Source organism: Mucilaginibacter koreensis (assembly GCF_054783355.1).
On the sequence record NZ_BAAGQS010000001.1, the window covers coordinates 403,161 to 633,846 of the forward strand.

At 43.2% G+C, this 230,686-nt stretch carries 192 protein-coding genes and 2 tRNA genes (2 of these 194 only partly in view); 98 read left to right on the forward strand and 96 right to left on the reverse strand.

Going from position 1 to position 230,686, the window contains the following annotated elements:
* The 3 genes from ACYVNW_RS01810 to ACYVNW_RS01820 all read left to right on the forward strand — a co-directional run.
* Positions 1 to 54, forward strand: the 3' end of a protein-coding gene (locus tag ACYVNW_RS01810; protein ID WP_460678127.1) for a PA2169 family four-helix-bundle protein. 402 nt of this gene lie to the left of the window's left edge; only the last 54 of its 456 coding nucleotides appear in the window; its start codon lies off the left edge, out of view; it ends in the stop codon at positions 52 to 54.
* Positions 55 to 90: 36 nt separating this feature from the next.
* On the forward strand, positions 91 to 594 hold the full coding sequence (locus ACYVNW_RS01815) for a TspO/MBR family protein (protein WP_460678128.1): 504 nt from the start codon (positions 91 to 93) through the stop codon (positions 592 to 594).
* Positions 595 to 670: 76 nt separating this feature from the next.
* Complete coding sequence (locus ACYVNW_RS01820; protein WP_460678129.1) at positions 671 to 1,225, forward strand: hypothetical protein; 555 nt, start codon at positions 671 to 673, stop codon at positions 1,223 to 1,225.
* Positions 1,226 to 1,239: 14 nt separating this feature from the next.
* Here the strand turns inward: ACYVNW_RS01820 and ACYVNW_RS01825 are convergent, their stop codons facing one another.
* Both ACYVNW_RS01825 and ACYVNW_RS01830 read right to left on the reverse strand, forming a co-directional pair.
* Positions 1,240 to 1,953, reverse strand: coding sequence for a ZIP family metal transporter (locus ACYVNW_RS01825; RefSeq protein ID WP_460678130.1), 714 nt, complete (start codon positions 1,951 to 1,953; stop codon positions 1,240 to 1,242).
* Positions 1,950 to 2,516, reverse strand: a complete 567-nt coding sequence (locus ACYVNW_RS01830; protein WP_460678131.1) for a phosphatase PAP2 family protein — start codon at positions 2,514 to 2,516, stop codon at positions 1,950 to 1,952. The genes ACYVNW_RS01825 and ACYVNW_RS01830 overlap by 4 nt, the downstream gene beginning before the upstream one ends.
* 169 nt (positions 2,517 to 2,685) lie before the next feature.
* On the opposite strand from ACYVNW_RS01830, the gene glmM reads away from it, so the two are divergent.
* From glmM to ACYVNW_RS01845, 3 genes are all read left to right on the forward strand, one after another.
* On the forward strand, positions 2,686 to 4,077 hold the full coding sequence (glmM, locus tag ACYVNW_RS01835) for a phosphoglucosamine mutase (protein WP_460678132.1): 1,392 nt from the start codon (positions 2,686 to 2,688) through the stop codon (positions 4,075 to 4,077).
* Positions 4,078 to 4,150: 73 nt separating this feature from the next.
* The gene (locus ACYVNW_RS01840) at positions 4,151 to 5,290 is read left to right on the forward strand and encodes a cysteine desulfurase family protein (protein ID WP_460678133.1); all 1,140 of its coding nucleotides are present in this window, start codon (positions 4,151 to 4,153) and stop codon (positions 5,288 to 5,290) included.
* Between the two features lie 152 nt (positions 5,291 to 5,442).
* A complete protein-coding gene (locus ACYVNW_RS01845; protein ID WP_460678134.1) occupies positions 5,443 to 6,006 on the forward strand; it encodes a hypothetical protein in 564 nt (187 codons plus the stop codon).
* 69 nt (positions 6,007 to 6,075) lie between these two features.
* Here the strand turns inward: ACYVNW_RS01845 and accD are convergent, their stop codons facing one another.
* Positions 6,076 to 6,921, reverse strand: a complete 846-nt coding sequence (accD, locus tag ACYVNW_RS01850) for an acetyl-CoA carboxylase, carboxyltransferase subunit beta (protein ID WP_460678135.1) — start codon at positions 6,919 to 6,921, stop codon at positions 6,076 to 6,078.
* 226 nt (positions 6,922 to 7,147) lie between these two features.
* Here accD and fbaA point away from each other — a divergent pair, with 226 nt between their 5' ends.
* The 3 genes from fbaA (at position 7,148) to ACYVNW_RS01865 (ending at position 9,228) form a co-directional block, all read left to right on the forward strand.
* Positions 7,148 to 8,227, forward strand: coding sequence for a class II fructose-bisphosphate aldolase (gene fbaA / locus ACYVNW_RS01855; RefSeq protein ID WP_460678136.1), 1,080 nt, complete (start codon positions 7,148 to 7,150; stop codon positions 8,225 to 8,227).
* 106 nt (positions 8,228 to 8,333) lie between these two features.
* The gene (locus ACYVNW_RS01860; RefSeq protein ID WP_460678137.1) at positions 8,334 to 8,837 is read left to right on the forward strand and encodes a low affinity iron permease family protein; all 504 of its coding nucleotides are present in this window, start codon (positions 8,334 to 8,336) and stop codon (positions 8,835 to 8,837) included.
* Positions 8,803 to 9,228, forward strand: coding sequence for a GNAT family N-acetyltransferase (locus ACYVNW_RS01865; protein WP_460678138.1), 426 nt, complete (start codon positions 8,803 to 8,805; stop codon positions 9,226 to 9,228). The genes ACYVNW_RS01860 and ACYVNW_RS01865 overlap by 35 nt, the downstream gene beginning before the upstream one ends.
* A 64-nt stretch (positions 9,229 to 9,292) precedes the next feature.
* Here the strand turns inward: ACYVNW_RS01865 and ACYVNW_RS01870 are convergent, their stop codons facing one another.
* From ACYVNW_RS01870 to ACYVNW_RS01890, 5 genes are all read right to left on the reverse strand, one after another.
* On the reverse strand, positions 9,293 to 10,156 hold the full coding sequence (locus ACYVNW_RS01870; RefSeq protein ID WP_460678139.1) for a hydroxymethylglutaryl-CoA lyase: 864 nt from the start codon (positions 10,154 to 10,156) through the stop codon (positions 9,293 to 9,295).
* Between the two features lie 10 nt (positions 10,157 to 10,166).
* The gene (locus ACYVNW_RS01875; protein WP_460678140.1) at positions 10,167 to 11,483 is read right to left on the reverse strand and encodes an NAD(P)/FAD-dependent oxidoreductase; all 1,317 of its coding nucleotides are present in this window, start codon (positions 11,481 to 11,483) and stop codon (positions 10,167 to 10,169) included.
* A gap of 102 nt (positions 11,484 to 11,585) precedes the next feature.
* Entirely contained in the window at positions 11,586 to 14,558 is a 2,973-nt protein-coding gene (gene secDF, locus ACYVNW_RS01880) for a protein translocase subunit SecDF (protein ID WP_460678141.1), read from the reverse strand.
* Positions 14,559 to 14,678: 120 nt separating this feature from the next.
* Positions 14,679 to 15,164, reverse strand: coding sequence for a dihydrofolate reductase (locus ACYVNW_RS01885; RefSeq protein WP_460678142.1), 486 nt, complete (start codon positions 15,162 to 15,164; stop codon positions 14,679 to 14,681).
* Between the two features lie 126 nt (positions 15,165 to 15,290).
* On the reverse strand, positions 15,291 to 16,112 hold the full coding sequence (locus ACYVNW_RS01890; RefSeq protein WP_460678143.1) for a thymidylate synthase: 822 nt from the start codon (positions 16,110 to 16,112) through the stop codon (positions 15,291 to 15,293).
* A 106-nt stretch (positions 16,113 to 16,218) separates the two neighbouring features.
* Here ACYVNW_RS01890 and ispE point away from each other — a divergent pair, with 106 nt between their 5' ends.
* The gene (gene ispE, locus ACYVNW_RS01895) at positions 16,219 to 17,016 is read left to right on the forward strand and encodes a 4-(cytidine 5'-diphospho)-2-C-methyl-D-erythritol kinase (protein ID WP_460678144.1); all 798 of its coding nucleotides are present in this window, start codon (positions 16,219 to 16,221) and stop codon (positions 17,014 to 17,016) included.
* Positions 17,017 to 17,027: 11 nt separating this feature from the next.
* Here ispE and ACYVNW_RS01900 read toward each other — a convergent pair whose 3' ends face one another.
* The 4 genes from ACYVNW_RS01900 to tgt all read right to left on the reverse strand — a co-directional run bounded on the left by ACYVNW_RS01900 (position 17,028) and on the right by tgt (position 21,147).
* Entirely contained in the window at positions 17,028 to 17,258 is a 231-nt protein-coding gene (locus tag ACYVNW_RS01900) for a hypothetical protein (RefSeq protein ID WP_460678145.1), read from the reverse strand.
* Between the two features lie 758 nt (positions 17,259 to 18,016).
* Positions 18,017 to 18,919 carry a DMT family transporter gene (locus tag ACYVNW_RS01905; protein WP_460678146.1) on the reverse strand — a complete coding sequence of 301 codons (903 nt, stop codon included), beginning with the start codon at positions 18,917 to 18,919 and terminating at the stop codon, positions 18,017 to 18,019.
* On the reverse strand, positions 18,919 to 20,016 hold the full coding sequence (locus ACYVNW_RS01910) for an LptF/LptG family permease (RefSeq protein ID WP_460678147.1): 1,098 nt from the start codon (positions 20,014 to 20,016) through the stop codon (positions 18,919 to 18,921). Before ACYVNW_RS01910 ends, ACYVNW_RS01905 begins: the two co-directional genes overlap by 1 nt.
* Entirely contained in the window at positions 20,017 to 21,147 is a 1,131-nt protein-coding gene (gene tgt / locus ACYVNW_RS01915; protein ID WP_460678148.1) for a tRNA guanosine(34) transglycosylase Tgt, read from the reverse strand.
* A gap of 167 nt (positions 21,148 to 21,314) precedes the next feature.
* Between tgt and ACYVNW_RS01920 the strand changes: the two genes are divergently transcribed.
* Genes ACYVNW_RS01920 through rsmG form a run of 3 tightly spaced genes read left to right on the forward strand, consistent with a single transcriptional unit; the run spans position 21,315 to position 23,609 of the window.
* Positions 21,315 to 22,394, forward strand: a complete 1,080-nt coding sequence (locus ACYVNW_RS01920) for a glycosyltransferase (RefSeq protein ID WP_460678149.1) — start codon at positions 21,315 to 21,317, stop codon at positions 22,392 to 22,394.
* The gene (locus ACYVNW_RS01925; protein ID WP_460678150.1) at positions 22,385 to 22,990 is read left to right on the forward strand and encodes an RNA polymerase sigma factor; all 606 of its coding nucleotides are present in this window, start codon (positions 22,385 to 22,387) and stop codon (positions 22,988 to 22,990) included. Before ACYVNW_RS01920 ends, ACYVNW_RS01925 begins: the two co-directional genes overlap by 10 nt.
* Positions 22,980 to 23,609, forward strand: a complete 630-nt coding sequence (gene rsmG, locus ACYVNW_RS01930) for a 16S rRNA (guanine(527)-N(7))-methyltransferase RsmG (protein ID WP_460678151.1) — start codon at positions 22,980 to 22,982, stop codon at positions 23,607 to 23,609. The genes ACYVNW_RS01925 and rsmG overlap by 11 nt, the downstream gene beginning before the upstream one ends.
* Positions 23,610 to 23,625: 16 nt before the next feature.
* On the opposite strand, the gene ACYVNW_RS01935 is transcribed toward rsmG, so the two are convergent.
* Positions 23,626 to 23,991 carry a BlaI/MecI/CopY family transcriptional regulator gene (locus tag ACYVNW_RS01935; RefSeq protein ID WP_460678152.1) on the reverse strand — a complete coding sequence of 122 codons (366 nt, stop codon included), beginning with the start codon at positions 23,989 to 23,991 and terminating at the stop codon, positions 23,626 to 23,628.
* A 214-nt stretch (positions 23,992 to 24,205) separates the two neighbouring features.
* Between ACYVNW_RS01935 and dprA the strand changes: the two genes are divergently transcribed.
* Positions 24,206 to 25,303: a DNA-processing protein DprA gene (gene dprA, locus ACYVNW_RS01940; protein ID WP_460678153.1), complete on the forward strand. Its 1,098-nt coding sequence runs from the start codon at positions 24,206 to 24,208 to the stop codon at positions 25,301 to 25,303.
* On the opposite strand, the gene ACYVNW_RS01945 is transcribed toward dprA, so the two are convergent.
* The 6 genes from ACYVNW_RS01945 to sppA form a co-directional block, all read right to left on the reverse strand.
* Complete coding sequence (locus ACYVNW_RS01945; protein ID WP_460678154.1) at positions 25,300 to 25,773, reverse strand: SixA phosphatase family protein; 474 nt, start codon at positions 25,771 to 25,773, stop codon at positions 25,300 to 25,302. The genes dprA and ACYVNW_RS01945 overlap by 4 nt on opposite strands.
* Positions 25,774 to 25,830: 57 nt before the next feature.
* Positions 25,831 to 26,796: a glycosyltransferase family 9 protein gene (locus tag ACYVNW_RS01950; RefSeq protein ID WP_460678155.1), complete on the reverse strand. Its 966-nt coding sequence runs from the start codon at positions 26,794 to 26,796 to the stop codon at positions 25,831 to 25,833.
* A gap of 18 nt (positions 26,797 to 26,814) precedes the next feature.
* Complete coding sequence (gene rfaE2, locus ACYVNW_RS01955) at positions 26,815 to 27,309, reverse strand: D-glycero-beta-D-manno-heptose 1-phosphate adenylyltransferase (protein WP_460678156.1); 495 nt, start codon at positions 27,307 to 27,309, stop codon at positions 26,815 to 26,817.
* A 49-nt stretch (positions 27,310 to 27,358) separates the two neighbouring features.
* Positions 27,359 to 28,348, reverse strand: coding sequence for a D-glycero-beta-D-manno-heptose-7-phosphate kinase (gene rfaE1 / locus ACYVNW_RS01960; protein ID WP_460678157.1), 990 nt, complete (start codon positions 28,346 to 28,348; stop codon positions 27,359 to 27,361).
* A gap of 27 nt (positions 28,349 to 28,375) precedes the next feature.
* The gene (locus ACYVNW_RS01965) at positions 28,376 to 30,064 is read right to left on the reverse strand and encodes a helix-hairpin-helix domain-containing protein (RefSeq protein ID WP_460678158.1); all 1,689 of its coding nucleotides are present in this window, start codon (positions 30,062 to 30,064) and stop codon (positions 28,376 to 28,378) included.
* An 81-nt stretch (positions 30,065 to 30,145) separates the two neighbouring features.
* Positions 30,146 to 31,906, reverse strand: coding sequence for a signal peptide peptidase SppA (gene sppA, locus ACYVNW_RS01970; protein WP_460678159.1), 1,761 nt, complete (start codon positions 31,904 to 31,906; stop codon positions 30,146 to 30,148).
* An 83-nt stretch (positions 31,907 to 31,989) separates the two neighbouring features.
* On the opposite strand from sppA, the gene folK reads away from it, so the two are divergent.
* On the forward strand, positions 31,990 to 32,469 hold the full coding sequence (gene folK, locus ACYVNW_RS01975) for a 2-amino-4-hydroxy-6-hydroxymethyldihydropteridine diphosphokinase (RefSeq protein WP_460678160.1): 480 nt from the start codon (positions 31,990 to 31,992) through the stop codon (positions 32,467 to 32,469).
* A gap of 54 nt (positions 32,470 to 32,523) precedes the next feature.
* Positions 32,524 to 32,898: an Hpt domain-containing protein gene (locus ACYVNW_RS01980; protein ID WP_460678161.1), complete on the forward strand. Its 375-nt coding sequence runs from the start codon at positions 32,524 to 32,526 to the stop codon at positions 32,896 to 32,898.
* A gap of 9 nt (positions 32,899 to 32,907) precedes the next feature.
* On the opposite strand, the gene purS is transcribed toward ACYVNW_RS01980, so the two are convergent.
* The 3 genes from purS to rho form a co-directional block, all read right to left on the reverse strand.
* On the reverse strand, positions 32,908 to 33,162 hold the full coding sequence (gene purS, locus ACYVNW_RS01985; protein ID WP_460678162.1) for a phosphoribosylformylglycinamidine synthase subunit PurS: 255 nt from the start codon (positions 33,160 to 33,162) through the stop codon (positions 32,908 to 32,910).
* Positions 33,159 to 33,869, reverse strand: a complete 711-nt coding sequence (gene pssA / locus ACYVNW_RS01990; protein ID WP_460678163.1) for a CDP-diacylglycerol--serine O-phosphatidyltransferase — start codon at positions 33,867 to 33,869, stop codon at positions 33,159 to 33,161. Before pssA ends, purS begins: the two co-directional genes overlap by 4 nt.
* 222 nt (positions 33,870 to 34,091) lie before the next feature.
* On the reverse strand, positions 34,092 to 35,825 hold the full coding sequence (gene rho, locus ACYVNW_RS01995) for a transcription termination factor Rho (RefSeq protein WP_460678164.1): 1,734 nt from the start codon (positions 35,823 to 35,825) through the stop codon (positions 34,092 to 34,094).
* Between the two features lie 267 nt (positions 35,826 to 36,092).
* Here rho and pyrF point away from each other — a divergent pair, with 267 nt between their 5' ends.
* Positions 36,093 to 36,926 carry an orotidine-5'-phosphate decarboxylase gene (pyrF, locus tag ACYVNW_RS02000; RefSeq protein WP_460678165.1) on the forward strand — a complete coding sequence of 278 codons (834 nt, stop codon included), beginning with the start codon at positions 36,093 to 36,095 and terminating at the stop codon, positions 36,924 to 36,926.
* A 121-nt stretch (positions 36,927 to 37,047) separates the two neighbouring features.
* On the opposite strand, the gene ACYVNW_RS02005 is transcribed toward pyrF, so the two are convergent.
* Both ACYVNW_RS02005 and ACYVNW_RS02010 read right to left on the reverse strand, forming a co-directional pair.
* A complete protein-coding gene (locus ACYVNW_RS02005) occupies positions 37,048 to 37,593 on the reverse strand; it encodes a pyridoxamine 5'-phosphate oxidase family protein (RefSeq protein ID WP_460678166.1) in 546 nt (181 codons plus the stop codon).
* A gap of 90 nt (positions 37,594 to 37,683) precedes the next feature.
* On the reverse strand, positions 37,684 to 38,589 hold the full coding sequence (locus tag ACYVNW_RS02010) for a WD40 repeat domain-containing protein (RefSeq protein WP_460678167.1): 906 nt from the start codon (positions 38,587 to 38,589) through the stop codon (positions 37,684 to 37,686).
* A gap of 101 nt (positions 38,590 to 38,690) precedes the next feature.
* On the opposite strand from ACYVNW_RS02010, the gene ACYVNW_RS02015 reads away from it, so the two are divergent.
* Positions 38,691 to 39,242 carry an acyl-CoA thioesterase gene (locus ACYVNW_RS02015; RefSeq protein WP_460678168.1) on the forward strand — a complete coding sequence of 184 codons (552 nt, stop codon included), beginning with the start codon at positions 38,691 to 38,693 and terminating at the stop codon, positions 39,240 to 39,242.
* Positions 39,243 to 39,244: 2 nt separating this feature from the next.
* On the opposite strand, the gene ACYVNW_RS02020 is transcribed toward ACYVNW_RS02015, so the two are convergent.
* The 6 genes from ACYVNW_RS02020 to ACYVNW_RS02045 form a co-directional block, all read right to left on the reverse strand.
* On the reverse strand, positions 39,245 to 40,789 hold the full coding sequence (locus ACYVNW_RS02020) for a PQQ-dependent sugar dehydrogenase (RefSeq protein WP_460678169.1): 1,545 nt from the start codon (positions 40,787 to 40,789) through the stop codon (positions 39,245 to 39,247).
* Between the two features lie 239 nt (positions 40,790 to 41,028).
* A complete protein-coding gene (locus tag ACYVNW_RS02025) occupies positions 41,029 to 42,066 on the reverse strand; it encodes an aldo/keto reductase (RefSeq protein ID WP_460678170.1) in 1,038 nt (345 codons plus the stop codon).
* Positions 42,067 to 42,208: 142 nt separating this feature from the next.
* A complete protein-coding gene (locus tag ACYVNW_RS02030; protein WP_460678171.1) occupies positions 42,209 to 43,039 on the reverse strand; it encodes an MBL fold metallo-hydrolase in 831 nt (276 codons plus the stop codon).
* An 87-nt stretch (positions 43,040 to 43,126) separates the two neighbouring features.
* Positions 43,127 to 43,894: an alpha/beta fold hydrolase gene (locus tag ACYVNW_RS02035; protein WP_460678172.1), complete on the reverse strand. Its 768-nt coding sequence runs from the start codon at positions 43,892 to 43,894 to the stop codon at positions 43,127 to 43,129.
* A gap of 78 nt (positions 43,895 to 43,972) precedes the next feature.
* A complete protein-coding gene (locus ACYVNW_RS02040) occupies positions 43,973 to 44,785 on the reverse strand; it encodes an SDR family NAD(P)-dependent oxidoreductase (protein ID WP_460678173.1) in 813 nt (270 codons plus the stop codon).
* Between the two features lie 86 nt (positions 44,786 to 44,871).
* Positions 44,872 to 45,330 carry a ferritin-like domain-containing protein gene (locus ACYVNW_RS02045; RefSeq protein ID WP_460678174.1) on the reverse strand — a complete coding sequence of 153 codons (459 nt, stop codon included), beginning with the start codon at positions 45,328 to 45,330 and terminating at the stop codon, positions 44,872 to 44,874.
* A gap of 188 nt (positions 45,331 to 45,518) precedes the next feature.
* Here ACYVNW_RS02045 and ACYVNW_RS02050 point away from each other — a divergent pair, with 188 nt between their 5' ends.
* The 3 genes from ACYVNW_RS02050 (at position 45,519) to ACYVNW_RS02060 (ending at position 47,663) form a co-directional block, all read left to right on the forward strand.
* Complete coding sequence (locus ACYVNW_RS02050; protein ID WP_460678175.1) at positions 45,519 to 46,238, forward strand: NUDIX hydrolase; 720 nt, start codon at positions 45,519 to 45,521, stop codon at positions 46,236 to 46,238.
* 109 nt (positions 46,239 to 46,347) lie between these two features.
* On the forward strand, positions 46,348 to 46,653 hold the full coding sequence (locus ACYVNW_RS02055) for a hypothetical protein (protein ID WP_460678176.1): 306 nt from the start codon (positions 46,348 to 46,350) through the stop codon (positions 46,651 to 46,653).
* On the forward strand, positions 46,650 to 47,663 hold the full coding sequence (locus tag ACYVNW_RS02060; protein WP_460678177.1) for a PorP/SprF family type IX secretion system membrane protein: 1,014 nt from the start codon (positions 46,650 to 46,652) through the stop codon (positions 47,661 to 47,663). Before ACYVNW_RS02055 ends, ACYVNW_RS02060 begins: the two co-directional genes overlap by 4 nt.
* Positions 47,664 to 47,675: 12 nt before the next feature.
* Here the strand turns inward: ACYVNW_RS02060 and ACYVNW_RS02065 are convergent, their stop codons facing one another.
* Positions 47,676 to 48,065 (reverse strand): response regulator transcription factor, encoded by a 390-nt coding sequence (locus ACYVNW_RS02065; protein WP_460678178.1) that lies wholly within the window; start codon positions 48,063 to 48,065, stop codon positions 47,676 to 47,678.
* 260 nt (positions 48,066 to 48,325) lie between these two features.
* Between ACYVNW_RS02065 and ACYVNW_RS02070 the strand changes: the two genes are divergently transcribed.
* Complete coding sequence (locus tag ACYVNW_RS02070; RefSeq protein WP_460678179.1) at positions 48,326 to 49,171, forward strand: ThuA domain-containing protein; 846 nt, start codon at positions 48,326 to 48,328, stop codon at positions 49,169 to 49,171.
* Positions 49,172 to 49,224: 53 nt separating this feature from the next.
* Positions 49,225 to 49,929 carry a 3-keto-disaccharide hydrolase gene (locus ACYVNW_RS02075; RefSeq protein ID WP_460678180.1) on the forward strand — a complete coding sequence of 235 codons (705 nt, stop codon included), beginning with the start codon at positions 49,225 to 49,227 and terminating at the stop codon, positions 49,927 to 49,929.
* Between the two features lie 246 nt (positions 49,930 to 50,175).
* On the opposite strand, the gene ACYVNW_RS02080 is transcribed toward ACYVNW_RS02075, so the two are convergent.
* From ACYVNW_RS02080 to ACYVNW_RS02100, 5 genes are all read right to left on the reverse strand, one after another.
* Positions 50,176 to 50,421: a hypothetical protein gene (locus ACYVNW_RS02080; RefSeq protein WP_460678181.1), complete on the reverse strand. Its 246-nt coding sequence runs from the start codon at positions 50,419 to 50,421 to the stop codon at positions 50,176 to 50,178.
* Between the two features lie 389 nt (positions 50,422 to 50,810).
* Entirely contained in the window at positions 50,811 to 51,233 is a 423-nt protein-coding gene (locus ACYVNW_RS02085; protein ID WP_460678182.1) for a secondary thiamine-phosphate synthase enzyme YjbQ, read from the reverse strand.
* A gap of 9 nt (positions 51,234 to 51,242) precedes the next feature.
* Complete coding sequence (locus ACYVNW_RS02090) at positions 51,243 to 52,196, reverse strand: hypothetical protein (protein ID WP_460678183.1); 954 nt, start codon at positions 52,194 to 52,196, stop codon at positions 51,243 to 51,245.
* A 123-nt stretch (positions 52,197 to 52,319) separates the two neighbouring features.
* The gene (locus tag ACYVNW_RS02095; RefSeq protein WP_460678184.1) at positions 52,320 to 53,369 is read right to left on the reverse strand and encodes an oxygenase MpaB family protein; all 1,050 of its coding nucleotides are present in this window, start codon (positions 53,367 to 53,369) and stop codon (positions 52,320 to 52,322) included.
* A gap of 88 nt (positions 53,370 to 53,457) precedes the next feature.
* On the reverse strand, positions 53,458 to 54,258 hold the full coding sequence (locus tag ACYVNW_RS02100; protein WP_460678185.1) for an alpha/beta hydrolase: 801 nt from the start codon (positions 54,256 to 54,258) through the stop codon (positions 53,458 to 53,460).
* Positions 54,259 to 54,481: 223 nt separating this feature from the next.
* Between ACYVNW_RS02100 and ACYVNW_RS02105 the strand changes: the two genes are divergently transcribed.
* The 3 genes from ACYVNW_RS02105 (at position 54,482) to ACYVNW_RS02115 (ending at position 56,848) form a co-directional block, all read left to right on the forward strand.
* On the forward strand, positions 54,482 to 55,177 hold the full coding sequence (locus ACYVNW_RS02105; protein WP_460678186.1) for a PKD domain-containing protein: 696 nt from the start codon (positions 54,482 to 54,484) through the stop codon (positions 55,175 to 55,177).
* Between the two features lie 51 nt (positions 55,178 to 55,228).
* Positions 55,229 to 55,807 (forward strand): Crp/Fnr family transcriptional regulator, encoded by a 579-nt coding sequence (locus ACYVNW_RS02110; RefSeq protein WP_460678187.1) that lies wholly within the window; start codon positions 55,229 to 55,231, stop codon positions 55,805 to 55,807.
* A gap of 138 nt (positions 55,808 to 55,945) precedes the next feature.
* A complete protein-coding gene (locus tag ACYVNW_RS02115; RefSeq protein ID WP_460678188.1) occupies positions 55,946 to 56,848 on the forward strand; it encodes an SDR family oxidoreductase in 903 nt (300 codons plus the stop codon).
* Between the two features lie 115 nt (positions 56,849 to 56,963).
* Here ACYVNW_RS02115 and ACYVNW_RS02120 read toward each other — a convergent pair whose 3' ends face one another.
* The 7 genes from ACYVNW_RS02120 to ACYVNW_RS02150 form a co-directional block, all read right to left on the reverse strand.
* A complete protein-coding gene (locus ACYVNW_RS02120) occupies positions 56,964 to 57,647 on the reverse strand; it encodes a hypothetical protein (protein WP_460678189.1) in 684 nt (227 codons plus the stop codon).
* A 72-nt stretch (positions 57,648 to 57,719) separates the two neighbouring features.
* Complete coding sequence (locus ACYVNW_RS02125) at positions 57,720 to 58,802, reverse strand: helix-turn-helix domain-containing protein (protein WP_460678190.1); 1,083 nt, start codon at positions 58,800 to 58,802, stop codon at positions 57,720 to 57,722.
* A 175-nt stretch (positions 58,803 to 58,977) separates the two neighbouring features.
* Positions 58,978 to 60,222: a hypothetical protein gene (locus tag ACYVNW_RS02130; RefSeq protein WP_460678191.1), complete on the reverse strand. Its 1,245-nt coding sequence runs from the start codon at positions 60,220 to 60,222 to the stop codon at positions 58,978 to 58,980.
* A gap of 44 nt (positions 60,223 to 60,266) precedes the next feature.
* A complete protein-coding gene (locus tag ACYVNW_RS02135; protein WP_460678192.1) occupies positions 60,267 to 60,605 on the reverse strand; it encodes a hypothetical protein in 339 nt (112 codons plus the stop codon).
* Positions 60,606 to 60,849: 244 nt separating this feature from the next.
* Positions 60,850 to 60,934: transfer RNA gene (locus ACYVNW_RS02140), tRNA-Leu, on the reverse strand.
* A gap of 55 nt (positions 60,935 to 60,989) precedes the next feature.
* Positions 60,990 to 61,065 (reverse strand) — tRNA-Gly (locus tag ACYVNW_RS02145).
* A gap of 113 nt (positions 61,066 to 61,178) precedes the next feature.
* Complete coding sequence (locus ACYVNW_RS02150; RefSeq protein WP_460678193.1) at positions 61,179 to 61,664, reverse strand: regulatory protein RecX; 486 nt, start codon at positions 61,662 to 61,664, stop codon at positions 61,179 to 61,181.
* A 93-nt stretch (positions 61,665 to 61,757) separates the two neighbouring features.
* On the opposite strand from ACYVNW_RS02150, the gene ACYVNW_RS02155 reads away from it, so the two are divergent.
* Positions 61,758 to 64,217 (forward strand): bifunctional UDP-N-acetylmuramoyl-tripeptide:D-alanyl-D-alanine ligase/alanine racemase, encoded by a 2,460-nt coding sequence (locus ACYVNW_RS02155; RefSeq protein ID WP_460678194.1) that lies wholly within the window; start codon positions 61,758 to 61,760, stop codon positions 64,215 to 64,217.
* A gap of 10 nt (positions 64,218 to 64,227) precedes the next feature.
* On the forward strand, positions 64,228 to 64,824 hold the full coding sequence (locus ACYVNW_RS02160) for a DUF502 domain-containing protein (RefSeq protein ID WP_460678195.1): 597 nt from the start codon (positions 64,228 to 64,230) through the stop codon (positions 64,822 to 64,824).
* Between the two features lie 19 nt (positions 64,825 to 64,843).
* Here ACYVNW_RS02160 and ACYVNW_RS02165 read toward each other — a convergent pair whose 3' ends face one another.
* From ACYVNW_RS02165 to ACYVNW_RS02175, 3 genes are all read right to left on the reverse strand, one after another.
* A complete protein-coding gene (locus ACYVNW_RS02165; protein WP_460678196.1) occupies positions 64,844 to 66,091 on the reverse strand; it encodes a TCR/Tet family MFS transporter in 1,248 nt (415 codons plus the stop codon).
* A 66-nt stretch (positions 66,092 to 66,157) separates the two neighbouring features.
* Positions 66,158 to 66,631, reverse strand: a complete 474-nt coding sequence (locus tag ACYVNW_RS02170) for an MFS transporter (protein WP_460678197.1) — start codon at positions 66,629 to 66,631, stop codon at positions 66,158 to 66,160.
* A gap of 9 nt (positions 66,632 to 66,640) precedes the next feature.
* Positions 66,641 to 67,396 (reverse strand): MFS transporter, encoded by a 756-nt coding sequence (locus ACYVNW_RS02175; RefSeq protein ID WP_460678198.1) that lies wholly within the window; start codon positions 67,394 to 67,396, stop codon positions 66,641 to 66,643.
* A 117-nt stretch (positions 67,397 to 67,513) separates the two neighbouring features.
* Here ACYVNW_RS02175 and ACYVNW_RS02180 point away from each other — a divergent pair, with 117 nt between their 5' ends.
* Together ACYVNW_RS02180 and ACYVNW_RS02185 are read left to right on the forward strand one after the other, a co-directional pair.
* Positions 67,514 to 68,122 carry a TlpA family protein disulfide reductase gene (locus tag ACYVNW_RS02180; RefSeq protein ID WP_460678199.1) on the forward strand — a complete coding sequence of 203 codons (609 nt, stop codon included), beginning with the start codon at positions 67,514 to 67,516 and terminating at the stop codon, positions 68,120 to 68,122.
* Positions 68,123 to 68,461: 339 nt separating this feature from the next.
* A complete protein-coding gene (locus tag ACYVNW_RS02185; RefSeq protein ID WP_460678200.1) occupies positions 68,462 to 70,348 on the forward strand; it encodes a hypothetical protein in 1,887 nt (628 codons plus the stop codon).
* Positions 70,349 to 70,394: 46 nt separating this feature from the next.
* On the opposite strand, the gene ACYVNW_RS02190 is transcribed toward ACYVNW_RS02185, so the two are convergent.
* Both ACYVNW_RS02190 and ACYVNW_RS02195 read right to left on the reverse strand, forming a co-directional pair.
* Positions 70,395 to 71,102: an LOG family protein gene (locus ACYVNW_RS02190; protein WP_460678201.1), complete on the reverse strand. Its 708-nt coding sequence runs from the start codon at positions 71,100 to 71,102 to the stop codon at positions 70,395 to 70,397.
* 28 nt (positions 71,103 to 71,130) lie between these two features.
* On the reverse strand, positions 71,131 to 72,615 hold the full coding sequence (locus ACYVNW_RS02195) for a sodium:solute symporter (RefSeq protein WP_460678202.1): 1,485 nt from the start codon (positions 72,613 to 72,615) through the stop codon (positions 71,131 to 71,133).
* A gap of 136 nt (positions 72,616 to 72,751) precedes the next feature.
* On the opposite strand from ACYVNW_RS02195, the gene recR reads away from it, so the two are divergent.
* Genes recR through ACYVNW_RS02210 form a run of 3 tightly spaced genes read left to right on the forward strand, consistent with a single transcriptional unit; the run spans position 72,752 to position 75,013 of the window.
* Entirely contained in the window at positions 72,752 to 73,369 is a 618-nt protein-coding gene (gene recR, locus ACYVNW_RS02200) for a recombination mediator RecR (RefSeq protein WP_460678203.1), read from the forward strand.
* Positions 73,370 to 73,374: 5 nt separating this feature from the next.
* Positions 73,375 to 74,214 carry a glycosyltransferase family 2 protein gene (locus ACYVNW_RS02205; RefSeq protein WP_460678204.1) on the forward strand — a complete coding sequence of 280 codons (840 nt, stop codon included), beginning with the start codon at positions 73,375 to 73,377 and terminating at the stop codon, positions 74,212 to 74,214.
* Complete coding sequence (locus ACYVNW_RS02210) at positions 74,198 to 75,013, forward strand: SDR family oxidoreductase (RefSeq protein ID WP_460678205.1); 816 nt, start codon at positions 74,198 to 74,200, stop codon at positions 75,011 to 75,013. The genes ACYVNW_RS02205 and ACYVNW_RS02210 overlap by 17 nt, the downstream gene beginning before the upstream one ends.
* Positions 75,014 to 75,214: 201 nt before the next feature.
* On the opposite strand, the gene ACYVNW_RS02215 is transcribed toward ACYVNW_RS02210, so the two are convergent.
* The 3 genes from ACYVNW_RS02215 to ACYVNW_RS02225 form a co-directional block, all read right to left on the reverse strand.
* Positions 75,215 to 76,078, reverse strand: coding sequence for an SDR family oxidoreductase (locus ACYVNW_RS02215; RefSeq protein ID WP_460678206.1), 864 nt, complete (start codon positions 76,076 to 76,078; stop codon positions 75,215 to 75,217).
* Between the two features lie 180 nt (positions 76,079 to 76,258).
* Entirely contained in the window at positions 76,259 to 77,203 is a 945-nt protein-coding gene (locus tag ACYVNW_RS02220; RefSeq protein ID WP_460678207.1) for an ion channel, read from the reverse strand.
* A 24-nt stretch (positions 77,204 to 77,227) separates the two neighbouring features.
* Positions 77,228 to 77,632, reverse strand: coding sequence for a VOC family protein (locus ACYVNW_RS02225; RefSeq protein WP_460678208.1), 405 nt, complete (start codon positions 77,630 to 77,632; stop codon positions 77,228 to 77,230).
* Positions 77,633 to 77,987: 355 nt separating this feature from the next.
* Here ACYVNW_RS02225 and trpD point away from each other — a divergent pair, with 355 nt between their 5' ends.
* Genes trpD through trpA form a run of 5 tightly spaced genes read left to right on the forward strand, consistent with a single transcriptional unit; the run spans position 77,988 to position 82,062 of the window.
* Positions 77,988 to 78,977: an anthranilate phosphoribosyltransferase gene (gene trpD / locus ACYVNW_RS02230; RefSeq protein WP_460678209.1), complete on the forward strand. Its 990-nt coding sequence runs from the start codon at positions 77,988 to 77,990 to the stop codon at positions 78,975 to 78,977.
* A 9-nt stretch (positions 78,978 to 78,986) separates the two neighbouring features.
* Complete coding sequence (locus ACYVNW_RS02235) at positions 78,987 to 79,625, forward strand: phosphoribosylanthranilate isomerase (RefSeq protein WP_460678210.1); 639 nt, start codon at positions 78,987 to 78,989, stop codon at positions 79,623 to 79,625.
* Positions 79,609 to 80,790: a tryptophan synthase subunit beta gene (gene trpB / locus ACYVNW_RS02240; RefSeq protein WP_460678211.1), complete on the forward strand. Its 1,182-nt coding sequence runs from the start codon at positions 79,609 to 79,611 to the stop codon at positions 80,788 to 80,790. The genes ACYVNW_RS02235 and trpB overlap by 17 nt, the downstream gene beginning before the upstream one ends.
* Before the next feature lie 13 nt (positions 80,791 to 80,803).
* Positions 80,804 to 81,262 carry a hypothetical protein gene (locus ACYVNW_RS02245; RefSeq protein ID WP_460678212.1) on the forward strand — a complete coding sequence of 153 codons (459 nt, stop codon included), beginning with the start codon at positions 80,804 to 80,806 and terminating at the stop codon, positions 81,260 to 81,262.
* A gap of 14 nt (positions 81,263 to 81,276) precedes the next feature.
* A complete protein-coding gene (trpA, locus tag ACYVNW_RS02250) occupies positions 81,277 to 82,062 on the forward strand; it encodes a tryptophan synthase subunit alpha (protein WP_460678213.1) in 786 nt (261 codons plus the stop codon).
* Positions 82,063 to 82,236: 174 nt separating this feature from the next.
* Here trpA and ACYVNW_RS02255 read toward each other — a convergent pair whose 3' ends face one another.
* The 3 genes from ACYVNW_RS02255 to ACYVNW_RS02265 are packed head-to-tail and all read right to left on the reverse strand — an operon-like array spanning position 82,237 to position 84,121.
* Positions 82,237 to 82,710, reverse strand: a complete 474-nt coding sequence (locus ACYVNW_RS02255; RefSeq protein WP_460678214.1) for an SRPBCC family protein — start codon at positions 82,708 to 82,710, stop codon at positions 82,237 to 82,239.
* 34 nt (positions 82,711 to 82,744) lie between these two features.
* A complete protein-coding gene (locus tag ACYVNW_RS02260; RefSeq protein ID WP_460678215.1) occupies positions 82,745 to 83,593 on the reverse strand; it encodes a sulfurtransferase in 849 nt (282 codons plus the stop codon).
* Between the two features lie 54 nt (positions 83,594 to 83,647).
* Positions 83,648 to 84,121 (reverse strand): ribonuclease H-like YkuK family protein, encoded by a 474-nt coding sequence (locus ACYVNW_RS02265; protein WP_460678216.1) that lies wholly within the window; start codon positions 84,119 to 84,121, stop codon positions 83,648 to 83,650.
* Between the two features lie 237 nt (positions 84,122 to 84,358).
* On the opposite strand from ACYVNW_RS02265, the gene ACYVNW_RS02270 reads away from it, so the two are divergent.
* Positions 84,359 to 86,407, forward strand: coding sequence for a M13 family metallopeptidase (locus ACYVNW_RS02270; RefSeq protein WP_460678217.1), 2,049 nt, complete (start codon positions 84,359 to 84,361; stop codon positions 86,405 to 86,407).
* Positions 86,408 to 86,459: 52 nt separating this feature from the next.
* Here the strand turns inward: ACYVNW_RS02270 and ACYVNW_RS02275 are convergent, their stop codons facing one another.
* Positions 86,460 to 86,669, reverse strand: coding sequence for a hypothetical protein (locus tag ACYVNW_RS02275; RefSeq protein ID WP_460678218.1), 210 nt, complete (start codon positions 86,667 to 86,669; stop codon positions 86,460 to 86,462).
* A 134-nt stretch (positions 86,670 to 86,803) separates the two neighbouring features.
* On the opposite strand from ACYVNW_RS02275, the gene ACYVNW_RS02280 reads away from it, so the two are divergent.
* A complete protein-coding gene (locus ACYVNW_RS02280) occupies positions 86,804 to 87,232 on the forward strand; it encodes a VOC family protein (RefSeq protein ID WP_460678219.1) in 429 nt (142 codons plus the stop codon).
* A gap of 73 nt (positions 87,233 to 87,305) precedes the next feature.
* Here ACYVNW_RS02280 and ACYVNW_RS02285 read toward each other — a convergent pair whose 3' ends face one another.
* Positions 87,306 to 87,731 (reverse strand): hypothetical protein, encoded by a 426-nt coding sequence (locus ACYVNW_RS02285; protein ID WP_460678220.1) that lies wholly within the window; start codon positions 87,729 to 87,731, stop codon positions 87,306 to 87,308.
* Between the two features lie 115 nt (positions 87,732 to 87,846).
* The gene (locus ACYVNW_RS02290) at positions 87,847 to 88,428 is read right to left on the reverse strand and encodes a hypothetical protein (protein ID WP_460678221.1); all 582 of its coding nucleotides are present in this window, start codon (positions 88,426 to 88,428) and stop codon (positions 87,847 to 87,849) included.
* A gap of 263 nt (positions 88,429 to 88,691) precedes the next feature.
* Here ACYVNW_RS02290 and ACYVNW_RS02295 point away from each other — a divergent pair, with 263 nt between their 5' ends.
* On the forward strand, positions 88,692 to 89,252 hold the full coding sequence (locus tag ACYVNW_RS02295) for a DUF922 domain-containing protein (protein WP_460678222.1): 561 nt from the start codon (positions 88,692 to 88,694) through the stop codon (positions 89,250 to 89,252).
* A 62-nt stretch (positions 89,253 to 89,314) separates the two neighbouring features.
* Here ACYVNW_RS02295 and ACYVNW_RS02300 read toward each other — a convergent pair whose 3' ends face one another.
* From ACYVNW_RS02300 to ACYVNW_RS02315, 4 genes are all read right to left on the reverse strand, one after another.
* Positions 89,315 to 90,265: a bifunctional helix-turn-helix transcriptional regulator/GNAT family N-acetyltransferase gene (locus ACYVNW_RS02300; protein WP_460678223.1), complete on the reverse strand. Its 951-nt coding sequence runs from the start codon at positions 90,263 to 90,265 to the stop codon at positions 89,315 to 89,317.
* 81 nt (positions 90,266 to 90,346) lie between these two features.
* Positions 90,347 to 90,844 (reverse strand): MOSC domain-containing protein, encoded by a 498-nt coding sequence (locus tag ACYVNW_RS02305; RefSeq protein WP_460678224.1) that lies wholly within the window; start codon positions 90,842 to 90,844, stop codon positions 90,347 to 90,349.
* Between the two features lie 80 nt (positions 90,845 to 90,924).
* A complete protein-coding gene (locus ACYVNW_RS02310; protein ID WP_460678225.1) occupies positions 90,925 to 91,311 on the reverse strand; it encodes a DUF3037 domain-containing protein in 387 nt (128 codons plus the stop codon).
* Complete coding sequence (locus ACYVNW_RS02315; protein WP_460678226.1) at positions 91,289 to 92,086, reverse strand: HipA family kinase; 798 nt, start codon at positions 92,084 to 92,086, stop codon at positions 91,289 to 91,291. Before ACYVNW_RS02315 ends, ACYVNW_RS02310 begins: the two co-directional genes overlap by 23 nt.
* 174 nt (positions 92,087 to 92,260) lie before the next feature.
* Between ACYVNW_RS02315 and ACYVNW_RS02320 the strand changes: the two genes are divergently transcribed.
* Entirely contained in the window at positions 92,261 to 92,872 is a 612-nt protein-coding gene (locus tag ACYVNW_RS02320) for a class I SAM-dependent methyltransferase (protein WP_460678227.1), read from the forward strand.
* An 82-nt stretch (positions 92,873 to 92,954) separates the two neighbouring features.
* Here ACYVNW_RS02320 and ACYVNW_RS02325 read toward each other — a convergent pair whose 3' ends face one another.
* Together ACYVNW_RS02325 and ACYVNW_RS02330 are read right to left on the reverse strand one after the other, a co-directional pair.
* Complete coding sequence (locus tag ACYVNW_RS02325) at positions 92,955 to 94,193, reverse strand: DEAD/DEAH box helicase (protein ID WP_460678228.1); 1,239 nt, start codon at positions 94,191 to 94,193, stop codon at positions 92,955 to 92,957.
* Between the two features lie 196 nt (positions 94,194 to 94,389).
* Positions 94,390 to 95,646 carry a PQQ-dependent sugar dehydrogenase gene (locus tag ACYVNW_RS02330; protein ID WP_460678229.1) on the reverse strand — a complete coding sequence of 419 codons (1,257 nt, stop codon included), beginning with the start codon at positions 95,644 to 95,646 and terminating at the stop codon, positions 94,390 to 94,392.
* Positions 95,647 to 95,788: 142 nt separating this feature from the next.
* On the opposite strand from ACYVNW_RS02330, the gene ACYVNW_RS02335 reads away from it, so the two are divergent.
* From ACYVNW_RS02335 to ACYVNW_RS02345, 3 genes are read left to right on the forward strand one after another with little or no spacing between them, the layout of a single operon-like run.
* The gene (locus tag ACYVNW_RS02335) at positions 95,789 to 96,532 is read left to right on the forward strand and encodes a nucleotidyltransferase (protein WP_460678230.1); all 744 of its coding nucleotides are present in this window, start codon (positions 95,789 to 95,791) and stop codon (positions 96,530 to 96,532) included.
* A 1-nt stretch (position 96,533) separates the two neighbouring features.
* Positions 96,534 to 97,277: a metallophosphoesterase family protein gene (locus ACYVNW_RS02340; RefSeq protein WP_460678231.1), complete on the forward strand. Its 744-nt coding sequence runs from the start codon at positions 96,534 to 96,536 to the stop codon at positions 97,275 to 97,277.
* Positions 97,278 to 98,171: a cation diffusion facilitator family transporter gene (locus tag ACYVNW_RS02345; protein ID WP_460678232.1), complete on the forward strand. Its 894-nt coding sequence runs from the start codon at positions 97,278 to 97,280 to the stop codon at positions 98,169 to 98,171.
* Positions 98,172 to 98,199: 28 nt separating this feature from the next.
* Here the strand turns inward: ACYVNW_RS02345 and ACYVNW_RS02350 are convergent, their stop codons facing one another.
* The 3 genes from ACYVNW_RS02350 to ACYVNW_RS02360 all read right to left on the reverse strand — a co-directional run bounded on the left by ACYVNW_RS02350 (position 98,200) and on the right by ACYVNW_RS02360 (position 101,638).
* Positions 98,200 to 99,291: an acyltransferase family protein gene (locus ACYVNW_RS02350; RefSeq protein ID WP_460678233.1), complete on the reverse strand. Its 1,092-nt coding sequence runs from the start codon at positions 99,289 to 99,291 to the stop codon at positions 98,200 to 98,202.
* A gap of 58 nt (positions 99,292 to 99,349) precedes the next feature.
* A complete protein-coding gene (locus ACYVNW_RS02355; protein WP_460678234.1) occupies positions 99,350 to 100,957 on the reverse strand; it encodes a Na+/H+ antiporter in 1,608 nt (535 codons plus the stop codon).
* Between the two features lie 126 nt (positions 100,958 to 101,083).
* Entirely contained in the window at positions 101,084 to 101,638 is a 555-nt protein-coding gene (locus tag ACYVNW_RS02360) for a phosphatase PAP2 family protein (RefSeq protein ID WP_460678235.1), read from the reverse strand.
* 227 nt (positions 101,639 to 101,865) lie between these two features.
* Here ACYVNW_RS02360 and ACYVNW_RS02365 point away from each other — a divergent pair, with 227 nt between their 5' ends.
* The 6 genes from ACYVNW_RS02365 (at position 101,866) to ACYVNW_RS02390 (ending at position 112,172) form a co-directional block, all read left to right on the forward strand.
* Positions 101,866 to 103,107 carry a Pycsar system effector family protein gene (locus tag ACYVNW_RS02365; RefSeq protein WP_460678236.1) on the forward strand — a complete coding sequence of 414 codons (1,242 nt, stop codon included), beginning with the start codon at positions 101,866 to 101,868 and terminating at the stop codon, positions 103,105 to 103,107.
* 18 nt (positions 103,108 to 103,125) lie between these two features.
* Positions 103,126 to 105,183 carry a polyphosphate kinase 1 gene (gene ppk1 / locus ACYVNW_RS02370; RefSeq protein ID WP_460678237.1) on the forward strand — a complete coding sequence of 686 codons (2,058 nt, stop codon included), beginning with the start codon at positions 103,126 to 103,128 and terminating at the stop codon, positions 105,181 to 105,183.
* A gap of 14 nt (positions 105,184 to 105,197) precedes the next feature.
* On the forward strand, positions 105,198 to 106,064 hold the full coding sequence (locus ACYVNW_RS02375) for an SdiA-regulated domain-containing protein (RefSeq protein WP_460678238.1): 867 nt from the start codon (positions 105,198 to 105,200) through the stop codon (positions 106,062 to 106,064).
* A 69-nt stretch (positions 106,065 to 106,133) separates the two neighbouring features.
* The gene (locus ACYVNW_RS02380; RefSeq protein ID WP_460678239.1) at positions 106,134 to 108,494 is read left to right on the forward strand and encodes a hypothetical protein; all 2,361 of its coding nucleotides are present in this window, start codon (positions 106,134 to 106,136) and stop codon (positions 108,492 to 108,494) included.
* Positions 108,495 to 108,667: 173 nt separating this feature from the next.
* Complete coding sequence (locus ACYVNW_RS02385) at positions 108,668 to 109,483, forward strand: phosphatase PAP2 family protein (RefSeq protein ID WP_460678240.1); 816 nt, start codon at positions 108,668 to 108,670, stop codon at positions 109,481 to 109,483.
* Positions 109,484 to 109,595: 112 nt separating this feature from the next.
* Entirely contained in the window at positions 109,596 to 112,172 is a 2,577-nt protein-coding gene (locus ACYVNW_RS02390) for a BamA/TamA family outer membrane protein (protein WP_460678241.1), read from the forward strand.
* Between the two features lie 21 nt (positions 112,173 to 112,193).
* Here the strand turns inward: ACYVNW_RS02390 and ACYVNW_RS02395 are convergent, their stop codons facing one another.
* Positions 112,194 to 112,724 carry a 5' nucleotidase, NT5C type gene (locus ACYVNW_RS02395; protein WP_460678242.1) on the reverse strand — a complete coding sequence of 177 codons (531 nt, stop codon included), beginning with the start codon at positions 112,722 to 112,724 and terminating at the stop codon, positions 112,194 to 112,196.
* Between the two features lie 430 nt (positions 112,725 to 113,154).
* Between ACYVNW_RS02395 and ACYVNW_RS02400 the strand changes: the two genes are divergently transcribed.
* A complete protein-coding gene (locus ACYVNW_RS02400) occupies positions 113,155 to 114,663 on the forward strand; it encodes a GAF domain-containing protein (protein ID WP_460678243.1) in 1,509 nt (502 codons plus the stop codon).
* A gap of 14 nt (positions 114,664 to 114,677) precedes the next feature.
* Positions 114,678 to 119,540 carry a chemotaxis protein CheB gene (locus ACYVNW_RS02405; RefSeq protein WP_460678244.1) on the forward strand — a complete coding sequence of 1,621 codons (4,863 nt, stop codon included), beginning with the start codon at positions 114,678 to 114,680 and terminating at the stop codon, positions 119,538 to 119,540.
* Positions 119,541 to 119,600: 60 nt separating this feature from the next.
* On the opposite strand, the gene ACYVNW_RS02410 is transcribed toward ACYVNW_RS02405, so the two are convergent.
* The 3 genes from ACYVNW_RS02410 to ACYVNW_RS02420 all read right to left on the reverse strand — a co-directional run bounded on the left by ACYVNW_RS02410 (position 119,601) and on the right by ACYVNW_RS02420 (position 125,706).
* Positions 119,601 to 120,944: an efflux RND transporter periplasmic adaptor subunit gene (locus tag ACYVNW_RS02410; protein WP_460678245.1), complete on the reverse strand. Its 1,344-nt coding sequence runs from the start codon at positions 120,942 to 120,944 to the stop codon at positions 119,601 to 119,603.
* Between the two features lie 64 nt (positions 120,945 to 121,008).
* Positions 121,009 to 124,266, reverse strand: coding sequence for an efflux RND transporter permease subunit (locus ACYVNW_RS02415; RefSeq protein ID WP_460678246.1), 3,258 nt, complete (start codon positions 124,264 to 124,266; stop codon positions 121,009 to 121,011).
* Between the two features lie 24 nt (positions 124,267 to 124,290).
* Positions 124,291 to 125,706 carry a TolC family protein gene (locus tag ACYVNW_RS02420; protein WP_460678247.1) on the reverse strand — a complete coding sequence of 472 codons (1,416 nt, stop codon included), beginning with the start codon at positions 125,704 to 125,706 and terminating at the stop codon, positions 124,291 to 124,293.
* 340 nt (positions 125,707 to 126,046) lie between these two features.
* On the opposite strand from ACYVNW_RS02420, the gene trxB reads away from it, so the two are divergent.
* The 3 genes from trxB (at position 126,047) to ACYVNW_RS02435 (ending at position 130,414) form a co-directional block, all read left to right on the forward strand.
* Positions 126,047 to 127,006 (forward strand): thioredoxin-disulfide reductase, encoded by a 960-nt coding sequence (gene trxB, locus ACYVNW_RS02425; protein ID WP_460678248.1) that lies wholly within the window; start codon positions 126,047 to 126,049, stop codon positions 127,004 to 127,006.
* Between the two features lie 246 nt (positions 127,007 to 127,252).
* The gene (locus tag ACYVNW_RS02430; protein ID WP_460678249.1) at positions 127,253 to 129,562 is read left to right on the forward strand and encodes a family 20 glycosylhydrolase; all 2,310 of its coding nucleotides are present in this window, start codon (positions 127,253 to 127,255) and stop codon (positions 129,560 to 129,562) included.
* Positions 129,563 to 129,586: 24 nt separating this feature from the next.
* Positions 129,587 to 130,414 carry a hypothetical protein gene (locus tag ACYVNW_RS02435; protein WP_460678250.1) on the forward strand — a complete coding sequence of 276 codons (828 nt, stop codon included), beginning with the start codon at positions 129,587 to 129,589 and terminating at the stop codon, positions 130,412 to 130,414.
* Positions 130,415 to 130,533: 119 nt separating this feature from the next.
* Here the strand turns inward: ACYVNW_RS02435 and ACYVNW_RS02440 are convergent, their stop codons facing one another.
* Both ACYVNW_RS02440 and ACYVNW_RS02445 read right to left on the reverse strand, forming a co-directional pair.
* The gene (locus ACYVNW_RS02440) at positions 130,534 to 131,529 is read right to left on the reverse strand and encodes an aldo/keto reductase (protein ID WP_460678251.1); all 996 of its coding nucleotides are present in this window, start codon (positions 131,527 to 131,529) and stop codon (positions 130,534 to 130,536) included.
* Positions 131,530 to 131,584: 55 nt separating this feature from the next.
* Complete coding sequence (locus ACYVNW_RS02445; protein WP_460678252.1) at positions 131,585 to 132,232, reverse strand: CDP-alcohol phosphatidyltransferase family protein; 648 nt, start codon at positions 132,230 to 132,232, stop codon at positions 131,585 to 131,587.
* Between the two features lie 16 nt (positions 132,233 to 132,248).
* On the opposite strand from ACYVNW_RS02445, the gene ACYVNW_RS02450 reads away from it, so the two are divergent.
* From ACYVNW_RS02450 to ACYVNW_RS02470, 5 genes are read left to right on the forward strand one after another with little or no spacing between them, the layout of a single operon-like run.
* Positions 132,249 to 134,219 (forward strand): tetratricopeptide repeat-containing sensor histidine kinase, encoded by a 1,971-nt coding sequence (locus ACYVNW_RS02450; protein ID WP_460678253.1) that lies wholly within the window; start codon positions 132,249 to 132,251, stop codon positions 134,217 to 134,219.
* A gap of 36 nt (positions 134,220 to 134,255) precedes the next feature.
* Positions 134,256 to 136,307, forward strand: a complete 2,052-nt coding sequence (locus ACYVNW_RS02455; RefSeq protein ID WP_460678254.1) for a BatA domain-containing protein — start codon at positions 134,256 to 134,258, stop codon at positions 136,305 to 136,307.
* Positions 136,308 to 136,331: 24 nt separating this feature from the next.
* Complete coding sequence (locus tag ACYVNW_RS02460) at positions 136,332 to 137,594, forward strand: dihydroorotase (RefSeq protein WP_460678255.1); 1,263 nt, start codon at positions 136,332 to 136,334, stop codon at positions 137,592 to 137,594.
* A gap of 6 nt (positions 137,595 to 137,600) precedes the next feature.
* Entirely contained in the window at positions 137,601 to 138,272 is a 672-nt protein-coding gene (locus tag ACYVNW_RS02465; RefSeq protein ID WP_460678256.1) for a hypothetical protein, read from the forward strand.
* 3 nt (positions 138,273 to 138,275) lie between these two features.
* Positions 138,276 to 138,869: a DUF4199 domain-containing protein gene (locus ACYVNW_RS02470; RefSeq protein ID WP_460678257.1), complete on the forward strand. Its 594-nt coding sequence runs from the start codon at positions 138,276 to 138,278 to the stop codon at positions 138,867 to 138,869.
* 336 nt (positions 138,870 to 139,205) lie between these two features.
* On the opposite strand, the gene rseP is transcribed toward ACYVNW_RS02470, so the two are convergent.
* The 8 genes from rseP to ACYVNW_RS02510 form a co-directional block, all read right to left on the reverse strand.
* Positions 139,206 to 140,540 (reverse strand): RIP metalloprotease RseP, encoded by a 1,335-nt coding sequence (gene rseP / locus ACYVNW_RS02475; RefSeq protein ID WP_460678258.1) that lies wholly within the window; start codon positions 140,538 to 140,540, stop codon positions 139,206 to 139,208.
* 20 nt (positions 140,541 to 140,560) lie between these two features.
* Entirely contained in the window at positions 140,561 to 141,739 is a 1,179-nt protein-coding gene (locus tag ACYVNW_RS02480) for a 1-deoxy-D-xylulose-5-phosphate reductoisomerase (RefSeq protein WP_460678259.1), read from the reverse strand.
* Between the two features lie 18 nt (positions 141,740 to 141,757).
* On the reverse strand, positions 141,758 to 142,279 hold the full coding sequence (locus ACYVNW_RS02485; RefSeq protein ID WP_460678260.1) for a hypothetical protein: 522 nt from the start codon (positions 142,277 to 142,279) through the stop codon (positions 141,758 to 141,760).
* 17 nt (positions 142,280 to 142,296) lie between these two features.
* Positions 142,297 to 143,799: a GH3 auxin-responsive promoter family protein gene (locus ACYVNW_RS02490; RefSeq protein ID WP_460678261.1), complete on the reverse strand. Its 1,503-nt coding sequence runs from the start codon at positions 143,797 to 143,799 to the stop codon at positions 142,297 to 142,299.
* Positions 143,800 to 143,804: 5 nt separating this feature from the next.
* Complete coding sequence (locus ACYVNW_RS02495) at positions 143,805 to 144,581, reverse strand: glycerophosphoryl diester phosphodiesterase membrane domain-containing protein (RefSeq protein WP_460678262.1); 777 nt, start codon at positions 144,579 to 144,581, stop codon at positions 143,805 to 143,807.
* A gap of 1 nt (position 144,582) precedes the next feature.
* A complete protein-coding gene (locus tag ACYVNW_RS02500) occupies positions 144,583 to 145,560 on the reverse strand; it encodes a glycosyltransferase family 2 protein (protein ID WP_460678263.1) in 978 nt (325 codons plus the stop codon).
* Positions 145,561 to 145,708: 148 nt separating this feature from the next.
* The gene (locus tag ACYVNW_RS02505; protein WP_460678264.1) at positions 145,709 to 146,659 is read right to left on the reverse strand and encodes a glycosyltransferase family 2 protein; all 951 of its coding nucleotides are present in this window, start codon (positions 146,657 to 146,659) and stop codon (positions 145,709 to 145,711) included.
* A 159-nt stretch (positions 146,660 to 146,818) separates the two neighbouring features.
* On the reverse strand, positions 146,819 to 147,868 hold the full coding sequence (locus ACYVNW_RS02510) for an NAD-dependent epimerase (RefSeq protein ID WP_460678265.1): 1,050 nt from the start codon (positions 147,866 to 147,868) through the stop codon (positions 146,819 to 146,821).
* A gap of 435 nt (positions 147,869 to 148,303) precedes the next feature.
* On the opposite strand from ACYVNW_RS02510, the gene ACYVNW_RS02515 reads away from it, so the two are divergent.
* Positions 148,304 to 149,410, forward strand: coding sequence for a spore photoproduct lyase family protein (locus ACYVNW_RS02515; protein WP_460678266.1), 1,107 nt, complete (start codon positions 148,304 to 148,306; stop codon positions 149,408 to 149,410).
* A 181-nt stretch (positions 149,411 to 149,591) separates the two neighbouring features.
* Here the strand turns inward: ACYVNW_RS02515 and ACYVNW_RS02520 are convergent, their stop codons facing one another.
* The 4 genes from ACYVNW_RS02520 to ACYVNW_RS02535 form a co-directional block, all read right to left on the reverse strand.
* Complete coding sequence (locus ACYVNW_RS02520) at positions 149,592 to 151,220, reverse strand: acyl-CoA carboxylase subunit beta (protein ID WP_460678267.1); 1,629 nt, start codon at positions 151,218 to 151,220, stop codon at positions 149,592 to 149,594.
* A gap of 434 nt (positions 151,221 to 151,654) precedes the next feature.
* On the reverse strand, positions 151,655 to 153,148 hold the full coding sequence (locus tag ACYVNW_RS02525; protein WP_460678268.1) for a malate:quinone oxidoreductase: 1,494 nt from the start codon (positions 153,146 to 153,148) through the stop codon (positions 151,655 to 151,657).
* A gap of 265 nt (positions 153,149 to 153,413) precedes the next feature.
* Positions 153,414 to 155,195 (reverse strand): thiamine pyrophosphate-requiring protein, encoded by a 1,782-nt coding sequence (locus tag ACYVNW_RS02530; protein ID WP_460678269.1) that lies wholly within the window; start codon positions 155,193 to 155,195, stop codon positions 153,414 to 153,416.
* 130 nt (positions 155,196 to 155,325) lie between these two features.
* The gene (locus tag ACYVNW_RS02535; RefSeq protein WP_460678270.1) at positions 155,326 to 156,033 is read right to left on the reverse strand and encodes a phosphatase PAP2-related protein; all 708 of its coding nucleotides are present in this window, start codon (positions 156,031 to 156,033) and stop codon (positions 155,326 to 155,328) included.
* Between the two features lie 99 nt (positions 156,034 to 156,132).
* Here ACYVNW_RS02535 and ACYVNW_RS02540 point away from each other — a divergent pair, with 99 nt between their 5' ends.
* Positions 156,133 to 157,089, forward strand: a complete 957-nt coding sequence (locus tag ACYVNW_RS02540; protein ID WP_460678271.1) for a Smr/MutS family protein — start codon at positions 156,133 to 156,135, stop codon at positions 157,087 to 157,089.
* Between the two features lie 20 nt (positions 157,090 to 157,109).
* On the opposite strand, the gene ACYVNW_RS02545 is transcribed toward ACYVNW_RS02540, so the two are convergent.
* Positions 157,110 to 157,400: a hypothetical protein gene (locus ACYVNW_RS02545; protein WP_460678272.1), complete on the reverse strand. Its 291-nt coding sequence runs from the start codon at positions 157,398 to 157,400 to the stop codon at positions 157,110 to 157,112.
* 296 nt (positions 157,401 to 157,696) lie between these two features.
* A complete protein-coding gene (locus ACYVNW_RS02550; protein WP_460678273.1) occupies positions 157,697 to 160,039 on the reverse strand; it encodes a S9 family peptidase in 2,343 nt (780 codons plus the stop codon).
* Positions 160,040 to 160,211: 172 nt separating this feature from the next.
* Between ACYVNW_RS02550 and ACYVNW_RS02555 the strand changes: the two genes are divergently transcribed.
* The 5 genes from ACYVNW_RS02555 (at position 160,212) to ACYVNW_RS02575 (ending at position 166,815) form a co-directional block, all read left to right on the forward strand.
* Entirely contained in the window at positions 160,212 to 161,099 is an 888-nt protein-coding gene (locus ACYVNW_RS02555) for a dienelactone hydrolase family protein (RefSeq protein WP_460678274.1), read from the forward strand.
* A gap of 483 nt (positions 161,100 to 161,582) precedes the next feature.
* Entirely contained in the window at positions 161,583 to 162,101 is a 519-nt protein-coding gene (locus ACYVNW_RS02560) for a hypothetical protein (protein ID WP_460678275.1), read from the forward strand.
* A gap of 484 nt (positions 162,102 to 162,585) precedes the next feature.
* Complete coding sequence (locus ACYVNW_RS02565; RefSeq protein ID WP_460678276.1) at positions 162,586 to 164,103, forward strand: ankyrin repeat domain-containing protein; 1,518 nt, start codon at positions 162,586 to 162,588, stop codon at positions 164,101 to 164,103.
* Between the two features lie 7 nt (positions 164,104 to 164,110).
* Positions 164,111 to 164,602: a DUF2271 domain-containing protein gene (locus ACYVNW_RS02570; RefSeq protein WP_460678277.1), complete on the forward strand. Its 492-nt coding sequence runs from the start codon at positions 164,111 to 164,113 to the stop codon at positions 164,600 to 164,602.
* Between the two features lie 17 nt (positions 164,603 to 164,619).
* Positions 164,620 to 166,815 (forward strand): PepSY domain-containing protein, encoded by a 2,196-nt coding sequence (locus tag ACYVNW_RS02575; RefSeq protein ID WP_460678278.1) that lies wholly within the window; start codon positions 164,620 to 164,622, stop codon positions 166,813 to 166,815.
* A gap of 7 nt (positions 166,816 to 166,822) precedes the next feature.
* On the opposite strand, the gene ACYVNW_RS02580 is transcribed toward ACYVNW_RS02575, so the two are convergent.
* Both ACYVNW_RS02580 and ACYVNW_RS02585 read right to left on the reverse strand, forming a co-directional pair.
* A complete protein-coding gene (locus ACYVNW_RS02580; RefSeq protein ID WP_460678279.1) occupies positions 166,823 to 167,815 on the reverse strand; it encodes an FAD:protein FMN transferase in 993 nt (330 codons plus the stop codon).
* 50 nt (positions 167,816 to 167,865) lie between these two features.
* Positions 167,866 to 170,055 (reverse strand): glycoside hydrolase family 3 N-terminal domain-containing protein, encoded by a 2,190-nt coding sequence (locus ACYVNW_RS02585; protein ID WP_460678280.1) that lies wholly within the window; start codon positions 170,053 to 170,055, stop codon positions 167,866 to 167,868.
* 116 nt (positions 170,056 to 170,171) lie between these two features.
* Here ACYVNW_RS02585 and ACYVNW_RS02590 point away from each other — a divergent pair, with 116 nt between their 5' ends.
* The 29 genes from ACYVNW_RS02590 to ACYVNW_RS02730 all read left to right on the forward strand — a co-directional run bounded on the left by ACYVNW_RS02590 (position 170,172) and on the right by ACYVNW_RS02730 (position 225,011).
* Positions 170,172 to 171,377 carry an ROK family protein gene (locus tag ACYVNW_RS02590; RefSeq protein WP_460678281.1) on the forward strand — a complete coding sequence of 402 codons (1,206 nt, stop codon included), beginning with the start codon at positions 170,172 to 170,174 and terminating at the stop codon, positions 171,375 to 171,377.
* Between the two features lie 129 nt (positions 171,378 to 171,506).
* Complete coding sequence (locus ACYVNW_RS02595; RefSeq protein ID WP_460678282.1) at positions 171,507 to 174,158, forward strand: glycoside hydrolase family 2 protein; 2,652 nt, start codon at positions 171,507 to 171,509, stop codon at positions 174,156 to 174,158.
* A gap of 37 nt (positions 174,159 to 174,195) precedes the next feature.
* Positions 174,196 to 176,115 carry a glucosamine-6-phosphate deaminase gene (nagB, locus tag ACYVNW_RS02600; RefSeq protein WP_460678283.1) on the forward strand — a complete coding sequence of 640 codons (1,920 nt, stop codon included), beginning with the start codon at positions 174,196 to 174,198 and terminating at the stop codon, positions 176,113 to 176,115.
* 210 nt (positions 176,116 to 176,325) lie between these two features.
* The gene (locus tag ACYVNW_RS02605; protein ID WP_460678284.1) at positions 176,326 to 178,443 is read left to right on the forward strand and encodes an alpha-L-fucosidase; all 2,118 of its coding nucleotides are present in this window, start codon (positions 176,326 to 176,328) and stop codon (positions 178,441 to 178,443) included.
* Between the two features lie 5 nt (positions 178,444 to 178,448).
* A complete protein-coding gene (locus ACYVNW_RS02610) occupies positions 178,449 to 179,561 on the forward strand; it encodes a carbohydrate-binding family 9-like protein (protein WP_460678285.1) in 1,113 nt (370 codons plus the stop codon).
* Positions 179,558 to 180,649: a family 10 glycosylhydrolase gene (locus ACYVNW_RS02615; RefSeq protein ID WP_460678286.1), complete on the forward strand. Its 1,092-nt coding sequence runs from the start codon at positions 179,558 to 179,560 to the stop codon at positions 180,647 to 180,649. The genes ACYVNW_RS02610 and ACYVNW_RS02615 overlap by 4 nt, the downstream gene beginning before the upstream one ends.
* A gap of 181 nt (positions 180,650 to 180,830) precedes the next feature.
* Entirely contained in the window at positions 180,831 to 183,113 is a 2,283-nt protein-coding gene (locus tag ACYVNW_RS02620) for a GH92 family glycosyl hydrolase (RefSeq protein ID WP_460678287.1), read from the forward strand.
* A gap of 860 nt (positions 183,114 to 183,973) precedes the next feature.
* Entirely contained in the window at positions 183,974 to 187,099 is a 3,126-nt protein-coding gene (locus ACYVNW_RS02625; RefSeq protein WP_460678288.1) for a SusC/RagA family TonB-linked outer membrane protein, read from the forward strand.
* A 26-nt stretch (positions 187,100 to 187,125) separates the two neighbouring features.
* The gene (locus tag ACYVNW_RS02630; RefSeq protein WP_460678289.1) at positions 187,126 to 188,736 is read left to right on the forward strand and encodes a RagB/SusD family nutrient uptake outer membrane protein; all 1,611 of its coding nucleotides are present in this window, start codon (positions 187,126 to 187,128) and stop codon (positions 188,734 to 188,736) included.
* Between the two features lie 164 nt (positions 188,737 to 188,900).
* On the forward strand, positions 188,901 to 191,267 hold the full coding sequence (locus ACYVNW_RS02635) for an alpha-L-rhamnosidase-related protein (RefSeq protein ID WP_460678290.1): 2,367 nt from the start codon (positions 188,901 to 188,903) through the stop codon (positions 191,265 to 191,267).
* Between the two features lie 191 nt (positions 191,268 to 191,458).
* The gene (locus ACYVNW_RS02640) at positions 191,459 to 194,158 is read left to right on the forward strand and encodes a glycoside hydrolase family 2 protein (RefSeq protein WP_460678291.1); all 2,700 of its coding nucleotides are present in this window, start codon (positions 191,459 to 191,461) and stop codon (positions 194,156 to 194,158) included.
* Between the two features lie 151 nt (positions 194,159 to 194,309).
* On the forward strand, positions 194,310 to 195,080 hold the full coding sequence (locus ACYVNW_RS02645; RefSeq protein WP_460678292.1) for an SGNH/GDSL hydrolase family protein: 771 nt from the start codon (positions 194,310 to 194,312) through the stop codon (positions 195,078 to 195,080).
* A gap of 24 nt (positions 195,081 to 195,104) precedes the next feature.
* Positions 195,105 to 196,511: an SGNH/GDSL hydrolase family protein gene (locus tag ACYVNW_RS02650; RefSeq protein WP_460678293.1), complete on the forward strand. Its 1,407-nt coding sequence runs from the start codon at positions 195,105 to 195,107 to the stop codon at positions 196,509 to 196,511.
* A 61-nt stretch (positions 196,512 to 196,572) separates the two neighbouring features.
* Positions 196,573 to 199,104, forward strand: a complete 2,532-nt coding sequence (locus ACYVNW_RS02655; RefSeq protein WP_460678294.1) for a glycoside hydrolase family 38 C-terminal domain-containing protein — start codon at positions 196,573 to 196,575, stop codon at positions 199,102 to 199,104.
* 138 nt (positions 199,105 to 199,242) lie between these two features.
* Complete coding sequence (locus ACYVNW_RS02660) at positions 199,243 to 201,561, forward strand: GH92 family glycosyl hydrolase (protein WP_460678295.1); 2,319 nt, start codon at positions 199,243 to 199,245, stop codon at positions 201,559 to 201,561.
* Positions 201,562 to 201,586: 25 nt separating this feature from the next.
* Positions 201,587 to 202,978 (forward strand): SGNH/GDSL hydrolase family protein, encoded by a 1,392-nt coding sequence (locus ACYVNW_RS02665; RefSeq protein WP_460678296.1) that lies wholly within the window; start codon positions 201,587 to 201,589, stop codon positions 202,976 to 202,978.
* A gap of 24 nt (positions 202,979 to 203,002) precedes the next feature.
* A complete protein-coding gene (locus tag ACYVNW_RS02670) occupies positions 203,003 to 203,842 on the forward strand; it encodes an alpha/beta hydrolase (protein ID WP_460678297.1) in 840 nt (279 codons plus the stop codon).
* 295 nt (positions 203,843 to 204,137) lie between these two features.
* Entirely contained in the window at positions 204,138 to 205,802 is a 1,665-nt protein-coding gene (locus ACYVNW_RS02675) for a RagB/SusD family nutrient uptake outer membrane protein (protein ID WP_460678298.1), read from the forward strand.
* A 14-nt stretch (positions 205,803 to 205,816) separates the two neighbouring features.
* Positions 205,817 to 206,263, forward strand: a complete 447-nt coding sequence (locus ACYVNW_RS02680) for a DUF5004 domain-containing protein (RefSeq protein ID WP_460678299.1) — start codon at positions 205,817 to 205,819, stop codon at positions 206,261 to 206,263.
* Between the two features lie 27 nt (positions 206,264 to 206,290).
* Complete coding sequence (locus tag ACYVNW_RS02685) at positions 206,291 to 207,292, forward strand: DUF4961 domain-containing protein (protein WP_460678300.1); 1,002 nt, start codon at positions 206,291 to 206,293, stop codon at positions 207,290 to 207,292.
* Positions 207,293 to 207,439: 147 nt separating this feature from the next.
* A complete protein-coding gene (locus ACYVNW_RS02690; RefSeq protein WP_460678301.1) occupies positions 207,440 to 210,469 on the forward strand; it encodes a SusC/RagA family TonB-linked outer membrane protein in 3,030 nt (1,009 codons plus the stop codon).
* Positions 210,470 to 210,498: 29 nt separating this feature from the next.
* Complete coding sequence (locus ACYVNW_RS02695; protein WP_460678302.1) at positions 210,499 to 212,205, forward strand: RagB/SusD family nutrient uptake outer membrane protein; 1,707 nt, start codon at positions 210,499 to 210,501, stop codon at positions 212,203 to 212,205.
* Between the two features lie 38 nt (positions 212,206 to 212,243).
* Entirely contained in the window at positions 212,244 to 215,375 is a 3,132-nt protein-coding gene (locus tag ACYVNW_RS02700) for a SusC/RagA family TonB-linked outer membrane protein (protein ID WP_460678303.1), read from the forward strand.
* A gap of 94 nt (positions 215,376 to 215,469) precedes the next feature.
* A complete protein-coding gene (locus tag ACYVNW_RS02705) occupies positions 215,470 to 216,642 on the forward strand; it encodes a prolipoprotein diacylglyceryl transferase (RefSeq protein ID WP_460678304.1) in 1,173 nt (390 codons plus the stop codon).
* Between the two features lie 22 nt (positions 216,643 to 216,664).
* On the forward strand, positions 216,665 to 217,879 hold the full coding sequence (locus ACYVNW_RS02710) for a DUF4185 domain-containing protein (RefSeq protein WP_460678305.1): 1,215 nt from the start codon (positions 216,665 to 216,667) through the stop codon (positions 217,877 to 217,879).
* 217 nt (positions 217,880 to 218,096) lie between these two features.
* On the forward strand, positions 218,097 to 220,382 hold the full coding sequence (locus ACYVNW_RS02715) for a GH92 family glycosyl hydrolase (protein WP_460678306.1): 2,286 nt from the start codon (positions 218,097 to 218,099) through the stop codon (positions 220,380 to 220,382).
* Positions 220,383 to 220,387: 5 nt separating this feature from the next.
* Positions 220,388 to 222,559, forward strand: coding sequence for a GH92 family glycosyl hydrolase (locus tag ACYVNW_RS02720; protein WP_460678307.1), 2,172 nt, complete (start codon positions 220,388 to 220,390; stop codon positions 222,557 to 222,559).
* Between the two features lie 100 nt (positions 222,560 to 222,659).
* Positions 222,660 to 223,895 (forward strand): L-fucose:H+ symporter permease, encoded by a 1,236-nt coding sequence (gene fucP / locus ACYVNW_RS02725; protein WP_460678308.1) that lies wholly within the window; start codon positions 222,660 to 222,662, stop codon positions 223,893 to 223,895.
* Between the two features lie 66 nt (positions 223,896 to 223,961).
* Positions 223,962 to 225,011, forward strand: a complete 1,050-nt coding sequence (locus ACYVNW_RS02730; RefSeq protein ID WP_460678309.1) for a LacI family DNA-binding transcriptional regulator — start codon at positions 223,962 to 223,964, stop codon at positions 225,009 to 225,011.
* A 160-nt stretch (positions 225,012 to 225,171) separates the two neighbouring features.
* On the opposite strand, the gene ACYVNW_RS02735 is transcribed toward ACYVNW_RS02730, so the two are convergent.
* The 4 genes from ACYVNW_RS02735 to ACYVNW_RS02750 all read right to left on the reverse strand — a co-directional run bounded on the left by ACYVNW_RS02735 (position 225,172) and on the right by ACYVNW_RS02750 (position 227,539).
* On the reverse strand, positions 225,172 to 225,693 hold the full coding sequence (locus tag ACYVNW_RS02735; protein WP_460678310.1) for an alpha/beta fold hydrolase: 522 nt from the start codon (positions 225,691 to 225,693) through the stop codon (positions 225,172 to 225,174).
* A 2-nt stretch (positions 225,694 to 225,695) separates the two neighbouring features.
* Positions 225,696 to 226,097 (reverse strand): alpha/beta fold hydrolase, encoded by a 402-nt coding sequence (locus tag ACYVNW_RS02740; protein WP_460678311.1) that lies wholly within the window; start codon positions 226,095 to 226,097, stop codon positions 225,696 to 225,698.
* Between the two features lie 299 nt (positions 226,098 to 226,396).
* Entirely contained in the window at positions 226,397 to 226,873 is a 477-nt protein-coding gene (locus tag ACYVNW_RS02745; RefSeq protein WP_460678312.1) for an NmrA family NAD(P)-binding protein, read from the reverse strand.
* Between the two features lie 114 nt (positions 226,874 to 226,987).
* A complete protein-coding gene (locus ACYVNW_RS02750) occupies positions 226,988 to 227,539 on the reverse strand; it encodes a Crp/Fnr family transcriptional regulator (protein WP_460680988.1) in 552 nt (183 codons plus the stop codon).
* Between the two features lie 584 nt (positions 227,540 to 228,123).
* Here ACYVNW_RS02750 and ACYVNW_RS02755 point away from each other — a divergent pair.
* Positions 228,124 to 228,252 (forward strand): hypothetical protein, encoded by a 129-nt coding sequence (locus ACYVNW_RS02755; RefSeq protein ID WP_460678313.1) that lies wholly within the window; start codon positions 228,124 to 228,126, stop codon positions 228,250 to 228,252.
* Positions 228,253 to 228,290: 38 nt separating this feature from the next.
* On the opposite strand, the gene ACYVNW_RS02760 is transcribed toward ACYVNW_RS02755, so the two are convergent.
* From ACYVNW_RS02760 to ACYVNW_RS02775, 4 genes are all read right to left on the reverse strand, one after another.
* Positions 228,291 to 228,944: a sensor histidine kinase gene (locus ACYVNW_RS02760; protein WP_460678314.1), complete on the reverse strand. Its 654-nt coding sequence runs from the start codon at positions 228,942 to 228,944 to the stop codon at positions 228,291 to 228,293.
* Positions 228,926 to 229,852: a PAS domain-containing protein gene (locus ACYVNW_RS02765; RefSeq protein ID WP_460678315.1), complete on the reverse strand. Its 927-nt coding sequence runs from the start codon at positions 229,850 to 229,852 to the stop codon at positions 228,926 to 228,928. Before ACYVNW_RS02765 ends, ACYVNW_RS02760 begins: the two co-directional genes overlap by 19 nt.
* Positions 229,853 to 230,157: 305 nt before the next feature.
* Entirely contained in the window at positions 230,158 to 230,400 is a 243-nt protein-coding gene (locus ACYVNW_RS02770; RefSeq protein WP_460678316.1) for a hypothetical protein, read from the reverse strand.
* 56 nt (positions 230,401 to 230,456) lie between these two features.
* Positions 230,457 to 230,686, reverse strand: partial view of a DUF3667 domain-containing protein gene (locus tag ACYVNW_RS02775; RefSeq protein WP_460678317.1) — the end only. The gene runs 505 nt beyond the window's last position; 230 of the gene's 735 nt are visible here — the last part of the coding sequence; its start codon lies beyond the right edge, outside the window; the stop codon is at positions 230,457 to 230,459.

Here is a 230,686-nt window from a genome sequence, read left to right on the forward strand (position 1 = left end):
ACCCAAGATGCTCTGTTCGATTTGGAGCAGCAAGCGCAGCGTTTTCAGAAATAAATTATCTTAGCTGCGTAAACCCGTATATAATTTGCTATGTCCGTCCCACTGCGTTCTGATGCCCAAAAACTTCAGCCTTTTCCCCTGCTCATCAGTATAGTGATTACATTGGGTGTTGGCCTATCCGCATCGCTATTTACACGCCCCGAAATAAAAGGATGGTATGCCGCTCTACATAAGCCGGGTTTTACACCTCCGCCCTGGCTTTTCGGCCCGGTATGGACTATTTTATATGTTATGATGGCCATAGCTGCCTACCAGGTTTGGAAACGCCGGGATGGCAGTGCTGCTTATGGTTGCAGTAAAGCTTATTATTTCATACAACTGATGCTTAATTTCCTGTGGTCTTTTACTTTTTTTTACCTGCACCAGCCGGTAATGGCTTTGGTGGTAATTATTAGTTTACTGGTAAGTATTGCGGGAACTATGTTCTATTTCGGAAAAATTCACCGGGCAGCGGCTTGGTTGCTGGTGCCTTATTTGTTGTGGGTTTGCTTTGCCACTGCTTTGAATACAGCTATAGTTGTGCTTAATAAATGATAAACCGCATGGCTTATCATATAATTTTGTATTTGATGACAGTAACACTTACTTTGTGTTGAATTTGATGGTTATTATGCACACACTGGTTTACAAAAAAGCATTTTTTTTATTAGTGCTTCTGTTAAGCTTTAGCCGCATTGCATTTGCGGCGCCGGGAGCTGAAATAGAACATTTTGTAGTTAAAGAAAACCCCTTTGCACAGGGCCAAGTGGCTATTGTAGCCACCGACTCGGCCGGTACCATACGCGAAAATATAAGAGGGCACTACACCTTTACGATCAATGGCTTTGAGCAGCCACTCATTTTTGATGGAGGCACTGCTTTTTACCGGCATAAAATCGTAAAGTCGACTTTTATGTATGTAAGGCACCAAAACGAAAGCGGTACCCATTCCAGCTTGTTTTATATTTATAAGCACGGCGATAAACTGACACCCATACATGTAAGCTGGGTAGTGCTGGTATTAATTCCCTTAGCTATTATTTTTGCCGGTTACCTGTTTAAGCGGTTCATCATTATTGCAGCCGTTGTGCTCATCGTATTTTTTTACTTCAGCCATCACAACGGTTTAAACCTGTCTACTTTCTTTGAAAGTATCTTTGACGGGTTAAAACATGTTTTTAAATAGAGTTTTAAGGTAAGCTACAACTCCGTCATAAATCCGCCCAAAGCTAACCCAACGCCTAACAGCACGGCTATCAGTTTGCGTGAATTAAATTTATGATCGGGCCCGGCCTCAAACAATATGGTGGTTGAAATATGCAGGAAGATACCGATCACCACACCCATAATGCGGTTAAAATAGTGCTGTAAATTACCAATGCCGCCACTGCTTAAAGCATCACTAAAAAAGTATCCGGCCGGGGCCATAATGGCGAATAGAAGTATAAAAATAGTGGTATTCAACTTGGGCTGATGATGGGATAATAACACGGTGCCCAACGCAAATGCTGCCGGAATGTGGTGCAGCGCAATGCCAAATACCAGCTGATTCTGGTAGCCTTGTGCCAGTGGCATCCCCTCTAAAAAAGCGTGCAGGCACAAGCTTACCATAATACCTACCGGGAAAGCCGCATGGTCATGCCCGTGCATGTGCATGTGGCCATGCTCAATACCGTCAGAAAATTGCTCAAGAACAATCTGGAACAAAAAGCCGATCAGAATGAAAACACCTACCAGGTTGTCATTATTATGATAAGCGTCAGGTATCAGATGTAAAACTGTAATACCAAACAAATAAGCTCCGCTAAAAGAAAGCACCAGCTTTAGTTGCTTATGGTTGCCTCCTTTAAACAGAAAAACAGATGTGCCGCCCAAAAAGGCACTAAAAAATAACAAGAGCAATTTCCAGGTCATGCAAATTGAGGTTGAATGCGTTTAAATAAATAGGCCATGCCGATGCCAATAATGGAGCCAAACAATGCGCCGGCAGTAACGTCTACCGGATAATGTACACCTACATATACCTGTGCAAAGCAAATTAAGCCTGCCCAAAGTATTGCCCCAAACCATACCCAGCGCCAGCGTTTACCATAAACCAGGCTTAAAAATAAAGCCATGGCAAAGTGGTCGCTCGCATGGGTTGACGGAAAACTATACCCTGTACCGCAAGGTACCCGGCTTATTTCTTCTGGTTTTAAGCTGGCTTCGCGGCAGGGGCGGGTGCGTTTGACCACTGCTTTTAAAATGCTGGCACTCCCGTAATCAGCTATGCCTACTGTAATTAGTAGTAATACAATTAAAATAGTTCCTGCTTTTTTAAAACGGGCAATGCTGAACACTACAATAAATACGTACAGCGGTATCCAAAATTTTGGATTACGCAGCCATGGCATCACCGCATCAAATACAGGATTACTCAGTGTATAATTTACAAAATGAAAAAGCTGGCGATCCAGCTGTAAGAGGTGTTCGGTCATGTTGCGTTGCGGGGCCAAAGGTATTTACAATTCCGAAAATGCTTTGTTGGTTCATCGTAATAATTATGGGTATTTGATAAGATAGCAGGACATACCTTATTAAAAGGCATCATATTTAACCTTTAACCTGCCCGAAAATGTTATTTTTGTGAGCTAAAAGTTTTCCGCTTTGACACTTATAAAATCTATTTCAGGTATACGGGGCACCATTGGCGGTGCAGCAGGAGAGGGCTTAACCCCCCAGGATATTGTGAAGTTTACCGCTGCCTTTGGTCACTGGGCCATACAAAAGTCGGGTTTGAAAAAAATTGTAATCGGTCGTGATGCCCGCTTATCAGGCTCTATGGTAAACAATTTGGTATTGGGTACTTTGCAGGGTTTGGGCATTCATGTAGTTGATTTAGGTTTATCTACCACGCCTACTGTTGAAATTGCAGTGGTGGCTGAGCAGGCAGCAGGTGGAATTATCTTGACGGCCAGCCATAATCCCAAACAGTGGAATGCCTTAAAATTGCTGAATGCAGCGGGAGAGTTTATTAATGATGCCGACGGTAAAGAGGTATTGCAAATAGCCGAAACCGGTGAAATTAAATATGCCGAGGTAAACGATTTAGGCTCGGTAATCACCGATGACAGCTATATGCAAAAGCACATCGACCAGATTTTGGCGCTTCCACTGGTAGATAAAGAAGCTGTTGCTAAAGCCGGATTTAAAATTGTAGTAGATGCAGTGAACTCAAGCGGAGGCATATTTGTACCTGCATTGTTAAGAGCTTTAGGTGTAGAGGTAATTCATGAATTATTTTGTGAGCCCGACGGCAAGTTTGCCCATAACCCTGAGCCATTACCCGAACATCTGAATGCACTGTCGCGTGAGGTAACCGGTAAACAAGCCAATTTAGGTATTGCCGTTGATCCTGATGTAGACCGCCTTTGCTTCGTTTGTGAAGATGGTAGCATGTTCGGTGAAGAATATACTTTAGTGGCGGTGGCTGATTATGTGTTAAAGAATACCGAAGGTAACACCGTATCTAATCTATCATCAACCCGTGCTTTGCGGGATGTTACCGAAAAAGCCGGAGGCGAATATTTTGCTGCTGCAGTAGGTGAAGTAAATGTAGTTACCAAAATGAAAGAAGTAAACGCCATTATTGGCGGAGAAGGTAATGGCGGTATCATTTATCCTGAGCTGCATTACGGCCGCGATGCACTGGTGGGTATAGCTTTATTCCTTACACATTTGGCTAAATTTGGCAAGCCGGTATCAATGCTGCGCAGTACTTATCCTAATTATTTTATTTCTAAAAATAAAATTACACTAACGCCCGAAATGGATATTGATGCTCTGATGGCTAAAGTGCAGGAGAAATACAAAAAACAGCCACACACAACTATTGATGGTTTGAAAATTGAGTTCGATAAAGAATGGGTACACTTGCGCCGTTCTAATACCGAACCCATCATCCGTATTTACTCAGAAGGTAATTCAGAAACCGTAGCCAATAATATGGCGAACAAGATTATAGCTGATATTAAAGATATTTTGCAGTTAAAAGATTGATAACACCGCATCGTTATTGCGAGCGATTGCCAAGCTATCGTTCTCAATAACGAAGTTTATATTCATTACTACTATGACACGTGTTTATTTAGACAATGCCGCTACTACGCCGCTGGATCCAGAAGTATTGAAAACCATGGCCCAGGTGATGGAAAACCAGTATGGTAATCCGTCATCTATACATGCCCACGGCCGCGAGGCACGAACGTTGATTGAAAAAGCACGTAAAACAGTAGCCAATTTGCTGCATGCCTCACCAGCCGAAATATTTTTCACATCGGGTGGTACCGAGGCTGATAATACTGCATTGAAGTGCGGCATTAGCGGGTACAATTTAAAGCATGCCATTACAAGCCGTATGGAACACCATGCCGTAGTGCACACGCTTGAAGCAATGGAAAAAGCTGGTTTAATTAAGCTAAGCTTTGTAAATGCGGATAGTAAAGGAAATATTGACTATACCCACCTGGAGCAATTACTTCAGGAAAACGAGCGCAGTTTTGTTTCCTTGATGCATGCCAACAACGAGATAGGAACACTTACCGATATTGAGCGTATAGGTAACATCTGCGAGCAATATGATGCCATATTCCATTGCGATACTGTGCAAACCGTAGGGCATTACCCGCATGATTTAAGTAAACTGAAAGTGCACTTTATGGTATGTGCTGCCCACAAACTGCATGGCCCAAAAGGTGTAGGGTTTTTGTATGTAAACCATAAGATAAAAATCAACCCCATGATTTACGGTGGTTCACAGGAGCGCAATATGCGTGGCGGTACAGAAAATGTATATGGCATTGCCGGCTTGGCCAAAGCTTTAGAAATTGCCTATGCCGAAATGGATGAACATCAGCAGCATATACAATCTTTAAAAACTGAAATGATTAGCCGCTTACAGGAGGAGATACCTGGGGTGAGTTTTAACGGGGAAACAGAGGCAGATAAAAGTTTATATACAGTATTAAATGTATCTTTCCCTGAAATGGAAATGGCCGATATGTTGCTGTTCAATTTAGATATTGCCGGTATTTCGGCATCGGGTGGCAGTGCCTGCAGTTCGGGCACAAACATTGGTTCACACGTGTTGGGTGCCATCGGTGCTGATCCGGCGCGACCTGCAGTTCGTTTTTCTTTCTCTAAATATACCACCCGGCAGGATATTGATTATACCATGAATAAGTTGAAAGAAATTTGTCTTGTAAACGCTTAACACTAACAAAATATCAACACAAAAGGCAGTATTACTGAGTAATACTGCCTTTTGTGTTGATAAGCAAACGAAAATTCTTTTAACATAAAAGTAAAAACAATTGCTTGCAGCGACAGGTTATTATCATAACTATAACCCAAAAATAATTACCTATGACAACTGTAAGCGAAAATACCTGGAATGAACAGGATGATTTAAAAAATAACAATTATCACTCTACTGATACCGTAACTGGCCCATCTGATGTGGTTGATCCGGATGAAGATGATCTGGACGATGATGAAGACTTAGAAGACGATGATCTGGATTACGATGATGAAGATTTTGAGGATGATGACCTCGATGCTGATGATCTGGATGACGACGATGACCTGGACGAAGATGACGACGGCTATGAGCGTGTAAGTGGTACTCCAACCGCCGATTTATCTTCAGGTATAGCCAATAGCTATGAAGGTGGCGATGACGATGATAATGAAATTCCGGAGCAGCAAGAAGCTGACACCGAAGAGCAAGGCTACGATAGCGGCACCGAAGTGGAGCAGCAGGACCGTGGTGATGAAGGATCCTTCAGCGAGCAAACTGATGTAACGCCACCCACGCCGCACGAGTTCCCGTCAACCGGCACGCATACCGAAACTGATTTTGCCAGCCGTAACCAAGGTCGCACCACCGGCCGGATGATTGGCCACGAGCCAGGCACAGAGGGAATTTAAAACCCGTTAATTATAACAAAAGAAGCCCGCTAATATTAGCGGGCTTCTTTTGTTATGTAAGTATCAAAATTAGTTGGCCATCATTTTCAGGAAAGACGCCAGGCGTTCTTTCAATTCCCTGCGGTCAACAATAAAGTCTAAAAAGCCATGCTCCTGCAAAAACTCAGCAGTTTGGAACCCTTTTGGTAAATCTTTCTTAATGGTTTCTTTAATTACACGGGGGCCGGCAAAGCCTATCAAAGCACCCGGCTCGGCAATATTAATATCGCCCAGCATTGCATAAGAGGCAGTTACACCACCTGTGGTTGGGTCGGTTAGTAGAGAAATATACGGAATGCGTGCTTGGGCCAATAAAGCCAATTTGGCTGAAGTTTTGGCCATTTGCATCAATGAAAACGCAGCCTCCATCATACGCGCACCGCCCGATTTGGAGATCATCAAAAACGGCACTTTGTGCTCAATACTGTAATCAATAGAACGGGCAATCTTTTCGCCCACTACTGAGCCCATTGAGCCGCCTATGAAGTTAAAATCCATACAAGCTACCACCAGCGGCTGTCCGTCTACGGTGCCGTATGCAGCACGGATTGCATCTTTAAGGCCGGTCTTTTTCTGGGTTTCAATTAAGCGGTCTTTGTATTGTTTGGTGTCTACAAACTCCAGCGGATCGCCGGAGCGCAGGTTGCCAAATAGTTCAGTAAACTCGTTATTGTCAAACAGTATCGAAAAATATTCTTTAGAACCAATGCGCAGCTGGTAGCCACAGTAATGGCATACATATTGGTTTTCCACCTGTTCGGTATAGTGTAAAGGGCGCTTACAGTTAGGGCATTTTACCCATAGGCCGTCAGGCGCTTCTTTTTTTTCCTCAGTAGCTGTTTGTATTCCTTTTGATTCTCTTTTAAACCAAGCCATTAGTGTACCTTTTCTCTTTGAAACAAAACGCAAAGAAACAAAAAAATATTCAGCTAATTGTTTTAACTGCGTATTGCATTTTTTAGCTCCACTGATTTTATTTGCAGCGCTTGTAACCCGGGTTAACCAATAGGTGATAACATCAACGCTTTAGCAAAATGAAGTGCTGTTTATGCGTTAACCGGAAAATTGTATACATTAGTGCCTTAAACATTTTTTTAGCTCGATGGATTTAAAAAATTACAAAGGCGTTTTGCACGGCGATCAAGTGCAGGAACTTTTTGAAGCAGCCAAAAAGCACCAGTTTGCTTTACCTGCTGTAAACATAATTGGTACCAACTCTATCAATGCGGTAATGGAAACAGCCAAAGCCGTTAACTCACCGGTAATTATCCAGTTATCAAATGGTGGAGCTCAATTTTATGCCGGCAAATCTTTAGATAACTCTAAATTACAGGCTTGCATTTTAGGTGCGGTATCTGCTGCAAAGCACGTTCATTTGTTAGCAGAGCATTATGGTGTAGCTGTAATTCTGCATACTGACCACGCAGCTAAAAAGTTATTACCATGGATTGACGGTTTATTAGATTATGGTGAGAAGCACTTTGCCGAAACCGGCAAACCGTTGTTTTCTTCTCATATGCTGGATTTATCAGAGGAGTCAATTGAAGAAAACATGGAAATTTCTACCAAATACCTGTCACGCATGGCGAAACTGGGTATGACATTAGAAATTGAGTTAGGCGTAACCGGTGGCGAAGAAGATGGCGTTGATAACAGCGATGTAGACAGCTCACGCCTGTATACCCAGCCAGAAGAGGTTGCTTATTCTTACGAAGAGCTTTCAAAGGTAAGTCACCGCTTTACAATAGCTGCCGCTTTTGGTAACGTACACGGTGTATACAAACCAGGCAATGTGAAACTGCAGCCGGTAATTCTGCATAATTCACAAGAATATGTGAAGCAAAAATTCGGTTTAACCGCTGAGAAGCCAATTAACTTTGTATTCCATGGTGGTTCAGGTTCAAGCCAGGAAGAAATCCGCGAGGCAATTTCTTACGGTGCAGTAAAAATGAATATTGATACTGATATGCAATGGGCATTCTGGGAAGGTATTAAAGATTATTACAAATCAAAAGAAGCTTACCTGCAAGGTCAAATTGGTAACCCCGAAGGCGAAGATTCTCCAAACAAGAAATACTATGATCCGCGTGTATGGCTGCGCAAAGGTGAAGACACCTTTGTAAAACGCCTTACACAGGCATTTGCCGACTTAAACTGTGTTGGTGCAACCGACAAATTATAAGCCGGAATTAAATTTACATTAGAAAACGCTGCTGGATATTCCAGCAGCGTTTTTTGTATAATTTATTTTGCACATTTGATTATATTTAAACGATACAGGAATATTTATGGCTACTAAAAAAGACGAAAATTTCTTTGAGCGCTTTTCCAACTGGGCTACTCAAGCTACCGGCAGTTCGGGTGCTTTTATTTTAGCGCTTGTTATAGTAATTATATGGGGTATAACGGGGCCGTTATTCAAGTATTCGGATACCTGGCAGTTGGTTATCAACACAGGTACTACCATCGTTACTTTTTTAATGGTTTTTTTAATTCAAAAATCGCAAAACAAAGATTCGCGTGCAGTACATTTGAAGTTAAATGAGCTGATTGCCGCGCATGAGGGTGCCAGCAACCGTATGGTAAATATAGAGGATTTGAGCGAGGGAGAACTGAACCAGATACGCGACTATTATATACGTTTATCAGAACTGGCCAAAACCGAAAAAAGTTTGGGTTGCACACACACCATTGATGCTGCGGATGAAAATCACAGCAAAAAAACGCAGCGCGACAAAGATTACATGAAACGATTAGATGAACGCAAAAATCAACGTAAAGAAAGTAAGTGATCCGGAAAGTCTGGAGCAGGTATTTGCCATACGGCGCGAAGTATTTGTAGGTGAGCAAAACTGCCCACCCGAACTGGAATGGGAGTTTGAAGATGAATCTACCCACTTTTTAGCCACTATTGATGATATGCCTGCGGGTGCATCACGCTGGCGTAAAACCGACAAAGGCTATAAGTTGGAGCGCTTTGCAGTATTAAAATCGCAACGGGGCCAAGGCATAGCCCAGGCGCTGGTCAAGGCCGTTTTGGCTGATCTGCCGGCTGATGCTGATTATGTTTACTTGCATGCACAGGTACAGGCCGTTCCATTATATGAAAAATTCGGTTTCGAAAGAAACGGACCTATGTTTGAAGAAGCAGGTATACAGCATTATAAAATGGTAAAGCAATAGCTTCAATTCAACATGTAAAGAGAGTGTTATAGCAATTTATATTAATAACTCACAGGACTCTATTTTATTGATAATACACCTTATTGCTAAATGCCAGCGCCTCATCAAGTCGGCCCATATTGAGTTGTAGTGGTATTTTTTGCTTAAGCAGGTAGTTCACCAGCCTTTCGGTTGCCACATTACCAGTTAATTCATCCTTAGCCATAGGGCAGCCACCGAAGCCTTTTAAAGCCCCGTCAAAGCGTTTACAGCCACTTTGGTATGCAGCTGCCAGTTTAGGTTCAAGCGTGGCCGGAGTGCTGTGCAAATGCAGTCCAAATTCAACTGTACTAAATGTATGAGTAAGTGTAGGGAATAGGCTGCTGATCTGCTCAGGTGTGGCTATACCAATGGTGTCTGATAAAGCCATGATGCTAACACCCGCTTCTGATAATTTTCCCGACCAATCTAATACAATATCATTGCTCCATTCATCGCCGTAAGGGTTACCAAAGCCCATAGAAAGGTAAACAATCAGCTGTTTGCCTTGCTTATCACATAGTTCATTTATAGCTTTTACGGTGTCAAAAGCTGCTGCACAGCTACTATTTGTGTTGCGTTGCTGAAAGGTTTCAGAAATCGAGAACGGATATCCCAGAAAAGTGATTTTTTCATGTTGTGCCGCTTCCTGAGCCCCTCTGAGATTAGCTATGATGGCTAATAACTTACTTGGTGAATTACTTAAATCCAGCCGGCTCAATACTTCTGCAGTATCTGCCATTTGTGGTATTGCTTTAGGCGACACAAAGCTGCCAAAATCAATTACATCAAAGCCTGTTTGAATCAACAGGTTAATATAAGCCGCCTTAATTTCGGTAGGTACAAAATGAGAAAGCCCCTGCATGGCATCGCGGGGGCATTCGGTTAATATTATGTTCGGGTTGCCCATGGCAGGCAAGTTAATCAGTTTTTGGCAAAGGTGCAGGCGTTTCTTGTGGTACTGCTTCGCGTAAAAATCTCCTGATGATTAAGCGGGTACCGCCGTTGTAGCTCATATAGCTACCCAACCATTGTATAAATACCAATACTTTATTTCTGAAGCCTAAAATGGATATTAAGTGAACAAACATCCACATCAGCCATGCAAAAAAGCCCTGGAATTTGATTTTGCCTAAATCGGCTACAGCTTTATTGCGGCCTATGGTAGCCATTGAGCCCAAATCATTGTATTTAAAAGGTTCTGTGGGCTCGTTGTTTACCAGATGAACAATGTTCTTAGCTACGTTCTTACCTTGCTGTATAGCCACTTGTGCTACGCCGGGATGACCTTTAGGGGTTTCTTCAGTTATTACCGCTCCAACATCACCTATTGCAAATACGTTATTAGTGCCATCCACCAAACAAATTTCGTTGGTTTTAATACGGTTGCCGCGTACAATGGCATCTTCATTAATACCTTCCGGAATTACACCCATTACACCGGCAGACCAGATTACGTTTTTGGTGCGAATAGAAGGCTGGCCTTCAATCTTCAATTCGTTACCATCGTAATTTTCCACCTTTACACCCAGTTTTACTTCTACGCCCATCTTCACCAGAAAATCCTTGGCTTTGGCAGAAGCTTCGTCGGACATTGGGCCTAATACTTTAGGTAAAAAGTCTAAAAGGTATACTTTCATATCCTCTTTACGCAATTCGGGATAATCTTTCTGCAATACGTGATTTCGTAATTCAGCCAGCGAACCTGCCAGTTCTACACCTGTAGGGCCGGCACCTACCAAAACAAAGCTCAGGTAAGGTTCACGTTCTTCAGGAGTTGGTTGCAGCAGCGCTTCTTCCATGTTCTGCAATACCAGGTAGCGCAGATTCAATGCCTCTGGCAGCGTTTTCATGGGCATAGAATAATGCTCAATATCTTTATTGCCGAAAAAGTTAGTAGTGGAGCCTGTAGCTATTACCAGATAATCATATGCAATTTCACCAATGGTGGTATCTAAGTAGTTATTGGCAGTATCAATACGGGTAACCTCAGCAACTCTGAAGCGCAGGTTTTTTTGGCCTTCAAAATTTTTACGTAATGAGAAGGCAATAGATTCTGCCTCCAAACTGCCGGTTGCTACCTGATACAATAAAGGTTGAAAAGTGTGATAATTATGTTTATCAAGCAATAATACTTCTACAGGTTGTTTAGCCAGGTGCTTGGCCACCTCAAGGCCGCCAAAGCCACCGCCTATTACCACAACCAGCGGAAATTTACTCTTATCAGTTGTTTGCATACCTGATTAACACATACTTGAAGGCTGTGTTTGAAAAACACCAATAAAAAAGGGCCGCAGTAAGTACCGCAGCCCTTTAAGTTTAAAATAACAGGGTTGAAATTATTTTAGTTGTTGTTTTTTATCAAAATCAATAATTACCGGAGTAGCCACGCAAATTGATGAATAAGTACCGAAGCAAACACCTACCAACAGGGCAAATGAGAAGCCACGGATTACATCGCCACCAAAGATGAACAGTACAATCAGCACGAAGATTACAGTCAAAGCAGTAATAATAGTACGGCTTAATGTGCTGTTGATTGCACGGTTGATAACTACCTTATTGTCTTCGTTTTTAGAGCTTGTAAAGTTCAGGTACTCACGGATACGGTCAAATACTACCACCGTATCGTTGATAGAGTAACCGATTACCGTCAGGATCGCTGCAATGAACGCCTGGTCAATGTCCAGTGAGAATGGCATTACATCTTTAAATATTGAGAAGAAAGATAATACCAGCAGGGCATCATGTGCAGTAGCTACCATTGCACCCAAACTGAACTGCCATTTACGGAAACGTATCAGAATATAAGCGGAGATTACAACAATGGCAATTAATACGGTCCAGATAGCTGAACGCTTGATATCGTTGGCAATGGTAGGACCTACTTTTTGTGAGCTTAAAATTTGGTATTGAGGTGATACCTGGCTTAAGCCTTTGCGCACTTCAGTTTCTACTTTTTTATCGGCTGCAGTAGTATTATCACCTTCCAGGTAGTTGGTAGTGATGCTGATTTTATCGGCACCGTAAGTTTTTACTTCTTCTTTACCTACACCTAAAGTTTTTTCTAAAGCATCACGTACGGTTTGGGTGTTTACGTTTTTGTCGGTATAGCTTACCACATAAGTACGGCCACCTTGAAAGTCAACGCCGTAGTTAAAGCCACGTGTAACCATAGAGATAATACCTGCCAGAATGAATATACCTGAGAAAGCATAAAACTTAAAGCGGTTTTTAACGAACGCAAAGTTTGAGCCTTTAAAGGTATGTGAGCTCCAAGGGTTGGAAAATTTGATCTCCCAATTTTTCTCCAGCATCCATTCAAAAATTAATCTTGAAATTAATAATGAACAGAATAATGAGGTGATAATACCAATCATCAAGGTAGTAGCAAAGCCCTGGATTGGGCCGGTACCGAAGATGTACAGAATTAAACCGGTTAAGAAAGTACTGATGTTGGCATCTAAAATTGAAGATAAGGCATGTTTAAAACCATCAGCAATTGCAATGCGTACCGATTTGCCCAAGGCCATTTCTTCACGCACACGCTCATAGATTAACACGTTGGCATCTACCGATAAACCGAGCGTAAGCACAATACCTGCAATACCAGGGAGTGTAAGCACCGCATGTAAGCTGGTTAATACCCCCATCAGGAAGAATACGTTGATGAATACGGCAACGTCGGCCACAGTACCGGCACGGTTATAGTAAGCCACCATAAACACCAGTACCACTATTAAACCTACCGCACATGAAGTTAAACCTGCGGTGATAGCTTGCTGACCCAATGATGCACCTACTACAGTTTCTTCAACAATGCGGGTAGGAGCAGGCAAACGACCGGCTTTTAGAATGTTGGCCAAGTCATCAGTTTCTTCCTGGGTAAAGTTACCGCTGATAGATGAACGGCCGCCGCTGATTTCGTTGCTTACACGAGGCGCAGAAATTACATTGTTATCCAGTACAATGGCAATGGCACGATTGTCATTTTCGTCGTTAGGGTTACCAGCAGCTTCTGCAGTAGCACGGCGCCATTTGTTGGCACCGTCAGAGTTCATGTCCATAGTAACTTCATAACCACCATTGGTAGGGTTTAAGTCGCTATTGGCATTGGTAATTACTTCACCTGTTAATACAGGGCCATTGTTGGCACCAGATAATTTAACGGCATATAAATCTAAACGCTTGGTGGTTTTGTCGCCAGGTTTGGCAGACCATAACAGCTTTAAGTTTTGAGGGAGCACAGCTTTAACCTCCGGCATATTTAAATAGGCATCAACTTTAGCAGTGTCTTTCTGATCGGCTGAACCTACAGCAGGACCAGGAACCAATACCGGCTGGCCGTTCTGTGAAGCAACTTTAGGAGCTAACAAAGCGAACAACGGATTTTGTTTAGCTAATGCTGCCTGGTTATTGGCGGTTTTAGCCGAAGTATCAGTTGCCGAGTTCTTTTGTACTTTGCTTAATAACGAACCGGCACGGCTGGTATCACCTTTTGGCGTGGTAGCAGCTGCGGTTTTAGCAGTATCGGTTTGAGCTGATTTGTTTTTAGCGGCAATGATAGAGTTTACATTGTTCAGCAGTTGGTAAACTTCGCTGTTTTCGTAAGTGCTGTAAAACTCTAACTTGGCAGAACCTTGCAACAGGGCGCGTACGCGCTCTTTATCTTTTACACCTGGCAGCTCTACCAATATACGGTTGCCGTTTTGCAACTGAATGTTAGGTGAGCTTACACCAAATTTATCAATACGGGTGGTAATGATGTTTTTGGCCTGGGTTACCGCATTGTTAGCTTGCGAGCGCAGGTATTTTTCTACATCATTATTACTGGCGTTAAATTTCAGGCTGCTTTGGTTTTCTTTAGTAGAAAAGATGGGCGCCAGCTGGCCGTTAGGGCTCAGTTTATTAAATTCCCGGATGAAGATGGTAATGTAATCTTCGGGGCTGGTTTGAGCAACCACATCAGCATTGTGTAGCGCCTGGTTAAAAGTTTTGTCCTGATTGTTATCAGACAAAGATTTAATCAGTTCGCTCAGCGAAATCTGCATGGTTACGTTCATGCCACCCTTCAGGTCCAAGCCCAAAGCCAGTTCGCGATCTTTACAATACTGATAAGTGTGGCCGAAAACCGGGTACACCGGCTGTGTTGAAATAGAATCCAGATAGGCTTTTTCTTTCTGTGCATTTCCTTTTGCATACGTAGCGGCGTCGTCTTCTACCTTACGGGTTACCCACGTAAACGAGAGTTGGTACAAGCAAACCAGCGCCAGCAGTATAGCAAAGAATTTAATTACCCCTTTACCTTGCATGGTGTGTTAATGGTGTGTGATCTAATTAATTAGTTTATACGTGTTTTTTTACAAGAGGGCAAATCTAATAAAATTTCGCAATGCTAATGTTTAAATCAAACAAAATAAACACGTTGAGTGTTAGCGGCGTTCGAGGGTAATGAAAGAGTAGGGGAGTGGATTTTTCTCATTGGGTTCAAAGTCTTCGCGGCCAATTTCATTCCACTCAGCGGGGCTGATGGCTGGGAAAAAAGTATCAGCCTCAAACTCCTGATGTATCTCGGTTAAATAGATACGATGAGTTGCTGGCAATGCTTGCTTGTAAATTTGCGCACCGCCGATAATAAAAGCCTCCGCTTCAGTGCTGCACAATTTTAATGCTTCGTTCAATGAACTCACAACCTCGCATCCGTTAAGCTGAAGTGGCTGGCGGGTAACAACAATATTTCGACGGTTGGGCAGAGCCCTGCCAATAGAATCATATGTTTTGCGGCCCATAATTATGGTATGGCCTGAGGTGATATCCTTAAAATGTTTTAAATCGGCAGGCAGGTGCCACAAGAGCTGGTTGTCTTTTCCGATGGCGTTGTTTTGGGCCTTGGCAACTACAATGGAGATGTTGGTCATATATAAATAAATTTTACATTGTCATTGCGAGCGGTAGCATGGCAACCGCTCGTACTACAGAAGCGTAGGTGCCTCCATGCGATCGCCATGTCGTTCTTCCTGCCCATAGCAATAAAACTTGATGCACTATACCGCTACTACTCCTTTAATGTGAGGCCATGGGTCATAGTTCTCCAGTTTGAAATCATCGTAAGTAAAAGAAAAAATATCTTTCACATTTGGGTTGATATACATAGTGGGTAATGGACGTGGCTCGCGGCTAAGTTGCAGGTGTGCCTGTTCAATATGATTGTTATACAAATGGGCATCACCTAAGGTATGAACAAAATCGCCGTAATCCAGATTACATACCTGTGCCAGCATCATGGTAAGCAGGGCGTAAGAAGCAATATTGAAAGGCACACCTAAAAATATATCTGCACTGCGCTGGTACAACTGGCAGGATAGCTTGCCTTTTGTTTCTCCTTTAGCCGCATCCGGCGGCTGTACATAAAATTGAAACAAACTGTGACAAGGGGGGAGAGCCATTTGGTTTACATCGGCCACATTCCAGGCTGATACCATAATGCGGCGCGAATCGGGATTGTGTTTCAACTGCTGCACCACCTGGCTAATCTGGTCAATATGCCCGCCGTCGGGGGTAGGCCATGAGCGCCACTGGTAGCCATATACCGGACCCAGGTTGCCATCAGCATCCGCCCACTCGTCCCAAATACGTACGCTGTTTTCTTTAAGATATTTAATATTGGTATCGCCGCTTAAAAACCAAATAAGCTCATGTATGATGGACTTGAGGTGTAATTTTTTTGTGGTTACCAGCGGAAATCCTTCCTGCAAGTTAAAACGCATTTGATAGCCAAACACACTAATGGTACCGGTACCGGTGCGATCGTGCTTTTGGGCGCCGGTTTCGAGCACATGGCGCATCAGGTCGAGATATTGTTTCATGAAGATTTATACAGCCTTTTTATAAAGGTATGATTATGCAAATAAAAATAATCTAATTTTGAAAACCGAGTACTGTTTAAAAACAGACAAAAACTCAACAATACACATGCTTGCATTTCCCAACGCTAAAATCAATATCGGCTTAAATATTACTGAACGCCGTCCCGATGGCTACCATAATTTGGAAACTGTTTTTTATCCGGTACAAATTAAAGATGCGTTGGAAGTGATTGAGCATTCTGAATTGTTGTTTACCTCATCAGGTATTCCCATACCGGGCGATGCAAATCAAAACTTGTGTCTGAAAGCTTATCATGCGCTTAGGGCCGATTTTGACTTGCCTCCGGTGCATATTCATTTGCACAAGAATATTCCGATTGGTGCCGGGCTTGGCGGCGGCTCATCAGACGCCGCATTTTTTATCAAGCTGATGAATGAAAAGTTTGAGCTGAATCTTTTGGCTGAGCAGATGATGAACTATGCCCGGCCCTTAGGCGCCGATTGTGCTTTCTTTATTAACAATACTCCAACTTATGCTTTCGAGCGTGGGGATCGCTTTATGCCCGTCCCTGTTAATTTGTCTGCTTACTGTTTGGTAATCGTAATGCCACCGGTGCATGTTTCTACTGCAGAGGCGTATCGTGGTGTGGTGCCAAGTCCTTCTAAAAATCTTCTTGATCAAATTCAGCTTCCGGTAGGGGAGTGGCAGCATGTGGTTAATGACTTTGAAAATCACATCCTCGTTAATCATCCGGCAATTGCCGATGTGAAAAAACAATTATATGCGGCCGGTGCAGTATACGCTTCTATGAGCGGGAGCGGAGCTGCTGTATTTGGTATATTCCACCAACAACCCGATTTGTCGTTATTGCAACCGGGCAATCAGGTATTCGTCAATGTTTAATTCAGCTGTGGTTAGGGTTCGCTAATATAGTCTCTGTCTTCATCACTTAGTGTACTGGCGCTATTTAAACCATGACCTTCTTGAGGGTTAGGGGAAGAGGTAGCGTGCTTATAGTTTTTTCTCACCGTTAGCAGCACACCAGCTAAAAATCCGGCTACCGACATAGCCGTCATTACAACTAATTTAGGTACATGTACAGGTATAAACATTAAAGTAAAATCTGCCGACTCTGGATTTTGCATAATGCTAACTGTTGCTATAATCACAATACATAGCGCTATTATAACTCTTTTGCTCATCTCTTAAAGATAACAATTTTAAAAATTGTGAGATGGTTCTATTGACAATTTCAAACTGATATTTTTTCTTTCTTCTTCATTGATGCCATATAGCTTGCTTTAAGCGGATTTTTGAGTTATACATTTTAAGTTGGTTTCAATACACTATTCAAATAAAATTGGTGGAAAAAACACTTCCTAAACCAACTTAAGTTTATTTGGCATAACTGTCTCATTAATAAAAAATAATGTATTAAAATTAGAAGTAAATGTCATATTTACTAATTATATTAGTATTAAAGAGCTTCTCATGCTTTATAAAATTAAATAAACGTATTATTTGATTATTATATTATGTTGATAAAGAGTATATTATGATTTTAATGTGATATGTTAGATTCGATAATGATAGCTTTATTATGCTTAAAATTGGACAGTGTTAGTCAAGATGTATAAATTTAGAGATACACTAAGTCTATTTTTTGAAGAAGCCGTTTAAAGCAGTTAACTATAATGGATGATATAAAGTTATATCTGAAAGGAAAGTATGTTTAGGGCGCTTTAAAATAGGGATCACAAGAATGTGAGACCAAGCATGAATAGTGAATAATTGGAATCAAGTATGGTGACTATGGAGGTTAGCCAATAATTGCATATAATTATTTAAACAACCTGCCAATGGGTTGATGATGACAGGAGTTGAAAATATGGCAAAAGAGAAATTATCTCGAACGGAATTTGTGTAGTTGCTTTTGAGCTACAGGAAATAAGAAGATGGTAGATAAAATAATCCCTGCCCCTATCCAAAAGCCGGATGACATAGTGTGCAGATCGCCAAAAAAGACAAAGGCCATCATGATACCGTAAACAGGTTCGAGGTTAGTGATTAAAGCCACTTTAAAAGCAGAAAGTTCACGCATTACCGATACACCGGCAACATAAGCCACAGAGGTACAAATAGTGCCCAAAATGACCAGGTAAACAATATCGTGGCTTTGAGGAATTACAAAATGACGGAAGCCTGAAGTAAATAAGATTAACAGCGAAAGCCAAAAGAATGCGCCTACAAGTTCGTAGAAAGCGATGACCGGCGCTGCATGGTGTTTCACCTGTTTGGAGTTTATTATGGAAAATAAGCTGGCCAGGCAGGCGCTTAAGAGGCCAGTAATAATGCCAAGCTTGTACTTAACTTCAAACTTAAAAATAAGCACAATACCTGTGATGATGAGTAGCCCGGCCAATATCTCGAGCTTTGATATTTTGGTTTTGTTAATCAACGGCTCAAAAACAGCGGTAAACAAGGTTAGCGACGAAAGGCAAACCAGTGTAACCGAAACGGTTGACAGCTTTATAGCCGCAAAGAACAAGAACCAATGCCCGCCAACCAGCGCTCCGGTTAAAAACAGTTGCAAAAAGGTTTTCCGGCTTACGCTGATGGTGGTTTTGCTGAATTTAAAATATAAGAACAATGTGCTTACAGCAATGAGCACCCGGTACCAAACCAGGTTTTCGGCCGAGATGCTGATCAACTTACCCAAAATGCCTGTAAAGCCCCAGATAAATACTGTAAAATGCAGAATGAGCAGATTTTTGTTTAAACCGGTTTGGGTGTTTTCAGCAGACATTACTTAGGGGCTTTTCGCAATAAATAAAGGCCTAACAGGCCAAATACAATATTGGGTATAAATACGGCTATAATAGGCGGCAATGATGCCTTCAACGAAAACACATTGGCAAATCGATCCACTACTATGTAGGTGAAGCACAAAAATATACCAATCCCCAGGGGTAATCCAATACCGCCCCGTACTTTACGCGATGATATAGATACACCTATGAGCGTCAACACATAAGCTGAAAGCGGGTAAACAAAGCGCCGGTATTTTTCCAATTCCATATTCACTAAAACGCCTGTACCCCTGATTCTTTCTTTCTTGATATTCTTGCTTAACTCGGCAGTAGACATGGCCTGGTAGATGTTGTCATGCCCTTCAAAATCAGAAGGGCGCATATCCAGCACTGTGTCCTTGCTTTTGCCTAAGCCATACTCCATATGTTCATGCAGTCCGTTGATATAGCGTATGCTGTAATCTTTAATCGACCAGTTCTTTTTAAGCGAATCGTATACAATGCGGTTAGCGATCAGCTTTTCTTTCATACTGTCGCCTTCAAATTTTTCTAAAATGAAGTTATAACCGGTATGCATCGTATTGTCATACGTTTGCAGGTAAGCAAACGTTTTTTTATCGAGCTGGATATGTACTTCACTTTTAGTAGGGTCAACCTGGTCAAAATAGGTGTTGGCAAAAATTACGTTTAGCCGGTTTGTATAAGGAATAAGGAAAATATTGGCCAGAAAGAATACAATAAAAATTAAGCTTGCTGAAATAAAATAGGGCCGTAAAAAGCGGTTAAAACTTACTTTCCCGCTCAGGATCGGCACAATTTCAGTTTGATTGGCCATTTTTGCCGTAAAGAAGATTACCGCTAAGAAATTAATCAGCGGCAGCAGTATGTTAGCGTAAAAAGGTAGATATCCGGCGTAGTATTGAAAAACAATAGCTTTTAACGGCGCATGGTATTTCAAAAAATCATCCAGGTGCTCAGATACATCGAACACCACAATGATAACTAGGAACAGCGCCAACGTAAATGCAAAGGTGCCCAGATACTTTTTGATGATATAGGCATCCAGAACCTTTATAAAATTGTTTTTAAACATTTATAAGCGTTGAGCTAATTGTTTAACCATTTTTTCCTTCCAGGTGTAAAACTCGCCGGAGATGATCTTTTCGCGCGCTTGGCCCACCAGCCATAGGTAAAAATGCAGGTTGTGCAGCGAGGCAATCTGCGCTCCTAAAATCTCCTTTGCTGTAATTAAATGCCGCAAATAGGCCTTGCTGTGCTGGGTATCTACCCATAAATCGCTCTCCTCATCAATGGCCGAAAAGTCGTTCTTCCATTTCTCGTTACGGATGTTGATGATGCCATTGCGGGTAAACAGCATGCCGTTTCGTGCATTACGGGTAGGCATCACACAATCAAACATATCAATACCTAATGCTATATTTTCCAATATGTTTACCGGTGTGCCTACACCCATTAAGTAACGTGGTTTGTGCTCCGGCAGTATACCACATACCACTTCTGTCATGGCATACATTTCTTCGGCCGGTTCGCCTACCGAGAGGCCGCCTATCGCATTGCCTTCCCGTTCAAATGAAGCAATTACTTCTGCCGATTTAATGCGCAGGTCTTTATAAGTTGAGCCTTGTACAATAGGAAAAAGTGTTTGATTGTAGCCATATTTTGGCTCGGTGCTGTCAAAGCGGTCGCAGCAACGCTTTAGCCAGCGGTGCGTCATTTCTATTGAGCGCCGTGCGTAGCCATAATCGCAGGGATAGGGGGTACACTCATCAAAGGCCATAATGATATCGGCACCAATTGTGCGCTGAATATCCATGGCCGACTCCGGTGTAAACAAGTGTTTAGAGCCGTCGATATGCGATCGGAAGGTTACGCCTTCCTCTTTAATTTTACGCACCTCGGTTAGCGAATATACCTGATAGCCACCACTATCGGTAAGTATAGGTTTGTCCCAGCCGTTAAATTTATGTAAGCCGCCAGCCTGTTCTAACGTATTTAAACCGGGGCGCAGATACAGATGGTAAGTATTACCCAAAATAATCTGGGCTTTAATATCCTCTTTGAGTTCGCGCTGGTGTACCGCCTTTACCGTTCCGGCAGTACCCACCGGCATAAATATGGGCGTTTGTATAGTGCCGTGATCCGTAGTGATTTCTCCGGCGCGGGCTTTTGAGTTTTTATCCTGAGCAGTTAAGCTAAATTTCATAACAAGGTAGCAAAATTACAACATTCGGGGCGATGCATAGCTTTAATTTTGATTTATTGCCTGTATATTCATTCATTTTTGAGAAATTTGGCCCTTTACTTATACTTGATTTGACGTATCAACCTCAATACACCGAATATATTTTATTAGCCGTTACCGGATTTTTTATGATCATACAGCTTTTTTACCTGCTGTATTATCACCGGCGGCTAATGGTTTACAAGGTGGAAGCGCTTGTTAATGAGCTCATTGTTCCACCCATCTCGGTAGTGATCAGCGCCCGTAACGAAGCCAAGAACTTAGCGGAGTTTCTTCCACACATATTAACGCAAGAGTACCCTGATTTTGAAGTGGTTGTAGTGAATGATTGTTCTTACGATGAATCAGAAATGGTGCTTCAGGAGATGCAAAAGACTTATCCGCATTTAAAATTGGTTACGGTTACTGAGCATCCACGCTTTAAAACCGGCAAAAAGTTTGCCCTTACTATGGGCATTAAGGCTGCTGCACATGAGCACCTGTTGTTCACTGATGCTGATTGTGCACCGGCCTCCAATAAATGGATTGCTGGTATGGCTGCCAAGTTTGCTGAAAATGAACAAATCCAAATAGTATTGGGTTATTCGCCTTATTTGAAAGAGCGTGGCTTTATCAATGCATTTACACGTTTTGAAACGCTTAAAACCGGTATGAATTATTTATCGGCTGCCCTGGCCGGTAATCCTTATATGGGCATTGGCCGTAACCTGGCATACACCAAAACTTTGTTTTTTAGCAATAAAGGGTTTGCTTCTCATATGCATATCCTGGCAGGAGATGATGATCTGTTTGTGAATCAGCATGCTACAGCTGTAAATACAACTGTGCAAATCAATCCAGAAACTTTTACCTACAGCAGGACAAAAAGCACTTTTGGCTCGTATTTCAAACAAAAAAAGCGGCATATGGGAGTGGGGAAATATTACCGCAACCAACACCGCAGATTGTTGAGTTTCGACGCGATGAGTGGGTTTTTGTTTTATGTAATGATAGTGGTTTGCTTGGCACTAAAATTGAACTATATAGCAATCGCAGGTTTATATTTTTCCAGATTGATATTGCAAATTGTAATTTATCAAAATGTGTTTAAAAAACTGCAGGGTAAGGATTTTCTTTGGCTTTTTCCCTTCTTCGACCTGTTGTATTATGTGTATTTAAATGTTTTCGGATTAGTGGGTACGTTTATTAAAACCAAGCAATGGAAGTAAATTCAAATTTTACCGAGAATGCCAAAAATGATTACCATCTGGTGCTAAAAGCACGTGAGGGTGATCAGAAAGCTTACGCAGGCCTTATGCAGCGCTACAAGGATTCTATCTATTTTATGGCGCTTAAAATGGTGAATAATAAAGAGGATGCTATGGATTTAACCGTAGAAACCTTTGCTAAAGCATTTGAAAAGCTGGATAAATACCAGCCCGATTTTGCTTTTAGTACATGGTTGTTCAGGGTAGCTACCAATAACTGCATCGATTTTCTGCGTAAAAAGAAATTAAACACCCTTTCTATTCACAGCATGATGGAAGAGGAGGAGGATAGCCGACCGCTTCAAATTAAGGCAGATGCGCCTAACCCGGAAGAAAGCTCCATTAAAAAACAGGAGTCGCAAGAGTTAAAAATCTTGATTGAAAGTTTGCCGCCACGTTACCGTAATTTGCTTACACTGCGCTACTTTGATGAACTTTCTTACGAAGAAATTGCGCAGCAGCTCGATCTTCCATTAGGTACAGTAAAGGCCCAGTTATTCAGGGCTAAATATTTGTTAGGCAACATTTTAAAAGAAAAGCAGCAGAATGGATATTGAGCTGATACAAAAATATTTTCCCGAAATTACAGAGGAGCAGCAAAGGCAGTTTAAATATCTCTTACCCTTATATCAGCACTGGAATAGCCAGATCAATGTGGTATCACGCAAGGATATTGATTTGCTGTTTGAGCGCCATGTATTACATTCATTAGGTATTGCAAAGGTAATGGCATTTGTACCGGGTACACATGTATTGGATGTAGGTACTGGCGGTGGCTTTCCGGGCATTCCGCTGGCCGTATTGTTCCCTAAGGCGCAATTTCACTTGGTAGATTCTATCGGCAAAAAAATTAAGGTAGTGGAGGAGGTGGCTGATGCTATCGGACTGCAAAACCTCTCTGCTGCCCATACCCGTGCTGAGCAGGTGCCGGGCCTGTTTGATTTTATAGTTTCCAGGGCCGTTACTCAGCTCAAAGATTTCTATCCCTGGATAAAAAATAAGTTTAAAAAGCAGTCGCACAACGCGTTACCTAATGGCCTGCTTTACCTGAAAGGTGGCGATCTCACACAGGAAATCACCGATTCCGGCCTGCAAGTACAACAATACCACTTAAAAGATTACTTTGACGAGGAGTTTTTTGACACCAAGCAAGTAATTTACGTAAAAGCAAAATAGGTTACCCAGCAGTAATCTATTTTGCTTTGTTCCGCTCTGCCAGCAAGATCAATTCGGCAAAATCCGCAATATTTACGTTTCCTTCTTTTACCAGGTAGGAGACCAGGTTTTTGTGTGAATTATTAAAATAGCTTTTCAGCAGCTTTTCAACAGCAAATTTTTTATAATCTTCTTCCTTTATCAGTGGGTAATATACGTGTGAGTTGCCATAGGCTTTATGAGCTACCACGCCTTTGCCCTCCAGTACCCGTACTACAGTAGAAACTGTATTATAAGCTGGCTTAGGTTCGGGCATCTTTGCTATAATATCTTTTACTATCGCCTCTTTTAATTGCCAGAGCAATTTCATTACCTGCTCCTCTGCAGTAGTTAATTCTTTCATTTTATGCAAAAATACGAAACTATCAGTGTAGTTTGGTTAAACTGCGTTGATAGTTTGTAAACTATTTCAATAGTTTTTATGTAATAAAAAGCTACTATTTATATAGTTCATAAACTACAAAAATAGTTTTTTATTCGTAAAGCGTTGATTTATAGTAACTAAATGTTTTTGGTGATTGTATGCCGTTAAAGCAGTATATTGTGGCTTACCTTTTATGTCACTTATCCACCAACTCGGGCTCACTTTTATCAAAGGCATTGGCGCTACATTGTCTAAAAACATTCTGAACTATTTTGGTACGCCTGAAGAAGCTTTCGCAGCGCCTAAACAGTATTTAAAGAAAGTGCCCGGTGTAGGTATGCGTGCTGATAACTTAAACTTGCAGGCTGCCTTAGACCGCGCTCAGGAAGAAGTGGCTTTTGCGGAAAAGAACGATATTGATGTCATATTCTACACAGATGACCGGTATCCTAAACGCCTTAAAAATTGTACTGATGCCCCTATACTTTTATACAGCAAGGGCAATGCGGATCTGAATAACCAGAGGGTAATCAGCGTGGTAGGTACACGCAATGCTACAGAATACGGCCGCACCTTATGCAAGCAGCTAATAGAGGATTTAAAGCCCTACAATGCTTTAATTGTAAGTGGCTTGGCTTTAGGTATTGATGTAGCCGCTCATAAAGAGAGCCTGCGCCTGGATGTGCCAACCATAGGTGTGTTAGGGCATGGGCTTGATCGCCTTTACCCGGCTCAAAATCGATTGGTGGCTGATAAGATGATTTTAAATGGTGGCTTGTTAACCGAATTTCCCTCGGGAACAAAGCCTGACCGTGAGAATTTTCCGCAACGCAACCGCATTGTGGCTGGCATGGCAGATGCTACAGTGGTAATAGAAGCCGGAATAAAAGGTGGGGCTTTAATTACGGCAGAGATTGCCAATTCATATAACCGAGATGTATATGCATTTCCAGGCCGTATAAACGATGAATACTCTGAGGGGTGTAATTTCCTTATCCGGAATCATAAAGCAGCTCTGCTTACCTGCGCTCCCGATTTGGCCTATGCATTGGGATGGGACAAGCCCGGTGATGCAAAGAAGCCTAAAAAGCAAATGATTCTGCCTATGGGGCTATCAGCTGAAGAGATGCGCATTTTTGAGTTGCTGCAACACCATGAAGCTCCGCTGGCGATAGATGACCTAACAATAAAGGCAAATATTCCACTCAGTCAACTAACCATGACCTTGCTGAATATGGAATTGCAAGGGTATATACGCTCATTACCGGGCAAAACCTACATCTTAGGTTAGTAAGGGGCGTTATACCATCTTAAAACGCCTGAATTGGCACTGATGTGCGACCAATTGTCCACTTCAAACTCTATTAACAACGCGGTGCAGGGAGGTACATCTCGTACTTCTCCGCATAGGTTGTAAAACAGATAGCTAATGCAAGGGTTATGGCCTGTAAGCGCAACAAAATCATATTCATTGTTACATTGGTTAATGATACCAAGCAATGTCTGCTCCGTAGCCTCATAGATGAGTTTGTTGTTAGTCAAATTATCTATCATTAAAGCATCTGTAAGAATATGTGCTGTAGCTTGTGCACGCAGAGCAGTACTGATCAGCCAAGCATCAGGAGTTAAAGCCGCCTGTTGAAGTTTAACAGCTAAATTTTGCGCTTGTATAATACCAGCAGCGGTTAAAGGTCTATCGAAATCATCAACACCCCTTGGATTGGCAGCTTCTGCATGGCGATTGAGTAATAATCTTTTCATCAGATTGGTAAGTTGTTGATTTAGATATAAGTATATATGAATTTGATTGATAGATATTTATGTATTTAAAAAATCAATAAGCGGTTCTTCCGGTTGATCGTTCATACATTTAAAATGCCCTAATGGACACTTCTCTGAACCAAATTTTGAACAGGGGCGGCAAGGCAGCTCTATCCCAGAAATCAGCACTTCTTTTACATGGTATGGTTGCACTCCCAGCAGTTCGGGCACTGTGCTGCCCCATACTGAGGCAATAGGGATATCAAATGCCTCGGCAATATGAGTAAGACCTGTATCAAATCCAATCAGTCTGGCAGCTTTAGATACCAAAAATACCGATTCATCTAATGTAGTGATACCACAAGCATTGTAAATTCGATCTCCCAAAGCAGCTTTAATGGCATCACCATTCTCTTTTACATCATGGCCTCCCAGTAATACTACTGGCCGCTCAACTTTACTGCATATATTAACGATTTTACTTACGGGCATGCGTTTGGTAAAGTGTGTGGCACCAATTACAAAGGCAATATAAGGTTGTTGATGCGTTGCCGGTAGCAGCGATTCTAATTGATAATTCTGCTTAATGTAATAATCAATTGGTTTACCATCGTTACTTACACCTAAAAAATTTACAGTGCTTAAATATCTGTCTACTAAGTGAGTATGTGGTACCAGGTTTAAGTTGAACTTTAAGCTTAACCACTTGCGGATCCGTTGTTTGTGATAAGTGGATGAGCGGATGCCGGTTCGGAATTTAATAATAGCCGTGCGCAAGTTACTGTGCAGGTCGATCAGGTAATCGTACTTTTCCTGTTGTATTTCTCGAATTGTATCTGCCAATTTCGGTTGTAAAAGCAGCAACTTATCCAGGTAAGGGTTCCCATCATAAATGTAACGGAAAGCCGGCTTAGTAAGAAAATGAATTTCTGCATCAGGCAACTGCAGCTTCAGGCAACGAACAACAGGGGTAGTATAAATAATGTCACCCATGGAGCTGAACCTGATAACTAATATTTTCATTTATATTAACTCCGTTAACTAACCTCGTATGCGATTGATGATGGATGTAGATGAGTATCCCTCAACAAAGTTAATGGTTTTCACCTCGCCTCCATTAGCTTGCACTTCCGGGGCACCCACAATCTTATCTATGGTATAATCGCCGCCTTTAACCAATATGTCAGGCAGCAAAGTTGTAATCACCTCATATGGGGTATCTTCATCAAACACTACAATGGCATCTGTAAATAGCATTGCAGCCAGCAGCAAACTTCTGCTCTGCTCATTATTAACAGGCCGGTTAGGACCCTTTAACCGTTGAACAGATTGATCAGCGTTTAAGCCTATAACCAATTTGTCGCCTAACTCGGCAGCTTTAGCCAGATAAGTAATATGCCCGGTATGCAATAAATCGAAACATCCGTTGGTAAATACAATTCTACAACCTTCGCCTTTCCATTTAGTAACTTGTTCTTTAAGTTGTGGAAGCGTAAAGATTTTATTTAATATTCGCGTTTCAATTTCTTTGGGCATAATAACATTAATTAAAGGTATGAGCCATAGTAGAGTTAGCGCGCCGCATTTATTTATTCTGGTTGCGGATTACGTCATCTAAAATCTCATTTAGAGTTGTGGTAGCACTACCAACGCGCCGTATCACAATTGCTGCAGCATGGTTAGCCAATTCGCAGCTGTCCTGTAAATTCAAGCCTGCAGCCATAAAGTAAGCCATGGTAGCCAGTACGGTATCACCGGCGCCGGTTACATCAAATACTTCTGTTGCTTTTACAGGCAACAGTTTGTAAGTAAGTTCGTCTACAATGGCCATTCCTTCTTCAGATAATGTGACCACCAGGTATTCAATGTCTGTTTGTTGAAACAGGCCCTTGGCCGCTTGCTGTAACTCTTCAATATTGCTAATGCGTGCACTCTTGGTAGCTTCGGTGAGTTCTTTACGGTTGGGTTTAATTAGATATACACCTTTATATTTGGAATAGTCTAAACCCTTCGGATCAACAATTACCTTTTTGCCTTGCCGGTTTGTTTCCTTAATAATGCGCTGGGTAAGTGAAGGCGAAAACAGCCCTTTGTTATAGTCAGAAAACAATACCATATCTGCCCTTTCAATACAACCCCTTAGTGTTTCGAGCATGTTGTCTTCCAGCGTTGCGTTTATGGCATCAGTCACCTCACGGTCTATACGTACCAGCTGGTGACTGCCGGCCAGCACGCGGGTTTTAATTGTTGTAGGCCGGCTTTCATCTGGCAGGATGGCGCAGGTATCAATACCTTCTGCTTGCAATAAGGAGGTGAGCTGCTGGCCCGAAATATCATTACCAATAATGCCTGATAGGGTAACATTGGCGCCCAGCGAAATCAGGTTCTGAGCCACATTGGCCGCACCACCTAAAGTAGTTGATTCGTTTTTAACATTCACTACTGGTACCGGAGCCTCTGGCGACAGGCGGGTGGCATCGCCCCAGATGTAGTGGTCAATCATCAGGTCGCCAATTACCAATAGTTCGGGTTTTTTATTTGCGTCAATAATGGCGCTCAGTTTTTCAGCAAGCATGTAAGAGCAGGATAGATGTGATTAAGGTTATATCGTAATTTTAGATTTTTTGTTTTCAAAAGCTGCTTTTACCTCGGCCAAGGGCAAAGCATTAAAGCAATTTTTAATTTGCAAGCCTGCTTTGCGGGCTACATAAATGCCGTATTGCATATCGGCGAAACCTTCTACACGGTGGGCATCGGGGTTGATGGACAATAGTACACCTTTATCTACCGCGTAACGGCACCAGCGCCAGTCTAAATCCAGGCGTAAAGGATTGGCATTAATTTCAATAATTACATTGTTGGCGGCACAAGCATCAATTACTTTTGCATAATTAATGGGGTAGCCACGGCGGCTCAACAATAATCTACCTGTAGGATGCCCCAACATTGTGGTATAAGGATTTTCAATGGCTTTAATTAAACGTGCTGTAGCTTTCTCTTCATCCATTTTTAAATTAGAATGCACAGATGCTACAATAAAATCAAATCGCTGTAATATATCGTCCGGGTAATCCAGCGAACCATCGTTCAGGATATCTGATTCAATGCCTTTAAAAATGCGGAAACCCTCGCCGAAAGTTTTGTTTAATTTGTCAATTTCTTCATGCTGCTGCAATACCCGCTCCGCGCTGAGGCCATTCGCATAAAATGCGCTTTTGCTGTGATCGCATACGCCTAAGTATTCAAGGTTGAGCTGTTCTTTACAATACAGCGCCATTTCCTTTAAGGTATTGATACCATCACTATAATTGGTATGGTTATGCAATGTTCCTTTCAAGTCGTGATAATTAATTAGAACCGGCAAAGCATTGCGCGAGGCTTCATCAATAAATGCTGTACCATTGCGCAATTCAGGCGGCATCCATTCCAAGCCTGCTTTTTTATATACCAGCTCCTCGCTTACCGGTTGATCTATTTCATCGGTAAACCGTTCTGATACCGCGGCCACATGCTCGGCATCTCCTGTTTGTAAAAACAGTTCTTTATAATAATTCCGCTTCTCTACTATCGTTATACTTACAGGAACTCCATTATCTGTATATCCTTTTATTTTGCCGTTTTCGAGGGCAGCGTGTTGCAGTATATCTGTTTCGGATAGTGATTGTAAACCCAACTCACAATCGCGCGTACCTATTAGTACACACAATTCTGATAAAATTTCGTCGTAACGGCGGTATCCTCCCGTAAAAGTTTTCAGGCTTTCAGGAAACATGGCTTTAATTTGCCCCATCAGGTACTGGGCTTCAGGTTCAACCTGTGCATACAGGAATTTACCATTATTCGCCATTCTGAATTCAATAAGCCGGCGTATTTCATCCTGCGTTTTGGCGCCAAAGCCTTTGGCTTTTACCAAACGGTTTTCATTACAGGCGTAATACAGCTCACCAATGTTCTCAATACCCAGCTCGTGCCATATAGTGGCTACCTTTTTAGGGCCGATGCCTTTAATGCGCAGCATTTCTACTACGCCTTCAGGGGTTTGATTTAATAAATCTTCGAGCTCTGTAAGGGTTCCTGATTTAAGCAGTTCATCTATTTTTGCAGCAATACTTTTGCCTATGCCTTCAATCTGATCCAGTTCCTCCAGTGATTTGCCTTCGAGAGGATAGGGTAACTTATCTACTTTAAAAGCAGCATTGGCTACAGATTTAATTTTAAAAGCATTTTCATTATGCAGTTCCATTAGTTGCGATAACAGGCGGAGTGTACGTGCTATGGTTTTATTTTCCATAAAGGTAGATTGTGCTGAGCGGGTAAAAATACAAAAGCCGCTTATAGTAAAGCGGCTTTTGCTATAAGTTGTTTGAAATTCTTATTTGATGCTGATGGTGTATGGCATCCGGGCTTGTGGAATGCGTACCATTTTCTTTAAACTTTGCAGTTGTTCATAGTAGTGATAATCATCACCCAGTTCTGATTGCAGCATGTGCGTTTTAATCTTCACATTCAAATCATCACTGGCTTGGCCAAATATGCCTTTTTGCTTCGGATAGGCCGATAGTGTATAATCTTTAACCCCCGCTTTTTTTGCAGCAGAAACGATAGCATCGTTGATGTTACCCAAGCGGTCAACCAAGCCAATTTTGAGGGCTTGGGTACCGGTCCATACCCGGCCCTGGCCAATACTGTTGATGTAAGCCTGGGTTTTATGGCGTCCTTCGGCCACAATTTTGGTAAAGTCATCGTATCCGCGGTTCACCTGGTTTTGCAAAATCAGGCGTTCATCTGCTGTTAACGGGCGGGTAATGTCACCCAGATCGGCATATTTTCCGGTTTTTACGCCGTCAACAGTTACACCCAATTTGTCATTTAAAAAATGTTGCAGGTTAGGCAATATGGCAAAAATGCCAATGGAGCCGGTTATAGTGTTGGGTTGTGCAAAAATGGAGTCGGCTGCACAAGAGATGTAATAACCTCCGGATGCTGCATAATCACCCATAGAAACAATTACTGGTTTAACTTTACGGGTGAGTACCACCTCGCGCCAGATGGTATTGGAAGCCAACGAACTGCCGCCCGGAGAATTTACACGAAAAACCACTGCTTTCACATCGTCATCCAAGCGCACTTTGCGCAAAGCAGCTGAGATGGTTTCCGAACCGATGCTGTTGTCATCGCCTTCGCCGCCGTTAATTTCGCCTGAGGCATAAACTACAGCAATCTGATTTTTGGCTGAAGTTTTATCGTCGTCATCAGCTTTTTTGTCGTTACCTTTATCATAGTCGGCCAGCTCTACATTATGCAAGTCTTTTTTCTCAGTAATACCGGTGCGTTGCTTAAGTTCAGCCAATACTTCATCTTTATACTTGAGCCCGTCTACCAATTTATATTTTAAAGCGTCTTCGGGATACTGAATTTTTAACTGATTGGCAATGCTGAACAGGCTGTCTTTATTTACATGGCGTGCTGTGCTGATGTTGGTCAGAAAGTGATCGTACATAGAACCCAGATAGGAGGATACCTGTTGCCGGTTAGCGTCACTCATCTTATTCAGGAAAAATGGTTCAACAGCACTCTTATAAGTACCTACTTTAATAATCTGTGCCTCAATGCCCAGTTTATCCAAAGCACCTTTAAAAAAGGTAATTTGTGAACTAAAGCCGCCAAAATCAAATATACCTTTTGGGTTCAGGTAAACTTTATCGGCTACGGAAGCCAAATAGTAAAAGCTTTGCGTATAAGTTTCTGAATAGGCAATAATAAACTTACCCGATTTTTTGAAATCAATTAAAGCATTACGTATTTCTTCGGTGGTGGCCTCACCACTTACACTGCTTTCGTCAATATATATACCTTTAATATGATCATCTGATTTGGCCTTTTTGATATCGGCCAAAATAGCGTTCAAGCCAATTGACTTATCGCCTAAATTTAAGAAATCCAGTCCCGCAAAAGGGTTGTCGGGTTTGCGCTCAACAACAGGTTTGTCTAATTTTAAGTGTAATACTGAGTTGTCCTCTACATCTTTGCTATCTCCGCTGGGAATGAGCGCTACAACAATGAGGATAAAAACGATAAAACAAGCAATAATACCAACGATGGTGGCGAGTACAAATTTGAAAAATTGTTTCATTAACGTGCTTAAATGCTTTAACTATGCAAACTTAATATTCGGTGTGTATTTTAGAGCCCGGCGGGATATAATTGTTACAACAGATGAATACAATTTATTTGCTATTAGGAAGTAACCTCGGCAACCGCCAACTGTTTTTGCAGCAGGCTATTAAATATATAGCAGAAAAGGTAGGAGCCGTAATACAGCAATCGTCTTTATACGAAACACAAGCATGGGGCAATACTGAAACCTCTGATTATTTAAATCAGGTGCTGAAAGTAGAATCTTTTTTAACGGCTACAGATGCATTGCAGCAAGTGTTAAACATTGAAACGGAACTGGGGCGTGAGCGACAAGAGAAGTGGGGCGCAAGGGTGATTGATATTGATATATTATTTTACAATCAAGATATTATTCATACCTCAAATTTAATTATACCACACCCGCACTTGCACGAGCGGCGGTTTACCCTGGAACCGCTGGCCGAAATAGCCCCTGAATTGCTACATCCTCTATTTAAAAAAAATATTTTATCGCTAAAAGAGAATTTGAGTGATGCTTTGATTGTGAAAAAATTATAAATTTGGTGTTCGAAACCAATATTTATTCACCTTTACATAAATAATAACCTAATAATGCCTGATTATAGCGCTCCTAATTTAGATTTGACTTTTTTATATGAAATTGCTGATGGCAGTAATGAATTTATTGTGGAATCAATTGATATGTTTTTACAACATACCCCAGCGCTATTACAGGAAATAAATGAAGCTATTGCAGCCGCTAACTGGCCGGTAGCTGCCGCCGCCGCACATAAACTCAAGCCTAACCTGGGCTTTTTTGGTATGCTTGACAGCCAGGCGCTTGCTCAGGAGGTAGAATACATGGCTAAAACCGGCAGCCCGGATGCCGGCACTTTACAATCTAAATTCCAAGACCTCAACAGTGGTTTGCAAGGTAACCTGAATAAATTGAACCAAATTAAAACGGAAGCCGAAGCTCAGCTGTAACAGCCGGGCTTAGGCCTGATGGAGAGTAAAACTATAGCTTTCCATAATTAAGTTAGCCAAAAGGCTTTTACAGGCCTGTTCCACTTTAGCAGAAGCATCAGCTTCAGTTTCAGCTTCAATTTCTAAAGAAACATGCTTGCCGATACGTACGTTCTGAATTTCGCCTAAGCCTAAATTCTTCATACTTCCGGTTACTGCCTTACCTTGCGGATCAAGAATTTCTTTTTTTGGCATTACATCAATCTCGGCCTGAAACTTCATCATTTTGCTAATCTAAGTTGAATAATGGATAGCACTATATACATGGCTATCACTATCGGTACGGCGGCAAATTTAAAAAATAGAATTAAAATTGCCGAAAACAGCAGGAGTAAATAACGGTAAATATTTTTGCTGCTATCGCGGCTTTTGAATTTTAGCGACATCAGGGGCAACTCCACCACCAGCAGGAAGCACATCAGCATTACAAAGAATGCCAGAAAGTAAGGATTTAATATATAATCGCGCCAAAGCAAGGGATAATCTTTTACAATTATAGGGAATGAAGCGATTAGGATGGCATTAGCCGGGGTAGGCAAACCGATAAAACTTTCAGTCTGGCGCTCATCGTTGTTGAATTTGGCCAGCCGCAGGGCTGAAAATACCGGGATGAGGAAAGCTGCAAAATTCAAATACTCGCTTACGTTATTGATTTGCGGTGCCTGCAAAAACAATTCATATAGTATTACTGATGGCAATACGCCAAAACTTACCATATCGGCCAGTGAGTCTAAATCTTTACCGATGTAAGAGAAGGATTGCAATACACGCGAAGCCAGGCCATCAAAGAAGTCGAATATGGCGGACAGAAATATACAATAAGCGGCAAAAATAAGGTTATCCTGAAAAGCTAATACAATGCCAATACAACCACTGAACAAATTAGCACAAGTAATGGCATTGGGCACATGTTTTCTTACACGTTTCTGCATCGGCCCTAAAGGTAGCAGATAATAATTAAAATAAGATGAACTTATTGAAAAGCTAATCCTATTCTAATGGTATGTGGTGAACAGGCGAGGCATAAAACAAAAATGTCATCTCGATTGCAGCGAGAAACCTTCTTCGGTTGCTCGGCCATAACAGACCGGCGCGGTGATGAAGCTTTCTCGCTATTGCTCGAAATGACAAATGCGGAAATTACTTTTATCGTTTTATGAGTTCATTGAAATCAAAAACTCTTCGTTTGATTTGGTACCCCTGATTTGTGCCAGCAAGAATTCCATAGCTTCCTGAGAATTCATATCAGCCAAATGATTACGTAATACCCAAACACGGCGTAAGGTTTCACGCTCTTGTAACAAATCATCGCGGCGGGTACTTGATGCTGTAATATCAATAGCCGGGAAGATGCGTTTGTTAGACAGTTTACGATCCAGTTGCAACTCCATATTACCGGTACCTTTAAACTCTTCAAAGATAACTTCGTCCATTTTCGAACCGGTATCAGTAAGGGCTGTGGCAATAATAGTTAATGAACCACCATCCTCAATATTACGTGCTGCACCAAAGAAACGCTTGGGTTTATGCAGGGCGTTAGCATCCACACCACCAGACAGTATTTTACCTGATGCAGGTGCAACAGTATTATATGCACGGGCTAAACGAGTAATAGAATCCAGCAGGATGACTACGTCGTGTCCGCATTCTACCATGCGTTTGGCCTTTTCCAATACAATGTTGGCAATTTTTACGTGGCGCTCGGCCGGCTCATCGAAAGTAGATGATACTACTTCGGCACGTACGCTGCGGGCCATATCGGTTACCTCCTCAGGGCGCTCGTCAATGAGCAGGATAATCAGGTATACTTCAGGGTGGTTTTTAGCAATAGCATTGGCCACATCTTTCAGTAATACGGTTTTACCGGTTTTAGGCTGAGCCACAATCAAACCGCGCTGACCTTTACCAATAGGTGAGAACAGGTCCATAATGCGGGTTGAGTAGTTGCTGCCTTCGGTAAACAGATTCAAACGTTCTGATGGGAATAGTGGCGTTAAGTGGTCAAAAGGCACACGATCGCGCACTTGTGCAGGCTGGCGGCCGTTGATGGCTTCAACACGTACCAGTGGGAAGTACTTTTCGCCTTCTTTCGGTGGACGTATACTGCCTCTAACCGTATCACCTGTTTTTAAACCAAACAGCTTAATCTGCGATTGTGATACATAAATATCATCCGGAGAAGTCAGGTAATTATAATCAGACGAGCGCAGGAAGCCATATCCGTCAGGCATAATTTCCAGCACGCCTTCGTTAACTATTACGTTATCGAAGTCCAGGTTAATAGCCGGTTCTTGTTGCTGCTGTTGCTGATTTCTTTGCTGTTGCTGCGGGCGGTTATTTTCTTTAGGCTGGCCGTTACCATTGTTGTTAAACCGGCGTTCAAACTGTTGCGGGCGTTGCTCCGGCGCTGCAGTATTTTGTACCGCGGCCTGCGCTTGTGCAGCCTGTGCTGCTAATTTTTCGGCAATGGTTTCACCCGGTTCAGCTGCTGTGGCAGTAGCTTCGGCAGCTGCAGCAGCAGGTTCTGGCTGAGTTTCGGCTTCCGGAGCAGCATCAAATAAGTTGGTTGTGTTGGTATCTTCTACCGCCGTTTGTGGCGCTGCAGCTTTCGGTTTTAAAGTGCGCGTTCTTTTACGCGGTTTATCTGCTTCGGCATTGTCGGCAGCAGGTTCATCGGCAGCAGCGGGGGCAGGTGTATTGGCGTTGGTATATGATTGTTCTAAAACGTTTTGTTGCTGGCGTGCAGTTTCAATTAATTGCTCTTGTTCAACAATGCGCGAAATTAATTGTGGCTTGCGTAATTCATCAGCTTCGGTTATACCTAAGTTTTTTGCTATCTGGCGCAGCTCAGGCACAAGCTTGTCATTCAATTCTAATGTATCAGGCATGAGTCGGATAATGAGTCCAAAAAATATTAATTATTGTATGGAAATGTTTTGCAGGATCACTGCGGTTATTAACTTGAGATGTATATAAAACAACGTGGGATTTTTAAACTTTCGCCGGAACCGGAGAAAAGACTTAAAAGGAAACGCTGTAAAAATAGCTAATTAATTTCACAACAACAAATTCATGAAAAATTAACTACAGTATCGTAACACTACGCTTAAATTTTAGTTTTTTTGAAACGAAAATATTTATTCTTTTTTACTGCAATGTTAAATTACGAGCAACTGGTAGCACAAATTAAGCAAAAACGATCTTTCTTATGTGTGGGCTTAGATACTGATCCGGCAAAATTACCCGCCTGTTTAAAGCATTATCCCGATCCGGTACTGGAATTTAACAAGCGTATCATTGATGCTACTCAAGATTTATGTGTAGCTTACAAGCCCAACGCTGCTTTTTACGAGAGCCGCGGTATGGTTGGCCTGCAGAGCTTGATAGGCACTTATCAGCATCTGCCAAAAAATTGTATCAGTATTATTGATGCGAAACGTGGAGATATAGGCAACACCAGCAGCCATTATGCCAAAGCCTTTTTTGATGAAGCGGCTACCGGAATGGGTTTTGATGCCATTACCATTACGCCTTATATGGGGCACGACAGTATAACACCATACTTAGCATATGAGGGCAAGTGGATTATCATTCTGGCGCTCACATCATCCGTTGGCAGCCGCGATTATCAATACCTGGAAACCAATGAAGGGTTATTGTATGAAGCTGTCATCAAAAAGGCGAATACTTTGGCTGGCTCCAATTGCCTGATGTATGTAGTGGGGGCAACCAAAAGCGAAGAATTTACACATATACGTAAAATAGCGCCTGATAACTTTTTACTGGTGCCTGGCGTAGGTGCCCAGGGAGGAAGTTTAGAGGACGTTTGCCGTTACGGTATGACTGCTGATTGTGGTTTGCTGGTTAACGCCTCACGTTCAATTTTATATGCCTCAAGCGGTGATGACTTTGCGGAAGTGGCAAGGGCCGAAGCGGTGAAATTGCAGCAGCAAATGGAGGGAGAGTTAAAAAAGGCTGGAATAATTTAAGACTTTTCATAAAATTAAAATGTCATTCTGAGCAACATCGAAGAACCTGTACACTTGTTAGCTTAAGTATAGGTTCTTCGATGTTGCTCAGAATGACAAAGTGATTTAAAGTTATGATGCCTTAATCCTTCTCTACATCTATTTTGCCTTCAATAGAGTCATCTAAAGTTTTACCAATTACGGCGCCAACGGCTTGTTTTACCATAGCTACGGCGTTGCCATGTTTCGTATCCCAATAGTAGCCTTCGGTTGGTTCTACTTTAACCACCGTGATGCGTGGGTCATCTTCACCCTCGGTAAACCAGGTTTTTAATACCGGCTGCCACAGTTCTTTAATTTTTTGTTTGTCTTCGCTGATGCTGGCAATGCCGTATATATTCAAAAAATCTGAATGGGCCGAACCCTGGAACAACAGGTGTACAAATGGATCATGGGTTAGTTCGTCGTTTTTGTGGCTGTCTTTGCTGCTCAAAAACCAAAAATTACCCTCGTCATCTACCTTTTGTACAGCCATAGGGCGGGTAGAAAAAGGAATACCGGTTTTAATATTGCTACAAAAAAAACAGGTTTCGGCTTTAGCTACCAGTTCCTGTATTTTCTTAACGCCCTCGGCGTCATGCAAATCTTTATAGTTGTCTTCGGGCTGTTGCTGATTGATGCTGTCCATAGATATGTTTTAAATAGTTAGTGTAAAATATTAAAACCGATTTATGGGCCGTTTGTGTGGAAGTAAGGCTTAAAAATTACTTAACATGTATTAAAATTCGCTTATCTCCCATAGGATGATTCGTTTATCATCACCTGTTGATATTAGCCTGTTTTCATCCCAGGCCAGTTTATTTACCGAAAGCTGGTGGGCAGCGTAGCCTTTTTCGCGACTGATGATTTTATACAATTTGAAATCATTTATCCCCCATATTTTAATGCTTTTATCCATGCTTGCGGTAGCTGCATAAGGTAGGGTAGGGTGGCAAAGGATATGATTGATAGCATATAAGTGTGCGGGGACAGATTGAACAAGCTGATGTGTGCTTACATCCCAAACCTTTAATTGGGCATCGCGGCCGCCCGATAATAAATAACGGCCATCAGGCGTATACTGAACGCTGAATACCGCCATAGTATGATTGTTTAAAGTAGCCTGGTGACTGTAATCAGCAAGATTGTAAACCTGAATGGATTGATCACGGCAACCAAATGCTACCTGCTGTTCGTCAAATGATATAGCAATACTGCGCACTGTATCTATTGATACCCGGATAATATGTAGCAACTGTAAGGTTTCTAAGCTCCAAACAGAAATTGAGCCATCTTCTGAAGCAATTAATATCTCTTTTTTTCCGGGGGCGGATTTGATATCGAATATCGGCTTTTGATGCTTTTTTAATGTAGCGATGATCTTTTGTTGTATAAAATCGAACACCAACACATCGCCGTTACGTAAACCAGTCATCATTAATGGAAAGTCAACTAGGCAATGGATGGCATAAATGCTGGCCGTTACCGGGAACATCACCTTTATAAAAGTATTGCTTTTTAAGCTCCATTCTACCAAACCTTTATCATTGCCGCCGCTGAATAATATTCCCGGTTTTTGCGAAAGTTCGAGCGCAAAAATGGGGTTGCTATGGCCGGTTAATTCGGTGATTTTTTCTGCTTTCATAGTAAATACGAAATAACTAAATATTGCCTGATATTGACCTGTGTGTTTACAAATAGTGATATAAATTGGGTTTATTATATTTACCACAAAACCTGATACACATGGATGGCTATAAAACTGTAAACAGCTCGCGCACCACATTAACCGAACTCATGATTCCTTCTTACTCCAATTTTGGCGGCAAGATACATGGTGGCATTATCATGAGCCTGATGGATAAAGTGGCGTATGTATGTGCTGCCAAGCACGCCGAAACGTATTGTGTAACGGCTTCTGTAGATGCCATAAACTTTATGGCACCGGTAGAAGTGGGCGAAATGGTATCATTAATGGCTTCAGTTAACTACGTAGGCGGTTCTTCATTGGTCATTGGCATAAGGGTAGAATCTGAAAATATACGAACCAAAGAGGTAAAGCATACCAATTCCAGCTATTTCACCATGGTGGCCATGGGCGATGACCACCGCCCTGTACAAGTACCCGGATTGATACTGCAATCGCAGCTTGAGGTTAAGCGATTTTACGAAGCTTATCACCGTAAGGAACTCCGCAAATACTATAATCAGGAAGAAGCCCGTGTAAAAGCGGATTATGAAATTGCTGAATCTATGGAACTCATTAAAAATGAGAAGTGTATCATCAATTTTAGCTAAACTCAGTCCTTCGGCTTTAAATAAGGGGCCTTTACTTTAACAGGGCGTTCTGCTGGTTCTTCGTGACCGCCGCTTTGATAAGTAAACTCCAGGATGCAACCTCTGCAACTGCTCTTTTGAGGATTGCTTTCTGTAGGGCCGGAAGAGATAGAAGAGCTATCCACTGCTAAATAAATTTTCCGCCCATCCGGAGATAAGGCAATATCACGGTAGCGCGAATTACTTTTAAAATAATTGATAGTATCGCTTATTACCTTTTCACCATCAGCGCTTAGTTTTAAGCGTACCAATTGTTTTCCTTTTAAAGCCGGAAGCAACAGCGAATTTTGCCAGCCCGGAATAGCTGATGCGGTATACACTGCAATGCTGCTTGGCGCCTCGGATGCCCACTCGCCATTGTCGCCGCCTTGTATCTTTTTGAATAACCCCTTTAAAAAATCAGCAGAATTAGGATATAATGTTTTTAACGGATTGCGGTAAGTAGTACCCATGGCCTTAGCAGTGGCTTGTTCGTTTTTAATTAAAGGATAGGTAGTATGCCATTTGCCCGGTAAGCTTTCATGATCTGATACGCCTGCTGCCAGGCCATTGTAGTTGCCATCAGCATAGCCAATAATCAGCGGGTGACCGTAGTTTTTGCCCTTCTCAATTAAATTCACCTCATCATCAGAAAATGGACCGTGTTCTGATGAATAGATATGTTCTGCGCCATTGATAACCGCATAAGCCAGTCCTTGTGGATTGCGATGACCATAACTATATACCGCATTTTGTGTTTTGGTGTTAAATGGATTATCATTCGGTATCCATGCATCAAAGCCGGTTTCCTGTGCATCGGGTTCAACATTAAAGCGAAGTATTTTCCCTTCGTAGCTGCTGGGTTGCTGGGCATGATTGGGGCGACCGGCGTTGCCAAACTGCCCTGCACCCAAATCGCCGATACTATAAAATAGGTAAGGTTTGCCATTTATGGGCGCAATCAACAGTCGCCCTCCGTTATGGTCGCTGCTGTTGGGTATAGTATCGCATAGTATGGTTGGTTTCACCAGTTTTTGGGTACTTATATTATAAGTGTAACGTACTATTTTGGTGGTGAAATAATATCCGCCAAAGTTGGGCTTGCCACCATCTCCTTTTTCGTTGGCACCACTAAACTGATACACATATACCAGGTATACATAGGGCTTTCCGCTCAGTAGCTGTGGGTGCAGCGCCATGCCCATTAAGCCACCTTGGGGCCAGGGTTTGCCGCCTGCTTCTTTGGGCAGCTTATCATATCGAGGGAATTGCCGCTCAGTCGTTAAATCCAGCAATACTGTTTTTTGTCCGCTTACCGGGTTTATGCGACTTACCTGATAACCACGGGCCTCGGTTACCCATAGGTAGTGATCGGGGCCGTAAGTAACTTCCCAGGGATCACTCAAGCGGTCGGCTACTACTTTTACTGTAAATTGCTCTCTCCGTGGTCCCTGTAATTGTTGAGCTGATAGAAAGTTGATGCTAACCGTAAGTAGTATGCTGAACAAGAAAAGTAACTTTTGCTTCATGGTTAAAAATCAACATAAAGCAAAGGTGGATTGTTCTCAATAAAACGACCGAATTGGTAATTGGCTGTTCGCGAAAGTTGTTATTTTGACCGAGGTAATAAGGTTTCTCTATTGATACAACATGCTAAACCATTTTGTCATTGTGAGCGATAGCGTGGCAACCGCACGGAGACATCTGCGCCTCTGTATAGTAAGCGGTCGCTACGCTATCGCTCGCAATGACAAGTTTTAAACTGAATTTATTTTTTATAAAAATCCAGAGGCGGAACCAATCTCGGGTTTTGGCGCTGATGCCAGTAAGGGTATATTGGAGGCAGTTCACTTGCTTTATCCAATTTATTTACCTGATCGGTGGTTAAGTTCCAGCCTGTTGCAGCTAAGTTTTGTTTTAGTTGCTCTTCATTGCGCGCACCAATAACGAGGTTGACTACCGTTGGGCGTTGCAATAACCAGTTTAAGGCAACCTGTGCTACTGTTTTACCGGTCTCTGCGGCTACTTCGTCCAATGCATCCACAATGTTATACAGGTGCTCAAAGTTGGTAGCTGGACCATGGCTGCCGCCCTGGCTGATTCTTGAACTCTCTGGTATGGGTTGCCCGCGGCGAAATTTACCACTGAGCTGACCGGATGATAAGGGGCTCCACACAATGGTGCCTATTCCTTCTTTTAAGCCAAGTGGCATCAATTCCCATTCAAACTCACGGTTAAGTAACGAATAATAAGCCTGATGACCGACATATTTAGACCAGCCGTAACGTTCAGATACGGATAAAGATTTCATGAGGTGCCAGCCTGAAAAGTTAGAACATGCAATGTAACGTACCTTGCCGGTCGTAATTAGATCATCCAAAGCCCGCAAGGTTTCTTCTACCGGGGTAGTGGCATCAAAGCCGTGCATGTGGTAAATATCTATATGGTCGGTGCCTAAACGGCGCAAACTGTCATCACAAGCTTTAATAAGGTGATAACGTGATGAGCCGTAATCATTTTCACCGTCGCCTGCGGTAAAAGTGGCCTTGGTAGAAATGAGTACCTCGTTGCGCAAACCCTGTAGTGCTTTACCTAAAATCTCTTCGGATAAACCGCGCGAATACGTATCGGCTGTGTCGAATAAGTTAACCCCTGCATCGAGGCATAAACGTACCAGTTGTTTGGCTTCATCTAACTGGGTATCTCCCCAGGCTTTAAAAAATTGGTTGCCGCCGCCAAAGGTAGCAGTGCCGAAGCTTAATACCGGTATGCGCATACCGGAAGCGCCTAATTGTCTGTATTCCATAAAAGGGTGTTTAGATGTAATGCTGTATATCAGCAATGACAACAAAGCTCACTTTCTGTTGGAATAATTTAGACTAAGAATTGAATAATGACGGGAACTTGACTTCCTGTTGCATCTCAATACCATGAAAGATAGTAGCGGCTTAAAACAATGAGTACTGCTGCGGTAATAATTGCACCGGAGGCGCAGTTAACGTAACATGATGATAGCCGCTGCGCTGTATATGATAAACGGCGCTTTCCTGATAACGGGAGGCCACTACAACTTTCGTATCACCGGCATGAGCATCAAATAATTTCTGAACTAAATCGGGACAATTGTTTTCTTTGGATAAGTGGGCTAATAGTAAATGGCTTAGATAGGGTGCTCGGTAGGCTTTGAATAATTCCAGCGCCTGCCGGTTGGAGAGGTGCCCTTTGCCGCCGCTGATGCGACGCTTTAAATGGAAAGGGTATTTGCCGCCGTGCAACATATGCTCATCATAATTAGCTTCTAAGATTGCAGCATGGCACTGGCTGAAATGCTCAAGCAGGTTAGTGCAGGGTACGCCAATATCTGTAAATACACCTACAGTAACGCCATCGCAGCTCACGGTGAAACTATGTGGTTCGGCCGCATCGTGGTGTTTTAAAAATGCAGCAACCGTTAAGCTGCCTATGGTAAAAAGTTTATCATCAGGAAAAATGCGGGCATCTTCCAGCTCAAGCCGACCCCACATTTGGGTACGTGGTGTAATGTAAACCGGTAAGCTGTATTTTTTTGCTAGCACGGTTAACCCGCGTATATGGTCTGAGTGTTCGTGCGATATGAAAATGGCTTTTACTTTTAGCATAGAAAGCCCAAGGCGCTGCATGCGTTTTTCTACCTCGCGGCACGAAATTCCAACATCAACCAGCACTGCATCCTTACTGTTACCCACATAATAACAGTTACCATTACTTCCAGAATTTAACGAGGCAATAAACAACGACATCCGCTTGCAAAGTAACCAGTTTTCGGTGAAAGTTTAAGCGGGTGCCGAATCAAAAATTTTTAATCTTAAAGTAATTTGATGCGAATGCTACTTCACCAGTTGCCTGATCATTTCAGCTACCCAGCCCGGTTGCTCTAATGGATAAAGGTGCCCCAGGCCTTGCGTTTCTATTAAACGTGCATCTTTTAAATTTGGCATCACTTCTTCGTGAATCATTTTTGTAGTAATGGCTGGGTCGTCTTTGGAGTGCAGCACTGTAACCGGCATGGGGAGACTGGCAACTTCTGTTGCAATGGATTGGCTCATGCCTTGCTCAATCCACCAACGCCAGGTATTGCCATCCACAATATAATTGGTGGCTACCGCAATTTCGTAAGCGTCTGTAGTTAGGGGCTGCACACTGTTTCTTTTAATATTGGCTGTTGCTGCCTCGGCGCTTGGGTGTACCAGCATTTGCTGCTTTTCTGCATCGGGCATAGCTTCAACAGTAGGTGGGGAGGGGGCTAATAAGATAAGCTGCTCCACCATGCCGGCGGGTGCATCAGCAGCTACCTGCATAGCTACTTTACCACCCATAGAATGGCCGATTAGTGTAAAACTGTTTAATTTTAAATCCTGCATCACCTGCAATACATATGCAGCGAAGTGTTTAATCGAAGGTTCTTCTAAGGGCTCAGTACCGCCAAAGCCAGGTAGGTTGATGGCGTATGAACGGTATTCTTTAGATAATTCGTAGCACACCCATTGCCAGCTATCGGCTGCACCGCCAAAATAGTGCAGAAACACAAGTGCTTTGCCATTGCTTTCTTTACCCCATTCATTTACTTTATTGCCCGAAAGTGCGTTATTGCCCATATATATCAAATTAAAAAGCCGGTTTTGAGTGTTAACACTCAAAACCGGCTTTTGTAAGTAGTTAAAACAAAATATTAATTAACCGAAAGCAGATTCTACCGCGCCGCCGTCAACCCGGTAATTGCTACCGTTAACAAAGCTGGCCAGTTCTGATGACAGGAAAGCAATTACATTGGCTACTTCCTCTGCTTTTCCCCTGCGTCCAACTGCCAAATGTGGACGGTCTTCTTTCAGGAAAGATTTTACTGCCTCTTCCACAGTAGTACCTTGTTCTTTAGCACGCTGTTCCATCATTGCATCCGTCATTGGCGTTTCAATAAAGGCAGGCGAGATACAATTGAACAATAAGCCTTCGTGCGAATACGATCTCGATAGGCATTTAGACAAGTTGATGATCCCGGCTTTGCAAGCATTATAAGGGCTTTCCTCTTCATAGGGCTGAAAGGCATTTTCTGATGCTACCAACACCACACGGCCCCAGCCTTTTTTCTGCAATTGCGGAATAAATGCACGGCAAATGCGTACAGCACCCATTAAATCAATATCAATGGTTTGCATCCAGTCTTCATCACTCAAAGTTAAAAAGTCGCCCGCAGCGCCACGTGCGCCAGCGCAGTTAATGAGAATATCGGCTCCGCCAAATTGCTGCTGGGCTACATCGGCCAGTTGCAGTACACTATCATAGTTGCCCAAATCGGCAACATGGGCAATGGCTTTAGCTGTGCCTACACTGTTTTTTAATTCTGCTAAAGCTTTGTCTAAATTATCTTGCTTAATATCTGATAAGATGATATGGGCACCTTCTGAAGCTAAAATTTTAGCTACGGCCAACCCTATACCTGAGTCTCCGCCTGTGATTACTGCGGTTTTTCCTTCAATTCCTAATTTCATGATCTTCTATTTATTCAAAGATAAAGCTGCCTATATAAGCAGCTTTATCTTTCGCGTATCAGCAAATGTGATTTATAATATTGAGTTTACTGGCTATCGCGCAGTGCTTTGATGCGGTCATGGGCAGCGTTGATCTGGCTGGCCTGCTGGCTTACCACTGAGCTGTACTCGGCCGACAAGCCGCTGTCTGGTGACAGGGCATCACGGTAGGCTTTCTTGATGGCGTCCTCACCGCGCTCACACTCCTCCAGGATGCTCTTGCGGTCTGAGCCGCCAAACAGTGCTTTGACGTCAATCCATGCCCGGTGCAATGTGCCGCTTACCGAGTTGGAGGTCTCAGCATCGCCGCCCAGTCTGCCCAGCTCTGCGGTCAGCTCTTGGCTGAACTTGCGGCTTTGCTGGCTGTATTCTTCAAACACCGATTTTAGGTCCTGGTTCTCATCACTAAGGTCTTTGATCGCTTTCTCAAAACCGTCTACACGGTCGTTATTGATCTTTACCAGGTCACTCAGTACCTCTTGCGAATTTTCTGTTGTAGTTGCCATAATGGTAGATGTTAAATTTTTAAGTAACATTGATTATAACTCACTTGAAAAATATATGTTTTTATATTTAATTATTTTTACTGCTACAAAAAGAGTTGATAAATAAGTGTGTTCATCATACACCCGGTTTTGTATAATTTTCATTATCTTGAACCCCACTATATACAAAGCAACCTATATACTTATATATGCAACAGAGATACGAAGGCCAAACCCGAATGCTGGTGGCAATTGATAGTTTAGTTTTTGGATTTGAAGGAGCCATTATTAAGCTGTTGCTGATTAAAAGAAGCATTGAACCCGAACGGGGTAAATGGAGTTTGCCTGGTGGATTTGTACAACCCGAAGAAGACCCCGACCATACTGCCGTGAGGGTATTGAAAGAACTAACCGGGCTTGACAATGTATACCTTGAGCAATTACATATTTATGGCAAGCCAGACCGCGACCCCGTTGAGCGCACCCTATCTGTAGCTTATTTTGCGCTCATTGATATGAATAAATTTCAGCATCCCTTAAGCCATGATTACCACGCGGAGTGGTTTGCCTTACATGAATTGCCTGCGCTGATATTTGACCATAATGAAATGGTAAAACGTGCCCGCAAGCAACTGCGGTATAAAGCCGCTTTGCATCCTGTGCTATTCAATTTACTTCCCGAACGTTTTACCATACCGCAATTACAGCAGTTATATGAAAGTGTGTATCAAACTGAGTTTGACGACCGCAATTTCAGCCGTAAATTGCTATCAACAGGATTACTGATTAAATTGGCTGAAAAAGACAAATTGACTTCTAAAAAAGGAGCGTTTTATTACAGAATTGATCAGCAAAAGTTTACAGATAACTTTGAAGCGTTTATCAATTTTGTGCCTAACCATGATAAATTAGTTGCTGAGCTGCAATAATATCCTAAATTAGGATGCGCCGCAATACGTTTTTGTATGTAGAATTGTTTTAATTAAGCGTTAAAAATTCTACAATAAAATACGATACTCAAAATCTTTCAGTAGTTTTATGCCTGCAGTAATTGCAGTTTATCCCCTGATGTTTGAGCGTAAGACCAATGAATTGATTGCACTTAAGGGTAGCCATTTACCTTTATTGAACGTGCTTTTTAAAGCAAATTATCTGCAATGCAATTACTTTAACAAGCATAAATTAATGGGGGATTGGTATTTAAGCCCTGCAATAATTACGTTGAGCGGTAAAGCCTCTTGCACTAAAAATAATAACTTAACCTATCTTTTTCACAACCTATTAACCTCAGCTTTTAATAAGGCAGAAAACTGGCCTGCTTTATCAAGCGAGTTCACTTTATGAGATCGTCTTTATTATTTGTATTTATTTTAATAATTTGTTGTGCAACGCATGCGCAGCAAAAACCTCAATATACTCAGTATATATTCAATAATTACCTGCTCAATCCGGCTGTAACCGGTATTGAAAATTATACCGATTTTAAGGCCGGTTATCGCAGCCAGTGGACCAACCTTGAAGGTGCACCTACCACCAGTTATTTAACGGTTAATACGCCTATAGGCAGTAATTTTCTAAATGGTGATGCCACGGGTATGCCAGGAGGCGGAGGTACTAACCCATTCAGCCGTTCTTATACGCAGGATTATATGGCATCCGAGCCACACCATGGGGTAGGTTTAATGGTGGTATCAGATAAGGCCGGCCCAATTACACAGACCAACCTGGATGCAACTTATGCATACCACCTAGGCCTTACGGATAAACTTAATTTGGCGGTAGGGGTAATGGCAGGTGTGAACCGAATTAGCTTAAATACTTCGCTGATTACTTTAGAGAATCCTTTAGATCCTGCCATTGCTAATGGTAATCTGAGCCAATGGAAGCCGGACTTGGGCGTTGGTGTATGGGCTTACTCGGGCAATTATTTTATAGGAGCATCGGTACAGCAACTGCTTAAACAAACCCTATATTTTAGTACTAATAATACTTATAATCAAAGTAAATCCGTACCGCATTATTTTTTTACAGCAGGGTATAAAATATTCTTAACTGATGAAGTAACTTTATTACCATCTGTGCTGGTAAAGGTCATCAATCCGGTACCGATGAGTTATGATTTGAATATGAAAGTAGCCTTTGGCGACCGTCTTTGGATAGGCGGATCTTACCGGCACAACGATTCGTTTTCTGCCCTGGCAGGTGTAAATATCAATTCACTGATCAACGTAGGGTATTCGTATGATTTTACTACATCTAACCTGCGCACAGTAAGCAATGGTTCGCATGAGATTGTAATTGGTATATTGTTCAATAACCGCTACAAGGTAGTGTGCCCTCAGCACTCTTTTTAAACAGTAAAAATTTTATATGGCTATGCGGTTAGTTATTAGCTGGCTATCCAATAACTTTTCTATCTGGCCAATTAACTGATCCATATCAAATGGCTTAGCTATAAAGGCATCAGCTCCCGAAGCAAGGGCGGATTCGGTAACATCCTTGCTTGCCGAAATCATGATCACCGGGATAGATTGCAGTACGGGGTGCGCTTTCAACGCGCGGCAAACATCGCGTCCGTCTGTACCAGACATCCAGATATCGAGTAGTATTAAATCAGTGAAATCACTTGTGGTATAGTTAAGTAAATCTGCACCATCATAGGTGTAGCTTACTTCGTAACCATAAAAATCCAATATCATCTGTACAGCGTCAACGATCCCTGGGTCGTCATCCGCAATAAATATTCGCTTCGGCATGTTAACAATAGGTAATTGCAAACTTAAATATTTATCAATGCTGTGCAATATTTTTTGTAAAAAAACTTAACACAGCATTAATTAAATTGCTCTAATTGATTTTTTTCCGATAAACATTATAGGAATTATAGTTAATATATTGATTTACAGTAACTTAGTTAGTTGGGTTGATGAGGGCTCAATAATTTCACTCAACAAGGTTTGCCATCAGCCGAATAAACTCTACATTTATGTTTTATCTGCTTTAAACCGATTTACCTATGAAAATTAAAGGCTTAAGCTTTTGTACCATTGTGCTGGTTACGCTATTATACCCTTTATTCACCTCAGCACAAAAGCGTAAGCCTGATTTCAATGTAATTGCCTTTTATACCGCTAAGCATGATCAGGCACACATCAGCTTTGTGCATGAAGCGAATAAATGGTTTCCGGAAATGGCTAAAAAGTATCACTTCACCTACGACTCCACCAGCAACTGGAATAATTTGAACACCGCTTTCTTGTCTAAATATCAAGTTGTAATCTTTTTAGATACCCGACCCGAACTGCCTGCCCAACGCGAAGCATTCGAAACTTATATGAAGAACGGAGGAGGGTGGATGGGCTTCCACTTTTCGGCTTTTGCTTTAACCCCATCAGATTATTCGCAAAACTGGGATTGGTATCATCAGACATTTTTGGGTTCGGGCCAGTATAAAAGCAATACCTGGCGGCCAACGTCGGCTATATTAAGGGTGGAAGACAAAAAGCATGCGGTTACTCATGGTCTGCCCTATACGTTCAAATCATCGCCTAATGAATGGTATCGTTGGGAGAATGATTTAACTAAAAACCCGGACATTGATATTTTGCTGGCTATAGATTCAGCCAGTTTTCCGCTGGGAACCGGCCCTAAACCTAACGAGATATGGCACAGCGGTTATTATCCAGTAGTTTGGACCAATAAAAATTACCACATGGTTTATTTTAACATGGGCCATAATGATATTGATTATGAACATGGCACCAACAAAGATTTATCGAATACCTTGGTGAATGAAACTCAAAATAAATTGATTATTAATACGCTGTTGTGGTTGGGTAGAGTTAGCAAACTAAAGCAGTAATAAGGCACATTAAAACAACTACTTTAAATATTTTATTCGAAAGACTAACATTTATGAAAAAACTAATTTATGGAGCAATAGCTTGTGCGTTGTTAAGCACTTCGGCAGTTAAGGCACAAAACACATTAACTGCTGCTCAGAAGAAGCAAGGATGGAAGATGCTGTTCGATGGTAAAGATACCAAGGGCTGGCATTTGTATTTGAACCCTGATGCTACACCTGCATGGACCGTTGTAGACGGCGCTTTGCAGCTTGACCCAAATGGCACCACCCGCGGTGATTTGTTAACCAACGATGAATATGAAAACTACGAACTTTCATTAGAATGGAAAATTTCACCGGAAGGCAATAGTGGTATCATTTTCGGTGTGCATGAAGACACTGCTTACAAACATCCTTATGATACCGGTATAGAAATGCAGGTATTGGATGATGAGAAGGCTGAAGACAACAAGAAGGCCAATCACCTGGCTGGCTCATTGTATGATATGAAGGCGCCCGCTGTTAAAGCAGTAAAGCCGGCAGGCGAGTGGAATGAGGCCAAAATCTGGAAAAAAGACGGTCACCTTATTTTTACCTTAAACGGTAAGAAAGAGATAGATGTACAGATGGGAAGTGAAGAGTGGAAAACCCTGATTGATCAGAGTAAATTTAAAACCTGGAAAGGCTTTGCCGCATACCCTAAAGGAAAAATCGCCTTGCAGGATCATGGGCATGTTGTTGCTTTCAGGAACATCATGATTCGGCAGTTAAAGTAATTTCAAAACGATAGAATAGCACATTTAATCACAACTTTAACTGTATTTAATTTTACTGATAAAATTGTAATTTCAGAATAATAAATTTATTGCTAACTGCGTTAGTATAATGTGTCTGCGCGATGCGGATAGATAAGATTAAACAAGGGCCTCAACATGAAAAGTGTTGGGGTCTTTTCTTTTAATGCATGTCTGTAATTCAATTAGCTGCTATACATATGCGCCTTACTATATTGCGGTTGATGTTTAGCGTAATTGCCCGGATTTTGGCTTGTTAGTAAAAGCAAACAGCAATACTACAAAGCCTATAATAAACAAGATAGCCCAGATGGTTGAATTGAGATTGTGTTTGTGCTTATCATAAAAGTTTATAAGCGTATATATGCCATAAGCGCCTATAGGCATAACTAAAAGATTAATAGCAGTAGTAAAGAGTGCTTTAATCTTAATTGCAAAAATCTTGTGAGTATTTGAGGAAGGTTTGGCTTTCATATTTATATGATTTAAGAAATAATAAATATGTTTTATTTACACAAAGTTACAACTGATAGTTTCAAAAATGAAATATTATGCAATATATTATTTCAGTAAAGTTAATGTTGCCTAATGTTTAAAAAGATAAGAAAACATGTAACTGTATCTTCTAATTAGCGTATAACAATGCGATACTAACCACTCGTTTAACCAATTATAATAATTGTACTCTGATGATAACTGCAATAGTTACCTTAATCTGCGCCAACGGTATTGTTTATTTAAACAAACTGAACAAAAAAACCCATCTTTAATTGGTTTAAAATGTTAATTTTATTGTATTTGTTCGCATACTATCAAAATTTGCGTTAGCCAGTCAGTGCTTAATAAAGCGACAACATTTTCTGTTAGAGTCCCCAAGCTGTAATTACCAGGTGTCGTGCACCTCCGTGGTTGCGGTGCTCGCACAAATAAATGCCTTGCCATGTACCCAGTGCTGGTTTACCATTACGGATAGGAAAGCTTACCGAACTGCCCAGCAAGGCGGCTTTTAAATGAGCAGGCATATCATCAGACCCTTCATCATTGTGTACATAATCATGGTCGCCTTCTGGTACGGCTTTGTTGAACCATGTTTCAAAGTCTTTACGAACGGTAGGATCAGCATTTTCATTTAGGGTGAGAGAAGCGGAGGTATGCTGAATAAATACTTGGCACATACCTGTTTTTAATTCACTTAATTGCGGTATAGCCTGCAACACTTCTGGTGTAATTAAGTGAAAGCCTCGCCTGCGCGGGCTCAGTTGTAAAGGCTGCTGAAACATTTTCATACGTTATTTTCAATCTTGTATACCGGTTACGTTAAGTGTAACCATGCTGCCATGAGGGATGTTTAAGGTACGACCGGGCAATACCCGTATATAATATTTAAAATAGCCATCCAGAATAGCTTTAATATTACGCGCGCTATATTTTTCAAAGTCTGGGTCGCCATAGCTATCCTGCAGCGAGCGTATAAAGTGCAAACCACCTTTTTCATCTACCGTTACTGCGAATGCGTAATTGAAATTATCATACGCCTTATGTATAGTTACATTATATTCAGGTGAATAATAAGCCTCTTCGGCTACGGTACCCATCGCCCTGTCGGGCTTTACTTCTTTCTTTTTAACTGTGATTTTTGGAGTATTGCTAATGAATTGTGCGGGTTGCGTAGCTGCAAATGCTTTTTCAGGGTGATTATATGCCAGGGCGGTTAACTTTTTAATGAAAGCTGTATCCTTGGCTGTGGGCCTTTGTAGTTCCAGCGCCGAGGTGTGCAGGCTGTCGGTGATATAAGTGTTTGAGTACAGCTTCATGAAAACATAAGGGCCTTCATGTGCAATTTCGCGGTTGGCAACTTTAAGCACCTGAAAAATAATGCTGTCTTTACTCATTGTTTTCACCCGTAACCATGCCCAGGCCATATTCACCACCGAATCATGATCAATAATTACCGGATTAACTACAAAGTTTTTAAGCGTAGGGCTGTAAATGTTGATTGAGTCTTCAGAAAGTAAAGTGAATTTCCAGCTGGGCTCCTGATAAAAACCGTGTGGCTCAAAGGCAAGGCCGCTGTCGAAAGTGCGCCTCACCTCGGTAAACGGAATACCTATTATACTTTTTAATGATATAGGTGGCTTCGGTTTAGGCTGGCTGGTATCTTGCTTAGGTGTCCTTTGGCAGGAAGTAATACTTAAAACTGTAACAGTAAAAAGTACAACCGGTAGCCACTGGCGAAAAGCGGCAGACATGGATATAGATATAGAGTACATGGAATGCGACAGACTAATGCGGCTCAAGATACTTATGTTTAAAAGCTTATGCAAATACTGTCAGGATTCTAAGGAATACAGTACATCAACATTCATAACAAGTTATATGGTTTGTGCTTGCTTAAATTGCTGATAGCTTTTTTGATAGGCCATTGTGGTATTTGCAGGTGCTGTCAGCTCATTTATAAATGCGCTGGCTTTTAATAATCTTAATTCCAATGTTGAAAGCGTATCTTTTGGTAACGCCAGCATATCGGCAATTTCATCGCCCAGCAAATAACGCATGGTGTGTACCAATTGCGTAATTGAAAAATAAGTGCGGGGAGTAACAAATGAAAAATACTGAATAAGTGAAGCCGTTAACGTTTTTCCTTGTTCAGATGGCCGGAATTGATGTTGCCTTATGGCCTCCTCCAGGTTATACGCCTGTTTACCATCTGCGGGCAGCAAACTTGCATCTAATCCGAGTAGGTAGCCAATCACATTCCATAAGTGCAGGTAAGCTTCTTGCTCAACGTAGGTAATAACCACACCAAATTTTCTCAACCCACGAATAACGAGCAGGGAGAATGATAAATTGGTGCCTGCCATATCTTCCTGGTTGATGGGCTTACCCCAGGCTGTATCCCATTGGCCGCTTTTTACGGTATAGTACCGCCCGGCAGCGTGCATTAAACGCGTTTTTAAGCAAGCGGCAAAACCCTTGCCTTCAGGCTCAAATGCACCGGGCGCCATTACATCCCACACAAATTGGGCAGTATCTGCCAGCCGTTTACCAATATTGTTTCTGAACCGATCTGATAAATATAATACCATAGCGCCATCTGCACCGGCGTAACAGTAGGGGAGCGATAGCAGCCCCAATAAATTCATAATGAGCTGTGCATGTTTAGCAAAAAACGCAGCACCGGCTTTTAATTGTTTCTTGTCAGCCCAATCGGGCAGTTGAAGTGCACTCTGTAGTAATGGCTCATTTATATAAGCAGCCGGTAAGTCACTTAATTGCTGGTTGCAATTCAAATCCTTTAGCCAATTTGCAAACTTTTGTTTTAGCAACGTGTCGGCAAAAATATTTTGAATAAAATCATCCGCATGACTATCGCCCTTAGACCGGCTATCTCGTAGAAAATTTATAGGGTAGGCTGCTGACATAAAGTATTTATATATACAAATTTACCCTTATTGCTAAACTTTTAATGGTTAGCAATAAGGGTAAATTTCTTTGTTATGATGCGATTTCCTATTTATAGAATCCTTCCGGCTCAGTTACCACTTGCCGATGGCGCTGCAGCCAGTCGAAACTGTATTGGGCAACTTCCTGCCAGCCGGGTTCGTTGCAAATAAAATGGCTGCGGCCGGTAAATTCTTTGAAGCCGGTTACGCTGCCTTTATCTGTATAAGCTTTTGCGTTCTTTTCGGTTAAGGAGGCCGGAATGATTTGGTCTTTTTCGCCTGCAATTAACAGTAAAGGCGCATGTGCCAGGTCTAAATCCACATGGCCGGCTTCACCCATACAATCGCGCAGTACATTTCGGCTATCGTGCGTTGCATAGCGTTCAAAGTAAGGCTTTACTTCCTCCAGGCTTAGGGTGTTAGCAAAAGAGCCTTGAAACGTTTCTAAATCAGTATATATGGGCTCATTACCCTTAAGCGGATTAGTAATCACAGCGCTGTTTTTGAAAAAGCTCCAATCAAAATCAAGCATAGCATTTGGCGCTACCGAATCGATTGCTACACCTGCAGTTACCATATTACGGTTGATGAGCAACTGTACAATTAACCCGCCCACCGAGTGGCCAATTACGATAGGCTTTTCATCAAGCTTTAATATAAACTCTTCAATTTTGCCAATTACATCGTTTAAAGATAAATCGCCTAAACCCGCAGGCGGATTTTGGCGTAAATCTGCCGGTTCACCTTCGTGCAAAGGCCATGCAGGTGCCAGGCAATTGTATCCTTGTTGGGTAAAATAATCAATCCAGTTGCCCCAGCTTTTAGGGTTTTGGAACATGCCGTGAATAAAAACAATTGTATTTTTCATAAGTATCTGATGAGTATAAAAGTATATAACACCTGAAAGCAATTCATTGTTGACTAATGAATGTATTTTAAGTTAATATTTTTTTATTATAAGTATATGTAATTTGCAATCATAACATGCAATGAATAGCCTGCTTAAATATGCTGTACCTAAGGGCTGCAGCAATCGTCCGTAAAAAGTAGAAGTATAGTCCGCAATTTTCAATTAAATTTACACAACATTTATGTTGACTAATTATATGAATAAGTTTTCGCTGGTGCTGATTTGTGCTGCTGTTGTATCAACTTCTTGTCGTAAATCCATCCAGGTTCCGGTAACAGATGCAGATACCGCTTTTGATGTATCCGGAACGGATGTATACTTGAAAAGTGAGATGTCAGTTACCGCTAAAACTTCGCTGAACGCGGCTTACGATTGGGATTTTGGAGACGGTACTGCTCATGAAAGTGGTACTATGGCCAAGCATACATACACCAAATCAGGTAAGTTTACCATTACACTTAAAATCGGCGGTCTAACTTCTTCTAAACGTATCCGCGTAATGCCGGGTGAGTTGAGTTACCAGGTGAAAAATTCGTTGGATCGTGATTATTACAGCTATCAGGCCCGGATACTTGATCCAAGCGGTTCACCGTTTTATACGGCCAATGGCAATCTCATTACCAAGGGAAGTGTAACAGATACCATATTTGTGAATATTGGCAGCAACCGCATTGGCAGTGATATATTGGTAGATGGTACTATCTATTCGGACCGCGGTAATGCCCTGAAGTTTGGTATTGGAGGTACATTGAATAAAGGCACGCATTCTTATATTGAAATGACGCCAGCCACATTGGGTAACTTTTATCAAACCAGTGGTAATATTGCGCTGCCCGGCAGTGCTGTTACCATTGGTACGGCTATAGCAAATTATTGAAATAAGGCATTAATGCAGTGTACACCTATATACGCTTAATTTGATATACACATGTTTACCGAATTTGAAACTTATTTAAGAAATCAGGCACAGTTAACCGATGCGCAGCTTGATTTGCTTAAGCAAACTGCTGTGCATAAAAAGGTGAGCAGGAAGCAGGCTTTGTTGCAAAAAGGGGAGGTATGCCGGTATAAAATATTTATTATAAAAGGTTTGTTGCGTATGTATCGTACTACGCACGATGGCAGCGAACACATTATACAATTCTGTCCTGATTTATCATGGACTACTGAAGCGGAAAGTTATAATAATCAGACACCTTCGCAATACTATATAGATGCACTGGAAGATAGTGAATTGCTTATGTGGAATAAAAGCGATTTCGACCAGTTGTTTGTTCAAATTCCTACCCTAAAAGTTTATTCGGAGCGATTAATTTCTCATACTTTGGTGCTTAGCCGCAACCGTGTGTTTAATAGCATCAGTTTGAGTCCAGAGGAAAAGTATGATGATTTTATTGAAACCTACCCGGGGTTGCTCGCCAGGGTACCTTTGCGCATGGTGGCTTCTTATCTTGGCGTTTCCGTGAAAACATTAACCCGCATCAGGCACGCACAGTTGCAACGATAATTAAAATTGAGGACAAATGTCCTCTTTGTGGCGTTTACAATTGCTGAATTTTGATTTACAAAAATGATGCTGACTGTCTTGAAAAGTAAGATCACTAAGGCAGGAGAGTATCGGTTTTAAAAATAAAATATCAAAAATATGCGCGTATTTGTAACAGGAGCCTCCGGATTTGTTGGTTCTGCCATTGTTGAAGAATTATTAAATGCGGGTCACCAGGTATTAGGCCTCGCCCGTTCTGATGAATCAGCCCGGAAAATCATAGCTGCGGGTGCAGCCGTACACCAAGGCTCAATTTATGATTTGGATAGCTTAAGGAGCGGAGCAGCGGCTGCTGATGCCGTTATCCACACTGCTTTTAACCACGATTTTTCTAAATACAAGGAAAACTGCGAAACTGATCGTAAGGCGATTGAGGCTATGGGCGATGCAATTACAGGGACTAGTAAGCCGATGGTTATCACTTCAGGCACGGCATTGCTAAGCTTAGGTCGCCCGGTAACTGAACAAGATAAGCCATTGGCCGATTCTACCATTATACCGCGTGTGGCTTCTGAAGAGGCTGCTGCTGCCATCACATTAAAAGGAGTAAATGTATCTGTAGTGCGCTTGCCGCCATCAGTTCATGGCGAGGGCGACCATGGCTTTGTACCTATGCTCATTGACATAGCCCGCGAAAAAGGTGTGGCTGCTTACATTGGTGAAGGGTTGAACAACTGGGCAGGTGTGCACCGCGTGGATGCCGCACGGTTATACCGCTTAATTATAGAGCAGAGTACCAGCCCGGCCACCTATCATTGTGTGGCCGATGAGGCGGTACCTTTTAAAGAAATTACCCAGATTATTGCCAAGCACTTAAATATGCAGGCCGTGAGTATTACTCCGGAGCAAGCTACCGAGCATTTCGGCTGGTTAGCGCATTTTGCAGGTATTGACAGCCCTGCATCCAGCCAGTGGACGCAACTCAAATTAGGATGGGAGCCTCAACAACCTGGTTTAATTGCTGATATAGATTCAGTGGCTTATTTCAAGACAGTATTATAACGCCAGTATGAGTTGATGACCTGTTTATCATGTGTAATCATCATTGCTGTAGTGAGAGCTTCGCTACTTAAAAAGCGGAGCTCCAATATTGATTATCTTTAATCAGATGCCATTTTCAAAATTTTTGGACAGATGCTGTTTTACCTGGAGTATTACCTAATCCTTTTCGGGTACCGGTACTTATTATAAAACCTATCGCAACCAAAGTTCCTAAAATAGAAGGCAGAAATTGACTATAAGGTTGGTAATGCGGTAGAACAGTGCCGGTAAAGGCAGAAAGTAAACCACTAAAAGCGCTTACCATTTTCAGAATATGTTCAGGCAGCCATAATTTCGTATAAATTTTTACAGGTAGAAGATATCTACCTATGTCATATAATACGATCAGAAATATATAGCCAACTGTGCTGTATATAATCACAGGAGACCACATGAGGCCAATTGATTTGAAGTAACACAGAAAATATAAAACGGATGTTAATGCGATGATACAAATGGAGATGTCTAATAACTTTGGCACATTTGATCGTAATTTTATAATACGGTAACCTGAAAATGCCATATATCCACTAAGTACTGTGATCACCAGCAAAAAGGTGTTTCTTCCAAAAAAGAACACTCCAACAAGGCCGGTGAGTATTACAATCGCTATAAGTATCAAAAAAAATTGCCCTGACGATTTATGCAGCTTGCCTGATTTAATTGATACAAGCGCTATCAATCCGGCAATCAAAGCCAGTGAGCCGCAAACTACGTGCAAGGTAATGTTGGTTTTGTGCAGAAGTGAAAAATTCTCCATGTGATTTTTTCTTCAAATAGAGAAAATTTAGGCCCTGCCATCGTCCTGAAATGTAGGGATGTACCTATAACCCTAATTTTGAACCGATTTTTGGTACTGTAAAGGCGTCAGACCAGTAGCTTCTTTAAAAATTTTGTTAAACGAAGATTTTGAGCGAAAGCCGCATTCGAGTGCAATGCCCAATACGGAGTAATGAGATTTAGACTGATCAGATAAATATATTTTTACTTCCTCAACCCGGTAGTTATTGACGAAAGTGAAGAAGTTAGACTGTGACTGTTGATTGATGACTTGCGATAGCTGGTTTGAAGTGATCCCCATTTGCGTTGCAAGCATATTTAAGTTCAATTCTGCATTTAAATGCGGTTTGCAGTCACGCATATGATTTTTTAATTGAATAAATAGCTGTTTCGTTTTTTCATCAGTAAGCCCTGAGTTTTTGTAACTGATATTAGCAATATTATCGTCAGCCGAATTTTCAGTGATTGCATTTTGGGGTAAATTGTGTTGTTTTAAGCCACCGTATCCCATGATGAACACATACAGGGTGAGCACTGCTCCAACCACCGCAAATAAATCAGAATAAGGTATAAGCCCATAAGTTACCCCAAATTTAATTAAGAAAAATAAGCTGATAAACAGCGCAATAAAGGAGCCGACTGTCCACTTTAACCAGTTTAAGCTTATCTTTTCGGTATATGAATAACTGTCCGGCAAATGTCTTTGGTGCCTGATAAGTACTAAAAAACTTGCAATTGCATAATAACAGGGTACAAATGCCAGCAATGCGGTTAATAAGCCTTTAGTAACTGCATTAACGCTTTTACTAAAGTTAGGAAGTGCATCTTTGAAATGAAGATAGTGCTGAGGAGCATAGTATAAGTAAAATGCAAAAGAAGTAAAAGTTAAGAATGGAACACTGTGGGTTAACAAATTTCTTACTCTTAAACTGTTGCTAACAGATAAAGAGCGGATGTAAAAGTAAAGAACCGGTGAATTGAGCAAAGGAAAAGAAAAGCAAATTAACTGTAACCATGCCGGCAATAAAGGATGTGATAACAGGTTATCATAATAAAAAGAGAGTTGTAGCGCTATGATTCCCATCCATAGCATCAAAATCAAATCACTTTGACTGTGTTTTGATTTCTGTTTCAATAGCAACATGAAAAATATGCCATTAACGGCTCCCGTTAATATTAGCGATCTCAGCAACATTTGCGGAAAGGTACAAGTTTATAAGCTTTTAAAAAGTCGATAATTCATATACACAAATACGGCCTGTTCACATCATATGAACAGGCCGTGTTTGTGTATATGAATTAAAAAAAGATTATTTTAAGCCAAATATCAGCGGGAAAATAAAGGTAACTACAACTGTCCAAACAAAGTAAACTGGCAGGTAAAGGGCTGTTATTTTGCCTACAGTATTAGTAGCTGCTCTTTTAGTAATGGCCTTAAATAGCTGAACAGCTACCAATAGCAAATTAATTAAAATTAAAATATTGCCGCCCAATACTGCAGTCCGGTTAGGGGTAAAGCCCCACTCTGTTATGCGGAACAAAATGGCAGAAAGCGCAATGCCGTTAACTGCAATGGTAACTGCCGACAACAGGAAAAGTACCCATAACTCAGCCCGGCTTTTGTTGGCCTGACTGCTTTCGGCAATAGAGAAGAAAATGATAGCCATTACACCCAAAAGCAAGGCGTTGAACATTATCAAAAAATCACGATCGTGGTAGGGGTTTTTTCCAGAATACATAGTAGCAATCAGATAGACCACTAACATGATCAACACCAGCGGGCTGAATAGCTTGGCGATTACCGGAGAAACTTTGCCTACCAATTGCGGATTGGTTTGGGTAAGATAAGTGCCTATAATTGGTGCAGCGGCCAGGCCGAAAATGACTACGTTTTTAAAATAAAATTCTTCAATTTTCAGCCCAATAACAGAAAACAACCCAACGGTAATGCCAGACATGATGGCTCCGGCAATCAGGATCAGGGTTGTCATTACCACCAGGTCGCCGTTATACTTTAAAAAACCCAATCGTTTTTCTTCATTGTATTTGGCTCCGCCAACAAATGCAAACCCTAGTATTACCCATTGAAATAAAATCAAATGGATACATGATAAAATTAAAGTATCACTGTTTTTTGAATCCGGAAAGAGGTTGATGAATATAAGGCCGACGACGCTTAAACAGCCAACCAGTGCAATCTTACCGGCAGATAATTGATTTTTCCAGGCGAAATAAGCAGTTAGAAATGGAAATACAATAAACCCAATATTTCTTGGATAGAAGAAATCCTCGCTGATGTTGAAGTAAAACGGCAGTTTAGCTATAACTCCAGCCAGTAGGCCTGCTGCAATCACAAGTAATAGTTCGAGACCGCTGCCCCAATTAATTTCTTCGCTTTCGTAGCTCAACCTTTCGTTCCAGAAATCTGCCAGGGCATTGCCTTTCAGTTCGGGGTATAAGCTGCAAAAATCTCGTTTAAAAGGTGCCTTATGGCTCCGGTACAATCTTTCAAGCTTGCCGGGATTATCCAGACAGGCGAGGATATCATTTTTCATAAATTAAACTTTGTAAAGTGATAATTGAGGTTTGTTTAAACAGGTTAGTTCCATAAAGTGCCATTTAACCCTAAAACAGTGCCTACCCAAAGCGCAATAATATAGCAGGCACAGCCAATTACAATAGCCAATGCTTTATGCCATCCGTGCTGAGTAAAAAAGTGGCCTGTTAAATAACTGAATGCGCCACCTGCCGCACCGGCCAGCGGAACTACGATTAATGGTTTCACCATCCATAAATTGCCCCATTCGGGCTTGGGGTGCTTAACTCCAGATAGAAATACAATAATTAGAATTAAAGCAATGCCAGCGCCCAATAGTGCTCTTAAAACTATTGATGCTGGCTGAATACGTTGTGTGGTTAAGTTGTTAGTAGTCGGCATAATTAATGTAACTATGAGGTTTTATGAAAGTACTTTGTATTTCAAAGATAGCATATTTAACTTTGTACTTCAAAGTAAGTTTTCAAAAAAATTTATTATTAATGTTATAAGCCATCAACCAAAACTTAAAATTAAGCTTAACGGTGTTCTTTTGATAATAAGGTAAACTATATTGAAGTATTAAATGAGATGAAGGGAGGGGCTTAAACCACAAGAGCCCTGCTGATATTCAGCAGGGCTCTTGTACTCAGAGCGGGAATCGAACCCGCACTCCTTTAACGGGAACAGGATTTTAAGTCCTGCGTGTCTACCAGTTCCACCATCTGAGCAGGTGTGGGTGTTAACAACAAATCCCTTCTTTGTATAGGGCAAGAGAAGGGATTGTGGAGCGAAAGACGAGATTCGAACTCGCGACCCCGACCTTGGCAAGGTCGTGCTCTACCAACTGAGCTACTTTCGCTTATGGGCCTTTAACGTGGTGGCGGGCGTTTAAGTCACTGCCATTCCGTTTTGGTGATGCAAATATAGAGCGCAAATCCGGTTCTGCAAATTATTTTTTAAAAAAGCTTAATGTTAAGCTAACGCACTGGCTTTCAAAACTTCACTAATCAAATCACTTTCAAACCCGCGGCTCATGGCATATTGCTGTAGCTTGTAGCGCCGCTTGTAGGGCTCACGCTCTGTTAGTTTATCGGCTTTTTTTTGCATCAGCTTCTCCAGAGTAGCCATATAGGCATCTCCATCCAAGCTGCGCAGCGCTTTGTTAATTAATTTATCCGACACCCTTTTCAATTTCAAGCCCTGTTTAATTTTTACCCGGCCCCATTGCTTCTGATTGAATTTGCCTTGTGCATAAGCCATAGCAAAACGTTCTTCATTCAAAAAGTTATCTCCAATCAGCCGGGTGATAATTTGTTCAATTACAGACGGGTATACACCCCACTCGTATAATTTATCGCGCACTTCCTGCTGCGAGCGTTCCTGGTAGGCACAGTAATGTTCTGCTTTGGCTTGCGCCCGCTTAGGGTCAGTTATTTTCTTCTTTACTTCTTCGTCCATCAATTACAATTAACTTCGGCATTCTTCGTCAAGAAAGCCTATTAAATATACGCATAATTGCGCTATTACTAAAATTATAGCCAAATTCGTACCATGCATTCGGGTAGTTATTCTGTCAGTTTTATTGCCATCATCACACATGCCAGGGGCAGGGTGGTGAATGATTATCAAGTAAATGAACTGGTAACTGATAGCCGGCGCATCACACATGCTAAACAAAGTTTATTCTTTGCACTCAAAGGTCGGCGTGATGGTCATGATTTTATTTCCGAAGCTTACGCTGCCGGTATTCGAAGTTTTATAGTAGAGCTATTACCGGAAGTAATGCCGGAAGATGCTAATTTCTTGTTGGTAGAGGATGTGTTGAATGCTCTGCAACAACTGGCTGCTTATTACCGGGGCGGTTTTCAACTGCCTATTATCGGCATTACTGGTAGCAATGGCAAAACTATTGTCAAAGAGTGGTTGTACCAGCTTTTAGCTGCCGATGAACACATTGTGCGTAATCCCAAAAGCTATAACTCACAAATAGGGGTGCCGCTCTCAGTTTGGCAAATCGGCAAAGAAGATACCTTGGGCATTTTTGAAGCCGGAATATCTACTATTGATGAGATGGAAGCACTGGAGCCAATAATCCGGCCTACCATTGGGGTACTGACTCATATCGGCGCTGCGCACAATGAGGGGTTTCGGAGCCTGAGCGAAAAAATTACAGAAAAGCTAAAGCTTTTTGCCCACAGCAATTTAGTGGTTTACCAGTTTGAAACTTTGCTCAATTACCAGGAGTACCTACCGCAACGCCGGCATTTTACCTGGAGCTACCTATACCAGGAGGCTGATTTATATGTAACCGGGCAGCAATTGCAAGGTAGCCAAACGCATATTGAAGCAGTTTTTAATCAGGAGAAAATAACTTGCCTGATACCCTTCCATGATGAAGCTTCGGTTGAAAATGCAATCACCTGCTGGGCGGTACTGTTAGCTATGGGTTATCATCCGGCAGAAATCAAGAAAAGATTGTCGTTACTGAGTGCTGTAAGTATGCGGCTGGAACTTAAGAATGGCCGTAACAATTGTTCAGTGATTGATGATTCATATAATTCGGATCTACAGTCTTTAGAAATTGCACTAAACTTTTTAAATCAGCAAAACCAGCACCCAGTTCGAACGCTGATTTTGTCGGATATTTATCAATCCGGCTTGCAAGCCGAAACGCTGTATAGGCAAGTAGCCGATATGGTAAAGCAAAAAGGGGTAGATAGGTTTATAGGCGTAGGCGAACAACTGGTGGCTCATCAAAATTATTTTCAATGCCCCGAAGCACATTTTTACACTCAAACTAATGATTTGTTACAAGCGCTGCCCGATCTGCATTTTCAAAATGAAACCATATTAATTAAAGGGGCGCGTTTATTTGGTTTTGAGGAAGTAAGCCAGGCATTAGGGCAAAAGGTGCATGGCACAGTAATGGAAATCAATCTAAATGCGCTGATCAACAACCTCAATTATTACCGCAGCCAGCTGCAACCAGGCGTAAAGCTGATGGCCATGGTAAAAGCATTTTCGTACGGCAGCGGTACATTCGAAGTGGCCAATGTGTTGCAATACAACAAAGCCGATTATTTGGCGGTGGCTTATGTAGATGAGGGTGTAGCCTTGCGCCAGACAGGCATTACTTTACCCATTATGGTACTCAACCCTGAGCCTTCGGCTTTTCAGCAGCTGATAGCGTATCATTTAGAGCCGGAGATTTATAGTTTGTCGCAATTGCAGGAGTTATTAAGTCATTTACAAAGCGGAGGCTCGCCTTATCCGGTTCATATCAAAATAGATACAGGCATGCACCGCCTGGGCTTTGCACCCGAAGAATTGGGGCAGCTCTGTCAGATATTGCAGCAAAACACTTCCATTAAGGTACAATCGGTGTTTTCACACCTGGTAGCCAGCGATGCTGCTGAACACGATGATTTTACACTACAGCAGTTCGCACAGTTCGAAAAGGCCTGTTTGCAATTGCAAACGGTGGTGATGTATCCATTCTTAAAACATATTTTGAATACTTCAGGCATATCGCGTTGGCCGCAGGCACAATATAATATGGTTCGCTTGGGCATTGGTTTATACGGCGTTGATGCTGCCGTACCCGCATCATCGGGCAAGTTGCAGCCGGTGGCAACTTTGAAAACCAGCATAGCGCAAATCAAAGATATCAGGGCCGAAGAAACCATCGGCTATAATCGTAAAGGGGTGCTGCATAAAGACGGCCGTACAGCTACTGTGCGCATCGGTTATGCGGATGGTTACCTGCGTGCCTTCGGTAACGGGGTGGGCCAGATGCTGGTGAACGGTAAACTGGCACCCACTGTAGGCAACATTGCCATGGATATGTGCATGATAGATGTAAGCGATATTGAAGTGAATGAAGGCGACACAGCAATTCTGTTTAATGAACAGCACCCTATTGAAGAACTGGCCCGGCAAATTGGCACCATTCCTTATGAAATACTTACCAATGTTTCGCAGCGGGTAAAAAGGGTGTACTTTTACGAGTAAGTTTGCATTCATGAACAGATTTTTTCGGGCGCTGCTCAGGTATTTTGCTAAGGGCCTATTGGTAGTAGTACCTTTAGGAGTAGCTATCTTTTTAATTTATTGGGCAGTTGCCAGTATTGATAATGCGCTCAACATTAGTACATTTATCTGGGTAAACCCCAAAACCGGTAAGCCAATTTATATCCCAGGCATGGGCGTGTTGGGTGTACTGGTTGTGGTATTAATTGCCGGTGTGCTGGTTACCAATGTGATTACCGACCCTATTAAAGGCTGGTTTAACCGCTGGCTTAACCGCTTGCCTTTGTTTAAGTTTCTGTATTCTTCAGTTAAAGATTTAACCGAAGCTTTTGTAGGCGAAGAAAAGAAATTTAATGACCCGGTTTTGGTGACTATCAATGAGTTTGGTCTTAAAAAAATCGGTTTTTTAACTCAAAAGGATTTAAGCGCCATTGGCTTGCCTGGCGAGGTGGCAGTATATTTTCCATATTCTTACTCCTTTGCAGGGCAGGTAGTTATAGTACGTGCCGACAAGGTAACACACCTGGATAAAAACGCCGCCGAAATGATGAAGTTTGTCATTTCCGGAGGTGTAAGCGGATTGGAATAGTCCGACCTGATAACTCCGGCTATGCTTTACTTATCACTTCTTTTTTGTTAATGTATTTAAAACTGCGGTAGGCCATACCCGCACTGATCAGCATTAAAACGGCGCTCAGCAAATAAGGTGCTCCCGGAAAATATACAGGGGCATGCTTGGCGGTAAAATAAGAGAAAATACTACTCAACAATAGTGGGCCGATAATCGTACTCACACTCACTAAACTATTTAAAGCACCCTGCAATTCGCCTTGTTCATTGGCAGGTACTTTGCTGGTAATTAAACCCTGAAGAGCAGGGCTTGAGATACCACCCAAACAATAAAATATCATATACACATACATTTGCCAACCCTGGCTGGCAAAGGCAATGAGTGCCAATCCTAATGCATAAAATAGTAATCCCGCCACTATATTTTTTTCTTCGCCAAAGCGCGGGAGTAACACCCGGATTAAACCACCCTGTATACTTACCAGTAATACCCCAATGTATATACCCAGGCTGCTAATGCTGGCTAATGTCCAGTTAAATTTTTCCGTTAAAAAGAAGGATAGCACAAACTCTACTGCTTTTTGCGCAATATATACCAGTGTGTAAGCTCCTACCAAGGTGCTGAACGCCGGGTAATGCGCTAATTTGCGCAAGGATGAAATAGGGTTAGCCTTTTTCCAGTCAAACTTTCGGCGGTGGTCTGGTGAAAGTGATTCCGGTAATACAAAAAAGCCATACAAGGCATTAACCAAAGCCAAAGCCGCAGCTGCCATAAAAGGAAACTTAATGTCCACCATGCCCAGGTATCCGCCTAAACCTATACCCAATATAAAGCCCAAACCTGAAGCGGCACCTACGAGGCCAAAGTTGGCAGCACGGTTATGGCCTGTGCTGATATCGGCAATGTAAGCAGTTGCCGTAGTGGTGCTGGCCCCGGCAATACCGGCTATAGTACGCCCTGCAAAAAGCCACCCTATAGTGGGGGCAAAGGCCATAAACAGATAATCAATACCGAAACCCAATAGCGAAAGCAGCAATATGGGGCGGCGGCCATATTGGTCGCTCAGGTTGCCCAAGGCCGGCGAGAATAAAAACTGCATGGAAGCATAAGTAAAAGTAAGGTATCCACTGTACAATCCGGCGGTACTTACACTAATGTGCCCCAGGGTTTGTAAAAGTTTAGGCAGCACCGGTAAAATAATGCCCAAGCCTAATACATCAACAAATATGGTAATGAAAATGAACCCGAGGGCCGCTGTACGCTTGGGGGGTAAGGTTTGCTCCATATGGAAGTAGAAAAGCAGATTTAAGCTAAAAGTTTGTGAATATATGGATTTGTGACAAACTCTTGCTTAAAGTGCTTTTGCGGTACGTGCCCTTTTGAAGTTAAGTATAGCCAGTAAAGTACTAAATACCATTAAAACAGCACCCATTAAAAATGGAGCCCCCGGAAAATAAACCGGAGCTTTAGGCCCAATAAACCAGGCAAATAAGTTAGTCATCAATAAAGGGCCAACTACAGAAGTGGCACTCATTAAACTGGTTAACCCACCCTGCAGTTCACCTTGCTCATTGTCAGGTACTTCATTGCTGATCATGCCTTGTAGAGCAGGGCCAGCTATACCGCCTAAGCAGTAAGGTACCAAAAAGGCAAACATCATCCAGCTTTTATTGGCAAAGGCAAACAGTAACAAGCCCAAAGTGTACATAGCAAAACCCAATACAATACTTTTTTTGTGCCCCAGTTTAGGGATCGTAATTCTAATCAGTAAACCTTGTACCAAACCCGATAACACGCCCACTACACCTAACGAGTAGCCCACCATACTTTTAGACTAGTGGAAACGGTACTCGGTAAAAAAGTTCCATGTGCTTTGCACGGCATGAGCTGCGATGTAAATTAACACTAATGAAAGCACCAAGCCTGCTGTAGCCGGGTATTTGCGCAATTGCGTCAATGAACCTACCGGGTTGGCACGTGCCCATTCAAACGGACGGCGCTTTTCGGGCGCTAAAGATTCGGGCAATAAAAATAAACCATATAAGGCATTTAATAAGGCTAAACCTGCAGCTACCAAAAAAGGTAATTTAACACTGATGTCGCCCAGTATGCCACCTAACATTGGGCCGATAATAAAGCCCATACCAAAGGCAGCGCCTACAATGCCGAAGTTTTGTGCGCGTGTTTCAGGTGTGCTCACATCGGCAATATATGCCGAAGCAGTGGTAAAACTGGCGCCGGTAATGCCAGCCACAATTCGCCCTACAAACAGCCACCAGATGGTAGGGGCAAATGCCAGAAACAAATAATCAACACTGAAGCCTAAGAGCGAAGCCAATAATACTGGCCGACGACCGTATTTGTCGCTCAAATTACCAATTACCGGTGCAAAAATAAATTGCATAATGGCGTAGGCAAAAGTAAGCCAGCCACCATAAGTAGCAGCGCTGGCGTAAGTGCCATGTATTAGGTTTTTAATCAGGTCCGGGATGATGGGGATAATAATACCAAAGCCGGTAATATCAATAAGTAGCGTAACAAAAATAAATCCGAGTGCAGCTTTAGGTTTGGTTGAGATTGGTTGGTCCATAACCGCAAAATAACAATTAGCGTTGGGATTGATACGATTGCGGTTAGGTTATATTTATAAATTTTGCAATCAGCTGTTATTGTGTATATTGTGAGTACATAATAATTTACTTATACCATGAAAAGAAAAGGTTTAATAACTGCCCTTGTTGTGGCCTGTTTAGGATTGACTACGGCCAGCTATGCACAAACGTCAGCGAATGCAATGCCTGAACCTGAAATGATTATTGGACAAGCGGCACCTGCTTTTACATTAAAAGATATGGAAGGAAAAACTGTTTCTCTGGCCGATTACAAGGGCAAGGTAGTGGTGCTTGATTTTTGGGCTACCTGGTGCGGCCCATGCAAAATGTCGTTTCCGGGCATGCAAGTGGCGGTAAACCGGTTTAAAAATGATAAAGATGTACAGTTTTTATTTGTAGATACTCGTGAAAAAACAGACAACTACCAGCAATTGGTAAAAGAATTTTTACAGCAAAATAAGTACACTTTCAAGGTAGTGTATGATGAAAAATTGGCTGGGAATGAAAAAAGTAAGCTATACAAGAATTATAAAATTGTAGGCATACCTACTAAATTCATTATTGACCGTAAGGGCGTTGTTCGGTTTGAAAACATCGGCTTTATGCCTGGCCAGTCGGCTGAAGAGCTTGCTGGTGAAGTGTCAAAAATGATTGAACAAGCTAAAGGACCGGCTGCTTCTAACAAGGTAGCAAAAGCAAAGTAAGAATTGTTATTTCTGTTTTATGCAAACAGGCGCTTTGAATAATTTCAAAGCGCCTGTTTGCATTTCAGGGCTTTTAAATGCTAATGAATATGGAGTTTAAATATTAAAACACGATAATAAAATTTGAAAAGCGTGCTTGCCATTTTTGAGGCGATTATTTTTTAAAGCGCAAGTGTTTGGTGTATTTTAGCTGTTCAATACATAGTGTTTCTTGGTGCCGTCAACTCACAATTCCTCCGGCTGTCACCGCCTATCAAACTTTATTGCTGTTTTCAGCTTTTAAGGAGTGATGTTGTTGGTTATACATACAGGTTCTATTTTCTTTATTCAAGGTTAATAATGGCGTTTAAATTTTTGAAGCAAGGCTGGAAAAGAATCACCGTTATCATACTGTTGAGTTTAATCGCCATTTTGGCAATAGGCACCATTGTATTAAATATTTACTTCTACCCAATATTAAAAGGAAAAGTACAAACTCTTGTATTAAAAGGTACCGATAGCTTATACCGGGTTAATTTTAGCAATGCAGACTTAAACCTATGGCAGGGCAGCGTAACATTGCAGCACCTTGAACTGGAGCCGGATACCGGGGTATTCAGAAAAAAGAAAAGTCAGGGTGGATCCCCGTCGAGCCTTTATCACATCAAAGTTGAGAAGTTAGTAGTTAACCACATTCATCCTTTCAAATTGTGGTTGAAACACGAAGTAGACCTGGGGCAAATTTTACTGAGCGCTCCTGAAATCCAGATGGTTTCTTATCCTGCTCCCGATAAAAAGCATAAACCGAAAGATAGCCGTACTTTATATCAGCGTATTTCCAGTTCATTACATGCGATATATGTAGGCGAAATCAGGCTGTATGATGTAAAACTGCAATATGAAAACAGGAAAGGCAATAAGCCATCCATATCGAAATTTAAAGAACTGGATTTAGGTGCTAACCATTTACTGATAGATTCAGCTACACAGTTTGATACCAGCCGTTTCTTTTATTGCAAAGATCTATTTCTGAAACTCAATAATTTCAGAGGCCGTACCCCAAACGGTTTGTATGCATATAAAGCCAACCTGATTGAGTTTTCTACGCTTGGCCATCAGTTAAATGTACATCATCTTTCTTTGCTGCCTGCAGATAATGCGGCCGCTTATTTCAAACGAACCTACCAGGACCGCTTTTCAATACAGCTCGACCTGTTGCGCTTTAATCATTTCGATTTCGATATTTTTGATACTACTCATACAATTAAAGCTAATTCAATTGTGTTGGCCCAAGGTCACATCAATTTGTTTAGCAACCCGCGCATTGACCCTAAAAGTTATACTACTGATAAATCAAGTGCTTTCCCTCATCACGCCATTCATACGTTGCCAATTCGGCTTGATGTTGATACCGTGCGGATTAAAGGCATCCAGGTACGCTATGATGAGTATAACGTAAAGACAAAACAACAGGGGTACGTTACATTCAGCCATGTAAACGGTAGCTTATTAAACGTAACTAATAATCCTGCCAGCTTAAAGAAAAGTAAGCATTGCGATGTTAGACTCAACTCACTTTTTATGGGTAGGGCGCCGCTGCTGTTAACAATGAGATTGAATTTGGTAGATAGTGCTTACAGTTTTAGCTGTAATGGGCAGTTAGGTGCTATAAACTTACAGGTAATTAATGTGGCAACTGTACCCTTGGCTTCGTTGCAAATTAAATCCGGAACGGTTAAAAAATTCACTTTTAATATTAAAGGCAGCAGAAAAGGCACCAAAGCAAATATGCAGCTTTTGTATAACGACTTGAAGATACAGTTGCTTAAAGCAGATACAGCCGAGCTCAAGCAACGCCGTTTGGCTTTAATGTCTTTGCTTGCCAATACCTTAATTATTAAAAATAACAATCCGGATAAAGCCGGCGAGGTGCCTCGGTCAGAGTCGATCGATTATATACGACCCATTAATTACCCATTTTTTAAAACTTTATGGCGAACCTTAATGATGGGTATTAAGCGCAGCGCCTGTTTGGATGCAAAAACGCAGGCTGATGCTGATGTGAAGTTTGCCAAAAAACAGAAGGAAAAGGCATTAAAAACTAATCCTAAAAGCGAGCGAAAAAAAGCAAGGCAGGAAAGGCGCCGGTTAAGAAAACTAAAAAGAGCGCAGAAAAAAGCCAGAAAGCAGGCAGAGAAAGAGCTAAAGAAAGCGCAAAAAGCAGCGGCTGAAAAAAGCAAAAGCTAAAACCTGTATAGATTTTAGCTTTTGGAAATCATTGAGCGCGTGTAAATTAAAAGTTCGGCTTTAATACATATTTATCATAGAACCTGAAGATATGCTCAACGGCCTCTTCGGCGGTATCTACTACGCGGTATAAATTCAAATCATCCGGACTGATGTTATGTTCACCAGCCAGCATTTTTTCTTCTACCCATTTAAACAGGCCGCCCCAGTAATCGGTACCTACAAACACAATCGGGAAGCGGGCAATTTTACCGGTTTGTATCAGGGTAATGGCCTCGAATGATTCATCCATTGTACCAAAGCCGCCCGGCAGGATGATGAAACCCTGCGAGTACTTCATAAACATTACCTTGCGTATAAAGAAGTAATCAAACTCCAGTAACTTATCGCGGTCAATATATTTGTTATGAAATTGCTCGAAAGGGAGCTCAATATTTAAACCTACTGATTTACCACCGGCCTCGTAAGCGCCTTTGTTGGCTGCTTCCATAATGCCTGGGCCACCGCCCGAAATTACACCATAACCGCGCTCGGTAAGCAGGCGGGCGGTATCTTCGGCCAGTTTGTAATAGGGGTTATCGTTATGGGTACGGGCCGAGCCGAATATAGATACACAGGGGCCAATTTTAGCCAGCTTCTCGAAGCCGTCTACAAACTCAGCCATAATTTTAAATATCTGCCAGGAGTCGGTTACCTTAATTTCATGCCAGTCTTTATTTTGAAAGGCTTGTCTGATTTTTTCTTCACCAGTCATCGTTATTTTTCTATAAGTATTTATCGGTTTACAATGCAGCTACCCGGTTTTTGGCCTTCGAGGTAAGCAGCAAACCGGCAAATGTAATCAATCCGTTGATAATGATAAGCTCATTATCAAAAACATATCCGTGCAATAGCTCTTTTGACGCTGTACTGAGTATATAGCATACTGCCGGCGAGATAAGGCAGATAAAAGGCACCAGTTTATCATTCACCTGCCGGCTGCTCACAAATAAACCGAAGCTGTATAAACCCAGTAACGGGCCGTAAGTGTAGGATGCTACTTTAAAAATGGCACTCACTACCGCATCGTTGTTAATAGCGTTAAACAGCAGAATCGTAATTAGCATCAAACCTGAAAAGAAAATATGAACATAATGCCGGGTGCGAACCATGGCAGGCGAGTTGGTATTTTTCCGTTTGTTGAAATTTAAAAAGTCCACGCAAAAGGAAGTGGTTAAAGCCGTAAGTGCCGAGTCGGTAGTGGCAAAGGTAGCTGCCGTTAAACCCAGCATAAAAATAATGGCCGGAATGGTGCCTAAGTAATTCAGCGCAATAGTAGGGTAGAGGTAATCGGTTTTCTCCACTTTAATACCTTTATTGGTGGCATAGATATACAGCAGTGCGCCAACACTCAGGAAGAAAATATTAATGATTACAAACACGGTGGTGAAACTGAACATGTTTTTTTGCGCTTCGCCAATGTTTTTACAGCTTAGGTTCTTTTGCATCAAATCCTGGTCGAGGCCCGTCATGGCAATGGTGATAAACATACCACCCAGAAACTGCTTGCTGAAATGCAGCTTATTGCTCATAAAATCGTTAAAAAATAGAACTTGAGAATAGCTGCTGTTTTTAATGGCTTCGGCCGCTTCAAAAACGTTGAGGTTAAGGCTGCGGCATATAAAAAAAATAGATAAAAAGACGGATGATACCAAAAACAGCGTTTGCAGGCTATCCGTAATGATAATGGTTTTTAAACCGCCTTTAAATGTGTATGACCAAATGAGCACCAAACATAAAAGCACCGTTATGGCAAATGGAATGTGATAGCTATCGAAAATGAATTTTTGCAGTACAATTACCACTAAATATAACCGGAATGCAGAGCCGATAGTACGGCTTAACAAAAAAATTGCAGCGGCTGTTTTATAACTCCAGGTACCTAAAGCACTTTCAATATAACTATAAATTGAAGTAAGTTTCAGGCGGTAGTATAGCGGTAGCAGTACCGTGGCAATCACAATAAAACCTGCAGCATTACCCAGCACAAACTGAAAATACGCAAACTGATCGCCGCTTGGCGCGCCAACTTTGCCGGGTACCGAAATAAAAGTAACGCCGCTCAGAGCAGTGCCAATCATGCCGAAAGCCACCAGGTACCATTTAGAGTTACGGTTAGCTACAAAGAAGGTATCGTTGTCGGCTGAATTTTTGGAAGTGAGATAGGAAATCACAATCAGCACCAAAAAATAACCGATAATAAATAGCAGGAGTACAGCTGGCGACATATATAAGTTTAATGGTAAAAGCTAATCGCAAGGTAACAATATTAATCAATTTTTATACGCAGCCTATTGGCTACAAAAGCCGCTTGATGACGTTGTGTTGACGGGTTTTGAGGCGCGTTTTTTGTATATTTACAGTATGAATTTTTCGTCAAAATTGTTAGAAAATGCGGTGTTTGAGTTTTCTAAATTGCCGGGTGTGGGCCAAAAAACCGCCCTGCGTTTAGTGCTTCACCTGCTTGATCAGGATAAGGCGGATGTAGAGCGTTTCAGTACTTCAGTAAATAAAATGCGTAATGAAATACAGTATTGCCGCGTATGTCATAACATTGCCGACCATAGCCTGTGCGAGATCTGCTCATCGCAAAAGCGCAACCATCAAACCATTTGCGTGGTAGAGGATACGCGAGACGTGATGGCTATAGAGAATACAAATCAGTACAATGGAGTGTACCATGTATTGGGCGGTTTGATTTCGCCCATGGAAGGCGTTGGCCCCACCGACCTGGAAATTGATTCTTTAGTAGCCCGTATCAGAGCCGGAGAGGTTAAAGAAGTGATATTTGCACTTAGCGCTACCATGGAAGGCGATACCACTATTTTTTATTTACACAAAAAGTTAAAAGATTTTAACATTAGCCTTTCTACCATTGCCCGTGGCATAGCCTTTGGAGGAGAACTGGAGTATGTGGATGAGATTACCCTGGGGCGTTCTATTACTACCCGCATTCCTTACGAGAATACTTTGGTAAAATAGATATTATGAAACTTTCTGTTGTTGTTGTTAACTGTAATGAAAAGAAACTGCTTAAACAAGCACTGATATCTGTAGTTACAGCTGCAGCAGCAACAGAACTTGAAATTATTGTGGTAGATAATGCTTCTGCTGATGGCTCGGTGCAGATGTTATCTACCGATTTGCCGGAGGTAAAAGTACTGGCTATTGATAAACAGGAATCTTTTACTAAAGCTGCCAACCAGGGCATAGCTCTTGCTACCGGAGAGTATATATTACTGCTTAGTCCTTCGGTATTGTTGAGCAACGATACCTTGTTAAAAACAATAAAGTTTATGGACGAACACCCGGCCACCGGCGCTTTGGGTGTACGCATGATTAATGGGACAGGCCGGTTTTTACCCGAATCGAAACATGGTTTGCCGCTAGCTTGGATCCGGTTTTTTAAATATATGTTCTTGTTTCGTTTCTTTCCAAAATTGCGCTTAAATCAGCACGTTTCTTCATCGGGCTGGACGGAGGAATTTGATAATGCCGAGGTAGATGTATTGTGCCGCAATTTTACATTGTACCGTAAATCGGTGTTAAATAAAATAGGTTTGTTTGATGAGCGCTTTGCTTACTACGGACAGGATATTGATTTATCCTACCGCATTCGCTTGGCCGATTATAAAAATTACTACTACGCTAAAACACATGTGGTAAACTATAGTACCACACATCCAAACAAATTAAGCTGGCATTACCTGAAAAATTATTATGGTGCAATGGTTACCTTTGCCACCAAGTATTTATTCAAAATGCCGGCCATCAGTTTAGGAACTGACAAACCGGTGTCAGCTTCCCTCTATGAACTTGAAAGATAAAGTTGTTATTGTTACCGGCGCTTCATCCGGTATAGGCAAAGCTTTGGCTGTCCAGCTCGCTAAAAAAGGCGCTACATTGGTATTGGCTGCACGCCAGTACGTTACCTTATGTGAAATTACCCAAGAACTGGAAAGGAAGTATGGGGTAAAAGCTTTAGCCGTACAATGTGATGTAAGCGTAGAAGAAGATTGCGCTTATCTCATCAAACAAACGCTGCTCACGTTTCAGCGTATTGATGTACTGATCAACAATGCGGGCATTAGCATGCGTGCGCTATTTAAGGATTTGGATTTGCAGGTGCTAAAAAACCTGATGGATGTTAATTTTTGGGGAACGGTATATTGTACCAAATATGCTATGCCCGAATTGCTGAAAAGCAAAGGTACAGTAGTAGGTGTTTCTTCTATAGCTGGCTACAAAGGCCTACCTGGCCGTACCGGCTATTCGGCCTCTAAGTTTGCTATGAATGGTTTTTTGGATGCCCTGCGGGTAGAAAATTTAAAAACCGGTGTGCATGTACTTACCGCTTGTCCGGGCTTTACCGCTTCAAACATCCGTAATACGGCATTAAATAAGGAGGCTAAACAACAAGGCGAAAGCAGCCTGAACGAAGAAAAGATGATGAGTGCCGACGAGGTAGCGCAAATCATCGTCAAAGGCATTGAAGACCGTGACCGTACGCTCATTATGACCAGCCAGGGAAAGCTAACCGTATTGCTTAATAAATTGATTCCCGGCTTTTTAGACAAGATGGTTTACAACGTATTCACTAAAGAAAGAGACCCACTGTTAAAATAAAAAAATATATTACGCTGGGCGATGGCGGCGTTTAGTTCCAGAAGCTCTCAAACACGTCATTGCGAGGTACGAAGCAATCCTCGATGGGCAGTTATTGCACGCCTGCACTGTAAGTAGGAGATGGCGCCCGTTCCTCGCAATGACGCAATGAAAAGTCACTTTGTAATTAAATAATGTTATCGCTCAAAATGACGTTGTTAATTATCCGTTCACCACTTCACCGCCATTGACATGGATAACCTGCCCGGTGATATAAGAAGCATCATCAGAAGCTAAGAACACATAGGCCGGTGCAACTTCCGAAGGCTGACCGCCTCGTTTCATTGGGGTTTCCTGCCCGAACTTTTCAATCTTCTCTTCGTCAAAGCTCGATACAATCAATGGCGTCCAGATAGGGCCGGGTGCTACGCCGTTTACACGGATATTTTTCTCGGCTAAATTTTTACCTAACGAACGGGTAAAACTCAAAATTGCACCCTTCGTTGACGAATAATCGAGCAGGTTAGGGGATGAGCGGTAAGCAGTAACCGAGGTGGTATTAATGATACAATCTCCCTCCTTTAAGTGCTTCATTGCTTCTTCAGCAAAATAAAAATGAGAAAATATATTGGTTCTGAAAGTGGTTTCCAGTTGCTCATCACTAATATTCTCGACATCTTTTTGTGGGTACTGCACGGCTGCGTTATTCACCAGGATATTCAATTTACCCAATTCTGCTACGGCTTTTTGTACCGATTGCTTGCAAAATGCACTGTCTTTTACATCGCCCTGAATCAAGATACAACGCTGACCGACTTCCTCAACCAGTTTTTTAGTTTCTTCAGCATCCTCACTTTCGTCTAAATAAGCGATGGCCACATCGGCGCCTTCTTTGGCGAAATGTATACTTACTGCCCGGCCAATACCGCTATCGCCGCCGGTAATCAAGGCAGCTTTGCCACGCAGCTTTCCGGCAGCTTTATAATCTTGTTTAATATATTCGGGCTTTTGCTGCATTTTAGCTTCACTGCCTGGTTGGTATTCCTGCTTTTCGCTTCCCGAAAATTGGGTGGGTTCTTGAATCATAGTAAATTTTGATTAATGAATTTATCTATAGGTTAACTCGGTTTAAGAGATACAGGTTTTAGAAATGTGAAGATGTATTGATAATAAAGATGGAGATGCTGCCGCTTGCTGTGCTTCGAGAGCCTCAGCATGACAAGGAGTTTCTATTTAATAACAATAATGGTGAATGTCAGCAAAGGATTAATTCAATTCAGCAGGCTGATAGCTGCTCAGCTTGCTTAAATCTAAAATCACCTGTCCGTTTTCGCCAGCAAAGAAGGTTGGGGTAAATTTTCCGCCCCATACCATTTCGTTATACTGGTAGGAGGTGCGCGATTGTACCGTTTGCGAAAAAGTATCGTCAAAAGCTTTTAAAATGATATTAAATGTGGCTTGCTTTTCCTGCAATTCTTGTAAAGAAACATCTTTTAGCGGGCTGTCATCATCCAAAGGGTGTACTACGGTCCAGCTTAAGGTAAGTAGTTGTACACCGCAACGCTCCAGTTTTAGCGGCATAAATTTACGTACAATTTTGCCTTCTATCGTGTCATTAAAAGAGAGTGTAACATCGGCTCTTAAATCAATTAATAGGTTGCGGCGCTTGTTAGCCAATCTGAACATAATACCATTAATGCCATCGCGGTAAGGGGCAACCAGCATCCGCTCGCTATACATAATTTTAGCAGTAGGGAGCGAAAAACGCCCATATAACAAACCGGTGGCCAGGGCAAAAGCCAGTAAGCCAATCATCGATTCAAAAGCTGCTACGGTATTGGTAGCTACTCCCACCGGGCTGATATGTCCGTAACCCACGGTGCTCATGGTCTGCGCCGAAAAGAAAAAGGCGTCCAAGAACTGGCTCATATCGGTTATACCTGCCATGCCATCAAGGTTACCCGGGCCAAGACTTACATAAATTAAAGCGAACAAAATATTTACCAATAAGTAGCCGCTTAACACAATGAGCCAGAACTTGCTCCAACTCATGGTAATCATCTGGTGGTAACTGTCGGCAGTACTGAAATAGCCCTGCCCGGTACGCTTTACATTAATGGATCCATCGCGATTGATAATGCGCTGGGTAATGGCCTGGTTGCCAAAACCCAAATCGTTTTCAGCTTTGCCTTCCTGCTTAGTTAAAGCCATGCAATTGTTTGATACTAAAATTAACTAACCAGCCGATTCATCTTCAACACCATCCTCTTTGGGTTCCCAAAGCTCAACAATATTTCCTTCCGGATCCAATATGTGCACAAATTTCCCATAATCGTACGCTGCAATTTCATCAACCACAGTAACGTTAGCTGCTTTTAATTCATCCACCAGCGCAGCTAAATTTTCTACGCGGTAATTAATCATGAACGATTTGCTTGAAGGGTTGAAATACGTAGTATCCTGCGGAAAAGTACACCAGGAAGTAGAACCTGATTGAGACGGCTTATCAGCTTGGCGCCATTCAAAGGTAGCGCCGTACTCACCTGCAGGCAATCCCAGATTTTTGGCGTACCATTCGTTCATGCTTTTAGGGTCGTCGCATTTAAAAAATACGCCGCCTATGCCGGTTACTTTTTTCATGTGTAGGGTTTTGTGTGACTGTAATAGTGTTAAGAAATTTGATGAGCAATTTCTATCAAATAGTAGAATATTCCAAATAGATGAGGGGTATTAAACAAAACACTTACGGTTAATGCTAAAATTCATGTTACACTATTGCATTTGGTAAAAACTATTTTGATATTTGTTTCAACAAACAAACATGAAATTACAAGTAAATAACAACGGTTGGTGGCTTAACGAGTAACTCGTAAGGCAATCCTGTTTTATTTATAAAAATATTGGTTAGAAGGGTTGTCAGTACACTGACAGCCCTTTTTTCATATGTGCCTCATCCCTGTAACAGCGCATATCAGCATACATTCAGGGAATAGAAATGAAAGCGATACTTAACCATTTATTCGGTCACAAAACATTCAGCAAAGAGCAATCGAAAGAGATATTGACCAATATTGCCCAAGGCAAGTACAACAGCTCCCAGATTGCCGCTTTCATGACGGCCTATTGCATGCGCAGCATCACAGTTGATGAATTAGAAGGCTTTCGGGATGCCATGCAGGAACTTTGCCTGCCAGTGCACTTAGAGAGCGATGAATTGATTGATTTATGCGGCACCGGCGGCGATGGCAAAGACACATTTAATATATCTACCTTAGCTTCATTTGTACTTGCCGGGGCCGGGTACAAGGTAGCTAAGCATGGTAATTATGGCGTTTCCTCCGGTTGTGGGTCATCTAACGTGATAGAATACCTGGGTTACTCGTTTACTAATGATCAGGATAAGCTGAACAAAAGTTTGTACGAAGCGAATATTTGTTTCTTGCATGCCCCGTTATTCCATCCGGCCATGAAAACAGCCGCGCCCATCCGGAAGGAATTAGGGATAAAAACGTTTTTTAATATGCTGGGGCCAATGATTAATCCGGCGCAGCCTAAACACCAGTTGGTAGGGGTGTTTAATTTGGAACTGGCCCGATTGTATGCATACTTATACCAAAAATCGGATAGAAAGTATACCATTTTACATGCGCTGGATGGTTACGATGAAATTTCTCTCACGGGCGATTTTAAAACATTTTCGCCGGCGGGAGAGAAAATTAACAGCCTGCAAAGTTTAGGCTTCGAGCCTATTGATGCCACGCTGATTGCCGGTGGACATACCGTGCCTGAATCGGCCGATATATTCATTAAGGTATTAAATGCTGAAGGAACCAACGAGCAGCACAACGTGGTACTGTGTAATGCCGCTTTAGGGATTCAAACCATTCATCCCGAAAAATCATTTGCCGATTGCTTTTATGAAGCTGAAGAGGCACTGCTCAGTAAGCGGGCATTAAGCAGCTTTAAACGTTTAATCGCTAACTAAGCCCGATCTATGAAAATAAAAGTTTGCGGCATGCGCGAGGCAGAAAACATACAACAGCTGACAGCGCTGCAAACCGACTATTTGGGTTTTATTTTTTATTCAAAATCACCCCGTTTTGCAGGAGAGATGAAGCCTGAGATTTTTGACACGATGCCGTCATCTATCAGCAAAGTTGGCGTGTTTGTGAATGAAAATACAGATGTGATTGAGCAAATGGTAAATCAATATCATTTAAATGCTGTTCAGTTGCATGGGGGGGAAAGCCCGGATTTTTGTGGTCGGCTAAAAGGAAAAGTTGAAGTTTGGAAAGCTTTTGGTGTAAACGACAGCTTTAACTTTAACCAGTTGAATGCGTATGAAGACCAGGTAGATTACTTTCTGTTTGATACCAAGACCGAGGTGCACGGTGGTTCGGGGCAAACATTTAACTGGCAGGTACTGAATAACTATCAGCTAAATGTGCCTTTCTTTTTGAGTGGCGGGCTTAGCCTGGAGAATTTAGCAAGTGTTAAAGAAATGCATCATCCCCAGTTTTACGGGGTAGATTTGAACAGCCGGTTCGAAACTGAACCGGGTATAAAAGACATAACAAAGCTGCAACAAGCTTTTAACTTATTAAGACCAATTACCAATGAAATACGGAGTTAACGAGCAGGGATATTACGGTGATTTCGGCGGAGCATATATTCCCGAAATGCTTTACCCCAACATTGAAGAACTGAGGCAGCAATATCGCGCTATCATTAGTGATGCCGGTTTTAAAGCAGAATTTGATTCATTGCTGAAAGATTATGTAGGGCGTCCTTCGCCTTTGTATCTGGCCAAACGTTTATCTGAACGTTATGGTGCCAATATCTATCTCAAACGTGAAGATTTAAATCATACTGGCTCTCATAAAATCAATAACGCCATCGGTCAGATTTTACTGGCCCAGCGTTTGGGCAAAAAACGGATTATAGCCGAAACCGGTGCCGGCCAGCATGGGGTGGCTACTGCCACTGTTTGTGCACTTAAAGGTATTGAATGCGTGGTATACATGGGCGAAATTGATATGGAGCGCCAGGCACCCAATGTAGCCCGTATGAAAATGCTGGGCGCTAAAGTAGTGCCTGCTACTTCGGGTAGCAAAACACTGAAAGATGCCACCAATGAGGCCATGCGCGACTGGATTAACAACCCTGAAGATACTCACTATATTATCGGTTCGGTAGTTGGGCCATACCCATATCCCGAAATGGTAGCTCAGTTTCAGTCTATCATCTCGCAAGAAACCAAAAAGCAGTTGCTCGAACATACAGGCAAAGAGTTGCCGGAATATGCTATTGCCTGTGTAGGCGGAGGTAGCAATGCCATGGGCATGTTCTATAATTTTCTGGATGATGAAGAGGTACAACTCATTGCTGTTGAAGCAGCAGGTAAAGGCGTGGATAGTGGTTTTTCGGCAGCCACTTCGGCACTGGGCCGCGAGGGAGTATTGCATGGCAGCCGCACCATATTAATGCAAACTGATGATGGCCAGGTGGTAGAGCCTTACTCCATTTCGGCAGGACTAGATTACCCCGGCATTGGCCCGCAGCATGCGCATTTGCATAAAATTAAACGGGCTAAATATGTAAGTATCACCGACGAGGAATCATTAAATGCCGGTTTGCTGTTATCTCAGCTGGAGGGAATTATTCCGGCTATTGAATCAGCGCACGCGTTGGCACATTTGGAAAAAATGCAGTTTAAAGCTACTGATAACGTAGTCATCTGCCTGTCGGGCCGTGGAGATAAAGACTTGAGTACTTATATTAAGCATTTCGGATTTTAATTTGTGACATTAAGTGCCGGTACAAATCATTAAATACCGTGAGTGGACGTTCGAAGTAGATCCAGAAACTACTTCTTTGTTGTATCAGAATGTGGCAGCAAGCGGAACGGAAGAATGTGCATGTGGAAATTGCAAATACTTCTTATCCATCAAAAGTGATGTTTATCCTCTCGAGATCAAGGATTTATTTGTAAAGCTTGGTATAGATATCACTAAAGAATACGAAGTATGTGATCTCGGAGACCAAGCTACAACTTATGTATATAGTGGGTGGTTTCATTTTGTTGGACGCATACTTGACGGAAATGACGATACAATACAAGAAAATGCCGGAAGATTTAATTACAAAAAAGTTAACGGTGTATTTGATATTGGTTTTACCACTAAAATCAGTGCCAGCTTTTTTGATAATAATGAATATCCCTTGGTACAGGTAGAGTTTCTAACAACAGTGCCTTACCCATTAAACTAAAATAAAACAATATAATGTCTACGCTAACTGCAAATCGCCTCAATCAGGTGTTCGAAACTAAGAAAAATAACCTGCTATCAATCTATTATACGGCTGGTTACCCGGAGTTGCATGCTACGGTTGATATTGCTGAGGCACTGGAGCAGGCCGGGGCTGATTTTTTGGAAATCGGCTTCCCATATTCTGATCCGGTAGCCGATGGACCTACCATCCAGCACAGTTCGCAAATGGCGCTGGAGAATGGCATGAACGTGAACCTGCTGTTTGAGCAATTAGCCGAATTGCGCAGCCGTGTTTCTATACCGGTACTATTGATGGGGTACGTGAACCCGATGGTGCAATACAGCATTGAGCGCTTTTGCGCCAAAGCTGCTGAAGTAGGTGTAGATGGATTGATTATACCCGACCTGCCGATGTATGAATATGAAACTTTATACAAAGATGTATTCGCCCGGCATAACCTGAGCAATATTTTCCTGGTAACACCTCAAACTTCAGAAGAACGCATTCGCAAAATAGATGCCTTAAGTAACAGCTTTGTTTACCTGTTGTCTTCATCATCAATTACCGGTAAAAATTTGCAGGTGTCAGACACAATTGAAGGTTATTTTAAACGTATTGCCGATATGCAGTTGGACAACCCAACGATGATTGGCTTCGGTATTTCTGATGCTGCTGCTTATCAAAAAGCTTGCGCTTACGCTAATGGTGCAATTGTAGGCAGTGCTTTTGTAAAGCTGTTAGGTAACGAGGGACATATGGAACAATTACCTGAGTTCATTAAAAGTATAAGAGGATAAATCTGCTACCCTCGGTTCAGGCCGAGGGGCGGAGCTATTTCGTATAAATGTATCTTCTTATATAGGTTTACGCAGAACAAAGCAATATAAATAAACAAAGCTTCAAATAGCGGCAGGGAAGTGACTTTGCTTTGTTCTGCGCAATCAGGTATGAGAAATATGTTTCTGCGATAGTTATTTCTTATACTCGCCAAACATCTTCACTATCGCCTTTTCCCTGAACTGAAATATCTTTTTCACTTGTTTGCCTACCAGCAGCGTGTTAGACAGGCGGCCAATCATACCGTAGGGTATGGCATAATCTAAAATATCAGTCATATGCACGCCGCCCGGTATTTCCGTAAAATGGTGCTGATGATGCCACAGAGCATATGGGCCAAAGCGCTGTTCATCTACAAAATACACATGGTCTTGCACATGCGTAATCTCTGTCATCCAGTTTAGCTTGATGCCAAGCAGGGGCGATACTTTATACGTAATAATCATGCCCGGATACATTTTAGTGTCCTCACTATAGTTGGAGGTCACTATAAATTTCATATCTGGCGGCGTAATTTTAGCCAGGTTAAGCGGCGATGAAAAAAAGTCCCAGGCTTGGTCTAAACTGATGGGCATGGACTGTTCCCATTCCAAATGGTAAGATTTCATGTCAGGCTAACAACTTACTATGCAAACAGTTTACTTAACCTTGTGGTCTATCCGCAGTGGCAATTGGCAGGTCTCGTCTTGACCATTCGCTCCAAGAGCCTAAAAATAATTTAGGCTCACTCATCCCTGCATACGCCATTCCCAACAAGGTGTGGCAAGCCGTTACGCCCGAGCCGCAATGCACAATAACATTCTCGGGTTTTATCTCACCCAAAAAGTGTGTATACGCATCTTTCAATTGTTCGGCCGAAAGGTACTTACCATCAGCATTTAGATTTTCTATATACGGCAGGTTAACCGCACCCGGAATATGGCCTGCAATCAAATCCAGCGGCTCAGTATGGCCTAAATAACGCGGGGTTTCACGTACATCAATCACCATATAGTTTTCATCTTTCACCAGTTGCTGTACCTGCTCCAAATTGATTGTACCTGCATATTGCCCGGGCACAGGGTAGGCCGCCTCTGGCTTTGCCACAGCAGGTATAGTGCTTAATGTACTACCGGCATCAATAGCCGCCTGCAAACCGCCGTTTAATACCTGTACCTTTTGGTGCCCTATGGCACGCAGCATCCACCACAAGCGAGCCGCCGGGTTAGCGCCTGCTTTATCGTCATAAATAATGATATGGCTTTGCGGTGTAATACCCCAGTTGCCTAATTTTTCGGCAAATGATTCTAATGCAGGCAAAGGGTGCCGGCCGCCAAAAGCTGGGTTTTCGGGGTGGGCCGCCAAATCTTTATCCAGGTCGGCATATAAAGCGCCTGGCAAATGGCCGGCTAAATAGCGTTGGTACCCATCGGCTCCGCCGCGGGCATCTACCAATATAGCACCCTGCTCAACTGCGGTGCTGAGTTCATCAAATTCAATTAATGGCGACATAGCATTTACGTTTATACCTCAAATATATAAATGCAGTGCAATTAGCCCCAGTATTTACTGCACAATTTTATTGGCGCAATAAGAACTGGCAAAAGCTTCGGGCTTGGCCTTAAATACAAACCCCATGCTTAAAATGTAACCCATAGCTTCATGCAAAGCCTGGTTCGATTTAAACATGGGGTTGGTATTGATATCGGCATGCACTTCCAGGCCTACATCATACAAATCCAGCAAATCGCATAATTGGTAGGCAATGTCAATAGAGCCCTGTACCTCGCGCAGCATACGCTCTTTAATAGTCATTTTCTGGGAGGTGCGCTCTTGGTGAATGTACATAAATCCGCCACGCTGTTCGCGCAGAAATACAATCACGGTTGCAAAATCGGTTACTGAGCCTTTTACCTGCGAGTCGGTACCGATGCAAACTTTCAGTTTGTTGCCCAGCTCGGTTTCGCGCTCAATGGTGCGTTCTACTTCGTCCAGAATAGGGGTTTGTAAAATCTCTCCGCTAAATTTTCTCCAGGTCATAAAAAGATGAGTTAAGAGGTGAATGGAGTACTGACCTTTGCGGTCAATAAAAGTAACTAATTAGTTATCATATAAACGTTATCAATGAGTGATTTATTTGTTAACATTTAGCTTATTATCAACATTTTATATTCGAATTTAAGAATTGGCCAATTGATGAGATGAGTGAAATAATTTATTAGCTGCATTTGTTAAAGCGGCGGCAGTTCGTCATATTTAAAACCAAATTTGTTTTTCATGAAAAATCATCACTTATTATGGCTGACAGTGCCTGCTTTAATGGCTTCGGCCTGTAACAGCAAATCGGGCCAAAGCGACAGCGACGTGCCTAAACGCACTGTGTTTTTCGATAAGTCGGGCATGGATACTACGGTAAAGCCCGGCGACAACTTTTTTGAGTATGCCAATGGTACCTGGACTAAAAAGACCCAGATACCTGCCAGCGAAGTAGGTTGGGGGTCATTTTATACGCTGTATAATGATAACCTGAAGAATCTGCATAAAATTTTAGACGGCCTGCAAACTGAAAGCCATGATAATGGCAGTAAAGAGCAAAAGATTGCTGATTTTTATGCAAGCGGAATGGATTCTGCAGCTATTAATAAACGAGGGTATGAACCTATTAAACCATTACTGGCTAAAATTGCTGCCATACAGAACGCGCAGCAATTAATTGATTTTTGCGCCGATAGCTACAAGGATGGCGATGGTTATTTATTAGGCTTCTATGTATCGCCAGATGACCGGAACAGTACCAAAAACATGGTGCATTTTGACCAAACCGGTTTAGGCTTACCCAACCGCGATTATTATTTCAAAACAGATTCGGCCTCGGTAAAAATACGCCAGGAGTACGTGAAGTTTATTGCAAAGCTATTTACGCTTACCGGTGTAGATGCTGCCACAGCAGCCAAAAATGGCGATGCCATATTAAAGCTGGAAACAGCCATTGCGGGTTCACACTCTACACCAGTTGAATTGCGCGACCCTGTTAAAAATTATCATAAGGTTGCAGTAGCCGATGTGCAGAAACTTGCCGGTAGCTATGATGTAAAAGCACTATTTAAACGTATGGGCTTTAGTACCGATACTGTTTTAGTTGGCCAGCCCAAATATTTTTCACAATTGGCTACGTTGTTAAAAAGCCAGCCTATTGATGTTTGGAAAGCCAAATTACAATTTACAGCTTTAAGTCATCATGCCAGTCAGTTGAGCAAGCCTTTTGATGAGGCTCAGTTTAACTTTTACGGCAAGACACTGAATGGCCAAAAACAGCAGCAGGAACGCTGGAAACGCATGACAAGAAATGTAGATGGCAATTTAGGCGAACTGCTGGGCCAGCTATATGTAGAAAAATACTTTCCGCCTGATGCCAAAAAGCGGATGCTTGATTTAGTAAACAACCTGCAAAGCGTATATAAAGACCGCATTGAAAAGCTGGACTGGATGAGCCCGGATACCAAAAAGCAGGCTATTGAAAAGTTGAACGCTTTTACCAAAAAAATCGGTTATCCTGATAAATGGAAAAGCTACGATGATGTGGCCATTAACAAAGCCGAGTATTACGAAAATGCGCAGCAGGTAGCCAAACATAATTACAAAGAGGAGTTGGCTAAAATTGACAAAAAAGTAGACAAAACAGAATGGGGCATGACGCCGCCAACTGTTAATGCTTACTATAACCCAAGCTTTAACGAGATTGTGTTTCCTGCCGGTATTCTGCAATTTCCGTTCTTTGATAAGGATGCAGACGATGCGATTAACTACGGTGCCATTGGTGCAGTTATCGGCCATGAAATGACCCATGGCTTCGATGATCAGGGCAGCCAGTATGATAAGAGCGGTAACCTGAAAGTATGGTGGACACCTGAAGACAGCAAAAAGTTCAAAGTTAAAACTGAAGGCATTGCCAAGCAGTATGATGCTTACACCGTACTGAACAACCAGCATGTAAACGGCCATTTGACCATGGGCGAGAACATTGCTGATAACGGAGGTTTAGCTATCGCTTACCAGGCATTTAAAAATACAGATGAAGGTAAGAGCAACAAAAAGATTGATGGTTTGACGCCCGATCAGCGTTTCTTCTTGTCGTTTGCTCAGGTATGGCGTATCAAAAACCGCGACGAAACCATGCGTATGCGCATCAGCACTGACCCGCACTCGCCGGAAATGTACCGCGTAAACGGCCCTCTATCTAATACCGATGCCTGGTACAAGGCATTTGATATTAAGCCTGGCGATAAACTATACAAGCCGGAAAACGAACGTATCCGTATCTGGTAATTTATAGCCATTCATTTAACAAAAGCGGCCCTGATGATCAGGGCCGCTTTTGTTATAGCTTGTAACCTTTATTCACTTGTATAGCAGGCTTCTTGCTTAAGAAATGGACAACAATATGGAAAATCCAAATCAGCAAACCAACCAGTAGTGCCAGTATTATAGCTACAATAAAGCCGGCTTTAAATGCGCCTTCAACCAGATTACAACTGGAAAAAGCAGTTGCCAAAAAAATGGCAAGCACAGGCAAAGTAAATTTTTTCATAGTAAATGCAGGGTATGATGTATAATATCAACCCTTAAAACAGCAAATGGTTGACTTTTTATCACTTCAATTGATTAAAGTCTAATGAAAAGCAATAAAAAAGTATTTTTACCACCAATACAAATTAACATCTGATGAGCAAACTTACACCATTCCATGTTGCGGTGCCTGTATATGATTTGGAAGAAGCCCGCCGGTTTTACCGCGAGGTGCTGGGTTGCACCGAAGGCCGCAGCAGCGGGCAGTGGGTTGATTTTAATTTGTTCGGGCACCAGTTTGTCATTCACCTGAATCCACGCCCGCAAGAGCAGCCACAACATCATTTTAACCCGGTTGACGGGCACGAGGTGCCGGTACCGCATTATGGTGTGGTTTTAGAGTGGGAGCAATGGCACCAATTTGAAGCCCAATTGCGTAACCATGGTGTGCAATTTATAGTGGAACCGGGTATCCGTTTTGTTGGTTTGCCTGGTGAGCAGGCAACTTTGTTTTTCTTAGATCCTTCCGGAAATGCTTTAGAGTTTAAAGCATTCAAAGATATGGCCCAGTTATTTGCTGTTTAATTTAACGCTAACGCTAACGCAAAAGGCAATTGAATTATAATTCAATTGCCTTTTGCGTTTGTATGAGATATGCTTATTTAAACAAGCTGCCTAAAGCGCCACCTAAGCCGCCAGATATAGAATTAGTAATGCTATCAGGAGTAATACTGTTATCATTAGGATCATTGGCTTTGTGGGCAAATTTTTGCAGCAAGCCGGGTAAAGCAGCGGCAATTGCGCCGGTAGCTGCAGGTGGTAAGCCAAACTTGCTTCCTAATGAACCTAATACGCCACCTTCAATGGCACTTACTACCGGGCCGCCAGATTGTACAGCACCTGTTAATTGTGACAGCAATCCACCCACACCGCCTTGAGCAGCGGCTTGATTTTGTAAGCCTTGGCTTACCTGTGTAGCAATTTCATGATGTACAGCATCATGCTGACCGTTAGGAATAGCATTGGCTACTTGGGTATTACCACCTATTTGGTCTTTAACCATCTGTAATATTTGATCAAACATAAGTATGAGTTTTAAATAAACTTTAATATAACTTATGGTTAATAAGTTTTAATAAAATGAAAATGGCCTGCAATAGTTAGTTTGCAGGCCATTTTCATTAAACGGTTCGGTTTAATTAACGAATATCGCTTTTGATTTTATTAGCTGTACCGCGGCCAGATAAGTACACTTGTAAGCCGAAGTTCAACGTTAAAGTACTTTGATAACCTGCGTTACCGAAGCCGCCTACACCGTTATATTTTAACAATGTTTCCAAGCCTACGCTTGGGGTCACAAAATAAGCAAAGCCAGGACCGAAACCGAAATCGAGGCCGTTGGTGTTACCGCCGCCATTGCTTACGTTTACACCGCCAATACCAATGTTGGCTTCGCCAAATAAACGACCATGACGCAGTAGAGGTGCATCGGAACCGGCATAATAGCGGCCCAGGCCACCTACGCCATAGGTAAAGGTGGTATTGGTGTTTTTAGCAGTAGCAACGCCAAGGTTTACATAGCCACCCAAGGCTACGTTATCCTGAATAAACCAAGCTGCTTTCGGAGATACGCTAAAGCTAAACACTTTTGAGTTATCCAAACCCAGGCGTACATCGGCCAAATCGCCACCCAGCATTACATTGCCTTTTTGAATTTGTGCATGGGCTGAAAATACCGCAGTTGTCAATAACAGGACAAATAAGTAAGTAAATTTTTTCATAGCGTTTAAAAAGTTAATTGAAGATTAAACAATTGCTGGTACTACAACCCAGATTTTCGATTGTTTGCACAAAAATCAGATTGCAAAATTCGTCATCGGGTAATCTTATAAGTTGTAATCTCAATAGTCGCAGGTAATCAATTAAAAATTAAACAGTTAATTTAATAGCTGAACTTATCGGCCAAAGAAAAATTTATTTATGATTTATCGTTATTATAGTGAGCGCTTGTTGGCATAATTTATGCAAACTGGTATCCGTCTTTATGAAATACTTAAAAACCATACTCGTATTAATTTTTTTCCTGGTCAGCATTTCTGCTAAAGCTCAAACGGAGAAGAAGCTGTGGAGTGCGAATGATCCACTGAAGTGGAGCGATTATCATGGTAAACCCGACAAACGTAGTCCTTTTGCAGCCTACACTTATTTTGGATTAGATTACGGCTACCAGCGCAAAGGCAATGGTTTATACCAGTTTACTTTTGAAGTAGGCAGTTATATGGATAAGGCGCTATCCTGGAGGCGTGGAACACCCAGCGAAAACTTATTAAAACACGAGCAACTGCATTTTGATATAGCTGAATATTTTGTGAGGCAATTACTTATAGCTTTTGGCAATCATACCTATACAAGTAATTACAAGGCCGAAATTGCCCAAGTGCAACAGCAAATTGCCAACTTGCGCAGAGGGGTAGAAGAATTATATGACAAGCAGACCGTTCATTCTGTTAACAGGGAGATGCAAAGTAAATGGGATGCCTATGTGGCTGATCTGCTGAACAAAAATTACACGCTTGAACAGGCCATTGCTAACTTGCCTAAATAAGTATTTAGCCAAATTAGCAATGGCTTAATGTGACAATATATACGTACCCGGTAAAAGATCTGTTATAAACTTACAGACATTTGAATGTTGCAGCGCTCATAAGGGCTGTTTTCACCGCTTACCTTTTTAAAGCCTAATTTATGATATAAGTTAATAGCAGGTTTTAGTATGGTATTACTTTCCAGATAAACGGTTTTGGCACCTAAATTTCGTGCTGTGTTCAACGCAGCGCTACCTAACAAATAACCTATGTTTTTTCCTTGCACTTTAGGCGAAACAGCCATTTTTGCCAGTTCATAGTCGTATGATTTATGGTTCATTTTTAACAATGCACAGACACCTATCGGCTCATTATGGTACAGGGCCACAAGTATGCGACCGCCATTATCAAGTATGTATTCTTCAGGATGGTCTAATGCTTTGTAGTCAGCTTCTTCCATCTTAAAATATTGAGATATCCATTCTTCGTTTAGTTGCTTAAACGCTGTTTTGTATTGAGGCTTATAGTCAACAATGTGTACGTGCTGAGCCTCACGTTGCTTTCGCTGTTCCTTAACACGTTGTAATAAAGTTTTTTGCTCTAACAGATATTCCCATTCTTCAATCGCTTTCCATAAATTATGGTTAGTCTGCGCCGTGAGTTCTTCAATAGCATTACCAACATCCATGTACTGATCTTCTATTTTTAAAGTGATTGCCTTGCCTTTATCACTTAACTTGATCAAGTTGCGTCTTCCGTCTGCTGTATCTTTATTTTCTGTTATTAATCCGGCTTTAATCATTTCCGAAATAATTTTACTTACAGAAGGGTGTGAGTGGCCGATTTCTTTAGCAATAACAGTAACCGTTTTCTCTTCCCCATCCGAAAGCGCATAAAATACAGGGAACCATTTAGGCTGCATATCAATGTTATATAATTGATAAATTTTGGCAGCATCTTCAGTTATCATTTCGGTTAACATTCTGAGCCTGCTGCCAATTGCTGTTTTACCTACTTTTTGAAAAAACTCCATATTTAATTAATTACGTAATCAGTTACGCAATTATCGCAAATTAACTTTTCAATTCAAATTATTGAAGCTTAAATAACGAAATTATGATTCTACAACAACAGCATCACCTGTTTTAATGATGCCCCCCTGTATAATGCTGGCGGTAATACCGCCATGACCGCGCACTGCATTGTAACCACCCGGGCCTAATGTTTCTTCCATGCGGGAACAGGGGTGGCAAAGTCCGGTATATTCCAGCAGTGCATTGCCTACCCAAAAACGCCGGTCTTTTAACGCCAGCAGGTTTAAGCCTTTTACTACAATGTTACGGCGCAATAATTCGGGTGCTAAATCATCAAGGTGCAATAGGGAAGCCATAGCCTCAATGTGTTCATGCTGAATAAGGGTAACCTGCCTTTTACTGCCGGCCTTGGCGGCGTAATGATCGCCGGTTAAGCCATGTTCTGTAACAGCCTGCACCTCATCAACAGCTTGCACTGGTGCCTTACGTGCCGGGCGTGTGCCAATCCATAACACGGTACCCTGCTGCGGTAGCGTATCCAGCAAAAGCTGCATTGGTGAGGTAGGTGCCAGTTTCATATAAATAGTATCAATCAACAAAAATCATGTCAAATAAATCGCTACAAGCTACAGAGATTTGGTGTGTTGATCAGGTGAATTTATAATACCATCTCACGGTACAATTTCTCCAAAGTTTCCGTAGCGTCGGCATTACACAACCCTGGGTGTACTTTTGAGGCCTGCACTACAGTACTGCGCGTAGCTGTAAGCCACCTGAAACGCGAGGCATTGTCCAACAAGCCAATAGGGCCGCCAGGCTTACCGCCAATGCAAATACGCTCAAAGGCATGCAGGTTTTCCCTTACTTCTTCTGCATCAGTGCTGTGCGCCAGTGCTTGCAGGCGCTGCTTATTTAAACTAATGCGGCACTGCAAAAATTTTTGTTTAGGGCAGTATAAAATAACGCCTACATTGATAAACTCCTCACGTTCTACCCTGGGCATAACGCGAATGATAGCATACTCAAATAAGTGTGGTTCTGGCATGTTGGGCAGCATTTACAAATATATGAGAATGGGCAAGCCGGGTTTTTAGAAATCCGGCGTATACTATCCGGCGTTCTTCGGCAGTTTCCTGCTGTGCAGGGTCGTGCAGCCAATCATCCGGTATAAGATTAACAATGGCATCAATACGTTCTGCAGTTAGCAACGGCTTAAATTCTGCATCTATCACCTCCAATTCGGTGGCTTGTGGTAATAGCACATGGTCTTTTACCTGCGCAAAGGGGCGCTTGGCCTGCTCTTCCCAATTATGCCAGCTATGATGAAAATACAGCGACGCGCCATGATCAATCAACCACAACTCACGGTGCCACATCAGCATATTGGTATTACGGGCGGTACGGTCTACGTTAGTAAGCAGGCAATCCAGCCATACAATTTTTGAGGCCAGATGTGCATCCACCACAGTAACGGTAGGATCAAAGGTAATAGCGCCCGATAAATAATGTAAGGCTAAGTTTAAGCCGGTACTGGCTTTCAATAAGTCCTGTATTTCTTCATCTGGCTCCGAGCGGCCAAAGGCAGTATCCAGGTTGGCAAATACCAATTCCGGAATTTTGAGACCCAGCAATTTGGCAATTTCGCCGCCAATGAGTTCGGCAATCAGCGCCTTTACACCCTGGCCGGCACCCCTGAACTTCAGTACATATAAAAAGCCGTCGTTGGCTTCCGCAATAGCCGGTAGTGACCCACCCTCTCGTAACGGTGTTACGTAACGGGTTACATCTACCGTGCGCAGTTCCGGCGTATAATCAGTCATAATATTTATTTTGATAGACAGATATTCAAAAGCATTTGCAGCTTCAAAGATCAGCCAAATTCCAAAGTTCTGAAAAATGCGTCAGGTTTCATTATATTGATTAATGTACGATTGAGATATATGCCGTCTTTTCCGTTTTAAACCGCTTATTTTGCCGCGTCACATTTAGCAGCAATGAACAATACACTCCAACAGCTTTACGGTAACATTGATATTTATTTATTCGATCAATTATTAAAAGGCCGCTTTGATTACGCCCGTAAAGTACTGGATGCCGGGTGTGGCAGCGGCCGTAATCTGATCTATTTTTTGCAAAATGATTATGAAGTATTCGGTATTGACCCCAACCCGGAAGCAATTGAAGCAGTAAGGGGGGTATCAGCCCGGTTGGCACCAGCTAATTCGTTGGAAAACTTTCAGGTGTCTACAGCTGAAAACTTACCTTTTAGCGATGATATGTTCGATTTAGTGATTTGCAGCGCTGTATTACACTTTGCACAAAATGAAGCCCATTTTAAAGCTATGCTAACATCTATGTGGCGCACACTTAAACCGGGCGGCTACTTTTTTGCACGTTTGGCTTCAGATATTGGTATTGAATCATTGGTCACTCCGCTGGGTAATGGTTGCTATGTATTACCCGATGGTTCCACCCGTTTTTTGGTTAATGAACAAATGCTGCTAGACTATACCGAGCAGTTAAACGGCTACCTGTTTGAACCCATTAAAACAACCAACGTGCAGAACCTGCGTTGCATGACTACCTGGTGCGTACAGAAAGCATAAAAATAGGCGTTAATGCCTGCAGCTGTTTATTAGGAAAGGAATGCAAAAGGCAGGGATGCTCCATAACCTGCCTTTATATGTATTAATTTGAAGCCGATGGCGGAGCTGTTGGCTTTTTGGGTTTGTGCTTGGTATGGTGATTATGCTTGCGACGGTGGCGCTTATCCTGTGGTTTTTTCTCACTTACCGGAATAGCAGCCACATCTTCAGGTAGTGGCACTTCTTCAATTTCACGGTCAATTAACTGCTGTATATTTTGAAGCTTACGTTGGTCTTGCCGGTTAATGAAGGTGATGGCTGTACCTGTAGTGGCTGCACGTGCCGTGCGGCCAATGCGGTGAATGTAGTCCTCCGGGTCATGCGGTGCATCATAATTAATAACCAGGTCAATACCCTCCACATCAATACCTCTCGACAGTGCATCGGTACCAATAATGATAGGCAGTTTGCGGTTTTTAAAAGCCAGTAAAATTTCCTCACGCTCCAGTTGTTCCATATCTGAGTGGAAGGCTTTTACATTAAAATGTGCCGATTTCAGATCGCGGTAAACGGCTTTTACCTTGTCTTTGGTAGAAGCAAATACAATTGAACTGGTATACTTGCCGCTGCTTAATATCTGACGAATGAGTAAGCCCTTCTGCTCATCCTGAGCACGGTAAATTTGTTGGGTGATACCGGCTGCAGGCTGTGAGATAGCTATGTTGATCTGTTCCGGCTCGTGCATAATGGTATGAGCCAGTTTACGAATCTTCGGTGGCATCGTGGCCGAAAACAGCAAGGTTTGCCTTTTTTTGGGCAATTGGCTCACAATTTTCATAATATCATCCTGAAAACCCATATCAAGCATACGGTCGGCTTCATCTAAAATCAAATATTGCAGATGGTTGAATTTCAGAATGCCCGAGTTCAGGTGTGCCATCAGGCGACCTGGGGTAGCCACTACAATGTCTACTTTGTTTTGTATAGCACGGCGCTGCTGTTCATAAATAATGCCATCGCCGCCGCCAAATACGGCTACCGAGCTTAAGCCGGTAAAGTAGGCCAAACCTTCGGCCTGCTGGTCAATTTGCTGAGCCAGTTCGCGCGTGGGCGCTAAAATTAGGGCTGCCGTTTGCCCGGTAGGGTTTTGAGCAATCTGGTGCAATAGAGGCAGTAAGTAAGAAGCTGTTTTACCGGTACCGGTTTGGGCGCAGGCAATTACATCTTTTCCCTGCATTACTACCGGAATGGCCAGTTGCTGAATAGGGGTGGGGGTTTGATAACCCATGCTGTCCAACCCTTCGGCTAACTGCTCATTAAAATTAAAATCTTTAAAAGTCACGCTTTGTATTCAAATAAAAGTACAATATACACATTTTATTTGATAAGCGAGGATAGGAGGCCCGGTTGGCTGAGATTACACAAGGCCAATCCAATGTTTATTTTGTTGTTGTAAGTAGAAGCGTGGCAATCAAACGTTGCACCATGTGCACACAGCTCTCATACATTGCCACGCCATTTTTTATCAGATGTAATATTTACTTTTTGGCAATCTTGTACAATTTTCCGCCATCGGTAACTGCGTACAAAGCGCCGTCTTTACCTTGCGCAAGTGCCCTGAAGCGCTCGCCTTTGTCTGCCAGCAGGCGCTCTTCACCGGTTACTTTATTGTCTTTAATCACCAGGCGGCAAATATGCGTGGCACTCAGTGAACCTAAAAACAGGTTGCCTTTCCATTCAGGTATTACATCGCTGTTATAGAAAGTGATACCCGAAGGGGAGATTACCGGATCCCAGTAATAAATGGGCTGTTCCATTCCTTCTTTTTGCTGTATGCCAGCGCCCAGAGTTTGGCCACTGTATTCGATACCGTAAGTAATGATAGGCCAGCCATAGTTTTTTCCGGGTTTGATGATGTTAACTTCATCACCGCCGCGCGGACCAAATTCGGCTTCCCATAACTCATTGGTGGCAGTGTTCCAAGCCATACCTTCGGGGTTACGCAATCCGTATGCATAAATTTCGGGGCGTGCACCCTGAGTATTTGCGAAGGGCCCGTTAGCCACAGGCTGGCCGTCTTTGGTAATGTGCACTACTTTACCAATAGCCGCGCTTAAATCTTGCGCTTTTACCCGTATGTCATCCGCACCACGTTCGCCGGTGCTTACAAACAGATTGCCTTGAGGGTCGAAAACAATGCGCGAGCCATACTGCAAGCCACCGTTGTAGGCAGGTACAGCACGGTAAATTACTTGTATATTTTCAATTTTAGTTTCATCAGCTGATAGCTTGCCCTTGGCTACTGCCAGCAGTGAACCGCCCGAAGCCTGCTCGGCGTAATCCCAATAAATCATCCGGTTGCTGCTAAATTGCGGGTCAATATTTACATCCAGCAAACCGCCCTGGCCCTGGTTCACCACAGCAGGCAGGTTAGTAATTTGTTTGCTCACTTTACCATCGGTACCTAAAATCAGTAATCGCCCGGCTTTTTCCGTTACCATAAAGCGGCCGTCGGGCAGTGGGCAAATGGCCCAGGGCTGGTTCAGCGTAGTGTTAAGTTCAGTTATGGAAAGCGCTGTTTGCGTTTTTACAGCCCCTATACGGGTTTGGCCTTTAAATGCCGGCTTATAATTACTGTTGGGCGCTTTGGTTTCTACAGACGGACCCGAATTGGTTACGGTGTTTGAAGCGTTTTTTGTTTCAGTAGATGCAGGTTCGGTGTTATTGCGACAGGCACTTATAGAAGCGATAAGCAAAGCAAAGCCTATAGTGGGTATAAAAGTATTCACTCTCATTGCGGTAATTGATTTATATAACTACGCCAGCAGGCGTGATAATGTTTGAATGAGATACCTCAAACAGAATGCTGCTCACAAGGTTATTTATGCTTTAGCTATGCCATCAGTAATTTACTAATCTATTATACACTGCCATTAAATGACCGATATTAAAGAGCAACGTAAAGAAGCCTATGATTTTTACAAGGAAGCGCTTAGTCACTTAAACGAAAGCGGCACCCGCTTTATGCTGGGTGGCGCTTTTGCCATGTTTAAATACACAGGTATTTACCGCGATACTAAAGACCTGGATGTGTTTTGCAAGCCCGATGAGTACACCAAAATTTTAAAGCATTTTGCCGATAAGGGTTACCGGGTGGAACTTACTGATGTGCGCTGGCTGGCCAAGGTGTTTCATGGCGACTATTTCATCGACATTATTTTTGATACCGTAAATAACATCTGTACTGTAGATGACAGTTGGTACGAACATTCAAGCCAGGGTGAGTTCGCGGGTACACAGGTACATTTTATACCGGCCGAGGAGTTGATATGGTGCAAAATATATGTGCAGAACCGCGAACGTTTTGACGGGGCAGATGTAAACCATATTTTGCTGAAGCAGGGCAAAGATTTAGACTGGAACCGCCTGATGCGGCTGCTGAACCCGCACTGGCACTTACTGCTGGCACAAATTTTAATGTTTCAGTTTGTGTACCCGGCAGATTTTCATGAAGTGATACCCAAATGGGTGTTTGATGAGCTGATAACCCGCGCCAACGAGCAGTATGATTTGCCCCCTGCGGTAGAGAAGGTTTGCCGCGGTCCGGTTATTGACCAAACCCAATACAGCATAGACATTAAAGAGTGGAATTATAAAGTAAGTACGATTAAAACTACTTAAGATGGCAGAGGAAAGAAAAGTGAATACCATAGCCGCAGTCGGCGATATACATGTAAAGGCCGGTGACAAGGGCAAGTGGTCCGAATGCTTTAAAGAAATATCGCGCCAGGCAGAAGTATTGATCATCTGCGGTGATTTAACCGATACCGGCGATGAGCACGAAGCACAACTGTTAGCAGAAGAACTGAAGGCGTGCACTATACCCGTAGTGGCCGTGTTAGGTAACCACGATTGTGAAAAAGGCCGTGAGAAGCTCATCAGGCAAACCATGCAGCAGGCCGGCGTGCACATGCTGGATGGCGAAGCCGTGGTGATAGGTGGCGTTGGCTTTGCCGGCGTTAAAGGTTTTGGCGGCGGATTTGACGGCCGTATGCTTTCCATGTTTGGAGAAACGGCTATGAAGGCTTTTGTACAGGAAGCCGTAAATGAGGCTTTGGCTTTAGACCGCGCCCTGGCCAAACTCGACCAGGAAAACCATGATATTAAAAAAATTGCCGTGTTGCATTACTCGCCGGTTAAGGCAACCGTAGTGGGCGAGCCCGAGGAGATATTCCCATTTTTAGGTTCATCTCGCTTGGTCGAACCGTTGAAACGCCGCCAAGTGGTAGCCGCTTTTCATGGCCATGCACATATTGGTACCCTTGAAGGCTGTACGGCCGATGGGGTGCCAGTGTATAATGTGGCCAAACCCATACTAACCAAAGCGGGTTATCAATTACCTTTTTACCTGTTTAAAGTAGAATAAATGCCGGCCTCCAAAACGCCTATATATACCGCGCTGGCAGCCAACCTGGTAATTGCCGCCACTAAACTTACCGCTGCGTTTATTACGGGAAGTTCGGCCATGGCCTCAGAGGGGGTGCATTCGCTGGTGGATTGCAGTAACGAGGTGTTGCTGTTCCTGGGTATCCGCAACAGCCAGAAACCACCGGATGCAAGGCGGCCCTTTGGTTATGGCAAAGAATTATACTTCTGGTCTTTTGTGGTATCCATCTTGTTTTTTGCCATTGGTGGGGCAGTATCTATTTATGAGGGTGTACAACACATGCTGCATCCCGAAGTTATTGAAAATCAAGTTTGGAATTATGTGGTATTGGGCGTTGCTTTTACATTCGACGGTATTTCACTGATTACCGCTTTGCGCGAATTTAACCGTCAGCGGGGCAGTACGCCATTCTGGAAAGCCGTAAGGCAAAGTAAAGATCCTGCCACCTTCGTGGTTTTGTTTGAAGATGCTGCCGATGTTATTGGTGTGCTGATTGCCGCTGCAGGTATTACTGCCAGCCTGATTTTTCATAACCCTCACCTGGATGGTTTAGCTTCGGTGCTGATTGGTATATTGCTCACTTTGGTAGCCCTTTTTCTGATGCGCGAAAGCCGCAGCCTGCTCATGGGCGAAAGTGCGCCCGCTGATGAACTGGAAGCCATTAAAAATATGCTGAAGGCCGATCCAGGTGTAGCCGAGGTAACTAACCAATTGTCTATGTATATGTCGCCCGAAGAAGTAATCCTGCTCACTAAACTGCGCTTCAAACCTGATGTTTCGAGCCAGGATATGGTACACATTATTAAAACCCTGCGACAAAATGTGCAAAGTCGTTACCCTCAATATCAGCATTTTATTATTGAGCCGGTTTAAGGCGGTTTGGGCAGTAAAAAAGGTTAACTCAAGGTGTGTTATTTGATTTTCTTCGATTGGCCAGGTACTTGCGCACGGGCTCATCGTAAACTTTAAGCACCAAATAAGCGAAACCTATTAACATCACAACGCTTATGCTGATAATTAAGGCCAGTTGTGGTACCCCGGGCTTATGTTGATTATAATAATTGCCAAACATCCAAAGCACAGCATAATGAGTCATGTACAGCGGATAAGATATTTTACCTGAAAACTGGCAAAGTTTACGCACACCCGGGTTTAGCACTGCGCCTGCACCTAAAGCCACGAGCAGCGGGAAATATATCAGAACTACTAAAGGTTCAGTAATCCAGTTCCACCTGGTAAAAGGCATCACAAAAGCCAAAAATAATAGTACCGCCAATCCCACAAACCCCAAATTTGATTTTATAATCCAATTAGAACGGTACACCAGTATGCCAGCCAGAAAAGAGTAGGCTATACGTGCTGAACCATCCCAAAAATTAGGGCCGCCCCAGCCACCCATCAGGTTGCCTGCCCTATAACAAACCGTACAAAGTATGATGGCCGCCGGTATAATCAGTATCCTCAACCAGCGGCGGCTCAGTTTGTACAAAAACAAAGCATATAAAATATTGGCCACATATTCCCAAAACAGTGACCACGCCGGGGCATTCAAGCCAAACAGATTAAGATATCTGTCTTGCATCACCGGGAAGGGAATCAAAAAGATAGAGCAGGCGAAAATTAATACTAACCGCCCTAAACTATACACTTCCGGGTGCCCGCCAAAAGGATCAAAAAACAGGGCGAGCAGCCCCAGTATCGAACCTAAGATTACCAATGGGTGCAATCTTATCATCCGGGATTTAAAAAATTCCATAATGCCCATTTTACCAATGCGGTCATCATAAGCATAGGCAATCACAAAGCCCGATAAGCAAAAAAAGAAATCAACCGCCAGGTAACCATGGCCAATAAAATTTTTACTGTAATTAGTGTAAGCTATTTCCATAAAATGGAAAATCACTACAGCAATGGCGGCTACCCCACGCATACCATCCAAAATTTCAAAGTGAGATTTAGTCTTTAACAAGGCCGGCTGCAATTTTTCGCTCATGGGTAATTTTAAACACTTGAGTTGCAATATAAGCCATTATTGCAGGCGGCACAAACATTTACTCATCGTTTTGCTGTATGCGCTGCTCCTCTAAATCTAACTGGTTTTCAATTTTGCGGATGATATCATCGTCATACCCATCTATTTTTCTGAAAGCATGGAGCTCTTTACGCTCGTGCTCTAATAAATCTATGATTACAGTTTTAAACTGTTTGATGATAGCTTTAGCTTCTTTTCGTTTATCTTCATCATCATGAATTTCACTAAATAACTCCTGTTTTAACCGCCATTGCTCTACCCGGTTTTTAATGAGCCGGTTGGCTTCCGTATCCTTCTTGTATTGTTCATCAATTCGTTTTAAAGCTGAGGCATACATTTCTGCCTCAATTTCAGATAGCTGCTGACCGTCGGGCTTATCGCCAGGAAAGCTTTCAGGCTTTATTTTCCGGATCACCCATGGTAGGGTAAGGCCCTGAAAAACGAGGGTAATGATAATGACCACGTAGGTAATAAACAGGATGAGATCACGGTGCGGGAAGGGTTTACCTCCCGAAAGCATTAGCGGAATAGATAGCGCTGAGGCCAGTGAAACTACACCCCGCATACCTACCCAGCTCATCACTGCCGGGTTGCGCCATCCGGGCCGGTTTTGTGCCACCTTTATATATTTACTAATGAACACCGTAAACCAGGAGGAAGTAAAACCCGATAACATCCTAACCAAAATGATAGCCAGGGTAATAATAGCGGCCAGCCCAAGTGCCTGCAAAAAAGGAAGCTCTTTCAAGCCATAAATAATTACGGGTAACTGCAACCCAATAATCAAAAATATAACCGCATTAAGTATAAACACAATGGATGACCATATGGCATTAGATTTTAACCTGCTGCTGTGTGAAAACACAAAATGATTATGGTAGGCAATAAATAAGCCTCCGCTCACTACTGCCAGCACGCCCGATGATTCGAAGCTCTCGGCAGTTAAGTACAGTAAATAGGGGAGTGCAAGCGATAAAGCAATATCCAGGTTAGCCGTAGTAGGCAGCCAACGGTAAATGGCATAAAATGCAAACCCAATAACCAAGCCTACAGCAATTCCCGAACAGGTGATGAATAAGAAACCCGTGGCCGCTTGGTGCCATACAAAGTTGTTGCTGGTAATGGCAATCAGCGCAAATCGGAACAGGGTTAAGCTGGCTGCATCATTCAGCAAACTTTCTCCCTGTAGTATAGAAACTACGCCTTTGGGCAGTTTCACATACCGCAATACAGAAGTGGCTGCTGCGGCATCGGGTGGCGAAACAATGGCACCCAATAAAAAGCCCTGCGATAAGGTAAAGCCTGGTATGAGCCACACACTTAAAAAGGCTACGGCTGCCGCTGTAAGCAATACATATCCAAACGCCATTACCGTAACAATGCGCCGCCATTTCCATAAGGCCTTCCATGAAATATCTTGTGCTGCGTCAAATAATATGGGCGGTAAAACAATAAAAAATACCAGGTTAGGGTCAATGTGTACATTGGGTACCTGAGGCAAAAAACCGAGTACCAGACCGGCAATCACCAGCAGTATTGGATAAGCGATTTTGAGCCGCTGCGCGATGAGGACCAGAAATGAAACCGCAATGATGAGGCCTAAAAGCAAGAACAGGGTTTTTTCCATCGGCTATAATCGGTAAGGAACTTATGAAGACATAAGTAAACCCACCGGAGTAATACATTGTTTGAATTATAGGTAATACGTGCCGGTTTACGTGTTCACCAACTATAAAGCTGATTTGATGTAGTGTCAGGGTTTCTTCAAAAATTTTAATGAAAATGCTGAACCCACACCCACAGCGGCACCTGCGGCAACATCTGAGGGGTAGTGTACCCCCAGATACATACGCGAGTAACTGGTAGCGCCAGCCCAGAAAAACGAAGGCGCAATTACATACCATTTGGGATAAGCAATAGATAATGCCGTAGCTGTAGCTATGGTAGATGAAGTATGGCCTGACGGAAAAGAAGAACTGCCGGCTTCGTAAACCGGCACAATGTTAAGGTTTCGTATAAAAGGTCGCGGGCGTTTTACTATGCGTTTAATTAACATGGTAAGCCCATATGAGAGGGCCGTGCTGCTGGCTACATACAGTGCGTTTTGCCGCATTTCTTTATTGTTGGAGATAATGCCGCCTGCCAGCAATCCGGCGGGTACACCGATATCGCCGATACGGTAGTTTCTCGACAAAAACATAAAAAAACCGGTTTGCGCCGGGGTGCGGCGTGCCGCCAGTTCAAGCATCACCCGTTCGTCAAGCTGCTGAATTGTACTTTGGGCATTTACTTTTACCGTATTAAGCAAAACAGCTATATGTAATGTTATAATACAGAAGATATATTTGGGCATACAGATAGCGGTGTATTTCATTGTTGAAGATGGCGCAAGCCGGGGCTTGTAAATTAAATGCAAATTTACCGTTATTTGTTTATCTGCAACCCGGCAAACATTTGTCTGCCAAACGCGATTAACAAATACGCTGCCTGAATTTTTATAACACATAGCAGATACTGCTTTCAATACATATTTAAATGAACTATCAACCTTTATTAGACCAGGTACAAAAATATGTGCATGCTTACTATGACCTGCATCATAATGAGAAACTGCTTTACCACAACCGCCAGCATACACAAGACGTAGTGGAGTCGGCCATGCAGATTGCCAATCACTACCAGCTTAATGATGAAGATTTTTTTGTGGTGATGACGGCCGCTTGGTTTCATGATTTGGGGTATTTTGAAAGCTGCAATGCACATGAGGAGCGTAGTGCTCAGTTTGCCGAAGGCTATTTGGCAAGCTTAAACCTTGATGTAAAAATTATTCAAAAAGTAAAAAAGTGCATTTTAGCTACCAGAATGCCGCAACGCCCCGAAGGTTTGCTGCAGCAAATTATCTGTGATGCTGATTTATTTCATTTAGGTACTAATCAGTTTTTTGATAAAACCAAAGCTATCCGGAAAGAACTGGAGGCAATGGGCAAGGATATTAGTAAGCATGAATGGCGCGTGAAAACCATTAAGCTGCTCGAACAGCATGAATATTTTACAGATTACTGCCGCCTGTTGCTGAGTGATACGCAAACCGAAAATTTAAAGGAGCTGATTAAAAAGGAAGATACCTGGCAAGCCAAGAACGAAGTATCTAAGGATGAAAGCGGCCCGACGGCACAAGTGCAGGGCAAAAGTGCAGATGCAGCTAAAAGCAGCACTGAACCGGCAAAATCCAAGAAAAAGGAACGGCCCGATAAAGGTATTGAAACCATGTTCAGGGTAAGTTCCGGCAATCATCAGCGGCTGAGCGATATGGCTGATAACAAAGCCCATATCATGATTACAGTAAACTCTATCATTCTTTCTGCCATATTGAGTTTGCTGCTGCGCCGCCTGGAAGATCATCCTTACCTGGTTATTCCTACATTCATAATTTTGGTCATCAGCCTGCTGGCAATGGTATTTTCTATTCTATCCACCCGGCCATCCATACCTGATGGTGTTTTTACCCCTAAGGATGTGGATGACAAAAAAGTAAATCTGCTGTTTTTTGGTAACTTTTACCGGATGAGTTTGGAAGATTATGCAGCCGGTATGAATAAAGTAATGAACGACCGTGAGTTTCTGTACGGCAGTTTAGTGAAGGATGTATACGCCCAAGGTGTGGTACTGGGCAGAAAATACAGGCTGCTGCGGGTAGCTTACAACATATTCATGTTCGGACTTATTGCTTCGGTCATCGCTTTTATCATCGCAACCGTGTTTGCTGGTAAACATTAACTAAGCATCATCATAACCATGAATCCTCAGTTCTATAACCGCGATTTAAGCTGGCTGTCCTTCAACGGGCGTATCCTGATGGAAGCCGCACGCAAACAGGTGCCGCTGATGGAACGCATCAAGTTTCTGTCTATCTACTCCTCTAATCTTGATGAATTTTACCGTGTGCGGATGCCGGTGGTAATGGCTATGCACAAACTGGCGGTAAAGCAAGATGAAGGGGCAGATATACACGCCGCGATAATATTGCAGGCGCAGCAAATGGTGCAACAGCAATTAGTAGAATTTGGCCGTATCCTAACCACCGAACTGCTGCCTTTGCTACAGGATGCCAACATTCATTTGGTATATAAAGAAGCCATACCTGAAATTATAACATCGGAGGTGACTAATTACTTCTTCAGTCAGGTATTGGCATATATTCAACCGGTACAACTCACTACTGGCGCTGCCTTTTTTCCTGAAAATAATAAGCTTTACCTGCTGGTCCGTTTAAAAACCCAAGCCGACGTGGAGGAAACATGGGTAGTAAATATTCCATCAGATGTGTTGCCGCGTTTTTACACGATTGCTAAAAGTGAGGTACAATACATTGTGTTTTTGGATGATATTATCCGCATGGGTTTTGCAAAACTGAGCAAGCCGGAGCATGAATTGGCAGGCACCTACAGTTTTAAAGTAACGAGAGATGCTGAAATTGATTTTAAAGACGAATACATCAGTGAGGTATCTGAGGACTTGGAAAAGCAACTGGCCAGGCGCGATTATGGACTAGCTACCCGCTTTTTGTATCAGCCCGGTTTGCCGCTACGCTTGCTGTATAGCTTACAGCAGCAGTTTAATTTGCCACCCGAAGGGGCTGTAGAAGGGGGAATTTATCATAATTTGAAAGACCTAGCCGATTTACCTGTAAAGCGTACCGATCTGTCCTATCCATCCTGGCCGGGCTTATATTACCCTGATATTCAGCAAGTACCTTCACTGCTGGATTACATTGCCCAAAAAGATGTTTTTTTTCATGCCCCGTACCAGTCGTACGATACCATCCTGCGCTTTTTCAATGAAGCTGCCATCCGGCCCGAGGTCACCGAAATTTATATCAGCCTATACCGCGTAGCCAGCGATTCGCGCATTGTAAATGCCCTTATCAGCGCCGCTAAAAATGGGAAAAAAGTGCAGGTAATGGTGGAGCTGAAAGCCCGCTTTGACGAAGCCAATAACATTAAATGGGCCAAAAAGCTGAAAGCTGCCGGCGTGAAAATTATTTACAGCCCGGCCGCGTTAAAGGTACATGCCAAAATAGGACTCATCAAATTACAAATGGGCCGACGTGTGCATTATCAGGGCATATTAGCTAGCGGTAACTTTAATGAGGCCACGGCCCGCTTTTACACCGATCATATTTTGCTCACTGCCAATAAGGACTTGTTAAGCGAAATAGAACTGCTTTTCATTTTCCTGGCTCAAAAAGCAAAAAAGGTAGATGAGCGTAATTTTATTCCGTTCAAGCATTTATTGGTGGCCCAGTTTAATTTGCAACAGGAGTTTATCAGTCTGATTGAGCAGGAAATAGCCAATGCACAACAAGGGCTTCCGGCAAAAATTATTATTAAACTCAACAATCTGGAAGAGAGAGTTTTAATCCGTAAATTGTATGAGGCTTCAGAGGCGGGTGTGCAGATTGAGCTGATTGTGCGCAGTATTTGTTGCCTGATACCCGGCGTAAAAGGGATGAGCAGTAACATCCGCATTACACGCATTGTTGACCGCTATCTTGAACATGGGCGTATCTTTATCTTTCATAACAACGGCGACCAGCAAGTATATTTGGGTTCAGCCGACTGGATGAATCGGAATATTTATCACCGCATTGAGGTGTGTTTCCCGGTATATGATCAAAATATAAAAAAGGAAATACTGGATTTAATTCATATTCAGTTGGCTGATAACGTGCAGGCAGTTACTTTAAACCAACAACTCGGTAACGAGCCTGTTATACCATCGGGGCCGGCTGTGCGCTCGCAGCAGCAAATTTATGAGTTGTTAAAACAGAATGCCATCTTACAGCCTCATTAGCATTTATGCCTAAAATGAAAATTACACACATTGTATTGCTTTTAACAGCCTGCACTTTACAGTGGGCTTGTGTTAAAGGGCAAAAAGAAGTTAGCTATATAAGCCCGCCCGGATATGACCTCGGTAAACCTAAAAAGTTCCTGATGGGGGATGATTTGCTGGAGATTTCCGGTTTTGTATTTAATCATGGTAATACCGATACCGTTTATGCCGAACAGGATGAAGACGGCAGGATATACCGGTTCAAACTAGGCGAAAAGTCGGTAAAAGATACCCGCTTCGCCAAGCATGGCGATTACGAAGATATTGCGATACTGAACCGCCAGGTTTTTGTGTTGAAAAGCAACGGCGCTATTTACAATTTTCCGCTGGATAGCGTAGTGCATGAGCGGCTCGAAAATGTGAGAGAGTTTAAACACTTGTTGCCCGAAGGTGAATATGAAGGCATGTACGGCGATTCTGTTACCCAAAAGTTATATGTACTTTGTAAGAACTGCAGCACCGATAAAACCTCTAAAAGCAACAGCGGCTATATGTTGAAGTTGGGTACAGACGGTACTTTGCAACCAGCCGGAAACTTTGAAATAAAAGTAAAGCAGATTGATAAGTTGGCCAATGAAGAAGATAAAATAAAATTCAGGCCATCGGCTTTGGCCAGGCATCCGTTAAATGAACAATGGTACATTTTATCATCGGTAAATAACCTGTTGGTGGTAGCAGATAAAAATTGGAAAGTTACTGATGTTTATCACCTCAATCCTCAAGTTTTTTTGCAACCCGAAGGCATGGCTTTCGATAAGATAGGTAATTTGTACATATCCAACGAGGGAGACGAAATTTCGTCAGGAAACCTGTTAATGTTTCCGCTAAGTAAAAAATAGTTATCATTGCCTGTAAGGGGAATTACCTGAGTTGAAGATTGTGTTATTTTACAGGCAGAAAATGCAACTATGCAAAGCAGCAGCTTTTATTTGAACAAACATGTAGTAGAAACAAGGCTGATAGAATCGGAACTTTCATTTGAGCCTTTTATTCGCTACCTGCAAAACCGTATTAAAACCGAAAAAACAATACGGGCGAAGCTGTATGAGTATATTCTGAATGAATTTGAATCTAATGCGGCTTGTTTAGGCAATTGCTTCAGCATTGACGACCTGCAGGATGACCGGCATAAACAACTGTTGGAGCTGATGTATGCCGCATTAACCCCGGCGCTGGCCAACGAAAAGGATTACATGTGGGCGCTGAGCACACCAGTGCCCAACAAGGTTTTTTACAGCACCGAAGCCTTTTATGATTTTACGATGAGCGAGCAATCTGCCGAAGTAAAATCGCCGCTGATTGCCAACCGCGATTTGTTGCAGAAACAATATTTAGACTATGTATACCGGTTAATTTTAAAACGCCTGTATCATTTTACTTCAGCCCTCAGTAACGAAATCTATTATTCACACCTTAATGCCGAAACCAAGCTTTGCCGGTATTATAAAATACATGTAGATACCAATTTTATTGATATTGAAGTAAAAGGCGAATTACCCGAACTCACCTTTGAAACGATAGAGCCCTACCTGCATGACGAGGCAGGGGTGGAAGCCCTGATGGAAATATTGCCGCTTCAGCTTTTTAAATTCAAAGGTTTTGCGGTAATTACTTTGCAGGATGTAACTGCCCGCCATGCCATTGATGAGATCAGGAATGCGATAATTGACCACGGGACAGACGAAGGCAAATTGTTTGAGCAGGTAATTCAACTGCTGAAAACTTTAACCGAAGACGATACCATTGAGTTTGGATTACTGCCTTTCATCAAAATTAACGGCGAGCCGGTGTTTGATAGCTACATGTGCTCGCATAGTATGGTGGTAAAGGCCACAAAATCATTAAGCAATGCCGAGCGTACTTTCAGGACTATTGCTACTAATTTTGAAAGCCACCCCAAAGCGGTATACTATTCTGCTATAACTGAGGCCCGGCAGGAGAAATATCAATACTTAAAGATATTAAAGCAGGCCGGTGTACAATCTTATGCCTGCATACCGCTGTTGTACAATAAGCACCTGGCTGGGGTGCTCGAAATCTACTCTTTTAAACAAATTTCATTTGCTGAAGAGCTACTCTCTAAAATAGATTTTACCCTGCCGTTGCTCTCACAACTTTTGCAAAACAGCCTTGATCATTTTAATGCCAAGGTAGACCAGGTGATCAAAGATAATTTTACCTCACTCCAGCCTTCGGTTCAATGGAAATTTAACGAGGCCGCCTGGAATTACCTCCAGCAACAGCGTGGCAAGCGCTCGAACCTGAAAATAGAAACGGTTGAGTTTAAAGATGTCTTTCCGCTTTACGGTGCTATTGATATCCGTAATTCTACGCAAGAGCGTAATAATGCTATGCAGCAGGATATGAGTAATGCCTTAACCAGTTTACTTACGGTGCTTAATCGTTTGCAGCATTATATTGAAGAAGACCGCTTAAATTATTTGCTAACCAAAACCAACCAGTGGCTAAGCAAAATCAGCGAATCGGTTAATACTAACGATAAGTTGCGCATAGACCAGTTTTTGGAAAACGAAGTAAAAGCCACACTTACTTCAGTAAAGGAATCATATACTGCTGACACGGCCGAGTTGATAGATGAATTTATTGCTGCCATCCGCATGGATAGTGAAGGACCGGTATATGCACATCAAAACCAGCTCGAAACTTCTATTCAGCTCATTAATACATCCATTAACAAGTATCTGGAGCAGGCACAACCCCAATTGCAGGAGATTTACCCCAGTTTCTTTGAAAAGTTCCGTACGGATGGGGTAGAGTATGATATATATGTGGGGCAATCTATCGCCCCCGATCAGGCGTTTAACCGTAAAATTCTGGAGCAGGTAAGGGTGTGGCAGCTTACCTCAATGGTAGACATTGCCAGGCTTACCCACAGCCTGCAACAGCAGATGCCTGTAAAGCTGCAAACCACGCAGTTGGTATTCATACACAGCAACCCAATTGATATCAACTTTAGAAACGATGAGCGCCGGTTTGATGTGGAAGGCGTATACAACATCAGGTACGAGGTGGTAAAAAAACGTATTGACAAGGTACTGGTGAAAGGTAAAGACGAACGCCTTACACAGCCTGGAAAAATCGCTTTGGTCTATCTCACCAAAACCGAAGCCAAAGAATATCGCAGATACATACAGCAATTGCAGAAACAAAATTTGCTCGCGCCGGAACTGGAAGAACTGGAGCTGGAAGAAATACAAGATGTAAAGGGCTTAAAGGCATTGCGTGTAACAGTGAACATTGAAGAGTAGGGATTACCTGCTTACCTGCATTTGCGAGATGTAAAGCATAAAATGATTTCTGGTCAAACAATTTGAACCCTTTCTTCATATTACATCAACAATAAATTTTCGATTGCTTAACATAGCCTATTTTAAATTTGAAGCATATATTTTACCTTCTGCTCTGTTTTACTACGCTCAGTGTGAGTGCCCAGCAAGTTGATACTGTACGAACTGCTAAAGACACCACCCGGAAAAATATTATTGATACCCTTAAAAAGGATTTACTTACCGCGCCCGATACAGTACAGCACTTACGCAGTAAGGCACTTTCTTTAGTACCGCCGGCTGCTTTGGTGGGGTATGGTGTGGCATCGTTTTACATCAGGCCCATGCGCCGGTTTGACCGGTATGTGTACAGGGAAGCTAACGAACATGATTTGGCGCCCCGGTTTCATGCAGAAGATTATTTCCAGTATGCACCGGTTGTGCTCACCTACGGATTGAACTTAGTTGGCGTTCATGGTAAAAATACATTTGTAGATCGTACCCTCATTTATGTAATGGCACAGGGTATGATGAATTTAGCCCTTTTCAGCTTAAAACATGCCACCCACCGCTTAAGGCCCAATGGGGCCGACCGGCTGTCGTTTCCATCAGGCCACACCAGTAATGCCTTTGCCAACGCCGAATTTATGGCGCAGGAATTAAGCGGCAATTCACCTCTTTATGGTGTTGCAGGTTACACCCTTGCCACCACAACCGGAATTTTGCGCATTTATCACCAAAACCATTGGTTTAGTGATGTTGTAGCTGGTGCGGGCTTTGGTATCCTGGCTACTAAAGGCGCTTATCTGTTGTATCCTTACATTCGTAATTCACTGTTTGGCGGTAATAAAAAAGCTGAAAAGAACAGGAACCTGCCACCTGAATTACAAAAGAAAAAGAGTTCAAGTTCTTTACTGCTTCCCACATTTCAGGAGGGCGCTTTTGCATTGCAATTTTCCATGCAATTTTAATAATATTGTCAAAGTGCAATGAGAGCATCAAACTACAGCATCAATTAAATGCTGGAAGTGCTGAATCCTTGTATATTTAACTTTTCAACTACCGTATCTTATTCAATAATTAATGAAGCTTGCTGCAAGTTTTACCGCTCTGGCGTTAATCGCTTTTTTATTTAATGCCAATGCACAAAATGCCCATGGTAAAGCCGACAGTATTACCGTAGCTATTGCGCCCGAATACAATGAGGTGAATGGCTTCCATCGTTTGTTGTTTGGCGAAAATTACCGTAAGCTTTGGGCCGTACCCGTAAAAATAAGGGTACTGCACCTGCAACAGGAAAAAGGTGGTTTAACCATATCGCAACTGGGCGGTGGTTTGCAAACCAAATCATTGCGCCTGCGCGATGCCTCGGGGCAGGAGTGGGTACTGCGTACAGTGCAAAAGTACCCCGAGCGTGCCCTGCCGCCAAAGTTGCGTAAAACAGTAGCTAAATATATTTTACAGGATCAAATATCTACTTCAAATCCTTTTGCGGCTTTAACTGTGCCCCCAATGGCCGATGCATTAGGCATCCCACATTCTAACCCCGAAATTGTATATATCGGTGATGATCCCGGCCTGGGCAAATACCGTAAGGATTTTGCCAACGGCACTTACCTTTTCGAAGAACGGGAACCAGAGGAAGCAGAAGATACGGATAATACCCACAAGGTGCAGGACAAACGCCGCGATGATAACGACGTAAAAGTGGCTGATAAATTGGTATTACGTGCCCGCCTGTTGGATATGGTTTTAGGCGATTGGGACCGCCATGATGACCAGTGGCGTTGGGAGAAGGAAAAAAGCAAAGATAGCACTGTATACAAGCCCATCCCGCGCGACCGTGATCAGGTGTATTATAAAACCTCCGGTATACTGCCCTGGGTGGTGTCGCACCAGTGGCTGAAAACCAAGTTTCAGCCTTATCGGGGTGAGATACGTGATATTAAAACCTGGAACTTCAATGGCAGGTATTTTGACCGGTATTTTTTAACACAGTTAAGCGAGCAGGATTGGAAAGAGCAGATTGAATATGTGCAAACCCGCCTTACCGATGCCTTGGTTGAAAAAGCCATGCACCGTTTGCCGGATAGTATTTATAAATTATCAGGTCCACAAATTATTAGTATATTAAAAGCAAGACGCGATAATTTAAGTCGGCAGGGAATGGAGTATTACCGCTTTTTATCACAGGTAGTAGAAATTCCGACCACCGATAAGCGTGAGCAATTTGTAATTGATGAGCAGCCCGATGGCAAGGTAGCGGTTACCGTACATAAGGTGAAAAAGGATGATGGTTTAGCCCAAATTACTTATCAGCGTACTTTTGATCCTGCTGTTACTCAAGAGATACGCCTGTACGGTTTTGACGGCAAGGATGTGTTCAAAGTGACCGGCAGCGGCCACTCGCCCATCAAGGTGCGTATGGTAGGCGGCGGCGGGGTAGATACTTTTGAAGTAGCGCCTACCGTAAACAACCGCAAAAATCTGTACATCTATGATCGTTCTGATAAAGAAAATATCCTGCCAAGTGGTTCACTGGCCAAATTGCGCCTGTCTACCGATACAGGTGTGAATAGCTACGACCGTAAAAGTTATGAGTACGACCGCTTTCAACCTATAATTTCTGGTAGTTATAATAATGATTACGGCGTATCACTGGTAGGTGGTTTTGCCTATACCAAACATGGCTTCCGCAAAACGCCATACGATTTTAGGCACGAGCTACTGGTGAATTATTCACTTGCCCGGCATTCATTTTTAATTACTTATTCGGGCGATTATAAGAAACTGATTGGCAACAATGATTTAAGTATCAATGTGCTGTCAAGAGGCCCCAATAGTATAAACAACTTTTTTGGCATTGGTAACAATACCGTTTTTCCGAACGAGGGTCGGCGCGAAATTGAATATTACCGCAACCAGTACGATTGGGTAAATGCTGATGTGCGCTTAGGGCACACGTATGGTAAATTCAGAGTTACTGCCGGTATAGGCGGTCAGTTTTACCATAGCAGTGCCGAGGATAACGAGCGTCGCTTTTTGTTAGAGTATAACCAAGCCAACCCACAGCAAAATATATTTTCAAACCGTTATTATGCAGGACTCGTAGCCGGGTTGGATTACGATACCCGTAACAACGCGGAAGCTTCAACCAAAGGCGTATACTGGCATACAACATTAACCGGTATGCAAAAGCTTAATAAGGGGGGCGATAACCGTTACGGTCAGTTGGTAACCGAATTTAGCTTCTATATAAACCCCTGGAACAGCACCCGCTTGGTTATTGCCAACCGTACAGGTGCAGGTACTACTGTTGGTGATGCCGAATACTTTCAGCAGTTGAAACTTGGTGGCCCGCAAACTTTGCGTGGTTTCCATACCTACCGCTTTACCGGCCGTACGATGGCATATAATAATCTTGAACTACGCTTAAAATTATTTGATTTCAACTCTTACCTGTTTCCCGGCTCGGTAGGCGTAGTTGGTTTTAACGATGTTGGCCGTGTATGGGTACCCGGCGAGAAATCAAACCAGTGGCACGACGGCTATGGCGGCGGCTTATATATATCACCGGCCGAGTTGATTATGCTGCAATACGCTTTCGGGTTCTCGAAAGAAAATACCTTGCATTACATCTCTTTTGGGTATAGGTTTTAAAAAGTAGCATGTACGGCAACTCTAATACCCGGCTTTAAATAAAGCCAGCACTTCCTGCCAGTTGTTGACCCGGGTATGATGGGTGTAGTTAGCGTTATGCCCGGCCGAAAACATAATGGTTTTACCTTTGCAGTAATCGAGGTTCTTGCAATGGTCGTCAATCATATAGTTGGTTTGCACAATACTTTTGTCGCCGCAAAACACAATGTTTCGCCAGCCAATAAAAGGAAAATGTTCATTCAGCCACTCCAGCTTTTCGGGCAAAGATTGCGGGAACTCAACCGCAGCTGAAACAATGTAAACTTCGTGTGTTTTCATCAGTTTTTGCACCGCTTCCACAGCCCCTTCCATCACTGGTAATGTTCTGAAAAAGCCGGGTGTATGCACAAACCTGCGCACTGCAGTTTTGTCCGGCAAGGCTTCGGCTTCTGGTATGCCCAAGAAGTTTTCTTTGGATACTGTTATCCCGGTTTCTCGTTCGTACCAGGTAATAAATTGTAGTTCTACATCGGCCAAAACGCCGTCCATGTCAATAGCAACCGTTTTTCTCATAGATGGTATGTTTAAGATGAATAAGATTAGAAGAGTAAAATAAGGAATACAATTTTATTTCGTTGCTGCTGCCAATATAATATCCAACGTTCGCTGTTAGCAAAGGTGAATAATTAATGCGTTTGTTTAGATAAGTAAGTAATTAAATTTTGTCTTTCAATGAATTTATAGTAACTAATAGTTAAGTTTGTTTAAAGCGGATGTAGTGATATAATGATGTTATTTAAATAAATGCAATTGCGCGCGTTGAATGCCATATTCAATTTTTACTCTGAATAAGAGTGACTAAATTGTTTCAGACACATTTATTGCTACATTAGCTAAATTATTTTAAAGCGTATCTTATATTGCATATTGGTTAATCATAAATGCCTGATATCAAAAGATACGAACATTACCTATTTGAAAAATACTGGTTCAGCGCCTTTTTATGACTGAAAAAAATTTTGATTCCGAATTTTGCGGCAGCCTCCCTTTGCATCATGTAAACATGATTCAACCGCATGGCTACCTGTTGGTACTCAATAAAGAAACCTTACAAATTATACAGGTAAGCGAAAATATAAGCGATGTGCTGCAGATCAATGCGCAGGATGCCATCAATACCACTTTTGCTAACTATGTAGAAGAAAACCAGCTGGAGGAACTAAAAGCCAAGCTGGATACCGGCATTAAGGATAAGATACCTGTAACTATAACCCTTAACCAGCAACGTTTACTGGCTTTAATTCATGCCAATCATGAGTATTTGTTACTGGAGTTGGAAAAAGCGGAGCAGGGTTTCGAACGGTCGTTTATTAATGTTTTCCAAGAGGTAAAATATGTAATGGCCACCATTGACCTGGCTACCTCGGTGCAGGAAGCCTGTGATATTGCCATTCATGAATTGAAGCGCATATCAGGTTTTGATGGTATTATGATGTACCGTTTTGACAAAAATTGGAACGGAACCGTAATTGCCGAAGAAAAAACCAATGGTTTGGAATCCTACCTGGGCGTTACCTTTCCGGCTTCTGATGTGCCCAAGCAAGCACGTCAGTTATATCTGAAAAATCCTTACCGCCTGATTCCTAATCGCGATTATACGCCGGTAAGATTATACCCGGTATTAAACCCGGTTACCAATTCTTTTACCGATTTATCAGACTGCAATCTGCGTAGCGTAGCTGCAGTGCACCTGGAATATCTGAAAAATATGGGTGTGGCGGCTTCCATGTCGGTCAGGGTGATTCATAACGAACAGTTATGGGGGTTAATCTCCTGCAATAACGTTAATCCTTATTACCTCAACTTCGAAATCTGTTCAATTTTCGAATTACTATCGAGTGTAATTTCCAATAAAATTTCTTCTATTATCAATAAGGAGGAATACAATTTTATTTCCGCATTACAGGAAAAGCGTAATGCTTTAATTGAGCACATTTATACCGAGAACAATGTGGCCAAAGGCTTGCTTGACCATGAGGATAATGTGATGACCTTATTTGGCGCTACCGGCGCAGTTGTATATACCGATGGTAATATTACAACTGCCGGCGAAGTACCTAACAGTGAAATACTGGAAAATCTGTTATTGTGGTTGCAAGCCAAAAATATAAACAAGGTATATGCTACCACACAACTAGCCGAAATATTTGATGAAGCCATAGCTTGTACTGATATTGCAAGCGGAATGCTGGCCATACCTATTGATAGCGACGCCGGCGATTACATTGTGTGTTTTAAACCAGAAGTGGTACGCACTATTGAGTGGGGCGGCAACCCTAATCAGGCCATTAATTTTGAAGCTAACGGGTTGAATTATCATCCGCGTAATTCATTTAAAAGCTGGTTGGAAACGGTAGATCAAACATCCTTGCAATGGCACATGCAAGAGTTAAGTATTGCCGAAACGTTCCGGAGTTTTGTGTTCGAGTACAAAACCAAGCAGTTGCTTTAATCGTGCCTCTATCTATGAGTAAAAAGGTGCAATCCGAATATTTAAAAGGCGTTTCTTCAGGTAAGGCTGATAGTTATGTGGTAGCTATAGGAGCGTCGGCAGGCGGGTTGGAAGCCATACACGAGTTTTTTGACCACATGCCGGGCAATTCCAGCTGCTCTTTTATTGTTATTCAGCACCTGTCATCAGATTATAAAAGTCTGCTGGTTGAGCTCGTATCGAAACATACCCACATGAAGGTGTTTGAGGCGGCCGAAAACATGAGCCTGCAGCCCGATTGTGTGTATATTATTCCCAATAACAAACTGATGACCATTAGCGGTCACCGGCTTAAACTGGCAGATAAACTGCACGATAAGTCACCGAATACTGCAATTGATAATTTCCTGTTTAGTTTAGCGCATGATAAGCGCGAAAAAGCTATAGCTATTATTTTATCGGGTACCGGTACTGATGGTACCAAGGGGATAGAAGCCATCAAAGAATGCGGCGGAATGGTGATTGTGCAAGACCCCGCCACTGCAAAATTTGACGGCATGCCTAAAAGCGCAATTACTTCGGGTAACGCCGATGTGATTGCAGTGCCTTCGCAAATGCACGAGGAGCTTTTTGCCCTAACCAATCAGGAACCTATAAAAATTTTAGAAAACGGCAAAATCAACGATGATTTGCTGAACGAATTGTTCAACCTGGTGCATCAGCACAGCGGGCACAATTTTAATTTGTACAAAACACCTACTATCATCAGGCGCATTGCCCGGCGCATGAACCATACCGGCATCAAAAGGCTGGATAAATATGTGGCTTATTTGCAGGAGAATGATGATGAAGTAAAAGCTTTGGGCAAAGATTTTTTAATTGGTGTTACCAAATTTTTCAGGGATAAGCCGGCTTTTGAACTGTTGGCCGGTAAAATTATTCCCGAAATTGTAGACACCAAGGAGGAGAACGATACGCTTAAGGTGTGGATTTGCGCCTGCAGCACAGGTGAGGAGGCTTACTCTGTAGCCATATTAATTGACCATTATTTGCAGCAAACCGGCAAAGAGCTGGATGTAAAGATATTTGCTACCGATATAGACGAGGCCAGTTTAGAAGTGGCCTCACGCAATGTATACCCTGAAACTATAGCTAAGGAAATAGACCCAGAATTGTTGGAAAAATACTTCATCAAAGAAGGGCATTATTATTCAGTAGCTACCCATATCCGCAAGCAAATTGTATTTGCGCGGCATAATGTTATTAAAGCGCCGCCATTTATTAAAAACGATTTGATTTGCTGCCGTAACATGCTGATTTACATGAATACGCTGTTGCAGCAAAAAGTATTGGCTACTTTCCACTTCTCTCTTAACCAAGGTGGCTTTTTGTTTTTGGGATCGAGTGAAACCGCTTCTGTAATTAAGGAGGGCTTGCATGAAATTAGCGGCAAGTGGAAACTATACCGCAAAATCGGCCCTATTACGCAATCGGCACATAGCACCTATTATAGTAATGGTCAATCTTTAGTGGCCGAAGTAAATAAGCCGACAGTAAAAAACGAAAAAGCTACCACAGATGCCTTTAATGACTTTTTAGTAAACGACCTGGGTTACGTAGGTATCTTCGTAGATAAAAACTGCGAAATAAAAGAGACTGTAGGTGACTTTAAAAAATACCTGTCTTTACCAGATCGAAAACTGGAATTGAACATTTTGAAGATGGTTCCGCGCGAACTGTCGTTTATGCTCAATACAGCACTGCGGCAATCATGGAAGGATAGCAAAGATGTACATTTTAAACGCATCCGCGTAAAGCGCGATAATGAAGATGTATATGTAAACCTATCAGTAAAACCGCCTCTTCCAAACGCGTCTAAACCCTTCACGCTCATTGTATTCAATGAAATACAGTTAGATAATGTCTCCAAAGAGGATATCATCGTTCCTGATACCGGCAATGAACATCAGAATGGGTACGTAATGGAATTGGAGTCTGAGCTGACAGAGGTTCGGAATAACCTGCAAATGGCTGTTGAGGAAATGGAGACCACTAATGAGGAACTCCAGTCCAGCAACGAGGAGCTGTTGTCGGCTAACGAGGAACTCCAATCCAGCAACGAGGAACTGCAGTCACTCAACGAAGAGCTGCACACGCTCAATACCGAGCATCAGCTGAAAATAAAAGAGCTGATTGACCTCAATGATGACCTGAACAACTACTTTAAAAGTGTTGATATCGGGCAGATATTTGTTGATCATAATACCCGCATCCGCAAGTTTAACCCGGCTGCGGTAAGCATGGTGAATTTGATTGAAGCCGACATTGGCCGGCCTATCAACCATATTTCAAACAATATTAAATATGACCACTTTCTCGAAGACATCAATCAGGTACAGCACAGCGAAGATCTGATTATTGAGAAGGAAATTGAACTCAAAGATGGTAAGCACTGCCTTATGCGCATTCTGCCTTACATCCGTAAGGATAAACAGAAGGATGGGGTGGTGATCACCTTTGTGGATATCAGCACCATTACCGAACTGAGCAATATTGTTTCGGGTGTATTTAGTACCAGCCTTAGCGCTATTATGGTGTTTAATGCAGTACGCAATCCGCAAGGGCAGATTGCCGACTTTGATTGCGTGACCGCCAATAACATGGCAGCACAGCTTTTAAACAAGCGCGAGGAAGAGTTACAGCATGTATTGCTGGGTAAACACCTGCCCGAACTGTTGCCAAACAACTTGCTGGATAAATTTAAACAGGTAGTAGAAACCGGCCACAACCTGCAAACCGAAGTACATTTCGAAAACCGGGGCTGGTTTATGGTACTGGCCACCAAAATTGCAGATGGCTTTGCCGTAACCTACACCAATATTACCGAGCGTAAGCAGGCCGAACAAAAGCTGAAGAAAAATTACAACGAACTCATCAGCACCCGTGAGAACCTGAAAAGGCTGAATAACGAGCTGGAGGAAAAAATTAAGGAACGCACTTTGCGCCTTTCGCAAAGCGAGGAACGTTTCAAGTTGGTTTCACAGGCTACCAATGATACCATTTGGGATTGGAATATGGTTACCAATGTAATGTGGCGCAGCGATAACTTTACGGCCATGTTCGGTTACCAAAACGGAACAGAAACAGGCAGTATCAAATACTGGTTTGATAAAATACACCCTGAAGACCGTAAAGACGTAGAGCAGAGTGTATACGATGCCATCAACAGCGGACAGAAAAATTGGTCGGCCGAGTACCGGTTTTTAAAAGCCGACGGTAAATATGCTACCATTTTAGACCGGGGCAATATTCTGCACGATGATTTTAATACACCGTACCGTATGGTAGGGAGTATTGTAGATATCAGCCGTATTACAGAGGCCGAAAAACGCGTAAGCAACAGTGAGAAGCGCTTTAAAAAGGTATTTGAATCCAACATGATCGGTATGATATTTACCGATGCCAGCGGCTATATCATTGATGCCAATGATGCTTTTCTGCAAATGCTGGGCTATACCGAACAGGATGTACACAAAGGCGCCTTACGCTGGAATAAACTCACCCCAGTAGAATACCTGAAAATAAGCGAACGTGCAGCACAGGAAGTGCAGAAAAATGGTTTCTGTCCACCGTTTGAAAAGGATTACCTTAAAAAGGATGGTACCCGTGTGCCGGTACTCATGGGCTCGGCAAGGCTTGATGAAGATAGTATGGCCAATGCTGTAACCTACATTATTGATTTAACGCAGCAAAAAGAAGTAGAAAAGAACCGGCGCGAGTTGCAGGGACTGATCAAAAAGCAGCAGGATGAATTTTACAGCATTTTTATGAATGCACCTGCGCTGATTTCCATCCGCCGGGGGCGCGATTTGCGCTATGAGTTTACCAACAAAGCGTTTGATGAATTTTACGGGCGGAATGATTTTATTGGAAAAACTACTGCCGAAGCACATGCCGAACTAAAACATTCTAAACTGTTTGCAGGCGATGCTGAGGTGATACAAACCGGTGAAGCATTAACTGGTAAGGCCTTCAATATTAAACGCCTTGATCCGGTAAGCCGCCAATGGATAGATACCTGGTTCGACTTTTTGTTTACTCCGGTATATAACAATAAAGATGAGATTGATGGCATTGCTTTCTTCGGCTTTGAGGTAACCGACCTGGTAAAAGCACAGCAGGCTACCAAAGAGTTGATGCAGCGTAAGGATGAGTTTATGAGCATTGCCAGCCACGAGCTTAAAACACCGATTACCAGCTTACGTGGCTCATTGCAAATAGCCCAGCGCCTGGCCGACAGGGGTGAGAGTGAAATTAAAGCTTTATATCCGTTCATTATTAAAGCCAATAAGCAAACTACCAAACTCACTACACTGGTTGAAGATTTGCTGGATGTTACCCGCATACATGCAGGTAAAATGCGCTTTAATTATACCTGGTTTAATGCTGGTGAAATGATACGCGAGTGCATGGAAGACACGCAGGCGCATACCTCATCGCACCAGTTTGAATTGAGGGGTAATGCCGATGTACAAATTTATGCCGACCGCCACCGTTTAGAGCAGGTGCTGAGCAACTTTATGTCTAACGCCATCAAGTATTCGCCTGATAACGACCGCATTATTGTAACCAAAGAGGTTACTGAACATAATATGCTGAAAGTATCGGTGCAGGATTTTGGTATTGGTATACCGGCGGATAAGAAAGATATGGTGTTCGACCGCTTCTTCCGCGTTCAGGAATCTTCACAGAAGTTTTCTGGTCTGGGCTTAGGTTTATATATAACTGCCGAGATTATCAACCGGCATCACGGAAAGATTGGAGTAGACAGCGTAGAGCATCATGGCTCTACTTTTTGGTTCTGCATTCCGCTTACACAAACGGAGGATAGTTATTAAATTTAAAAATACTTATGTCATGCTGAACTTGTTTCAGCATGACATAAAAACAGTGATCATTTAGTTTCCAGCTTTACCACCGTTACCGTACTCTTTCCGCTGGTTGCTGCTTTTACCGGCTTTAGACGAGGATTGAGCCGAGTTACCCATATTGCCCGGATTTTCACCTGTACGTTCTTGCCCTAAATGCTTTTCACCATCATCTTTTTTTGCTGAGGCAGACCCGGAAACGGCCTCCTGATTATCTTTTTTTGGTGTGGTACCTGCCTTTACGTTCACCGGTTGCCCGTCGCGTATCTCGTCGGTAGCAGCTTTTACCACACGGTCGCCTGCTTTTAAATCTTTACCGAACACCTCAATAACATCTTTGCTTTGCAAACCTTTTTGCACGTCTATCCAGCGGGCATGGCGCGTACTGTCAATTTTAATGACAAACACACGCTCTGTAGATTGAACCAGCGCCGTTTTGGGTATAATGAAAGTACTGTCGGCCGAATTCGTTGGAACGTTCACCTCGGCATACATACCGGGCAGTAGTTTTCTATCGGTATTATACACATCCATTTCAATACGTTCCGAGCGCAGGCGTGCATCCAATGCCCCGGCCAGTCGGCGAATGCGGGCGGTAAACTTACGGTTAGGTATGGCCCGCACGGTAAAATCCACTTCATCTTTATTGCTTAATCCGGCAGTGTTCAATTCAGGAACAGACACTACCAAACGCAATTTGTTTTGCGATTGTATCACCATCAGCGGCGTAGCCGAACCTTGTCCGGCAGGACCTACATAAGCGCCCAGTGTAACATTACGCTCACTTACCACACCATCAAACGGGGCACGTATTTGCAGGTATTGCAAGTTGGCAGATACCTCTTGGTAAGCGGCCTTGGCCGCTTCCAAATTGGCATAATCTGCTTTTTTACGGGCTTCGGCCTGGTCTAAATCGTTTTGTGCAATGGTACCTGGCGTTTTGCTGGTATTGTACAACCGGTCATAATTAGCTTTGCTGGCTAAATACAATGCTTCTTGCTGCCTTATGCGGGCCTTGGCCGATGAAAGCTGAGAGTTGATTTCAGGTGCTTCCAATGCAATCAACAATTGATTTTTATGTACTTCTGTGCCAACATCGGCTAAATATTGCTTTACATAGCTGTTAATTTTGGCATACAGGCTCACCTGCTGGTATGGTTGCAACTCGCCGGGTATTTGCATGGTGGATGAGATGCGGCCCTTCTCAATACTTACTGCTTCAACAGGCGGTACTTCAATGTCCCGCTGCTCTTGCTGTGCTTGTTTCTGCCGTTCTTCCTCTTTTTTATCAGAGTGGCAGGCGCTCATGCCAAGGCTGCCTATGAGCGTGAAAATGGTAGCTGTTGCAGATATACGTTTTCTCAGTAGTGTCATATTCGATGGTGATAAGACGCTTTTTTTATGTTGAACAATCATGTAGATAGCTGCTGTTAGTTGATTAGTGGTGGGTTGCCGGGCTATGTGCCTGATGGTGCTGTGGAACAAAATATTTGCTTTGTTCATCCTCCGGATCGAGCGATACGGATTGTGTGGTAGTTTTTCTCTGTACCCAGGCAAATACCAGCGGCAATATCAGCAGCGATGCAAAAGTAGAGAACAGCAAACCGCCAATTACTGCACGGCCTAAGGGTGAGGTTTGGTCACCGCCTTCGCCAATACCTAAAGCCATCGGAATCATACCCACAATCATGGCCAAACTGGTCATCAGGATGGGGCGTAAACGCAGGGCTACCGCCTCTCGGGCGGCCTTCAGTGCGTCACCATTTACCAGGCGGAGCTCTTCTGCATTAGTCACCAGTAATACGGCGTTGGAGATGGATACACCTACCGACATAATCATACCCATATAGGATTGCAGGTTAAGCGTAGCTCCCGTAAGTTTAACCAGCAACAATGCACCCACAATTACAGCCGGCACGGTAGATAACACCACCAGCGATACCTTGAATGACTGAAAGTTGGCCGCCAGCATCAGGAAGATGACAATAATAGCCACCAGTAAACCTGTTTGCAGGCTGCCCAGCGTATCGCTTAATGTCTGTGTAAGGCCGCGGGCTTCTACGGTTAAACCGCGGGGCAGTTTGCCCAGGCTTTTAATCACATCCTGCACATCATCACCTGCCGTGCCTAAATCTTCTTTATTCAAATTGGCGGTAACCGACAGGGTAGGGATGGCCCCAATATCATCGTTCTCGCCATAAGTGGTATCTAATTTTATATCAGCTACATCGCCTAATACCGGCCGGCGCTGATTGGCAGTTAAAGGTATCTCGCGGATATCATTAATACTGGCCATCTGGTACTCGGGTACCTGTACCTGTACACTGTAACTGAGCCCCACTTTTTCGTCAAGCCAAACATTCTTTTCAGTAAAACGGGATGATGAAGTAGAAGCCACCAGCGAGCGCGAAATATCACCTACACCCAAGCCCAGTTGTGCCGCCCGTACCCGGTCAATATTGATATTGATGGAAGGGTATTTAAACGATTGTCCGATTTGCGCATCTCTTATGTAGTCAATCTTTTTCAGTTTTTCCAATATCTTGTAGGCATAATCTACGTTCTGTTTTTTGTTCTTGCCGGATATGGCAATCTCAATTGGTGTGGGCGAACCTTGGCTCAAAATCTTATCCGTTAACTCAATAGGCTCGAAAGATACCCGCACATTGGGCAGGGCCTTATGCATACGGTTTCTGAATTCTTCTTTAATGTCATCCAGGCTACCTTCATGGTCCTCGGTTAAGGCTACCTGCATTACCGCCTCCTGCGGGCCGGCCATAAACAGGTAAATGGGGCTGGTCGAGAACTGTGAAGGATGTTGCCCCACAAAAGAGGATGTTACTGCTATTTTATCTTTTCTAACCATGTCGCCCAATACCTGCAATGCCCTTACGGTGATCGCTTCGGTTCGTTCCAGGCGTGTGCCATCAGGGGCGCGTAAGCGTACCTGAAAGGTACCGGAATCTACTTTGGGTAATACATCGCGGCCAATAGTACTGAACAGCAGTAAGGCAATGCCTACCGCTACCACTACATATGTGCTTACAATAAGTGCCCGGCGCGGCAGCATGGCATCAATCCATGTAATAAACCGCATCCTGAATCTATCAAAACGGGTTTGCTTTTCTCCGGTATGTTCTTCGGTGGCATGTTTGGCAGCATCTTCTTTTTGGTGTGCCTCGTCGGCATCATCATCCCGGGCATAATCTTCCTTCTCATGGTCGTTTTTCATTAACCAGTTGGCCATAATAGGCACAAAGGTTTGCGCCAGAAAGTAGGAAGTAATCATGGAGAAACCGATAGCTAAGGCCAGTGGCAAAAACAATGCACCAGGAATGCCCTTCATGGTGAAGGCCGGGGCAAATACGGCCAGAATACAAAAGAGTATAAGTAATTTAGGAAAAGCAATTTCTTTACAGGCATCCCAAATGGCCAGCGCTTTAGGTTTGCCCATATCAAAATGCTGGTGAATATTTTCGATAGTTACTGTAGATTCATCCACTAAAATACCAATGGCGAGCGAAAGCCCGCTCAGCGTCATGATATTGATGGTTTGATGGAAAAGCGACAGGAATAGGATGCCCGACACAATACAGGTAGGGATAGTGAGGATTACAATCAATGCACCACGGCGGTCGCCCAAAAACAATAATACCATTAAACCGGTGAGTACCGCACCAATAGCGCCTTCTTCGGCCAGGCTTTTTACTGCATTAATTACATAGGTAGACTGGTCAAATTCATAAGATAGCTTTACGTCCTCAGGCAATAAACTCTGAAAACGAGGAATAGCCTTTTTCAAACCTTGCACCACCTCCCAGGTTGAGGCATCGGCCGATTTGGTGATGGGCAGATACACCGAGCGCTTACCGTTTACCAGGGCGTAGCTGCTGGTAATATCGGCGCCGTCTTCAACAGTGGCTACATCGCGCAGAAATAAGGTTTGAATGCCGTTTTTATAAAGCGGAATATCACCAAAATCCTTTATGGCTTTAATTGAAGTGTTGGCTGGGGTAAGGTAGTTGTAATCACCAATACGCACGTTACCCGCAGGTGTGTTCAGGTTGTTTTCGCGGATAGCAGTTACAATCTGATCGGGTGTCAAATTATGTGAGCGCAATAATTCCGGATCCACTTTAACAACCACCGTACGTGTATTGCCACCGAAGGGGGCCGGAGCTACTAACCCCGGCACTGTGGTAAACGAAGACCGTACATACACATTGGCCAAATCCAGCAGTTCGTTATTCGTTCGGCTCGGACTGGTAAGTACCAGCTGGCCTACCGGCAGGGTAGAAGCATCGAACCTGAGAATAAAGGGCGGTTGGGTGCCGGGCGGAAAGATAGCTTGCGCACGGTTGGTATACCCCGTTACCTCTGCAGCTGCCTGAGCCATATTGGTGCCTTCGTAAAAGGTAAGCTTGATTAAGGTAAGCCCCTGAATATTGCGGGTTTCAATGCTTTTCACACCTGATACGTAAAGCAGTAAGTTTACATACTGCTTGCCGAAGTACGATTCCATCTGGCTGGGCGTATAGCCACCATAAGGGTGCGAAATGTAAATTACCGGCAAATTAAGGTCGGGGAAGATGTCTATTTTAATACTGCGTACCGCATTTAAACCGAAAAAGAATAATCCGGCCACCATCACCAGGATGGTGATAGGCTTGCGGAGTGCAAATTTGATTAATCCCATGTGGAGTTGAGCGTATGAGCGTAATTAAAAGTTATTGATAAAAAGATCAAAATCACCGGTAGAAGCCGCTTTAAACAGCAGCGCCTGCCATACATTGTTGTAAGCAATGTAGTTATTGGTTTCGGCGCGGTACAAAGCGTATAAGGCCTGCGTAAAATCGGTGATGTTGGCTAGTCCGTTACGGTACAGTGCAGTTTTTTGATTGTAAGCATCCGTGGCTGATTTAATCTGTATCGGCGCTTCAATAGAGTTTTTCACCGCGTTGCGGATGCGGGTTTCGGCCAGAACAGATTGATCACGCAATTGCTGATCGAACAGGTTGTATTCATCCTGATATTGCTCTGAAATAAATCTTTGCGAACGCACCTGATATTTGGTACGGAACAGGCTGGTAAAATTCCAAACCGTACCTATACCAATAATGTAATTATAGCGGGTGGGGTTTACGCCATCAAAATAGCTGCCGGTGTAAGTAACCGGCAAATTAATTTGGGTAGAATTATTGAAACCTGATCCACGCCCTTGGAAAGTGCCAAACAGGGTAAATGTAGGCAGTGCAAAAGTTTTTTGATAACGCGCCTGCTCGTCACTTACCGCAATCCGGCTCTTGTAGTATTGCAGTACCGGGTGATTGGCAAAGTTAACCTGAGGAGCAGGGTCGGGGTTGGCTGGATTTTTTACCACGAAGGTGCTGTCTAAAACATAGTCCTGCGGTGGTGGCGCCACACCTAAATATTGCGAAAGCTGGTTAACCTGTTCCTGTTCATTTTGCTGGGCGTTGGTGAGCTGAATGCGGGCGTTGGACACCTCAGCATTAGCAAAAGAAGAATCTACACCGGGATTGAGGCCATTCTTTACACGGGCCACCACCACACGGCGGATGTCGAGCGTGCGGTTCAAATTATCCTGCTGTACCTTAACCAGTCGCTGAGCGGCCAATACATTCAGGTAAGCCGCTGCAATCCTGATTTTGTGCTGAAATTGTTGCTGATTGTAATCGGCTTCATCACGGTTCAGTACTTGCCGCTGCACTTTTACTTTTTCAGTGGCACGGCCAAAGGCGAAGAAGTCCCAATTTACATTGGTTAAATACAAAGCGCCGAATGCAGCATCCCAATTTTGATTATTGAGCGTAGGTCCCGATGAGCCAACGTTTAAACCACGGTAGCCAAATTGCGGCCCGTTCTGCCCATTGATAGTTCCGTATGATTGTTGTGCCGAAAAGTTCAAATCAGGCAGGTATTCTGTTTTGGTTTCAGTTAAATAGGCTCTGGAAGATTTTATCTGGCTTTGTTTGGCCTGCAAGGCGGGGTAATTGTCTATGCCCAGCTGTACGGCCTCTTTCATGCTCAGCTTTTTGATCTCCTGTGCTTGTGCAGCTATTGTTGGGAGTAAAACAATACCTGTTAAACAGACATATTTTGATATTTTGTTAAACATTAGGAGGGGATGTTGCGATTAACAAAAGCAAATGTAGCAGCAATTGCAAAACTATTCGAGTTATAATAGGCTGCATTAGTAATTGTAATGCGAATGTTGCAGGCAAATTGCTTAAAAATTACAAAGCGAACTGATTTCTGAAAAAAGCCGCTAATTTGGGCGTAATACGCATTTTTGCGATATATTTAATGAATACGATGATGAAAAAGTATGTTAAATTGCCAATATTATATCCATCCATTTATCAACCATACGTAACCAAAGTATCACACAGTACTGACAGTCAGCATTTGCCTTATCGCCTTTAAAAGCTTAAATTTGTACATCAATACATATACTGATGTCTCAAGAAACTGAACATGTACAATGCCTGATTATCGGATCGGGTCCTGCCGGATATACCGCTGCTATTTATGCAGCACGTGCTGATTTGAAACCTGTACTTTACACCGGTATGCTGGCCGGCGGGCAGCTTACCCAAACTACAGATGTGGAGAACTTTCCCGGCTATCCTAAAGGAATTATGGGCCCCGAAATGATGGAGGATTTTCGTGCACAGGCGGAACGCTTTGGTACCGATATCCGTTTTGGCTATGTAAGTTCAGTTGATTTTAGCAGCACTCCGCACAAAGTAGTAGTGGATGAAGTAAAAACAATAACAGCTGATACCGTGATTATTTCTACCGGAGCATCTGCCAAATGGCTGGGCCTGGAGTCTGAAATGAAGTATAACGGCTTTGGCGTTTCGGCTTGCGCCGTGTGCGATGGCTTTTTCTTTAAAGGTCAGGATGTAGCCATAGTTGGTGCCGGAGATACTGCCGCAGAAGAGGCAACTTATTTGGCCAAATTATGCCGCAAAGTTTATATGCTGGTTCGCCGCGATGAGTTCCGTGCTTCAAAAGCTATGGTAAGCCGTGTGCTGAATACCCCTAACATTGAAGTAATTTATAATACCGATACCCAGGAAATTGTAGGGAATGGCCAAACTGTTACCGGCGTACGGGTATTGAACAATAAAACACAGGAAGAAAGCATACTGGATGTAACCGGATTCTTTGTAGCCATCGGCCACCACCCCAATACTGATATTTTTAAAGGCTGGCTGGATATGGACGAAACCGGCTATATCCTTACCAAACCAGGTTCAACACATACTAACGTAGAAGGTGTATTTTGCTGCGGTGACGCGCAAGACAACCAGTACCGCCAGGCCGTAACTGCTGCCGGTACCGGTTGTATGGCTGCCCTTGATGCCGAGCGTTGGCTGGCCGCTAAAGAGGCGGAAGAAGCGGTAGCTTAAACGCATTTAAATTTTATAATGCAACTCAAGAGGTATGAATTTTATTTAGATATATTAATTCATATCGATCATCTGAAAAAGAGATAGAAAAACATAAAGCCATCTGAACAGATGGCTTTTTTTATGCATATCGCTCAAATTTTACACTTTGGGTGTTTGGCTCTGCTCAAAATCATTTATTTTCACCACTTTTAGCATGTGGCCGTTAGCCGGCTGCTAATTCTTTTATCCTATTGTAGACCTATAATGAGTTTAAAACTTCTTTCAGGCGTTATTTTGTGTGCGTCATTGCTGGCCGGCAGCGTTCAGGCTCAAAATCAAATGGCTGCTCCTGCTATTATTCCGCTGCCGGTATCGCTTAAAACCTCTGCCGGTAATTTTTCGGTAAGCCAACAATCGGTAATTATTGCTGATAGTACTGATAACAAGGCTGTACAATTTTTAGCTGCTTATTTAAAAAGCCGCTATGCACTACAAGTGCCCGTAAAGCCTAATAATGGTAATCAGCTTAACGCCATCGTGTTAACCAGCAACGGTGCCGACAATCTTCCTGCCGAAGGTTACCGCCTAACCATTACACCCGGTAACGTAACCATCGCTGGTAAAGGGGCAGGTTTGTTTTACGGTATACAAACGCTTATTCAGTTAATTCCACTAGAGCGCGCAGCCACATTAAAACTGCCCTGCGTACAGGTAGAAGATTACCCGCGTTTTGGCTACCGCGGTATGCACCTCGATGTATCCCGGCATTTCTTTTCGGTGGAGTTCGTTAAAAAGTATATTGACCTGCTTGCTGCTTACAAACTCAATAACTTTCACTGGCATTTAACCGATGACCAGGGCTGGCGCATTGAGATCAAAAAATATCCGCGCTTAACTACCGTAGGCAGCCAGCGTGCGCAAACCCTGATTGGTAACCTGCGTGAGAGCTTAAGCACTCAATATGATAACACTCCGTATGGTGGCTTCTACACCCAGGATCAGATACGCGAAGTAGTAAAATACGCTGCCGACCGCTACATCAATGTGGTGCCCGAAATTGAGATGCCGGGCCATGCACTGGCTGCATTGGCCGCCTATCCAGAGTTGAGCTGTAACCCAAAACAGACGTATAAAGTAGCCGAAACCTGGGGCGTGTTCAACAATGTATTCTGCCCATCAGAAAAAACTTTTACCTTTTTGCAGGATGTGCTGACGGAAGTAATGGATCTGTTCCCAAGCAAATACATCCATATTGGGGGAGATGAGGTGCCTAAAACTGTTTGGCGTAATTCGGCTTATTGCCAGAACCTAATCAAACGCCTTAAACTGAAAGATGAGCATGGGCTGCAAAGTTATTTCATACAGCGGATGGAAAAATTTGTCAACAGCAAAGGCCGCAGCATCATCGGCTGGGATGAAATATTGGAGGGTGGCCTGGCACCAAACGCAACTGTAATGAGCTGGCGCGGCGAAGCGGGGGGTATCGCAGCTGCCCGTCAAAACCATAATGTGATCATGACGCCTGGCAGCGCAGGCATGTATTTTGACAATGCCCAAGGCAGGTTAAGTACCGAGCCCCTGGGTATTGGCGGCTATGCACCCTTACAAAAAACGTACAGCTATAACCCCACACCGGCTGTTTTAACCCCCGAGCAGCAAAAGTATATTTTAGGTGTGCAGGCAAATTTATGGACGGAGTATATTGCCACCGAAAGCAAGGTTGAATACATGGTATTGCCACGTATGCTGGCTTTGTCAGAAGTGGCCTGGACACCAGTAGCACAAAAAAATTATACTAACTTTGCCACTGTACGCCTGCCCCATCATTTAGCATGGCTGGATAAGAACGGGTATAACTTTAGGGTACCCGAAGTAATTGGTTTAAAAGATACCACTACCATTGCAGCACAATTTCCGGTGAATGTGAAGCCATCTGTTGAAGGCGCTAAAATTTATTATACCATTGATGGCTATGCCACCCGCGAAACCGATTTGGTGTATGAGCATCCTTTTAACCTGGATGTGCCTGTAAACCAGTACCGCGACCTGCAGGTCATGGTAATTACACCATCAGGCCTGCGCAGCCCGTTAACAAAGGTAAAAGTGTATAACACACCGCCTTTGGCGCCAAGTAATTATACCGCCAATGTACCCGGCGTAAAATATCAGTATTACAGCGGTAAATTTGATTATACTACTCAGTTCAATACGGTTGCTGTGAGCGACACCGGCGTAGTGAAAAGCTTCAATTTGCCGGTATTCCGTAAAAACCGTCAGCCGTATGGCATAATATATAACGGTTTTATTCGTATTGATAATGATGGTAAATACCTGTTTTCCACTCAATCAAATGATGGATCGGTATTATTGATTGATGACCAGCAGGTAGTGGATAATGATGGCCGGCATAACCTGTATGAGCAAGGCGGAGAGATACAGTTGCAAAAAGGTTTTCACCGCATTACTATTAAGTATTTTGATGCCGGTGGCGCGGCATCAGGTGCACTGCACGTGTACATGACTATGCCCGGCCACCCAAAAGGCGAGTTATCGCCGGCCGACCTGTTTAACTAAGAAACTATTGATTAAACCCTATACATGAAAGCTGTTTATTATTTATATGGGCTGGCCTGCTGCTGTGCAGTAAGCAGCTGCAAACAAGCTGGCGACAGCAAAACCGTTGCTGCTAATACCATCGCTCAAAAGCCGTCGCTTCCGCAGCCATTTCGTTCTCATCATGTAATTGAAGTGGCCCCGGGTTTAGATTTTGATGTGATGAGTTGGGGCCGTGGCTCCGATTCTACGGGCGCGTACCTGATTTTAAGATCTGATTCGGCCGAGAAACAATATACCACTACCACTGCTGATTTGGATGGTAAGATTATAGACGTGTTCAACAGCGATTTGGATACCGACGGTAATCCTGAAATTTTTATCCAGTCGCAAACCGCTGATTCTACCCATTATGGTAAAATTGATGCCTATGAATTTAATGATGATAAGGGGCGGAAGCTTGATTTCCCGAAGCTGACCTCAAAGCAGAAGAAAGGTTATCACGGCGAGGATAAGTTTGTTGTTAAAGAAGGTAAGCTCATACGCACTTACCCCATTTATGATAGCGACAACCGTAACGCTAAATCTACCGGGCAAAGCCGGGTGTTGGAGTACAGTTATCACGGTAATGATTTTTCGGTAAAGCAAGTCAGTACTGACAGTACATCAACAACCACAACCACGGCACAGCCGGTTGCTGCTACCTCGCAACCCGAAAAGTCGGTAAAACAGGAGGAGCATCATAGCAGCCGTACAACAACGCATCACCGCGAAAGCCGGCACAGAGAAGTGCGGCGTCACGAGTCAAGCAAGCGCAGGTCATCAGCCCATCACCGCGAATCTGAAAAGAGGCGGAGAAGGCACAGAAGATAATTTAAACTAACAAAGCGGGCAATATTGCCCGCTTTGTTAGTTTAAAATCAAGAATATATTGTCAATTCTCCATACGGTCGAAATGACAAGTTTTTTGGAGTGCTTATACTCATTGATGCTTAACCTACAATCTCCACTTCACTCAAATAACGGTTAATCGTCTCCATTTCATCCTGGCTGATTTTAATGTCCGCCGCTTTGGCGTTTTGGGTAGATTGTTCGGCATTACGGGCTCCGGCCAGTGCAATGGTGATGCCGGGCTGATCCATGGTCCAACGCAACACTAACTGGCCCAGGCTTACCTGCTTGTCATCAGCAATGGGTTTAATTCGGTTTAAAAAATCATTTACCCGATTGAGGTTCTCTTCTTTGAAGTACTTCACACCCGCACGATGATCACCTTCATTAAATTTATGCCCAGGCTTAATTTTGCCGGTTAACAGGCCGCGTTCCATCGGGCTGTAAGCTAAAATTCCTTTATTATGTTCTAAGCAATAAGGAATGAGTTCCTGCTCAATAGAACGGTTTACCATACTGTAAGGCACTTGATTTGAGGCCAGTTTAATGGTCTGTTCAGCCTGCTGCATTTGGGCAACATTGTAATTACTTACGCCAGCTTCTAAAATTTTGCCTTGCTCTTTCAGTCGCAGCAGCGCCTCCATAGTTTCATCAATAGGGGTAGAGGTATCGGGCCAATGTAGCTGGTACAGGTCAATGTAATCTGTGCCCAGGCGTTTCAAGCTGTTTTCACACTCCAATATTACGCTATCTCGACCAGCATATTTATAAATATCAATCTCTTTTCCGCTGTTATCTTTACTGTGCATAGCAAAGTCGCCTTTAGCCAAATCCCAGCGCATACCAAATTTGGTCAATATCTGCACCTTATCACGCGGAATGTCTTTAATGGCTTCGCCCACCAGTTCCTCGCTTTTGCCCTGGCCATATATAGCGGCTGTATCAATTGAGGTTACGCCTAAATCATACGCAGCTTTCATGGCCTCAATGGCCTCTTTATCATCGTTGCCGCCCCACATCCAGCCGCCGGCTGCCCATGCACCAAAGGTAATGGCTGATAACTTTAAATTGGTTTCGCCTAATGTTCTGAATTCCATAATCAACTTGTATTAGTTAATTCAGAAACACCAGCCTATTGCTAATGTTTAGTGCTTAACCATTAAATAATTTATGCCGTTTTACCGGTTTGTTTTGCCTGAGCAGAAAAGCATGATATACGGTAGGGATATCATTGGCCCATTGCCTGATAATAAGCAGCATAGCTATGATTTCGAGCCGGGTTAATACACCTAAGTAAAAGCATATGGTAAAAAGCCAACCCGATTTGTGCCGTAAAATGATCTCGGTAAGAGTAGCAAATAATACCAAGGTCCACAGCTTTGAAGCCAAAGCATGTGTGGCTACTTCTTTACGAAACTTCATGTAGCTTATCAGATAACAAACACATTCCAGCGTAACCAAAATGAGTACATATACGTAATGCTGCATGTAAAACGTTGAACTTATGATATAGCTTGCTATTATAACCATAGCCCAAAATACCTGATCGGCAGTAGAATCAAACCGGCGGAGAAACGGCGTGGAGATATGAAGTGCACGGGCAATAATACTATCAAAAATATCGGATAATATGCTAAATGTTATCAGAACCGTTATATATTGCGATGCATAAGTAGCATGTATTAATGCAATTGTAATAATAAGCAAACCGCAGATTAATCTGAACAGAATAAGGCTGACAGGTATATACTTCATGAAAAATGAAACGGATAATCGGTCGGCAAAACTAAATTTAATCATTAAAGCCTGTTACAAGGTGAACATAAAAAATATAAAATTCATAACCCTTCTGTTGTTGCTGTTCTCCTTGTGTACCAGCTACGCCCGGCAATTGGAAGCTGATATTGACACTACTGCGGTAAAAGCTGAAATTGATACGCTCAATAACCAGGGGTACAAGCTCATTCGCCGTAATGCGGTAAAGGCGTTAAATATGTTTGTAAGGGCCGAGCAGCAAGCCGAAAAATACAACTATCGCCACGGAATGGCTGCTGCTTACGTAAACCAGGCAGAAATTTTTAATCAACGGGGTTATGCCAAACGTTCGTTGGTGCTCTATTATCAGGCTTTAACTATCAGTCGGCAGGAAAACGACGAGTATAATGTGGCGTTATGCGAGCAGCACATAAGCACTGTAAAGCGGCATTTGGGTGATTATGCAGAATCAGGGCGATTGCTTAAACATGCGTTGTCTGTATTTACCCGGCTTAACAAATTAACAGATGTGGTAAATGTGCAGCTGCGCTTAGGCTTATTGGCCAGTGATCAAAAGCAGTATGGCCAGGCACTTAACTATTATACCAAAGCTTATGAAAACAGCAAAATAGCTAAGTTTCAATACGGTGAAAAAAAATCTTATTATAACCGTGCGCTGTCTTACACAGATTTGAATCAGGCCGATTCGGCTTTGCAGTATTTTAACAGGGCCTTGCAAATTGATACGCTAACCAATGACGATTATGGCAAAGCTTTATCTTACCTGGGTATAAGTCAGTTATATTTCAGCCAGCATAATTACGCTAAAGCAAACAGGTATGCTATATTATCATATCATCATGCAGGTAATGTAAGTGGTAATGATGTGTTGAAACAGGCAGCTGGTTTACTGGTGGATATCAACCGGCAGACCAATGATGTAGCCGGTATTATCAAATGGCAGGATAAGCTATTGGCCGTAAATAAACTGGTAACCGACCAGGAGCGAAGTGATGCCGTCACTTTTATGGATGTATTTAAGCAGCAGCAGGAAGGCCAGGCCCGCTATCTGCGGCAAATGCAGGCGATCAAGAAAGTATCATCAGAAAAATCGGCTTTAATTAAAGGCGGCGCTTTAGTGATGCTGATTGTAATTACGCTGATTGTACCACTCCATTACAATTATCGCCGGGCCAGGGCTTACGCTAAAGCCTTAAAGCAAACCAACGAGCAGATTAAAGTAAAATCTATAGCTGTTGAACAACTGAATAAACAAATTACCCAGCAAAATCAGGAACTGGAGCAGGATAATAATCTTAAAAACAAATTGCTCAGTGTTATTTCTCATGATTTGCGGCACCCGCTGGTGAATACACGCAGCTTGCTGGGTATTTACAACCAGGAACTGCTTTCGCAGGAAGAGGCTAAGACTTTGTTCGGGCAGTTAGAGGCACAATACGTACGTACCATTACACTGTTGGATAACCTTCTGTTTTGGATTAAACGCCAGGTACAACATGCCGAAGCTATTAAAACCACCAGCCGTGTAGCCGATGTGGTAGCTGAATTAATTGAGGAACAGCGGCTGGCACTTGGTAATAAAAACATAATCGTACAAAATCAAATTGACCCACAAGTAGCCTGGCATACCGACCGTGAGGCGCTGCGTATCGTTTTCAGAAACCTGTTGAATAATGCGCTGAAATTTACCCCTGATAAAGGCACAATCTCGTTCAGTTCGTTTCAGGAAAACGGCATGACTGGCGTGAGCGTAAAAGATAGTGGCATAGGTATGGGGCCGAGTAAGCTTAATAAGGTAATTCAGGGTAGCTATATGAGTACCAACGGTACCGCGGGCGAAATGGGCAATGGCTTCGGTCTTATTTTGGTGCGCGATTTGATTTCTAAAGATGAGGGGCAACTGGATATATCCAGCGCCTTAGGTGAAGGAAGTGAATTTACTATTCGTTTTCCTGAAAAATCGATCATTCGCACCTTAAACAATGAGGTAAAAGAGGAAATGATAAAGTAAATTTGCCCTAACCCCTAAAGGGGCATATTGCCTGATATGAAGTTTGAGCACCCGGAGGTATTTTATGCTTTGATAGCACTGGTTATACCCGTGTTGGTGCATCTGTTTAACTTCAGGCGCTACCGGCAGGTTGTTTTCAGCAATGTTCAGTTTTTAAAAGAGGTACAGCAGCAACAGGCTTCGCGTACTCACTTGCGGCAGCGGCTGGTTTTAGCTGCGCGTTTACTCACCTTATTTTTTTTAATACTGGCCTTTGCTAAGCCGTATCTAACCGGCAAATCGTCTGGACCGGCAGGAGGTGAGGCCCAGGTAGTGAGTGTATTTGTAGATAACTCTTACTCCATGCAAACCCTTAACCGCGAGGGTAGCCTGCTGGATGAGGCCAAGCGGCGCGCTAAGGAAGTAGTAGCTGCTTACGGATTAAATGACCGCTTTCAATTATTAACTCATGATTTTGAAGGCCGGCATCAACGCCTGCTTACAGCTGCTGAGTTCGGGGCGGCGGTTGATACCGTCAAGCTTTCAGCACAGAGCCGCACATTACAGCAAATCATCAACCGTCAGCAGGGTTTGTTCAGCCTTCAGCCACAAGCGCAAAATAGCAGTTATATTATTTCAGATTTCCAACATAACCTCTCAAACCGAAAACCACTGCAACTTGATAATGATATAAATATAAATTTTGTACCGGTAAAACCCGCCATATTGCCTAATCTGGCTGTTGATTCCGTGGTAATGCTTAACGCTGTTCACCGTGCCGGTGCGCAGGAAAAGGCGGTACTTTGGTTTCATAATTATGCTGATAAAAAGGCACAAGCTGTACCTTTTAAACTCATTATTAACGGTGTGCAAAAGGCTTTGGGCAGTGCTACTGTTAAGGCTAATTCGGCACTTAGTGATACGCTTACCTTTTCGGGTTTGCAAGCTGGCTGGCAGCAAGCCGAAGTTCAGTTGCAGGATAACCCTGTTACATTCGATAACAGCTTTTATTTCACTTTCCAGGTTCAAAAGCAATTGCCTGTTTTGGTAATTAACGAATCGGTACCAGACATTTACCTTGCTGCTGCATTCCATACAGATGCTTTTTTTAAAACAACGCAGGTAATGGCAGGCAATGTCAACTACTCGGCTTTGAGTAAATATCCCGTAGTGATGTTGAGTAATGCGAAAGCTGTAAGCGCCGGGCTGTCTCAGCAGCTTAAAGCTTATGTAAACCAAGGCGGTACTTTAGTTGTGTTCCCGGCAAATGAAGCCGATTTGGCTGGCTACCGCGCTTTATTGCAGCCATTAGGTGCATCGTGGCCCCAAAAGCTGGTTACGGAACCATTAAAGGTTTCAAGCTTAAACTTAAAGCATCCCGCATTAAGAGGCATTTTTGATGAGATGCCACAAAACCCTGAGCTACCTGCTGTAAAAAAATACTACCAGTTAAGCGATCCTTTGGGCAAGAGTAGCCATTTGATGGATTTACCGTCACAAACGCCCTTCTTTACCGGTTATAACAGTGATAAAGGGAAAGTATACGTATCTGCTGTACCCCTAAACCAAGAGTACAGTAATTTGCCACGTCATGCTTTACTGTTGCCTTTACTATTTCGTATTGCTTTGCTCAGTAACAATGATCTAACGCTGTATTACACTATTGGGCGTGATGAAAGCATGACCTTGCCTCCAATAACCGTATCGGAAAAACAATTATTATACTTAACCAACGGCCACCATCGCCTGATACCCGATGTGAGAAATAGTAACGGTGTTACTCGTCTGTTTGTAGCTGATGAAATCAGGCGAGCGGGTATTTATCAGTTTAAAAATAAAGATAGCCTGGTAGCTGCCATTGCCTTTAATGGTAACCGCTCAGAATCTGATTTACATTACTTAAGCAATACAGCATTAAACCGGTTACTGCCTAAAAACGGTAAATTGATTACGCCCGGAAGCGGTCCGGTTACTTCAAAACTTAAGGACGCAAATAAGGGGCTGCAATTATGGAAAGTTTCTCTAATTTTGGCACTGATTTTTATTGCGGCCGAAATTGCGCTCATCAGGTACCTGAAGGCGGGTAAGGTTTCGCAAAGCAGCACTTAACACAACATCAGTATAGCTATACATATGGATCTGCTCATTCAATCAGCTGTTGTACTTAGCCCACAATCTCCATTTCATCAGCAAACGGCTGATGTGCTTATCCAAAACGGAATCATTACTCAAGTCGGCCAAAATATAACGGCATCAGATGATGTACAGGTAATTGAAGCTGTGGGCAAATACATAGCGCCCGGCTTTTTCGACCTAAACTGCAACATCGGCGAATTGGGACTGGAAACTAAAGAGGATTTGCAAACCGGTAGCCGTGCCGCAGTAGCCGGTGGCTTTACCGGTTTGGCGCTTATGCCGGATACCCACCCGCCTGTGCATTCGAAAGCCGAAGTGGAATATTTGGTGAATAAAGCCAAAGGTAATCTGGTAGATATCTATCCCTTAGGCGCCATCTCTTACAAACGCGAGGGCAAAGATCTGGCCGAATTGTATGATATGTACCTGAGCGGGGCTAAAGCTTTTACCGATGGAAACCATCCGGTACAGAATGCAGGATTAATGGAACGGGCATTACTCTACGTACAGGCATTTGATGCGCTTATTATATCGAACCCCGAAGATGCTGCCATTGCTGGTCAGGCCAAAATTCACGAAGGTGAAGTAAGCACTTACTTGGGCATGAAAGGCATCCCGGCGCTGGCTGAAGAACTAATGATTGCCCGTGATTTATATCTGGCCGAATACACCGGTTCAAAAATACATTTTACTTGTATCTCGGCCGTCCGGTCGGTAGAACTTATCAGGCAGGCCAAGCAAAAGGGCTTGCAGGTAACCTGCGACGTAGCCGCCCATCACCTGGTACTTACTGATGAAGCTGTGTTGGGATTTGACAGTTTATATAAAGTGAAACCACCGTTGCGTACCGAAGACGACCGACAGGCGCTGATAGCCGGTTTACAGGATGGCACGATTGATGCTATTGTAACACAGCACACGCCGCATGAGGTAGAGTACAAAAACGTTGAATTTGAGATTGCTGCTTTTGGAATACTGGGTTTACAAAGTGCAATTTCGCTGGCGATGCAAGCTGGTTTAAGCCCTGAGTTAGCCGTAGAAAAAATGTCTGTAAATTCAAGGCAAATATTAGGCTTGCCAGTTCCGTTAATAGCAGAAGGCGAAGCCGCAAATATGGTATTGTTTGATGCTGAAGCAGAATGGGAATATAACAGGCAAAATAACCAGTCTAAATCATACAACTCGCCGCTTTTGGGAAATAACTTAAAATGCAAAGTGCTGTTAACCTGTAATCATAACCAGGTGTATATAAATAATTAAATAAACATGATCGATTTAAAAGTTCAATTAGCCATAGAAAATTCGTTAAATGAGTTTTCGAAATATAACAGCATTAACGCCCAGCAATTCGGCAGCCAGGTTATCAGCGTATTTACTTCTGATGACGATTTTTTGGATAAGGTAGAAGACCTTGATGACTTGTTTGATGATTACCCGCAGGCTGAAGCCTTGCGCGAAGTTTATTTTGATTTGCTGATGGTTAACTTCTTTAGCGCCGATATGAAGCGCTTGGATGAAGATTACCTGGATAGCAAAGAATGGGCTGAAATTGAAGAAGATACTATTGATCGCGGCACTGAGCTGCTGAATATGTTATTATATCTGAACGAGTGCAAGGATGAAAGCATAGAACCCTCATTAGAAGATTATCTGAGTGAATTTTTACTGGTAGATGATGATGAGTTTCAGGATGAACACCGCATTTACGAGCCGGTAATTGCCAACCAGATTTTAGTGGAAAGCACTCCGGAGGAAGTAAACCGTGTGGCCGATACCCTTTCAGATGATGAGGAACTGCAGGAGCTATTTTACCCGCTGATGTGCTTTTTCCAGAATACCCATGCCACTGAAGCCGATTTGAAAGAAGTAGCAGAGGCCTCAGATAATAAAGATTTTGACACCGCTGTGTACAGCATTTTAACTACGTTTAATAAATAAACCATGCAGGAAAACGATGCCTTGCTGCGACAGTACGGCGCAAAATACGGGCTTTTTTTAGGGCTTATTTTACTGGCGGTTAGTATTGCCACAATTTACCTGGTAGCTAATGTTGCGCTATCTCCGGTGAGCTTATTGCTTACTATGTTTTTCTCAAAAATTATAGTGCCCGTTGGTTTGGGTATTGCATTTGTATTGTGGCTCCGTAGAACGCTGGGCGGCTACTGGAACCTAAAACAAGCAACTACCGGTGTGTTTTTTATGTTCTATATGGCTTCGCTGATTAATTACATTGGTTATGATATTACTTTTGCACATGTGGTTAGCCCGGCAACCGTAAGGCAGGCAGGAGAGAATACCATTAATATTTATGAGCAGGCCCAACGCATGACCAAGGTGCCCAACAAGGAAGCACAGGCTACCATTAAAAACATGCGCGATAGCCTGAGTCAGGGTTATACCATTACCGTGAGTACAGTGCTGAGCTATTTGATCACCTCCGTATTGTTGGTGTTCGTTGTCTCGCTTATTTTTGCGGCTTTGTTAAAGCGTGAGCCGCCAGTGTACAGACAGCAGCGGACAGAAGATGAATATTAAAATTTGAATAACAATAAAGTAAAGGCGGTTGATGAAAATTAACCGCCTTTGTTATGTGATATGAAGCGCTGTGAGGAGTAGTGCAGCATGAGCAGCACTATGCAGCAGTGTCATAAAGGTGTCAGTAAAAAAAGTCATTGCGAGCGATAGCGTGGCAATTGCTTGTTGTATAAAGTGGCTAATGCTTCTTCAGGCGCAGGTGCCTACAAGCGATTGTCACGCTATCGCTCGCAATGACAAGTGGAGTATGCTGCTTATTGAAACAGCACACTTTAGTAAAATACAAAGGGGCAGCTTAATTACAAGCTGCCCCTTTTTTATCAGAGTATAATCTACTTAGTGCTTGTTCACAATGTGCTTCATAATATCGTTGCCGAATACGAATACCATCAGGGTAATCAGTACCACGAAGCCTACAATCTGGGCACGCTCCAAAAATTTATCGCTTAGTGGTTTGCCTTTAATCATCTCGATGATGAGGAATAGGGCATGGCCACCGTCCAACGCCGGGATAGGCAGCAGGTTCATCAGCGCTAAGGCCATAGAAAGCAACCCTACCAAGCTCCAGAAACGGAACCAATCAAAGTGATTACCAAACAAAATAGCGATGCCAATAGGGCTTGATAAGGCTTTTTGCGGTTTTACCTGCCCGGTTAACATTTTACCCAATCCCTGTGCATTGGCACTGAACATACCCCAAGCTTTTGAAGCACCTTCGGGTAATGATTGGAAGAAGCCATAATTAATCGTCTTCTCTTTTGGCAGGTCATCTTGCGGATAAATACCAAACTGACCTTGTGCATTGATGTGTGCCGTAATTTGCATTGGCACATTATTACGCTTAATGCCGATAGGAATATCTTTATTTTTAAACTTAACTACCGTTTGCTGATACTCATCATAATAATGAATAGGCTGGCCGTTGATGGATAAAATGCTGTCGCCTTTTTGTATGCCTGCATTGGCTGCACCGGTGTTGGGCTCTACGCGGGCCACGGCAAACTTAATACGGGGCAGGCGCTCAATAAACTGCTCAGGGCCTTTGTCTGATACATCATTTAATATAGTTGACGGCACGGTGATGTTAATTGTTTTTTCGCCGCGCTTAACAGTAAGTACGCCATTGCCCATTAAAACTTTTGAGCTGAATAGGTCTTCAAAGCGTACTACTTTCTGGCCGTTAATAGCCAATACCTGGTCGCCGGGTTGCAGGCCAATCTGACGGCCAATGGTGCCGGGTACAATGCCATGCCTGATCTCGTTGTTCGGTATATAACTTTCACCGTACTTAATGGTAAGAATCCAAAATATCAGAATGCCTAAAATAATATTCACGGTTACACCGCCCAGCATCACAATCAGGCGCTGCCAAGCTGGTTTGGCCCGAAACTCCCAGGGTTGCGGAGGGCCAGCCATTTGCTCGGTATCCATGCTTTCATCAATCATACCGGCAATTTTTACATAGCCGCCTAAAGGCAGCCAGCCAATGCCATACTCTACACCTTTATAAGTATATTTAAACAGGCTGATGTTCCAGGCATCAAAAAACAGGTAGAATTTTTCCACCTTAATGCCAAAGGCGCGGGCAGCTAAAAAATGCCCCAGCTCGTGCAAAATCACTAAAATAGATAGGCCCAGAATTAACTGGCCTGCCATTACTAATACGTCCATTCGTTAACTATACAATATTGCTATGCCTTTAACGGCATTTTGGTAATTAAATTTTGTGCTAATATGCGGGTTTCTTTATCGGTATTCAAATAATCTTCTAACGAAGGTGTATGAAGGTACGGCATTTGTTCCATGCACTCGGCTATTACATCGCTCATGTCTAAAAAGCCAACCTCATCTTTCAGGAAAGCCGCCACCGCAATTTCGTTAGCTGCATTTACAATGCAAGGCATGTTGCCACCTTTACGCAGTGCATGATAAGCTAAGGAAAGGTTACGAAAAGTTTCCAAATCCGGCTGCTCAAAGGTAAGCGTCGGGTAATCCATAAAACTAAACCGCTTGTATTGATTCGCCAAACGGTCGGGGTAGGAAAGGGCATACTGGATGGGCAGCTTCATATCGGGTAAACCCAGCTGAGCTTTCAGCGATCCATCGGTAAACTGCACCAATGAGTGGACGATAGATTGCGGGTGTACCACCACCTCAATATCATCGGCCTGTACATCAAACAACCAGCGCGCCTCAATTACTTCCAGTCCTTTATTCATCAACGAGGCGGAATCTATCGTAATTTTAGCTCCCATTACCCAGTTGGGGTGTTTAAGTGCCTGTACCCGGGTTACATCAGCTAAAAAGCTTAGGTCTTTACCCCGGAAGGGGCCGCCCGACGCGGTCAGAATCAACTTTTCTACGCTGCCCGGAGCTTCGCCAACCAGGCATTGAAAAATGGCCGAATGCTCGGAATCAACCGGCAGCAATTTCACCTGGTGCTGTTTCGCCAAGGCGGTAACCAGTTCACCGGCTACTACCAGGGTTTCCTTATTGGCCAGGGCAATGTCTTTACCGGCTTTAACAGCGGCAATGGTAGGTTCCAAGCCCGAAAAGCCCACCATTGCGGTGAGCACGATATCAAGTTCAGCAGCGGTAACTAACTCTACAATGGCGCTGTGGCCTGCTTTTACCTGCGTTTGGGTATGGGCCAGCGCCTGCTTCACTTCAGCGTATTTACTTTCATCGCAAATCACTACATAGGCCGGCTTAAACTGCAAAGCTTGTTGAATTAGCAGATAGGCATTGCTCTGCGCTGTAAGCAGCCAGGCTTTAAACAAGGCAGGGTTTTCCTGTATTACTTCTAAGGTTTGGGTGCCGATGCTGCCGGTAGAACCCAGCACCGCTATATTTTTACAAGGTTGATTCAATGATGAAGTGCTAAAAAATTAATTATAGACCAACCGACCGGTCTTTAATATCGGTATCCATTTATTTACGAAAGCTAAGGAAATTTTTGGTTCTTTAATAGCTACAAAATTACAAAATAAGGCGCTTTGCCCTTGCACAAAATAGTATAGCTGCGACTCGGGTGCTTTACGGTTGTTAAAACTGGGCGATTCTATTTTGAAAATAATGTAGTGTTTAACCGCATCCTGCTCATAAATATGCAACTGCGCTAATGGCGCCCTCTTCAGCATTTGCTGGTAGGTCATTTGGGCTATGCTTTGCAGATTGGCGTTACGTGTGGTTTTGTAAATCATGGAAGTGCCCAGAATGCTCCAATTGGTGGCCGACTGATTGCCCGGTACTACTTCTACCATTTGCGCATTGGCCGTATTCTGATTCGAGATCATCTTCCAGTTGTATTCGGCCGGCCAGTTAAACTTCATGGTTTCGTGCCGAACCTGTGCCAAACCGGTAAAACACCATAAAGTGAATACAACTAACACGATGCGGAACTTACTCATAACATTGTCGGTTAAGTTTACTTACTGATATAATGCTGAAGGGCATCTGCAATTTTACGATCGTTGGATAGACGCGGCACCTTATTTTGTCCGCCCAGTTTTCCTTGAGATCGCATATAGTCAATAAAAGTGTCCTTCTGTAAACTTCTGACAATTAAAGGCTGCAAAATGTTCCCTTCAATCAAATCAAAATAGTAAATATTTTTTTGTTGTAGTGCTTTATCTACTTGTAAGGCAAAGGCTTTCATATCAGCAGGGACTTGGCCAAACTCTACAAACCATTCGTGATAGGGGAGTTCGCCCTGCGGCGCATTTACTTGCGGCGCTACAGTAAATTCCACAATATCTACGCCCTGTTGTTTGGCTACGCTTAACAAAGCATGTTCTACCTCTTCGCCAATCACATGCTCGCCAAAGGCCGAAATGTAATGTTTGATGCGCCCGGTAACTACAATTTTATAAGGATTAATCGAAGTGAACTTCACCGTATCGCCAATGCTATACCCCCACAGGCCGGCATTGGTATTCAAAATCAGCGCATAATTTACATTCAACTCTACCTCGGCCAAGCTTAAGCGGGTAGGGTTAGCATCATAAAACTCATTTACCGGGATAAACTCGTAAAATATGCCTGCATCCACCAACAATAACAAACTTTTATCCTGCTGTTTATCCTGAAAGGCGATAAAGCCTTCTGATGCCGGGTAGGTTTCAATCGAATCAATGGCAAAGCCGATGCTGTCTTCAAGCCGTTTACGATAAGGCTCGAAGTTAACACCGCCGTATACAAACAGCTTAAAATTGGGGAAAATGTCTTTGATTTTTTTACCGTTGTTTTTGGCCGATAAGCGGTCAAAATACATTTGGCACCAGGGCGGTATGCCAGAGATGAGGCGCATGTCTTGGTCGTAAGTTTCCTCTACAATGGCATTCACTTTCTCTTCCCAGTCTTCAATGCAATTGGTTTCATAACTGGGTAGTCGGTTTTTTTGTAGGTATCCCGGTACATGGTGAGCCACAATGCCTGATAAGCGGCCGGTGGCGATACCGTTCTTTTCGCTCAAAACAGGACTGCCTTGAAGAAAAATGAGTTTGCCATCTACAAAATCGACATTGCCCGTTTCGTAAATATAGCTGAGCAAGGCATTGCGGGCGGCCTTAATATGCTCGGGCATGCTTTCTTTCGAAATAGGAATATATTTTACCCCCGAAGTAGTGCCAGAAGTTTTAGCGAGATAGGCAGGCTTGCCCGGCCACAGCACATCAGGCTCGCCAGCTGTTACGCGGTCAATATAAGAACGCAGGTCCTCGTAATCGCGTACCGGAACCTGTTGTTTAAAATCCGTATAGGTTTTGATAGTTTCAAACCGGTGATCTTTGCCAAAAGCAGTATTTTTTGCCTGATCTATCAGCTTTTGAAATGTCTTTTGCTGCAGCGCTACGCCATTATTGCGCATATGCTGTAATTCGGATTGCACCATGCGGGCAAACAGCTTGCTGAAAAAGGCTTTAACTCCCATACGATTTACAGGGTTTCTGAAACGTCGTCATCCACATCCTGGTGGCTGTATACTAGTTTGCGGTAAGTGGTAATAATCATTACCTGCACCGTAGGAAAGGCAACGGCAAACCAAAGGATAGCGCCAAACTCAATCATATATTCTTTCACCGGGCTATCTTCAGCAACCAGCGCGGTAATAATGGCGTTAATGACCAAAAGGATTAAGGCAACGAAAAAGATAATAATCAGCAGCAGCGCTACTAATTTTAAAACCGTACCGCGGGTAACTGAAAAGCTTTGACGGAGTGATTCTATAGGCCCGGAATCATCATCCACAATAAAGCATAAGCAAAATATAAGTCGTATGCTTAGGTACAATGCAAGGGCAGTTTGAATGGCATAGATGTAAGAAAACACCTCCTCGCTTATTGCCAAACGTGAGTTGAGAAACAAAACCGTACCGATAATAAAAATAAAGATAACACCGATTGTTACTGCATTAAGCGCCATTTTAAAAGACGGAACAATGTCTTTAAATGAAAATTCATAATACTCTTTATCAATTAAAGTAAGCAACAGCTTATAAAAGGAAAGTGTTAAATAGGCTTCCAGCAGCATAATGAACAGCCGAAGTATGACTGATGCCGAAGCGCTTTCATAATAAAAACTGTCACTAACAAACTTGATGGCAACATTACAAAAGAAAGTAATCATCGTAAATACAATGAGTACGATGTAATTTTTCTTGATTACATCCCATGCTTTTTTAATCGTTTCGCCTATCGTAAAGGGATGGTACATCTTAGTAAGAAGGTTGTTTCAAAATGATACGTTTCCAAAAATCCTGCATAAAGCCAAGGCCGTAGGCCATCAGTTGTATTAAGGCAGCAATGATACTCAAAAATGCAACTTTTACCGATTTGTTTTTCATGAGTGCATGAAAAAATATCATCAGTACATAAACCAGCAGTAAAATATTGCACAGCAGCGCTATGCTCCAGTTAAATATATTAGCTATTAAGGTGAACAGCACAAAGAGTGTAAACGCTGCCGGAAAGAAGTGTACAGCTTTCAGTTCCTTTGGAAAGAAAGTAGAAATGTTGATACGTGCGCGGCCAAAAAAATGCAGTTGTTTATAAAACTGCGAAAAGCTGGTGCGACGTTTATGATATACTTTTGCCTCTGGTATCAATCCGATTTTGAAGCCTTTGGAATGTATGCGGATGCTGTATTCAATATCTTCGCCCAGGCGGGTAATAATAAAGCCGCCCACCTGCTCCCATACCTGCCGCGAGATGCCCATATTAAAACTGCGCGGATGAAACTGCCCGCCCATATTTTTTTTATTGCCGCGAATGCCACCGGTGGTAAAAGGTGAAGTCATGGCATAGCTGATGGCACGCTGGATGGGGGTGAAGGAGGGGTGTGCATCGTCCGGGCCACCGTAGGCATCCAGCCAATCAGCGCTCAGGTGTTGGTTCACTACTTCGAGGTAATTCTCCGGTATGAGGCAATCTGAATCGAAAACGATGAAGTAATCGCCTTTAGCACGGGCAAAACCGAAGTTACGGGTAAAGCCCTGGCCCTCATTGGGCTTCACATAATAGCTGATGTTTAGCTTACCCGCAAAACTTTGAACAATATCTGCCGCATCTTTTACCGAACCATCCTCCAGTACCAGTACCTCGAAGTTGGTATAGGTTTGCCGTGTAAGCGTTTCCAGCAACTCTTTAATCTCCTGGGGGCGGTTATATAGGGGGATGATAATGGAGAAAAACATAGGGAGGTAGATTTCGGATTTCGGATGTTCGATTTCGGAATTTAGGATTTTTGATGGTTAATATTTTGATTCAGTCAAATTTCAAATTTTTATATCCGAAGTTAAATCAGTTACACAACTCCGAAATCGAACATCCGAACATCCGAAATTAAATCACTTCCTCAATTTGGTACTTGTTGCGTTCACTTGCGCTGCGCGATACCAGCTCTGCCACAAAGCCGGTTAAAAACAGTTGCGAGCCAACAATAATGGCTACCAGTGCCAAGTAGAACAGGGGCTGCTCGGTGGCATCACGGTACTTTTCGTTGTGGGCAATGTGGATCAGCTTTTCTACCATAATCCACACGGCAGCAATTAACCCCAGCATAAAGCTGATGACACCCATAGTGCCGAAAAAGTGCATCGGTTTCTTGCCAAATTTGCCTACAAAAAAGATGGACAGCAAATCCAGAAAGCCGTTGACAAAGCGGCTCATGCCAAATTTGGTGGTGCCGTATTTACGGGCGCGGTGCTCAACCACCTGTTCGCCAATTTTGGTAAAGCCTGCCCATTTAGCTATTACCGGTATATAGCGGTGCATTTCGCCATACACTTCAATATTTTTTACAACGGCCTTGCGGTAAGCTTTCAGTCCGCAATTAAAATCGTGCAGGTTATCAATGCCCGACATTTTGCGGGTAGCTGCATTAAATAATTTAGTCGGGATGGTTTTGCTCAGCGGGTCATATCGCTTGGCTTTCCAACCCGAAATCAAATCGTATTTTTCTTCTGTAATGCGACGGTATAGTTCCGGTATTTCATCCGGGCTATCCTGTAAATCGGCATCCATGGTGATAATAACGTTGCCCTGCGCCTCTTCAAAGCCAGTATTCAATGCAGCTGACTTACCATAATTGCGGCGAAACTTAATACCCCGAATGGAAGTATTACCTTTTTGCAATTTGCAAATCATATCCCACGAGCCGTCACTGCTGCCATCGTCCACCAGTATCACTTCATAGCTAAAGTGGTGCTCGTGCATTACCTTACTGATCCACGAGGTCAGCTCCGGCAGCGATTCCACTTCATTAAACAGGGGGATGACAACTGATATATCCATTGAGTAATTTAAAGCTTTTGAAGAAGTTAAAGCTTCTTCATCTCCATAGATGGAGTTATTTTAATGAGCAAAAATAAGAAAATACGCGAATGCTGTACAAGCCAATGTCGCAACTGTTGATTCACCGGCTTTATAACGTTTGATGTAAGACTTTCACCGCTATTTATAGTAATTTTTATACCAGTCAATAAATTTATTTATACCTGATTGGATATCGGTTTGTGGCTGGTAGCCAAAGTTCTGCTCCAAATCACTCATGTCGGCATCGGTTGATAATACATCTCCCGCCTGCATGGGCAGCATATTTTTGATGGCTTTTTTTCTAATGGCATTTTCAAGCGCCTCAATGAAATTCATCAGTTTTACTGGTGAGGAGTTGCCGATGTTGTACAAGCGGTAAGGGGCACTGGAAGTAGCGGGATCAGGGTGCTGACTATCCCATTGCGGGTTAGGTTGGGCAGGTTCGGCCAGTACCCTGATGATGCCTTCTACAATATCGTCCACATACGTGAAATCACGCTGCATATCGCCATTGTTATATACATCAATAGGCCGGTTATTAATAATGGCCTCCGCAAATTTAAAATAGGCCATATCGGGCCGGCCCCAGGGGCCATACACGGTAAAAAAGCGCAGTCCTGTGGTGGGGATATTATACAGATGGCTGTAACTGTGTGCCATCATCTCGTTGCTTTTTTTACTGGCGGCATACAAGCTGACCGGGTGGTCGGCGCCATGGTGTACCGAAAATGGCGCATTGCCATTTAAACCGTATACGCTCGAGCTGCTGGCATATACCAGATGTTTGATCTGTACACTGCGGCAGCCTTCCAGTATGTTCAGAAAACCGGATAAATTACTCAGCGCATAGTCATGCGGGTTGGTGATAGAATAACGTACCCCGGCTTGTGCGGCCAGGTGGCAAACCATATCAAAGTGATGTTCGCTAAACAGGCGTTCCATTTGCTGCCGGTCCGAAATATCCAAGCGGATAAAACAATGATTGGTATGTATGGTGCTGCAAATAGGCTGGTGGTCTACCAGGTTATTGGTATCAAAACCTGCAGCTGTGAGCCGGGCGTATTTTAAATTAACGTCATAGTAATTATTAATGCTATCTACACCTACTACTTCGTAGTTAAGCTCAGCCAGTTTTTGGGCTACGTAAAAGCCGATAAATCCGGCCGTACCGGTAACTAATATCTTCATGAAACATCCACCGGTGGGCCTGCCAACCGGTGTGCAAAGTTAAGGCAAAAAAACAAAAACGGATGTGCTGATTATTGAAGTGGCCCCAATGCGGCAACTGCTAGATTAATTAGTTAAATGCGTTCAAATACCAACTTGTTATAATATTGTTATTGCGAGCGAGAGTATGTTAATTGCATATAATACAAGGCGAACAGGCCTTTGTACGGTTGCTACACAATCTCTTGCAATCACCATCTTGACTGAGCTGGAGCACAGGTTAAATTTTTTAAGCAAAAGCCGCTATTTGAGTAACGCTCTATCTAAAAGCTGAAAGTAATTAATATGGTACTGTAATGACGAAATGTGTGTTTGTAAAGAATTGATAATCAGATAAATGTAAGTGGTTGATATGTCAGTAGCCAATCGTGGAACGCATATTGTATACATACTTACATGGAGTTACTAACGGTACTGAACCAGATTGATGAAGAAGCGAAAGTATTGCAAGGTGAGAACGCCAAAACGTTTAAACCTTGGATGCCGAAACGAGTAGTGTTTACAGCCGATGCCATTGAGCAACCCTACGGGCAGCGCATTTACCAGCGGGTAACTAACTTGGGTTTAACTCCTGAGATACTCAAAAACAACCGTATTACCGGCCTGCGCGGCGAAACCGAGCGCGAAACGTACAAGATTGCGAAAAATACGCTGGCTATTGTGAATGCTCCCAAAAGCGCGTTTAACTTGAGGCCTATACCACCATCGGCCGACTGGCAGTTTCATCTGGCCGAAGGCTGCCCGGCACATTGCCAATACTGTTACTTGGCAGGCAGCTTGCAGGGGCCGCCAGCCATCCGGGTGTTTGCCAATCTGCCCGATATTCTGGAAAGTACAGCCCGCTTTGAGCGCTTAACCGAGGTGACCAGCTTTGAGGCCAGCTGTTATACCGACCCATTGAGTTTAGAGCACTTAACCGGTGGCTTGCAGGAAACCATTAAATATTTTGGCACCCGTCCCATGAGCCACCTGCGGTTTGTCACCAAGTTTGATGCGGTTGAGCCCTTGCTCAGCCTGCAGCATAACGGCCATACCCGTTTCCGTTGCAGCCTAAATGCGGATGCCGTAGCCCGCCGTTTAGAGGGGGGAACTCCCAAAGTGGATGCCCGTATTAAGGCATTGCGCAAAATGGCCCTGCCCAAAGCACAGGGTGGAGGCGGTTATCCTATAGGTGTGGTACTGGCACCCATTATGCCTATCCCGAATTGGGAGCAAGAGTACGATCAATTGTTTAATCAATTGGAGCAGAATTTAAATTTTGATTGCGATTTGACTTTTGAGCTCATCAGTCACCGCTTTACACCTGGCTCTAAAGATGTATTATTGGAGTGGTACCCAAATACCAGTTTGGATTTGGAAGAAAGCACACGTGCCACCAAACGAAACAAATTTGGCGGCATTAAGTACGTATACACCAAAGAAATGATGTTAGACCTGCGCCGCTACTTCGAGCAGCAGGTAAAGCAACGTTTCCCGAATGCAAAGGTGTTGTACTGGACGTAAGTGCATTGTAATTAAAATTGATTAGCCAAACCTTCGCTACGTCATTGCGAGGAACGAAGCAATCTCTCCGTACTCTGACATAATAAGGCGCAGAGAGATTGCTTCGTTCCTCGCAATGACGTAATAGAAATATTTTTGCAATCAAGTGCAGCTATTGCTCCACTTTGTTTCGATACAAATCTTACGTTTGAATCACCCCTACATTAAACGCCTTTTCAATAGGTGCATGGTTAGCTGCTTCTATGCCCATAGAGATGGCTTTGCGGGTTTCTAACGGATCAATCACGCCATCAACCCACAGGCGGGCAGCGGCATGATAAGGGGCGGTTTGGCGGTTGTAGTTGTCGGTAATTTGCTTCAGCAGCTCCGCTTCTTTTTCGGGTGATACTTCCTCGCCTTTGGCTTTTAAACCTGCGGCTTGTATCTGCATTAAGGTTTTAGCGGCTTGTGCGCCGCCCATCACAGCAATTTTAGCGGTAGGCCAGGCATAAATCAAGCGTGGATCGTAAGCTTTGCCACACATGGCATAGTTACCTGCTCCGTATGAGTTGCCTATAACAATAGTAAATTTGGGCACCACTGAGTTGGCCACAGCATTTACCATTTTGGCTCCGTCTTTTATGATGCCGCCCTGCTCTGAGCGGCTGCCTACCATAAAACCGGTTACATCCTGTAAAAACACTAGTGGTATCTTTTTTTGATTACAATTCATGATGAAGCGCGTGGCTTTATCTGCTGAATCAGAGTAAATGACCCCGCCAAACTGCATTTCGCCTTTTTTTGATTTGATGACCTTGCGTTGGTTAGCCACAATGCCTACAGCCCAGCCATCAATCCGGCCTAAGCCGCACACAATGGATTGCCCGTAACCAGCTTTGTATTCTTCAAAAGCCGAATCGTCAACCAACCGCATAATGATGTCCATCATGTCGTATTGCTTTTCGCGGTTATCAGGCAGTATGCCATACAGTTCCTGTTCGTTAAACTTGGGTTGGGAAGGAGCGATGCGATCGAAACCGGCTTTGGTATAATCGCCGGTCATACTCATGATATTGCGGATACTGTCCAAACAGGCCTGATCATTAGGCTGCTTGTAATCAGTAACCCCCGAGATTTCACAATGCGTTGATGCACCACCCAAAGTTTCATTATCTACATCCTCGCCAATGGCCGATTTTACCAGGTAAGAACCTGCCAGAAAAACCGAGCCCGTACCGTCCACAATCATGGCTTCATCACTCATAATGGGCAGGTAAGCACCACCGGCTACACAGGCACCCATAATGGCGGCAATTTGGATGATGCCGCTGCTACTCATTAAGGCATTGTTTCGAAAGATGCGGCCAAAGTGTTCTTTATCCGGAAATATCTCATCCTGCAAGGGCAAATATACCCCGGCCGAATCCACCAGGTAAATAATGGGCAAGCGGTTTTCCATCGCAATTTCTTGGGCTCGCAGATTTTTCTTAGCCGTAATCGGAAACCAGGCACCTGCTTTTACTGTGGCATCGTTAGCGACCACCATGCACTGCCGACCGGCAACATAGCCCATTACGCAAACCACACCGCCCGATGGGCAGCCGCCATGTTCGGCGTACATGCCATCGCCCGCAAAAGCACCGATTTCCAGTTGCGGACGGTCTTTATCAAGCAGATAGGCAACGCGCTCACGCGCTAACATTTTACCCTTATCTTTTTGTTTGGCCGCAGCCTTAGCACCTCCGCCCTGCGAAACTTCCTGAAATTTGGCTCTTAGCTGGAACAGTAACTGTTTATTAATGTCTTCGTTGCGGTCGAAATCAATGTTCATAGGTGTACTAATTGATGATGGCAAGGTAACATAAATAATTATATTTTACTATGCATGCATAGTAAGTTTGAAGCCTTGTATTTGTACAATGGTTTTGAAATAAAAATTCTTCTAACGAAACTTTTTATAACAAAAACAGTTAGATTAGCGTAATAAACTTGTGACAGAACAAGCCTAACTATATGCTGATACTTATAACCCTATATCTCTGTAAAAGATTTGATTTGATTGAGCGGTTGAAGCTGAAACAAACTTTCCGCAACTCACCTAAAATTGTAGCGGTGTTATCCACGGTATCACGGTAATGAGGTTTATATACAAAAACGCCCCTTGTAAATATATTTACAAGGGGCGTTTTTGTGCTAAGTATTTTCAAAAGTCCTGGTCATTTCGACCGTAGGGAGAAACGACGTAATGGATAATTTTAATACTAGTTATCCTAACTGCAATACTTCAGTCGTATGGTTTCTTACCTGCTCACTTAATTCAGCATTTTTAGCTAATGACTGGCCGTATGACGGGATCATTTGCTTCAGCTTTGCCTGCCATTCAGGTGATTGTGCTTTATCTTTAAAGCAGCGCTCAATCAGGTGAATCATGATCGGCACAGAAGTAGAAGCGCCTGGCGAGGCACCCAGCAGGGCAGATACACTGCCATCGGCTGCGGTAACTACTTCGGTACCAAACTCCAGCACACCGCCTCGCTTGGCATCGCTTTTAATCACCTGCACGCGCTGGCCGGCAATGTCTAAGTCCCAATCCTCTTTCTTAGCCTCAGGGAAATACTCGCGAAGTGCCGCCAAACGGTCATCCGGCGATTGCATTACCTGGCTGATTAAATATTTAGTTAATGGAATATTATCCACGCCAGCTTTTATCAGTGGGTAAATATTATCTGCCTGAACCGAAGTAAACAAATCGCTTAAAGAACCGTGTTTGAGGAAACGGGTAGAGAAACCGGCATATGGGCCGAAAAGCAGCGCCCGTTTACCATTAATCATCCGGGTATCTAGGTGCGGAACAGACATTGGGGGCGAACCAACCGAGGCCTTGCCATATACCTTAGCCTGGTGCTGTTGTATCACCTGCTCATTATGGCATACCAACCACTGCCCGCTTACCGGGAAGCCGCCAAAGCCTTTGCTCTCCGGGATGCCTGATTTTTGCAGCAGCGGCAATGCACCACCACCGGCGCCAATAAATACAAACTTGGCATTTAAACGGCGGCGTTCGTTAGTCTTTTTATTTTTAACACTTACCCGCCAGCTTTGGTCTTTGTTGCGCCAAAGGTTGCTCACATTATGGCTCAGGTAAATATTAACGCCTGGTTGCTTCTTTAAATAAGCCAGCAACAATTGAGTTAGTGAACCAAAGTTAACATCAGTACCTAAATCCATACGCGTGGCCGATACATGTTCACCGGCATCACGGCCATTCATCACCAACGGAATCCAGGCTTTCAACTGATCTTTGTTGTCACTGTACTGCATCTCTTTAAATAAGTGGTGCTGTACCAGCGCTTCAAAGCGTTTTTTAAGGTAAGTTACGTTATCTTCACCCCACACAAAACTCATGTGCGGGATAGGGTTAATGAAATCTTTGGGCGATTTGATAAAACCTTTTTCGATTAAAAATGACCAAAACTGTTTTGATACTTCAAATTGTTCTGCAATTTTAATGGCTTTGGTGATATCAATGGTGCCATCAGGCAACTCGGGGGTGTAGTTCAGTTCGCAAAACGCGGAATGACCCGTGCCTGCGTTGTTCATAGCGTCTGAACTTTCAGCGGCAATCTCATCCAACCGCTCATAAATATCAATAGTTAAATCAGGCTGAAGTTCTTTAAGCAATACGCCTAAGGTAGCGCTCATGATGCCTGCCCCAATCAATACAATGTCGGTTTGCGTAGTTGAATTTGTTGTACTCATTTGCGTTTAGAAAGCTAAGGATGCCATTGATATATGGATAGCATCCGAAATCTATCCTATAACCGTTTTACCGGCAGATTTGTTGTTTGATTTTGCCAACACTTAAGCCACAGGAAGAATTTGCGGGCTAAAGTTTGCTAAATTTTATGAGAAATGCAGGGCTAAAGCGTTATTTAAATGTAACATTTTAGTTTTTAGAAGCAGATGTGCAGGAAAAACTATAAATCTATTCTTTTAATATTTCCCGCACATCCAATTCATATAATCAATGTAACACTTCTTGCAGCATATCTTTAAATGTTTGCCTGATGATGCCGAATTCCTTAGCGTCGCCTTGCAACATGGCTTTACTGAATTTTACCATTTGCTCTGCCGTAATATGCGGTGGCAGCGGTGGAACAGAAGGGTCAACCATGGCTTCAATCAATACCGGCCGGTCTGCGGTTAAGGCAGCATCCCAGGCAGGGCCAATTTCCTCTACCTTATCAATCTTAATACCTTTCAATCCCAACAGCTCGGCATATTGCGCATAATGGAAATCTATGAGGTTTTGTGAGCCGGTAAATTCAGGGTCGCCGTTCACTACGCGTTGCTCCCAGGTCACCATGTTCAAATCCTGGTTGTTGAGTACCAGTATAACCATGCGCGGGTTTTTCCAGCTTTTCCAGTATTTGGCAATGGTAATCATACCGTTGATGCCCAGCATTTGCATGGCGCCATCACCAATAATGCCAATCGGGATACGGTCAGGGTGGGCAAATTTGGCAGCGGTAATATAAGGCACCGCCGGGCACATGGTAGCCAGCGTGCCCGATAATGAGGCCATCATGCCTTCTCTGAATTTCAGATTTCGGGCAAACCAGCTGGCGGATGAGCCAGAATCAGCTGTCACAATGCAACGGTCGGGCAGGCGGGCGGATAATTCCTGTACCACTTTTTGCGGGTTCAAAGGTTTGGCGGTTACCTCGGCTTTGGCTTCTACCACTTTCCACCAGTCGGATACATCTTTTTCTATTTTCTCTCGCCATGAGCGGTCCTGCTTGCGTTCAATCAACGGTATCAAGGCCTGCAAAGTGGCCTGACTGTCGCCCACCAGATTTACCTCAGTAGGGTAGCGCAGGCTTACCATTTTAGGGTCAATGTCAATTTGCACGGCACGGGCCTGGCCTTCTTTGGGCAAAAACTCAGAGTAAGGGAAGCCAGTGCCAATCATGAGCAGGGTGTCACAGTCGCTCATCAATTCCCAACTGGCGTTGGTGCCCAGCAGGCCAACGGCGCCGGTAACATAGGGCAGGTCATCAGGCAAAATGGCACGGCCTAAAAGTGCTTTGGCTATGCCGGCGCCCAGCAGCTCGGCAATTTGCTTTAATTCTTCGGGCGCACCGGCAGCGCCGATACCAGCCAGTATGGCTACTTTTTTGCCTTCGTTCAATACAGCAGCGGCTTTGTGCAGTTCGCTTTGTGGTGGTACCGGTTTTTCAAGCGTATGGCCAATGCCGGTATGTACACTGCCATGTTTATGCGGCGGTTCTTCAACGGCTGCAAGTTCCTGTACATCGTTAGGTAAAATTACACAGGTAACGGTACGCTCGGCTTTGGCAATACGTATGGCGCGGTCAATTACGTGGCGTACCTGGTTGGGCTCGGTTACCATGTGTACAAAATGGTGCGCTACATCTTTGAACAAGCTTACCAAATCAACTTCCTGCTGGTACTCGCCGCCTAAAGACATACGCGCCTGCTGCCCTAAGATAGCCACCACCGGCTGATGATCAAGCTTGGCATCATATAAGCCGTTGAGCATATGAATAGCGCCTGGGCCCGAGGTAGAAATGCAAACCCCTACCTCGCCGGTAAATTTCGCATGTCCGCAAGCCATAAAAGCCGCGTTTTCCTCATGCGATACTTGAATAAAATCTATTTTATCTTCGGCCCGGCGCAAAGCACCCATTACACCATTAATGCCGTCTCCAGGGTAACCGAATACCCGGTTGATGCCCCAGGCATACATACGCTCTATCATGAAATCGCTTACTGTCTTACCCATCACTGTCTGCTTAAATTTGTAATTTAATTAACTGTGAGTTTATAGCATTGTTTCGGTTAAAGCATAACAAAAAAGCCGGAACTCATAAGTTCCGGCTTCGTGTATATTAATTCAGCTTGAATTGCTGAAATTATTTGAAAAACAGGTTTTGCGTTAATTTAAACAGCGCGTAAACAATAAGCGGTGCTGCTATTACATCAATAGTGTAATGTACGTGCTGTATAAGCAGCAAAACACCCACTATAACTGCACCAATAGCGGCCAGCCATTTATCACTTTTCTTTTCGAGACAGAGCACCATACACATAATAGTGCTTACATGCCCGGAATAGAACAAATCTTTCGTTACTACAGTATGGCCGTAAAATATTCCGGTTAGCGGATCTATCAATTCAACCAGCCGGGCAGGCGGCACCAGCGGAACCAGGGTGATGGTCAGCATGCGGCTAATCACCACAAAACTATAAAGCCAGATATATTTGGTATAGATAATAGGCTTGCCAATGGCCCTAAAAGTAGTTAAAGCGCCCAATCCCCATATAATTAAAAAAATATAAGTAGATACATTGATGGCCGGCAGAGCGTTCAGCACCCAGTCATTGATACGGATACCGCCGTTACGCTGCTCAATGGTTTGAAAAAAGTGCGGCAGTATGCTCAGCACAATAGCCAGCAGCACTGAACCCCAAATGGTGAGTAAGCGGTGCAGAGAGGAATTCCAAACGCTTTTCCAGTTCTGCTTTAAAGTAAGGGTATAAGTACGTTGCACTTGCATCTTAAAATTAGGGTGGGCAAATTTAAGTGTTTGAAATGAGATGTTAAATAATTCTGATGTCAATATTAGTACAATGTTAAGTAATGAGAAGTGGTTATTGGTGTAGAGGAGAAACCATCCTCCTTGTTCAATTGTGTACCTTTGTGCCAGAACACAAACACTATGAAATATAAATTAGGCGATTTTGTACGCTTTGTAGATGAAAATTATGAGGGTTATGTAACCCGCATAATAGATGAGCAGATGATAGGGGTAACCGGTAACGACGACTTTGAAATACCGGTACTGGCCAGCAAGGTTACTTTTGTGCATGGCCATCAGGCGCAGCAAAATGCTGCCGGAGCGGGTTCGTCTGTCATCACAGCTGCAAATACTGTAGCAAGCGCTTTTCAGGAAAAGGGTATTTACTTGGGCGTAGCGCCTGATAAAAAGGCCAGCTCTGTTGTACACTTTTACCTGATTAACGAAACTTCTTACCAGCTGCTTACTGCGCTGTACAGCCAAAAAGATAAACAGGTTAAAGGAGAGTATGCCGGTACCATTGCACCTAAAACCTTTACCAAAGTATACTCGGCCCAATTAGCCGATATACAATTGTGGCCCCAGTTTACTTTACAAGTTTTGTTGTATGCTGCCCAACTGGCAACCCAACCGCAGCCGTTAACATTTACAGAAAAATTTAGAGCCAAGGATTTTGCCGATACTAAAAAGACACTTCCCCTGCTCAACGAGGCCGGCTGGCTGATCCGCTTGGATGAACCGGAACTCACCATTGACCCGCAGCAATTAAAGGAAAGCTTTTTCAAACCTGCGGTTGAAAAAATTGAAGTAAAAAAGCCGCAAAGCGAGGTGGATTTACATATCGAAAAGTTGAATCCCGATTATGAGCAGTTGAATGGAAGCGAAATATTGAACCTGCAGCTTACTTATTTCAAAAAAGCTTTAGATGCAGCTATTGTGCACCAACTGCCCGAAATTACATTTATACACGGCGCAGGTAACGGCATATTGCGTAACGAGCTGCAGAAGCAATTGGGTAGAAATCAAAAAGTGAAAACGTTTATGGATGCACGCAAAGAGAAGTTTGGCTACGGTGCAACCAAGGTGATTTTAAAATAAAAAGCTAAGTTATATCGCACTTAAAGCAGTACGGAGGTATTGAGTACGGCCTTGTCTAACAAGCCAAGTACCTGCCGGTGGAAATGAATTTCTTTAACCAGTTGCTTTTTAAAGCGCTCTGAAATACGGTGCTCGCTTATCATCTGCCATTGCTTGTTCAGCTGAATGAGCGTGCCTTTAAACGGAACTGAAGAAATGTGGTAAGTACTGTTATCCTGCTCATCGGCTACTTCCTGAACAGAAAGCCGGTATTCATTACGCCCGTATTGGAACATTATGGAGTAATTGCGGGTGCGGGTGTAAGTTTTCATGGCGGATTAGTGTATGATGAGGACCAGTTTGTCTTTTTTAACGGATAGTTACAGATAAAAGATGCATTTTTTTAGATTTTTATATCTAAAATTCAAACTTACTACTAAGCTTAGTATTTATTTAGCGTATAATTACTTTAAATAAAAGTGGTTTGTACGGTATTTTACTCAGATATTCAGCAATGCGTTATATTGCTTAAAACGCAAGCTTCTAATAAGACAAATCCTGAAAAAGTGTCACAAAGAAAAGGCGGATAATGATTTATTATCCGCCTTTTAAATGTCTGCAATTTATTCTACCTGCCCGGAGTTGGATTACGCGGGTCGGCTTTTGGTTTTAGCTGGTATTCTTTGGGTGGTTCGGCGCCCAGTAAATTCTTTACGAAATAATCCCAGCGGCGGCGCATCATGTAATAGGAGTACTGCCCGTAACCGTGTGCACTATTAGGAAATATCACTAAATCATAATCTTTATTGGCTTTCTCCAGCGCTTCAACTACCAGCAAAGTGTTTTGCGGCGGAACGTTGTCGTCCATCAGGCCATGAGCCAACATCAGTTTACCTTTCAGGTTTTTAGCATAATTTTGGTTGGCCTGCTTATCGTAGTCCGACATGCTGATCAGACCATCATAGCGTTCGCCCCAGTCATCCTCATAATTGCGGTTCTCATGGTTGCCTGATTCCGAAATACCTACCTTAAAGAAGTCTGGGTAACGGAACATGGCTGCCGCGGTAGCAAAGCCACCGCCGGAATGGCCCCAGATGCCCACACGCGCGGTATCTAAATAACCAAAACGTTGTGCTAACTGGCGGATGCCGGTAATTTGATCAGGCAGGGTATTTTCAGACATATCGCCATAGCTCATATCATGAAAGCTTTTGGAGCGCAATGGATTGCTGGTGCCTTCCAATACCACTACTACAAAACCCAGTTCGGCCAGCGCTTGGTGATCGCCGCGCGAAGCAGCGAAAGACCAGCTACCCACGCTGCCGCCCTGCGGACCTGGATAGATGTAATCAATCACCGGGTATTTTTTATTCGGGTCGAGGTGGGTAGGGGTAAACATCAGACCATAAATATCGGTTTTACCATCGTGCGCCTTTACATTGAATGGTGTAACGGGTTTCCAACCAGTAGCGGCCAGGCGCGATACATCTGCTTTTTGCAGGGTGGTGAGCAATTTGCCATTTAAATTGCGCAATACGGTAACCGGCGGCACATCAGGCTTGGAGTAAGTATCAATAATGAAATCTTGGTTTGGCGACCAGCTTACCTGGTGGTTGCCGGCTTCGGGCGTTAGTACCTTAAAATGTTTACCATCAAAGCCTACACTGCACAACTGGCTGAAGTAAGGGTTCTCTTTTTCTAAACCATCGGCTATAAAATACAGCGTCCGGTTTTTTTCGTCAACTTTTACCAGTTGGGTAACTACGTAGTTGCCCTTGGTAATCTGATTTTTTACTTTGCCGGTAGCCGCATTATACAGGTATAAGTGCCCGTAATTATCGCGCTCCGAAAACCAAATGATTTCGTTGCTCTTAGCCAGATAGCGCCAGTTGATAGCACCCCAGCCCGATTCAAATTGGGTGGGCACAGTTTCCTGAAACACTTCGCGCACCTTACCGGTGGCCGCATCTGCAATGCGGAACTTTTCTTGTTTATGGTCGCGCGAGGTAGATACGAAGGCCAGTTGGGAGGCATCAGCATTCCAGTCCACATCATCAAAAGTACCGCTGCTCGAAATATCATCGCTCAGTGTGGCCCGGTGAGGGTCGGCAGGTACTTGCAGGGCAATTACCTTTGGGTTGTCTACCTCAATAATTACCCGGTGTATCATGGCAATGGTGCTGTCGCCGGGCAGCGCATACTTCCAGGCGTGTAGTTGGTTATGCCCAACGTTGGTGCTCACCAGGTACATTTCGCCCACATTGCGCTGATCTTGCTTGAAGGTGGCAATTTTGCGTGAGTCAGGTGACCAGCGCAGCACTGCTGCATCACTGTGCGACCAGCCCGCATTATCAGTAGCGTAACCAAAATCTTTAATACCATCAGTAGTCAGCTGGGTTTGCTTGCCGCTGGCTACATCGCGCACCCACAGGTTGTAATCTTTTATAAAAGCTGCCTTTTTGCCATCGGGCGACAGCACTTCGTTACCGCCCCGTGCACGGCGGCCGGCCATGCCTGTGCGGCCGGTTTGTACAGCCGAGTCATCAGCTGTTAACTGGTTGCTTTGTAAATCATATTTATACTGCTTGCCTTCTACCCGAAAAACAATGCCTTTGTCATCTGTAGTATAACTAATGGTTTGAAAAGGCAGCATGCCGGCCTGGTAAGTTGTACCCGTAGCCGATGATAGTGCTGCTGCCAGCTTTTGATGGTCGAAAGCCGGCTGTCGGGTGCCCTTGGCGGTGTTGACGAAAATGAATTCGCCGCCCTGCGGAGTCAAATCGCGGTACCAGAAGTTACCGTTGGCTAACCAGTTGGGACGTACGCCGGCATGGTCAACAAAGGGTTCGGTGCCGTAGCTGAGAAAGCGTTCGGCGCGGGCGTAGTCGGTTGCGGTGAGAGCGGGTTGTTGCTGCGCCTGCACGGCCATAGCCCAAGCCACAGGAATAGCCGTAAGTAAAAATTTATTCATGCTGATGAAGTAATATGATAGTCAATGCAGATTGAAACTGATGGGCAAGTTAATTAACTTTCTACATAAAAAGCAAAGATGGTATGTAACAGGGCTGTTAGCTTAAGGGCAGTACAATATCAGCTTTAATATACCGGTTGATAATCATTACATTTGAGCAAACCCCTCTATCATGAACCCGATTAATAAGGAAGATGTAAAGCAGGAAGTATTCGACCTGTATGATGATTACGCCCACAACCGGCTCGACCGGCGTGACTTTGTTCAGAAGTTATCTCTGTATGCTGTAGGCGGTTTAACCGTGCCGGCATTGATGAGCTTTTTAATGCCTGATTATAAAAGCAATGTGGAGATTAAGGCTGATGACCCGCGCTTGAAATCGGAGTATATTACCTATGCCTCGCCCAAAGGCGGCGGCAACATCAAAGGCCTGCTCTCTGAACCGGCTGACGCCAAACAGAAACTGGGCGGTATTATTGTTGTACACGAGAACCGCGGCCTAAACCCCTACATTGAAGATGTAGCCCGCCGTGCTGCACTGGCTGGCTTCATTACCCTGGCACCCGATGCGCTTAGCCCGCTGGGTGGCTACCCGGGCAATGACGACGAAGGCCGCGCTATGCAAGCCAAGCGCGACAAAGGCGAGATGGAGGAAGATTTTATAGACGCCTATAATTACCTGAAGCACGATAAGGACTGCAATGGCAAAGTAGGCGTAGTGGGCTTTTGCTACGGTGGCGGCATCGCCAATATGATGGCTGTGCGCGTACCCGACCTGGCCGCAGCTGTGCCTTTCTATGGCAGTCAGCCTGCCTTAACCGACGTGCCCAAAATAAACGCGCCGCTTATGCTGCACTATGCCTCATTAGATACCCGCATTACCGCCGGCTGGCCGCCTTATGAGGCTGCTTTGAAAGAGAACGGCAAAAAGTACCAAGCCTTTATTTACGAAGGCGCCAACCACGGCTTCCATAACAATACTACGCCGAGGTATGACAAGGCGGCTGCCGATTTGGCCTGGAGCCGGACGATAGAGTTCTTTAAGGAGCACCTGAAGTAGTATAATGACAACCACATTTCACGGGTGTTCACGTTCACGTGTCGTGAACGCTCGTGAACGCTTTTTATGACGTTTAAGTGGGTGAAAATTAACTGAATAAAAATGAATATTACCGTAAATAACTGATAATAAGCTAAATGTGCGCAATTGTAAAATTGTACTCATAGTTAATAAGTAAGAGCGTGAACGCTCGTGAACAGGCGTGAACACCTGTGAACGTTCATGAACACTTGGGTTGCCAAACCGTGAACACTGGTAATTATTCAACTTGTCATTTCGACCGTAGGGAGAAATCTTCTTCGAGCGATAGGTATACTGCAGACTGGCTTGATGAAGAAGATTTCTCCCTACAGTCGAAATGACACAGGAAATTGTAATGTTTGATAAACTGAAAGCTTACCACATTTGGGATTTAAGCTATGTCTCGCTAAACTTACACCAGTATGTGGGCAATCCACTACACTTATTTATCCACTAAATATTATGAAAAGAAGTATAGTTTTTTCATGTTTACTATTATTGTTGGGGTTCATTGTTAATGCTCAGTCGTTTACGAAAATATCAAAGAAGATTAGCGCTTATCAATTGAGGGAAGGAGTTAGGAGACCTGGGAAAGATAGATTTAATGATGTTCGATTAAAGTTATATGAATTAGGAAAGTTGTCTTTTATAAATACAGCAAAGGAAGTTTTCTTTTTAGAAAGTTATGAACTGGAAAACGAAACGTTTTATGGTTTGGTTTGGGATAAAAATAATAAGGTAAACTACAGCTACCATCAGGGAATATTTTCTTATACAGACAGCTTAAGATATACAAAGTATATGATTAAGCTTGTCAAAAATTGGGAAATCAACAGCATTAGAAAGGAAAAACAGGATAATGCTACTATGATACCTAGTTCCTCTGTTTATGCGACACGTGTTTCAAAGAACGGGGATGGCTATATTGATATTAATAGTGTGTCTTTCAAAGAATTCTTCAATTTGAATAGGGACCGTTAACTGATTGTCGTTATAGTTTTAGCTCGTTTGCTGGCACGAGTTTGCAATTCGTGTCTCAATAAGCGGCTATTATATTAAATCATAAATCACAAATTAAAATTCGCGCCATCAAGAGGTAATTTGTTAACTTATATTCTTCTTGTACTGGTTTAAGTCTTCCGCAGGAGGACTTAAACTTAGTCCATACTACCCAGTAATCCGTGCGTTATCACAGTACTGTCTTTGTACCACTGTCTTAAGAGTCCACGCTTAAGTAATATGTAGCAAAGCAATATAGAGTGCTCAAGCGCGGACTCTTAAGCAGAAGCTAATAAGCTCGCAGCTTGTGAGTGCCATCATTCATCCTTATTATCAAAACATAAATGTTCTTTTAACATCCGTAACTTTATTTATACAATCGCACATATTTTTATTTAGACTTATTCTTATTAATTTAGCGGCGTTGTTCATAAGTTCTCACTTAAAGGCTTCCATTCCGTTACAGATGAAAAGAATATTTATAGCACTTTCCACCTTTATCACCTTTGCTGCACACGGGCAAACCAATACATTATTAGATCAATCCTTTTGGCAAAATAAACCTGATGTATCTCAAGTAAAAGCGGAAGTGGATAAAGGCAGTAATCCATCACAGCTCAATTCCAATAGCTTTGATCCAGTAGTGTTGGCTATCAACACACAGGCGCCTACCGCCACTATCAAATATTTGTTAGATCAACCCGGCAACAGCCCCGATAAATTAACGCACGATGGGCGTACTTACCTGCACTGGGCAGCCATGCGTGGCAATACGGAGGTGATGGAATACCTGTTCAGCAAAGGGGCAAAAGCCAGCGTAGTAGACAGTCATGGTGCTACACCGCTCACGTTTGCCGCCGGTGGCGGCCAGCAAAACACACAGGTGTACGATGTGCTGTCAGCGCATGGCGTTAACCTCAAAAAGGAAGTAAACCAAGATGGTGCAAATGCATTATTGCTGGCCATCAGCAATGATAAAGATTTAACACTTACCCAATATTTTACTGGCAAGGGCCTGGATTTGAAAAGCACCGATGCAGCAGGTAACAACGCCTTCAGCTATGCAGCCAGAAGCGGCAATATGGATTTAATGAAAGCCGTACTGCAAAAAGGTGTACCGGTAAACCCAACGGCTATCTTGATGGCGGCGCAATCCGGCGGTCGCAGAGGGCCGGGCGGTGCGGCTTCGGGCGCTAATCTGGCGGTGTATCAGTACCTGGAAGGTTTGGGCATTAAGCCAACCGTAACCAGCAAAAGCGGCGAAAATGTATTGCACTACCTGGTGCGCAAACAAAATCAGGGCGAAATTATTCAGCACTTCATTGCTGCCGGTGTAGATGTAAACAATACGGATGACGAAGGCAACACGCCATTTATGTACGCCGCAGCAGCCAACCGCGATACAGCGGTACTGGCCATGCTACTGCCCAAAGTGAAAAACATTAACCTTCCTAACCAAAAAGGTGTTACTGCTTTGGCCATGGCGGTACAAAGTAATTCGCCCGAAATGGTAGGTTACCTCATCAACAAAGGTGCATCTGTAAACCTTGCCGATCATAGCGGCAATAACTTGGGCTATTATTTGGTACAATCTTACCGTAGCGGACGTGGCCCGGGTGCAGAAGGCGCTAAAACGGATGATTTCAGCGCTAAGCTGCAAATGTTACAAGCCAAAGGCTTTGATGTAAAAGCTGCCCAGCCCAATGGTAATACTTTGTATCATGATGCGGTGGTGAAAAATAACCTGGTGCTGCTTCAGCGTTTGCAGCCGCTGGGGATAGATGTAAACGCTAAAAACAAAGAGGGTTTAACTGCCCTGCACAAAGCCGCCATGATTTCTAAAAACGATGAACTGATGAAGTACCTGATCTCCATCGGTGCCAGCAAAGAACTCACTACCAATTTTAAAGAAACTGCTTTTGACCTGGCCAGCGAAAATGAGTCGTTAACTAAAAGCAATGTGTCTGTTAATTTCCTTAAATAACACATGTATGTCTAAAATATATAAAATTGCATTCCTGTTACTCGCTTTTGCTTTTACAATTAAATCTGCATCGTTTGCTCAGGGCGCTACCAGCAAATACCGATGCATGATACAGATGACCAACTACATGGGCGAAGGCGCATACATCGTCATCTCGCTGGTGAACCCCAAAGGCGATTATGATAAAACGCTGTACGTGTTGGGCTCTGATAAAAAATGGTATAAATCATTAAAAGAGTGGCATAAATTTTACGCTAAAAAGCCATCCAATATCAGCGCCATCACCGGGGCCTCAGTTACCGGGGGCGACCGCAGCGTGAACGTGATCGAAATTAAAACTTCAAAAATCAACGCCGGTTATAAGCTGCGGTTTGAAAGCGCCGTTGAGGATAAAAACTACTATATAAAAGATATAGAAATTCCGCTCACCACCGAAACGCTGGCCGCTAAAAATGAGGGCACCGGTTTTATTCGTTATGTGCGCTTTAGCGCTAATTAAGGTTTGCCGAACATATCATGACTATTTCCGTCTGGAGGTACAGCCACTTAGCTTTGGCTGTATCTTCTTTTCTACTCCTCACGCTTGCCTCGGTTACCGGCATCATCCTGGCTTTTGAACCACTTACCCAAAAAGTTCAGGCTTATCGTACCGATGGTTTTAATGAGATTACCCTGTCCGAAGCACTGCCCGTAATCAAGAAGCAATACCCCGGCGTAAGTGAACTTACGGTAGATGCCAACCAGTTTGTTCAGCTTAAAGGTAGTGATGCACAGGGCAAAAACATGCTGGCCTATATAGACCCGCGTACAGGTAAAATTTTAGGTCATCCCGGCCCTAAAAATGAGTTCTTTCAATGGGTTACTTCACTGCATCGTTCGCTGTTTTTGCATGAGACAGGGCGTTTCTTCATTGGGCTTACCGCATTTTTATTATTGCTGATTGCCATATCCGGTACTTTGCTCATCCTGCAGCGTCAGCGCAGCCTGAAACGTTTCTTCGGCAAAATAGCACGCGATGGCTTTGCGCAATATTATCATGTGGTATTAGGGCGCTTATCGCTCATTCCCATCATTATTATTGCTTTGACAGGAACTTACCTGTCGCTTAATAAGTTCGGCATTATTGCCGACCCAAAAATTACTTCGAAGGTTGACTTTGATGCCATACGCGAAAAGCCCGAAAGAAAGCTGACCGACATTGCCATTTTTAAAAATACCAAACTGGCACAGGTACAAAGCATCGAGTTTCCGTTTTCGGAGGATGTAGAGGATTATTATACCCTGAAACTTACTGACCGTGAGCTGACCGTAAACCAGGTAACCGGAGATATTTTAAGCGAAGTTAAATACCCCACAACTTTACTACTCACTAATTTAAGTCTGAACCTGCATACTGGCCGTACCAATGCCATCTGGGCAGTGATATTGGCTATAGCTTCAGCAAATATCCTGTTCTTTATCTACTCGGGTTTTGTAATTACCTGGAAACGTATCTCCAATCGTACTAAAAATAAATACACGGCTAACGAAGCCCGTTTTGTGATGTTGGTAGGCTCCGAAAACGGCAGCACCTTTGGCTTTGCACAGGCTATACACCGGCAATTATTAAAACAGGGCGAAAAATCATTCATTTCACAATTGAACGATTATACTTTATATCCCAAAGCTGATCACCTGATTATCTGCACCTCTACCTACGGCTTGGGCGATGCCCCGGCCAACGCGCGTAAGTTTCCGTCACTGTTGGCAAAGTATGTTCAGCAACAAAAAATTACGTATTCAACCATAGGTTTCGGTTCACATGCTTACCCCGATTTTTGCAAGTTCGCTTTTGAGGTGAATGCCCTGATGGCCCAGCAACCCTGGGCAGTGGCTTTAACCGATATTCATACCGTGAATGATAAATCGCGCGAAGAATTTCGTTTATGGGCCGAGGCCTGGTCGAGCAGGAGTGGGGTGGTGATTGATGCACTGGCCGAAATGCAGTCGGCCAAACCCATGCGACTGGAAACCCTAACCGTTGCCCACACCACGGCCGCCAACAGTGTAGAAGGCACCTTCGGCCTGAGTTTGCAATCACAAAAGAAGTTAAAAGTAACCTCAGGGGATTTATTAGCAGTCTATCCGCAGAACGATTATCGCGAGCGGCTGTATTCTATTGGCTTGATAGAAAACCAAATCAGACTAAGCGTGAGGCTGCATCCTAACGGCTTGGGCTCTGGTTTTTTGCATGGTTTGAAACCGGGCGATACTTTAAAGGCCAGAATAGTAAACAATAATCATTTTCATTTTCCGCAAAAGGCTACTCAAGTCATTATGGTTTCCAACGGTACCGGTATTGCGCCGTATTTGGGTATGATTAGTCAGAACGAAAGTACTGTGCCTTGTCATTTATATTGTGGATTTCGCACCAGCGCATCTTTTTCAAATTATCAAGAATTTTTGGATCAGCACCAAGCGGTACAAAAGCTTGCCGGCTACCAGGTTGCCTTATCGCGCGAGGGTAACCGCCAATACATTAGCACATTAATTGCAAGGGATGCAAATTTTGTAGCTCAGGTGCTGAAGGATGGTGGTGTAATGATGTTATGTGGCTCGCTGTCTATGCAAAAGGATGTGCTTACTTTGCTGGAAACCATTTGCATGCACAAAACCGGCAAAGAATTAAGCTATTATCAGTCGCACGGACAAATTCTGATGGATTGTTATTAAGTGGGGTTTACCTCAACCTGCGCTGCTTCAGGTGCAAATCTGTAGAGGAGTAGATGTATCCTTTATCGGTGATCAGTATATAACTATACTCCGGAAATTGTTTGATGAATTGAAGGGCAGCTTCTTTGCCCAGCACCATCATGGAGGTACTGAAAGAATTGGCCCTTTCGGCACTGGGGCCTATTACCGTCACACTGCACAAACCTGTAGCGGGATAACCAGTGGCCGGGTTAATGATATGTGAATAGCGTTTGCCGTTAAATACCACAAATTTCTCATAACTGCCCGACGTAACTACGGCGCTTTTGTGCAGTGGCAAAACAGTAAACAGACTGTCGCGGTGTAAAGGGTTGGTGATGCCTACCTGCCAGGGGCTGCCGTTGGGCTGCCGTCCCCAGGTGCTCATATCACCCGAACCGTTCACGATGCCGGCTTTAATGCCGCGGGCCAGCATCATTTGGCGGCAACGATCGGCGGCATAGCCCTCACCTAAGGCGCCAAAGCCTATTTTCATGCCTTTCAGCTTTAAAAATATAGTAGAGTTACTTTTATCAAGAATAATATTCCGATAACCCACTTTTTCTACAGATTTTTTAATTGCCTTCGGGGTAGGCATTTGCATCATGCTGCCATCAAACTTCCATATCCGGTCCATGGCAGCGAAGCTGATATCAAACGCACCGTGAGTAATTGTAGAAAGGCGCAAGGCACGCTCGGCAAGGGCAAATACTTCAGCATCCACCTTCACCGGCCTGATGCCGGCATTGCGGTTCACTTCTGAAATCTGGGTATTAGGCCGCCAATCTGAAATCAGATTTTCAATGCGGGTAATCTCTTTAATTACAGTGTCGATGTTCTGCTCGGCAGTAAGCGAGTCGCGGGCAACCAGCGTAATATCAAATCGGCCGCCCATCAACAGCGTGGTACGTTTGCGCAGTACCTGCGCAGAAGTGCAAAGCGATAAGCAGATAAAAAAAGAGAGTACTTTTATAGATTTCATTAAAAATAATTAAAAACTGTCGCATCTGTTCAATGAGTAAGTTGTCTCTATTATTTGATCGTAAAAGAAGCTGTCAACTTCTCATCGGCCGAGTGGCTACCTAATTGCAACTGGTAAGTACCCTGATACAATTTCCAGCGGTGTGTTTTCAAATCCCATTTACGTAGTTCTGCAACCGGAATATACAACGCTGTTTCCTCAGAAGTTCCCTTATGTATACTGAGGCGTTTAAAAGCTTTCAATTCTTTAAGCGGCATCCGCTCTGCCGCTGGGTATTTTATATAGGCCTGAACTACTTCGTCACCATCAGTTTCACCGGTATTATGAACGGCAATGGTAACTCTTATGGTATCTTTTAACCGGTAAATGGTGCTTGGCTGATGTTTCCAGGCATAATTAAAGGTAGTGTAGCTTAAACCGTAACCAAATGGATATTGTACCGCGCCGTTAAAATAACGGTAGGTACGGCCCTGCATGCGGTAATCGTCATAGGCAGGCAAATCACTTATCGAGCGGTAAAATGTAACCGGCAAGTGTCCTGAGGGTGAAATTTTGCCGAACAAAATATCGGCCAGTGCATTGCCGGCCTGCTGACCTGGATACCAGGCCATGATGATAGCATCAACGTAAGGTTCAATCGTACTTAAATTAATTGCACTGCCACCGGTTATAACTGCAACTACAGGTTTTTTAGGGTTTGCTTTGCGCAGCGCCTTCACAAAGGCGATGTTACCGGCCGGCAATTCCAGGTTGGCCTTATCGCCGCCGGTAGTTGAGAGGAAAGCATCACCGGCTTCACCTTCCAGCACCGGTGAAAGGCCTATGACAGCAATTGTTACATCACTATTGCCGGCGGCCCAGATACCGCCAAAATGCGTAGTATCCGTATAGTTTGAACCTAAATCGTACTCCACACGGGTAGCCTTGCTTACTGCTGCTGTAATGCCCGAAACAAAATCAACCACCTTACTGCTTACGCCATGATAACTTCCCATCATGGCATCCAATGAGGCTGCATTAGTGCCCAGCATTGTAATGCTGCTGTATTTACCGGCAGGGAAAGGCAGGAGATGATTGTCGTTCTTAAGCAGAACCATACTTTGTTGTGCCGCCCTTCGGGCCAGCACTTCATGTGCAGCATTGCTAATGCTATCCGCCCCGTAACTAAAATACGGGCTATGCTGTGGGTTGTCATAAAAGCCAAGTTTAAACTGGGTACGCAGGGTTGGAGTAAGCGCCTGGTCTACCTCCATTTCGGTGAGCAACCCTTGTTTAATGGCATTAATCACATCTGTTTGTAGTATAGAAGAGCAATCCAGATTTATGCCGGCTTTAATAGCCGCTGCTGCCACGGCAGTGCGGTTGGGCAGTACTTTGTGCCGCAAATAAATATCATCCAGTGCACCGCAATCGGTGACTACATAACCCTTGAAACCCCACTCCTTCAATAAAATATTTTTCAGGTAAGCGTTACTTGTAGAGTTAGGCTCGCCGTTTACCCGGTTGTAGGCGGTCATTACTGAAGCTACGTTGTTTTTTACGAGCGCATTAAAGGCTTGCAAGTAGGTGTCGCGTAAATCCTTTTCATCGGTAATGGCATTGAATTCATCACGCGTTGCTTCGGGACCGCTATGGGCTACAAAGTGTTTGGCCGTAGCGGCCACTTTCAGGTGCAAAGGGTCGGTACCCTGCATGCCATTAACATAGGCCACGCCCATCCGCGAAGTAAGAAAGGGATCTTCGCCGTAAGTTTCCTGCCCACGGCCCCAGCGGGGATCTCTGAATATATTGATATTGGGCGACCAGTAAGTTAGGCCCATGTATTGCATGTGGAGGCCCGAAAGCCTTGCTAAATTATACTTGGCCCTTGCTTCTGTAGAAATTACAGTGCCTATTTGCTTTACCAAATCATCATTAAATGTGGCGGCCATACCAATGGCTTGCGGAAACACGGTGGCCTCGCCTGCACGGGCCACACCATGTAGGCCTTCATTCCACCAGTTATAGGCCGGAATGCCCAGCCTTTCAACCGCTTTGCTTCTATATCCCAACAATGATACTTTTTCTTCAAGCGTAAGTGCCTTGAGCATAGCTTGTACACGTGCATCAATACTTAATTGTTCATCATAAAACAAGGACCGCGGTTGGGCATCAGCATACATAAAGTTGATGATGAATAATACAAAGCTGAGTGTCAGCTTAATAAAAGCAGAACGGTTAAAGGAAAAAGACAAAATCATATAATACTACAGGTGCATACTGCGAAATAAACTTTAGTAGAAAATTAGTTAAAAACTATAGACTTTATAAAAAATTAAAAAAGATTTATAAATTTGAAAAAACCACTTGATAGACCGTGCCCGTAAAGCAATTTGTTTCCCTTACTGATCCGGCAACTGCTAAAGCTATACAATATTTATATTACCGTAAAACGCTTACCAGTTCAGAAATCAGTAATCAAATTAATAAAAGTATTCCTCATACAATTAAATTACTTGCTGATTTAATTGCCTCGGGCGTGGTGATAGAAAAAGGCTACGCCATTTCGAGCGGAGGAAGGAAACCGCTGCAGTACTCACTTGCTGCTAATTTATTCTATACAGTTTCGGTAGCTATAGACCGGTTCAATATTGAACTGGCCCTGCTCGATAATTATAACGAGTTTACAAAGCAGGTGGTGAGCTACGATATCGATTTAAATAGTTTCAGTGTTGATAATCTGATTGGTATTATTAATCAGTTTATAAATGATAGTGGCATACCCAGATCAGAAATTTTAGGTATAGGTATTACCATGCCCGGCTTTGTTGATGTAAAAAAAGGTATCAATTATTCTTTTCTGCCGGTTGAAGGTACATCACTGGTAAAGCATATGCAGAGGGGAATTGACCTGCCGCTGTTTATAGAAAACGATTCGACCGCCATTGCACTGGCCGAGCAAAAGTTTGGTGTGGCTACCAGTCAGGATGATGCCATGATTGTGAACCTGAGCTGGGGAATTGGCTTGGGTATGATTGTAAACGGTGAAATTTTCAGAGGGCATACCGGCCTGGCAGGGGAGTTCAGCCACCTACCGCTGATAAAGAACGGAAAGCTATGTGCCTGTGGCAAACATGGTTGCTTAGAAACTGAAGCCTCGCTGCAAGCCATTATTATTAAGGCTTATGATGAGTTAAGGCAGGGGCAAAACAGCAGTTTAGCCAATTACAAAAAGATAGATACGCATTCACTTATCAACGAAGCTACCAAAGGCGACATGCTGGCCGTAAGGCTGATTTCTGAAGCTGCGTACCATGTGGGCCAATGTTTGGCGATTTTAATCCATATCATGAACCCCGGGCTGATTGCACTGAGCGGAAAGGGCAGTAGGATGGGGCGGTTGTGGCTGGCACCTATTCAGCAGGCTATCAACGAGCATTGCATACCCCGGTTATCTGCCGAAACTCAGCTCGTGGTCTCCGATCTTGCCGACCACGCGCAGTTGATAGGAGGGGCAGTATTGGTGATTGAACATATAGGAAAGAGTTTGCGCGAAAAAATTGAAGAGTTAGAACAGGTATAAACAGCAATTAGCAACTACAGGACCCGGATGAATTGTTTATTATTTTCTTTATTTGAACACATAAATAATAAGAAAAGCAGTATGCAGAGCCATAGCCGTCAATTTACAATTACCTCCTCAGTTACTCCTGTGAAAATATTTGGCTTTGTTTACCTGGTACTGTTCGGCCTGCTGCTTAGTTTTGATACGTATGCCCAGCAACAAACTGAACTTAACACAGGCTGGAAATGTGCACCCATAAGTGACATTAAGGAAACCGGAGAAATTATCTCTTCCCCGGGTTATAAAGCAGAGCGCTGGCAACCTGCTGTGGTTCCGGGTACGGTACTTACTACTTTATTAGCCAACCATAAAGTGCCCGACCCGTTTTACGGGATGAACAACAAGTACATTAAAGATATTTATTACACCGGGCGTAATTATTATACTTACTGGTTTATTAAAGAATTTAACACCCCCCTTACTGCTGCCAACCAGCAAGTGTACCTCAACTTCAGGGGAGTTAACTACAGCTTTAATCTGTATGTAAACGGGCAGCAGGTAAATAAAGAACTGCAGAAAGGTATGTTTATGCGCCGACAGTATAATGTAACCGCGCTGCTAAATAAAAACGGGCGCAACCGCTTGGCTGTAATTGTATATCCGCCCGATGAACCCGGCAACCCTAACGGAGGGCAGGGCGGCGACGGGCGAATTGCCAAAAATGTAGGTTTGCAATATACCGCCGGCTGGGATTGGATACAGCCCATACGTGACCGCAACACCGGTATATGGGATAAAGTAACTTTAGAAACTACCGGTCCGGTTGACATACAAAACCCCCATGTTATTACTTTGATTCCGGGCGTGCGTAAGGTAAATGGTGTACAGCAACCGGCTATTTTAAAAACTTCTGCCGAATTGCGTAATGCATTAAACCAGCCAGTTACGGGCACCTTGCAATTTAAAATAAACGGTATCAGCGTTTCAAAAAAAGTTACCCTGAATGCTAACTCTGTTACGCAGGTTGCCTTGGCCAATTTAACCTTAAATAACCCCAGGTTGTGGTGGCCAAACGGTTATGGCGCAGCTTATTTGTATGCTTCAAATTTTCAGTTCCTGGTTAACAACAAAATATCAGATCAGGAAACGGTACAGGTGGGCATAAGAGAAATTCAAACCACCTGGAACAATCAAACCCATAGCCGGCAAATTGCTGTAAACGGCCAAAAAATATTTATTAAAGGCGGTAACTGGATTATCTCTGATGCAATGCTCCGCTTTTCGGATGCCCGTTATGATGCCGAAGTGCGTTTTCATAAGGATATGAACCTTAACCTCATTAGGGTTTGGGGTGGCGCCTTAATTGAACGCCCTGAGTTCTACAATGCCTGTGATAAGTACGGGATGCTGGTTTTTCAGGATTTTTGGATTTCTGGTGATGCCAATGGCAAATGGCTCGACCCAATGAAAAAGGACGACCAGTGGACACGTCGTAATTATCCCGATAACCATCAGCTCTTCCTGCAGTCGGCAGCAGATCAGATTAAACTGGTGCGTAATCATCCTTCACTGGCCATATGGTGTGGTGGCAATGAAATTACCCCTCCCGAAGATATTTTAATTCCGCTGCGCGATTCCATTATGCCCAAACTGGACGGTACCCGCTGGTTTGTAGATTATTCTAACTCCGATGAGATGTCGCTCAACAAACTGGGCGGCAACGGCGACGGTCCTTATGGTATTCAGCCGTTATCTACCTTTTGGCAGCATCAAACTTACCCATTCAACTCCGAAATTGGCTCAATAGGGGTGGGCGATTATGAGTCGCTGAAGCGGTTTATGCCTAAGGAAAACCTAGTCGCTCCCGAATATGATGAGCGCAGCGGTAAAGAGAAAACCGATTCGGTTTGGGATTATCATAAATACATCGGCTATGGTGCTGCTATGGAGCCGTATGGCAAACCCAGGGACGCCCGCGATTTCGGCAACAAGGCACAGTTAATTAATTATGATCAGTACCGGGCCCTGATGGAAGGCTTTAGTTCACACATGTGGGATTGGTACACCGGTGTGATTATATGGAAAACACAAAACCCATGGACTGCCCTGCGCGGCCAGATGTATGATTATTACCTGGACCCCAATGCTTGTTTATATGGCCTGCACAATGGCAGCGCTCCGTTGCATGCCATGTATAACCCTTATACCGGTATGGTAGCCGTTGTAAACAATACCTTTGAAACCCACCGCGATTTAATGCTGGTAGTTAAAGCCTATACAGCCACAGGTAAAGACAGCTTACTTACACAGGTATTTATTGAGGCACAGCCATCATCATCAAAAGATTTTTTGCCCATAAAGCCATCAGTGGATGCCTTGGCTAAAGAAGAGGGTACTTTTTTGGTATTGCAGCTCATGGATCAAAACAAAAAGCTGCTGGACGAAAACCTTTACTGGTTACCCGACGCAAAAGGCAATTATTCGGGTTTGAGAAAAATGCCCGTGTCAAAACTTACGGTAAGCGCCCGCAAGCTTGCCGCAGGCCAGGTAGAGGTAACGCTGAGCAATCCGGCGGGAGCGTCTGTAGCTTTCTTTAACCGCCTTTCGGTAGTAAATGAGCAGACCAGGCAGCGGCTGTTACCAGTGTTTTACAATGATAATTATATATCGGTATTACCGGGTGAGCGCAAAATAATAACCATCAGCTACGGTGCTGAAGTTGAGAATAGTAAAAAAGTATTGAGCATCAGCGGCTGGAATATGCCCGAAGCTTTTGTACCTATTGCCGGCAGTAATTAATAATGTATAACTATTTAACCAAAAACTCTATATAAGCATGGCCAGATTAAATTTATTGGAGGAGACCCGGTACGAAAAATTGCCGGTAACGGTATATCCCAACCAGCAGGAAGCATCGCTGCAAGTAGCGCGCCGCATTGCCGGTTTAATTACTTCGCGCCAGGCGCGCGGCGAAAAAACGGTACTGGGTTTAGCTACCGGCGTTACCCCCATTGCAGTGTACAATGAGCTGGTACGCCTGCACCGCGAAGAAGGTTTGAGTTTTAAGGATGTGATTACCTTTAACCTGGATGAGTACTACCCTATGCAGCCCAACGCTGCACAGAGCTATGTAACTTTTATGAACGAAAACCTGTTCAATCATATTGATATTGACCGGGCCAACATTCATATACCCGACGGTACATTGCCACTGGATGAAATTGCCGGCTTTTGCCTGCGCTATGAGCAGCAAATTGAAGAACTGGGTGGGTTAGACCTGCAAATTCTGGGTATCGGCCGTACCGGTCACATTGGTTTCAATGAGCCTGGATCGGCTCCCAACTCGGGTACCCGCCTGGTAACCCTGGATGACCTGACCCGAAGTGATGCCGCCCGAGATTTTGGCGGGAAGCAGAACGTGCCTACCAAGGCCATTACCATGGGTATTGGTACCATATTTAAGGCCCGAGAAATTGTGCTGATGGCCTGGAGCGCCAAAAAAGCGCCCATCATTCAAAAAGCAGTAGAAGGCGAAATATCGGGTGATGTGCCAGCCACATTCCTGCAGCTATCCGATAATGTTGAGTTTGTACTCGACCAGGAAGCCGCTTCAGACCTTACCCGGTTTGACACCCCTTGGCTGGTAAAAGATTGCGTTTGGGATAATGCGCTAAAAAAGAAGGCTGTATTATGGCTGGCCTTCACCGTAAAAAAGCCAATATTGAAGCTTACTGAAGATGATTATAACAACCACGGCATGGCACAGCTGGCTACGGCGCAAGGCCCGGTATATAACATCAATATTGACATTTTTAACCAGGTACAGCATACCATTACCGGGTGGCCGGGTGGTAAGCCTAATGCCGATGACTCACAGCGCCCCGAGCGCGCCAACCCGGCAGTAAAACGCTCTATCGTATTTTCTCCGCACCCCGATGATGACGTGATTTCTATGGGTGGTACTTTTATCCGCCTGGTTGACCAGGGGCATGATGTGCATGTGGCATACCAAACCTCGGGTAATACCGCCGTTTGGGATGATGATGTGCTGCGCTTCGTGGAGTTTAGTATGGATTTTGACAAGAGCTTGGGCAAAGACGTTACCGAACTGCAAAAAGTATATGAAAATATGCGTGCCTTTATGGCTAAAAAGCAGCCCAATGAAATTGATACCCAGGAGATACGTAACGTAAAAGGTTTCATCCGCAAAACGGAGGCTATCGCCGGTGCCCGCTTTGCAGGCTTGCAGGATGACCATATCCATTTTATGGCACTGCCTTTTTACGAAACCGGCAAAACACAAAAGAATGCAGTGAGCGAAGCCGATATTCAGCTTACTATTGAGCTGTTGCAGAAAGTAAAACCGCACCAAGTATTTTGCGCCGGCGATTTTGCCGACCCGCACGGTACCCACCTGGTGTGCTTTAATATTGTATTAGAGGCCCTGAAAAGGTTAAAAGCTACTGAAGATTGGGTAAAAGACTGCTGGATGTGGCTGTATCGCGGTGCCTGGCACGAGTTTGAACCTTATGAGATTGAAATGGCCGTACCGCTTTCGCCGCAGGAGGTACTGCGCAAGCGCGATGCTATATTCAAGCACCAGTCGCAAAAAGACCGGCCGGTATTTGCCGGGGGCGATGCCCGCGAATTCTGGGTGCGTGCCGAAGACCGCAACCGCCAAACCGCAGTTTACTACGATGAACTCGGCATGGCTGAGTACGCCGCAATGGAAGCCTTTGTCAGGTACCATTTCTAAAAAACAACAGGGCCGGCCATCAATAATTTGTGCCGGCCTTTCTTTTTTGCGTTTAATAAAACAGGCTCTTGGCCAGTGCTATATTTTCTATGAAAAAAACGGTAAATGCCATACTCAATTGTATCAAGTCTTTTTGCTGTTACTGAATTTATGCCGGTAATCTCTCTGCCTGAAATTTATTTAGCCAGATGCAGCTGTTAAATTATTGATATGCGGTACACAATAGTAGTTACAACAGTAGTATTGTTGCTCAATACCTTAGTCGGTTTTGCACAAACCGCCCCTAAGCCTTTTGGTGCAGTGCCCTCAGCTGCCCAGTTAAACTGGCACGAAATGGAGATGTATTGCCTGGTTCACTTCGGAGTGGATACTTATACCAACAAGGAGTGGGGGTATGGTGACGAAGACCCCAGGCTGATAAATCCAACAAAATTTAATGCGGCCCAAATTGTAGGGGCTGCTAAAGCCGGTGGTTTTAAAGGCGTGGTTATTGTGGCCAAACACCATGATGGCTTGTGCCTGTGGCCTACTAAAACCACCATGCACAACATTAGTAAAAGCAACTGGCGTGGTGGCAAGGGCGATATGATAAAAGAATACCGACAGGCCTGCCGGCAGCTGGGAATGCAGCTGGGCTTATATTGTTCTCCATGGGACCGCAACAGCCCTCTGTACGGAAAACCTGAATATGTGAGCATCTACCGTAAGCAATTGCAGGAGTTATACAGTAACTATGGTAAGCTCTTTATTTCCTGGCATGATGGCGCTAATGGTGGCGACGGCTATTATGGTGGAACCCGTGAGGTGCGTAAGATAGACCGCACCACTTATTACGGCTGGGATACTACCTGGGCCTTGGTGCGCAGGCTTCAGCCATCGGCCGTCATATTTGGCGATGTGGGGCCCGATGTGCGTTGGGTAGGTAATGAAGAAGGCCACGCCGGTGAAACCAGTTGGGCTACTTATGATCCTGTTGCGCCCGAAGCAGGCCACCTACCAGCCAATGGCTACACCCAATATGAGCTAGGCGTAGAAGGTACACGCAACGGTAAGCACTGGATGCCCGCCGAATGCGACGTCTCGTTGCGGCCCGGCTGGTTTTATCATGCCAGTCAGAACGGAAAGGTTAAATCGCCTTCACAATTGCTCGATTTATATTATAAAAGTGTAGGTCGTGGCGCTAACCTGGATCTGGGTTTATCACCTAACCCGCAGGGTTTGCTCGATGATGAAGATGTAAACACATTGCGTGAGTTCGGCCGGTTGCTGCGCGAAACGTTTGCCGTTAACCTGACTAAAGGCGCTAAAATTTCGACCAGTAATGTGCGCGGAAATAACGCCGTAAAATTTGGCCCCCAGGCATTGCTTGATGATAATCGTTACAGCTATTGGGCAACTGATAATCAAATAACCACTCCAAAACTTACCCTGCAGTTATCATCCACAAAAACCTTTAATATCATCCGCCTGCGCGAAAATATAAAGCTCGGTCAACGCATTGAGGCTTTCGCAGTGGATGCATGGCAAAATGGCGCCTGGCAGCAAATAGCCGAAGCAACCAGTATTGGTGCCAACCGGTTAATCAGGTTGCCAAAACCGGTAACAACCAGGCGAGTGCGCCTGCGCATTCTTAAATCCCCGGTATGTATTGCTTTAAGCGACTTTGGCTTGTATCGTGAGCCTGTTATCTTAACTGCACCCAAAATAAGCCGCGATCAACAAGGTTTGTTGAACATAATTACTGATTTAAAAGAAGCAATTATTCATTACACTACCGATGGCAGTATACCGACGGCCCAATCACCTGTTTATCATCAGCCAGTATCATTTCAGGGTGGTGGTATGGTTAAAGCTTTAGTAAATTTAAATGGTAAGCAAAGCAGCGTTGTTACTTTACATTTTGGCTTGAGCAAAAGCGCCTGGAAGGTGGTGGGCGATACATCCGCCAATGCCCAAAAGGCTATCGATGAAGATGCGGGCACCATTTGGGAATCAAAATCTTTTGATACAACAGCCGGGGCGTTGCCTGCTGATTTAATTGTTGACATGGGGCAATCACAATCCATCAGTGCGTTCGTCTACCTGCCACGGCAAGACGGTCAATCCGCAGGCGTCGTTGATCAGTATGCGTTCTCTGTCAGTACCGATGGTGTCAATTGGAAACAAGTGGCGCAAGGTGAGTTTTCCAATATCAAAGCCAACCCTGTTGAACAGGTAGTTCAATTACAACAACAAGTTATAGCACGTTACTTTGTTTTAAGGGCTTGGCATGTGCTTTCAGGTAAAGATGCTACAGCGGCCGAAGTTGGGGTTATATCAAACCGATAGCATAAATGAAAAGGACATTATATAAAACATATTTAACTGGCTTAATAGTGTTGTATGCCTTGGGTATAAGCACCGCTGTTGCGCAGCAAATTCCCGGTCAGTTACAGTCATTGTTCACTATGCCTGAGCATTATATTGTGCAGCATACCAATGAGATGTTAACTATGGATGGGCGCCTTAACGAAAATGCATGGGCCAAAGCTGTATGGACGAATGATTTTGTAGATATAGAAGGTGCTTTAAAGCCAAAGCCCCGCTTTCGTACCCAGGTAAAAATGCTGTGGAATGATTCCTTGCTGTTTGTGGCAGCGCAAATGCAGGAGCCGCAGGTATGGGCCAAACAACAGCACCATGATGATATTATTTACCTGGATAACGATTTTGAAATATTTATTGATCCGGATAATGATACACATCAATATTTTGAAATTGAGGTTAACGCACTGAATAAAATATTCGATTTGTTTTTAACCAAACCCTACCGTAACGGTGGTGATGCCTTAATTGGCTGGAACGTAAACGGATTAAAATCAGGTGTTAAAGTACAAGGTACGCTGAATAAATTAAAAGACACCGACAAAGGCTGGACGGTAGAAATGGCCATACCTTTAAAAGAACTGCGTATGGGCTTTGCCTATAAGGCACCGGCCGAGGGCACCATCTGGCGTATCAATTTCTCACGTGTAGAATGGAAAACCAAGCTTATTAATGGCAAGGTTGAAAAAATAAAAGATGATAAAGGACGCAATTTTCCCGAAGATAACTGGGTATGGTCTGTACAGGGGTTGGTGAACATGCATTATCCCGAGCGCTGGGGGTACCTGCAATTTACACGTAAAAACGATGCCGTGTTTGAATTGCCTTATGCCGAAAAGCAAAAGCGTTACTTATGGCTGGCCTATTATCTGCAAAAAGAATATCAGAAAAAAAGTGGCCATTACGCCGGCAACCTGCATGATTTAGACTTACCGGCCATTATAACGGTTAATGGCGCAACAAATACTTTACAAATGGAAGCTACCAACCGGCAGTTTAATATTAATATTTTTGACGAAGCTGGTAGCGCAGTAAGTATTAACGAAGACGGACTGATAAAAACCATAGAACATAAGCCATGATCAACAGACGAAACTTTGTAGCTACCGGGCTGCTGGGCGCCACAGCTGCAGTGTTGCCAAACATAGCCCGTGCAGAAATGGCGGCGAAAAGAATAAAGTATAAGCACTGGGTGTGGAACAATCCGGATGCAAAAGACACAGAAGCACAACTGGCCGAGCGTTACAAAAAGTATTATGATGCAGGCGTGCGCGGAATGTTTTTTGAGAACGATAGCGAAAAGCACTTCAGGGCAGCTAAAGCGCAGGGTTTGGAAACCCACCGCTGGATGTGGACGATGAATAGGGGAGAACAAAGTTTACTCAGTTCGCACCCCGAATGGTATGCCATTAACCGCAAAGGCGAGTCTTGCGCTGATAAGCCGCCTTATGTTAATTATTACCGCTGGCTATGCCCTTCAAAGCCCGAGGTACAGAGCTATTTGCAAGATCAGGTAAACACTATATTGGATAAGGATTATGTAGATGGTATTCACCTGGATTATGTTCGTTTCTGCGATGTGATTTTGCCGGTTAATTTATGGAGTAAATACAATATCGAGCAAACTCGTGAACTACCTGAATACGATTATTGCTACTGCGATGTATGCCGAAGTGGTTTTAAAGCCTGGAAAGGGACTGAGCTAAATGATATTCAATATCCGGAGGCCAGTTTATCGTGGCGGCTATACCGCTACCATGCCATTACCAATGTGGTAAATAAGTTATCGCAAGTAGCCGCTAATCATAAAAAGGCCATCACAGCGGCCGTATTTCCTACTCCGGAAGTGGCCCGCCGCAATGTACGGCAAGACTGGACCAACTGGAACCTGACCGGTATCTGCCCAATGATATATCATGGCTTTTATAGAGAAAATATAGGCTGGATAGGTGATGCCGTGGCAGAAGGCGTGCATTTTCTGAGCGGCCGCTTTCCTTTGTATGCCGGCCTTTATCTGCCCGATTTTAAAGACGCAGCAGAACTGCAGCAAGGTGTAGAAATTGCATTACAAAATGGAGCAGCGGGTGTATCGTTATTCGGCAGCCCATCAGACGAAATATTAAACAGCTTACATATGGGCACGGAAAACAGCTTAAGGCATCAGAAATAATGATAATAGCTTTTTTATCGTTCTATTAATGAGTTATAAAAGTTGCAACCATTCTGAAAATATGCTTTGCTTATACTAATGAGCATATAAGGATAGATAGTAGTTGCGAATAAAAGGGTATATGAAAAGTTTATTATCCACACTAATAATTAACTAAATAAGCACTGTACTAAATAATTATATGAGAGGTTTCTTTAACAAAAAAAGTAAAAAAATCCTGTTGACTGCGGCGGCTGCGCTGTTTGGCGGTTCACTGGCCTATGGACAGCAACATTCGGGGGCAAAGCTTACCCGCTATATTGATCCCTTTATTGGTACCGGTTTTCATGGGCATGTATTTTTAGGGGCCAATGTGCCCTTCGGCGCGGTACAACTGGGCCCAACAAATATATCAGAAGGCTGGGACTGGTGCTCTGGGTATCATATTTCTGATTCTACCATTATTGGCTTTCAGCACACTCACCTGAGTGGTACCGGTATAGGCGACCTAGGCGATATTTCATTTATGCCCACCACCGGCCCGGTTAAAGTAATGAAGGGTAGTGTAAAAAATATGCAAAGTGGTTATGTATCACTTTTTAGCCATAAAGAAGAAACTGCCCGCCCCGGCTACTATGCCGTAAAGCTTAAACGCTACAATATTGGCGTGCGTTTAACCACTACCAAGCGCGTAGGTTTACATGAATACACTTTCCCGCAGTCGGACCAGGCGCACGTTGTTATTGATTTGCAGGAAGGCTTAGGCTGGGACCGGCCTACCAAAACGTTTGTACAGCAGGTGAACGATAGCACCATAGCAGGCTACCGTTATTCCACCGGCTGGGCTGTTGACCAACGCATTTATTTTACGGCCATATTTTCAAAACGCATAAAAAGCTTTGCGGTGTATGACAGCACAGCAGTAAAGTCAGGAAATAGTTTAGAGGACGTAAAAGTTAAAGGCGTGGTGAATTTTGACACGCGTGCAGGTGAAAAGGTACTGGTAAAAGTAGGCATATCACCGGTAAGTAGTGCCAATGCTTATGCTAATATTAAAGCCGAACTGCCGGGCTGGAATTTTGAACAAGTAGCGCAGGCGGCTGATGCAGCCTGGGAGCATGAATTGGAAAAGGTACAGCTTAAAACAGCAGATGAAACCAAGAAGCGTATCTTCTACACTGCTTTCTATCATACCATGATTGCGCCATCTGCATTTAATGATGCCAACGGCGATTACTGGGGAACCGATAAAAAAGTGCATTCAAAGGAAGGGTTCAACAACCTCACCACATTCTCACTGTGGGATACCTACCGGGCAGCACATCCGCTGTATACGCTTCTGCAACCAGAGCGCATGAGCGATATTATTAACACCATGCTGGCCATATACAAGCAGCAAGGCAGCCTGCCCATGTGGCATTTAATGGCTAATGATAATTACTGTATGGTGGGTTATAGCGGCGTACCTGTAGTGGCCGATGCCATTTTAAAAGGTTACAAAGGCTTTGATGTGAATCTGGCTTATGAGGCTATGAAAAAAACCGCCATGCGTGATACGCTGGGCATCAAATATGTAAAGCAGTTGGGCTTTATCCCGGCTGATAGTACCGCTAACTCGGTTTCAATGGGAATGGAATATGCCATTGATGACTGGTGCCTGGGACAGGTAGCCTTAAAGTTAGGCAAGCAGGAAGATTATGCCTACTTTAACAAACGAGGCTTGTATTACAAAAACTATTACGACCCTAAAGTTGGGTTTATGCGTGGGCGTTTGTCGCAAAACCAATGGCGTGCTCCCTACAACCCCTTCACCTCTATACACGAGCGGGGAGATTTTACTGAGGGCAACGGCTGGCAGTATACCTGGCTGGCACCGCAGGATGTAGAAGGCCTGATTACTTTGCTGGGTGGTGAGCAGAAGTTTACCAAAAAGCTGGATTCGCTGTTTGTGGTTCAGGGTGATATGGGTAAAGATAAATCGCCGGATATTTCGGGCCTTATCGGGCAGTATGCGCATGGCAATGAGCCCGGTCATCACACTACTTACTTATACGTATATGCCGGTCACCCGGAGAAAACGGCCGAGAAGGTAAGGTTTATCATGAAAAACTTTTATACCGATAAATATGACGGTATAATTGGTAATGAAGATGTAGGGCAGATGTCGGCTTGGTATGTATTATCATCGCTTGGTTTTTACCAGGTAAATCCTGCAAATGGAAATCTGGTATTTGGCAGCCCGCTGTTTGATGAAGCTACGCTGAAACTTGCTGATCATAAAACCATGCGTTTAATTGCCAGAAACAATAGCGACAAAAATATTTACATTCAGCGCATTACGCTTAATGGCAAACCTTATACCAAATCTTATATCCCTTTTGCCGAATTCAAAAAAGGAGGCGAGTTGGTTTTCGAAATGGGTAGCCAGCCGAGCGCTACTTATGGAAAAGCGTTAAAAGACCGCCCCCGTTCAAGAATGTTATAAAATTTTTGGATACAAACCAACAGCAGGCCGGTATAGTGTGAATACATCAATACCGGCCTGTTTTAATTTAATATATAGTGACGAATGATGGCTTGATCAGCAGCGGTTTCGCTTTAGTTAATCTTTTAACGGCTGAAGTTCTTCTTTTTATGATGTTTGTGAACGATGCAGCAGTGCGAAGTTGAATATCTTTGCTTCTTACTATCGGGAACAAGATCAAATTCATAAATAAACTTGACAAATGAATCAGGCACTATCGGCATTGTTATACTCACTAATAGGATTGATTTTTCCCCGTGAATAGGTTAGTGTTACGAATACACTGATATTTTTTTGTATGTTTAGAAATCTTCAATTAAAAAACAGTTTTAATACATTTTTTTAAATGAAAATTTGAAAATAATATTTTTTGTTTAAATAATTCGGAGTTTAATAGTTGTGAAATTAATGAATCCCTTAAATTTCATTTGTACAATCTTATTTAAATTTTTAAAAAGTAATAAAAAAACGTTTTTATTTTAACAAACATATTTAAACTAAGATAAATACTTACTACTTTGCATACTGTATAAACCAATGAAAACAATTGCTTTGTTGGCGCAGGAAAACGCTTCAATCAACCAACAGAACAGCGGGTTAAAGGTGTTAGTTCATCAATTTTCAAACAACAAAATATCCATAATATTAACTCAATTATTAAAATCGAATAGCTTATGGGATAAAACTATACGTTTAAACACATAAACTGAAAATTGCCCGATTGGTAGTTTCTGTTGAAAATGATTATTGTTTATCTGATTATGCAATCTCTATAAATACTGAGACTTTGCTATTTAACCATTCACATTCAACCAATAACTATGAAATTTTTTGAACACCCTCAGGGTGTAAAGGATAGGTACTGGCTGCAAAAAGCATTACTTGCTGCAAAAGTAACCTGTGCTCTTACTGCCATGTTTAGTCTGCAGGCTGTAGCCGGAACTAATCCGTACACGAATGCTACAGTTGCATCGCCAATTATTCCGTTGAGCAAAAATGCCAATTTTGCCTCCGTTAACGGTAAAGTGCTCGACGAAAAAGGCCAGCCTTTGCCTGGTGTAACCATTAAAGTACAGGGTACGCAAGTTGCCACCTCTACTAATGTAGATGGCTTTTTTACTATAAATGCTGATGCCAATGCCACTTTGGTAGTATCATTCATTGGCTATGAAACACAAACCATAGCGTTAAATGGCCGTAGTTCAGTAACTATCAACTTGGTGCCTTCAAGCAAAAACCTCAACGAGGTTGTGGTAACAGCATTAGGTATTCGCCGCGAATCACGCTCATTAACCTATGGTGTACAAACCATTGGCGGTAACGAAGTAAGCCGTGTACCTGATGCCAGTTTGGTAAACAGTTTGTCAGGCAAAGTAGCCGGCGCCCAAATTACCCGCAGCTCTTCGGGCGTGGGCGGTTCAACAAAAGTGGTTTTGCGTGGTAACAAATCAGTTAATGGTGATAATAATGCCTTGTATGTAATTGATGGTATACCTATGCCGCGTAATAACAGTGCACAAATAGGCGGTGTTTTCGGTGGGCAGGATAGGGGTGATGCCATTCAAAACCTGAATCCAGATGATATCGAAAGCATCACTGTACTTCCAGGCTCATCTTCAGCGGCCTTATACGGTAGCCAAGGTGCTAATGGTGTAATTTTAATTACGACCAAAAAAGGAACAGCCGGAAAAACCACTATCAGTGTAAATTCAAACACTACATTTGATTCACCGTTCATTATGCCTAAGTTGCAAACAACTTATGGGCAGACGGATCCAAATGCTAGCGATAGCTGGGGACCCAAAATTACCACCCCAAGTTACGATCCGCGTTCATTCTTCAATACTGGAAAAACTTTTATTAATGGCATATCGTTACAAACTGGTACTGCTACCAATCAAAGTTACTTTTCATTTGAAAGCACTAATTCAAGTGGAATCATACCTGGTAATAAGTTAGATAAGTATAACTTCAGTGCGCGTAACACTAGTCAGTTCTTTAAAGATAAATTAACTTTAGATGTATCGGCAAATTACATTGCGCAAAATGTTTACAACCGCCCGTACCAAGGGTTTTATTATAACACTTTAGTATCAACATATCTGTTCCCACGTGGGGTCGATTTTACGCCTTACAAGAACAATTATGAAGTGTACGACCCAATACGGCAGGTGAACACACAAAACTGGCCATTTGGCATTCAAGATGTAGCAAGTCAGAACCCATATTGGATTGCTAATCGTAATATCAATCAGGATCGTTTAAACCGGTTTCTGGGTACTGTAAGTTTGAAATATAACGTTACTGATTGGTTAAACTTGCAAACCCGTTTAAAGGTTGACAATAGCAGTGATATTTACGAAGCAGAACGCTATGCAGGAACAACAACAGTATTGGTAGGAAGTAAGGGCAGTTATCAATATAGCCCAAGTCGGAATAATCAAATTTATGCTGATTTCATAGCAAACGTCAACCGGAAGCTTTCGAATAAATTCACATTTACAGCTAATGTGGGTACAAGCATTCAGGATAATTTAGTAACCGGTTCCAATATTGATGCTAACTTATTAAACTATGCCAACGTATTTTCCATATCGAATATAAACTATGGAATAGCTCAGCCCACTCAATATTCAAACCGCCGCCAAATTCAATCTATTTTTGGTACTGCATCTTTAGGGTATAACGAAATGCTGTTTCTAGATGTAACTGGTCGGAATGATTGGGATTCAAGTTTGGCATTTACTCCAAAAAATAATTTTTTCTACCCGTCTGTAGGCTTAAACGCAGTATTGAGTAAAATTTTTAGCTTACCGGAAACAATTTCATTTGCAAAATTAAGAGCCAACTTTTCCAATGTAGGTAATGGAACCAGTATATTCTACGCAACCAATCCATCTTTTCCGGTTATAAACGGAACAGTGACCGCTAACACTACAGCTCCATTTTTAGATTTGCAGCCAGAAAAAACACGCTCCTACGAAATAGGTTTAGATGCAAGATTTTTCAATGATAATTTGACACTTAATTTAAACTTGTACCAGTCAAATAGCCGCAACCAAATATATGAAGTACAAGCTCCAAGGGGATCTAACTATAAAACACGTTTTATTAACGGTGGTAATATAAGAAATAAGGGTATTGATGGTACTATAAGCTACAATGCGAAATTTGATAGTTTCACCTGGAGACCGAGCTTTAATTTCTCTATTAATAGGAACCGGGTATTGGAAGTGTTTAATTATACTGATCCAACAACAGGCGTCACTACCAATCCTGATTATGTAAATCTTTCAACAGATGTATTTAATCTTCGTGTACAAAAAGGCGGCTCTTTCGGTGACATTTATGCACAACCTTTGCAAAAGGATGCAAATGGTGCTTACATTGTAGATCCTGTAACAGGCATACCAGTTAGAGGCAATGATCCTGTAAAAGTGGGTAATTACAATGCCCGCTTTAATGCTGGTATTCAAAATGAGTTCAATTATAAAAACTTTAGAATGAGCTTTTTAGTTGATGGTCGTTTTGGAGGTCAGGTAGTTTCTTTAACCCAAGCTGTACTTGATGAGAATGGTGTATCACAGGCATCTGCCGATGCCCGCGACAATGGTGGGGTAACAGTTAATGGCAGGAAAGTTGACACTAAAGCGTATTATGCTGTTGTAGGCGGCCGCGGGGGCGTTGCATCGGAGTATGTGTACAGTGCTACTAATATCCGCCTGCGTGAATTATTATTCGGATACACTTTGCCAACATCTTTCTTTAATAACAAAGTTAAAAACGTCGGTTTATCGGTTATTGCACGTAACTTGTGGATGATCAAAAACAATGCGCCATTTGATCCGGATGTTACCCTTTCAACAGCAAATAATTTACAGGGCTTAGATGTATTTAACTTGCCAAGCTTAAGAAGTATCGGGTTTAAAATTAGTGCCCAGTTTTAATTTTTAACATTAATTCAATAAAGTTTATGAAGAAGATATTACAGCACAATAAAGTATCTAAAGCAATATTTGCTTTGGGCTTAGGTGCTATACTCTCCCAATCAGCTTGTACCAAAAAGTTTGAAGAGTATAATACCAATCGCTATAATGCCAACAATGATTTGCTCAAAATTGATGGTGAGGGTTTAGGCGCGTTTTTGCTTCCTATGCAAACCTCAATATTCAGTACTACTAATTACCTGTATCAATTACAGCAAAATCTAAATGCTGATATTTATTCAGGGTACATGATGTCTAACACTCCTTTTGCGGGCGGTGTTAATAACACTAATTATGGGCTGATACCTGGTTGGAACACTGCTCCTTTTAATGTTGGATACGAAAGTATAATGAGCAATTGGAGTCAGATAAAACAAAATGCAGCAACGTCAAGACCTGATTTCTATGCTATAGGCAACATATTGAAAGTTGAGGGTATGCACCGGGTAACCGATGTTTACGGACCTATTGTATATTCAAAGTTTGGCACAAGTGCTTTCTCGGTGCCCTATGATAGTCAGGAAGCAGTTTACAACCAATTTTTTACAGAATTAGATTTTGCAATAAAAACGCTGACTGATTTTGTGAATGCTAATCCGACGGCTATGCCTTTAGCTCCATACGATTTGATTTACAAAGGCGATTACAAGGAATGGATAAAATTTGCCAACTCTTTGAAACTGCGCCTTGCCATTCGTATTTCTATGGTAAACCCTGCGTTAGCAAAGGCAAAAGCTGAAGAGGCAGCCGCAAATCCCTATGGCTTTTTAACTACAAAAGCTGACAATGCTTTTGTAAATGCGACTAATGGTGTTACCTTTAAAAACTCACTATGGTCAATTACTTATGAATATGGTGATATTCAAATGGGAGCTCCTATGGAAGCTTATCTTAAAGGATATAATGATCCACGATTAGCAGCTTATTTTGTACCTAACAGTGATGGGCAATACCGTGGTATACGTAACGGTATAGCCATTAGCTCAAAATCCCAATATGCAAAGGCCAGTTTACTGAATTTTCCTAATGGTGCAACTACACCAATTCAGTTAATGACTGCCGCTGAAGTTGCATTTTTGCGTGCCGAAGGCGCATTACGCGGTTGGAACGTGGGTGGTACAGCTGCAAATTTTTATAATCAAGGTATAAGTTTGTCATTCGAAACCAATGGAGTACCTATCGGAAATTACTTGAATGATAATACCAGTACAGAAGCGCCTTACGTTGATTTAGCAAACAGCGCAAACAATGTACCTGCAGGTTCACCTTACCTAAGTAAAATTACTGTAAAATGGGATGAGGCAGCTACCTATCAACAAAAGTTGGAGCGCATTATCACCCAAAAATGGTTAGGCTTATGGCCTGATGGTGAAGAGGCATGGGCAGAGTTCAGAAGAACAAATTACCCAGTACTGATGCCAGTTGTGGTGAATAATAGCCAAGGAACTATTAATACAAATACTTTTATTCGCCGTATACCTTTTTCACAAGACGAATACAGCAACAACCAAGCCGAGGTAACCAAAGCAGTCTCCCTGCTAAATGGCCCCGACAATGGCGGTACCCGTTTGTGGTGGGACGTTGTTAACAAAAACTAATTCAATACAAGAGTTTTTCTAAAGGCAAAGCGTTTAACGCTTTGCCTTTTTTGTTTTTGAAGTTTCAAACTCAATCATTACTAGTAGACAAAATTTATCAAAACAACTTTTGCTAAATCGATTTATTGACTATATTGCGTAACCAATTATAATAAGCTTGCGCAATGAGATTACTTCTGGCATTATCAATAATTTTTAGCTCGATTCTGTATAGTCAGAATTCTGAAGCTGCGGTGCTTCAGCAATCTGTATCAACAACCTGGCATGCCAACTGGATCGCTGCCGCGGGGGATGGCGGTGATCATTATGGGGTTTATTATTTCAGAAAACAAGTGAAATTGCCTACCAAGCCAGCTTCATTTAAAATTTATGTTTCTGCCGACAACCGGTATAAATTATATGTAAACGGTAAACTGGTATCATTAGGTCCAGCACGGGGCGATAACTTTTACTGGAATTACGAAACAGTGGATATTGCACCATATCTGGCTGCAGGCAAAAATACCGTTGCAGCGATGGTTTTCAACGAGGCGCAATACCGACCAGAGGCCCAAATTACTGTTCGAACCGCTTTTATCGTTCAGGGCGCATCGCCAGCCGAAGAGGTATTGAATACTAATGACACCTGGCGCTGTATTGCCGATAAAGCTTTTCAGCCCATACCAGGTTTCTTTTTTGCTGCTATAAAAGGCCAGCTGGTAGATATGAACCAAACCATAAGCGACTGGAACATGCCCGGCTTCGATGATGCCGCCTGGCCCATGGCAGCCAATTTATTTCAGGGGCAGCCCAAGGGTAATTCCGATGGGTTTGGCTGGATGCTGGTACCGTCGCCGCTGCCGCAAATGGAACTTACTTACCAGCGCATCCCCACACTCCGCGAGGAAAAAGGTATTGATGTACCCCAAAGTTTCCCTGGTAAAAAAACTGCTGTTACCATTGCGCCACATACTACAGCTACTTTATTATTAGACCAAAATTATGAAACGAATGCCTACATCACACTCAATTTTAGCGGAGGAGCACATTCGGGAATTTCAATGCGCTATGCCGAATCGCTTTTTGATAACCTGGCAAAAAATGGCAGGCGTAAAGGAAATCGTAACGAGATAAAGGGTAAAGACTTTGTGGGTGTGCAGGATAGTATATTATCTAACGGCAAAGCAGGGCAAACGTTTACTACCCTTTATTGGCGAAGTTTCCGGTACCTGCTCTTAACTATACAAACCAAAGATGATCCTTTAGTGATTGATGATTTGTACGGCACTTTTACAGGCTATCCGTTCAAACAACGAGCCGTTCTCAATACCAATAATGCGGAGATGAAAACCATGCTGGATATTGGCTGGCGTACGGCAAGGCTGTGTGCCATGGAAACTTATTTTGATTGTCCTTTTTATGAACAGCTGCAGTACATAGGAGATACGCGCATACAGGCTATGGTTTCTTATTACAATGCTGGTGATGATAGCCTGGCACGGCATGCCATCAGCCTTATTGATCAATCCAGGTCGTCAGAGGGGGTAACACAAAGTCGTTGGCCTACGCATGATACGCAAATTATCCCCGGCTTCTCATTGTGGTATATCGGTATGCTGCATGACTACTGGATGTACCGTAACGATCCCATATTTGTTAAACGTAAATTGGCCGGTACGCGGGCCATCTTGAATTTCTTCAGCAACTATCAACAACCTGATGGCTCTCTAAAATATGTGCCTTATTGGACATTTGTTGACTGGGCAGGCGATAACGGCTGGAACTTCGGCGGTCCACCCAAAGGGAAAGACGGTAGCTCGGCAGTGTTCGATTTGCAATTATTATGGGCATACCAGTGGGCCGCGGCTATGGAAACCAGTTTAGGTATGCCGGCTTATGCCAAATTGTACCAGGAGCAAGCGCTGAAATTAAAGCAAACTATACAACGTAAATACTGGAGTGAGGCGAAACAGCTTTATGCTGAAACTGCAGAAAAAAATACCTTTTCGCAGCATACCAATGCTTTAGCTATATTAACAGGTGTAGCCAACGAAGGCCAGTACCGACAGTTAGGACAAAAGATACTGGCAGATCATAGCCTTACACAATGTTCTATCTATTTTAAATACTATATGCACATGGCTTTGGTAAAAGCCGGTATGGGTGATGATTACCTGTCGTGGCTGGATGTTTGGCGCGAAAATATTAAACTGGGCTTAACCACCTGGGCCGAAGAGCCTGATGTGCAAACCAGCCGTTCAGATTGCCATGCCTGGGGAGCAAGCCCCAACATCGAATTTTATCGAACCCTGTTAGGTATTGACAGCTATGCACCCGGTTTTACTCAAATTAAAGTGCAGCCGCATTTAGGCACCCTTACCCACTTAAGCGGCTCCATACCTCACCCTAACGGGAAAGTAGAGGCCGCCTATGCACTGAAGAATGGTAAATGGGATATCCGCATTGTTCTGCCACCAAAAACATCAGGAGTATTTGTTTGGAAGAACAAGAACTATACATTAAAAGCGGGAGCCAATACTTTTAAAATTTAACAGTCAATTAGTGTGTTAAAAGTGCATGCAAAGTTTGTGAAAAAAGTAGCAAGTTTTAGCTGTTCCTGTTCTATAGCAAATAAGATTCTGTTTCCAAAATTTATATAGGAGTTAAATCAGGAAAAAATATTTGCATATAGTAAAACGATTTAGCATAATTGTACTTCTAAAACATTCCTTATAAACCGGTTATGTCTTACACCTGGAAGGCCTTGTGCTTTTTACTTATTATTTCATGCCATTGGCCGCAACCTATCAATGCGCAAAGCAAGCGTATTAGTTTAAGTTGGAAGGTTATGCCTCAGGCTGAAGTTCAGGGTGATATAGCACTGCTATCTACCCCTGGCCTTAATACAGCTAAGTGGACGCCTGCCATTGTTCCTGGTACCGTATTCTATGCTTATGTAGCTGCCGGCAAAGAAAAGAACCCTGATTATGCTGAGAATATATATATGGTTGATAAAGCCAAATACAACCGTCCGTTTTGGTACCGCACCGTATTTAACACTCCACCATTAGCCAAAGGAAAAAGATTGTGGTTAAAGTTCAACGGCATTAATAAAAGGGGAGAAGTTTATTTTAACGGGCACCATTTAGGCACGCTTCGTGGCTTTATGCAGCGCGGCATTTATGATGTGACTAATTACCTGCACATCGGTAAACCTAATGTTATTATGGTATTAACCATACCGCCGCGCGATGACCCGGAGCATAACCATGGTTTAGCCAACTGGGAAAGCCCAACCTATTTATCCAGCGGTAGTTGGGATTGGATGCCGGCAGTGCCCGGGCTCAACTCCGGTATTACCGATACGGTAGCCCTAAGCACAACCGGCCCGGTGAGCATTGAAGATCCTTACGTACATACTGATTTGCCAAATCATCAACTGGCGAAACTTACCATAAACGTTAAGCTGCATAACGCCAGCGCTTCAGCAATTACCGGTATCATCAGAGCGGTAATTCAGCCGGGCAATATTAAGGTAGCAAGTAACAGCATTACCATACAGGGTGGTAGCACTCAGCTTGTAAAATTAACGCCTGAAGTTTACCCGCAGTTAATGATCAAGAACCCGAAGTTATGGTGGCCTAACGGTTATGGAGGCAAAGCCGATGGCACGCAGCATTTGTACACCAGCACTATAGCATTTGATGTGAATAGCTCAGGTATATCAGATAAGGTAAAGCAAAGTTTTGGTATTCGTAAAGTTACTGCCGATACCACATCACTTAACGGACCAATGCGGCTATATGTTAACGATGTGCAAGTAATGGTAAAAGGTGGTAACTGGGGAATGTCTGACTATATGCTGAAGGTAAGGGGGGAGGATTACGATACCCGTATCCGATTACATAAAGAAATGAATTTCAACATGATCAGGAACTGGACAGGGGAGGTGACTGATGACGCTTTTTACCGGTATTGCGATAAATACGGAATAATGGTGTGGGATGATTTCTGGCTGAACAATTTTGGCGCAATTGATAGCCTGGATATGTTTAAAGCAAACGCCATTGAAAAAGTTAAGCGTTTCCGAAATCATCCATCCATCGTTATTTGGTGCGGCGCCAATGAAGGGGTACCCGGTGGAGATCCGAATGGTCCTATCAGCAAAGCTATCAAACTGGCCATTGCCGAGAATGATGAAGACACTCGCTTGTATCTGCCGCGCTCGAACGCCGGGGTCACTAATCCAAATTTTTCTATCCATGGCGGCAGCCGTAATTTGTCGGGCAGCGGTATATGGGGCAATGTTGACCCTAAAACATACTTTACCGATCCGCATAATGGCTATTTGTTTTCCAACAACAGTTATGGCATGCGCAGTGAACTGGGCGCAGCAGCTTTTGTAAACATTGAAAGCTTCAAAAAATTTATGCCGAAAGACTATTGGGTACCACCCACGCCCGAAGCGGTAAACAGTAAAACCAATATGTGGGCCCGCCACTATTTTAGCACAGACGGAGCATTAGGCGGTGGTGCACAGCCGGTTAAATACATTAATGACATTGCCGGCAGTTACGGCAAATCTGCTTCCATTGAAGATTTTTGTCGCAAGGCACAGTTAATGAACGTGGAAACCACCAAGGCCATGTTCGAAGCCTGGAATGACCACATGTGGAAAGATGCCTCAGGCCTGTTAATTTGGATGAGTCAATCGGCCTACCCTAGTATGATTTGGCAAACCTATGATTACTATTATGATTTAACCGGCGCCTATTTTGGTGCAAAGTCGGCCTGCGAACGTGTACATATACAATGGAACCCTGCCACCAACTCGGTTAAGGTGATCAACAACCAGTCTACTGCCCTTAACGGCGCGGTTGCTGTAGCGCAGGTATACAACAGCGACGGTAAACCGGTTCCGGCTTTTACTATCAGGAAAACAGTTAATGCAGCTGCCAACAACATTAAAGAAGCGTTTGCGGTATTTGAAAAACAGGATAGTAGGCCTAAATTATCAGATGTCCACTTTTTGAAGTTAATGCTATACAGCAAAGTCGGAAAGCTGCTTTCGGAAAACTTTTATTGGGTGGGTAATACCTATTTGAATTATACTGCACTTAATCAAATGCCTTCAGTGGGTTCGGCACTAAAAGTAGGCCGGCCTGTACAAAGTAAGGCCAGCAACGGGGTAAATCAAATCATTACTTATACCGTCACCAACACCTCAACCCAGGCAGCGGCATTCGGCGTTAGGGCGCAACTACTGGACGACAAAGGCGAGCAGATACTGCCGGCAATATTTAATGACGGTTACTTCTCCCTAATGCAAGGAGAGCATAGAACATTGCAAGTGGAAGTAAATCCTATGCTTTTAAAGAAACCCTATCATTTAAAGCTCACACCTTATAACAGTGAAGCAGCTACAACATTATCGGCAAATTAAACCTACCAATTATTAATCAAGAGATAAATGAAGGCTAATTACCTTATAAACCATAAATGACAAGTTCAACTCATATTACATACAATTACCTATCAAACCAATAATACCAGCAGTCAAATACACCATGAAATATCTCTGCTCATATATAGTTATGCTGCTTATATCTTTCTTGCTGGCTACACAAAGTGTTTTTGCACAGCAAAGAACTACTACAGCTGATGATTCAATTAAAATTGCCGAAAAGCAAAAAGCGGAAGCCTGGGCTAATTTTCAGAAAGCGGTAGAAGAGCGTTACCATAAAGACTGGGCATGGATAAGCCGCTATCAGACGGACAACGATCGCTTACCAGCCCCAACTGTCGGCGAGAAACGGGTGGTATTTATTGGAAATTCTATCACCGAGGGTTGGATGAACATTGACCCTGAATATTTTAAGTCACATGGTTACATTAACCGCGGTATTGGCGGCCAAACTACACCGCAAATGCTGGTACGCTTTCGCGAAGATGTAATCAACCTGAAACCGTCAGCAGTAGTAATTTTAGCCGGTATTAATGACATCGCAGAAAATACTGGCCCCTCAAGGCTTACCGATGTATTCGGCAATATTGTATCGATGGCCGAACTGGCTAAGGCCAATCATATACGGGTAATACTCTCGTCGGTTTTGCCTGCTTACAGCTTTCCGTGGCGGCCTGATATTAACCCCAGGGCGAAGGTGGCTGAATTAAACGCTATGCTGGCCGGGTATGCCAAACAAAACGGATTCAGCTACATCAATTATTATTCGGCTATGGTAAATGATGTTCAGGGAATGCGGGATGGTTTATCAACAGATGGTGTGCATCCTAACCTTGCAGGCTATAAAATTATGGAACCATTAGCCGAGCAGGCCATACAGCAAACGCTGCACAAACACTAATCCATCACGCTTTAATTATTATCCATGAAGCGGTTTCTATCTAAACTTTTTGCTTTCGGCACCATTGCCAGTGCCGTGTTGTCTGTTAATGCGCACGCTCAAACCGTGCCGCGTTTCAAAGCCGGCGATAGGGTGGTGTTTACCGGTAATAGCATTACCGATGGCGGTCACTATCACTCGTATATCTGGTTATATTACCTCACTCGCTTTCCGGGCATGCGCATACAAATCTACAATTCAGGTATTGGAGGGGATGTAGCCCGGCAGATAGATGAGCGCCTGGAAGACGATGTATTTGCGAAACATCCTAATGTAATTGCGCTCACCTTCGGCATGAACGATACCGGTTACCAATATTTAACCGGCCCGCAGGCTGATGCTGTATACAACGAAAAGATAGAAACCGCTTATTACAGCTTTCAGAACATCGAACGTAAACTTTTGGCTTATCAAAATGCCAACATCATCATGATTGGTTCATCACCCTATGATGAAACCTCCAAAATTAAAACCCGCGCCTTAACCGGAAAAAACGAGGCCATGCTTAAAATAGCTGCATTTCAGCAGCAGGCGGCTAAAGCACACCACTGGAGCTTTGTAGATTTTAATCAGCCTATGCTTACTGTAAATAAAGCCCAACAGCAAACCGATTCGCTTTTTACCCTGCAAGGCACCGACCGTATTCATCCAACCAATGACGGGCACATGGTGATGGCTTATGCCTTCTTAAAGGCACAAGGATTTAGCGGCAAAAAAGTAGCAGCCCTAAACATCAACGCAGGCACTAAAGCTGTACAAACAGAGAACTGTACAGTCAGTAATTTGAAGGTTGGTTCATCAGATCTTAGTTTCGATTATCTGGCTAAGGCCTTACCTTATCCAACAGATACGGTGCGGCAAGGTAACGGCAGGCAGGCCCGCTCACAGGCGGACGCCATGAAATTAATTCCATTTGTAAAAGAATTTAATCAGGAAGATTTAAAGTTGTCGGGCCTGAAAGCGTCACAAAACTATGAACTCAGAATAGATGGTATCAGCATAGGTAAATGGAACGGTAACCAATTTCAGCAGGGGATAAATCTTGCTTTATACGCTTCCACACCACAATACCAGCAGGCCTTGGCAGTAATGCACCTCAATGAAGAACGCTGGCAGCTGGAGCGGCGTTTGCGTGAGTATTACTGGTTGCACTACTCTATATTGAAACCAAAGGGCTTGTTGTATAATGATCAGGAGCCGACAGCAGATTCATTGGAAAAATATGCCAAGAAAGACTTCTTTGTAGCGGTCACCCTGCCCACTTACCGTAAAGCCCGGTTTAAAAGTGTGCGCGATGCCTGGCAAAAGGAGATAGCACTGCTTACCAACGAGCTATACCGCATCAATCAACCTCAACCTCATCATTTTACTGTAGAAGCAGTAAAACCATAAACCTTATCACATGCAAAAGGCACAGTTCCGATTTCGTTTTTTCACCCGGTGCTTTATAGGTATGCTTTGCATCTGCTTCATAAGTACAGGTGTATGTAAAGCACAAAATACCTATTATATAGATGGCTACCACGGTGGGGTATGGGGGCATTACCCCGATTGGAATACCCGTTTTATGGTTGATATGCTGAAAAAGCATCCGTACTGGAAAATTAACCTTGAGATAGAACCCGAAACATGGGCGCGTGCTGCCAAAGTAGACCCTGCGGCTTACCAGGAATTCAAAAGCATGATTTCAGGCCCCGAATACAAAGGCCGTATAGAGTATGTTAACCCATCGTATGCACAGAGTTATATGTACACTGTTGATGGTGAAAGTATCATCAGGCAGTTGAGCTATGGTATGCAAATGCTGCGTCAGCATTTTCCGGGTATTGCATTTACCACCTATTCGTCAGAAGAGCCTTGTTTTACCAGTGCATTGCCGCAATTGCTGCAATCATTTGGTATTAGGTATGCTTCTTTAAAAAACCCAAACACCTGTTTTGGGGGGTATACTGCAGCGCACGGCGGCGAGCTGGTGAACTGGCAGGGGCCTGATGGCAGCCAGATACTCACCGTACCCCGTTATGCAACTGAAAATCTACTACGCGAATCAACCTGGCAAACTAATGCCTGGAATAACTCACCGGATTATATTAAAGCTGCATTTGCTTATGGGATACATTCCCCGGTGGGTATGACCTTGCAGGATGCCGGCTGGAAAAACGGCCCTTTTTTAGGCGGTGGCGACCAACCGCAAACCCAGAACCAATATGTAACCTGGCGCGATTATTTCAACCTGATTAAACACGACCCAAAACCTGTGTGGAAAGTAAGTCAGGAAGACATTGCGGTAAGCCTGGTATGGGGCTCGCAAGTTACGCAGCGCATTGCCCAGCAGGTGCGTACATCAGAAAACAAGTTATTGGGTGCAGAAAAGCTATTGACATTAATAAACTTAGGTAAGCAACAAACCTGGCCGCAGGCCGCTTTAGATAGTGCATGGCGCACACTAATGCTTTCGCAGCATCATGATTGCTGGATTGTGCCTTACAATGGCAGCCGCGGCAATACCTGGGCTGATAAGGTGGTTGGCTGGACGAATCATACCAACCATATTGCCGATAGCTTGGTTACTGCTTTTGTACATCCTCAATCTGAAAATCAAGCTCAATACTTGCTAGTAACCGTATACAACACCCAGTTACAAACCAGACAAGCCCTTGTAACGGTGGCACTGCCAGATAATTTTTTGAATAATGCGCTGAGGGTAGTTGATGACAAAGGAAAAAATATCCAGGCGCAGCTGGTAAAAGATTCATCAGGCCGCAAGGCTGTTGCTTTTAACGCCGTGATGCCCGGATTTGGCTCTCGTCAGTTTCGTTTGGTGTCCGCCACTGGAAAAATAGCAGGGCGTGGCGCATGTGTCCAAAAATTAAGTAATGGAAACTACCAGGTACAAACTGATTTGTATAGCGTGGTAATTGATCCTAAAAAGGGGGGAAGCATCAGTAGCCTTTATGCTAAAAAGCTGCATAAAGAGTTTGTAGATCAAAATAACCAGTTAAAGTTTAATGCTTTCAGAGGCAACTTCTATCAGGATGGTGGATTCAAAAACTCTGCCGACCAGCCGGCCGATGTCCAAATTATAGAAAATGGACCAGTACGGGTAAAATTACAGGTAAGCGGACAAATTAATGGTACAAACTGGACGGAGTTAATTACCCTCACCAACCAGCAGCCAGTAATTGATATGGACTTGACGCTGGACTGGAAAAAGAACACCGGCATTGGGGAAAATACACCTAAAGGAACCTACGACTGGAAGAGCTATCACAAACCATTTTATGATGACCGCAATAAATTGCTGGCCTTGTTTCCTTTAAACCTGAAAGGCCAGCATGTGGCTAAAAATTCGCCGTTTGATGTAACCGAAAGCCGTTTGAAAAATACTTTTTTCAGCACTTGGGATAGTATTAAAAATAACGTGTTACTCAACTGGGTTGATGTAACCGACCATAACCAGCAATACGGCATGGCGTTATTTACTGACCATACTACCAGTTACGCTCATGGCGAAGATTTTCCGTTGGGACTAAACTTGCAATACTCAGGCATGGGCTTATGGGGGCGCAATTACACCCTGGATGGACCTACCCATATCCGCTATGCGCTAATGCCACACGCCGGTAACTGGACGCAGGCTAAAATATGGTCAGGTTCAGCACAATGGAACGAACCCTTAGTGGCCAGCTTAAGTAAGTTAGATAAAGTAATGCCGCAAATTTCAATCATCGCCAACCCATCAGGTGGTTTAAGCTTAACTGCTGCAAAAGCAACCGGTGGCAATTTTACCATCCGTGTGTTCAATGCAGAAGGTCAAACCGGAGCTCAATTCCTGAAAGCTAATTTCAAATTTGATAAAGCAATAGTGGAAACGCTTGAAGGTAAAGAGCGGGAAGTGTTGTATAAAAAAGATAATGCCGTGCAGTTAAGCATACCAAAATTTGGTTTGCGTACTATAAAGTTTACCAACGTTAAGTTCAAATAACAGGCCATACTTTATGCCCTTAAATATTTTTAATGCGTGTTTGCTAAAACGATTTTATTAATTAATTTGCAACAGCCAATTCGCAGTAGTATATCACACTGCATTATCGTTACATCAATTAAAAAGCTTAATACTAAAATGCGCTACCGGTGGGGTTTGCTATATCCGTTTGTGTTGCTGTTGTTTACTGTAAGCAGTAAAGCGCAATCATTATCTGCATATGTAAACCCGCTTATTGGGGCCAGTAGCAGTGCATCGGCAGCAGGTATTTATCATGGTTTGGGTAAAACCTTTCCGGGGGCTACTACGCCTTACGGTATGGTACAGGTAAGCCCCAATACCATTACCGGTGGCGATAACGGTTCTGGCTACAGTTATGAGCATACCAGCATAGAAGGTTTTGCTTTTACCCAAATGAGCGGCATTGGCTGGTTTGGCGATATGGGGAACTTTTTAGTAATGCCTACCACAGGCAAACTAAAAACAGCAGCCGGTAAACTGGACCGCAGTACGCCCGGCTACCGATCAGCTTATTTAAAAAGCAGCGAGAAGACCTCAGCCGGGTATTACAGTGCACAGTTAACTGACTATAACATCAAAGCGGAGATGACAGCTGCCCCCCACAGCGGTATGCTGCGTTTTACTTTTCCTGAAAACGCTGAATCAAGAATACAAATTGACCTGGCCCATAGAGTAGGAGGTACGTCAACACTGCAATATGTAAAAGTGGTAGATGGTCATACCATTGAAGGCTGGATGAAATGCACGCCCAAAGGTGGCGGCTGGGGCAATGGTGACGGTCATGCCGATTATACCGTTTACTTCTACGCACAATTCAGCAAGCCTTTAAAAAATTATGGCGTTTGGAGCGCCGATATACCCGATAGCTGGAGCCGCAAGCGTGAAGATGTGGAAAGCGACCGCTACCAAGCTAAGGTGGCTAATGCTGAAATATTTAAGAATACTAAATTAAAGCAAGGCAAGCATTTGGGCTTTTATACCTCATTTGCTACCCGCGCCGGTGAGCAGGTACTGATGAAAGCGGGTATATCATACGTTGATATGGCTGGCGCGCGTAAAAACCTGCAAGCCGAAATTAAAGACTGGAACTTCGATGCCGCCCGCCAGCGCGCGGTTCATTTGTGGGATGCAGCTTTAAATAAAGTAAAAGTGCTGGGCGGAACGCCCGAGCAAAATGCTGTTTTTTATACCGCCATGTACCACACCATGATTGATCCCCGTATTGTAAACGATGTAGATGGGCGTTATACGGCAGGCGATGGCAGCATCAAAACCAATTCTCGGTTTAAAAAGCGTACCATATTCAGCGGGTGGGATGTATTCAGAAGTCAGATGCCACTGCAAACCATCGTCAATCCTTCTTTAGTGAATGATATGATCAATTCGCTGGTTACTTTGGCCGATGAAAAGCACAAAAATTATCTTGAACGATGGGAACTGCTGAATGCTTATAGTGGCTGCATGTTTGGTAACCCGGCGGTATCTGTAATTACTGATGCCTACGCCAAAGGTATTCGCAATTATGATGTAAATAATGCTTACCAGCTCTCTAAAGGTTCGGTAGAACGTTTTGGTAATGGCGAACGCGGCTATACCCCTCAGCCTATAAGTATTGCATACACACTGGAGTATGGTTATACCGAGTGGTGCGTATCGCAACTGGCCAAATCGCTCAACCATCCTGAAGATGTGCAAACCTATGCCAAACGTAGTTTAAGCTACAAAAACATATTCGATCATGATAAAGGCTGGTTTCGCCCGCGCGATAGCAGCGGCAAGTGGGTAGCCTGGCCAGACTCAGGCCGGCTTACACAATGGTACGGAACTTTTGAAACTAATCCTTACCAGCAAGGCTGGTTTGTACCCCACGATATTAAAGGTATGGTAGAGTTAATGGGCGGTGAAGCTAAAGTATTAGCCGATTTGGATCACCTCTTTGCCAAAACGCCCGAAAACATGATGTGGAATGATTATTATAACCACGCTAACGAACCGGTACATCATGTGCCATTTTTGTATAACCGCCTGAACCGACCCTGGCTCACCCAAAAATGGACGCGTGAAATATGCCGCCGGGCTTATCATAACTCGGTAGAAGGTTTGGTGGGTAACGAGGATGTGGGCCAAATGTCGGCTTGGTACATTTTGGCAGCCAGTGGCTTGCACCCGGTTTGTCCCGGTGATACCCGGCAGGAAATCACCAGTCCGGTTTTTAATCAAATCACTTACCAGCTTGATCCGGCTTATGCCAAGGGCAGCACATTTACCATCATTGCCCATAAAAACAGCGCCGAAAATATTTACATCCAAAGTGCCCGTCTTAATGGCAAGCCTTACAGCAAATGTTATTTAGATTTTAAAGACATTGCCAATGGCGGCAAACTCGAATTGGTAATGGGCAATCAGCCTAATAAGAATTGGGGTACTAATAATTGATTTAAAACTATCATCCGAATAATTTATGCATTTCAAAAAACTTGTTCTACTGGCTACAGCTTTAGGCAGCGCATATTTAAGCAAAGCACAAACTATAGCACCGTTTAAAAGTGGCGACCGCATTGCTTTTGTAGGCAACAGCATTACCGACGGTGGGCATTACCACTCGTATATCTGGTTGTATTACATGACCCATTTTCCTAACATGCGAATTACCTGCTATAACACCGGTGTTGGCGGCGATGTAGCCGAGCAAATTTATAACCGGTTTGACGCCGATGTGCTGGCTAAAAACCCCAACGTTATCACCTTAACCTGGGGAATGAACGATACCGGTTACTTTGAATGGTATAAGCCCGATGCACAGGAAATTGCAGCAAAAAAATTAAGCACTTCTTATAATTTTTACAGCAAGATAGAGGAGAAGCTAAAAGCTCGTACTGACATTCGTAAAATATTTATTTTGGGTTCGCCTTATGATGAAAGCAGTAAGTTCACCAAAAATAATATTTATCCCGGTAAAGCCGAGGCATTATCAAAAGTAGTAGATTTTCAGGAAGCTGCGGCCAAAAGAAATGGCTGGGGTGTGGTAGATTTTTATCACCCTATGCGTGCAATGAACAAGCAGGGGCAAGCCAAAGATTCGGTATTCAGCTTAACACCTAATGACCGCATACACCCGGATAACAACGGGCACATGGTAATGGCTTATCTGTTTTTAAAAGATCAGGGCTTGGCTAATCATCAGGTAGCCGATATTGAAGTGAATGCCGCCAGTAAAAAGATAAACAAAGCCACAAATTGCACCATAACCAATGTGGCCGGAAATGCGGATGCAGTAAGTTTTAACTACCTGGCGCAATCATTACCTTATCCGTTAGATACTGTTGCCAGAGGTTGGGGAAACCACATTAGTCAGGCGGAAGCATTAAAGCTGATACCCTGGACTAAAGAATTCAATCAGGAAATTTTAAAAGTAAAAGGTTTATCAGTTGATAACTACACAGTTAGCATCGATGGTGAAGCCATTGGACATTGGACAGGTAAACAGTTAGGCGATGGCATCAACATGGCCGAGATTGTGACTACGCCCCAATATCAGCAGGCGGTACAAATCAGGGAGTTAAATGAGGAACGTTGGGAAATTGAGCGCCGTTTCCGGATGTATACCTGGATGGAGTATGACTTTTTACGGGGTAAAAACCTGTTGTTCGCCGATAATAATGCCGCAATGGACAGCATCCGTAAAGCGGCACCAAAAGATCCGTTTGTAAACGGTAATATGGACAATTTTACCCGTGCCCGTTTTAAACCGGTACGCGATGCCTGGCAAAAAGAAATGGATGTACTTGTTGCGCAAATGTACACCATTAACAAGCCGCAAAACCGCCGTATTGTAATTACCCGCCAAAAGTAAATTCCTTATTTCACCAGTACTCTCATGTTCAAAATCTCTACCTTATCAAAGCTGATGTTCATTGGGCTGCTGGCCTTTGGTTTAAAGGCCAGCGCGGCTAAAGTTGATACAGTGCTTACCCATAGTAACAGCATGCATAAGGATATAAAAGCTGTAGTTATACGCCCCGACGATTATAAAAAGCAAGTACAATACCCTGTATTATACTTGTTGCATGGTTTCAGCGGTAACTACGCAGACTGGATAAGCAAAGCCCCCAGCGTGGCTCAACTGGCCGACCGGTACCACATGATTATTGTGTGCCCCGACGGAAACTTTGCGAGCTGGTACTTTGACAGCCCCATAAACAATGATTGGAAATACGAAACTTATATCTATAAGGAGTTAGTATCATATATTGACCAGCATTATACTACCATTGCCAACCGGACCGGCCGTGCCATCACCGGCCTGAGTATGGGCGGGCATGGCGCTTTTTATCTGGCTATCCGCCACCAGAATGTGTATGGAGCCGCAGGCAGCATGAGCGGCTGTGTAGATTTAGCGCCTTTTTCTAAAAATTTTGGAATTAGCCAGGTGCTGGGCGATTATGAAAGCAACCCGCAGCGCTGGAAGGAGAGTAGTGTAACCAATATGCTTGATAGTATAAAACCTGATGGCCTGAAACTGATATTTGATTGCGGTTATAGTGATGGTTTTTATGCTTCTAACTTGGCTATGCATCAAAAAATGGTCGAGAAAAAGATACCGCATGATTTTACCGTACGCAATGGAGGGCACTCCTGGGATTACTGGGCTAATTCTATTGTGTACCAGGCCCTATTTTTTAGCCGGTACTTTAACCAGCAACCTTTAACAAACTGATAGTTCGCAGCTAAATTGAATATTAATATTCTAAAATAACAATGCGTTTTTTGTAGATTATAAAAAAGTGATAAAGCAATAAAAAATATTTGCTAAATCGTTTTTATAACTTAAATTAGCACTTAATTACTTAGCTGCTATCAAAGTGGCGCAACCAATTATAACAAGGCAATTTCTTTGCCCTGGCCGCTTGAAGCGGCATCAATAAATAAAAACTGTAGATGACTATTGTAAACGTTATCATATGAAAAAACTTTACGCTTGTATTTTAGGTGTAACGTGTTTTGTGCTTGTCATGTCCTGTAAAAAGGAGGGCTTTCTGGCGCAAACACAAACCACTAACCTGTCTGAAAACACTGTATTTACCGATAGTGCTAATACGGTAGGTTTTCTGTCAAATATTTATTCAAACATCGGCGTAAGCTTCAGTCCCAGCCGTTTTGGGGTTGGGGGTATAGATGCTGCGTCTGATGAGGCGGAGGTATTTAATACCAATGGTTCAACAGCGTTAAGTTTTGCTACGGGTACCATCAATTCTGCTGTAGTTACCAATGATGTATATGTTAATTGCTACAGCAATATCAGGTCAGTAAATCAATTTCTGAAAAATTTGCCGAGTGCACCAATCAGGGCATTTTCCAAAACACAGTATAAAGCTGAAGCCCGATTTTTACGCGCCTGGTACTATGCTATTTTATTGAAACACTATGGCGGTATTCATTTGGTAGGCGATAGTTTGTATAACTATACAGACCAGATACCGGCCGGCAGGAACACGTATGCTGATTGCGTTAAGTATATCATCTCAGAATGTGATGCCGCTGCCCAGGATTTGCCAATGGTGCAATCCGGCTTAAGTTATGGCCGTGCCTCAAAGGGCGCTTGTATGGCATTAAAATCAAGGGTACTGTTGTACGCTGCCAGCCCGTTGTTTAACGAAAAACCTTTGGCTACCGATAATAAGGTAGGTGTCTTGGTTGGTTATCCTACCTATGATAAACAACGGTGGAAACTGGCGGAAGATGCCGCTGCAGCCATTATCAGTTCGGGAGCGTACAGCCTGTATTCAGATAACAGTGCACCCGGTAAGGGCTTCCAGATGTTGTTTACTCTGCGCTATAACAGCGAGTACATATTTGCTTTAATGCGTCCATCAAATGCCGATTTTGAAAACCTGTGGGATCCGCCGTCACGTACGGGTACTGGCGGTGCGTTTCCGCTGCAGGGATTGGTAGATGCATTTCCGATGAGTAATGGATTGCCTATTACAGACCCGGCCTCTAATTATGATCCTAAAAACCCGTATGCCAACCGCGACCCCCGTTTAGATTATTCGATTATTCATGATCAAACGCAGTTGCAAAACCGACTGTCTTCTGGCCTTTCGCCTGTAAATATTTATATAGATGAGCGCAATGGTGTACGTACTTCGGGTCCTGATGCAGTGCGTGCAGGTACCCGTACCGGTTATTATACCAACAAAATGCTGGATCCGGCTGCTGTAGCGAATGATTTTACACATCCAACCAACCGTTGCTGGCCGTTAATGCGCTATGCGGAAATACTACTGAACTATGCAGAAGCCGCTAATGAATACGACGGCCCAACTTCTTTAGTGTATGATGCTGTGGAAAAAGTAAGGCAGCGTGCTGGTCTAAACCCCTATAAGTTGCCTGCCGGTTTAAGCCAGGCAGCTATGCGGCAAGCAATTCAAAACGAGCGCCGTATTGAACTGGCTTTCGAGGAACACCGCTTTTGGGATGTGCGCCGCTGGCGGATAGCCGACCAAACGGAGAACATTACAAGTATGGGTATGGAAGTGCTTCGCAGTGGTGGCACGGTAACTTATACACCGTTTGTGGTACGTAAACGCAATTTCAATACTGCCATGTATCTCTGGCCTTTCCCGCAGAGCGAGGTGGCAAAGTCGGCCGATTTAATACAAAACCCCGGATATTAAAAAGTTTTAACAATATGAAAGTTAAAAATGTAATAGGGCAAGCCTTTTTGCTCACTTTGGTGTGCATCATCATTAGTGTTAGCGCCTGCAAAACAGAAAAAATTATCCCTGCACAGGAGCCTGCTAAAGATATCAGTGGCAAATGGCAGGTAATTAAAGCTACCCGTAACGGTACTGATATCACCAAACTGGTTGATTTCAGTAAGTTCAGGGTCAGTTTTGATGCCGGAAAGTATACGCTGCTTGATAAGCTGCCTTTTCTGGTAAACCAGGATGGAAGTTATTCGCTGGATGATCCGCAGTATCCTTTTCAAATTGCTTTTACTGCAAATGGGGGTAAAGCTGTAGCCACATCTTTTACTTATCCTATTGTAAATGGTGTACGGCAGTTGAGCATTACGTTCAGCCCTGGTTGCGCTAATAACAACTATGTGTACGTTTTTCAAAAAGCCAGTAATTAATCACAATACCGTATCAAACTTAACTATATGAGAATACCTCTACATATAAAAGGAAAAAACTTGTGGAAGACCTGTGCTTTCATTCTGCTGGGCATTATACTGGCCTGCTGTGGCGAAGTGATCAACAGTGTTGACCAGCCATCTACCGCTACTGTAGGTTCAACCGTGCCCATCACAGTACACATCAGCATTCCAACTGTAGGTGATGGTGGACCCGATTACCTGATATTCGGTTTTCTGGTACCTAAGGGATGGCAGGCGTCAAAAAATACTACAATTACCTACACCAGTCCCCGCGGTAATGGCACCATGACTCTAATTCCTAATACCGTGATTGCCAAAAACGGCGGCGGTTTAAATTGGCCGGATTATATGAAAAAAACCTTCGGAATAGGAGGGAACCTGATTGATGATATGGAGTGGGTAGCCTACCAATCTGATAAATCATTCAACCACAGCGGAGGGGAAACCATTAATGGCGACTTGAATATTAGAATAAAAGTAGGTGCCGACAATAATAACACTTTGGTGAAACTGGGTTACTGTATTTCTGATAGCGGTAATGGTTTTACCAGTGATAACAACGGTACCTATTACAGCTCTATGTTTACGCCTTGCTTTCAGCTTACCGGCGGTTCTGGCGATGTGGTGGATTTTTGCAACCCGCAGTTAACTACCATCAACCCACCAAAATCGTTGGATAATGATTTTGTAACCTTAACTTATGATGGTACTATAGTAAATACGCCGGTATCGGGTTCACAAAGCGTGTACTTATGCGCTACTGCATATACCAATGATGGCAAAACGGTTACCGTTTGCGAGCAAACTGATAGAACACGCATGGTGCAATCACCTGCCGGCAGTAACAAATACCAGCTTACTTTCTGGCCGCGGTCATTCTTCGGCATTTCGGATGCGCAAACGATTGTGAAAATGGAATATTTCATTACCAATCAGGCTGGCACAGCCAAAGTGGGGTATGGAAATACATTAAGTCCGTTTGTATACACCTTCAAATGCAGTTAATTAAAGCATAATTTATTCAACCTAAATAACCAGGAAAATTGCTAAAACGATTTTCTTCTGTAAACAATAACTTAAACTTCTGAATATATGGCTTACAGCTACTTAAATAAATGTTTTACCCTTGTTTGTATATTCACATTTTTTGTGATGACGAACGGGTATGCAGCCATGCAGGATACCACCTCCAAAACAGCGCCTTACACCGATGGCCTTGCCGGCACTGTAGTAGACGAATACGGTGTACCCTTGAAAGGAGTGAAAGTGGTTGTAAAGCAACGTGCGGATTCAACGGTTACTGATGCTGACGGCCGTTTTTCAGTTAAAGTAAATACCAACGAAGTATTGGTGTTTAGCCATAAAAACTTTTATGTGCGTGAGGTAAACGTGCAGCGGCAGGATACTTTGCTGGTACGCCTGATTGCATCTTACCTAAAAGCACCGGATCGTATTCATGTGCTTTATGGCACGGCTAACCCGGCTAATACCTTAGGTTCAATTTCAACATTATATACCAGCCAATTAACTACAACGCCCGCCACTTTATACACGTATGCATTACCGGGGCAACTGGCAGGTTTATATACACAGCAGTACAGCGGCTTTGCTGCACCTCGTACTGCAGGCCAAACCCAGGCAGATTTTATTGGCAACGTAGTACAGCACAATAACTACTCGGCCGATGATAATACAGAAATTATGCTGAGCCTGCGCGGCCAAACGCCCATCACGGTAATTGACAACGTACAGCGAGAAATTTCCTCTATAGACCCGGAGAGTATTGAATCTATATCTGTATTGAAGGATGCGTTATCAACCATGCTACTGGGCAACAACAGTTCAAGAGGTGTATTGCTGGTGACCACCAAGCGGCCCGAAATTGGTAAACCTCGTATTTCATTTACTGCGCAAACTGCTTTGCAGCAGCCATTAGGCTTGCCCAACCCATTGCCAGCCTACCAATATGCTTACCTGTATAATGAGGCTTTGCAGAATGATGGCAGGCCGCCTATCTACAGCAGTGCCGATTTCAATGCCTACCGCAACCATACTAATCCTTACGGACATCCGGATGTAAACTGGTTTAAAACTTTACTACGCAATTATTCACCGCTCACCAGTTACCGGCTTAACGTAAACGGTGGCACCCAGGTGGCACGCTATACTATTTCACTGAATTATCTCGACCAGGCCGGTATGTTCAAAACGGCTGCATCATCACCTTATAACACCAATAACGATTTGAGCAGATACATGATCAACTCGGATTTAAGTGTGAATGTAACCAAAAACTTCACGGTAGATCTGCAACTGTTCGGCCGTATACAGCAGTTTACACAGCCCGGTTATGGCTATGCCTCTATTTTAAACACGCTGTACACCACGCCTAACAATGCGTATCCTGTTTATAACCCCAACAATTCATTTGGTGGTACCACACTATACACCAACAACCTCCTATCACAAACGCAATTTTCGGGTTACCAGCGCACTAATACTAATGATGTGCTGGCTAACCTGGATTTAAATTATGATTTAAGCAGTGTAACGCCGGGCTTGTCGGTAAAAGGTAAAGGCAACCTGGCTTTCTCATCAGGTAGTTTTATCAACCGCTCGTTGCAGAACAATACTTTCCTGCTGGCCGGAGAGAATGCCTATTCACCGGTAGGTGTTGCGGTGTCGCAGGCCAATGTTTTTAACACGGTATCAAGCGCCAGATTTGCTTATGCGCAGGGCACCGTGAATTATGACAGAAGCTTTGGCAAACACAATGTAAGCGGTTTGTTTTTGTATGATTACCGCTCAGTAGTATTAAATTACGATTTATCGCAGGTAACTACTAACCGCGCCTTAAAAGGTGCCTATAATTATGATGGTAAATACTTTGTAGAAGCTGCAGTAAATAACAGCGGTTACAACCGCTACCCGCCAGGGCATCAATTCGGTATTTTTTATGCAGGCGGTTTAGGCTGGCAAATGGCTCGTGAGAACTTTATTAAAGACAACATCAGCTGGTTAAACGGCTGGAAGTGGCGCGTTACCTACGGACAAACCGGTAATGCCAACGTTGATGCCTTCGGTTATTATAACTTTTTGCAAACGTATTCAAACAGCAATGGCTACGCTTATACTACAGGTGTAAGTCGCAGCAATGTGCAAAGCTATATTGAAAATGCACTTGCCAACCCCAACATCAGTTGGGAGAAAGGTCATAAGCTGGATATCGGAGCCGACATTGCATTATTCCACGACCATTTAAAAATTACAGCTGATTATTATCATGACCGATACTCGAACCTGTTACAGGTACGTGGCGCAAGTATAGCTTTGTTGGGTACCGGCTATCCTTATGAAAACATTGGCATCAACTTGTATAAGGGTGGGGAGTTAACCTTAACTTATCAGAACAATGCCGGTAATTTCAACTACTTCATTTCAGGCAATGCATCGCTGCAAAGCAGCAAAGCTGTTTTTAGTGATGAACCGTTGAATCCATTCCCCTGGACAAGGCACACCGGGCAGCCAGTTGGCGCTATTTTCGGATACCGGGCCACTGGTATTTTCCAAACCGCCCAGGAAGCTGCCACAAGCCCGACTACGGTTGGTTACAGTGCACAAGCCGGCGACGTAAAATATGCTGACTTAAATAATGATGGCGTGATCAACCAGTTTGATATCGCTCCTATAGGTAACACCAAGCCTTTATTCTTTTACGGCACAACCTTGGGTTTCAATTATAAGGGAATCAGCCTGAGCGTAATTTTACAAGGGGTAAATAACCGCGATATATTATTTAACAATGTGCTGGCAAACGGTTTTTCTGCCGTAGGCTTCCTCAATTACAGCGGACAGGGTTATGATTTAATAAATGCCCGGTGGACACCTGAAACCGCCGGTACGGCCACACAGCCCCGCTCATCTTTAGGCAATGCCAATAACACTGCTTACTCTTCACTTTATATCCGCTCAGGCGATTATTTCCGCCTAAAAAATGCGGAGATCGGGTATAACCTACCGTTTCAATGGGTTCGTAAACTCAAAATATCAGGTATAAGAGTGTTTGCCAATGGCGAGAACTTACTTACGCTTTATGGCTATAAAGGTGTTGACCCTGAAGTTTACGGCATAGCCTATCCGATACAACGGGTATTTAATGCAGGTATCAATATTAAGCTATAAACCTTATGGCTGATTTAAACATGAATAACATGAAAAGATATAACAGTGCAATTGCAGCCATTATAGGCATGGTGATACTGGTAGCCGGCTGTAAAAAGTATGAGCAATTCCCGGTAGATAAAGTAACCATCAATTACGTATTTGACCCGAAGGACTCTGCCGGGGTTAACGCGCAGGCCTTTTTGTATGGCATCTACGGAAAATTAAAAAACGGCCATAACCGTGTAACCGGCGATTACCTGGACGCCGCCTCTGATGATGCCATGTCATCGGCTTCAAGTTCAACCAATAGTGTAACTGTACTGGCAACGGGGGCTTACAACTCTTACACCTTACCTGCTGATGAGAATTTGTGGGCTTATTATTATCAAGGCATACGTAGTTCTAATGAGTTCATCAATAATATTGATGTTGTACCCGTACTGGCCAAATACAAAGGATACTCCATTAAATATTTATGGAAGAACGAAGCCCGTTTTTTAAGGGCTATGTTTTACTTTGAACTGGTAAAGCGTTACGGTGGTGTGCCGTTGCTGGGCAATAAAGTATTCACTCTGAACGATGATGTAACACTGCCCCGAAATTCTTTTGCTGATTGCATCACTTACATTGTAAACGAATGTGATGCCATTAAGGATACTTTGTTAACTGTTCCGCTTGATTTTCCGAATGCTGATAGTCATAGGGCTACCAGAGGAGCAGCAATGGCTTTAAAAGCACGAGTGCTGTTGTATGCTGCCAGCCCATTGTTTAATGGCGGAAATATTGATGCCAGTAACCCCCTTACAGGCTATACCAGTTACAATGCCGCCCGCTGGGCACAAGCTGCAGCAGCAGCTAAAGATGTGATGAACTTAAACGTCTATAAACTTGTAACCAACTATAAAGATATCTTCTTGACCCAAAATAATACGGAAATCATATTTTTCAGGCAGGGAGATTTTGGTTATAATATTGAAACCACAAATGGCCCGGTAGGGTTTACCGGAGCTACTGGCAAAGGGCAAACCAGCCCATCGCAGGACTTAGTGAATGCTTTCCCGATGAATAACGGATTAGCCATCACTGATCCAGCATCAGGATACAACATCAACAACCCTTACGCCAACCGCGATCCGCGCCTGAGCAATAATATTTTATATAACGGCGTACAGTGGCTTAACACGCAGTTGCAAACCTATGAGGGTGGACAAAGCAAGCCAAATGGCACATTGCAGCAAACCCGTACCGGTTACTATATGCGTAAGTTTATGGGCAATTTCGAAAACGTAAACAATTACAGCAACCATAACGAAGACTGGCTGATACTACGCTATGCTGATATATTGCTTGGCTATGCCGAAGCGCAAAATGAAGCCGTAGGCCCAACCAGCGAAGTTTACCAGGTACTCACCAGCCTCAGGCAGCGGGCAGGGATACAAGCAGGCACTGGCTTATACGGTTTAAAAGCCGGTATGACACAGGCCGAAATGCGTGCCGTTATTCAAAATGAGCGCCGCATTGAAATGGCCTTTGAAGAAAGCCGTTACTGGGACATCCGCCGCTGGAAGATAGCTGAAACAGTGATGAACCAGCCCGGCACAGGTGTATCTATAACGCTTACAGGCTCAAGCCTTACTTATAATTATGTAACTGCGCTTGCTACCAAATTTCAGGCTCCCAAAATGTACCTCTATCCTATACCATACGATGAAGTGTTGAAAAACCCCAACATGAAGCAAAACCCGGGATGGTAGTTACAACAAACAGTATTGAACCTTATAACCAAGATACAATGAGAAGACTTATACTTTTCTTTCTATTCATATGGCTGATGCTGCCTTATGCATCTTTTGCCCAGGGCAGAGTAGTAACCGGTACGGTACGCGATTTAACCGGAGCATTGCCCGGTGCATCTGTCATCGAAAAAGGTGTACCCTCAAACGGTGCGGTAACCAGTACAAATGGCAAATTTCAATTAACGCTCAGGGGGCAGTCCAATGCAGTTATCGTACGTTTTATCGGTTATATCCAGCAGGAAATTCCGGTAAAGTCTGATAAACCTTTAGATATCATTCTGCAAACCAACAGCAATGGTTTAGATGAAGTTTCGGTAGTTGCTTACGGTACCAAAAAACGTATCACCAACACGGGGGCTGTGAGTTCAATTTCGGCTGCAGATATCCGTACTGTACCTACGGCCAACGTTCAAAATGCTTTATCAGGTAAGTTGCCGGGTTTCTTTTCGCAGCAAAGCTCAGGTCAGCCCGGTCGCGATGCTTCTGACTTTTTTATTCGCGGGGTAAGTTCTCTGAACCCTATTGGTAACCGTCCGCTCATTATTGTTGATGATATTGAATACAGCTATGAGCAGTTGCAGCAAATTAACGTGAATGAGATTGAGAATATATCCATCCTTAAAGATGCTTCAAGTACTGCCATATATGGCATTAAAGGTGCCAACGGCGTGTTGGTGGTAACCACCCGCCGCGGTAAGGGTGGTGCACCACAGGTTAACCTGCGCGTTGAGAACGGTATACAGGCACCTACTAAAACGCCTAGGTTTTTAGACTCCTATAATACAGCAGTATTAATTAATGAAGCTTACCGCAATGATGGTAACGCACCTTATTTTACGCAACAGGATTTGGATGCCTTTAAAAGCAGTAATGACCCGTACGGACATCCGAATGTAAATTGGTATGATGCAATTTTTAAAAAGTATTCTTACCAAGCTAATACCAATCTGGATATTTCGGGCGGTACCAATGCGCTTAAGTATTTTATTTCAGGTGGGGCACTTAGCCAAAACGGTTTGGTGAAAGATTTTGCTGATCCGCAAAGTTTGGTAAATACCAACTATTATTTCAAGAGATATAATTTCCGCTCTAACCTGGACTTAAAAGCGAATAAAAACCTGGATTTACGCTTGGATGTGAGTACTCGCTTTTCAGACCTGAACCAGCCTTATAATCAAAACGCGGTTGGAGAGGTGTATAACTTCACCAAAATCACACCTTTTTCAGCACCTTACATTAATCCTAACGGCACTTATTCTTATGCTTACCCAACAGATTTTAATCCTGACCGTTTACCAACACTTAATGCACGATTGGCTACCGGGGGATATCAGCATGCCAGAAGAACCGACTTTAACGTGCTGTTTGGAGCCACAGAGCGACTGAATTCTATCACTGAAGGTTTATCAGCCACTGCACGTGTAGCCTATTCAAGCATTGAGCAGTTTACCAAACAGATTTTTAATGGTGGTATACCAGCTTATCATTATGACCCCACCAATAACAGTTATTCGCTGCGCCCCGGTGCTACTTATGTATACCAAACCTATGCATTAACCGGTAATACAGACTTAAATACTAATAATTACAACGTACAATTATACGCTAATTACGACCGCACTTTTAACAATGCACATCACTTTAGTGGTCTTGCATTATTTAATCAGCAGTCACAAACTTATTTCGCCAATTCTGTTATTTTTCCAACCCTGGATCCTGCACAAACTGGTGTTCCTCAAAAGTTCAGGGGCTTTTCAGGTAAAGCAGGATATGACTACAAGCAAAAATATTTGGTAGAGTTTAATATAGCTTACAATGGTACCGACCGCTTTGCTGCCAATCATCGCTTTGGTACTTTCCCGGCTGTGAGTGTAGGATATAACTTGGTAAAGGAGAATTTTTTCTCAAAGTTACTGCCCGGTTTCAGCTTGTTTAAATTACGGGCCAGCTACGGTTTGGTAGGATCTGACGCAGCGCCTGGTGACCGTTATGTATATAACCAGGTATATATTCCTGGCGGAGGCTATAATTTTGGACAAACGATACAAAATTATAACTCTTACTATGAAGGTACTTTAAGCAACACTAATGTAGTTTGGGAAAAATCGAAAAAGCTGGACATTGGCTTGGATATGAACCTGTTGCATGATAAACTTTCGGCCACCATTGATTACTTTCATGACATCAGGTATGATCAGTTGATTACCCCTGGCAGCGTACCCCTGATTTTAGGTGTAGGTTTGCCGCCTGTAAACATAGGCCGCACACTTAATCATGGTTTCGACGGGCAAATCAGTTATCACGATAACTTTGGGAAGCTACAGTTCAATACTTCATTTGTATTCTCTTATGCCAAGAACAAAATTTTATTTTATGATGAGCCAAGGCCGGCCTACGCTAATTTAGCGGTAACCGGGCAGCCCATCAATCAGCCCTTTGGCTATCATTATTTAGGCTTTTATTCTGCAGCGGATATAGATGCTATCAAAGCATATCAAGCCGGGCATAACGGTTCTAATGCAGGCAATCCGGTTGCCATACCGGTTAATGCCTTTCCACAACCAGGTGATTTGAAATATCAAGATTTAAACGGCGATGGTATTATTAATGATTTTGATAAAATGCCAATCGGTCATCCTAATTTACCAAACACTACTTTGGGTTTAAACTTCCAGGCTATTTACAAAGGCTTTAGCATTAGTGTATTGCTGCAAGGTGCATTCAATTACAGTTTCGCTATTGTGGGTACGGGTATCGAGCCGTTCCAAAGCCAGTTTCAGCCTATTCACCTGGAGCGCTGGACACCTGAGAACAGTACTGATGCTACTTTCCCGCGTTTAACCAGAGACCGGAGTTCAATAAACAGTCCAAGCGCCTATTTGTCTGATTTTTGGTTAATTAACGCTCATTATGTGCGTATCAAAACAATTGATGTAGGCTACCAGCTGCCCACTAAATTGCTGCCTTTTCATATTCATAATGCCCGTTTGTATTTTAGTGCTTACAACTTGTTTACTTTTGATAACTATCGTAAATATCAGCAGGATCCCGAAATTTCTACCAATACTGCCGGTGATGCTTACATCAACCAGCGTGTAATGAACTTAGGGGTACAAATTGGCTTCTAACTTAATTATTACAAAAAAGGCTAACCCGTTAAGGCGTTAGCCTTTTTTGTTAAACTATCATTGCTTTCTTGTCTTCAACCTGATACATTAGTGTATGTTTCCTACCATTAATGACTTGCTGGCCTACCTGTTCCACCTTGGGCTGCCATTTCCGGTACAAACATTCGGCTTTTTTGTGGCGCTGGCTTTTTTGGCCGCCTATCAGGTATTCACTGCGGAGTTCAAACGCTATGAGGCTAACGGAAAAATTCACGCTTTTGCTAAAAAAGTCATTATCGGCAAACCTGCTTCATTGGCCGATTTAACAGCTAATTTTTTATTAGGCTTTGTGTTAGGTTATAAAGCAGGAGGGGTGGTATGGCAAAACGCCATATTTCAGCACAATCCGCGTGCTTATATTTTATCAGGTCAGGGCAATTGGTGGTTAGGTTTAATTGTTGGCTTAGGCTTCGCATTTTGGGTATATTATGGGCAAAATAAAAAAAGGCTGCCAGAGCCACATTTAATTGAAAAGGACATCCATCCTTACCAACTTATGGGGCGTATTGTTATAGCGGTGGGCATAGCTGGCGTAATTGGTTCCAAGCTGTTTGATGTGATTGAGCATTGGGATTTATTTAAGTATAACCCTCTAGGCGCCTTATTTAACAGTACCGGTTTTGCGTATTATGGCGGGTTGCTTTTTGGTGCACTTACTTACTTATATATCGGGCATAAACATGGTATGAAACTCATACATCTGGCCGATATTGGCTCGCCGGGAATGATGCTTGCTTATGGGGTAGGCCGCATCGGCTGCCAGTTATCTGGCGATGGCGATTGGGGTATTGTTAATACACATATAAAGCCTAAAGTTTTATCATGGGTACCAAATTGGATGTGGTCATTTCGCTTTCCGCATAATGCTATCAATGCCGGTGCTACTCTACCGGATTGCACCGGCAATTATTGTAATCAGCTTTTGCAAGGGGTTTATCCTACGTCTTTTTACGAAGCTGTACTTTGCATCGGCTTCTTTTTGCTGATGTGGGTACTCAGGGAAAAAATTATTACCCCTGGATTTATGTTTTTTATCTATTTAATATTAAATGGAAGTGAGCGCTTTATAATAGAGTTTATCCGGGTGAATCACCGCTATACGTTCGGTAGTTTATTACTTACACAAGCTCAAATTATTGGTCTGCTGCTCATCATAGGCGGTATATCCGGCTTTTTGTACCGGGCCGTCAAACATAAAAGTTTTCATAAAAAACTTCCGGCGGTGTAATTTTGATTACTATTGATTTTTAATGAAAAGCTTACAACTACATTATATCGCTGCAAGGGCAATTGCCGCAGTTCTGTTCCTGCTGTTGGGTGATAATCTCAATGCCCAAAACATCCGCAATAAAAAACCGGTAAACTTAACACAGCTTAAATTTAAGGTTGAGCAGGCCCCAGAATGGTCGGCACTTTTTAAGCGTTACAATGGCTGGTTTGGCGGCGATGGCATTTACACCATCCCCTTAAACGGAAAAGAACACCAAACTGCTGATAATAAGGGTAAAACACTTTTCATTTTCAGCGATAGCATGATTGGCCAGGTAACCGATAGCAGCATGCTGCCCGGTTACAAAATGATACATAATTCGGTAGCCTATCTCACCGGCAACCGGCCACTGAGCACCAATATGAAATTTTATTGGGCTCAGAATAAGGAACATGCACCCGAATCAGTTTTTATACCACACACGCCCGAAACTAAGGCGGGCGATTATTACTGGCTGGGCGATGGCTTTGTAAATGCCGATTATAACAACGCCGTTTATATATTTGGCTACCGCGTACGCAATGTAAACAGTGATGCTTTTGGTTTCAGGGAGGTAGGAAATACCCTTATTAAGATAGCCGCCGGTGCAAAGCCGCCGTTCACTACACAGCAGCAAATGGATACGCCGTTTTACCTGGAGGTAAATAAAGAAATAGGTTCTTTTGGCGCAGGTATTTATGTAAATACTATAAAAGCCGGTGCCCCTGCGCCCGACGGCTATATTTATGTATACGGTGTGCTGGGCTTGGCCAAGCAATTACTGGTAGCCAGAGTAAAACCTGCAAATTTTGAAACGTTTAATAAATGGACATTTTGGGACGGCAAAAGCTGGAATGCTGATATGCATAAAGCCGTTGCTGTTACTGATGGCGTATCTAATGAACTAAGCATCAGTGCACTGCCCGACGGAAGATATGCTTTAGTATTTCAGGAAGGCGGAATGGGGAAGATGGTTGGCATGCGTTTAGGTGCCAGCCCGGCCGGGCCTTTCGGACCGGTTATTCATTTATGGGATTGCAGTAAAGATTTGGAAGATAAGACGTATGTAGTGTATAACGCCAAAGCACATCCCAGCTTATCATCACGCGGCGAACTGCTCATTAGTTATAATATCAACTCTGTTGATTTTATTAAAGACCTCAACAAAAATCCGCATTTGTACCGTCCGCGGTTTATCAAAATAAAATTTCAATAAATTATAGTAATTTCTTGCAGATGTAAATTTTTAGTCTCAAATTAGTAAAACGATTTAGCAGTTGATTGTTACTTTTGGATTTTGATTGGTTATCGGGGGATTCGGTCAGAGTTCCCCGATTTTTTATGAGTTTATCATAAGCGTAATTCTTTAATAAAATCAATGCGTTAACTGTTCTGAAAGCGATTAGCCAATACGTTTACCAATTATATACTCCATGAAATTTAAGCCCTTATTAGTTACCGGCTTGTGTACAATGCTGATGTCATATACGTTATTTGCACAAGAAGCCAATCTGGTTAAGTATGTAAATACAACGCAGGGTACCAATACCAAATATGAGTTCTCCTATGGCAATACTTACCCTGCTACTGCTTTACCATTCGGTATGAACACCTGGACGGCTCAAACCGGTAAAAACGGCGATGGCTGGAAGTATCAGTACTTTGTGCACAGCATTCGCGGGTTTCAGCAGTCGCACCAGTGCAGCTCATGGGTAAATGACTATGCGGTATTTTCATTGATGCCCGTTACCGGTGCATTAACGGTTAACGAAGATGCACGTGCGGCCACATTTTCTCATGATAACGAAATTGCGCAACCCAGTTATTACCGGGTAAAACTGAACAATAATATCACTACAGAAATGACACCAACGGAGCGGGGCGCACATCTCCGCTTTTCTTTTCCCAAAGCCAAAAGGAGTTACCTGGTGTTAGATGGCTATACCAAAATGAGTATGGTAAAAATCATACCATCAGAACGAAAAATTGTGGGTTATGTAAACAATGCCCGCTGGGTACCACAGGGATTCAAAAACTATTTTGTGATTGTGTTCGACCAGCCTTTTAAAGCTTATGGTACCTGGGAGAATAAGCATGACCAGCTTAAGCAGCAGAATTTAACTGATGAAGGAGAGGGGATAGGCGCTTATTTAAAATTTAAAGATGGAGCTGTGGTACAGGCAAAGGTAGCCTCTTCTTACATCAGCCCCGAACAGGCTGAAATTACATTTAACAAGGAGTTAGGCAAATACCGCAATTTTGATGAAACCCGTAAGGCAGCAGACCAGGTATGGAACAAACTGTTGGGCCGCATGGCAGTTGAAGGCGGCACCGAAGAAGAAAAGGCAACCTTTTATTCCTGCCTGTACCGTGCCAACCTGTTTTCACATCAGTTTTTTGAATATGGTAAAGATGGTAAGCCCCATTATTATAGCCCGTACGATGGTAAAGTACATGAAGGCTACATGTATACTGATAATGGTTTTTGGGATACCTTCAGGGCACAATTTCCTTTAAATACATTGCTGCATCCTACCATGCAGGGGCGATACGTACAGGCGCTGTTGGATGCCCAGCAGCAGTGCGGCTGGTTGCCGTCCTGGTCTTTTCCGTCCGAAACGGGAGGGATGCTGGGTAATCATGCTATCTCTTTACTTACTGATGCTTGGGTAAAAGGTATACATACTTTCGACCCCAAACGTGCGCTCGAAGCTTACTATCATGAGGCTACCAATAAAGGCCCTTGGGGAAGCGCTAATGGCAGGCCCGGCTGGAAGGAGTACTATGCCAATGGCTATGTGCCATTCACTCCTCAAACGCTGGGTTCAACCGCCTGGACACTCGAATTTGCTTATGACGATTTTTGTGGCTACCAGCTGGCACAGCTCACCAATCAGCCTTTTTATGAAAACGTGTTTGGCCGACAGATGTACAATTACAAAAATCTGTTCGACGCCAAAACCGGCTTTATGCGGGCTAAAGATGCCACCGGTAACTGGATTGAGCCCTTCGACCCACTGGATTGGGGCGGCCCCTATACCGAAGGTAACGCCTGGCACTGGACATGGTCAGTGTTTCATGACACCCAAGGGCTGATTAATTTAATGGGCGGCGATAAAAGCTTTACAGATAAGCTTGATGCGGTGTTCACTACACCCGGCACCATCAAGGTTGGTGGTTATGGGCAGGTAATTCATGAAATGACCGAAATGGCAGAATTTAAGATGGGCCAGTATGCACAAGGCAATGAGCCTATTCATCATATGTTGTATATGTATAATTATGCCGGACAACCCTGGAAGGCACAGCAGCATTTGCGCGAGGTAATGGATAAAATGTATAATGCCACAGAGAATGGTTATCCCGGTGATGAGGACGAAGGGCAAATGTCATCGTGGTATGTGCTGAGTGCGGCCGGCATTTATAGTGTTTGCCCCGGTACCGACCAATATGTAATTGGCAGCCCGGTATTTAACAAAATGACTATCTCGCTCGAAAATGGGAAGAAGTTTATCATTGAGGCCGAGCACAACAATAAGCAAAACGTGTACATTCAATCGGCAACTTTAAATGGTAAACCCTTTACCCATCACTGGATTACTTATGCGGATATCATGAAAGGTGGTACCTTGCATTTTGTAATGGGAAACAAGCCTGCTTTAACACGTGGACTAACAGCTGAAGACCGTCCCTTTTCACTATCAAATACCATCAGATAATCATCATGAAAAAAATTATATTCACAGGATTGATGCTGGCGGCAATGGTTCAGGTTCGCGCTCAGCAAACATCTTACGCAGCAAAAGTAAATACATTAATTGGCACCAAAGGCAAAGGGTTTGGCACTGCAGAGCGGTATCTTGAAGCTGGTTATACTTTTCCGGGGGCTATGGTGCCATTTGGGATGGTACAATTTACTCCCACCTTTTTTAACGAAGACAAAGGATTTGTGGTAAATCAGCTAAGCGGCGCAGGTTGCGATCACATGGGTAACTTCCCAACCTTGCCGCTTACCGGTGCATTGACTAAGTCGCCTGATGACATGTCGGGCTTTAAGCCTGGTTATTATGATAAAACTACCATTGCCGGGTATTACAAAACCCAATTGAATAACAATATTCTGTGCGAATTAACCACCACTAAGCGTACAGGCATGGCGCAGTATACTTATCCCGCTGGTCAAAAGCTGGCTACTATTATTATTGGTTCGGGTGTAAATGCTACGCAGTTAAGCGAGGCAGAAATCAAGTTTACAGGTGCTAACACTCTTGAGGGGTACGCCGATGGCGGCTCGTTTTGCAGTCCGCAAATTAAAACCAATTACAAAGTTTACTTTGTAGCCGCCTTTGATACCCGGCCGGTAAATGCCGGTACATGGAAGGATAAAAAGCTAAGTTCTGACAAAAATAGCAATGGGGCTAACTCTGGCGCATATTTAACTTTTAATGTAGCTGCCAACAAAGTTATCCGTTATAAATTTGCCATTTCATACGTTTCATTAGGTAATGCCCGCCAAAATTTGAAAGCTGAAAATGCAGGCTGGCAGTTTGAGCAGGTGAAGAACAATGCCATAGCTGCATGGAACCATTATTTAGCTAAAATTCAGGTGAGCGGCAGTACTGCAGATCATACCACTCAGTTTTATACCCACCTGTATCATGCCCTGGCTCATCCCAGTTTATTTAGTGATGTAAACGGGCAGTATATAGGCGGCGATCGCAAAATGCATACCGCCAAAGGCTTCAACTATTACACTGCTTTTAGTAATTGGGATACTTACCGTACCCAGGTACAATTGATGAGTTTACTGGCACCGAAGGAAACAGGTGATATGATGAACTCTATCATCACCTTTGCACAGCAATCTGGCGGTGGCTTTCCACGTTGGGTAATGGCCGATGTGGAAACCGGCATTATGCAGGGCGACCCGACCAGTATTTTGGTGGCTAATGCCTATGCCTTTGGCGTACGAAATTTTAATACTAAAGCTGCGCTTGAGGTGATGCGCCGGGGAGCCGATGACCCCAATGCCAAATCTCAAGATATATTGACCCGGCCGCAATTAGCCCAATATTTGCAAAAGGGTTATGCTGATGCTTCTATGAGTTTAGAATACAACTCTGCCGACTTTGCCATCGGCCAGTTTATTCTGCAAACTACTGGTGACAAAACCCTGGCCCTTACTTATCTCAACCGTGCCCAATCCTGGAAAAATTTGTACAATCCTGCCACTGGCTGGCTGCAGTCGCGTCGTGCAGATGGCAGCTGGAAACGACAGGATGAGGACTGGCGCGAAGCCGGTTATAAAAATTATTTCTGGATGGTTCCTTTTGATTTGAAAGGCCTGATTGATACCATAGGAGGGAAGCATGCAGCCGAAGCCCGCCTGGACAGCTTTTTTGTAAAATTAAATGCCAATTATGGCCAAACTTGGTTTGCCGCCGGTAACGAACCCGATTTTGAAGTGCCTTGGGTGTACAACTGGGCTGGTGCACCATACAAAACCCAAGAAGTAGTTCGCCGTATTATAAAAGAACAATATACTAACCGCCCTGGTGGCTTGCCCGGTAATGATGATTTGGGGGCCATGGGTGCCTGGTATGTATTTGCTAATATAGGCTTATATCCCATAGTGCCTGGTTACGGCGGCTTTTCGCTGAACAGCCCGGGTTTTAATGAGATTAGGCTGCAATTGGGCAGCGGCAAATGGTTAACCATTAAAGGTGGATCTGACAAAAAGCCTTACATCGCTCAACTGATGTTAAACGGCAAAAAATGGGAAAATACCTGGCTGCCTTATTCAATCATAAAGAATGGCGGGCAGCTGCAATATCAGCTTTCAAGTGTGCCAAACACCACATGGGCCACTAAAGAGCAACCGCCTTCTTTCCGTTAGCGAAGCACCATATAGCTTTTATATATCGAAGTAATTTTAAGAGATTTATAAATTTTACTACTTTTCGGCACCCAATTTACAAACCCCTTAATTAATTGTAATGGATGCAAAGCCCCAATTTATAGACAAGCGCTATACGGTGGTATTTATTTTCGTGGTTTCACTGTTCATGCTGTGGGGCCTGGCCCATACCATGGGCGATGGTTTGAACCGGCATTTTCAGAACGTATTGCATATTTCTAAAGCATCTTCGGGCTTGGTACAGCTTTCCATGTTTGGGGCTTATGCTGTTATGGGTATACCGGCTGGTTTGTTCATGAAACGCTATGGGTATAAAAGCGGTGTACTTTTGGGTTTAGGCTTATATGCCATTGGCGCTTTTCTGTTTATTCCGGCTTCTAATCAAGCTTCATTTGGCTTTTTTAGGGTTGCGTTGTTTGTATTGGCGTGTGGATTAGCCACCCTCGAAGCCGTTGCTCACCCATTTATTGCTATGCTGGGCGACGAGCGCACCAGCGACCAGCGTATGAATCTGGCTCAGGCATTTAACAGCCTGGGAGGCATCATTGGCCCAATTGTTATCAGTCATTTCGTGTTGCGGAGCGATCAGGAACATGCGCTTGATTTAATACCGGTAAAAAACCTGTACTTTATCATCGGTATTGTTATTATGCTCATTGCCGCAGGCTTTTCGTTTCTCAAGGTAAACATCCACTCTCAAACTCGAATAGTAGCCTTAGATACATATGAGGTGGCTTCTGAAGGTTATTCGGCAGATAATAGCCTGTTTAAACGCAGGCATTTTGTGTTTGCTGTAGTGGCACAATTATTCAATGTGGCTGCACAAGGCGGCACTTGGGCCTATTTTATTAACTATGGTCACGAAGTAATGCACTTATCTGATGAAAAATCGGGTTACTTTTTCGCATTAAGTATTTTTATGATGATGGTAGGCCGCTTTGCAGGTACTTTACTTATGCGTTATATTCAGCCGCAAACCTTGTTGTGCGTTTTCGCTATAGCCAATATTGTGATGTGTGTATTGGTGGCCCAATCTTATGGCTGGCTGTCATTTGCGGCACTCATCATGATTAACTTCTTTTTCAGTATCATGTTTCCTACCATATTTAGTTTAGGTTTAAAAGATTTAGGAAAAAAAACGCAACAGGCTTCATCGTATATTGTGATGGGTGTAGTAGGAGGGGCAATATTTCCACCTTTGATGGGACTTGTTGCCAATGAAAGTGTTGCCCGTGCCTACTATTTGCCTATTGTTTGTTACTTGGTTATTGCTGCTTTTGCATTAAGTTACCGCTATTTAAATCCGCAGAAATAATTTAGCTAAATCGAATTTGGCGAAATTAATTGTACCTTACTTTCCCGAACATCTTAAATAATACCTGTGAACAAAAAGTTATCTATCGTTGATATTGCAAATCAGCTCAATATTTCTAAAACTACTGTCTCCTTTATTTTAAATGGCCGCGCGCAGGAAAAGCGTATCAGCAACGAAGTAGTAGAGAAGGTACTTAAATTTGTTAAAGAGGTAGGGTATAAGCCAAACTCGCTGGCTAAAAGCTTACGCACAGGCAAGTCAAACACAATTGGGCTGATGGTAGAAGATATTTCGAACCCGTTTTTTGCCAATATTGCCCGCCTTATTGAAGATAAAGCTTACGAAAACGGTTTTAAGCTGACTTATTGCAGCACTGATAATAAAACAGATAAAACCCGCGAAATGATCCAGATGTTTAGGGACAGGCATGTGGACGGCTACATTATTGCACCCCCTGAAGGCATTGAAGAGGATATTGCTGAACTGATTGCTGAAGGTTTCCCAGTGGTGCTGTTCGACCGTTATCTGGCTAATATTGCTACGGATTATGTGGTAGTTGATAACTTTTTCAGCACTTATAATGCAACCAAGCATTTAATTAGCCAGGGGCAGTTCAAAAATATTGGTTTTGTTAGCTTCACCTCAGCCCAAACCCAGTTGCAGCAGCGCATGCAGGGCTATAAAATGGCCATGAATGAGCATAATCTTAAATGTTTTATTAAGGAGATCGTTTATCAACCGGATAATTCTTTGATAATTAAACCTATACTTTCTTTCATGAAAAAGCACCCTTTTTTAGATGCGGTGCTTTTTGGAACGAATCATTTGGGGGCATGCGGCTTACGGGTGATACGGGATTTAGGTTTGTCTATACCGAATGATATAGCTGTAATATCGTTTGATGACTACGAGGTATTTCAATTACATCACCCTCCCGTTACAGCTATTGCGCAACCCATTGATAAAATTGCCAACGAAATCATTTCTATAATGGTACAAAGGCTGATGCACCCGGCTACTGAGCATAAAATACATAGTGTAATTTTACCAACCGAATTGAACATACGCAATTCTTCTATTGATAAAAGTTATGTTAAAGTGTCAAATAATGGATAAAACATGTAATGATATTAATAAGCATATCGATTTATGGCAGCAATTCGATTTTAAAAAATTTATAAATCTTTAATTAAAACTGAAGATAAATAAGCCCTTAATTTCAAACTTTAAGGGCTTATTTATTGGTAAGTGTATTCGATGGCTTCCCATCTTGAAGTTAAATTTCGCTGTTTTCCAAAATATGTTCAATAATAGCTTCAATTACAGCTTCCGGATTTTCTTCAAACATATAATGGCCGGTCTTTTCCAGGTGCAGCAATTTATAGCAATCTGCAACAGCGGGCAAGGCGTATTGATAGTAACCGAAAGATACATTGCTGGCAATACCTAAAACAGGCATCTTTAATTTTGAATATGTTTTAGCGTCTTCAATATCTTGGTTAAATGCCTGGTACCATGCGTTGGATGCGCGTATTCTTTCTGGCTGATTATAAACAGCTGCATAACAACTTTTATCAAAATCAGGCATTTTGCTGTCATCTACCATCACATAATTAAAAAGCCAGTCCAGCAGGGCACGATAACGTCCTTGAAGTAAAATTTCCGGTAGACCTTTTACTTGGTTAAATCCCATCCACCAAGTGTACGGTTGTTGATTATCTATCTTTTCGCGAAAAGTACCGGGCGGCATTAACTTCACTTGCATCATCCCCTCATTCGGATGTAGCCCATCTGCCAAAATCAGGCTTTAACCACTTCTGGAAAATTATACGCCATACTCGCCGCCACCATACCGCCTATGTCATGCCCCAAAAGGTGAGTTGTTGCAATTCCTAATTTTGACATTAGTTCATATACATCAGTAGCCATTGTTTTTTTGTCATATCCTAATGTCGGCGTTGCCGAACTGCCCATACCGCGTATATCAACCACTATCACCCGATATTGCTCTGCTAATTTGGGCGCAATAGTGTGATAAGAGTACCAAGTTTGTGGCCAGCCAGGCAGGCACACTATTACAGGGCCTGTCCCGCCGTCTACATAATGCAATTGTGTTCCGTTTACCTCAATGTGGTGACTGGCGAAGCCCGGCCAACTCTTTATAAGTTGTTCGTCTTGGTATTTAGTCTCTATGTTATGCATTCGATTGATTTAGATTTGTTCGAGTGTTTGTTCTGCCGTTTGCCATGTCAGGCCTGTATAGCGATCATTGTCAAGCGTATGATGGTGTGCTGCAAACATGCTGTACAGGTATTGCATTTGCTGCCATTGAGGGTAGAGTTGATTTGTTCTAAAGATCCCTGTTCTTTTAATTCAAATTGCTCATTAAAAATGCGTTTGGTCAATTCAGCTAATTCATTCGGACTTACCCTAAAGCTGGCAATGCGCAGAAAGCGTGGCGCATCGTCGTCTATGGTGGTAAAGTCTATCTGCCAGTCGCGCTAGCCTAGATAGTAATTAATATTCTTATCCTTGGTGTCTAACAGTGGGATGTTATATTGTAACACATGAGCGAAAGCTCCATTGAAAACAGATGTGGCCTTGATGTTGCTGGTTTCCATGATGGATTGAAACTCCTTTCGCAGGTCGAAATGCCTGTTATCACCTGCTTTTAGTTGGGTAAAGTCAGTACAAAAATCCGACGGAATAAATCGTGATACGCCTGCCTGGATAGCGGCATGCAACAGTTGGCTTTGTGCGGTCACAATAACTTTGTGTAGGCCCGCCAGTACCGATACCACACAGGAACTCCCCTCACAAGCAGCAATTAACGAGTGCTCATCTGCAAAATCTGCGGTTACAACTTCTACTCCAATCTTGCGCAGCTCCTTTACCTTTGCTTCGTCACTTTCTTTCCTAACCAGGACTCTTACATTAACCTCTTTTTTTAGTAAGTGTTTACATATTTTACCACCCAAATCACCGGTAGCACCTGCAACTAAAATGATTTTTTTTCATAGTCTTTAGTATTTATGATACAAAGCTATTATCCAATCAAAAGCCTGAAACTACCATTTGGTAGTTAATGAAATTTAACGCAGGTTTTTACGTATGCGACTTAAGGCATTGGGTGTTATGCCGAGGTATGAGGCTATTTGTTTTACAGACACAAGTTGCATAAAGCCTGGCTTTTTTAAAAATTCCAAGTACCGCTCCTCAACTGTCATCGTCTGGAAACGGATAATTTCATTAATCATGCGAATGGCCATATTTTCCCAGGTTTTGCGGCCGAATTCTTGCCAAGCGGGTATTTGCCTGTAAAGCATTTCCATTTCTTTTTTGCTGATGCAATAGAATTCGGCAGGCTCAACTGCCTCGATGTTGAACCGGGTTGGAACCTCTGGGTTTAAGCTCGAAATTTCAGTAAAAAACTCACCGGGCTGAACAATCCAGGCAGTAAGTTCTCGATCTTGGTCATAATAGAAACGCAATCCACCACTTTTCAGAAAATAATAATGCGTAACTATCTGACCGCATTTCAATAAGAGTTGCCCTTTGCATAATGACTTTGGTTTAAAGTAACTGAGGATAGTTGTCAGGTCATCTCCAGTAATTATTACAGTTAGGTTAGAAATAATTTTAATTCTTGCATGGAGGGTTTATGCCTGCAAGATAGCAATAACAAGTATTGCGTAAAGAAACCCGTAAGTTGGAAAAGTATAAGCAGTAATTAAAATTCCTCTTAAGGAAAGTTTTAAATTCTTTGAACGTTTGGCAACATTTTACGCCTTACATGCTTACCATCATTATTTATAGTTACTACTAATCGCCAGTTGGTGTGGGAGATAGTTATTGAAAAATTACGGTTTATTTTTGTGAACTGTTAAGATCAGCTGTGAAAGACTTATCGCAATTGCCTGGATTAAATTGAATGATAAAGGAAGGAATGATAATAACATATTCGGTGTGCGATGTCTGGAAATTTCGAGACGGTAAAATGGCAGAACTGAAAGCCTTTGTGAATCAGGACTAAATCCGAGCAGTGTATACAGTTGGGGAATGGTCAGTGAAAATGGTAATTAGGTATATTTCTGCCAAAACTAAATGCGCATGGCCAAGATTAAAGAAACTTCCATAAACTTCGTCAACAAAAAGGCGTGAGGTTTAGCGACTTATAAAGCTTACTGCCAAATGTTACAGATCAAATGCTTGCTTTAGCCTGCGAAAGTTGGAAGAATTCAACGTGATTAAACGACCGGTATATGTAGAGGTACCGGTAAGAGTTGAATATGAGTTTACTTGGCTACCAGTTGAAGCCGGTGATTCGGTAGTTGGAAATATGGGCTGCCAAACATAAGGTGCTAAGCAAGTGACTTAAGGATTTTAACCGGCGACTTATAAATTCAAAGGTAATGTAATAACGAAATTTGATCCTTCACCAGGCGTGCTAACCACATCAATCCGGCCATTGTGTAAGTTAATAATCTCATGGCACAAATAAAGGCCGATTCCAAATCCGGCAATATGCTTATCTTTCGCTTCCTGAGATCTGTAAAAGCGCTCAAAAATTTTGTCTATTTCATTCTCCTTTATGCCTATACCTTGATCTTTAACGTAAATGGTAACGATATTTGAATCTGATTGATAGCCTACGAATATGGCCGAATCTTTTTTTGAATACTTTACAGCATTGCTAAAGAGGTTGATCAGAACATGCTCAATTTTTTCTTTATCTAAATTTAACACAACAGTTTCACCCGGCTCAAAAGATATGTTTACACCAGGTTGCAGTAAACGAAATTCCTCAATGGTGGTTGTAATGGTTTCTAACAAATTTATTGACTGTAAATTCAATTGAAGTTTACCGCTTTCTAATCGTGACATGTTTAAAAAGCCGTTGATAATATTTTGCATTTTAAAAACCTGCCGCTCAGAGCTCTTAAGAATGTTACGGCAAAAGTCATCATTCTCTATACTTTTTCTTTTTCCTAAAACCTGTAAAAAGCCTTTTAATGAGGTAAGCGGCGTTTTCAGTTCATGGCTGGCCATACTGATAAACCCATTTCTAAGCTCTTCTTCGTTTTTTTATCGGTTATATCCAATACTGAGCCGATGAAACGCTGAGGTTCGTTTCTTTCATCAAAGTAAACTTTCCCTTTTGCTCTGATCCACCTGACCCTGCCATCTGCAACGCCTATGGTTCGGTATTCCACGTCATAATCTCCATTGCTCAGCATAGGGTCAAAAAGATTACTAATCAGCTTTTCCACTCGTTCTTTATCACCAGGATAGAGGCCGGTTAAAAAATCGTGTTCGTAGGTAACTTCTGCATTGTGGCTTATTCCAAATAGTTCGCGGCAACGGCTGTCCCATTCCATCGTTCCCTTTTTCAGGTCCATATCAAATGTGCCAAGTTGGGCGGCATGCTTTGAAAGACTCACCTGCTCATAGGCAGCCTGTAACTCTTTGGTTCTGCTGCTCACCTGTTCCTCAAGCGAAATGTTTATTTGCGTCAATGTATTTTTGGTCGCCTCATTACTACGTTCTCTGAAAATCTGTTCTGTGATATCATTGGTTGTAGTAAGCAAAAAAGCGGGAGCAATCAAGTCACCGCCAATAGGCATAATCTCTAATTGCCACCACTTTTCAACCATACCATCGCCCGCTGGCGCTCCCATATCGTACCTGAAAGGGGGCATCAATACAGTGCTATTTGTTTGTTGAGCTGTAGATAAAGCATCAAGAAGCAGTATTCCGCCGTCACCACCCGCTTCTGCAGGGTCAAATGTCTCCCAAACTGACTTACCCGATATATCTTTTCCAATCAGGTTTGTAGCTGCTTTATGAGCATCGTTACTTACCACTATTGTGAAAACAGGCGCATCCGCACGCACAATAATTCTTGGTACAGGAGAATTGAATAAGGCTTGAAATATAGGATCCTTGAGAGTTTTCATGGATGCTTCCTTAAATAAGGTTTGCGTAACATAATGCACGGCGCTTAGGCGGATATAGTATAATAAAATTACCTCTTCAATATTTAGTATTATGATGGGTCTGCAAAAACAAGAGGAGTGTTTATAAATTCCTTAATCAAACCGCAAAGCTAACAGAATGTTTGACAGTTGTTTTGTTGTTCAAAAAACGTTGCCTCGGATATATATATTATAAAGTATAAATTCAGTTATATCCGTCGGTTTCAAACCAGTGCAGGCTGCCCATCCGGATGACGAACCTTCTATTGAGAGAAATTTTCCCATCGTCAGACGGTAATGCATTTTAACGTTAGCCTACTTCTTCGACTATCCTCAGGCATAATCAGTTCAATAAGTTTGCCATAGCTTAAAGCTTCAGATAAGTCAGCTGCGCCAACATTGATTTTGCATTGCGGCGTACAGTCCATCGTAAGCATGGTAATATCCAGTTTCCAAAAACTTACTTCTAGCTGGTTTAAAGCGATATCTAAATGTGTCTCGGTGATGTTAAGGGTGTTATTTGCTGGCATTGATGGCTAAACGCATTAATTGGAAATTTCAGGTCGGTTATGCTGGCACTAGCCGATCAATGTTTAAAAATCAAATCTGTAGAAGCGCCAACAATTGCTGTGACAGCTATAAAAGAGATCATCCCCAGTATATAGGCAAAAAACGCTTTTAAATAATTAGCGGCCTTCTTTTCGAAAAATTGACCAATTGCCCATGAACAGTAAGCAATTCCTATAACTCCGGCTATGGGCATAAGTTCTACATGTGTTACGCCCTGAAACAAAGCAACTAATGCAAAGATCAACA

What these genes read in the sequence shown, in the direction of transcription:
- ACYVNW_RS01815 (WP_460678128.1), top strand. Translation starts at nt 91, where the DNA reads ATGTCCGTCCCACTGCGTTCTGATGCCCAAAAACTTCAGCCTTTTCCC.
- ACYVNW_RS01820 (WP_460678129.1), top strand. Translation starts at nt 671, where the DNA reads ATGCACACACTGGTTTACAAAAAAGCATTTTTTTTATTAGTGCTTCTG.
- ACYVNW_RS01825 (WP_460678130.1), bottom strand. Translation starts at nt 1,953, where the DNA reads ATGACCTGGAAATTGCTCTTGTTATTTTTTAGTGCCTTTTTGGGCGGC.
- ACYVNW_RS01830 (WP_460678131.1), bottom strand. Translation starts at nt 2,516, where the DNA reads ATGACCGAACACCTCTTACAGCTGGATCGCCAGCTTTTTCATTTTGTA.
- ACYVNW_RS01840 (WP_460678133.1), top strand. Translation starts at nt 4,151, where the DNA reads ATGACACGTGTTTATTTAGACAATGCCGCTACTACGCCGCTGGATCCA.
- ACYVNW_RS01845 (WP_460678134.1), top strand. Translation starts at nt 5,443, where the DNA reads ATGACAACTGTAAGCGAAAATACCTGGAATGAACAGGATGATTTAAAA.
- accD (WP_460678135.1), bottom strand. Translation starts at nt 6,921, where the DNA reads ATGGCTTGGTTTAAAAGAGAATCAAAAGGAATACAAACAGCTACTGAG.
- fbaA (WP_460678136.1), top strand. Translation starts at nt 7,148, where the DNA reads ATGGATTTAAAAAATTACAAAGGCGTTTTGCACGGCGATCAAGTGCAG.
- ACYVNW_RS01860 (WP_460678137.1), top strand. Translation starts at nt 8,334, where the DNA reads ATGGCTACTAAAAAAGACGAAAATTTCTTTGAGCGCTTTTCCAACTGG.
- ACYVNW_RS01865 (WP_460678138.1), top strand. Translation starts at nt 8,803, where the DNA reads ATGAACGCAAAAATCAACGTAAAGAAAGTAAGTGATCCGGAAAGTCTG.
- ACYVNW_RS01870 (WP_460678139.1), bottom strand. Translation starts at nt 10,156, where the DNA reads ATGGGCAACCCGAACATAATATTAACCGAATGCCCCCGCGATGCCATG.
- ACYVNW_RS01875 (WP_460678140.1), bottom strand. Translation starts at nt 11,483, where the DNA reads ATGCAAACAACTGATAAGAGTAAATTTCCGCTGGTTGTGGTAATAGGC.
- secDF (WP_460678141.1), bottom strand. Translation starts at nt 14,558, where the DNA reads ATGCAAGGTAAAGGGGTAATTAAATTCTTTGCTATACTGCTGGCGCTG.
- ACYVNW_RS01885 (WP_460678142.1), bottom strand. Translation starts at nt 15,164, where the DNA reads ATGACCAACATCTCCATTGTAGTTGCCAAGGCCCAAAACAACGCCATC.
- ACYVNW_RS01890 (WP_460678143.1), bottom strand. Translation starts at nt 16,112, where the DNA reads ATGAAACAATATCTCGACCTGATGCGCCATGTGCTCGAAACCGGCGCC.
- ispE (WP_460678144.1), top strand. Translation starts at nt 16,219, where the DNA reads ATGCTTGCATTTCCCAACGCTAAAATCAATATCGGCTTAAATATTACT.
- ACYVNW_RS01900 (WP_460678145.1), bottom strand. Translation starts at nt 17,258, where the DNA reads ATGCAAAATCCAGAGTCGGCAGATTTTACTTTAATGTTTATACCTGTA.
- ACYVNW_RS01905 (WP_460678146.1), bottom strand. Translation starts at nt 18,919, where the DNA reads ATGTCTGCTGAAAACACCCAAACCGGTTTAAACAAAAATCTGCTCATT.
- ACYVNW_RS01910 (WP_460678147.1), bottom strand. Translation starts at nt 20,016, where the DNA reads ATGTTTAAAAACAATTTTATAAAGGTTCTGGATGCCTATATCATCAAA.
- tgt (WP_460678148.1), bottom strand. Translation starts at nt 21,147, where the DNA reads ATGAAATTTAGCTTAACTGCTCAGGATAAAAACTCAAAAGCCCGCGCC.
- ACYVNW_RS01920 (WP_460678149.1), top strand. Translation starts at nt 21,315, where the DNA reads ATGATCATACAGCTTTTTTACCTGCTGTATTATCACCGGCGGCTAATG.
- ACYVNW_RS01925 (WP_460678150.1), top strand. Translation starts at nt 22,385, where the DNA reads ATGGAAGTAAATTCAAATTTTACCGAGAATGCCAAAAATGATTACCAT.
- rsmG (WP_460678151.1), top strand. Translation starts at nt 22,980, where the DNA reads ATGGATATTGAGCTGATACAAAAATATTTTCCCGAAATTACAGAGGAG.
- ACYVNW_RS01935 (WP_460678152.1), bottom strand. Translation starts at nt 23,991, where the DNA reads ATGAAAGAATTAACTACTGCAGAGGAGCAGGTAATGAAATTGCTCTGG.
- dprA (WP_460678153.1), top strand. Translation starts at nt 24,206, where the DNA reads ATGTCACTTATCCACCAACTCGGGCTCACTTTTATCAAAGGCATTGGC.
- ACYVNW_RS01945 (WP_460678154.1), bottom strand. Translation starts at nt 25,773, where the DNA reads ATGAAAAGATTATTACTCAATCGCCATGCAGAAGCTGCCAATCCAAGG.
- ACYVNW_RS01950 (WP_460678155.1), bottom strand. Translation starts at nt 26,796, where the DNA reads ATGAAAATATTAGTTATCAGGTTCAGCTCCATGGGTGACATTATTTAT.
- rfaE2 (WP_460678156.1), bottom strand. Translation starts at nt 27,309, where the DNA reads ATGCCCAAAGAAATTGAAACGCGAATATTAAATAAAATCTTTACGCTT.
- rfaE1 (WP_460678157.1), bottom strand. Translation starts at nt 28,348, where the DNA reads ATGCTTGCTGAAAAACTGAGCGCCATTATTGACGCAAATAAAAAACCC.
- ACYVNW_RS01965 (WP_460678158.1), bottom strand. Translation starts at nt 30,064, where the DNA reads ATGGAAAATAAAACCATAGCACGTACACTCCGCCTGTTATCGCAACTA.
- sppA (WP_460678159.1), bottom strand. Translation starts at nt 31,906, where the DNA reads ATGAAACAATTTTTCAAATTTGTACTCGCCACCATCGTTGGTATTATT.
- folK (WP_460678160.1), top strand. Translation starts at nt 31,990, where the DNA reads ATGAATACAATTTATTTGCTATTAGGAAGTAACCTCGGCAACCGCCAA.
- ACYVNW_RS01980 (WP_460678161.1), top strand. Translation starts at nt 32,524, where the DNA reads ATGCCTGATTATAGCGCTCCTAATTTAGATTTGACTTTTTTATATGAA.
- purS (WP_460678162.1), bottom strand. Translation starts at nt 33,162, where the DNA reads ATGATGAAGTTTCAGGCCGAGATTGATGTAATGCCAAAAAAAGAAATT.
- pssA (WP_460678163.1), bottom strand. Translation starts at nt 33,869, where the DNA reads ATGCAGAAACGTGTAAGAAAACATGTGCCCAATGCCATTACTTGTGCT.
- rho (WP_460678164.1), bottom strand. Translation starts at nt 35,825, where the DNA reads ATGCCTGATACATTAGAATTGAATGACAAGCTTGTGCCTGAGCTGCGC.
- pyrF (WP_460678165.1), top strand. Translation starts at nt 36,093, where the DNA reads ATGTTAAATTACGAGCAACTGGTAGCACAAATTAAGCAAAAACGATCT.
- ACYVNW_RS02005 (WP_460678166.1), bottom strand. Translation starts at nt 37,593, where the DNA reads ATGGACAGCATCAATCAGCAACAGCCCGAAGACAACTATAAAGATTTG.
- ACYVNW_RS02010 (WP_460678167.1), bottom strand. Translation starts at nt 38,589, where the DNA reads ATGAAAGCAGAAAAAATCACCGAATTAACCGGCCATAGCAACCCCATT.
- ACYVNW_RS02015 (WP_460678168.1), top strand. Translation starts at nt 38,691, where the DNA reads ATGGATGGCTATAAAACTGTAAACAGCTCGCGCACCACATTAACCGAA.
- ACYVNW_RS02020 (WP_460678169.1), bottom strand. Translation starts at nt 40,789, where the DNA reads ATGAAGCAAAAGTTACTTTTCTTGTTCAGCATACTACTTACGGTTAGC.
- ACYVNW_RS02025 (WP_460678170.1), bottom strand. Translation starts at nt 42,066, where the DNA reads ATGGAATACAGACAATTAGGCGCTTCCGGTATGCGCATACCGGTATTA.
- ACYVNW_RS02030 (WP_460678171.1), bottom strand. Translation starts at nt 43,039, where the DNA reads ATGTCGTTGTTTATTGCCTCGTTAAATTCTGGAAGTAATGGTAACTGT.
- ACYVNW_RS02035 (WP_460678172.1), bottom strand. Translation starts at nt 43,894, where the DNA reads ATGGGCAATAACGCACTTTCGGGCAATAAAGTAAATGAATGGGGTAAA.
- ACYVNW_RS02040 (WP_460678173.1), bottom strand. Translation starts at nt 44,785, where the DNA reads ATGAAATTAGGAATTGAAGGAAAAACCGCAGTAATCACAGGCGGAGAC.
- ACYVNW_RS02045 (WP_460678174.1), bottom strand. Translation starts at nt 45,330, where the DNA reads ATGGCAACTACAACAGAAAATTCGCAAGAGGTACTGAGTGACCTGGTA.
- ACYVNW_RS02050 (WP_460678175.1), top strand. Translation starts at nt 45,519, where the DNA reads ATGCAACAGAGATACGAAGGCCAAACCCGAATGCTGGTGGCAATTGAT.
- ACYVNW_RS02055 (WP_460678176.1), top strand. Translation starts at nt 46,348, where the DNA reads ATGCCTGCAGTAATTGCAGTTTATCCCCTGATGTTTGAGCGTAAGACC.
- ACYVNW_RS02060 (WP_460678177.1), top strand. Translation starts at nt 46,650, where the DNA reads ATGAGATCGTCTTTATTATTTGTATTTATTTTAATAATTTGTTGTGCA.
- ACYVNW_RS02065 (WP_460678178.1), bottom strand. Translation starts at nt 48,065, where the DNA reads ATGCCGAAGCGAATATTTATTGCGGATGACGACCCAGGGATCGTTGAC.
- ACYVNW_RS02070 (WP_460678179.1), top strand. Translation starts at nt 48,326, where the DNA reads ATGAAAATTAAAGGCTTAAGCTTTTGTACCATTGTGCTGGTTACGCTA.
- ACYVNW_RS02075 (WP_460678180.1), top strand. Translation starts at nt 49,225, where the DNA reads ATGAAAAAACTAATTTATGGAGCAATAGCTTGTGCGTTGTTAAGCACT.
- ACYVNW_RS02080 (WP_460678181.1), bottom strand. Translation starts at nt 50,421, where the DNA reads ATGAAAGCCAAACCTTCCTCAAATACTCACAAGATTTTTGCAATTAAG.
- ACYVNW_RS02085 (WP_460678182.1), bottom strand. Translation starts at nt 51,233, where the DNA reads ATGAAAATGTTTCAGCAGCCTTTACAACTGAGCCCGCGCAGGCGAGGC.
- ACYVNW_RS02090 (WP_460678183.1), bottom strand. Translation starts at nt 52,196, where the DNA reads ATGTCTGCCGCTTTTCGCCAGTGGCTACCGGTTGTACTTTTTACTGTT.
- ACYVNW_RS02095 (WP_460678184.1), bottom strand. Translation starts at nt 53,369, where the DNA reads ATGTCAGCAGCCTACCCTATAAATTTTCTACGAGATAGCCGGTCTAAG.
- ACYVNW_RS02100 (WP_460678185.1), bottom strand. Translation starts at nt 54,258, where the DNA reads ATGAAAAATACAATTGTTTTTATTCACGGCATGTTCCAAAACCCTAAA.
- ACYVNW_RS02105 (WP_460678186.1), top strand. Translation starts at nt 54,482, where the DNA reads ATGTTGACTAATTATATGAATAAGTTTTCGCTGGTGCTGATTTGTGCT.
- ACYVNW_RS02110 (WP_460678187.1), top strand. Translation starts at nt 55,229, where the DNA reads ATGTTTACCGAATTTGAAACTTATTTAAGAAATCAGGCACAGTTAACC.
- ACYVNW_RS02115 (WP_460678188.1), top strand. Translation starts at nt 55,946, where the DNA reads ATGCGCGTATTTGTAACAGGAGCCTCCGGATTTGTTGGTTCTGCCATT.
- ACYVNW_RS02120 (WP_460678189.1), bottom strand. Translation starts at nt 57,647, where the DNA reads ATGGAGAATTTTTCACTTCTGCACAAAACCAACATTACCTTGCACGTA.
- ACYVNW_RS02130 (WP_460678191.1), bottom strand. Translation starts at nt 60,222, where the DNA reads ATGAAAAATGATATCCTCGCCTGTCTGGATAATCCCGGCAAGCTTGAA.
- ACYVNW_RS02135 (WP_460678192.1), bottom strand. Translation starts at nt 60,605, where the DNA reads ATGCCGACTACTAACAACTTAACCACACAACGTATTCAGCCAGCATCA.
- ACYVNW_RS02150 (WP_460678193.1), bottom strand. Translation starts at nt 61,664, where the DNA reads ATGGACGAAGAAGTAAAGAAGAAAATAACTGACCCTAAGCGGGCGCAA.
- ACYVNW_RS02155 (WP_460678194.1), top strand. Translation starts at nt 61,758, where the DNA reads ATGCATTCGGGTAGTTATTCTGTCAGTTTTATTGCCATCATCACACAT.
- ACYVNW_RS02160 (WP_460678195.1), top strand. Translation starts at nt 64,228, where the DNA reads ATGAACAGATTTTTTCGGGCGCTGCTCAGGTATTTTGCTAAGGGCCTA.
- ACYVNW_RS02165 (WP_460678196.1), bottom strand. Translation starts at nt 66,091, where the DNA reads ATGGAGCAAACCTTACCCCCCAAGCGTACAGCGGCCCTCGGGTTCATT.
- ACYVNW_RS02170 (WP_460678197.1), bottom strand. Translation starts at nt 66,631, where the DNA reads ATGGTGGGCTACTCGTTAGGTGTAGTGGGCGTGTTATCGGGTTTGGTA.
- ACYVNW_RS02175 (WP_460678198.1), bottom strand. Translation starts at nt 67,396, where the DNA reads ATGGACCAACCAATCTCAACCAAACCTAAAGCTGCACTCGGATTTATT.
- ACYVNW_RS02180 (WP_460678199.1), top strand. Translation starts at nt 67,514, where the DNA reads ATGAAAAGAAAAGGTTTAATAACTGCCCTTGTTGTGGCCTGTTTAGGA.
- ACYVNW_RS02185 (WP_460678200.1), top strand. Translation starts at nt 68,462, where the DNA reads ATGGCGTTTAAATTTTTGAAGCAAGGCTGGAAAAGAATCACCGTTATC.
- ACYVNW_RS02190 (WP_460678201.1), bottom strand. Translation starts at nt 71,102, where the DNA reads ATGACTGGTGAAGAAAAAATCAGACAAGCCTTTCAAAATAAAGACTGG.
- ACYVNW_RS02195 (WP_460678202.1), bottom strand. Translation starts at nt 72,615, where the DNA reads ATGTCGCCAGCTGTACTCCTGCTATTTATTATCGGTTATTTTTTGGTG.
- recR (WP_460678203.1), top strand. Translation starts at nt 72,752, where the DNA reads ATGAATTTTTCGTCAAAATTGTTAGAAAATGCGGTGTTTGAGTTTTCT.
- ACYVNW_RS02205 (WP_460678204.1), top strand. Translation starts at nt 73,375, where the DNA reads ATGAAACTTTCTGTTGTTGTTGTTAACTGTAATGAAAAGAAACTGCTT.
- ACYVNW_RS02210 (WP_460678205.1), top strand. Translation starts at nt 74,198, where the DNA reads ATGAACTTGAAAGATAAAGTTGTTATTGTTACCGGCGCTTCATCCGGT.
- ACYVNW_RS02215 (WP_460678206.1), bottom strand. Translation starts at nt 76,078, where the DNA reads ATGATTCAAGAACCCACCCAATTTTCGGGAAGCGAAAAGCAGGAATAC.
- ACYVNW_RS02220 (WP_460678207.1), bottom strand. Translation starts at nt 77,203, where the DNA reads ATGGCTTTAACTAAGCAGGAAGGCAAAGCTGAAAACGATTTGGGTTTT.
- ACYVNW_RS02225 (WP_460678208.1), bottom strand. Translation starts at nt 77,632, where the DNA reads ATGAAAAAAGTAACCGGCATAGGCGGCGTATTTTTTAAATGCGACGAC.
- trpD (WP_460678209.1), top strand. Translation starts at nt 77,988, where the DNA reads ATGAAAGCGATACTTAACCATTTATTCGGTCACAAAACATTCAGCAAA.
- ACYVNW_RS02235 (WP_460678210.1), top strand. Translation starts at nt 78,987, where the DNA reads ATGAAAATAAAAGTTTGCGGCATGCGCGAGGCAGAAAACATACAACAG.
- trpB (WP_460678211.1), top strand. Translation starts at nt 79,609, where the DNA reads ATGAAATACGGAGTTAACGAGCAGGGATATTACGGTGATTTCGGCGGA.
- trpA (WP_460678213.1), top strand. Translation starts at nt 81,277, where the DNA reads ATGTCTACGCTAACTGCAAATCGCCTCAATCAGGTGTTCGAAACTAAG.
- ACYVNW_RS02255 (WP_460678214.1), bottom strand. Translation starts at nt 82,710, where the DNA reads ATGAAATCTTACCATTTGGAATGGGAACAGTCCATGCCCATCAGTTTA.
- ACYVNW_RS02260 (WP_460678215.1), bottom strand. Translation starts at nt 83,593, where the DNA reads ATGTCGCCATTAATTGAATTTGATGAACTCAGCACCGCAGTTGAGCAG.
- ACYVNW_RS02265 (WP_460678216.1), bottom strand. Translation starts at nt 84,121, where the DNA reads ATGACCTGGAGAAAATTTAGCGGAGAGATTTTACAAACCCCTATTCTG.
- ACYVNW_RS02270 (WP_460678217.1), top strand. Translation starts at nt 84,359, where the DNA reads ATGAAAAATCATCACTTATTATGGCTGACAGTGCCTGCTTTAATGGCT.
- ACYVNW_RS02275 (WP_460678218.1), bottom strand. Translation starts at nt 86,669, where the DNA reads ATGAAAAAATTTACTTTGCCTGTGCTTGCCATTTTTTTGGCAACTGCT.
- ACYVNW_RS02280 (WP_460678219.1), top strand. Translation starts at nt 86,804, where the DNA reads ATGAGCAAACTTACACCATTCCATGTTGCGGTGCCTGTATATGATTTG.
- ACYVNW_RS02285 (WP_460678220.1), bottom strand. Translation starts at nt 87,731, where the DNA reads ATGTTTGATCAAATATTACAGATGGTTAAAGACCAAATAGGTGGTAAT.
- ACYVNW_RS02290 (WP_460678221.1), bottom strand. Translation starts at nt 88,428, where the DNA reads ATGAAAAAATTTACTTACTTATTTGTCCTGTTATTGACAACTGCGGTA.
- ACYVNW_RS02295 (WP_460678222.1), top strand. Translation starts at nt 88,692, where the DNA reads ATGAAATACTTAAAAACCATACTCGTATTAATTTTTTTCCTGGTCAGC.
- ACYVNW_RS02300 (WP_460678223.1), bottom strand. Translation starts at nt 90,265, where the DNA reads ATGGAGTTTTTTCAAAAAGTAGGTAAAACAGCAATTGGCAGCAGGCTC.
- ACYVNW_RS02305 (WP_460678224.1), bottom strand. Translation starts at nt 90,844, where the DNA reads ATGAAACTGGCACCTACCTCACCAATGCAGCTTTTGCTGGATACGCTA.
- ACYVNW_RS02310 (WP_460678225.1), bottom strand. Translation starts at nt 91,311, where the DNA reads ATGCCAGAACCACACTTATTTGAGTATGCTATCATTCGCGTTATGCCC.
- ACYVNW_RS02315 (WP_460678226.1), bottom strand. Translation starts at nt 92,086, where the DNA reads ATGACTGATTATACGCCGGAACTGCGCACGGTAGATGTAACCCGTTAC.
- ACYVNW_RS02320 (WP_460678227.1), top strand. Translation starts at nt 92,261, where the DNA reads ATGAACAATACACTCCAACAGCTTTACGGTAACATTGATATTTATTTA.
- ACYVNW_RS02330 (WP_460678229.1), bottom strand. Translation starts at nt 95,646, where the DNA reads ATGAGAGTGAATACTTTTATACCCACTATAGGCTTTGCTTTGCTTATC.
- ACYVNW_RS02335 (WP_460678230.1), top strand. Translation starts at nt 95,789, where the DNA reads ATGACCGATATTAAAGAGCAACGTAAAGAAGCCTATGATTTTTACAAG.
- ACYVNW_RS02340 (WP_460678231.1), top strand. Translation starts at nt 96,534, where the DNA reads ATGGCAGAGGAAAGAAAAGTGAATACCATAGCCGCAGTCGGCGATATA.
- ACYVNW_RS02345 (WP_460678232.1), top strand. Translation starts at nt 97,278, where the DNA reads ATGCCGGCCTCCAAAACGCCTATATATACCGCGCTGGCAGCCAACCTG.
- ACYVNW_RS02350 (WP_460678233.1), bottom strand. Translation starts at nt 99,291, where the DNA reads ATGAGCGAAAAATTGCAGCCGGCCTTGTTAAAGACTAAATCTCACTTT.
- ACYVNW_RS02355 (WP_460678234.1), bottom strand. Translation starts at nt 100,957, where the DNA reads ATGGAAAAAACCCTGTTCTTGCTTTTAGGCCTCATCATTGCGGTTTCA.
- ACYVNW_RS02365 (WP_460678236.1), top strand. Translation starts at nt 101,866, where the DNA reads ATGAACTATCAACCTTTATTAGACCAGGTACAAAAATATGTGCATGCT.
- ppk1 (WP_460678237.1), top strand. Translation starts at nt 103,126, where the DNA reads ATGAATCCTCAGTTCTATAACCGCGATTTAAGCTGGCTGTCCTTCAAC.
- ACYVNW_RS02375 (WP_460678238.1), top strand. Translation starts at nt 105,198, where the DNA reads ATGAAAATTACACACATTGTATTGCTTTTAACAGCCTGCACTTTACAG.
- ACYVNW_RS02380 (WP_460678239.1), top strand. Translation starts at nt 106,134, where the DNA reads ATGCAAAGCAGCAGCTTTTATTTGAACAAACATGTAGTAGAAACAAGG.
- ACYVNW_RS02390 (WP_460678241.1), top strand. Translation starts at nt 109,596, where the DNA reads ATGAAGCTTGCTGCAAGTTTTACCGCTCTGGCGTTAATCGCTTTTTTA.
- ACYVNW_RS02395 (WP_460678242.1), bottom strand. Translation starts at nt 112,724, where the DNA reads ATGAGAAAAACGGTTGCTATTGACATGGACGGCGTTTTGGCCGATGTA.
- ACYVNW_RS02400 (WP_460678243.1), top strand. Translation starts at nt 113,155, where the DNA reads ATGACTGAAAAAAATTTTGATTCCGAATTTTGCGGCAGCCTCCCTTTG.
- ACYVNW_RS02405 (WP_460678244.1), top strand. Translation starts at nt 114,678, where the DNA reads ATGAGTAAAAAGGTGCAATCCGAATATTTAAAAGGCGTTTCTTCAGGT.
- ACYVNW_RS02410 (WP_460678245.1), bottom strand. Translation starts at nt 120,944, where the DNA reads ATGACACTACTGAGAAAACGTATATCTGCAACAGCTACCATTTTCACG.
- ACYVNW_RS02415 (WP_460678246.1), bottom strand. Translation starts at nt 124,266, where the DNA reads ATGGGATTAATCAAATTTGCACTCCGCAAGCCTATCACCATCCTGGTG.
- ACYVNW_RS02420 (WP_460678247.1), bottom strand. Translation starts at nt 125,706, where the DNA reads ATGTTTAACAAAATATCAAAATATGTCTGTTTAACAGGTATTGTTTTA.
- trxB (WP_460678248.1), top strand. Translation starts at nt 126,047, where the DNA reads ATGTCTCAAGAAACTGAACATGTACAATGCCTGATTATCGGATCGGGT.
- ACYVNW_RS02430 (WP_460678249.1), top strand. Translation starts at nt 127,253, where the DNA reads ATGAGTTTAAAACTTCTTTCAGGCGTTATTTTGTGTGCGTCATTGCTG.
- ACYVNW_RS02435 (WP_460678250.1), top strand. Translation starts at nt 129,587, where the DNA reads ATGAAAGCTGTTTATTATTTATATGGGCTGGCCTGCTGCTGTGCAGTA.
- ACYVNW_RS02440 (WP_460678251.1), bottom strand. Translation starts at nt 131,529, where the DNA reads ATGGAATTCAGAACATTAGGCGAAACCAATTTAAAGTTATCAGCCATT.
- ACYVNW_RS02445 (WP_460678252.1), bottom strand. Translation starts at nt 132,232, where the DNA reads ATGATTAAATTTAGTTTTGCCGACCGATTATCCGTTTCATTTTTCATG.
- ACYVNW_RS02455 (WP_460678254.1), top strand. Translation starts at nt 134,256, where the DNA reads ATGAAGTTTGAGCACCCGGAGGTATTTTATGCTTTGATAGCACTGGTT.
- ACYVNW_RS02460 (WP_460678255.1), top strand. Translation starts at nt 136,332, where the DNA reads ATGGATCTGCTCATTCAATCAGCTGTTGTACTTAGCCCACAATCTCCA.
- ACYVNW_RS02465 (WP_460678256.1), top strand. Translation starts at nt 137,601, where the DNA reads ATGATCGATTTAAAAGTTCAATTAGCCATAGAAAATTCGTTAAATGAG.
- ACYVNW_RS02470 (WP_460678257.1), top strand. Translation starts at nt 138,276, where the DNA reads ATGCAGGAAAACGATGCCTTGCTGCGACAGTACGGCGCAAAATACGGG.
- rseP (WP_460678258.1), bottom strand. Translation starts at nt 140,540, where the DNA reads ATGGACGTATTAGTAATGGCAGGCCAGTTAATTCTGGGCCTATCTATT.
- ACYVNW_RS02485 (WP_460678260.1), bottom strand. Translation starts at nt 142,279, where the DNA reads ATGAGTAAGTTCCGCATCGTGTTAGTTGTATTCACTTTATGGTGTTTT.
- ACYVNW_RS02490 (WP_460678261.1), bottom strand. Translation starts at nt 143,799, where the DNA reads ATGGGAGTTAAAGCCTTTTTCAGCAAGCTGTTTGCCCGCATGGTGCAA.
- ACYVNW_RS02495 (WP_460678262.1), bottom strand. Translation starts at nt 144,581, where the DNA reads ATGTACCATCCCTTTACGATAGGCGAAACGATTAAAAAAGCATGGGAT.
- ACYVNW_RS02500 (WP_460678263.1), bottom strand. Translation starts at nt 145,560, where the DNA reads ATGTTTTTCTCCATTATCATCCCCCTATATAACCGCCCCCAGGAGATT.
- ACYVNW_RS02505 (WP_460678264.1), bottom strand. Translation starts at nt 146,659, where the DNA reads ATGGATATATCAGTTGTCATCCCCCTGTTTAATGAAGTGGAATCGCTG.
- ACYVNW_RS02510 (WP_460678265.1), bottom strand. Translation starts at nt 147,868, where the DNA reads ATGAAGATATTAGTTACCGGTACGGCCGGATTTATCGGCTTTTACGTA.
- ACYVNW_RS02515 (WP_460678266.1), top strand. Translation starts at nt 148,304, where the DNA reads ATGGAGTTACTAACGGTACTGAACCAGATTGATGAAGAAGCGAAAGTA.
- ACYVNW_RS02520 (WP_460678267.1), bottom strand. Translation starts at nt 151,220, where the DNA reads ATGAACATTGATTTCGACCGCAACGAAGACATTAATAAACAGTTACTG.
- ACYVNW_RS02525 (WP_460678268.1), bottom strand. Translation starts at nt 153,148, where the DNA reads ATGAGTACAACAAATTCAACTACGCAAACCGACATTGTATTGATTGGG.
- ACYVNW_RS02530 (WP_460678269.1), bottom strand. Translation starts at nt 155,195, where the DNA reads ATGGGTAAGACAGTAAGCGATTTCATGATAGAGCGTATGTATGCCTGG.
- ACYVNW_RS02540 (WP_460678271.1), top strand. Translation starts at nt 156,133, where the DNA reads ATGAAATATAAATTAGGCGATTTTGTACGCTTTGTAGATGAAAATTAT.
- ACYVNW_RS02545 (WP_460678272.1), bottom strand. Translation starts at nt 157,400, where the DNA reads ATGAAAACTTACACCCGCACCCGCAATTACTCCATAATGTTCCAATAC.
- ACYVNW_RS02550 (WP_460678273.1), bottom strand. Translation starts at nt 160,039, where the DNA reads ATGAATAAATTTTTACTTACGGCTATTCCTGTGGCTTGGGCTATGGCC.
- ACYVNW_RS02555 (WP_460678274.1), top strand. Translation starts at nt 160,212, where the DNA reads ATGAACCCGATTAATAAGGAAGATGTAAAGCAGGAAGTATTCGACCTG.
- ACYVNW_RS02560 (WP_460678275.1), top strand. Translation starts at nt 161,583, where the DNA reads ATGAAAAGAAGTATAGTTTTTTCATGTTTACTATTATTGTTGGGGTTC.
- ACYVNW_RS02565 (WP_460678276.1), top strand. Translation starts at nt 162,586, where the DNA reads ATGAAAAGAATATTTATAGCACTTTCCACCTTTATCACCTTTGCTGCA.
- ACYVNW_RS02570 (WP_460678277.1), top strand. Translation starts at nt 164,111, where the DNA reads ATGTCTAAAATATATAAAATTGCATTCCTGTTACTCGCTTTTGCTTTT.
- ACYVNW_RS02575 (WP_460678278.1), top strand. Translation starts at nt 164,620, where the DNA reads ATGACTATTTCCGTCTGGAGGTACAGCCACTTAGCTTTGGCTGTATCT.
- ACYVNW_RS02580 (WP_460678279.1), bottom strand. Translation starts at nt 167,815, where the DNA reads ATGAAATCTATAAAAGTACTCTCTTTTTTTATCTGCTTATCGCTTTGC.
- ACYVNW_RS02585 (WP_460678280.1), bottom strand. Translation starts at nt 170,055, where the DNA reads ATGATTTTGTCTTTTTCCTTTAACCGTTCTGCTTTTATTAAGCTGACA.
- nagB (WP_460678283.1), top strand. Translation starts at nt 174,196, where the DNA reads ATGGCCAGATTAAATTTATTGGAGGAGACCCGGTACGAAAAATTGCCG.
- ACYVNW_RS02605 (WP_460678284.1), top strand. Translation starts at nt 176,326, where the DNA reads ATGCGGTACACAATAGTAGTTACAACAGTAGTATTGTTGCTCAATACC.
- ACYVNW_RS02610 (WP_460678285.1), top strand. Translation starts at nt 178,449, where the DNA reads ATGAAAAGGACATTATATAAAACATATTTAACTGGCTTAATAGTGTTG.
- ACYVNW_RS02615 (WP_460678286.1), top strand. Translation starts at nt 179,558, where the DNA reads ATGATCAACAGACGAAACTTTGTAGCTACCGGGCTGCTGGGCGCCACA.
- ACYVNW_RS02620 (WP_460678287.1), top strand. Translation starts at nt 180,831, where the DNA reads ATGAGAGGTTTCTTTAACAAAAAAAGTAAAAAAATCCTGTTGACTGCG.
- ACYVNW_RS02625 (WP_460678288.1), top strand. Translation starts at nt 183,974, where the DNA reads ATGAAATTTTTTGAACACCCTCAGGGTGTAAAGGATAGGTACTGGCTG.
- ACYVNW_RS02630 (WP_460678289.1), top strand. Translation starts at nt 187,126, where the DNA reads ATGAAGAAGATATTACAGCACAATAAAGTATCTAAAGCAATATTTGCT.
- ACYVNW_RS02635 (WP_460678290.1), top strand. Translation starts at nt 188,901, where the DNA reads ATGAGATTACTTCTGGCATTATCAATAATTTTTAGCTCGATTCTGTAT.
- ACYVNW_RS02640 (WP_460678291.1), top strand. Translation starts at nt 191,459, where the DNA reads ATGTCTTACACCTGGAAGGCCTTGTGCTTTTTACTTATTATTTCATGC.
- ACYVNW_RS02645 (WP_460678292.1), top strand. Translation starts at nt 194,310, where the DNA reads ATGCTGCTTATATCTTTCTTGCTGGCTACACAAAGTGTTTTTGCACAG.
- ACYVNW_RS02650 (WP_460678293.1), top strand. Translation starts at nt 195,105, where the DNA reads ATGAAGCGGTTTCTATCTAAACTTTTTGCTTTCGGCACCATTGCCAGT.
- ACYVNW_RS02655 (WP_460678294.1), top strand. Translation starts at nt 196,573, where the DNA reads ATGCTTTGCATCTGCTTCATAAGTACAGGTGTATGTAAAGCACAAAAT.
- ACYVNW_RS02660 (WP_460678295.1), top strand. Translation starts at nt 199,243, where the DNA reads ATGCGCTACCGGTGGGGTTTGCTATATCCGTTTGTGTTGCTGTTGTTT.
- ACYVNW_RS02665 (WP_460678296.1), top strand. Translation starts at nt 201,587, where the DNA reads ATGCATTTCAAAAAACTTGTTCTACTGGCTACAGCTTTAGGCAGCGCA.
- ACYVNW_RS02670 (WP_460678297.1), top strand. Translation starts at nt 203,003, where the DNA reads ATGTTCAAAATCTCTACCTTATCAAAGCTGATGTTCATTGGGCTGCTG.
- ACYVNW_RS02675 (WP_460678298.1), top strand. Translation starts at nt 204,138, where the DNA reads ATGTCCTGTAAAAAGGAGGGCTTTCTGGCGCAAACACAAACCACTAAC.
- ACYVNW_RS02680 (WP_460678299.1), top strand. Translation starts at nt 205,817, where the DNA reads ATGAAAGTTAAAAATGTAATAGGGCAAGCCTTTTTGCTCACTTTGGTG.
- ACYVNW_RS02685 (WP_460678300.1), top strand. Translation starts at nt 206,291, where the DNA reads ATGAGAATACCTCTACATATAAAAGGAAAAAACTTGTGGAAGACCTGT.
- ACYVNW_RS02690 (WP_460678301.1), top strand. Translation starts at nt 207,440, where the DNA reads ATGACGAACGGGTATGCAGCCATGCAGGATACCACCTCCAAAACAGCG.
- ACYVNW_RS02695 (WP_460678302.1), top strand. Translation starts at nt 210,499, where the DNA reads ATGAAAAGATATAACAGTGCAATTGCAGCCATTATAGGCATGGTGATA.
- ACYVNW_RS02700 (WP_460678303.1), top strand. Translation starts at nt 212,244, where the DNA reads ATGAGAAGACTTATACTTTTCTTTCTATTCATATGGCTGATGCTGCCT.
- ACYVNW_RS02705 (WP_460678304.1), top strand. Translation starts at nt 215,470, where the DNA reads ATGTTTCCTACCATTAATGACTTGCTGGCCTACCTGTTCCACCTTGGG.
- ACYVNW_RS02710 (WP_460678305.1), top strand. Translation starts at nt 216,665, where the DNA reads ATGAAAAGCTTACAACTACATTATATCGCTGCAAGGGCAATTGCCGCA.
- ACYVNW_RS02715 (WP_460678306.1), top strand. Translation starts at nt 218,097, where the DNA reads ATGAAATTTAAGCCCTTATTAGTTACCGGCTTGTGTACAATGCTGATG.
- ACYVNW_RS02720 (WP_460678307.1), top strand. Translation starts at nt 220,388, where the DNA reads ATGAAAAAAATTATATTCACAGGATTGATGCTGGCGGCAATGGTTCAG.
- fucP (WP_460678308.1), top strand. Translation starts at nt 222,660, where the DNA reads ATGGATGCAAAGCCCCAATTTATAGACAAGCGCTATACGGTGGTATTT.
- ACYVNW_RS02740 (WP_460678311.1), bottom strand. Translation starts at nt 226,097, where the DNA reads ATGCATAACATAGAGACTAAATACCAAGACGAACAACTTATAAAGAGT.
- ACYVNW_RS02760 (WP_460678314.1), bottom strand. Translation starts at nt 228,944, where the DNA reads ATGGCCAGCCATGAACTGAAAACGCCGCTTACCTCATTAAAAGGCTTT.
- ACYVNW_RS02765 (WP_460678315.1), bottom strand. Translation starts at nt 229,852, where the DNA reads ATGAAAACTCTCAAGGATCCTATATTTCAAGCCTTATTCAATTCTCCT.
- ACYVNW_RS02770 (WP_460678316.1), bottom strand. Translation starts at nt 230,400, where the DNA reads ATGCCAGCAAATAACACCCTTAACATCACCGAGACACATTTAGATATC.